This window comes from Haloarcula amylolytica (assembly GCF_049705545.1).
Taxonomy (GTDB): Archaea; Halobacteriota; Halobacteria; order Halobacteriales; family Haloarculaceae; genus Haloarcula; species Haloarcula amylolytica_B.
Genome location: NZ_JBNAMU010000001.1, coordinates 220,360 through 440,726, shown reverse-complemented (window position 1 = coordinate 440,726; position 220,367 = coordinate 220,360). Strand labels below are relative to the sequence as shown.

The following is a 220,367-nucleotide window of genomic DNA, read 5'->3' as shown; positions in this document are numbered from 1 at the left end:
TATCGCCGCCCAGAGTATGAGCGAGTCCGACATCACGCTGTACCGGCTGCAGGCGTGTCCGTTCTGTGAGCGCGTCGTCCGGAAGCTTGACGAATACGACCTCGACTATCAATCGCGGTTCGTCGAGCCGATGCACTCAGACCGCGACGTAGTCAAGCGAATCTCCGGGAAACGGACCGTCCCGGCCATCGTCGACGAGAACACCGGCGTCACGATGTCCGAGAGTGCAAACATCGTCGCGTATCTGGAGCGGACGTACGGCGAGGGCGAGGGGACAACTGGGGGTGTGGCCTGATGGATCTCGACTTCGACGTCGTCGACCTCGACCCGGTCGACCACCCCGAGGAAGGCGACACCGCGCCGGATTTCACGCGCCCGCTCGTCAACGAGGAGTTCTGGGAGGACGAATCGCTCTCGTCGCTGTGTGCCGACAGCGACCGGGTCGTCCTCGTGTTCCACGCGATGGACGGCGCGTTCCCGGCGACGTACATCTGGAACGAGATCCGCGACCGCGCGTGGCACGAGCAGGCCACCGTCGTCGGCGTCTCCATCTCGACGCCATACGAGCACAAGCAGTTGCTCGAAGAGCGGGAGATCGAGGGGGACTACCGGCTGTTCTCGGACCCCGCCAACGGCGTCGCACAGCAGTACGGCATCGACATGGACCTCGACGGAATGGCCGGAATCGAGGAACCGCGGCCGTCCGTGTTCGTCCTCGATAGCGACCGGACCGTCGAGTACGCGTGGGTGGCCCAGGAGTGGCCCGACTTCCCCGACTACGACGACGTCGAAGCCCAGCTCTGACGATGGCGACAGTCGACGACGCTGCGGCAGCAGTCCGCAACGGAGAACTGGTCGTCTATCCCACGGAAACGGTGTACGGCCTCGGTGCGGACGCGCTCAATGCTAGTGCCGTCGAGCGCGTGTTCGAGGCGAAGGGCCGCGAGCGCGACAAGCCGGTGTCGCTGGCCGTCCCCGATGTCGAGTCCACCCGCGAGTACACGCGTCCGAGCGACCGCGAACTGGCGTTCATGCGAGAGTTCCTCCCCGGCCCGGTCACCGTCGTCGTCGAGCGCCGCGACGTGGTCCCGGACGTGCTGGTCGCCGGCCGGGACCGCGTCGGGGTCCGGGTCCCCGACCACGACCTCGCGCTCGAACTGCTCGCCGAGACCGGTCCGCTAACCGCCACCAGCGCCAACATCTCCGGGAATCCCAGTGCCCGGTCCGTCGCAGACCTCGACGCCATCCGGGAGCGCGCCGCCGTCGTGCTCGACGCCGGCGAAACCGACGGCGGGACCGGTTCGACGGTCGTGAACGTCGACAGCGGGACGATTCACCGCCGCGGCGCACACGCCGACGCCGTCGAGTCGTGGCTCGAAGACCGGGGCTGACACTCGCCGCTGTCCGGGCAGTTGTCCGCCTTAGCGTAGCAGCGACCGTAGCGACCGCGTTTGCACCCCGCAATCGTCACTGAACTCACAGGGCTTGCATTTGGCGTCGTTTCGGACCCGGCCCGGCGGCCCGTCGATACTGTCGGCGGTTCTGACCGCGCGACGGTAGACGCCGGCCCGCCGTGCGTTCACGTCGATACGTCGGATTACGCCGTACGCCGGATACTCCGCGTAGACGATGTCGATATCACGCTCGCGCTCCCAGGAGAGCGCCTTCGCGGCGGCGACCAACCGCACGGTCTGGGGTTCCCAGACACCGTCCTCGGGCGGCCGACCGGCGAAGACGAGCGACGGGACCGGACCGTCCCGCCCGGCGACGACCTTGTGTGCGATACCGCGGGCGTCCTTCCCTTCGAGATACGCATCGGTCGCCGCCGGGGCGACCAGCGCGTCCCAGTCAGCCAGGCGCTCTCGAAGCCCTCTGAGGCGGTCGCGATACTCGTCCGGACCCACTTCGATGGGGGCTGCCAGCAGGGCGGCGTCGTCGGTCAGCAGCCGCTCGTAATCACGGGCGAGCCGGCGAACCGACTCAATCTCGTCGGGGATCTCGCTCGCCCCGTCGCGGCGACGGTAGTAGAGCTTCCGGGGGCAGTAGGCGGCCGTTTCCAGTTCTCTGAACGTGTGGGTCGGCATGGCCCTGCGTGGTCGTGTTCTCCTACAAGAAGGTTCGGCGGGTAGAACGGTAGTGTTTAGTTTCGCAATCAGGACCGGAGAGAGCCAGAAAGCCCCGGCTGGCTGTTCGTGACTTCTATTCACTAACTAAACGCTACCCGTAGAACTGACAGCCAATATAAAAAACACCCAGAGTCACATCGACACGTCAGCGCCGGAATCAAGCGAGTCTATGTCCTCGGTGGCCTCGTCGAGGCCGTCTTCGCGGAGGGCGGCGGCGTGCTGTGTCGACAGCCCGGCGTCGGTGAGCACGTCCTCGAACTCGCTCTGGAATCGGTGGGAGACCCGGCGCGCGGCGTCCTGTGCGGCGACGACGCGACGGTAGTGGGCGGCCCAGAACTCGTCGATGTCGAACTCGTCGGCGAGGTCGGCGACGGACGGGTCGTCGTCGGCGACGCGACGGCGGAACTCGGCCAGGTCGAACGGTGCCTCTGTGTCCTCGTCGCGGAGGAGATGCAGGTCCAGTCGCGCCTCGACCACATCGGACTCGTCCGCGCCGGTCTCGGCTGCGATGGTCGCGTCGTCGCTCCCCTCGTAGAACAGTCGGACCACTGTCACCAGGGCCTCGTCGGCGAGTTCGGTTCGGAACTCGTACCGCTCGCGCATCCGCGCGATGACATCACCGAGTCGGTCCGCGACACCGGTCTCGTCAGTATCGGCCAGGGACCCTCTCGACGCTTCCTGAGACTCCGTCACAGCCCCCTCGTCGGAGACGTCCATGAAGATGTCACGGAGTTCTTCGGTCTTCTCGTCCATCGAACATCAAACTACGTCTCGAGGGTCATATATCTGTCGGATGGACAACGTAACGAGAAGAAACTTTCAACAGTTATCTAATTCTCGCAGGACGGCGGAGGGGCGTGGCAAGATTTAAGCGGACACGAAACACGTGTTACCGTATGTCATCTATACTCCAGACGACTACGCGCCCGACGTTCTGGCGCATCGGCGACGTGGGGAAAGCGCTGTTCTACTATCTCGCAGCGCTCGCCGTCATCGTCTTTCTGTACGGCGTGTACGACCGCGTCACCCGCTACGCCCGGGGCAGCGAGGACCCCTTCGAGCGGCTGGACGACCTGCCACAGCGGACGGTCGCGGCGGCGCAGTTGGCCCTGTCGAACCGGAAGCAGTTGGACCGCGACACCGTCGCTGGCGTGATGCACGCGTTCATCGTCTGGGGCTTTCTGACGCTGCTCATCGGGACGACGATTCTGGGTATCGACATGGACCTCTATCGGCCGCTGACCGGTGAATCCTTCTTTGTCGGCCGGTTCTACCTCTCCTATTCGTTCGTGATGGACGCGATGGGGCTGCTGTTCGTCGTCGGCGTCGGTGTCGCGCTGTGGCGGCGCTACGGCCGCAAGCTTGACCGCCTCCACGACCGCCACACCTCCCGCGAGGACGACCTGTTTCTGGGCGCGCTGTTCGTGCTGGGCGTCGGCGGCTACATCACCGAAGGCATCCGGATTCTCGGCACCTCGACGGTTCGGGACGTCTCCTTCGAGACGGTGAGCTTCGTCGGCTGGTCGGTCAAAGAAGTGCTCGTCATGGCTGGGATGACGCCAGAGATGGCAGCGGGCGCGTACCCGTTCGTCTGGTGGAGCCACTCGCTGGTCGCGCTGTGGTTCGTCGCCTGGATTCCGTACGCGAAGCCGTTCCACATGCTCTCGTCGTTTGCCAACCTCGTCGCTCGCGACGAGAAAGCCGGCGTGCGACTTCCGGGCGTGCCGAGCGACGCCAGCCCCGAGGACATCGGCCCCAGCGACATCGACGACTTCTCCTGGAAGCAGTTGCTCGACCACGACGCCTGCACCAAGTGCGGCCGCTGTTCCTCGGTCTGTCCGGCGAAGGCGTCCGGGCGGCCGCTTGATCCGCGGAACGTCATCCTCGACCTGAAACGCTACCGCGAGGAGCGCGACGCCGGCGGCGAGGACGTGCCGATCATCGCCGACGGCGGGACTTCAGTCATCGATGCTCACACGATGGAGTCCTGCATGTCCTGTATGGCCTGCATGGACGCCTGCCCGGTCGACATCGAACACGTCACGCAGTTCACCGAGATGAACCGCCGGCTCACCGAGGCCGGTGAGATGGACGAACACGTCCAGGACGCGATGATGAACGTGTTCCAGCACGGCAACACCTTCGGCGACCCCGAACGCGCCCGTCCGGACTGGACCGACGACCTCGACTTCGAGGTCCCGGACGCCCGCGACGAACCGGTCGAATACCTCTGGTACGTCGGTGACTACCCCAGCTACGACGAGCGCAATCAGAAGATAGCACGCGCGCTGGCTCACGTCTTCGAGGCCGCCGACGTGGACTACGGCATCCTCTACGAGGCCGAGCAGACCGATGGCAACGACGTGCGCCGCGTCGGCGAGGAGGGACTCTACGAGATGCTCGTCGAGGACAACGCCGCGGCGATGCTGGACTGTGAGTTCGATTCGATCGTCACGACGGACCCCCACGCCTACAACACGTTCATGAACGAGTACCCCGCGTTCGAGGCCTGTGAGTGGGACGATGACGACGTGTTCCACTACACGCAGGTCGTCGCCGACCTCGCCAGCTCGGATTCGCTGGGCCTCTCCGGGTCGGAGCTTGACTACACTGTGACCTACCACGACCCCTGTCACCTCGGGCGGTACAACGGCGAGTTCGAAGCCCCGCGGGGCCTCATCCGGGCCACCGGCGCAGACCTCCACGAGATGCCACGGAACCGCGACGACTCCTTCTGCTGTGGCGGTGGCGGCGGCGGCCTCTGGATGGACCTCGAAGAGGAGACGAAACCCAGCGAGGAACGCCTGCGCGAGGCCCTCGAAGACACCGAGGCGGGCGCGGCCGTCGAGAAGTTCGTCGTCGCCTGCCCGATGTGCATGACGATGTACGAGGACGGGCGCAAAACCGGCGGCTACGAGGACGATCTGGAAATCGTCGGGGTCACCGAGTTGCTGGCCGAGGCGGTCGGGGCGAGACCCTGACCGACAGGCACAGGGGTCCGGCTTACAGACGCTCACAGACCTGCTTCCCGCTGACGACTTCGGGGATTATCACTTCGTCCGCGCCCACGCGGCGGGCCACTGTCTCGTCCTGCTGGTCGCCGGCCCGAACGATGAGCCGGACGGTAGGTGCAAGCTGGCTGGCCAGTACCGCAATCTGGATGTTCGCGTTCGTATCGTCAATCGCGCCGATGACTGTGTCGGCGCGTTTGATACCCGCGTCCGTCAGCGCATCCTCGCGGCTCGCATCGGCCTCCAGCGCGAGATGGCCGTCGTCAAGCGCCCGTTCGTACTGTTCTGTCTGCTGTTCGATGACCACTACCTGGGTGTCCGTGTCGCCGATCTGCTCCGCGACGGTCTGTCCGAACGTCCCGTAGCCACAGACGACGACGTGGTCGTCCAGTTCTTCGAGTCGTTGGGCGATTTGCATGCGTGTGAGTTCCGCCTGAATCTGGCCGCCGAAGGCGGCCGATAGCACTGTTTCACCGGTCCACAGTCCGGCGACGACGAGGCCGGTCAACACCACGATAGCGTAGCCCTTGACCAGCGTCGCGGGGCCGTCGTGGGTCTGAAAATGGAGTTCGATGCTGGTGGGGTCGAGCAGCCAGAACAGGGCGTTGATGACACCGACGCCGCCCAGCGCGACGAATCCGATCACACCGGCGGCGACGAGTCCAACGAACGCGAGAACCGGTCTGGAAAGCCGACGGAGCAGCGACCGGTCCCTGCCTGTGCTGCGAACGCTGCGTTCCATTGCTGTAGCTGTCTACTGATATCTGCCGTTACGACGCGACACCGCGGTTGGCTCTGGTTTCGACGTCAGGCCGACGCAGTTTACCGCCGCTGGCGTCAGTCTGTCAGTGTCCCAGCGGGTGTCGTGGTTGTTTCGTCGGCCGGTGCGGTGCTGTCACGGTCTGTGTTCGGTGTCCGGCTCCGCTCAGGGTAGACGCGTTTGACGCAGTCGACACAATTGCTGACAAGTACCATACGTCTGCTTTACCGAACCCAGTATATGTATGTTACCGGAATATGGCTAGACTAGATTTAATGTCATTATACACCATTGGCATATTCGGGTCATCGAGAGGAGGTAGCGTCGGAGCGTGTCTCCACGGCCGCGCCAGCCAAACCCTTAACGCTGGCAGACTCTCACAGCGGAATGATGGAGGTCGCACTGCTCACCGTCGGTGACGAACTGCTCGCTGGCGACACGGAGAACACGAACGCGTCGTGGCTGGGCCGCCAACTCACGGCGGCCGGCGCGAGCGTTACTCGCGTCCTGACCGTGCCCGACGACGAGGCGGTCATCGCCGACGCTGTGGCGCGATATCACGATGCCTTCGACGCGGTTATCGTCACCGGCGGCATCGGCGGGACGCCAGACGACATAACAAAGGCCGCCGTGGCACGGGCGTTCGGCCGAGAACTCGTCGTTCCCGACGACGTTCGGGCACATCTCGAAGCGAAGGCCGAGCAGTTCGCCGACGACAACCCCGAACTGGTGGACCGCTACGACATGGATCTGGACCTCGACGCGTGGGCGTCCATCCCCGAGGGCGGGCAGGCGCTGCTGACCGACGAGAGCTTCGCCGCCGGCTGTGTCATCGACCGCGTGTACGTCCTGCCGGGTATCCCCGAGGAACTGAAGGCGATGTACGAAACCATCGCCGACGAGTTCGACGGCGACCGGACGACGAAAACGATTCACACGCCCGCGCCAGAGGGCGCGCTCGTCACCCACATCACGGCGGCCCGCGAACAGTTCGAGGTAGCCGTCGGGAGCTATCCGCGCAAGGATGACACGCCGGGGCGGGTGAAGATCACCGGCGACGACCCGGCAACCGTTGCCGACGCGGCTGCCTGGCTCCGCGAGCGAATCGAGACGGAGTAAGTAAGCGGTGGGTTGATGCCGGCCACGGACTGAAAAGGCAGTATGAACCTGACACAGCGCCCGCGCCGCCTGCGAACCGACGGCGTGCGACCGCTGGTACGCGAGACAGACCTCTCCGCCTCGGACCTCATCGCGCCGGTGTTCGTGGACGCGACGACCGAGGAGCGCGTCCCCATCGAGACGATGCCGGGCCACGAACGGGTCCCCGTCGACGAAGCGGTCGACCGCGTCGAGGAGATTCTCGAAACCGGTGTCGAAGCGGTGATGCTGTTCGGCGTCCCCGAATCGAAAGACGAGCGCGGGAGCCGCGCCTGGGCCGAGGACGGCGTCGTCCAAGAGGCGACGCGACGGATTACCAGCGCGACAGACGCCTACGTCATCACGGACGTCTGTCTCTGTGAGTACACCGACCACGGCCACTGCGGCGTCCTCGAAGACGACGCCGCCGCGGACCCGCGGCTGACGGTTCGCAACGACGAGACGCTTGACCTGCTTGGGAAAACCGCTACGAGCCACGCCGCGGCCGGGGCCGACATGGTCGCGCCGTCGGGTATGATCGACGGCATGGTGGGCGCGATTCGGGAGGCGCTGGACGCCCAGGGGAATACCGACGTGCCCATCATGAGCTACGCCGCGAAGTACGAGTCGGCCTTCTACGGCCCGTTCCGTGACGCCGCGGACGGCGCGCCGGCCTTCGGCGACCGGCGACACTACCAGATGGACCCCGCGAACGCACGCGAGGCCCGCCGCGAGGTCGACCTCGACGTCGAGGAGGGCGCGGACGTGCTGATGGTCAAGCCTGCATTGCCGTATCTGGACATCGTCAAGGAAATCCGGGAGTCTTACGACCATCCCGTCGCCGCCTACAACGTCTCCGGCGAGTACGCGATGTTGCACGCCGCCGCCGAGAAGGGCTGGCTCGACCTCGAAGCGGTCGCCTACGAGTCGTTGCTGTCCATCAAACGCGCCGGCGCGGACCTCATTCTGACCTACTTCGCCGAAGACCTCGCAGACGAACTCTAATTCGGATATTTTCGAATTAGTACGCCGAACAGCCAGCAATCCCCTTTCAGTCCCGCCCGAAGCCGACTGACCACGGGACTGAAAGGGGCCGAGCGCTGCGGGGGTTCACTGTGTTCGCCCTCGCATCGCGTGAGCGGGCACCGAAGTGATCCGCGAGGGGCTTTCTGGCTGTTCGAATCGCCCCAGCAGGGACTCACGGTAAGCGACAGGTCCCTAACCTATTCATGTGCCAGGAGCGGAATGGCTGTATGCAGCGACAGTCCCTCCTCGTGGCGGTTGTCGCCGCGATTGCGCTGCTGTCGTTCAGCGTCGGAGCCGCGAGTCTCGACGCTGCCACCGGGTCCGACCGGGCGGAGATGAGCCGGGACGACAGCGAGATCGACAACCCCGACGGACAGGGTCTCAGCGACCCGCCAGGTAGCATCGACCCGCCCGAAAGCGAGAACGGTGCCCGCGCGCTGCTGCCGAGCGTCCCCGCCCCGGCAGTCGGTGCGCTCGCTGTCGGCCTCGCGGTCGGGCTTGTCGTCCTCTGGCGGCTGGCCGGCCAGAGCCGGACAATCGACGAGGCGGGTGGCGAGACGCCGGCCGTCGCAACGACGGATTCCGTAAGAAACCCCTCGCACAGCGCGGCTGAAATCGACGTTCCGCTCACCAACGACGTGTACCGCGCGTGGGCCGCCCTCGAAGACGCGGTGACGGCAGGCGACGACGCGTCGACGCCGGGTGAGGTCGAAGCGGACGCAGCGGCGGCCGGTGCCGACCCCGACGCCGTCGCCTCGCTCAGGTCGGTGTTCGAGCGGGTTCGCTACGGCCGGGAGCGGCCGGACGCCGTCCTGGAGTCCCAGGCCCGCGAGGCGCTGGAACGGGCCGCCGACAACGCAGACGATATCGCGGCGAGTCCCGACGACGTGGCTTCTGAGGACAAAGACGCCGACGAGTCCGCGGGGGAGGCCGACGCGTGACGCTCCGTCGGGTCCCGCTGGCGCTCGGCCTCGTCGCGACAGCAATCGGCGTCGGACTCGCCGCCCTCGGCGCGCCGCTGTTGCCCTCGGGCGCTGTCTCGGACCTCCCAGTCCTCGCCGTGGCCGTCTTCGCTGGCGGCGTCGCGCTCCTCGCACTCCTCGTTCGTTCCCTCGACAGCGAACGCGGCGTGGCGCTGCCCGACACTGACAGCCAGTACGTCACGGTCCCCGGCGACGATATCGACGAGGCGCTGCAGTCCGGGGCCGGACAGGAAGCCATCCGGCGGCGCGTCGAGGGGATCGCTGTCACCGTCCTCCGGCGTGACGGGCTCTCTCCCGACGAAGCAACGGACGCGCTCCGGTCCGGCGCGTGGACGGACAGGGAGCCGGCTCGGAAACTGTTCGACGGGACGCCGATATCGCTCCGGGCGCGGCTGTCCGGGTGGCTCTCGGGCGTTCACCCGTTCCAGCGGCGTGTCGCCCACGCGACGGCTGAACTCCGGCGGCGCGACGAGGAGCGATGAGCGAGACCCACCGCACTGGGCGCTGGTTCGGGCTGGCCGGGGCCGCGCTGATCGCCGTCGGCGTCGGGCTGGTGGGCCAGGTCCCATCGCTCGTGTTGCTCGGCGGGCTCGGGGTCACGCTGAGCGCGTACGACCGCGTCGCTGTCCCGCCGGCGGCGAACGTGTCGATACAGCGGTCAATCACGCCGACTGATCCGGCACTCGGCGAGCGGGTGACCGTCGCGCTGACCGTCCGCAACGACGGATCACGGACGATTCCGGACCTCCGGCTCGCCGACGGCGTGCCCGACTCCGTTCGGGTGGTCGAGGGGTCGGCGTCGCTGGGGACGGCGCTGCGACCCGGCGCGTCGACGACGATTACCTACGAGATCACCGGCGGGACCGACCGTTGCGTGTTCGACCCGGCGACAGTCGTCGTCAGGGACGTGGTCGGCGTCGTCGCCCGACGGACTCGCGTCACGGCCGAACCCGACACCGTCACCTGGGAGCAGCCGGCCAGTTCGGCGCTGTTGCCACTGGTCCCGGCAGTGGCCCGCCGGCCCGGGACGGTCCCCGTCGACGAGGGCGGCGAGGGGGTCTCCTTCTACGCGGTCAGAGAGCACCGCTCGAACGACCCCCTTTCGCGCGTCGACTGGAACCAGTACGCCCGGACCGGCGACCTGCGGACCGTCGAGTTCCGCCGCGAGCAGTCCGCGACGGTCGTGGTGGTCGTCGACGCCAGGTCGGCCGCCGCCCTCGCGCCGCGACCGGACGCCGAGACGGCGATCGAGCGGTCGACGATGGCCGCCGTCGCCCTCGTCGAGGGGCTCCCGGAGGACGGCCACGAGGTCGGCGTCGCGGCGTACTCGCCACACGGAGCGTGGCTCGCACCAGGTACGAGCACCGCCCACCAGCAACGGGCCCGGGACCTGCTCAGGACCGACCGCGCCTTCGCCGCGACATCGGTCACCCGAACGCCGGACACGACCAGGCTCATCGCACAACTGCCGACGGCGGCGAACGTCGTCTTCCTCGGCCCGCTGTGTGACGACGACAGCGAGGCGCTGGTCCGTCGACTCGCCGCCAGCGGTCACCCGGTGACGGTCCTGAGCCCCGACCCGACCGCGACGGACACGGCGGGCCACCGGCTGGCGCGGCTCGAACGCCGCGAACGGCTCCGACGGTTGCGAGCCGCCGGCATCGCCGTCCACGACTGGCCCGCAACTGAGCCGCTGGAACAGGTCACTGAACGGGCCTGGCGAGGTGGCCAATGATACCGCGAACCGGAGCCGTCTGTGGCGGTGCGGCGCTGACGGCGGGCGTCGTGACGCTGTTCGTCGCCGGCATCAGCGCAGTCTCGACCGCCGCCGCCCTCGTCGGCGTGGTCCTGCTTGCCGGTGGGCAACTGATCCAGTCCGGACGGCTGGTCGACGGTGCCAGCGCATCGCTGTTCCTGGCGCTGCTGGTGGCCGCTCTCCAGGGGGCAACGACGACGACGGTGCTGGTCGCCGGCGGCGCGACGGTGCTGGCCTGGACGTTCGCACACGCGGCTATCGACCTCTATGCGGACCTCGGAACGGCTCCCGGGACGCCCGTCGAACTCACGCACGTCGCGGGGACGACAGGGCTGGTCGGGGGAGCCGTCGTGGTGACGACCCTGCTCTTTCAGCTCGACGTGCCGCCGCTGTCGCCGCTGGCGCTGGCAAGCGTCGTGCTGGGCGCAATCGCGCTGACCGCGGCGCTCAGGCGATAGCGTCCCTGAGGTTCCCCACTCGCTCACGGCTGGCTATCGCTACTGGAACAACAGCACAGCCAATGTGAGCGTCACAGGGGGCGGGACAGTACGGATATCACTTCGGCGTCGGTCCAGTCTCGGATTCTGGGGTATCAGCCAGCATAAGTACGTCGTCAGCATCGGAGAGCGGAAGCCTGAGTGAGACGGTCGTCCATCCGTCGGCCCGTTCGTACTCGATGCCGCCGCCGGCCGCTTCGGCGACCCACCGAGCGAGCCAGATACCCAGGCCGCTCCCGTGCTGGAGATTAGTGATGTCCTCGTCCTCGAACACGACGGCCCGTTCGACCGCAGGGATACCGGGGCCGTCGTCGAGAACGCGGACGAACGCGTCTCCACCGGCCCGCTCGGCTGTGATTCGGACGGCTGTGCCCTCGGGTGTGTGTCTGACCGCGTTCTCGACGAGGTTGTCGAGCGCGTCGTAGACAGCCGCCCCACCGGTGACGGGGAGTGTTCTTGGAAGCGCCGTTTCGACGGGTACGTCGGGGCGGTAACTGTCGGCGACGGACCGAGCCAGCGCCGCCGCGTCGACCGACTGGTCGGATTCCCCGTCGAGCGCGGTTTCGACGCTACGGGCCTTTTCGCTGACGGCGGCGAGACGGTCAGCCGCGTCGAGGGCGCGAGACGCGGCCAGCGAGACGGACGAGTCGGCTGCGTGGGCACGGACGTATTCGGACATCCCGAACACGACAGAGAGTTCGTTACGGAGATTGTGCCGCAGGACGCGGTGAAGCACGCGGAGTCGCCGCTTTTGCCGCCTGCTGTCTGTCACATCCGTGTACATCGCGAACCCGCAGCGACGGCCGTCGGCCGTGTCGTACGGGACTCCGCGGTATATGAACTCGCGGCAGCCATCGGCCGTCTTCCGCGAGACGACGGCGTAGTTGATTTCGCCGGCGGCCGTCCGCTGGTCGTAGTTGACTGCCTCCTCGACGCGGTCGCCGGGGACGATGTAGTCGTTGAGCGGTTCGCCGACGATCTCGTCCCGGTCGTACCCGAAGGTTTCGACGAACGCGGGGTTGACCGTTCGCACAATCGGGACGAAATTGACGATTTCGAACCCGACGACCGCGTCCTGGATGAGGTCGAACAAGTACTGAAAGGGGTCGGCCGTCTCGGCCGTTCGACAGAGCGAGCCGACGACGGACCCGTCGGCCGCCGTCGTGAGCTCAACCGGAACTGGACCAGGAAGATCGCTTTGCGGGAGCGTAACCTGGCAGGTTCTGGTCAGCCGGCCCGGCGCGCTGCTGACGGCCTGTCTCGCTGTGGCCAGTGTCTCGCGGTCCTCGGCTGCGACGACCGCTTCAACAGGTGTCCCGACAAGTTCGTCAGGCGTCCGGCCGAGCAGTGCGGCGAACTCGTCCGTCGCGAACGTGAACCGACCAGTGTCGTCGATGCCGAACATCAGTCGTCTCGGACTCGGAGGAAGGGTGGGCTCGACAGCTGTGATACCGGCTGTTTCTCACCCACAGTGCCACGCGGCGAGGCCGTGAGCGTCAGGTACTCGCGGCCGTCAGTCCGTGCCAGCGTGAGTTCCTGGTCGGCAGCGCCCGAGTAGAACGCCCCGAGCGTGGCCGGGACCGCGTCGTCGTTGATGACGTTGACTACTGTGTCGTGAGGGTCGAAGACGCCGTCGTCGTTCTCGTACCGGGCTTCTCTGGCCGCCTGTTCGCCCATCATCCGTATCTCGCCCTGAATGTTTCCGACAATGACCAGCGGGGCGTCCCGTCTGGTGGCCGTCGTCTCGTTGGCGGCAGCCAGCGAGGTCCGTTCGAGGTCGAACACGTTGTACCGGGCGTCCCAGTTCCCGAAGGTATCGAGGATGAACAGGGCGTCGTCGTCGAGGGCATCCTCGAGCGAACGGTCGGTCGCCGCGAACGCGGCGGCCAGCGTCGACCGGTCCAGGGACGGTGGCGGCGTCAGCGAGACCGCCCGGCCGGCGGCGACGGCCGTCGCGCACAACTGAGCGATGGCACCGGCGACCTGCGTCCCGTCGGCGTACCGAAGGACGGCCTGGCCGCCCATGACGAGCCCGCCGCCACAGAGGTCGTCGAGGCCGTCGATACCGGTCGGGACTGTCGGTGCGTCCGCCAGACGGTCCTGCCGGTCAGCCTCTGCAGCGGCGAGTACGTCGTCAATCTCGTCCAGCATCGCGGTCTGCTCGGAGCGGGCGGCGCGTATCTCCGAGAGGTCGTCTTCGATGGCGGCGGCGCGGTCCGAGACCGTCTCACACCGCTGGGCGACGGCTTCGCTCGTCGTCGCCTGCTCGTCGGTCGCCGCCGAGACGGACGCGATACCGTCGGCCGTCTCAGCGACGGTGTCGGCCACGTCGTCGAGCCGCGCCATCGCCGTGGTGACCTGCTCGGCCCCGGCATCGATTCCGTCGATGGCTTCGTCGAGTTGGTCAACGGTGTCGTCTGTGGCGTCCCGAACCGCAGCCAGCGTCGTTTCGATTTCCTCGGCCTGCTGCTGGGACTCCTCGGCAAGCCCCTTGATTTCGTCTGCAACGATGGCGAACCCGTCTGTATCGGTGGTGTCCCCCGCCCGCGCCGCCTCGATAGAGGCGTTCAGGGCGAGCATGTTGGTCTGGTCGGCGATACGGTCGATGCCGGCCAGTGCATCGGCGATACGGTCGACCCGGTCCTGCAGGGCGGCCACCTCCGTGGCGACTGCCTGGCCCAGTTCGCGGACCTCGTCCATCGACTCGATGGCGTCGGATGCGGCCTCCCGCCCGTCGTTTGCCGCGTCCGTTGCCCGCTGGCTCTGCTCGCTGACCTCGGTCGCGGTCGCAGCGATCTCTTCGATTGTGGCCGAAAGCGACGAGACTTCGTCAGCGATCCACTGTGCGTCGGTCGCCTGTGCCGTTGCGCGGTCGTCAATCGCCGCGAGCTGCTCGCCGACGGTCGCCGACGCCGCCTGGACGACGTCCAGTGCGCCCTGTGCGTTCGCGACTGCCCGTTCCTCTGTCACGGCCGTCGACTGGTCCGGAACGGAGGGGTAGTGGTCCGAAGCCATAATCAGATAGATCCACTCCGACATATAATCAATTTGTACAGTTTGTCGGTACTTTGTACCACGTCTCTCCACTGTTTTCCGGACATTTATACTATATCCGGATCTGTGGTCGCGAGATATAACCCTGTTGTCGCTGGCAACACCCGCCAGACGACAGCGCGCGCAAGCAAAAACGGCCTATTTGGTCCCCTCCGGCCGGAACTGGGGTCAACAAACGTCCAAAATTCCAGTGTGCATATACGGACTTTCTTGACGGAGAACAACCTTATATCCATAATATCATACCATAATCTGGACGGTCGTCTACCACATCCCCTCCAATTTCCGTATTCATAAAGGTAAACCTTATGTAGTGGTGTTACCAGAGGGTTTCTCGTGAAAGAGTTGAAGAAGTTGAGCCAAAGTGGGGCAAAGTTGGACATCCAGAGGGCTGCTGATACGAAAACGAAACAGGTGAGATAGAAATGAGCTACACTGCACTACAAGTCGATCCGAGCGTACTCGCAGAGGGGGTTAACCTGCTGTGGGTACTGGTGGTATCGTTCCTGATCTTCTTCATGCACGCGGGCTTCGCCATGCTTGAGGCGGGGCAGGTGCGCTCGAAGAACGTCGCGAACCAGCTAACGAAGAACCTCCTGACCTGGTCGGTCGGCGTGACGGTGTTCTTCCTGATCGGGTCAGGGATTAGTGCCCTGGTCGGCGGGAGCGGGTTCTCGCCCGCGTTCGGTGCCGGGGCCGCAAACGACTACGTCGGCTGGCTGTTCGGTGCCGTCTTCGCGATGACGGCGGCGACCATCGTCTCCGGCGCGGTCGCCGGCCGGGCCAAGCTCCGCGCGTACATCACGTACACGTTCCTGCTGGCAGCGGTCATCTACCCCGTTGTCACCGGGATCACGTGGGCCGGCGCGTACATCAGCTTCGGTGGCGAAGCGTTCCACGACTTCGCCGGCGGGATGATCGTCCACGGTATGGGCGGCATCGCGGGCCTCACGGCGGCGTACGTCCTCGGCCCGCGGATGGGTCGGTACAACGAGGACGGCTCCGCGAACGTCATTCCGGGCCACTCCCTGACCTTCGCCGTTCTGGGGACGCTCATCCTTGCGTTCGGCTGGTACGGGTTCAACGTCGGGACGGCGGCGACCGTCTTCGTCGTCGAGGACGGCTCGCTCGCCCTCGGCGCGTTCGCGACGGTCGGCCGTGTCGCGATGACGACGACCATCGCGATGGCCTGTGGTGCGATGGGTGCCGGGCTGGTCGCGTGGCTGAAGACCGGAAAGGTCGACACCCTGTACGTGGCGAACGGGCTGCTCGCCGGGCTGGTCGGCATCACGGCGATCCCCGACACCACGACGTGGTGGGGCGCAATCATCGTCGGCGCGCTTGCCGGCGGTCAGCTGCCGGTCGTGTTCAGCTTCATGGAGAACCGGATGAAGATCGACGACGTCTGCGCCGTCTTCCCGGTCCACGGTAGCGCCGGCGTGCTCGGCACGCTGCTGTTCCCGTTCGTCGCCACGTCCGGCACGGTCGGGTCAGTCGTCAACGCCTTCATCGCACAGCTGATCGGCGTCGTCGCCATCGCGGGCTGGACGATCCTCGCAACCGGGGTCGTGTGGTACGCGCTGAAGATGGTCGGCCAGGCGCGGGTCATGCCCGAACACGAGCAGGAGGGGCTGGACGTCAGCGAGCACGGCGTCGAGACCTACCCCGAGTTCGGCGGCGGCGAAAGCGTTGTCGCCGACGGTGGCAAAATGAGTACGGACATGCGCACTGACGGAGGTTCCAAAGATGACTGACGAAACCGACGACTCCGAAATCAAGATGGTAGTCGCAATGGTTCGACCGGACAAACTCGGCGACGTGAAGAAGGCGCTCGCGGAGGTCGGTGCCCCGTCGCTGACAGTGACGAACGTCTCCGGCCGCGGCTCACAGCCCGCGAAGAAGGGGCAGTGGCGCGGCGAGGAGTACGTCGTCGACCTGCACCAGAAGGTCAAAGTCGAGACGGTGGTCGCGGACATCCCCGCAGAGGATGTCGTCGACGCCATCGCCGACGGTGCCCACACCGGCGAGAAAGGTGACGGCAAGATATTCGTCCTCCCCGTGGACAACGCCTATCAGGTCCGAACCGGTAAAGAAGGCCCAGAGGCAGTCTGAGCGGACGAAATGGTCGATGATACCGACAGACAGGTAGTGAACGCACTGCTCCAGGACGGCCGGGCGAGCGCCCGTGATGTCGCCGCCGCGACCGGTATCGCGGCGACCACGGTGTCGCGCCGGATGGACGACCTGGAGGCGACCGGTGTGATCGACGAATACACCGTCGACATCGATTACGGGGCGCTGGGCTACGACGTGACCGCCGTGTTCCAGCTCTCCGTCGAGGGCGACGGGCTCGGACGGGTGGTGGACCAGTTACGGGATCGACGCGAAATGATCGCGGTCTACGAAGTGACCGGCGACCACGACATCGTGGCCGTCGGGAAGTTCACCGACACGCAGTCGATGAACGAGCGGATAAAGACACTGCTGACCGACGAGGACATCCGATCTGCCTCGACGTCAGTCGTGCTGAATACGGTGTGTGAGCACGAGCAGTTCCCGGTCGATGGAACTGACGCCTGAAGACGCCTGCAGTTCTGTTTTGCTGACGGTCCGAGGCGGTGAGACACACATGCGGCCCCCAGCGGTGGCGTTAAGCCGCTTGCGCCGTTCCGGTAGGTATGGGCTTGAAAGTGGACGTGCGGAAGCTGGACCTTTTCAATCAGATGGCAAAGGAGGGGTCGGGGACAGTCGCGGAAAACCTCGGTCAGTTGACCGGGCTCGACGCGACAGTTCGGACCTCACAGATCAATTTTCTCGACATCGAGGACGTCAAAACGCACATCGGCGACGACAAGGGCGTCGGCATCTACGTCGAACTGAACGAACCGCCCTACGGCTACGTCCTGTTCCTGCTGGACCCGGCCGACAGCAAGCAGATGGCCGGCGCGATGATGGGCGGGATGGCCGACCCGAGCGAGGGCGAGGGGTTCTCCGATATGGAACGGTCAGCGATGCAGGAAATCGGCAACATCATGACCTCCGCTTTCATCGACGGGTGGGCCAACGTGCTGGAGACGACCATCGACATGGGGACGCCGAACTTCGTGTTCGGGCCGGCCGACGGCATCGTCGACAAGATGGGCGGCTGGCCGGACTCCGACCTGGTGTTCGTCGTCGACTCGCGTATCACCCTCGACGACGGCGACCTCGGGATGACTGTGTACACGTTTCCCGAGCTGGAGGACCTCGTGGCGCTCATTCAGGACATCGACCTCGACACCGACGTGGCGGTCGACACCGAAGCCAGCGACATTCTCGACTGATATCGGCACACTGCCCCTGCCTACATCTGTTCACCACGCGGACGAAGTGTGTTGAATCGCCGACGGGAGAGTCACAGGTCCATCTCGAGCCGATACCAGCACCAGATATGCTAATTGTTCCCTCATTTCTATTGAAATAAGTATTATATATATTTATCATCAAAACAGATGTTATGCGATTGGAAAGAGGGGGCGAGACAGTTGACAGACGGTCCCTGTTACAGGTCGCCGGTGGGGTCGGCACCGCAGGGCTCGCCGGGCTGGCGGGGTGCCAGGACGGGGGTTCGACAACGGAAAACACACCGGAGCATCCACCGCTCGGGAACTATCCGGTCGAAGGCGAAACGGTCACGCTCGGCTTCAACGTTCCGCAGTCGGGGACCTACGCCGCCGAAGGGCGCGACGAACTGCGGGGGTATAAACTCGCGGTCACGCATCTCAACGAGGGCGGCGGCTGGGTCGGACAAAGCTCCTTTGACGTGCTCAGCGGCGACGGCGTGCTCGGGAAGACCGTCGAGTACGTCACTGCAGACACGGAGACGAAACCGGATGTCGCGACGGTCAACGCCGAGGAGATGATCGATCAGGACGACGTCATCATGTTCTCCGGCGGCTCGTCCAGTTCCGTCGCCATCGCCCAACAGGAGGTCGCACAGGCGGAAAAGGTCCCGTACATGTGCTGTCTGACCCACTCGAACGACACGACGGGCACGGACTGTGTCCGCTACAGCTTCCGGGAGATGTTCAACGCGTACATGACCGCACAGGCGCTGCTCCCGGTACTCAAGGAGCGGTTCGGTCAGGATGTCCAGTACGTCCAGATCTACGCGGACTACAACTGGGGCGAGACCATGGAGTCGTCCATCCGTGATTTCTTCACGTCGAGCGGCTGGATCGAACTCACGAGCATCGCGACGCGTCTCGGGACGACGGACTACGAGGAGCCGCTCAAGCAGGCCCGGGACGCCGGTGCAGAGGTCGTCTTCCTCGACCACTACGGACTTGACGCCGCGAACTCGCTGACAAAGGCCCAGGAAATTCTCCCGGACGAGGTGGGGATTGTGGTGCCGCTGTACAACCGCATCGTGGCACAGAACGCCTCGAAGGCGCTCGACGGCGTCGTCGGGACGGTCGCGTGGGACACCAGCGTCTCGTCAGACCTCTCGAACGAGTTCAAGAACGCCTTCACCGCCGAGTACGGGAACACACAGCGCCCCTCCGGCGTGGCCCATCTGGCTTACGCACAGACGCTCCAGTACGCCGCGGCCGTCGAGCGGGCCGGCACCTTCTACCCGCCGGCGGTTATCCGGGAACTGGAAGACCACGAATACTCGGTCGGGCTGGGTAGCCAGACGATGCGGAGCTGTGACCATCAGGCCCAGCGTGGCGTGCCGGTGGTCGAAGGGCTCTCCGAGTCCGAGCAGTCCCTTGGCCGGTTCTACGACCTGCTCAGCGTCACGAAGGCGGTCGGATACGACTGTGACGGCGGCCCGGCCGCAGAGTGCGAGCTCGGAGACTACGGCGAGTAAAACTGTTGGCTGTAACTACTGTAAGATATTCGCGGTGGCGAAACTCGTTACAGGCGTACAGCCGACAGTATAGGGCCGCGATTCGACGACTGCTGAGTTCCGGAAAAATACGGCAAACGGAGAACCGAATGGGGACATGGACACGAGCAGTCCCCGTCTGTCAGAGGCAGACGGACACGCCCCGAGGCAGGGCACGTCACGTCGCTGGGGCCGGCTGTGCGGAGCCGGGGCCGCGTTACTCCAGTAGTTCCGGTGCCGCGTCGTATGCCACCCCCTTGACCGCGGATTCCGACGGGTCGGACGCCCCGTCCTGGTCGGTTGAACTGTCCGTCATGGTCAGTCGTCCGCCGAGATCGGCTGGCCCTCGGCGTCGGTCGGGGCCGGACTGTCGCCGTCGTCGAAGGGATACCACGACTGCTTGCCGTCGGCCAGGCACGGATCAGTGTACCCTTCGACTTCCTCCGGTTCGGCCAGTTCGACGATTGTCTCGTGGCCGGTGGCGTCGACCCACTCCCGGAACGTCTGGCCCTCGGAGCGGAGGGCGGCGTAGGCTTCGACGATGTTTGCGATCATCCCCGGTGCCTCGTCGGCGGGTACGCGCTGGCGGACCCACTCGATGAACGACGGCTCCTCGCCGATGCCGCCGCCGACGCCCACGTCGACGGCTTCGACCATCTGGCCGTCCTTGCGGGCGCGCATCCCCTGTAAGCCGATGTCGGCCGTCATCGCCTGGCCGCAGTCGGCCGTACAGCCCGAGAAGTGCATCTTGATTCGGTCCACGTCGTCGGGTACGTCGACGTTGTCACCGAGCCAGCGGAGCAGGCGGGCCATCCGCGCCTTCGTCTCCGTGAGCGCGAGCGAGCAGAACTCCGTGCCGGTACAGGCCATCGCGCCCTGAACGAACGGGTTCGGCTCGGGCGAGTGCTTCTCCAGCAGCGGCTCGTTGAGGAGGTTCGAGAGGTTCCCGTCGGGTACGTCCATGATGAGCGGGTTCTGCCGGCGGGTCAGTCGCACCTCGCCGGAGCCGTAGGCGTCGGCGAGATCCGCGAGTTCGATGGCGTCCTCGGCGGAGAGTCGGCCGACCGGCACCGAGAGGCCGACGTAGTTCTTGTCGTCTTTCTGGTCGTAGACGCCGACGTGGTCGTGGGCACCGTACTCCGTGTGCTTGCCGGCGTTGTACGTGTACTCCCCGCGGAAGTCGGTCCCGGCGGTTTCGAACTCGAAATCGAGCCGTTCGTCGAGTTCCTCCCGGATGGCGTCGGTACCGTGTTCGTCGACGAAAAACCGAGCGCGGTTCTTCGAGCGGTTCGTCCGGTTGCCCACCTCGTGGTAGAACTCGACGAAGGCACGGACCGTCTCGACGGCGTGTTCGGGCCGGATGAACAGGTCGAGCGGACGGGCTTCGCGCGGTTCGCGGCCGCCGAGGCCGCCGCCGACGCGGACGTTGAACCCCTCGACTTCCTCGCCATCAATGATTTTGTGCGCCGGCTCCAGCCCGATGTCGTTGATGCTGTCCTGGGCACACCCCTGCTTGCACCCCGTCACCGAGATATTGAACTTCCGGGGCATGTTGGCCAGGTCGTTATCGTCGCGGATGGTCTCCTGAATCTCGTCCAGAATCGGGCGGGACTCGACGTACTCCTCGGCCTTGCCGGCGACCGGGCAGCCGGAGATGTTCCGCATCGTATCCCCGCCCGCCGAGCGCGAGGAGACGCCGACGGCTTCGAGTTTCTCCCAGATCTCCGGGATGTCTTCGAGCTTGAGCCAGTGCAACTGGATGGACTGTCGCGTCGTGAGGTCGATCCAGCCGTTCCCGAACTCGGGGTTCTCGGCCGGTCCCTTCGCGTAGTCCCGAGCGACCTCGCCGATGGCCCGAAGCTGGTCGGGCTCCAGGACGCCGCCGCAGTTGGTCAGCCGCATCATGAAATACGACTCCTGGCCGCCGCGGTGGTGGAACACCCCCCAGAACTTGAACCGCGAGAACCACTTCTCGCGTTCGTCCTCGGGAATCGACTCCCAGCCTTTCTCGGCGAACTCCTCTAACTTCTCCCGTACCTCGTCGCCGTACAGCTCCGCCTTGTACTCCTCCTTTTTATGTGCCATCTTCGCGCGCCCCCGTTCTTAATGGATGTAGTTTTTTATCTCTCATATTTATCTGAATGTCCGCTAATTCACGTCTAAGTACTGAGGTTGATTCCTTATAACGCTATTCGTTAAAGAAATAAAGAGTAAGAGATCGTTAGGAAACGGCCGTCCAGAATTATACCGTCTGAGAGGTGTTTAAAGAGGTTATACACTGCCCCGGCGGCAGAGGTGAAACCGCAGGACGGCAATCGGTTGTCCGGTCGAGTTCTGGACTGTGCGTCGGGGACGCTCCGCGGGCGTGATTCGCCCGACCGGGGCGCGACCCCGTAGAACTGAGGTGTCGGTCGCGCGCGAGCCGAACCGACGGGGGACGCGACACACCGGCCTGTTCAGTGCGTCACGCGTGCTGAAAAGAGAAGAACGGCTCGTTCGAGAGCGATGAGCGTCAGTCGTCGCCGGAGGCGACGGTGGTGCCTTCCTGCGTGCTTCCGACGAACCCAGCCGTGTTAGCGACTTTCGCGATTTCCGGCTGGAACACCCATGCAGACAGCAACACAATCGGAATCATGGTAACGGCGGCCACGGAGTACCCCAGGTGGAGGTTCGCCAGCCACGGCGCGGAGTAAAACAGCGGGTAGACGATGCCGCCGACGGTGCCAACGCCGCCGACGACGCCCGCGACCGAACCCGAGTCGTTCGGGAACATCGCGGGCACCTGCGCGAAGATAGCGCCCTCGGCCCAGGCACAGCCCGTGCCCACGAGGAATCCGATGACGACGGCGTTCATCAGGACCCCGGAGAGTCCGGCCAGCGTCATGGCGAACATCATCACCACGATGAAACAGAGCCCGAGGAACGTCCACTGCTCGCGGTACTGGCCCTCGAAGAACGGCAGGATGTCCTTCTCCTTGCGGGCCAACAGGTCGCTACCGTAGCCGCCAAAGGGCCGGAGCAGGCCGGCGGCAATTGAGAACGTCGCCGCGAAGGTGCTCGCGATGACGAGGTTGTCCTGGTTGAACGCCTCCCGGTAGTAGGTGGCGAGCCACCCGTTCATCGACAGTTCGAGGCCGAAGGACATGATGTACGCGGCGGCGAGGACGACAGTGCCGTAGCGCGTGGCCGTGTGTAGCCAGCCCTTGAAGTTGGTGTCCTCCTTGGTCGCCTGGCGTTTCGCCTCGCTTTTCGCGGCCTCGCCCAGCGTGTAGTAGGCGATTGCGAGGAGGATGGAGACGATGCCGGTGTAGAAGAAGGCGGCCCGCCAGTTAGTCGAGAACAGCGGGCCGTTCCAGCCACTCCCGAACACCCGGGGGAGGACGAGCGCCCCACCGGCGGCACCGGCGTTCCCGACGCCGGCGTAGATGCCCTCCGCCAGGCCGAGGTTCTCCTCTTCGAACCACTCGGCGACGTGCTGGATGCCGATGACGAACGTGATGCCGGCCGTCGCCACGATGAGCCGCAACACGAAGAACACGGAGTAGTCCTGTGCGAAGGCGCTCCCTATCGAGAACACGCCGACGTAGGCCAACACGATGGCGAAGATGGCCGGCGCGCCGAACTTGTCGGAGAGCCAGCCGGTGAGCATCCGTCCGAACGGTGCCATCCAGATGGCCGAGCTGGCGAGGATGCCGATCTCCGCGGTCGAGAGCCCGAACTCCTCTGCCATCGGGCCGGTAAACGGCGCGAACGAGAACCAGATGAGAAACGAGAAATTGAACCCGATAGTTGCCAGCAACAGCGTCCGGTACTTCGTCATCTTGATCAGTCCCATGCCGACACCTCGGTTACGGACGCGGTATTGTTCACGGTCGATAACGAGCCTTTGTTCACCAATCCGCCTTTATTTTGGATGTGTGCCCACATCAGTACATGAAGTCCGAAAGTCCCACCATTTAATAACAGTAACCGTTTACAGAACGGCTATTCTACCCAGCCTGAGTGGATAGACCGCAAATATATCATCAGATATCCCCTGTTTAAGGACATTGAACGCCCAGCGGACGGGGGAATAATTGGACATATTTAGATTACTTCGGACGGCGATGGAGAAGCGCGTGTCGACGAGCCGTCGGGGCCGCGCCCGATATCGGCTCAGTCGGCCGTGGCGGGCGGCAGTTCGGCCTCTGCGGCGACGAGGCGGGCGGCACACTGCTTGAAATTCGGTTCGTCGGACTGGGGGTCCCGGTCCGAAAGCGTCAGCCGGTTCGTCGCCGGGTGGTGAATGGGGAGCCACACCATCCCCTCGGGGACGCCCTCGTCGCGGTCGATGGCGACCGTCGCGGAGCCACGGCGGGTCTCGACGGTCAGCTGCTCGTCGGTGACGAGCCCGCTGTGTTCCGCAACCGTCTCGGGGTGGATGCGGGCCACCAGCGTCCCGGCCTCCCCGCCGCGGGACCGGACGCCGGTGTTGTACCCGTCGGCCTCGCGAGCCGTCGTGAGCGTCAGCGGGTAGTCGTCGTCGGTCGGCTCCGGGAGCGACCCCTGGCGACCGGTCGAGAACTGCGCACGGCCGGAGGCGGTGGGGAACGACCACGACTCGTCGTCGTAGTAGCGGTAGTCGCCGGCGCTCTCCTCATCGGGTGCGGGCCATCTGACGGCGTGGCTGTCGTCGAGGCGCTCGTAGGTGATGCCCGAGCAGTCGGCGACTGTCCCCTCGGTGAGGGCGGTGAACTCGTCGAAGACGTCCGAGGGGTCCGGTGACGTGCTCTCGAACAGGCCGGGGAACAGCCGCGAGCCGATGGTGGCGATGATGTCCAGGTCCGACCGGACGCCGCTTGGCACGTCGGTCGCCGACCGGACCCGGGAGATGGTCCGCTCCATGTTCGTCGTCGTCCCGTCGCTCTCGCCCCACGTCGCGGCGGGCAGGACCACGTCGGCGATCTCCGTCGTTTCGGTGTGGAAGGCGTCCTGCACGACGACGAAGGCGTCTTCGAGCGTCTCGCTCACAGAGTCGGCCTCGGGCATCCCGGCGACGGGATTGGTGGCGACGGCCCAGACGGCGTCCGGTTCGTCTTCGAGCATTCCGACCGGACCCGGGCCGGTGTCGTCGGGGAGGCGGTCGACCGGCACGTCCCAGTGATCGGCGACGAGACGGCGGTGGTCCGGGTCCTCGAAGGCCCGCTGGCCGGGCCAGGACCCCTTCGAGGAGCAGATACGGGTCCCCATGGAGTTGGCCTGGCCGGTCAGCGAGAACGGGCCGCCGCCGGGCCGGAGGTTCCCCGTCGCCAGCGTCAGGTCGATGAGCGCCCGGGCGGTCTCGGTCCCCTGGACGTGCTGATTGATGCCCATGCCCCAGTAGATGAGGGCTTGCTGGTCCATCGCGTCGGCCAGCAGGTCCACCTCGGCCATTTCAACGCCGGCCTCGGCGGCCGCGTCAGCGGCGTCGGGCAGCGTCGCGAGCAGGTCCTCAAATCCCTCCGTGGCCTCGTCGACGAACTCACAGTCGACCCGGCCCGTCTCGACGATGCGGGCGAGCACGGCCCGGGCCAGCGCGAGGTCTTTCCCCGGGTCAGGTGCGACGTGGTGCTCGGAGTTCTCTGCGGTCTCGGAGCGGACGGGGTCGACGACGATGATTTCGACGCCGTCCTCGTCGGCGGACTGCTGAATCCAGCGGAACATCACGGGGTGGGCGACCGCCGGGTTCGCTCCCCAGACGACGTGGCGGTCAGCGTCGCTGATGTCGGCGTACGTACACGGCGGCGCGTCGCTGCCGAAGGCCTGGTAGTAGGCGGTGACGGCGCTGGCCATACACAGCGTCGTGTTGGCGTCGTAGTTGCGCGTCCCGAAGCCGCCGCGGGCGACTTTCCCCAAGGCGTAAGCGGCCTCGTTGGTCTGCTGGCCGCTTCCGAGGACGGCGACCGAATCGGGGTCCCGCTGGTGGACGGCCTGAAGCCCCTCGACCGCGCGGGCCAGCGCCACGTCCCACTGGGTCTGACGGAGCTCGCCACCGCTGCGGACCATCGGCCGGGTGAGCCACTCCCCGTCGGGGGCCTTGCTCTCCCTGAGGCCACGGGCACAGGCGAGTCCCTGGCTGACCGGATGGGCGGCGTCACCGCGGGCAGCATCGATACCGTACCCCTCGTCAGCGCCCTGATGCATGTGGCCACAGCCCACTGCACACCGCATGCATGTCGTCGGTACCCAGTCGCTCACAGCCACCCACGCGCCGTTCCGACGCCCAATTGTCCAATTTGGCATGATATTCCAGTACGTTCGGATGCCATTATCGTGAGTATATAGATGAACACCCACCGTATAACAGTGACTCTTTACGAAATACTTATTTTCTCGTCAGAGTGTTACATCCGTCTACTAGGTTATAGCGCGGCCGGGTAACAACAGTTTCTTTCTGACAGCGGCCAAACGCCGACGTATGAACCACGAGCAGTCACGAGCGCTGTACGACCGCGCCCTGTCGGTGCTGTCGGGCGGCGTCAACTCCTCCGTGCGAGCGACACGGCCCTATCCGTTCTTCGTCGAGAAGGGGGACGGCGGGCACGTCATCGACGCCGACGGGAACCGGTACATCGACTTCGTCATGGGCTATGGCCCGCTCCTGCTGGGCCACAGCCTGCCCGAACAGGTGCAGTCGGCCATCCAGCAACACGCCGCCGAAGGGCCGATGTACGGCGCGCCCACCGAAGTCGAGGTCGAACTGGCCGAGTTCGTCACCCGGCACGTCCCAAGCGTCGAGATGCTCCGGTTCGTCAACAGCGGGACCGAAGCGACGGTCTCGGCGGTCCGACTGGCTCGTGGCTACACCGGACGGGACAAGATCGTCGTGATGCAGAGCGGCTACCACGGCGCACAGGAGTCCACGCTGGTCGAGGGCGAGGGGGACCACACCGCTCCCTCGAGCCCCGGCATCCCCGAGAGCTTCGCCGAGCACACGCTGACCGTGCCGTTCAACGACGAGGCGGCCGCCCACGAGGTGTTCGAGGAACACGGCGACGATATCGCGGCTGTCCTCACCGAACCGATCCTCGGGAACTACGGCATCGTCCACCCGGTCGAGGGCTACCACGACACGCTCCGGGAACTGTGTGACGACCACGGCTCCCTGCTCATTTTCGACGAGGTCATCACCGGCTTCCGCGTCGGCGGCCTCCAGTGTGCCCAGGGCGCGTTCGGCATCGACCCCGACATCACGACGTTCGGGAAGATCGTCGGCGGCGGCTTCCCGGTCGGGGCAATCGGCGGCAAAAGCGAGATCATCGAGCAGTTCACCCCTGCCGGCGACGTGTTCCAGTCCGGGACGTTCTCGGGCCACCCCGTGACGATGGCTGCCGGCCTGGAGACGTTGCGGTATGCAGCTGAACACGACGTATACGACCACGTCAACGAGCTCGGCGACCGACTCCGAGCGGGACTGCAGGACATCCTCGAAGACCAGGCCCCCGAGTACACCGTCGTCGGCCGGGACTCGATGTTCAAGGTCATCTTCACCCGCGACGGGCCTGATTCCTTCGACGGACATTGCGAGGCTGGCTGCCAGCAACGGGAGTCCTGTCCGCGCTTCGATTACTGTCCGAAGACCGGCCACGACGTGACACAGGCCGAGACCGAGCGGTGGGAGCGGCTGTTCTGGCCCGCGATGAAAGACCGGGGCGTGTTCCTCACGGCGAACCAGTTCGAGTCACAGTTCATCTGTGATGCCCACACAGGTGAAGACATAGAGAATGCGCTCGAAGCATACAAAGAGGCGATATGAGGTGAGCGACGACGACATCGCACTCTCCGAGAAGCGGATGTACGGGGCGAAACGCCCGGAGACCCACGCGTACGTCGCGTCGGGACTGGGCATCACCCGCGTCGAGACGGCCGGCGGCCAGATCGGGCGGTTCAGCCTGAGCGAGCGGTGCAACGCCCGTGACGTGGCCGGCGCGAGCGGCGAAGTCGCGGTCGCCACCGACGAGGACGTGCTCGTGTTGACCGACGACGGCTTCGTCCCGACCGGGTTCGGGCCAGCCACCGCCGTCGGCTACGACGGCGACGGCCTGCTTGCAGCCGGCGACGGCCGCGTCGCTCGGTACACCGGGGAGTGGCGAGATATAGGCGAGGTCGCGGACGTCCGCGCCATCGACGGCGACCGCCTCGCCGCGGCCGAGGGCGTGTACGCCCTGCCGTCGCTCGACCGACTCGGTCTCGTGGACGTGACCGACGTGGCTGGCGACTACGCCGCGACCGAGAGCGGACTGTACCGCTACGAAAGCGAGAGCACCGACAGCGACGGCGAGTGGACCGAGGTCCGGTCGGGCCGACACATGGCTGTTGCAAGCGACGGCGAGCAGGTCCACGCCGCCGCGGCGGACGGGCTGTACGAACTGACAGCCGGCGCGTGGGAGCCCTGTGCGTTGCCGGCGACCGAGCGCGTCGTCGACGTGACCTACGGCGACGACACCTACGCTATCACCGAGAACGGGACCTTCCTCGTTGCGACCGCGGCCGAGGCGACCGCCGACGGACAGGGGGGCTGGCGGCAGCGTTCGCTGGGCGTCCCCGACGTCGTCGGCGTTGCCGTCGCCTGAGTTGGCCGGCCCTGTCGAAACGCGGAGACCCAGTTCCGTCCGGACTTCTCAAACGCAGCAATGGCACAATAGCGCCGCTCACTGCGGTATCTTCGGTTCGTCGGCTTCTTTCGAGATAATCCCGTAGCCCCGAAGGGTTCCGGACTCGTCAAAACTGGCAGAGAGCGTCATCACCGTAAAGCGGCGTGTCCCGTCTTTTCGAGTCTGCCAGCCCTCGTGGGAAGCTGAGCCGGCTGCTTTCGCGGTTTCGAGGAGTTGCTCCGACTGATCGTCCGTTAGCTCCGGCTCTGGGAAAAACGTCGAGATGTGCTCGCCGAGAACCTCCGCCACTCCGTAGCCCGTGAACCGTCGTGCGCCGTCGCTCCAGCGAGTGATGTAGCCCTCGTGGTCGAGGGTGAGGAAGGCGTAGTCCTCCATAGCGTCGATGAGAACGTCGAATTCGGTTGTTTGATCGGACAACTGCATCCGTTCAGCCGTGATGTCCCGCGCCGTACAGACGAGTACCCCGTCGTCAGCGTAGGCGAGTCGATGGTCCGTAACGAGCCGATCACCGTCTTTCGTCAATCGAACTGTCTCGCCCGACCAGTCTTCGTTCTCCTTGACAGCCGGGAGGATGTCGTTCTCCAGCCGATCCGCTTCACTGTCGTGATAGAGAGTTTTCCAGTGTTTGCCGTTCAGCTCATCCTGGTCGTATCCAAACAGGTCCGCAAAGGCGGGGTTCACGTACGAAAACGTTCCGTCCGGGTTGATGAGGCTAATGCCCTCGCTGGCAGTCTTCATTGCCCTGTAGCTGCGGTCGATTGTCCGGACAGCACGGTATCGCTCGACGAGGTTCGCGATTCGATTGGCCAGAATCGCGTACTGGGCGGTTCCGTACTCCTTCTGGATATACTCAGTCACGCCCGCAGTGATAGCCTCGCTCGCGATCTCTTCACTCCCTTTGCCGGTATACAGGATGAACGGCAGGCCAGGATACTCTTCGCGGACGGCCGCCAGGAATTCCAGCCCGTCCATCACTGGCATTTCGTAATCGGAGACGATACAATCGATGTCCTCCGCCCGAAGAGTCGCAAGGCCATCGGTTCCGTTCGTCGCCGTTCGAACTTCGAACCGCTCGTCTTCCTGTTCGAGAAACTGGGCGGCCAAATCCGAAAAATCAGGCTCATCGTCTAAATGTAACACTTCAATCATACTTTGGAGGGGCCGTTCAACTCGAACGTTGGAGTCGAGCGGGGATAAATATCTCAGCTAGGTATAAGGAATATTATGGAATATTCTCATTGTGTCGTAATAGAGGCATGGGTACACAGGGCCTGTGAGCGTCGTATCTGCGGGTGTCAAATAAATATATGATTACTAGAGGGCGGAATCAGCCACGATGTCGGGGAATCGAAAAGAGGTTTAGCCCGGACAGCCACCCACCGCACATGATTATCCCCGGGGCAGACACGCAGGCGTTCGCGGCGACCCTCGCCGAGGCGACGGGCGAGCGGCTGGGACGGGTCGAGTACGAACGGTTCCCCGACGGTGAGCACGTCGTCCGGGTGCCCGAGGCCGTCTCCGGTGAGCGAGCGGTCGTCGTCGCGTCGACCGTCGACAGTGACGCGCACCTGCAGTTGCTCCAGTTGCAGGACGCGGCCCGCGAAAGCGGCGCGAGCGAGGTCGTCACCGTCATCCCGTACATGGGCTACGCCCGCCAGGACGAGGCGTTCAAGCCCGGCGAACCGGTCTCCTCGCGGGCGATGGCCCGCGCCATCTCAACGGGGACTGACCGCGTGCTGACGGTGAACCCCCACGAACCGGCCGTCTGTGATTTCTTCGACGTGCCAGCCACCAACGTCGACGCGGCGAGTGTTCTCGCCGACCCGCTGCCTGCGGACCTGCAGGACCCGCTCTTTCTCTCGCCCGACGAAGGCGCAATCGCCCTCGCGACGACGGTCCGGGACGCATACGGCGAGGGTGAGACGGACTTCTTCGAGAAGGACCGCGACTACGACACCGGCGACATCGAGATCAGCCCCAGCGACGCGCCGGTTGAGGGCCGGGACGTCGTGCTGGTCGACGATATCATCGCTACCGGCTCGACGATGAGCGAATCCGTCAGCGTCCTCGACGACCGCAACGCCCGGCGGGTGTTCGTCACTTGCGTCCACCCGATGCTCGCCAGCAACGCCCTGACGAAGCTCAACAGCGCCGGCGTCGAAGCCGTCTACGGCACGGACACGCTCGAGCGCGCCGTCAGCGAGGTCAGCGCCGCGCCGGTCGTCGCCGAAGAGCTGTAGACACCGGTGCTGAAACACGAGGCGCAAAAACCCCGCTCGTTGTAACGCGACTGCGTGCCGCTTAATCCGACGCCTCAGCCGCGGCGACCGGTGCAATCGCGATCTCCATCTCTACACCCTCTACTTCCCAGGTCTTGCGATGGCCGTCCTCGACGCCGTCTAACTCGTCGGCGCGGACCTCCTCTTTGATGAGCGCCTCGTGCTCGCGGACCAGCGAATCCACGCGCTCGTCGTCGATTGCCAGGTCCACGACGATGCGCTCCTCGATATCGAGTTCGAGGTCCTTTCGCATCTCTTGCACGCGGCGGATGACCTCGCGGGCGTACCCCTCGCTCTCGATGTCCTCGGTGAGTGCGGTGTCGACGTAGACGACGCCGCCGCCATCGAGCGCAGCGAACTCCGTCCCGGTGACGCCCTCGGGCGTCTCGCGGCGGAACTCGACCATCTCCTCGGTGAGGTCGACGTCCTCGTCCAGCGCGTCGTTCACTGTGCCTTCGAGGGTATCAAGCGACTGCTCGGCGACGCGGGCCTCGTTGAGCGCGTTCATGACGCGGTCGGCGTCGTCGCCGAAGGCCGGGCCGAGTTCGCTCATGTCGGCCTCGGCGGAGTACTGGAGTTCGCCCCACTCATCGTCAGCGCCGACGACCTCGACAGCGCGGGCGTTGAGTCGGTCGGCGATGATGGCCTCCTGGGCACGGACCGCGTCGGCCACGTCGTCGCTGTCCACGTCGACGACGACGCGGGTGACTGGCCACCGGAGCTTGCGCTCGGCCTGCTGGCGGGCGTTCGAGCCCGCTTCCTCAACCTCGCGGACGACCTCGATCTCGCGTTCGAGTGCAGGGTCGTGCAGGTCGGCGTCGACTTCGGGCCAGTCGCACATGTGGACCGTCGGGTGCCCCGAATCACCGGTGAGCGCACCGTACACCTGCTCGGCGACGAAGGGCGTAAACGGGGCGAACAGCGCGGCCACCGATTCCAGCACGCGATAGAGGGTGGCGTAGGCGGCCTGCTTCGAGGCGCTGTCCTCTTCTTCCCACATCCGCTCGCGGACGACCTGGATGTAGAACCGGGAGACGTCCTCGACGACGAAGTCGAGCAGTTCCTCGACCGCTTTGTCGTTCTCGAAGTCGTCCATCGAGTCGGTCATCGCCTCGGTCACGGTCTGGAGCCTGGAGAGGACCCACTCGTCGACGAGTTCGAGGTCATCCCGGACATCCTCGACTGTGGTTTCCTCCGGGTTGAAATCATCCGCACGCATGTACGGCAGCGGGAAGCGCGCGACGTTCCAGAGGATGTTGAGCCGCCGTTGCATCTCGGCGGTCTCCTCCCAGGAGAAGTTCATGTCCTCGCCCTGGGCGGTCACCGACAGCAGGAACAGCCGCATCGGGTCGCGGCCGTGCTTCTCGATGACCTCGTGGGGATCGATGAGGACGCCCTTGGACTTGGACATGCCGCGGCCGTCGGGCATGTTCGCATAGCCGTGCATCAGCACCTGCTTGTACGGAATCTCGCCGGTGGCGGCGGTGCTCATGCCCAATTGCGACCAGAACCAGCCGCGGGTCTGGTCGTGGGCCTCCATGATGAGGTCGGCAGGCCACAGCTCCTCGAAGTCCTCCGTCTGTTCGGGGTAGTCGACGGTCCCCCACGTCGCCACGGAGGAGTCGAGCCACACGTCGAACACGTCGCCGACGCGGGTGTAGGTCGTGCCGTCCTCGGTGATGGTGAGGTCGTCGACAGTCCCCTTGTGCAGGTCAACGGCTTTGGGGTCGACGTCCTGGTCGACCCGCTCGGCGAGTTCCTCGCGGTCGCCGACGACGATGGCGTCGTCCATATCGCCGCTCCAGTCCTCAGGAAGCCAGATGGGGATCGGGATGCCCCAGTAGCGCTGCCGCGAGACGTTCCAGTCCGGCGCGTCCTCGACGAAGTCCCGGAAGCGGTTGTCCCGTGCCCACTGCGGATACCACTCGCTGTCCTCGATGTTTGCCAGCAGTTCGTCCTTGATATCGGTGATCGTGATGAACCACTGGTCGGTGACGATACGGACGATGTCGGTGTCACAGCGCCAGCACTGCCCCTCGCGGACGGTGTGGCCCTCCTCGCTGGAGAGCAGGACGCCGTTGTCGTCGAGGTCCGCGATGACGTCGTCGTTGGCGTCACGGACGAACGTGCCGGCGTACTTGCCCGCGGCGTCGGTGTAGACGCCGTCGCTGCCGACCGGGCAGAAGATTTCGAGATCGAGTTCCTGCCCGCGCTCGAAGTCCTCTTCACCGTGGCCGGGCGCGGAGTGGACGAGGCCCGTGCGGTCGGCCTCGACGTAGTCGGCGGTGTACACCTGCCCGGAGCCCTCGCCCTGGGCGTGGTCCGGCACTTCCTCGGCCAGCGGGTGGTCGTACGCCCAGCCGACCATCTCCACGCCGGTCAGTTCCTCGACGACCTCGTAGTCGTCGTAGCGGCCCGCTTTCAACACGTCCTCGACGCAGGCCTCGGCGACGTAGAGGCGCTCCGTCTCGCCGTCTGTCTCCGCATCGACGCCCACGTAGTCGAGGTCGCCGTCGACAGCGACGAAGGTGTTGGCGACGATGGTCCAGGGCGTCGTCGTCCAGATGACCAGGCTGCCCTCTTGCTCCGCCAAGGGGAACTTCACATAGATCGAGGGCTTGCCCACGTCGTGGTACTCGACCTCGTTGTTGGCGATGCCGGTCTCACACCGCGGGCACTGATTGATGGAGCGCTGGCCCTGCTCGACCAGCCCGCGTTCGTGGGCCTGCTGGAAGCCCCACCAGGCGGCCTCCATGTACTCGGGGTTCACTGTTTTATACGGGTCGTCCCAGTCCATCCAGACGCCGAAGTCCTGAAAGTCGCTCTGGAGGCCTTCGAGTTGTTCTTCGGCGAAGTCCTTGCACTCCTCGATGAAGTTCTCCTCGCCGAAGCGCTCGATGTCCTTCTTGTTCTCGAAGTCGAGTCGCTCCTCGACCTTCGTCTCGATGGGGAGGCCGTGCATGTCATAGCCCGGCCGGTCGGTGACGTCGTACCCCTGCATCCGCAGGTAGCGGATGTAACAGTCCTTCAGGGTCTTGTTCCAGGTCGTCCCCATGTGGGCCGCGCCGGAGGTGTAGGGCGGCCCGTCGACGAAGAAGTAGTCCTCGCCGTCGGCCCGGTGGGCCTTCGTCTGCTCGTAGGCGTCGACGTCGTCCCAGTACTCGAAGACGCCGTCCTCGACGGCGTCGGGGTCGTACTGGTCGTCGACAGCGGCGAAACGTTCCATACCCGTTCCATCCGCCGCCGGCAATAAAGGACAATCGATTGTGTGCGTGCCGTTCAGACGGTACGGCCGGCAACGCCGTGGCGGTGGTCAGCGCTCACGCTGGAGGAGCAGGCCGGCAGTCTGCCCGCTGTTTTCCGTTATCGGTGCGACGACTTCCCAGCCGTCCGCGCCGAGGTCATTCAGTTCGTCGGTGGGAACGCTGCTGCTACCGAACATCCCAGTGTCGACGTCGAGCGTCTTGTACTCGTAGGAGGGCATACACGCGCTGTAGCGGCGACCAGCGGCAAACCTCTTGTGGTGGCGACCGCCACGGCTTTGCCGCCGACGGCCGTGCCATCGCATGTGCCAGCGTTCCCGACCGACGAGCAGCAAAACGCCCTCACAGAGGACTGCCGACGCTGTCCCGAACTCGCCGAGAGCCGGACCTGCATCTCGTGGGGTAACGGCCCGCCCGACGCCGCCCTCGTGGTCGTCGGGGAAGCCCCGGCCGAGGGCGACCCCGAGGCCGAGCGGTGGCGGGGCGGCAATCTGACGGGGATGGCCTACACCTCGCGGCGCTCCGGCCGAAAAATCCGGCAAGTGTTCGCCGACGCCGGGTTCGGCCACGACGACTGCTACTACACCAACGCCGTGAAGTGCCACCCGCCGGGGAACCGCGACCCGACCGACGCGGAGTTGGCGAACTGTCGCCCTTACCTCGTCGAGGAGGTCGAGACAATCGAACCGGCGGCAGTGCTACCTACCGGCAAACACGCGACGAAGACCGTGCTGGCGCTGGACGACGACGGCCTCGACGGCTTCCTCGACAGCGTTCTCGACCCGCTGCAGAGCGAGGCGCTGAGCGTGCCCGTGGTTCCGCTGCTCCACCCGTCGTATCAGGAGGTCTGGCTCTCGCGGCTGGGATACAGTTACGCCGAGTACACGGCGGCCATCGCCGAGACGGTGGCCGGCGTCGGCGACACCTAGAACCTTCTTGTGACCGCCGGACGCAGGGACGACTATGAGCGAAGACTGCATCTTCTGTGGCATCGTCGCCGGCGACATCCCCGGTCGAACCGTCTACGAAGACGACACCGTGCTGGCGTTTCTGGACGCCAATCCGCTGTCGCCGGGCCACACGCTGGTCATCCCGAAGGCCCACCACGAGCGCCTGAACGACACGCCCGCCGACGTGGCCGGCGAGGTCCTGTCGACCCTGCACGAACTCGTCCCCGCCGTCGAAGCAGCGGTCGACGCCCCCGCCAGCACGGTCGCGTTCAACAACGGCGAGGTCGCCGGCCAGGAAGTCCCGCACGTCCACGGCCACATCATCCCGCGGTTCGAGGACGACGGCGGCCGGCCGATCCACGTGCTGGTCAACGACCGCCCCGACCTCTCTGATGACGAACTGGACGCCATCGAGGACGATATCGTGGCCGAACAGGCGTAAAATTCCGTATCTTTTTATCGAAAGATAGTCCAACAGCGACGCATGGGGGTTCCGACGCTCGCGTTCGTAGGGTGTACCGGTGGGGCTGGAACGACCAGGCTGACAGTCGAGACGGCGGCGACGCTGGCCCGGGGTGGGCGGTCCGTCGCCGTCATCGACGCGGCCTTCGGCACACAGGGGCTGGCAACGTACGTCGAAGGGCGACTCGACGCCGACGTGACTGCGGTGGCTGTCGGCGACGTGCCGGTCGACAGCGCGCTGTTCGAGTGGGATATCGACGCCGACGGGCGGGTTGCGCTCTGTCCGGCCCACGCGCCGTTCGAGCGCCTCGCGCGGGCGAAGTCAGCCGGGAGCGCACAGACGCTCGAACGGGCTATCGAAGAGGTGGCCGGTCGCTACGACCACGTCCTGCTCGACGTGCCGCCGATTGCGTCGAATCAGGCCGTCGCCGCTGCCACGACCGCACAGCGGCGGGCGCTCGTGGTGCCGGCCAGCCGGCGCGGCAGCGACCTGCTTCCGAGACAGCAGGGGCGACTGCGGGACATCGGGGCACCGGCCTCGGCCGTCGTTGCAACGCGTGTCGACGGCGATGACGGCGATAACAGCGAATCTGTCGAAGACGCCGCACACACGGTTCCGCATATCGGACCGGGCGCACCCAGACCACTTGCGACGGACCCCGATTCCGATGTCGCACCGACCGTCGCCGCGATGGCCGAGGAGCTGCTCAATGTCGACCTCGGTCTGACCTTCGAGGACGACGGGCTGTTCTCCCGCTAGGGAAGCGGGAGGACGATGACTGGGCGGTTGACCCGAGCCAGGATTTCCCGGACCGTCGAGCCGACGCCATCGCTGTCGTCGGTCCCACGGTGCGGGCCGATGAGGAGTTCGTCCGGGTCGTGCTCGTCGATAGCCGCCAGGATCTCCGTCACGGGCTCGCCCTCCCTGGTCTCCGTTGTGGGCATGAACGGCGCGAGCCGCGAGCGGGCGACGTTGACGGCGTCACCCGCGTCCCGTGACGGAGCATCGGGGTCGCGGACGGCGACCACGACGATGTCGTCGTCACCTGCCGGGTCGAGTCGGTTCTCGAGGTAGTCAGCGGCGGCCGCGGTGACGTGCACAGAGCTAGTCGCGAGTAGAAACGTCGTCATGGGCTACTGTGTGGCGTCGCTCGGCTTCGTGCTTTCGCTCGTCCCCGACCGTGACGCGGCGGTCGTCACTATCCGTATAGCGGCTGGGCACGGCCGGCGTATAGGCATAGCAAATACGCCCTTATTACCGGACGTCTTCTGGAAACTATGAGCAAAGTAGCGCCCACTGGTGCCGCAGAGTTCGTCTGTCCGTTCTGTGAGCGGACGTTCGACCAGCCACGGTCTGTATGTCTCAACTGCGACAGTACAGTCGTCGTTCCGCTGGAAGACCAATCAGTGTACGACAGCATCCTCCAGATGTGTGAGAAGTAGCGGGTTCGAAACAGACCGTCGGTCCGGTGGTCACTAGTCGCTCACGCACCGCCCGCACCGACGGGCTTACATACAGCCCAACCTGTACCCGAGAGCGTGCGCGTCGAGAACAGTTTCATCGGTACCGACGGCGTCGGGGAGAAGACCGAGCGGTCCATCTGGGAGCAGGGAATCACCCACTGGGACGAGTTCGAACCGTCCGTCGTCGGCGGAAAGCGCGGCGACCGAATCCAGCAGTTCATCGACGAGGGGCGGGACCGGGTCGCCGAGACCGACGTGACCTACTTCGACCACGCGTTCCCGAACAGCGAGCGCTGGCGGCTGTACGAGACCTTCCGCGAGCGGGCCTGTTTCTTCGATATCGAAACGACCGGACTCGACCAGGACCGCAATCAGGTGACGACGGTGAGCCTCCACCAGGACGGCGACACGCGGACGCTCATCGCCGGCGACGACCTGACCGCCGAGAACCTCCGGGCCGCCTTCGACGGCGCGGACCTGCTTGTGACGTTCAACGGCAAGCGCTTCGACGTGCCCTTCCTCGAAGCGAACTTCGACGTCGACCTCGACCGGCCGCATCTGGACCTGATGTACACCTGCAAGAAAATCGGGCTCTCCGGCGGGCTCAAACAGGTCGAGCAGGACATCGGCATCGAACGGGACCGACCGGACATCTCGGGGCGGGACGCGGTGCGGCTCTGGCGGGAGCACGAGCAGGGCCGCGACGGTGCACTCGAAACGCTGGTGTCGTACAACCGCGAGGACACGGTGAACCTCAAGACGCTGGCCGAGACCGCCACCGAGCGGCTTGACGAGCAGGTTTTCGTCGCCTGAGACCGAGGGCGAGAACCGTCACCACACCCCCATCGTTTCAGGTGGAACAGAGACAGTGGCTGATGTCCGTAGACTGTTAGTGTGAGTATTACCAGGCTATCGACTCCAGAATGGCGTATGTCCGTGGCCGAGGACGATAGAAGCGACGTGCCAGGCGACGAGTTCGAGGAACAGCGCCGTATCCTGGCCAGTGCCGACGCCGTAGAGTGAGGGGAGATACAACAGCGGCAGTAGTACGGCTCCCCAGAACGCGAACGGCCGGACACCGAAGAGTGTCACAGTCCAGACCCCGCGAACCGCAAACACGAGCGTGTCAAGGTATCGACCGGCGTCCGTCGATCGCAGTCTATCGGTATCGCCCTGATGGGGTAACGGGGGGCTATCGCTGCTCGATGACTCCACCGTCACTCACCCTGTCTGGCCTCGGTATCATTGGTCGAAACAACAGTATACCGCACCTAATCGGTGGTTGCTACACATATAGGCGACTGCGCCGGCGTGTCTATGTGTATTCACTCCCACGATTTCTGTCATGTCTGTTCCGACAGGAATCACACTGGATTCACGGCGTCCCCACAATCCGGGCACGTAGCGAGCATCCGCGGCCAGTCGCCGGCCGTGTCGTACGCGATGACGAGATTCGCCGCTGGAATCGTCACGTCACAGGACGGACACCTCCCCAGCGGTGGGTCGGTCGTTTCTATATCACTGTCCCACATATGCTGAGCTACGCGTCCCATGCATATTGTTACCATGCTCCTACGCGATGTGCGGGGCCTTACGTGTCGTCGCCGTCCCGCGGCGGCCGCTTCGATAACCGGTCGAACCGACGCTGCGCTTCGCTTGCCCGGTCGGCGGTTTCGTCGGGTTCGTGCGTCACATCCGCGAGCCCCGAATCCTCGATAGTTACTTCCAGGACCGCGTCGGCCGCCTGCGCCTCCGCCGGCAGTTCGGCCACCTCGGTTTCGAGGGCAGACAGCCCGTCCTCAGTGTCCACTTCCAGCGTGGCGATCCCGTCTTCGATCCGGTCGATAACGGCGGTGTAGGTTCCATCGGGTAGCATTAGTAACTCCGTTCCAGTACGGTCTCGTTGTCGGCGTCGGTCACAGTCACAGTGTCGCCGCCGTTGTTCCATATCGGTCGCCCCGATCCCCAGTAAAGATCGGTGTCAGTGTCGGTACCGCTGCCGGTGTGGAGGGTCACGGTTGTACCCGGGTCGAGAGTGAATCCGTCGGGGACGGTGTAGGTGTGGTCGGCTTCATCGGCGACCGTCCAGCCGCCGATCTCCAGCGGTTCCGCGCCCGCGTTCCGGAACACGACGAACTCGTCGTTGAGGTTGTCGCGGTCGTCGCCCGCCGCGTCGGCACGAACCCGGTCGATGACCAGGTCGCCGCTCGTGTTCTCGGTGGGCGTTCCGCCATCGGTCACGACCGGTGTGTCGGTTGCGACCGGCGTGTCAGTCCGTGGGGACGAGCGGGGCAGGTAGGTCGCTCGCTGTGTAACCGGTTCGGTTGCACCCGGCACAATCGGGTCACCGGCGCGCAGTGACAGCGGGTCGGTTGGCGCTGCCCGCTGCGTGCTGACGGTCACGGCGGTCCCGTTGCTGGTCAGTACTGTGTCGCCGTGGGTGGCGGTCCAGTACGTCGGAGTCGAGCGCGCTGCGAGGCGCTGGAGGGTCTCGTTGTCCGGGTGGCCGTACTGCGAGTCGTAGGCGCTCGATACGACGACCGTCCGGGGGTCGGCGGCGTCAAGCAGCGGTCCGCTCGTGCTTGACGCGCTGCCGTGGTGACCGGCTTTTAATACGGTGGACCCGAGCGCCGCGCCGTAGGTGTCGACGAGATACGCCTCCTGATCGTCCTCCGCGTCGCCGGTAAAGAGAAAGCTCGTCTCACCGTGCTCGATTCGGAGGACGATGCTGTTCTCGTTTCGCGCCGCGTTTTCGAGATACGGTTCCGGCGGGCCGAGAACGGTCGTCTTGACGCCGGCAAACGGAATCCGGTCGCCCTCGCGCGTCTCGTACAGCGTCACGTCGTGGGCTTCGACGGCGTCGAGGTACCGTCCGTAGGTCTGCGTGCTCGCGGCGATGCCGGGGTCGTACACCGCACCGACGCCGTTTTTCTCGGTCTCGTAGCGCCTGATGACGGCCGCGTTGCCGCCGATGTGGTCGGCGTCGTTGTGCGAGACGACGAAGTGGTCTATGCGGTCGATGCCCTGTCGGTCGAGGTACTGGAGGACGTACTCGCCGTCGTCGGTGAAGTCCCCGGAGTCGATGAGCATCGTCTCGTTGTCTGGGCTGACCAGCAGGGTCGCCACCGACTGACCGACGTTGATGAAGTGGACCTCTAACGTCCCGTTCGCTGCGCCCGGGGAACCGGCGTCCGGCGTTGCAGTCGGCGGCGTCGCCGTCTCCGTGGCGGTCGACAGGTCCGCACCGCCGTCCACGCCGTTTGCCACGAACCCGCCACAGCCGGCAAGCACCAGTAGTACCGCGACGACTAGAGACTCACCCCCGCGACTCCGTACCATTCTGTCTATCTACGTGGTAGAGTTATTTGGTAGCACTTACCAACTACGTGCCACTGGACAGGGCCTGTCGTAGCTATCCCAGAACGACGGCACGCCGTTCAGTAGTTCACGGCATCGGACGTCTGCGGCGAGTCTGTCGGCCGCAGCAGGTGGACGCGCCCGGCAAGGAACCCTAGCAAAAGGCCGGTGAAGTGTGCGATGAGCGCGACGCCGGGGTTTGCGGTCGCGAGCGTGATCGCGGCGGCGACGACGCCGGCCAGCGCCAACTGGACGCGCGGCGCGAGTTCGAACCCCCCGATGACGGTGTCGGTCAGGCGATTGGCGGCGAGCAGATAGCCGAAGAGGGCAAACACCGCGCCGCTGGCCCCGAGCACGGAGACGTGGCTGACCATCCCGGGAACAAGCGGCCCGATGAGGCTGGTAATCGAGACCTGTGAGACGCCGGCGAGTGCGCCGGTCGAGACGAAGAAGGCGTGAAACCGGAGCGGCGACGTCCGGCGTTCGAGGACGACACCAGCGAGAGCCAGCCCGACGGCGTTTGCGAGGAGATGCGAGAGACCAGCGTGGGCGTACACGCTGGTGACGAGCGTCCAGGGACGGCTGAACAGTGGGGGCGAGAGGGCGAACAGGCTCCGCGGGGCGGTCACCACGCCGACGGCCTGCTGGGCGAGGAACACGCCGACGATGACGACCAGCGTGACCACAGTCGGGCTTTCACGCAGCGACTTCATTGGGCCGATATTGTCGCCCGCGATACAAGAAACGCTCGGACACCCACCGCTGTTTCAGAACGCATACGTGGCATCGTCGCGTTCGTTCGTGTATGTCCGATCTGAGCGAGACGCTCGCCGCGGCGTTCGCCGACGAGACCGACGACGAAATCGCACAGACAGCCGCCGAGAACATCGCCGACTTCGCCGAGGAGTACGACGAGGAGCTGACGAGCGACCGCGTCACCGACCTGCTCGCGGACGCGCCCTACGACGGGTTCGGCCGCCGGTTCAACTGGGTCGTCGGCGAACTCGCCGCCGAGAACGAAGACTGCACCGACTCCCGGGCGTTCCGAATCGACGGGTTCGGCGAACTCGCCGCTGACCCCGACATCGGGACCTGAGCGGGCGCATGCCTAGCGGTACCTATACGCTGGTTCTCGAACGGGACGCCAGCGGGCCGATCTCGGTCGGCGCGCTGGGCGAAACCGAGTTCCCGGCGGGCTGGTACGCCTACACCGGGAGCGCGCTGGGTAGCGGCGGCTTCGGCCGCATCGACCGCCACCGCGCGGTCGCGGCCGGCGACAACGACACCCGGCACTGGCACATCGACTACCTGCTCGGCGACGCGGCGACGACTGTCGACCGGGTCGTCACGACTGAAGCCGACGTCGAGTGCGCCGTCGCAAGGCGGGTCGACGGGCCGACGGCGGACGGATTCGACCGCGTCGACGCCTTCGGCTGCTCGGACTGTGACTGCCGCTCGCACCTGATACACCACGAACAGCAGGAACGCCTGATCGACGCAGTTACCGACGCCCACGAAGCCGCGCGGGATGAGGCGGCGGCCGCGACCGAGTAGTCAGGAGATGTGGATCGCGGGCTTGTTCGGTCGCGCCTTGGCCGCGAGGTCGTCGTCGGGTGCGGCCCGCCGGACGACAACGTCACAGCCGAACTCGTCTTCGAACAGCCACGCGGCCTGCTGGAGCGTGTTGAGTTCGCGTTCGCCGTCGATGATCGGTTCCAGTCCCGCGCCGCGGTCGGCCAGGCGGTCGGCGAACTCGGCGGCCGCGTCACCGTGCTGTTTGATGTCTTCGTCGGCCATGATTTCGCCGACGATGGCGTCGTCAGGCTCTGAATCGCGGGCGATCTCGTAGGCCCGGTACTTCCAGTCGGCGGCGACGACGAGTTCGATCTCGTTCGGTTCGTCGATGTCGACAACCTCCGTGATCTCGCGCACGTCGTCGAGCGTCCGCCGGACGACCTGGCGCTCGATGCGATAGTCCTCCACGTCCCGGAGCGGTTCCGGCCACCGGCTCTCGGCGACGAGCCCCTCCTCATCGAGCAGTTGCCACATCTCCTCGGCGAGGAACGGTGCGATAGGTGCGACTAAGCCGGCGAGCACCCGCAGGCCGCGGCCGTAGGCGAACTGGTAGGGCCGGTCGTAGCCCGCGTAGCGCCCCAGCAGCCGGGCGAACCGCTGTAGCTCGCCGATGACGCGGTGGAACCGGAAGCGGTCGTACTCTTCGGTGACGGCCGCGATAGTCCGGTCGATTTCCCGCTCCAGGTACGCATCGTGGTCGGTGCTTTCGGTCCGTGTCTCGGTTCTGTCAGTGTACTCCGTGACGAGTCGGTACAGCGTCTGCTGGAAGTCGTAGGCCGTCGAGACGTCCTTGACGGTCCACTCGAAGTCCTGGGAGGGGTGGGCCGCCGAGAGGACGAACAACCGCGTCGTCTCGGCCCCGTACTCGTGGGGCGCGATGTCGTTGCCCTTCGACTTGGACATCTTCTCGCCGCTGTGGAGCACCGTCCCCTGGTTGATGAGCCGCTCGACCGGTTCCTCCCGGTCCAGCAGGCCGATGTCCGACAGGGCACGAGTGAAGAAGCGGATGTACAGCAGGTGGAGCACCGCGTGTTCCTCGCCGCCGACGTACACGTCGATCGGGAGCCACTCGTCGGCGGTTTCCTGGTCGAAGGGGGCATCTTCGAAATGCGGCGACAAGTATCGCAGGAAGTACCACGAGGAGTCGACGAACGTGTCCATCGTGTCCGTCTCTCGCACCGCGTCGGCCCCGCAGTCGGGACACGTCGTCTGCTTCCACTCCTCGGCCGCATCGAGGGGATTGCCGGTCGTCTGGACGTAGTCGGGCAGTTCCACCGGCAGGTCGTCTTCCGGAACCGGGACGTGGCCGCAGTCGTCGCAGTGAACGATGGGAATCGGCGTCCCCCAGTAGCGCTGCCGGGAGATGAGCCAGTCCCGCAGGCGGTAGGTCACCGCTTCCTCGGCGGCCTCGTGCTCGCGCAGGCGCTCGCGGGCGGCGGAGCTGGCGAGCCCGTCGTACTCGCCGCTGTCCGTGAGCATCCCGTCGCCGGTGTAGGGCGCGTGCGGCAGGTCCGTCCCGCTGCCGTCGACCGGTTCGACGGCCTGTTCGACGGGCAGATCGTGCTCGTCGGCGAAGGCGTGGTCCTGCTCGTTGTGGGCCGGCACGCCCATGACCGCGCCCGTGCCCACGTCGTCTAACACGTACGCCGCGACGTACACCGGCAGTTCCTCGCCGGTGTAGGGGTGGGTTGCAGTGATGCCCGTCTCCACGCCGCTCATGCCGGCGTCGTCCGTGCTCGCCACTGATTCCACGTAGTCGGCGACGGCGTCGTCCTCGTCGGCCAGCGCTCGTGCGAGGTCGTGGCCCGGCGAGAGCGCCAGATACGTCGCGCCGTACACCGTGTCGAGTCGTGTCGTGAACGCCTCGACGGTGTCGTGGTCGTCGTGTCCGACGGAGAACTCGACGCGCGCGCCCTCCTGGCGGCCGATCCAGTTGCGCTGGCTGTCCCGCACGCCGTCGGGCCACCCTTCGAGGTCGTCCAGCCCGCGATACAGCTCCTCGGCGTAGTCGGTGATGGCGAAGAACCACTGGTCGAGGTCGCGCTGCTCGACGCCGGTCCCACAGCGCCAGCAGACGCCGCCGCCGTGGGTGTGGCTGTGATTGGCGTCGGTGATCGTCTCGCCCCCGTCGGTTTCCGGGGGCGTCTCGACCTGCGCGTCGGCCAGCACCGTCTCGCAGTCCGGACACCAGTTCACCGTCGCCGCGCCGTAGTCGACCAGTCCCTCGTCGTAGAACTGGGTAAACAGCCACTGATTCCACTGGTAGTATTCGGGGTCGCAGGTGGTGATCTCCCGGGACCAGTCGTAGCCAAAGCCCATCTCCCGGAGGTCGTCTTTCATCTGGTCGATACACGTCCGGGTCCAGGACTCGGGGTCCGTGTCTCGTTCGTAGGCCGCGTTCTCCGCCGGGAGGCCGAAGGCGTCCCATCCCATCGGGTGGAGCACGTCATCCCCGGCCATCCGTCGGTACCGGGCGTACGCGTCGGTGATGGCGTAGTTCCGGATGTGTCCCATGTGCAACGAACCGGAGGTGTACGGGAACATCCCCAGCACGTACGTCGGGTCCTCGGCGTCAGTCGGGCATTCGAAGACCCCGTCTCGCTCCCAGACCTGCTGCCAGTACTCCTGGACCCGCGCGTGGTCATATCGGCGCGACATTTGCTACGTTTTTCTGTGCTTGCCGCCCTCATCAGTGTTCGGCTAGGAAAGGTGGCGAATCGTAGTGAGACAGTGGTTGTGTACACCCAGAAAGGCCCCACGCATAGTTTGCTTGACAATCCAGCCAGGGTGGGACTGAAAGGGGCTGCCGTCTCGGCGAACCCCGACGACGAAAGCACCTACCGGGGCGTCGTTCGAGAGAGCGAAGCTCTCTCGTGATCACGAAAATCTCCGATTTTCGGACGACAGCGAGTCGCGGGAGCCGAGACGGCAGGGGCTTTCTGGCTGTTCGCATTCTATCAACTGCTGCGGGCAGAAACAAGTCCAGAGAAGGTTGTTCTCATCTCACTCCTCGCCGGACTCGTAGTGCTCGCCGGCGGCTTCGGGCAGGCGGGTCTTGCCCACCAGGGCGAGGACGACGATGACGGCGACGAACGGAATCGTCTGGACCAGCGAGTCGGGGACGGCGATGACATCGGCCGTCTGGAGGCGCAACTGGACGGCGTCGAGGCCGGCAAACAGCGTGGTCGACAGCAGCGCGCCGACGGGGTTGTAGTTGCCAAAGAGGTACGCGACGATGGCGATGAACCCCTTGCCGTTGACCATCGTCGGGCCGTTGCCGGTGAACTGTCCGATGTTGATCGCCAGCGCACCCCCGCCCATTCCCGAGAGAACGCCGGAGAGGAGTACGGCGGCGTAGCGGACGCGGGACACGTCGACGCCGGCGGTGTCCAGCGCCTTCGGGTTCTCGCCGGCGGCCCGGACCCAGCGGCCGAAGGTGGTGCGGTTCAGCACGTACCACGAGGCCGCCACGGCGGCGAACATGATGTACACCGCGGGCGAGGCGTCGAACAGCGCGCCGAAGAACGGGATGTCGGCCAGCGTCGGGACCGTTATCGTATCGAAGGTGCCGACGCTCCGGGTGTTGGGGCCGCCGTAGAACACCTGCGAGGCGAACGGCGCGAGGCCGAGCGCGATAAGCCAGACGGCCAGGCCGGCGATGATCTGGTCGGCGCGGAACTCGATACAGACGGCGGCGAACACCCCCGCGAGCAGCGTCGACGCGACGATGCCGACGAGGAAGCCGAGCCACAGCGAGCCGGTCACGTCGGCCCCGAAGATGGCCGCGAAGGCCGAGATGATGAGCAGGCCTTCGAGCCCGATATTGATGATACCGCTCTTCTCGGCGAAGATGCCACCGAGCGCTGCCAGCACGATCGGGACCGAGAGTCGCAGCGTCGAGGATAGCGTCGACTTCGAGGCCAGGACCCAGAATATCTGGCCGGGTGTCGACGCCGGCGCGAGGAGTCCGAACCCGGCAAGCACGACCAGTGTGAGGAACGCCGCGGCGGCGATAAACAGCCGGCCCGAAGCCGAGTGGAGGCGGTCCATGGCGCTGTCGTTAGTCATCGGCCCCACCTCCCGCGGTCGCGGTGGCCTGGCTGTCGGGCTCGCGCGTCGAGAGCCGGCGGCCGATGATACGGAAGAACTCCGGCATCGCGACGAACAGGATGATGAGCCCACGCAGGACACCGACGAGCTGTGGCGGCACGTTGGTCGCGAAGGCCACCACGTTCGAACCGGACTTGAGGACGCCGAAGAGGAGCGCGGCGAAGACGGCCCCGATGGGGTTGTTGCCGGCGAGGATGGAGACGGTGATGCCGTCGAAGCCGTAGCTCGGAATGCCGGTCTGGAACTTGCCGAGGGTCATCATCACGAACACGGCCCCGCCGATGCCGCCGAGCGCACCGGACAGCGTCAGCGAGGTCAGAATGGTCCGGGCGGAGTCGACGCCGCCGTACTCCGCAGCCGCGGGCTGAATGCCGGCAGTCCGCAGGTCGTAGCCGAAGGCCGTGTGTTCGAGCAGGTAGTAGACGCCGCCGACGAACACGAGCGCAATCAGGAGCGCGAGCAGCGAGAAATCCGTCCGCGGGTCGAACAGGATCGAGGGGAACTGCCCCTCGACGGGCAGCGTCCGGGTCTGTGTCGCCTGGCTCGTCGGGTCGGCGAAGTGGTTCCGGACGAGATACAGCGTCACCCGAACGGCGACGAAGTTGAGCATGATCGTCGTAATGACCTCGTTCGCGTCGGCGTAGGCCTTCAGTGCGCCGGGAATCGCGCCGTAGAAGCCGCCCCCGACCGCGCCGGCGAGCAGCCCGAGCGGGATCAACAGGACGAGCGCGAGCGCCCCGGAGACCAGCGAGCCGGCCCACAGCACCGTCAGTGCGGCCGCCAGCGCGCCGACGATGAGCTGGCCCTGCGTCCCGATGTTGAAGATGCCCGCCCGGAACGCTAAGGCCACCGAGAGGCCAGTGAACACCAGTATCGTCGTCTCCCGGAGCGTCGCCGCGAACTGCGCGTTCAGCGGCGACCACCCCCCGACGAAGGGGTCGCCCAGCGCACCGAGGAACAGCCGGTTGAACACGTAGAACGGGTCGTAACACAGCGTCGTGGAGCCGAACGTGAGCACCGGGGACCGACAGGTCGCCATCAGTCCCGCGACAGTAACGATGACCGTCCCGACGACGATAGAGAGCACCAGCGCCGAGAGGGCGATGAGAACCCGCTCGCCGACAGAGGTCTGGCCCAGCCTGATGAGTCGCTGTCGGTACTGTGACCACCGGTCGTCCGAGTCCGGCGTCGGCGGGTCGTCGCCGTTTTGCGACGGGCCATCGTCGCTCATTGGCGGCCCTCCCCGTCCGCCGCGATGGTCGGGACGGCGTCGGGTTGCTGGCCGGCCATCAGCAGTCCGAGCTGTTCCTCAGTCACGCGCTCGGGGTCGACGATATCGATGATCTCGCCCTCGTAGATGACGGCGAGGCGGTCCGAGAGCGACTGGACCTCATCGAGGTTCGAGGAGATGAGCAACACGGCCCGGCCCGCTTCGCGGAGTGCGTTGAGCCGGTCGTGGATGAACTCCATCGATCCCACGTCGACGCCGCGGGTGGGGTGGGAGGCGACGACGAGGCGGGGGTCCCGGGCGAACTCCCGGCCGACGACGAACTTCTGCTGGTTCCCCCCGGAGAGGGACTTCGCGTGGGCGTCGGCGTCCGGCGGCCGAACGTCGTACTCCTCGATTATGTCCTCCGCGTGGTCGCGCGTGTGGTCCCAGTTGATGCGTCCGTTCGATGTGTAGTCGGCCGCGTGCTGGCTCCCCAGCAGACCGTTCTCGACGAGGTCGAAGTCCATCACGAGCCCCCGCTCCTGGCGGTCTTCCGGGATGTAGGCCATCCCGGCCTCGATGCGCTCCCGGCGGCTGTCGGTGGTTCGGTCGACGCCGTCGTACGTGATCGTTCCCTCGTCGGGCAACTGGAGCCCGGTGATCGCCTCGACCAGTTCCGACTGCCCGTTCCCGTCGACGCCGGCGATCCCGAGCACCTCACCGGCCCGGACGTTGAGCGAAATCCCGTCGACCGCGCGGACGCCCCGGTCGTCCTCTACGACGAGGTCCTCGACGTCGAGGATCGATTGGCCCGGCGTTGCGGGGTCGCGGTCTAAGTCCAGCAGCACCTCGCGGCCGACCATCATCTCGGCCAGTTCCTCGCGGGTGATGTCGTCGGCCGGCACCGTCCCGACGTTTTTCCCTTCGCGCAGGACGGTGATCTCGTCGGCGGCTTCCATCGCCTCGCCGAGCTTGTGGGTGATGAAAATGATCGTCTTCCCCTGGTCCGTCAGCTCTTCGAGGACGCGAAAGAGGTCCTCGACTTCCTGTGGTGTGAGAACTGCCGTCGGTTCGTCAAGAATCAGGACGTCCGCGCCGCGGTACAGTGCCTTGAGGATCTCGACTCGCTGCTGGACGCCGACGCCGACGTCTTCGATGCGGGCATCGGGGTCCACGTCGAAGCCGTACCGTTCGGACAGTTCACTGACCTCTTGGCGGGACTGCTCGCGGTCAACGGTGAGTCCGAGCCACTTGCGGGGCTCGTTGCCGAGCGTGATGTTCTCGGTGACGGTCATCGGATCGACCAGCATGAAGTGCTGGTGGATCATGCCGACGCCTTCGTCGATGGCGTCGCGCGGCGAGTCGAACTGCTGTGTCTCGCCGTGGACGTTGACCGTCCCCTCGGTGGGCTGGTAGAGCCCGTAGAGGACGTTCATCAGGGTGGTCTTGCCCGCACCGTTCTCGCCGAGCAGTGCGTGGACCGTCCCCTTCTCGACCGCCAGATCGACATCGTCGTTCGCGACGACCCCCGGGAACCGCTTCGTGATACCGTCGAGGTGGACGGCCTGTTCCATACTCAGAGCGGTTATCCGCCCGTAGTTTTAACTTCACGGTTCCACAGGTCTGGCAAAAATATGCGGTACCTGCGTGTGGTTAGTGGGCCGGTTCAGACGTTGCCGGGGTCAGTCGGCACGCTGATGTCGCCGTCGATGATGCTCTGGCGGACCTCGGACACCTCGTCTTTGACGCCCTGCGGGATCTCCGAGCCGAGCTGCTGGCCGTACACCGCTTCGACACCGTTCTGTTCGAGGCCGAGCGTGTTCACCGCGCCACCCTCGAAGTTGTCGTTGACGACCGATTCGACCGACGTGTACACCGCGTTGTCGACGCGCTTGACCATGCTCGCGAGGATGACGTCGCTGAAGTTGTCTTTCGTGACCGACTGGTCGCGGTCGACGCCGATAGCGAACCGGCCCGCCTCCTGAGCCGCCCGGAACACGCCGGTCCCGGTGTTGCCGGCCGCGTGGTAGACGATGTCCGCGCCGGAGTTGTACATCGAGAGGGCCGCCTCCTGGCCGCCGGAGGGGTCGTTGAAGTCCCCGACGTAGGCCGTCTGGATGTCGATGTCCTCGTTCGCGTGCTTGACGCCGGCCTTGTAGCCGGCTTCGAAGCGGCCGATGAGGTCGCCCTCGACGCCGCCGACGAAGCCGACGTTCGTGGAGTCTCCCTGCGTGGAGCCGGCTCCGGCCGAAAAGTCCTGGCTGGACAGCCGAGCGGCCATCAGACCAACGAGGAACGAGCCCTGGTGCTCGCCGAACACGTACGAGCCGACGTTGTCCGCCTCGACGACGGAGTCGACGATCATGAAGTTCTGGTCCGGGTACTGCTCGGCGTTCTCCGTGAGGGCGTCCGCCTGCAGGAAGCCGATACAACAGACCAGGTCGTAGTCCGGGTTCGAGGACTGTGCGTACTGCTGCTGGAGGCTGCCGAAGTCCTGTACCGCTTCCGGCTGTGATTCGTCGTATTCGATGCTCAGCTCGTCCGCTGCCCTGATAATACCGGTCTGGGCCTGGTCGTTGAACGACCCGTCGCCGAGCCCGCCAGTCGCGTACACCATTCCGATTCGAGCGGCCGGCCCGCTATCGCCGTCGCCGCCATCGCTCCCATCGCTGTCGGTGTCGCCACCGTCGCCACCGTCGCCACCGCTGCCGTCACCGCCATCGCCACCGAGGCACCCGGCTAGCCCGATTGCAGTTGCGGTTCCCACACTACTGATGAACGTGCGTCTCCGTTGTGACATGTCCCACCAGCGGTGTGGATAGGCGTTAAAGACTTCGGTGTCACACATTAGCCACATCGGTGACAAACCATGGCAAGGCGGAGTCAGTCGGATTCTGCCGCCGACGCCGCGGGCATTTTATGTACTGGGTGTGAACGGCTGCCAATGACAGTCTGGTCGCGTTCACACAGCAGCAACTGGCAGGCTCCAAAGGGGCCCAACACGCGGTGACCACCGTCGTCTTCTGGGCGCTGGTCGCCCTCGCGACGATCACCGGCCTAGTGACGGCCTGGACACTCGGTGCGAACAGCAACTCGCCGCCCTTCGCACCGGCTATCGGCGCGAACGCCATCTCGACGATGCGCGCCGCCTTCCTGATCGGCATTCTCGCCGCGCTGGGCGCACTGACCCAGGGCGGGAGCATCTCGGAGACGGTCGGCGCTGGCCTCATCGACGGTGTCGCCATCACATCGCTCGCAGCCGTCGCCGGGCTACTGACCGCGACGGGATTCATGGCGTTCGGGATCTACTCGGGCTACCCCGTTCCGGCGGCGTTCGCGACGACGGGCGCGATGGTCGGCGTCGGCCTCTCGCTCGGCGGCGAGCCGGTCTTCGACACCTACCGCCGCATCGCCACCTTCTGGCTGCTCGTCCCGCCTGTCTCGGGGAGTCTGGCCTATCTCACCGCGACAGTGTTGCGCCGGGACGACATCCCCGAGACGGTCGGGGTTCCATTACTCGCCGGCGTCGTCGGTGGTATCGTCGCTAACGTCCAGTTGAGCATCATTCCGTCACCGGCCGGCACCGACCAGGGCTCGCTGGCCGGCTTTGCCGCGATGGTCGCCGGTACGGATGTCGCCGCCGCCGCCGCGACGCTGCTGGTCGCCGCCGGGAGCTTCTACTACATCCGGCTCCAGACCCAGGCCTCCGTCGACAAGGGTATCAAGACCTTCCTGGTCGTTCTCGGCAGCGTCGTCGCCTTCTCTAGCGGCGGGAGTCAGGTCGGCCTCGCGACCGGACCGCTGGAGAACCTCTACCGCGTCGAACTCGGCCTGCCAGGGCTGTTGTTGCTCGCGCTCGGTGCAGTAGGTATCCTCGGCGGTGCGTGGATGGGCGCTCCCCGCCTGCTACAGGCGACCTCCCGCGAGTACGCCCAACTGGGCGTCCGGCGCTCAATCGCCGCACTGGTCCCCGGGTTCATCATCGCCCAGGCCGCCATCGCGCTGGGCATCCCCATCTCGTTCAACAACATCATCATCTCCGGGGTCATCGGCGGCGGCCTGGCCGGTGGCTCCGCTGGCGTCTCTCGCCGGAAGATCGGCGTGACTGTCGGGTTCTGGCTCATCACACTCGTCACCAGCGTCGTGCTCGGCTACGGCGTGTATCAGGTTCTGGAAGCGGCCCTCGGCAGCCAAGCGTGAAAAGCTCCCGCGTGCTGTCCGGGTCGACGACTACCGGACGACCGTCACCGTCACCGGCGCTTCGCTGACGACCGCCGTCGCGACGGTCCCCAGCAACCGCCGGGCGATCTCGTTTCGCGTCCCGCCGTGGCCGCCCATCACCACCTGGTCCACGTCGGCCTCCTCGACGTAGCTCAGAATCGTCTCAGCGGGGTCACCGGTCTCGACAGTTGTCTCGACATGCCGGCCGACCTCGTTGGCCTGCTGTGACGCCCGGTCGACGAGATTCGCGGCCCGCTCGTCGGCGGCCTCTTGGCGGTCCGCGTCCGGTTCGAGCAAGCCGCCTTCGCTCATCCCTGTATCGATTGGAGCGACGACGTTCAACACCGTAATCCGGCAGTCGAACGTCTCCAGCGCGTAGGTCAGCGCCTCGTCGGCCAGCGGTGAGCCATCCAGCGGGACGAGGACGTGCGTCGGTGCCATATATTCTCTCTGGAAGGGAGCTATAAGTAGCCAGTGGCGAGACCCTGTCCCGAAGCGGCGACTAACTCACTGTGCTGGTCTGTCGGCGTTCGGACGAGTGGACGGACCGCTGTCGCTCACCTTCTTGCGTCAGAAAAATAGTCCATCCTGGATTCGAACCAGAGGAAGACTCGCTTCGCTCGTCTTCCAGGGCGCGAATCCACTAATCACGACGCTGTCGCTCACGGTTCGTTCGCGACAAGAGTAGTCCATCCTGGATTCGAACCGAAGCCAGACGTGCTCGCTGCGCTGCGCGCAACTGGCGGGGTTCGAACCAGTAATTACGATTTCGCGGCTCGCGAGTTTGCTCGCCGCAGAAATAGTCCATCCTGGATTCGAACCAGGGTCGAAGCCCCCAGAAGGCTTCAGGATTGGCCACTACCCCAATGGACTGTGCGCACTCTACAGTATCGGGTGCCCCTTTGTAAGCGTTGCGCGATTCATCGCCGCATGGCGTATGCCACCAGCTCTCAAATACGCTACCGGTCGAACGTCTCGGCGCAGCAGAACATCGACAGCGCTTTTTCCGGGTGCCGTTCACACTCGCGTATGTACGTCGGACGATTCGTCGTCGTAAGTCCCGAGGTCGGCGCGTACCGCGTCTCCTCGCGCTCGTTCCCCAACCGCCAGGCAGTACAGCGCGACGGTACGGTAACCGTCGAGCCGACGCCGGACGCTCCGGAGACAGACAACCCCTACATCTCCTACAACGGCGTGCGCGTCACCGAACGTGGCGCGGTCGTCGGCAACGGCTCCCACGTCGACCCCATCGCGGAAAAGCTCGAACTGGGCTATCCGGCGCGGGACGCCATCGCGGAGCCGCTCCTATCGCTGGACTTCGAGAAAGACGACTACGACACGCCGCGGGTCGCCGGCATCGTCGGCGTCGACGCGGCGGACCCGACGACGGACGCCGACGGCCCGGGCGCGGTCATCGGGACCGTCCGCCGGGACGCCCTGCTCGTCAAGGAAGTCACCGAGCCGACGCTGGTGGCGACCTACGAGGAGGACAGTCCGACGGCGTTCGATCTGGCCGCGACCGACGCCAGCGAGGTGGCCCGCGAGGTGTACGACCACGAGTACGAACACGCCGTCTGTTCGGCCGGCGTCGCGGGGTCGGCGGGCGCGTTCGACGTGGCAGTGTACAACGGGGAGTGAGCGGATAGCCGCGAACGCACAGCGGACACAAATACTGAGCCAGGACCGACACTCAAGACCCCACAGGGGGTAGACACTAGCAATGAAACTGGGTATACTCTCTGATATCCACGGCAATCGGGTGGCGCTAGCGGCAGTGCTTGCGGACATGCCGGCGGTAGATGGGCTGGTCTGTGCGGGCGACGTGGTCGGCTACAACCCCTGGCACGCCGACTGTGTGGATGCGATGCGCGGGCACACCGACGCGCTCCCGGACGGTGTTCCCTGGCCGACCGAAGCGGTCCCGACGGTGATGGGCAATCACGACCGAGCGGTCGCCGTCGAGACGCCGTTCGCGTTCAACGGGATGGCCCAGGCCGGCGTCGAACACGCCACGGAACAGTTATCCGACGAACAGATGGCGTGGTTGGCGGCGCTGCCGGACGAGCGACGGGTCTGTGACGACCGGGTGAAGGTCGTCCACGGCCACCCGGACGACCCGGACCACTACACGTTCCCCGAGGAGTTCGGCCCGGACCTGCTGGGCGACGAGGACGTGCTCGTGATGGGCCACACACACCAGCAACACCACGAGGTGTACGACGACGGGATCGTGATGAACCCCGGCAGCGTGGGCCAACCCCGCGACAGGGACCACCGGGCCGCCTACGCCGTGCTCGACCTCGCTGACCTGGCTGTCGAAGAGCACCGCGTGGAATACGACACGAGCGCGGTCATCGACGCGGTCGAGGACGCCGACCTTCCGCGGGAAATCGGCTTCCGGTTGACGCAGGGTCGGTAGTCAGACAGGGCAGGGGTCGTCCGTCGCCGGCAGCCTGCAGATACTGCAGCGGGAGGAGGGGATTTATGTCCGTGACCGCTACTGTGTGGTGTGGAGTCCCCATTCGAGGTCCTCGGAATCACGCCGGACGCCGACGACGGGGAGATCGTCGACGCCTACCGCGAGCGGGTGAAGGAGGCACACCCCGACCAGGGCGGATCGGCGGCCGAGTTCCAGGCGGTGAAAACGGCCTACGAGCGACTGCAGAACGGCTACGAGCCCGGGGACCCGCTTCCGGACGAGACGCCGGAGCCCGAACCCGAGAGCCCGCCGGAGCCGGACGACCCGATGGTGGAGTTTCTCAACTTCGAGGTGCTGGAGGACCACGGCTGGGCGCTCGAAGACGAGGACCTGTTCGGGAAGGCCGCCGAGGCGGATCTGCGCTCGGCCGACTTCGGCCGGTTCTACGTCGACCCGAACGACACGCTGCTGGAAGCGGCTGAGAAGAACGGCTTCGCGTGGCCCTTTGCTTGCCGCGGCGGCGCGTGTACGAACTGCGCGGTGGCGGTCGTCGAGGGCGAGATGCCGTCGCCGGCGAGCCACATCCTCCCGCCCGAACTCACCGAGAAAGGGATTCGACTGTCGTGTATCGCTGCACCGGTTTCTGACGACGCAAAGATCGTCTACAACCTGAAACACCTCCCCGAGGTCAGCGAACTCCTGCTGCCCGCGAGCCGGTTCGAGCAGGCCTCCTCAACCGATTAAAAGCTCGTACTGTCGGCTGTAAGTCCGTAGAATTTCGCCGCCTGGAATATCTTGCAATAGTTACAGCCGACAGTATCAGAACACGTCCTGTACGAGCGAGAGGGCCTGTTCGCGGTCCTCCCACGGGACGAACACGGAAACTGACGTTGCGGACGTAATGACGTCGTAGAGGTGGATGTGGGCGTCAGCTAGCGGTTCGACGACCTGGTGGGCCAGCGCCGACTGGCTGGGGTCGCCGCCGGTGACGCGGATGACAGCGATCTCGTCTTCGACGGTGACCGACGAGAGCGTCTCGTCGTCGACGATGCGGGCGTGCAGCAGCGCCTCGGCCTCCTCGGCGTCGTTTTCGTCGACGTAGAACGTCAGCGAATCCATCCCCGAGGAGTTGGCCTCGATGTTGATCTCCTCGTCCGCGATAGCACTGGCCAGGTCCGCGAGGATGCCCGGGCTGTTCCGGATGGCGCGGCCGGCGACGGTCACGCAGGCGATGGGCTGTTCCTGCAGGTCAATGAGGTTCTGGAACTCGCCCTCGATGGACGTCCCACCGGAGAGCAGGTCGCCGTGCTGGTAGTGGACGACGCGGACCCCCAGGTCTTCGGTCTTGTACGACAGCGCCGACGGCGCGACCACCTCGGCCCCGCGGAACGACAGCGAACGGAGCTCGTCGACGGAGATTTTGCCGACGTTCCGAGCGCCTTCGACGACGCGCGGATCCCCGGTCATGACACCCTCGACGTCGGTGACGATGACGACTTCGTCGGCGTCCATGTAATCGCCCATCATGACGGCACTCGTGTCGGAGCCGCCACGGCCGAGCGTCGTCACGTTGCCCTGGTGGTCCTCGGCGAGGAAGCCGGTGATGACCGGGACAACGTCCTTGAGTTGGCCGGCCAGCGCGTGGGCGCGCTTCTGTGTCTCCTCGACGTCGACCTCGCCGTACTCATCGGTGATAATCGGCCAGTCTTCGCTGCCGGGTTCGAGGAAGACAGCCTCGATACCGCGGGCAGCGAGTGCCCCCTTGAGCATCCGGACAGAGGTCCGCTCCCCCATCGAGACGATCTCCGCGCGGTCGGCGGAGTCGGCGTCGTAGTTGATCTCGTCGAGCAGTTCGTCGGTCGTGTTGCCCATCGCCGAGGCGACGACCGCGACCTCGTGGCCCTGCTGGACGGCCGCGGCAATCGAGTCCGCGGCCCGGTTGATGCGGTCGCCGCTGCCGAGGCTCGTCCCACCGAACTTGGCGACTACGCGCATGCTACCACCGCGTCCATGTGTACGTGAGTCATTGCCCTCGCGTTATCCGTCGCTCGGGATAACTGTGTTCATCTGTTTCCGCACCGCACTGCCGGCAGGGCCCGGCAGATTCCGTCGTGTGAAGACCTGCTGCCGCGGAGGCGAGCGTCACTCGGAGCGTCCAACTGCCGGCGACACACCGTTTATTTGCATGGGGTTCCCACACACATACATGGATATCCGCGACGCTGTCGAGGACGACGCCGAGCGACTGGCCGCCCTCGCCGACGGGCCGCCGGACGTAATGCGGAACCTCGTCCACGACCGCACCGTCCGCGTGGCCGAGGCCGACGACGAGATTGTGGGCTTCGTGAGCTTTGACGCCGAGCGTGGGACCGTCCACGTGACGCAACTGGCCGGGTCGAGCGACGCCTGCGAGGAACTGCTTTCCGACCCCATCGAGTTCGCTCGCCGGGAACATATGTCAGTCGAGTTGCTTCTCCCGGAAGACGAATCAGAAGTCCGGGCCGCTGTCGAGGCGGTCGGATTCACCTCCACTGGAAACGGTCCCCGGTTCGACGGGCAGGAGACGACGCGATACCGGTTAGAGCCGGAGCGAGCGGAGCACTGACTGGCGTCACTGGACCGAGAGCCGCCACCCGAGCGTCGCACACAGTCCGAACCCGAAGGCGTTGAGCGAGCCGTGGAGCGCGACCATCGTCGAAATTGTCAGACCCAGCGAGCGGCCGGTGAACGTCGACACCCCGTAGCCGAGCGCGAGCGCCATCGAAATCGGGAGCGCCACGGCCGCGATGCCGAGCAAGAGCCCCTGCAGTTGGGGACAGGTGGGGATGACACGGCTCAAGACGACAACGCCGAAGGCCGCGACGGCGACGGTGAAGACACTCACTGCGACGACCTCCACCAGCGGCGAGAAGGCGATACCGACCGCGATGAGCGCCGGCCCGACGAGGATGACACCGACGGCGGTACGGAATCCTCGCGAGTGGTCACCGAGGTGTCGGCCGGTCAGTCCTGCTGCGACCGGGAGGACGAACCCAGCGTAGTGGAAATGGACCGCGGTCAATCGAATGATGACGCGATCGAACCAGAACGTCAGGTCGAGGTGAGCCAGCAGAAGCGCGATTGCACCAACTGAGACGTAGGCGAAGCCGGCGTCGATAGCCGTCTCCGGGAGCGTCAGGCCGTCCCGAAGAGTCCGTGCGAGCGCGGCAAGTCCGAGGAGGCCGGTGACGACCAGCCACGGCGTTGCGAGCGCGGCGGCCAACGGTGTTGGTGACGGGACGACCAGTGATACCGCGAACAGGAGTGCGCCGACCGGCTGGAGCCAGATGGCTGTGGTCGTGAACCGATTCTCAGGCATCTGAAACGCCCCGATCACCGCCGTTCGGAGCGCGAGCGGGACCAGCACGAGCGGCGCGAGTGCAAGCGCCCGCTCGATAGCGTCCAGTTCACCGGTAGCCGTCAGCGCCAGCCAGACCGCCGTCCCAAGCACCGCGCTCAGGTCCGCCACGGCGACGTCCCCGATGGCCGGCTGGGCGACGCTATCAACTTCCGGTTTTCGGGACCTAACGACGCGGTCGCTCATCGCGGCGGGAGCCGGTCGAGCCCGCGGACGATGCGTAGCTCGTCGGGCGTCCCGTCGCCAGCAGTCTGGTCCTGCGTGAACGTCCCGCGGTAGCCGAGCATGTGGCCCACAAGGTCGTTCTCGACGGTCGCGGTGACGTGGTACCGGTCGTCGTCCTCGTCGTAGCGATCACGGACCTCAACATCGGCGGCAAGCGGTCCCGGCAGGGGAACGTAGCGGTTGCCCAGGCGGGCCCACTGCCGGCCGCCGGCGACCACGAGCGCCCCGTCCTCGACCCGCGGATGGAGTTCGCTGGCGATCCGGCCGTGTGTCCCCAGAAAGTCAAGCAGCCGCTCGGCCTCGGCGTCCCAGACGGTCAGCGAGTCAAACAGGCGAGTGGTGTCGCCGAAGTCGAAGGCGCGGCGGGTCGTCATGGCCTCGTGGCCGCCCTCAGTCGTGTAGGCCACCGTCGTCACCGAGAACGGCACGTCCTCGCCGGCTTCGGGAAACAGCATGTTCTGCGTCGTCATCGCGTACAACGCCGGAAGAACCAGCGTCCCACGGGTGATGTCCATCTCGCCGCGGCCGACACAGACCGTCCCGTCATTGGGGGTGAGACTGTAGCGGTCGCGGACCTTCGGATGGAGGTCGGCCGCGGCCTCGCCCAGCGCCCGCTCGTAGACGCCCGTCACAGCACCACCCGCACCGGTAGCATCCGCAACGTAATCGGCGGCTCGACGGCAGCGCCCAGTCGTACCGCACCCCGGGTCTGTGCGTCCATTGGTTCGCTGTTCCCGGGGCAGATGGATATTTCTACTGGGTAGAAGACGGGAAAATACCGAGTGGAGAGCCGGCACAGTCAGTTTCGGCCAGAGAGTCGAGCAGCGCCTCGCTGCTGGCGGCCCGTTCGCCGACGTTACTTCTTCGAACGGAGTTTCCGGTAGAGATACGCGACACCGAGACCGCTGGCAACCAGCGCCGGGACCAGCGGCGCGTCGGCGGCCTTCGATACCTGTCGCCGAACCGTCTGCGTGACTGACGACGGCTCTTCGATGAGGTCCAGCACGGCCTCAGTGCTGTTTGCGACTGGTTCCGGTTCGTTCCCGGCCTCGGCGGCCGCCTCGGGGTCTTTGAGCAGGTGGCCCGTGGTCAGGCAAACGACCGACTCATCGCTATCAACCTCGCCCTTGCGCCGGAGTTTCCGGAGGCCGGCGACGGAGGCGGCCGACGCCGGTTCGACGCCGACGCCTTCCCCGGCGATGTCGCGCTGGGCTTCGGTGATTTCCTCGTCGGAGACAGCCACTGCGGTCCCGCCGGTCTCCCGGATGCCCGGCAGTGCCTTCGGCGCGTTGACCGGATTGCCGATGCGGATGGCGGTCGCACGGGTCTCGACGTCCTCCCAGCGGCGGGTGTCCTCGTACCCTTCCTCGATGGCCTCGACCATCGGGGCGGCTCCCTCGGCCTGAACGCCGGTGAGCTTGGGCACCTGGTCCTCGGTTATTGCGCCGGCCTTGACGAGTTCGCGGAAGCACTTGTACAGCGCCGCGGTGTTGCCGGCGTTGCCGACCGGCAGGACGATGCGGTCCGGGTACTCGCCGTGGTCGGCGTAGAACTCCTCCATGATCTCCAGCCCGATGGTCTTCTGACCCTCCAGGCGGAAGGGGTTCAGCGAGTTCAGCAGGTAGGCCTCGCCGCGGGACGCGAGGTCCTGCACGATGTCGAGACACTGGTCGAAGTTACCGTCGACTTCGAGGATGCGCGCGCGGTGGAGGCTCGCCTGCGCGATCTTGCCAGCCGCGACCTTCCCTGCGGGCAGGAGCACGAGCGTCTCCATGCCGCCGCGAGCGCCGTAGGCCGCCAGTGCGGCGGAGGTATTCCCCGTCGAGGCACAGGCCAGTCGGTCGACGCCGACCTCCTGAGCGACCCGGACACCGACGGTCATGCCGCGGTCCTTGAACGAGCCGGTGGGGTTCATCCCCTCGTGTTTCACGCGGAGCGCGTCCACGCCGATGTCGTCTTTCAGGCGCGGCATCTCGTGCAGCGGCGTGTCACCCTCGGGGAGCGTGACACCCTCTTCGAAGGGCAGGGCAGCGTTGTACCGCCAGACCCCCGAGCCATCGAACTCGTCGAAGGTCGGCAGGTCGGCGTAGCGGACCTCGAGCAGGCCGTCGCAGTCGTCGCAGGTGTAGCGAATCGCGTCGAAGGGAGCGAACGTCTCACCACACTCGATACAGGCCAGCCAGACGCCGTCGTCGGCAACCGGCGGCACGTCGTCGGTGAGTTGCAGGTCAGCCATTGTCGGGACCATGCTCCCAGTGGGCAAAAGTCGGACGGTTGTCGGCCGTACCGCCGGCGCTCACGGCGCGGAGGATATCACTCGCTGGGGCTGGCGTCGAACTCGTCGATACGGTGATGGACCGCGGCAGTCCACTCGTCGAGGGTCTCGTGCATCAACTCGCGGGCCTCAGACAGGGGTGTCGCGGTGTACTGGTATACGTGGCCGCCGCCGTCGAGCAACCGTCGTTTCCGCGTCGCGAGCCCCTTCTCGCGGAGCGTCGACAGCGACCGGTTGACGTTCGAGCGGTCCCGGCCGAGTTCGTCAGCGAGTTCCTCGACAGTGCTTGCTGGTGTCTCAAGCAATGTCTGATACGTCCGTACCTCGTGTTCTTGAACACCGAAAACACAGGCCATCACGTCCGAGAGCGCCGGTTCGTCGTCGACCATCAGGTCGTGAAACTGATCCGGAGACGGGTTGACAGACATACCCCTCTGTATTATTCCGACCCGGATAAACTGGGTCGTTACCTCAACCTCACCGCGGCGAAACCATTGCTGTCCCGCGTCCATCTGGCTCCGAACCGTCGCCGGCGGCTCAGAAAGCCTATCGTGGAAACGGTTTCCAAATATATCAAGTAACCCATATTTCTAAGGAGGGGCCGCCAGCTATCAGGACTCCAGCAGCAACTAGTACTGTGAGCCATATTGACAAACGCCTCGAAAAGGGCGCTGTTTCGGGTGGAGAATTACCAACTGCGGAATTAGAGTTGGTACAAAGCACGTTCCTCCTCATCTAAATGTCGTAGCGAGTTACAAATCAAAAGCATTAACACTCGCCGACATATGTCACTTAAAAAGAAGTAATCGGATCTCTCTTCGTGGCGTCCGAGCTACGGTGAGGATGCTAATACTTCCCGATCCTAGAAACCAATGAATTACAGGAGTTTCGCCCATCTCAGTGCCGACACGCAGGAGTGGATCGCTGATCTGCCAGACGACCTGGATCTGATCGTCGGAATACCCAGAAGCGGGATGTTAGTGTCAAACTTACTCTCGCTGCATCTCAATCTCCCGATGACGGATATCGACGGTCTCCGGGATGGGAGACTCCTCCAGACGGGGGAGCGGTACGACGGTGAGTTCGATATCTCGGAGTTCTCGAAGATACTGGTCGTCGACGACACCGTCTACACCGGGAACGCAATGACCGACGCACGGTCGACAGTTGGCGGCTTTCGCCTGTCCGCCGACGTGTACTACGGAGCCGTGTACGTGGATAGCGGCTCCGAGCGGTTCGTCGATACGTACGCTCAGACCCTGGAGTTCCCGAGGGTGTTCGAGTGGAACATGATGCACCACGATTTCCTCGCGAAGTCCTGCGTCGACCTGGACGGCATCCTCTGTCGCGACCCGACGCCCGAGGAGAACGACGACGGGGCGAAATACCGGGAGTTCATCGCGACTGTCGACCCGATCTGTGTTCCCTCGGTGGAAATAGGGAAGATCGTCACCTGCCGGCTGGAGAAGTACCGTAGCGAGACCGCCGCCTGGCTCGACAAGCACGGGATCGAGTACAACGAACTGGTCATGATGCAGTACCCGGACAAGGCCACGCGGGTCGCCGCGGGCAACCACGGCGAGTACAAGGCCGAGGTGTACCAGTCCTCGGAGGCGAAGTTGTTCATCGAGAGCTCACACTCCCAGGCGCGGACGATAGCCATGCAGACGAGTAAGCCCGTCTACAGCAAAGAGCAAAACCGGATGCTCCAGCAGGGGTATCTGAACCGCGTCGCCAGAAACGGCCGGATGTCCATCGAGGCCGTCAAGTCCGACCCCCTCAGATACGTCGAACAGTTCCGGTCCGACCCCGTCGACTTCGTCAAGCGGGCCTCGTCAGTCTTTTTCTGACTCGCGGGGGTCGCCCACCACAGCGGGACGCGCTCAGCCCAAACGCTAACTCCGAGACACCCGTGGGTCCGACCATGACCTCGGCACCGCTGGCAGAGACGACCGCACTCGTCACCGGCGCGAGCGCTGGCATCGGCGCGGCGACCGCCCGAAAACTGGCAAACGACGGGGCGGACGTGGCGTTGGTTGCCCGCCGGGAGGACCGCCTCACTGAACTGGCCGACGAAATCGCCGCCAACCACGGCGTCGACACCCACGTCATACCGGCCGACGTCAGCGACCAGGCGCAGGTCACAGCTGCTGTCGAGTCGACCGTCGACACCCTCGGCTCACTCGACGGCGTCGTCGTCAACGCCGGCGTCGGCCGCGGCTCCGACGTGGAAACGCTGTCCGACGAGCAGTACCGGACGATGATGGGCGTCAACGTCGACGGCGCGTTCTACACCGCCCGCGAGTCACTGCCCCACCTCCGGGAGGCCGCCGGCTCGCTCGTGTTCGTCGGCAGCTTCGCCGGCCAGTACCCACGGCCGTTCAATCCCGTCTACGCCGCCACGAAGTGGTGGCTCCGCGGCTTCGCTCACAGCCTCGCCGGTCAGGTCGGCGACGACGACATCGGCGTCACCGTCGTCAATCCCTCCGAGGTCCGGTCGGAGTTCGGCTCCGAGGAAGGGACCCCGTTCAACGAGCGGTTCGAACCGGGCGAGGTGACCGAACCCGAGGAGGTGGCTGATGCCATCGCTTTCGCCATGCGACAGGAGCCTCCGACGACAATCAACAGCATCGACGTGTTCCGGCGGGACAAGTTCGGGCACTTCTAGACAACCACCTTTTTTACAGGGGCCTCGCGCTCGCCGCCGGCGAGCGATCAACCCCCGCACAAAAACGTGGGCGAAAAAGGCGGAATCGCCGCGTCGCGGCGATTCCGGGAACCGCGGCCGAAGGCCGCGGACACGCCGCACACCTATCGCTAGACAGCCCTACTCTTGCTCAGCCAGCCACACCAGCAGCCCCTTCTGGGCGTGCAGGCGGTTCTCCGCCTGGTCCCAGACGACTGCGTTGTCCGACTCGATGGCGTCGTCGGTGACCTCCTCGCCGCGGTGGGCGGGCAGGCAGTGCATGAACGGCCGGTCTCCGAGCAGGTCCGTGGTAATCTGGAACCCCTCGAAGTCTTCGAGCTTCTGGCCGCGCTTGTCTTCCTGGCCCATGCTGACCCACACGTCGGAGTACACCACGTCGGCGTCGGCGACGGCGGCCTCGGGGTCGTGGGTGGTCTCGGGCGCGTTGCCGAAGGCGGCGGCGCGGTCGGCCACGTCCTCGGAGATGCCGTAGCCCTCGGGAGTGGCGACCGTGAGGTCCAGTCCGACCATCGCCGCGCCGATGACGAAGGACTGGCAGACGTTGTTGCCGTCGCCGACCCACGCCACGGACACGTCCTCGAAGTCGCCGAACTGCTCGCGGACCGTCAGCAGGTCGGCGAGCGTCTGGCAGGGGTGGGCGTCGTCGGTCAGCCCGTTGATGACCGGGACCTCGGCGTACTCGGCCAGTTCCTCGGCGTCCGCGTGGTCGAACACGCGGGCCATGATGAAATCGACGTAGCGCCCGAGCGCGCGGGCGGTGTCCTTGACCGGTTCACCGTGGCCCAGGTGGATGTCATCGGGACCGAGGAACACGGCGTGGCCGCCCAGTTGCGTCATCCCCGTCTCGAAGGAGACTCGGGTCCGGGTCGACGGCTTCTCGAATATCATACCGAGCGTCTGCTGGTCCAGCAGGTCGCTCGGACTCCCCTCGCCGTGATCGGCCTTGATGGCCGCGGCGCGGTCGAGGACGGTCGCCAGTTCGTCGGTCGTGAGGTCGTCGACGTCGAGTATATCCATGTCAGTCCTCCAGCAGGCGTTCGGTCGCGGTCTCGAGCACCGCGACCGAGCGGTCGTATTCATCGAGCGGGAGGTGCTCGTTCGGTGCGTGGTCGAGGTCGGAGTCGCCGGGCCCGTAGGTCACCATCGGACAGTCCCACGCCTTCGCGTAGACGTTCATGTCGCTGGTGCCGGTCTTGCGAAGCAGCGTGGGGTCGCCCTCGTGCTTGCGGATGGCGGCTCGGAACGCTCGTGCGGCCGGGGTCCGGGGGCTCTGCATCACCGGTTCGACCTTGTCGTCCCAGTTGACCGTGCCGTTCTCCAGGTACCCGTCGGCGAGTTCGCGGATCTCGTCGGTGCTGTACTCCGGCGGGACCCGCAGTTGGACGTCCATCGTCGCTTCGACGCTCAGCCCGTCGCTCGACGTGCCGCCCTCGAACTCGACGGGCTTGCAGGTGACACGCTCGAAGACCGGGTGCCACTCGTCCGTGGCGAACTCGTCGTCGACCGCCGACCACCAGTCGATAGCGTCCTGAATCGCGTTGTTCTCCGGGCGCGAGGAGTGGCCGGACTCGCTGGTCGCGACGTAGGTTCCGGCCAGTAGCCCGCGGTAGCCCAGCGTGATGCCCTCCCAGCCGGAGGGTTCACCGTTGATGACGGCGCCGGGTGCGGTCTCGCGGTCCTCGACCAGATAGCGGGCCCCCTTCGAGTCGATCTCTTCGCCGACGACGCCGACGAAGGAGGCCCCGGTGCGGACGGCCGCGGCGGCCATCGCACACAGCGGCCCCTTCGCGTCGACGCTGCCGCGACCCCACAGCACGTCGCCCTCGTCGGTCTCCTCGACGCGGACCGGGATATCGCCCGGGACAGTGTCGATGTGGGAGGTGAGCAAGACGCCGTCGTCCGCGGGCGCGCGGACGTTGCCGACCTCGTCGAGCCACGCCTCGCGGCCGTGGGCCTCGAAGAACTCGACCAGCCGTTCGGCCGCCGCTTCTTCGTCGCGGGAGACCGACGGCGTGCGGACGATTGCTTCGAGCAGGTCGCGGGCCTCGGTGTCGGCCTCGCGGCTCGCGGCTTCGCTCATCCCACCACCTCCGCCATCGCGTCGACGACGGCGTCGGCGTGGGCCTCGTCGATGGTCAGCGGCGGGAGCAGACGCACGACCGTGCGCCCGGCCGGCAGCGCGAGCACCTGGTGGTTCAGGGCGAGTTCCTTCAGTGCCGCGTTCGCGCCGCGGCCGACCTCGACGCCGATCATCAGGCCCTCGCCGCGGATGTCCCGGACATCGTCGCCGATGGCCGCTTCCAGTTCGGTCAGGAGGTAGTCGCCCATCACGGCGGCGTTCCCTGGCACCGAGTCCTCGATGATAGTCGACACCGTCGCGCCGGCGGCCGCCGAGATGACCGGCCCGCCGGAGAACGTCGAGGCGTGGGAGCCGTAGTCCTCGGCGATCCAGTCCCGGCACAGTGTCGCCCCAACGGGGAGACCGTTGCCGAGCCCTTTCGCCGCGGTTATCATATCGGGTGCGACGGCGGCCCGCTGGGAGTTCCACAGCGCACCGGTCCGGCCCATCCCGGTCTGGACTTCGTCGAAGATGAGCGCCGCGCTGGCGTCCTCGGTGATCTCCCGAGCGGCTTCGAGGTAGCCGTCCGAGGCCGGGTTGATACCGCCCTCGCCCTGGACCGGTTCGACTATGAACGCGGCGGTGTCCTCGTCGACGGCCTCGTCGAGCGCCTCCCTGTCGTCGTAGGGGACGAACTCCACGTCGCCGATGAGCGGCTCGTAGGGCTTCTTGTACTTGTTCTTCCACGTGGTCGCCAGCGCGCCCATCGTCCGGCCGTGGAAGCCCTGCATCGTCGCGACGATCTTGGAGTTCCCCGTGGCCGACCGGGCGAACTTCAGCGCGGCCTCGTTGGCCTCGGTCCCGGAGTTACAGAGCCAGGTCTTGTCGATGGGGTCCGGTGCGGTGTCGGCGAGCAGGTCGTACAGCGCTGTCCGTTCGGCGTTCGGGTACGACGCCTGGACGTACGTGATCTTCTCCAGCTGATCGGTGACGGCGCTCTGGACCGCCGGGTGGCCGTGTCCCAGCGGGACACAGGCGTAGGACGCGCCCATGTCTAAGTACTCTGTGCCGCCGTCGTCGTAGACGTAGGCACCGTCGCCACGTTCGATCTCGATGGGTTTCTCGTTGAAGACGAATCCGCTCATTGTTCCTCCGTCGCTGTCTGGTCTGTGTCCTGTTCGAGTGCGCTCGCATGCACGTGGGTCCCGCCGCCGTCGAGCGCCGAGAGTATCGGCTCGTCGGCGTTGGCGTCGGCCACCACGACCTCGGGTGCGCCGCCGTCGAGCGCCTCCTCGGCGGCCATGGTTTTCCGGCCCATGAAGCCTTCCGCGGCGGCTTCGAGGGCGTCCCAGTCGGCGGCCGTCTCGACCGATTCGATGAGCGTCGACGGGTCGTCGGGGTCCGCGTAGACGCCCTCGACGTCGGTCAACAGCACCAACTGCGCGTCGAGTTCGGCGGCGATTGCCGCCGCCGAGCGGTCGGCATCCGTGTTGACGGGAATGATCTGTTCTCGCGGCTCGTCGCCGCTCGAATCTTCCGAGGCGCTTCGTGCCTCGCTACCCGCCATCGGCGGTGCCGCGACGGGCGTGTACCCGTCGTCGAGCAGCGTCTCCAGCAGGTCGCCGTTGACCTGCTTGATGGTCCCGGAGTGGTCGCCGCGGCGGATCTTCTTCTTGCCGTCCTCGACGACCCGCACCGCGGACTTCCGCGGTCCGTAGAGCAGTTTGCCGTCGACGCCGTTGAGCCCCACCGCGTCGACGCCCTCGCTCTGGAGGCCCGCGACGAGCTGGGTGTTCAGGTGACCGAAGGCCATCTCGAACACCTCCATGGTGGTCTCGTCGGTGAACCGGCCGACGACGCCCGACGGCGTCTCGACGTATTCGGGCTCGACGCCGAGTCGTTCGAGCGTCTCGTCGACTTTGGTGGAGCCGCCGTGAACCACGACGACCCGCTCACCATCGGCCACTAACGATGCCACGTCCGCAAGCGCCCCCGCGGGATCGACCGCGCGAGCGCCACCGACTTTGATAACGACTGTCATAGAAAATCACTCCAGGGGTTACGGTGCGCCGACGGGGTGGAGCCCCTGGAACTCCAGGCCCGCCGTCTCTTCGATGCCGAGGGCGACGTTGGCCGCGTGGACCGCCTGGCCCGCCGACCCTTTCATCATGTTGTCGATGGCCGAGAACACGACCAGTCGCTTGTTGCCGGGGTCGAGCTCGAAGCCGACTTCGGCGCGGTTCGTCCCCGCGACTGACTTTGGCTCTGGGTAGCGGTAGACGCCACCGCCGCCCGCGACGAGTTCGACGAACGGTTCGTCCTCGTACTCGCCGCGGTAGGCTCCCCAGAGGTCGCCTTTCGAGACGCGCTGTTCAGGAAAGACGTGACAGGTCGCGCTCGCGCCACGGATCATGTCCACCGCGTGGACGGTGAAGGACACGTCGATGCCGAGGAACTGCTGGATCTCGGCCTCGTGGCGGTGGCCCGTGGGCGCGTACGGGCGGACGACGCCCGAGCGCTCCGGATGCGAGGATGCCTCGCCGCCGCCGGCCCCGCCCTCGCTGGAGCCGACCTTCACGTCGACGACGACCTGCTCGTCGCCGGAGAGGATGTCGGCCTCGAACAGCGGGAGCAGGCCCAGGATGGTCGCCGTGGCGTTGCAGCCGCCGGAGGCGATGAGGTCGGCCCCTTCGAGGTTGTTGCGGTTGAGCTCCGGCAGCGCGTACTCGCTCTCTTCGAGGAGTTCAGGCCGCGAGTGCCCGTCGTACCACTCGTCGTACTGCGCTTCCGAATCGAGCCGGAAGTCCGCCGAGAGGTCGACGACCGTGCCGGCGGCCTCCTGGAACGCGTCGATCTGTTCCATCGAGACGCCGTGGGGCGTCGCGGCGAACAGCACGTCGACCGATTCCAGGTCCGCCGGTGAGGAGAAGCGCAGGTCCGAGTGGCGAAGGTTCGGATGGGAGTGGCCGATGGTCTTGTTCTCCTTCGAGCGGCTGGTCGCCTGCGCCAGCTCGAACTCGGGGTGGCCGTCGAGGATGCGAAGCAGTTCACCGCCGGTGAACCCGGAGCCGCCGACGACGCTTGCCGTATACGTCATGCTGTCACCTCGGCATCGGCTTCCGTCGCCGCCTTCTGCTCGAGCCAGTCGACGACCTTCGCGGGCACGTCGACGTCGGTGACCTCGTTCAGCGCCTTGAACTCGACGGTGTGGTTGACCTCGTGGACCGTGTAGTCCTCGAACTCACCACTTTCTTCGTCGATGCCGACTTCCATGAGGTCGATACCGAGCAGGCCGCCGCCGACCGCGTCGGAGGCCTTCTCGACCAGTTCCAGCGCGCGGTCGTCCAGTTCGAACTCGTCGGTTTCAGCGCCTTTGGCGGCGTTGGTGAGCCAGTGGTCCGAGGAGCGGACCATCGCCGCGATGGGCTCGCCGTCGACGGCCAGCACGCGCATGTCGCGGCCGGGCTTGTCGACGAACTCCTGAACGTAGAAGATCTTGTGCTCGTAGTGGCCGAGCGTCTCCTTGTGTTCGAGGATGGCCTCGGCGGCCGAGCGGGAGTCGATCTTCGCCATCAGGCGACCCCAGGAGCCAACGACCGGCTTGAGGACGCAGGGGTAGCCGAACTTCTCGATGGATTCCAGCGCCGCGTCCTTCGTGAACGCCACGTCGGTGTTCGGCGTCGGCACGCCCGCGGCCTCCAGCGCGAGGCTGTTGTTGACCTTGTCCGCGCAGGTGTCGGCGACCTCGGGGCCGTTGACTACGGGGACACCATAGGCTTTCGCGAACTTCGTCGCGTACACGCTGCGGCTGGTCGCCAGACAGCGGTCGACGACGATGTCCAGGTCCTCGAAGGCCTCGGGGGCCTCATGGATGTTGAACTGCTGTTTGCGAACGTCTATCTTCTCGATCTCGTGGTCGCGCTCGCGCAGTTCCGACAACAGGAGCTTCTCGTCCCGGCGGATGCGCGAGTAGAGGAGCCCGACTTTCATACTGAGTCCTCCGTGGGTTCGCGGCTCGCGGCGTCAAACGCCACGGGCGTCACGTACGGCGTCGAGCGCCGCGCCACCGCGAACACCTCACTCACCCCAGTCCTCTTCGAGCTCGGGTGCGCTGTCGAGCTCGACGGGGTCGGCGCCGACGACTTCCAGTTCGGCACCGCAGGTGGCACAGTCAACGATCTCTCCGACTTCGAGGTTGTCGTGCAGGGACACGTCCGCCCCGCACTCGATGCATTCTGCCATTGTAGTTCATCCTGTGACAGGGATGCACTTAAAGCCTTCGAACATATCAGAATAAATTTACTACACAGACTGCACTCTAATGGTATGAAAAGCCTAAATCCGCCACGTTACTGAATTGTATATCAGAATTATGGTATAATTGTCCCACGAGGGGACGGTGGTCGCTCAGACATATCGGCCCACCTCCGTCTGGCGGCGGTCAGCCGCCTGTGAAACCGCTTGCCGGCGGTCAGTCAGTGCCTCGCTGTCTGCCGCAAGCACGTCCTCGGCCACCGACACCTGCTCGGCGACGGCATCGGGGGCCGGGCCACCGCGAGAGTCCCGCATTGCGACACTTTCGGTCGGGTCAAGCGCGGCCGACAGCGCCTCCCGGTCGACGTACGCCGACAGGGGCTCGCCCAACACGTCCTCGGCGACGGCCGACAGCGCCTCGTAATCGGGCGCGTCTTCCTCGGGCCCCAGACCGGCGGCGGCCTCGGCGACGACCTCGTGGGCCGTCCGGAACGGCACGCCGGCCATCGCCAGCAGGTCGGCCACGCCGGTCGCCGTCGCGAACCCGTCCGTGGCCGCATCCGCCAAGGTTTCCGCGGGCCAGTCGGCGGTCGCGACCGCGCCAGCAGCCACGGCCACGCTCTCGGTGACGCTGTCGATGGCGTCCCAGGCGTGGCGACCCGCGCGCTGCAGGTCGCGGTTGTACGCCCGGGGCTGGCCCTTCAGATTGGTCAGCAGGCCGTTCAGCCCGGCGACGGCGTCACCCGTCCGACCGCGGACCAGCTCCAGCGTGTCGGGGTTCTTCTTCTGGGGCATGATCGAGGAGGTCGAGGCGTAGTCGTCGTCGAGGTCGACGTGGCCCTTGCTCGCCATCACGACCACGTCCTCGGACAGCCCCGACAGATTCGTCGCCAGCGTCGCGACAGCGCTGGTCGTCTCGACGAGGAAATCCCGCGTCGCCGAGGCGTCCATCGAGTTCTCGGCGACCCCCTCGAACCCGAGCAGGGCCGCCGTGCGCTTGCGGTCCACGTCGAAGGGCGTCCCGGCGAATGCGGCCGACCCGAGCGGGTTCTGGTTGACGCGCTCGTAGGCGTCCAGCAGGCGCGCGGTGTCGCGCTGGAGCGCCTGCTCGTAGGACAGCACCCAGTGAGCGACCGTGGTCGGCTGGGCAGGCTGGAGATGCGTGTAGCCGGGCATCACCGCCTCCTGTTCGGCGCGAGCCACGTCGATGAGTTGCTCGCGGGCACCGACGACGGTTTCGATGAGGTTCAGAACATCCTCACGCAGGCGGTAGCGGATGCAGGCCGCCACCTCGTCGTTGCGCGAGCGAGCCGTGTGCATCTTTCCGCCGTCCGGGCCGACGCGCTCGATGACGGCGCTCTCTATCGCCTCGTGTACGTCCTCGCCGTCGGGCAGCGCACCGTGGCCCGCGTCTTCCACGTCCGCGAGCGCGGCCAGTACCTCGCCGGCCGTCTCGCGGTCGATGATCTCCTGTTCGGCCAGCATCACGACATGGGCGCGGTCGACGGCCAGGTCGGCCGCGAAGATGCGCTCGTCGTCCGACAGCGAGGAGAGGAACGACCGGGCCGGCCCGCCCGCGAAGCGGTCACGGCGGACGACCGTCTCGTCGTGGTCGTCGGCGTTTGCCGTCTCGTGGTCCTCGCCGTCGCTCATGTCGTTACTCCCCCGTGTCCTCGCTTGCGGCGTCGCCGCTGCCGTCCGTTACGGCGGCCCCTTTCTTCGCGTCCTCGAGAATCTTGTTCGCGAGGCGGGACTGGAAGCCGTGGTACTTTGCGACGCCTGTCGCGTCCTGCTGCGTGATGCCGCCGGACACGTCCTCCTCGTCGAAGGAGGCCGCCGACTCGCTGTAAACGGCGTAGTCGGACTCGCGCGAGACTGGGCGGCAGTGGCCGCCTTCGAGTTTCACCGTGACGGTCCCGGTGACGCGCTCGTTGGTGTCGTCGATGAACGCTTCGAGCGCGCCCGTCAGCGGTGCGTCGACGAGACCCTGGTAGGCCTTCTGTGACCACTCCTGGTCGACCTGTGCCTTGAACTGGCGCTCCTCCTGCGTGAGGACGAGGCCCTCCAGCGCCTCGTGGGCCGTCAGCAGGACGGTGGCCGCGGGGTGCTCGTAGTTCTCGCGGACCTTCAGCCCGAGCATGCGGTCTTCCATCATGTCCGTGCGGCCGATGCCGTGGGCACCCGCTTGCTCGTTGAGTTGCTCGATGAGTTCGACCCCACCGAGTTCGTCGCCGTCGATGGCAACCGGGACGCCGTCCTCGAACTCGACCTCGACCAGTTCGGCGTCCTTGTCGGAGGGGTTGTCGGTCCACTTGTAGATGTCGTCCGACGGGATAGTGCTCGGGTCTTCGAGTTCGGAGCCCTCGATGGAGCGGCTCCAGAGGTTCGTGTCGATCGAGTAGCGGCCGCCGTCGCCGCCCTCGACGGGCAGGCCCTTCTCCGCGGCGTACTCGTTCTCCCATTCGCGGGTCAGTCCGAGTTCGCGCACCGGCGCGATGACATCGAGGTCGGAGTCGCGCCAGACGGCCTCGAAGCGGAGTTGGTCGTTGCCCTTGCCAGTACAGCCGTGGGCGACGGCCGAACAGCCCTCCTCCTCGGCGACCGAGAGAATGGCCTTGGCGATGACCGGGCGCGCGAGGGCGGTCCCGAGCGGGTAGCCCTGGTAGTCGGCGTTGGCCTTGACGGCCTCCATACAGAGGTCCGCGAACTCCTCGGTAGCGTCGACGACGTGTTGTTCGACGCCCAGCGCCTCGGCGGTCTCCTCGGCCTCCTCGAACTCGTAGTCGGGCTGGCCGACGTCGACGGTGACGCCGATGACCTCGTCGTAGCCGTACTCCTCTTTCAGCAGCGATACGCAGACTGTCGTGTCGAGCCCGCCCGAGAAGGCGAGCGCGACGGTTCCGTTTCCTTCTGGCATGGATGTGTTCTGGATTGGTTCCGTGGTGTGCCTGTCGGTTTCCGGTCAGGCGCAACAGACCGAGGATCCCGTCGAACCGACGACGACGGCGTCTAGCGACGAAACGAACCTGTCGAGTGAAGAGTAAGTAGTAGTGGGCCTAGAAACGGCCCGGTCGTCGCCGCCGGCGTGGGGAGAAACGGAGAGACCCCTCGCTGCCCGCAGCGAGCGTCGTGGAGAGAGGGGTCCGCGTCATGTACTTTCTGCTGTGTGATTCGAGTACTAATAGTTTCCGTGTTAGCAGTAGCGTGTGCACGGTTCACAGGCACATGGGCTCAGCAGCCATCGCGTCGCCGTAGCGGCACACAGACCGGCGTGTATCGAGCTTTAAACAGTGTATTCGCTGTCTCGTGCTATCGGCCGGCGTCGGCGGTATCGGACCCGCTGCTGCCGGTCGGTGGCTCGGTTTCCCCGCCGTCAGTGGCCGTCTCGTTGGTCGGGGTAGCCTCACTGTCGACGGACCGCTCGTTCATCGGGGTCCGCTCCCGCTCGGCTCCGGGACGGTCGTCCGTCTCGGATCGGTTCGCCGCGTCGCCACCGCGGTCGCCGGCAACGCCGGGTCGAGCCTGCTGTCCGACGTTCGGACCGGCGATACCCTGTGCGATAGCGGCGACTTCCGGCCCGCTTAATTCGCTCGCGCGCTGTGAGAGGGTCTTAATTGCCGCCGCGTTGATACCCCTCTTCTCCAGCGCTTCGGCGGGGAGCTGGCTGGCGGTCTCGTTCGTCTCGTTCGCCAGTCGCTGGACGTTCTTCGTCTCGGCGTGGAGCTGTGCGGCCTTCGCTCGGTACTCGCCCTCGCTCATCGAACCGTTCTGGCGGGCTTGCTCCAGCGCCTGCTTGCGCTGTTGGAGCTCCGAGAGCCGTTCTTCGGAGTCGTTCAGCTGGTCAGCGACGACAGCGGCCTTCGCATCGTCGGTGTTCGCCTGTGCGACGCGGATGCCGAACGTCCGGGACTGGACCTCACCGTCCAGTTCAGCTTCCTGCACGCTGACGACGCCCGCCAGCTGTGCGCCGGGGGGCGTCGCGTTCTCATCGGCCTGTTCAGTCACCGTTTCAGTCTCCTGTGCCATCGTTGCGGCGGGCACCGCGGCGAGCGTGCTCACCACGAGCAGCGTTGCCAGCAATACCGGAGTGGCTCGTCTCATTATATTCATTAGTTGACCACCGAACACCCTATAAATAGGAGTCAGTGGTGCCGGGTTAGCGCCGATTAAGCCGAATTAAAACCGCAATGCTGCGGTCGTATCAAGTCGTAGGTTGCGGTGAACGGTCGGTACCTTTATTACCGTGTTTCGCCGCCGCTGTCGGTTCCGCCGCCCCCGTCACCGTCTCCACCAGTCACGTCAGTGTCCGGCAGCGTCACCACGTTCTCACGGCCGATACGGAACGTCTCGACCTTGTCTTCGTCTCGCAAGCCGCCGATGACCTGGCTCGTCTTGGCGTCGGTCCAGTCGAGTTCGCCGGCCACCTGCTGCTGTTTGAGCCGCCCGCTGTTCGATTCGAGCAGTTGCAGGACCTGCTCCTCGTTGCTCAGGAGTTCAGCCGGCGGTGCGCCGGCGTCGGCGTCCGTCCCGGCGGTGGGCTCCGCTTCGGAGTCGTCCGACCCGACCATCGACGCCGGCGGTTCGGCCGGCTCACCGCCGCCGAGGACGCCGTACCGTCGAAGGGCATACGCTGCGGCGGCGATGCCGACCAGCGCGAGGACTCCGCCGACGAGGAGTGCGTTCGATTCGTCCTCCCCGCCAGTGGTGTCCTCTGGACTGACGACCACTCGTGGCTCGTTGTCCCCGAACTCCTCTTGACCGCGCCAGGTGACGGAGGCGTTGCCCCGTTCGTCGGCCTGTGGCGCGACGGAGTCAGCCTGGTAGTCCGCCGGCCAGCGCACGGTTAGCGAGGTCTCGCTATCGAGGAACAGCCCCGAGAGCGAGTCGCCGATCTCGATGCGGTCGTCGGAGACGGCGGCGAAGTTCGTCCACTGGAATCGGTAGGTGATGACGCCGTAGGTCTGGCCGAACGTCTCCTCACGTGCGCTCACGGTGACGTTCTCGACGGCCATCTCGCGGCCGGTCGCGTTCTCCGCGGCTCCGGCCGTGCGTTGCATCCGGTTCCCGAAGCGGTCCGTGTACGCCGACGGGTTGGCCTGAATGTCCGCCCGCAGGTCCTCGAAGGCCTGCGTGGCGTTGTCGTCGTCCAGCCGAATCCGGTAGGCGACCGTCCAGTCAGCGCCCCCATCCGGTCCCACGTCAGCGGTCATCACGACCACGTCAGCGTCGACAGACTGCTGTTCGAACCCGCCGAGACCGACCCCGGTCGCTGTCGGTACAAGCAGTGCTGTTGCGACGATTACGACTACCAGCGTTCCAGCGCTCCGGCCCATCCTACTGCGGCTATCCCCTCGGTAGGTATATCGTTTATTGCCGATTGTGTGACCTGATACTCAGCGGCCTTACATCCCATGCCGTTCGGTGGTCGGGGCTGAATCGCCAGCCCCATGGCCACAAGGGGTTTGCCCCGCGAGGGAGTCCTGTCGGGCATGGATAGAGCCAAACTTGACGTTGACACCCTGCTGAAGATTGTCCTCGTCCTCATCGTGGTCTGGCTGGTGCTCGAAGTACTCGATACAGCACTCGGGCTGTTGACTGGCCTGCTCGGCATACTACAGCCGTTCCTCGGCGTGATCCTAGTCGTCCTCATCGTCCTGTGGCTGCTCGACCGGCTGTAGGACCGCGCTCTTTTTGCCCGCAGCGGGCGAGCGCCCACTGTGTACAGCATCAACGTCCCGCTCCCGTCGGCAGTCACGTCGCTGGCGACCGACCTCGCGGCCGACCTGCCGCTCGCACAGCGTCGGGGACGGGGCGAGCACACGCTGGTCGCCAAGCGACTGGGTGACGGCGACCACGCGGCCTACGCGCGGCTGGAAGCGCAGGGTCGTGAGGCGCTTCGCGGCCAGCCGGCATTCGAGGCGAAGGTTTCGGGCGTCGAGCAGTTCGAGACGGCCGTGACCGGTCCGTCGCCAGTGGTGTATCTCGCCGTCGAGAGCCCCGGACTGGTCGCCCTGCACGAGCGACTCTGCGGGCGGTTCGACCCCGTCGACGAGATGGAGGGCGACGCGTACGTCCCGCACGTAACCGTCGCCCGCGGCGGAGACCGCGCCGCGGCCGCGCGGCTGGTCGAGCAGGATATCGAACCGATCCGGTGGACGGTCGACGAACTCTCGTTCTACGACGCCGACCGGAGCCAGCCGGTCAGTCGGGTGTCGCTACCGGCGTAGCGCTGGTCGGTCGTCTGGCCCGGCGCAATAGCGAACAGGCGGCACGCGTCGGTCCCGGCGCGGTGTGCCGCGCAACCGCGAACCGCGCAGGGTCGTGGCTACGTCACAGCGGCGGTGGGTCCGGCTTCGGATATAAACGGTTGGACCGAAAGCAACGCTTTTGGAGCGGCCTGTCATCCACTACAGATATGGATTACCGCGAAGTCGACAGTACGTCCGAGTTCGTCTGCCGACTGGAGCACGGTGCGGACTGGCGCGCCCAGATCGAGGCCTTCGCAGACGAACAGGGCATCGACGCCGGCTTCTTCTACGGGCTTGGGGCGGTCCAGGACGCGGAACTCATGTTCTACGACCAGGACCGAACCGAATACGACTCGCTAACCTTCGACGAACCGCTGGAAGTCGCCGCCTGCATGGGCAACATCTCGCATCTCGACGGGGAGCGGTTCGCCCACACCCACGCCGTTCTCTCGCGGCCCGACGGCGAAGCGGTCGCCGGCCACCTGAACGCCGGCACCGTCTGGGCGGGCGAGCTGTACGTCCGCGGGTTCGACACGGAGCTCCAGCGAGAACACGACGAGCCGACCGACCTGGACCTCTGGAACATCTAAGATGCGGGAGGCCGACGAACAGTACTTCGAAACGCTCGAAACCCAGCTTGAGTCCGCCTTCGACGTCGCCGAACGGGCCAAAGAGCGCGGCGGCGACCCGAAGCCGGAAGTCGAGATCCCGACCGCGCGCGACATGGCCGACCGGGTCGAGAACATCCTCGGCATCGACGGCGTCGCCGAGCGGGTCCGAGAGCTAGAGGGCGAGATGTCCCGCGAGGAGGCCGCGCTGGAACTGGTCGAGGACTTCGTCGAGGGGACCGTCGGCGACTACGACAGCCGCGAAGGGAAGGTCGAGGGGGCGGTCCGGACCGCCGTCGCCCTGCTGACCGAGGGTGTTGTCGCCGCCCCAATCGAGGGCATCGACCGGGTCGAATTGCTGGAAAACGACGACGGGACAGAGTTCATCAACGTCTACTACGCCGGCCCGATTCGCTCCGCCGGCGGGACCGCACAGGCCCTCTCGGTGCTGGTCGCGGACTACGCCCGCGCGCTACTGGGCATCGACCAGTACAAGGCCCGCGACGAAGAGATTGGCCGCTACGCCGAGGAGATCGACCTCTACGACAAGGACACCGGCCTGCAGTACTCGCCCAAGGAGAAGGAGACGAAGTTCATCGCCGAGCACATGCCCATCATGCTCGACGGCGAAGCGACCGGCGACGAGGAAGTCTCGGGCTATCGGGACCTCGAACGCGTCGACTCCAATTCACCTCGCGGCGGGATGTGTCTCGTGCTGGCCGAGGGGATTGCCCTGAAAGCACCGAAGATCCAGCGCTACACCCGGAACTTGGACGAGGTCGACTGGCCGTGGCTGCAGGACCTCATCGACGGGACCATCGGCAAGGACGAGGCCGCCGACGAAGAGGACGACGCAGGCAGCGACGACGCGAGCGAAGGAGCCGACGACGACGCCGGAGACGAGGGTGACGAGCAGGCTGGACCGCCGCGCGTCGAACCCGCCGACAAGTATCTCCGGGACCTCATCGCCGGTCGCCCGGTGTTCTCCCACCCGTCGAAGGCGGGCGGGTTTCGGCTTCGCTACGGGCGGTCGCGCAACCACGGCTTCGCCACGGCAGGCGTCCACCCGGCGACCATGCATCTGGTCGACGATTTCCTCGCGACCGGCACGCAGATCAAGACCGAGCGGCCGGGGAAAGCCGCCGGCGTCGTACCGGTCGACACCATCGAGGGACCGACGGTGCGCCTGGCCAACGGCGACGTGCGCCGTATCGACGACGCCGAGGAGGCACTGGAAGTCCGCAACGGCGTCGAGAAGATACTCGACCTCGGCGAGTACCTCGTCAACTACGGGGAGTTCGTCGAGAACAACCACCCGCTCGCGCCGGCCTCCTACACCGTCGAGTGGTGGGAACAGGACCTCGACGCCGCGGGCGCGGACGTGCAGGCGATGCGGGACTCGCCCCACATCGATCTTGCCGACCCGAGCGCCGAGGAAGCCATCGAGTGGGCGACCGACTACGACGCGCCGTTGCACCCGAAATACACCTACCTCTGGCACGACGTGAGCGTCGACCAGGTGTGCGCGCTCGCCGACGCCGTCGAGGACGCACGGGTCGCACAGACCGACGGCGCGTACGCCGACCCGGAGGTCGACGGCACAGCGGGCGAGACGTACAGCGACGACGGCGCACTCGTCCTGCCCCGTACCGACGCCGTTCAGGAGACGCTGGAACACCTGCTCGTCGAGCACACCCAGCACGAGGACACGATTACGGTCACCGACTGGGTGCCGCTGGTGCGGACGCTGGGGTTCTCCCGGTCGCTGGAGCGCGACTGGACGCGCGAGGACCTCTCCGAGCACGCCCGGACCTACGGCGACAGCGAGTCACTCGACGCAATCGGGGTTGCCGAGGACGCCGAGCGCGAGGACGGCCAGAACGCGATCAAAGCGGTCAACGAGATCGCGCCGTTCGAGGTTCGGGAGCGCGCCCCGACCCGCATCGGCAACCGAATGGGTCGCCCCGAAAAATCCGAGCGGCGGGACCTCTCGCCGGCCGTCCACACGCTCAGTCCCATCGGCGAGGCCGGCGGCGCACAGCGGGACGTTGCCAAGGCGACGAAACACGCCGACGGGATGAGCGACACGCCCGGCCACGTCGAGGTGGAAGTCGCCCGCCGGCGCTGTCCCGACTGCGGGACCGAGACCCATCAGGCTGACTGTCCCGAGTGCAGCGGGACCACCGAGCCGGTGTACGTCTGCCCCGACTGCGAGGCCGAGGTCGAACGCGACGAGTCCGGCCGCGCGGAGTGTACGCGGTGTGAGACGCTCGCCTCGCCGACCCAGTACAAGGTGCTCGACCTGCAGGAAGCGTATCGGGACGCCCTGCAGAACGTCGGGGAACGCGAGACAGCCTTCGAACAGCTGAAAGCCGTCAAGGGCCTCACCTCCGAGGAGAAGGTGCCGGAGCCGATGGAGAAGGGCATCCTCCGGGCGAAACACGACGTGTCTGCGTTCAAGGACGGGACGGTCCGCTACGACATGACGGACCTGCCGGTGACCGCAGTGCGGGCCTCGGAACTGGACGTCTCCGCCGAGCGACTCCGGGGGCTGGGCTACACGGAGGACATCCACGGCGACCCGTTGACCCACGACGACCAGCTGGTCGAGCTGAAGGTCCAGGACATCGTCCTCTCGGACGGCGCGGCCGAGCACATGCTCCAGACCGCTCGCTTCGTGGACGACCTCTTGGAACAGTACTATGGCCTGGAGCGGTTCTACGAGTTCGACGACCGCGAGGACCTCGTCGGCGAACTCGTGTTCGGGATGGCCCCCCACACCAGCGCGGCGACGGTCGGGCGCGTGGTCGGCTTCACCTCCGCCGCCGTCGGCTACGCGCATCCGTACTTCCACGCCGCTAAACGGCGGAACTGCGACGGCGACGAAGACTGCGTAATGCTCCTGATGGACGGCCTCCTGAACTTCTCGAAGTCGTATCTCCCGAACCAGCGCGGCGGGCAGATGGACGCGCCGCTGGTGATGTCTTCGCGGATCGACCCCAGCGAAATCGACGACGAGGCCCACAACATGGACATCATGGAGACCTACCCGCGGGAGTTCTACGAGGCCACCCGCGAGATGAAAGACCCGACCGAGGTCGAGGGCATCATGAAGATCGCCGAGGAGACGCTGGGGACCGACCGCGAGTACACCGAGTTCCGCCACACCCACGACACGGCGAACATCGCCGCCGGGCCGGACCTCTCGGCGTACAAGACCCTCGGATCGATGGAGGACAAGATGGACGCCCAGCTTGAGATTTCCCGCAAGCTCCGGGCCGTCGTCGAGAGCGACGTGGCCGAGCGCATCATCGAGTACCACTTCCTGCCGGACCTCATCGGGAACCTCCGGGCCTTCTCCAGACAGGAGGTCCGCTGTCTGGACTGCGGGGAGTCGTTCCGGCGCGCGCCGCTGACCGGCGACTGCCGGGAGTGTGGCGGCCGGGTCAACCTCACCGTCCACGAGGGGTCGGTCAACAAGTACATCGACACGGCCATCCGCGTCGCCGACGAGTTCGGTGCCCGCGACTACACGAAACAGCGGCTCAAGATTCTCGAACGGAAAATCGAGTCGGTGTTCGAGAACGACCACAACAAACAGTCAGGCATTGCTGACTTCATGTAGGACGGTCGCGCGGGCGGAAGGGTACGTGTTCGCGTCTGCATTTAAAATTGGTTCGTGTTCTCAGTTCCTTGCAATCCGAGCGAAGTATATTATGAATACTGATAGAAGGCGAGGCAAAGGATGGACCGAGACGTGCTGGTCATCGACGATTCAGTCGACCGCCAGGTGTACGAGAGAGGCCTCAGCCCGGGATACAGCTACACGCTGGCCGAGACAGCAGACGAAATCGCGTCCTCGTTTGCTCGGTCGGACATCGTTGTCTACGACCATGGACGGGCGGGGATAGCGTTTCAAGAACTGAAAGAGACGGTACAGAACACTGACGCATCGCATTACGTGATTGTCGTGACCGGGGCGGAGCCGACGCCGGAGCTCCTGCCGCTCCCGTGTGACGATTACCTTCGGAAGCCGGTCGACGGGGCGACGGTCGGGCAGGCAGTCGACCGGGCGATGGCGCTCCCGAACGGTGACCTCCGAGAGGCGATGTCGCTAACGCGAAAAGTACACGCGCTTGATTCGGCCCAGTCGGGTAGCGAACTCGAGCAGAGCCGGGCGGTCCACGACGCGCGTCGGCGGCTCCGCGAACTCGCGAGGCCGGAGGTCCTGTGTGAGATCGAGCGGATTGACGCCGATGTCCTCTCCGCTCACCTCGACCTGATACGGGGGGCCACTGACGAGCGGCAGGCGCCGCGGGCCGACGGCGGAAAGACCGGCGGCACCCGTCTGGAGAACGAAGATATCAGTCCATGGAAGTTCCGGGAGGCGGTCGAGAGCGCAGGCCATGCCGTGGTGTTCACGGACCGTGACGGCGTCATCGAGTACGTCAATCCGGCGTTCGAGGAGTTGACCGGGTACGCCGCGTCCGACGTCATCGGCCACACGCCGCGGGTCCTCAAGTCGGGTGAACACGACGACGCCTTCTACGAGAGCCTGTGGGACACCATCGGTGCCGGCGATGTCTGGCGGGGCGAACTGGTCAACGAGCGTCCCGACGGTGAGCGCTACGTCATCGAACAGACGATTGCGCCGCTTCCACGCGGCGGCAAGCCGCGCGGCTACGTCGCTATCAACACGGATATCACCGAAAAGCGGCGGCGTGAGGAGAAAATAGAGGCGCTACACGAGGCGACACGGGACCTGCTCAGCGCTGACAGCCCGTCGGCGGTTGCCGCCGAAGTCGGCGCGGCCATCGAATCGATTCTGGAGTTCCGTATCAACGTGATCCGGGTCCTTCGAGACGGGGAACTCCAGCCGGTTCACGTCAACGACAAGGCCGAGGAGTTGCTAGCGGAGCGGCCGACATACGACGTCGGCGAGGGGTTCCCCGGCAAGGTCTTCGAAGAACAACGGGCGAGAATCTACACGGATATCCGTGACCACGACGGCGGCACAGCGCTTGAACCGGTCGTCTCGTGGCTGTACGTCCCAATCAGCGATTACGGCATCATCAGCGTGGGACAGACGAACCCGGACGCGTTCGATGAGACCGACCTGAACCTCGTCCAGATCATTGCGAGCAACGCGGAAATCGCCTTGCAGCGGTTGCAAAAGGAGCGGGAGCTACAGCGGGAGAACGAACGGCTCGAACAGTTCGCAAGCACCGTCTCACACGACCTCCGGAACCCGCTACAGGTCGCCAAGGGGACGCTGAGCCAGCTCGATGAGTGTCCCCCCGGAATCGACCGGATGCGCCAGGCCCACGAGCGGATGGAAGAAGTCATCGAAGGCGTGTTGACCCTGACCCGGCAGGGGAATCGCGTCGAAGACCCAGCACCGGTCGACCTCAGTGCGGTCGCGCGTGCCTGCTGGACCCACGTTAGCTCCTGTGAGACCGAACTGGTCGTCGAGGCTGACAGTATCATCGTCTCAGGGGATGACACCCGTCTCAAACACCTCTTCGAGAACCTGTTCCGGAACGCCGTCACACACGGACAGGCGTCGACCGTCCGTGTCGGGGCACTCGACAACGGGTTCTACGTCGCCGATGATGGAGTCGGTATCCCCCCGGAGGACCGCGACGGAATCTTCGATAACGGCTACACGACAAGTGAGGACGGCACGGGGCTTGGCCTGACAATCGTCGAGGAGATCGCGCACGCACACAACTGGGCCGTGTCTGTCACAGAGAGCGAAACGGGTGGTGCCCGATTCGAGTTCGTCGCTGCCAACCAGTACAGGGATGAGTGAAACAGAGGGCACGCGCTTCGAGGCGCTGTTTGAACACACCGACGACGCTGTCGCCGAGGTGGAGTTCGTCGACGGGGAGCCGATACTCCGGGCAGTGAATCCGGCGTTCGTCGAGCTGTTCGGTGTTGACAGCGAACAGATACGCGGGGAGCCACTGACCGAGTATGTCTCGGCAATCGAACACCGGGATGCCGGGACGGAGCGCGAGGACAGACCGGCCGATACCCGACTGCAGCAGGGGTCAGTCACGGGGCAGACAGCCGCAGGTACCGGGCAGTTGTACTGTCGGGTCGTCCCGACGACGGCGGGGCGAGCGCTGGCGATGTACACCGATCTGACCGAAAGACAGCAGCGGGAGCAACACCACCAGGTGCTTCACCGTGTACTGCGTCACAATCTCAGAAACAAGCTCGTTCCCCTGCTTGACGGAACGGAGACGCTGTCGACGGAACTCTCGGGCGACCTCGGCCGGCAGGCGTCCCTGATGGCAAGGGCGGCGAGGGAACTGGCCGAACTGAGCGAGATGGCCGGCAAGATGGAGTACGTGATGGACTCGGCCGCGACGACGGAATCACGGACGGACATCATCGAGAGCGTGCGGTCTGTCCTCGAGGAGTACGACGACACCGCGATAGATTCCCTTTCCGTCGAGGCGTCCGAGGCGGTGGTCGCCGCCGACGACCGGCTGGAAATCGCGCTGGCACAGCTCATCGAGAACGGAGTCAAACACACGGACGGGGAGCTGTCGGTTACGGTTCGGCGCGAGCAGGCGGAAGCGGTAGTCGAGATCAGCGACGATGGCCCGGGGCTGCCGGAGAACGAGTGGGCGGTGCTGTTCGGCGACGAACCGATAACGCAACTCAGACACAGCACCGGTCTGGGGCTGTGGCTGACGAAGTGGATACTGGACTGTCACGGCGGGGAACTCTCCTATAACAGGCGCGACGGGCGAACGACGCTCACGCTTCGGGTGCCACTCGCCACGGAAGTCACTGTCGCCGGAGACGACCGGAGCCGGATCTCTCAGGGCGACTGACGGGCGCGTGACAGCCGTCCGACGGGTGTTTTTGCCTGTGGCGGTCCTGTCACGGGTATGGCCTCGTCCCGCGATTCAGCGCCGTTCATCGACTCCGGGGACCGGTCGGGGACCCCGTTACCATCGCCCCGACAGACGCCCAGCACGATCTATCAGATTCAGATCGCGCTACTGCGCTCGCAGGTGGCAACACTGGAAACCGCGCTCGAACAGGAGCGCGAGCACCGCCAGGCCGTCGTCGACCGGTACGAGCGCCTTATCGACGGCAAATAAACCGCAACTGGCTGTCGGAAAATGCCGCTACGTGTTACTCGTCGCCGAGTTCGACGTAGGTCGTCTCGATGATGCGGCTGTCGGCGTTGAGCCGCTCGATGATGTCCTGTGGCGGCTGCTCGTCGAGGTTGTAGACGGACAGGGCCTCGCCGCCGATGGTCTCGCGGCCGTTGAACATCCCGGCGATGTTGATGTCGGCCTCGCCGAGCACCGTGCCGATGAACCCGATGGTGCCCGGCTCGTCGCGGTTGCGGACGACCAGCATGTGGCCGTGGGGGACCGCCTCGATACGGTGGTCGTCGATGCGGACGATGCGGGGCTCCTCGCCGCCGAACTGGGTCCCACAGACGGAAACGGACTCCTCACCGTCGGAGACGGTGACGGTGATGAGGCTCTGGTAGTCCTCGGAAGTTCGGGTCTTGGACTCGGTCACGTCGATGCCCCGGTCTTGAGCGATCTGCGGGGCGTTGACGGCGTTGACCTGGAGATCCGAGGGCGCGAACACGCCCTTCAACGCGCTGGCGGTGACGTACTCCACGTCCTCCTCGGCGATGTCGCCCGCGTAGGTGACCTGGACTTCGGACATGTGGCCGCCGAACAACTGGACAGCGATGCGGCCGGCGGTGTCGGCGAGGTCGAGGTACGGCCCGACCTGTTTGAACGTCGCTTCGTCCAGCGACGGCGCGTTCAGCGCGTTGGCGACGGGCTGGCCGTTGGCCGCGGCGATGATCTGGTCGGCCGTGGAGGTGGCGACGTTCTCCTGTGCCGCCTCCGTCGACGCGCCCAGGTGGGGCGTGACGATGATGTCCTCGACGTCGAGCAGCGGGCTGTCATCGGGCAGGGGTTCCTCGCCGAATACGTCGAGCGCTGCGCCCTTCAGGACGCCGTCCTCGACGGCCTCGGCCAGGGCCGGTTCGTCGATGATGCCGCCGCGGGCGCAGTTGACGACGTAGCCGCCTTCGAGTTCAGCGAGCTCTTCCTCGCCGATCATATTCTCCGTCTCGGGGGTCAGCGGCGTATGGATCGTGATGAAATCGGACTTCGCGAGACAGTCGTCGAGGTCGTCGACCAGCTCCGCGCCGAACTGGTCGGCGCGCTCCTGGCTGATATAGGGGTCGAAGGTGACGATGTCCATGCCCAGGCTACCAAGCCGCTTGGCGACCTGCTGGCCGACGCGGCCGAATCCGACGACGCCCAGCGTCTTGTTGTTGACTTCCGTACCCAGGAACTCGCCTTTGGCCCATTCGCCGTTCTTCAGGCGGTCGTGGGCTTGCGGAATGGAGCGTGCGGTCGCAAACGCCATCGCGACAGAGTGTTCCGCGGCGGCGCGGACGTTGCCCTCGGGGGCGTTGGCGACGATGACGCCGTGGTCGGTCGCGGCGTCGATGTCGATGTTGTCCACGCCGATACCGGCCCGGCCGACGATGATGAGGTCCGGCGCAGCCGCAAACACCTCCTCGGTGACTTCGGTGCCCGAGCGGACGATGAGCGCGTTCGCGTCGGCCACCGCATCGAGGAGCGCGTCGCCCTCGACCTCGTAGGCTGTTTCGACATCGTGGCCCGCCTCACGGAGTCGGGTGAGACCGGCGTCAGCGATAGGATCCGTAACGAGTACCTTCATATCGAGTCGAACTTACTGGGGCGGCATAACGCTTGTTTTCTCCGCCCGAGCGAGTGCACACGATCACTCGATACGGAACAGCCGCGCCGCTGATAGGGTATCCCGCTGGATGGAACCGTTCGGCAAAAACGAACCGACAGACAGCGACCTATCGCCAGGCCGGCAGTGAGGCAGCGTCCGAGAGCGGCGTTGTGAGATAGGCGTCGTCTCGGGTCACGTCAGCGACGATGAACTGGTCCGTTGGACCCTCTTCGACGGACGCCATGATGTCTCCGTCCGCGGCCATCTCAACCGGAGCGACAGTATCCGACTCCATGCATGATAATATGTAACAACCCTATAAAAATTTAGCGAAACCCGTAGAGGGGAAGACTACAGGCCTCGGCCAACAGTCTGACAATAGTTCTATTCCTGTCAGGATAGCCATAAACAGGTCCGAAGGCTAGCATGGTTAAAGCCTTATATCTCAACCATCAGACTTCGAAGCGATGATTTCGCTCAGGTCCGAATATCGTGGATTAATATGGCAGCAGACGTATTTGTTTTCGAGACGGCACTGTCCCTCGGTTTCTGAGACAGCGCCAGCCCGGTCTCCGGTGACGGTCGAGAGCCGTCCAGCGTGCTACCCGGGTGCCGAAAACGAACGGATGTTAAGGACTTAGTAGATGCGGGAAGGAAGTTCTGGCAGTATGAACGTCGCAGACGCTATGACGCCACGCTCGGAGGTCGTCACGGTCACCATTCCCGGTACCCGTGATGACGCACTGGAGTACCTCCAGGAGCAGGCCTTCTCGTCGGTCCCGGTCATCAAGGAGACCGACGAGGGCGAGGAGTTCAGAGGTATTATTTCACGCGATGCGCTCATCGAGAGTCCGGACGAGGACCAACTTGCGCTGCTCGTCGAGGAAGTCCCGGCGATCAGCGGGGACACGTCTATCGAGGCTGCCGCACAGGTGATGGTCGAGGACGGCGAGCGCCGCCTGCCAATCGTCGACGGCCAGCTCAAAGGAATCATCACGGTGACCGACGTGATTCGGTCCATCGCCAACGGCGACGTCGACGGCGACCAGATCGTCGGCGACCTCGCCAACCGAGACATCAACTGCGTGTACGAAGGCACGCCGCTGACCGTCGCCGAACGGGAGCTCTCCCACGCGAACGTCCCCTACGGCGTCGTGCTCGGGGACGACGGCGACATGTCGGGGATGCTCACCGAGGTCGACATCATCGCGGTCGCCCGCGTCGTCGAGGGCGAGGACGACACCGGCGACTCCATCGCCAACCAGGACGACGACTGGGCCTGGGAGGGGATCAAGGCCGTCGGCGGTCGGTACATGCCCACCCGCAACGTCGAACTCCCGGCCGAACCCGTCCGCGAGTTCATGACCGGCGACGTCGTGACGGTGAACAAGCGCCGCACCGCCGAGGAGGCGGCACAGCTGATGATCGAACACGACATCGAACAGATCCCGCTGCTGTCGGGTGACGAACTCACCGGCATCGTGCGTGACATCGACCTGCTGCGAGGCCTATGAGCGAAGGCGAACGTCTCACCGAGCTGGCCAAGCGTCGCGGCTTCTACTTCCCCTCGTCGAGCGCCTACGGCGGCGCGGCGGGCTTCTGGACCTACGGGCCACAGGGCGCTGCCCTGAAATCGAACATCGAGGACGCCTGGCGGGACCGCTACGTCGTCAAGGAAGGCCATCAAGAGATCTCCGCCCCCGACGTGATGCCCGAGCCCGTCTTCGAGGCGTCGGGCCACCTCGACGGTTTCGACGACATGATCGTCGAATGTGGCGAGTGCGGTGCGACCCACCGCGCGGACCACCTCGTCGAGGACAACACGGACATCGAGGAGGCCGAATCGCTCCCCAACGAGGAGGTGATGGACCTCATCGCCGAGCACGGCATCGAATGTCCCTCCTGTCACACCTCCCTGGCCGACCAGCCGGTCGACAACTTCAACCTGATGTTCGAGACCAACATCGGTCCGGGGTCGTCGTCGCCGGGCTATCTCCGTCCGGAGACCGCACAGGGCATCTTCGTGGAATTCCCGCAGCTCTCCGAGTACGCCCGGAACCAGCTTCCCTTCGGCGTCGCCCAGATCGGGAAGGCCTACCGGAACGAGATCTCCCCGCGGAAATCCCTCGTCCGCGTCCGGGAGTTCACCCAGGCCGAACTCGAGCACTTCATCGACCCGGAGGAAGACGAGCCGCCGCTGGCCGAGGTAGCGGACGTGACGCTCCCGCTGTACTCCGCCGCGGCACAGCAATCCGAGGACGGCGGCCAGCGCGAACTCACGGTCCGCGAGGCCGTCGACGAGGGCGTCGTCGAGAGCGAGTGGGTCGCCTACTATCTGGGCGTCTCCAAGGAGTGGTACGAGCGCATCGGCGTCGACATGGACCGCTTCCGGTACCGCCAGCACCTGGCCGGCGAGCGCGCACACTACGCCTCCGACTGCTGGGACGCCGAGAGCGAGGTCGACGGCGACTGGATCGAGATCACAGGCTTCGCCTATCGGGGCGACTACGACCTCTCGAAACACGCCGAGCATTCCGGCGAGGATTACACGGTGTTCAAGCAGTACGACGAGCCGATCACCGTCGAGCGTGCGACCGTCGACCCCGACATGAGCTATCTCGGGCCGGAGTTCGGCGGTGACGCCGGCGCGGTCGCCGACGGGCTCGAAGCGCTGGCCGAGCGGAATCCGGACGCGTTCGACGGTGACGAGGTTACCGTGGAGGTCGACGGCGAGTCCCACACCGTCCCCGTCGAGGAGACGAACTTCAGCGTCAACGAAGTCACCGAGAACGGCGAACACATCCGCCCACATGTCATCGAACCCTCCTTCGGCGTGGGCCGCATCATCTACACCGTTCTCGCACACGCCTACGAGACCGACGAGGTCGACGGCGAAGAACGGACATACCTCGATCTCCCGCCGGAGCAGGCTCCGACCACGGTCGGCGTCTTCCCCCTGATGGACAAGGACGGGATGGCCGACCTCGCCACCGATATCGCCGACGACCTCCGGGCCGCCGGCCTCTCGGTCACCTACGACGACTCCGGGGCCATCGGGCGGCGCTACCGCCGGCAGGACGAGGTGGGGACGCCTTACTGCGTGACGGTGGATTACGAAAGTTTAGAGGACGACGAAGTCACGGTGCGCGAGCGCGACACGACCGAGCAGAAACGGCTGCCTATCGACGGGCTCGCCGACCGGCTCGAACAGCTCGCAAGCGGTGACCTCACCTTCGGCGACCTGTAGATGGCCGACGAGGTATCCCGGCGGCTCGTCCACGTCACCGGCGCGACAGTGCCGCTCGCGCATCTGCTTTGGCCGGACCTGATCACGTGGCGCGTCGTCCAGGGGTTCCTGGCCGTGGCGCTGGTCGTCGTCCTGATTCTCGAAGCGGTGCGGCTGACGACCGGGCTGGACTGGGTGGTGTACGACCGGCTCACACGCGAGTACGAACAGGACAACCCCGCCGGCTACGCGCTGTACATCGTCGGGATTGCCATCGTCGCCTTCGCCGTCGAGCTCCCGAGTATGACCGAAACGGTCGCCGTCCCAGCGATGTTGATGCTTGCCATCGGCGACCCCATCAGCGGCCTGCTGGGCTCGACTGATGCCAGCAATGTCAAACAGGCCTGGGTGCTGCTCGTGATGTTCGGCGTCTGCACGCTCCTTGCGGCCCCATTCGTTCCGCCTGCCGCCGCAGTGCTTGGCGGCATCGCGGCCACCTTCGCCGACGGCGTCAAGCCGCGCATCGCGGGCTACGTCGTCGACGACAACTTCTCGATTCCGGTGCTTGGCGCACTGGCGATGTGGGTCGGCGTCCAGTACCTACCCGGGCTCAGCCTCTAAGGCCGTCCGTTCACTTTCACCGCGGTATCTGAACCCTTAACCACCGCGGGGCCGAACGCGTGGGTAATGGCGACCACCGACGCCGGTGGCGAGCACGTCGAACGCCCGCTGGTGACGCCGGAGTTCCTGGAGAACCGCCGCTACCAGACTGAACTGGCGGAGACGGCGAGCGCCGGCCACACGCTCGTCTGTCTTCCGACCGGCCTGGGCAAGACGACTGTTTCGCTGCTGGTGACCGCCGAGCGACTCGACGCCGTCGGCGGGAAAGCGCTCATGCTGGCCCCGACGAAGCCGCTGGTCCAGCAACACGCCGAGTTCTACCGCGAAGCGCTGGAACTGGACGACGAAGATGTGGTCGTGTTCACCGGTGAGGTCCGACCCGACGACCGGGCCGCCCTCTGGGAGGACGCCCGCATCGTCATCGCGACGCCGCAGGTCGTCGAGAACGACCTCGTCGGCAACCGCATCTCCCTCGCCGACGTGACCCACTGTACCTTCGACGAGTGCCACCGGGCGACCGGCGACTACGCCTACAACTACATCGCCGACCGCTACCACGCCGACGCCGAGAACCCGCTGGTGACGGGGATGAGCGCCTCCCCCGGCGACGACGAGGAGGCGATACTCGAAGTGTGTGAGAACCTCGGGCTTAGCGAGGTCGCGGTGATGACCGAAGACGACGCCGACGTGGCGGAGTTCACCCACGACACCAGCGTCGATTGGAACCGCATCGAGTTGCCCGACGTCGTCGTGGAAATACGCGACGCCATCAACGCGGTCATCGAGGACCGCCTGGAGCAGTTGCGGGAACTCGGCGTCACGAAGAAATCCTCCGCGGACATCTCCGAGCGCGAGATTCAACAGATACAGGGGCAACTGCGGGACCTGATGAACAACGACCAGAGCGAGGGGTACCAGGGGATGAGCCTGCTCGCCGAAATCCGCAAGCTCCGGACCGCCGTCACGTACGTCGAGACCCAGAGCGTCGAGTCCCTGCGGCGGTACTTCGAGCGGCTGAAGGAGGCCGCCCGCTCCTCGGGCGCGTCGAAGGCCGACCAGCGCCTCGTCAGCGAGCCGAAAGTCCGCGAGGCGATGCGGAAGGCCAGCGACTACGACGACCTGCACCCGAAGTTCCGCCAGACCAGGATGTTGCTCGCGGAGACGCTGGGCATCGAGAACGGCGAGCGCGTCATCGTGTTCACCGAATCGCGGGACACCGCCGAGACGCTCGTGGACTTCCTCTCGGACCACTTCACGACCCAGAAGTTCGTCGGCCAGAGCGACACCGACGGCAGCGAGGGGATGACACAGAGCCAGCAACAGGAGACGCTCGACCGGTTCCGGGACGGCGAGTTCGAGGTGCTCGTCTCGACGTCCGTCGCCGAGGAGGGGCTGGACGTGCCGGAAGTCGATCTGGTGCTGTTCTACGAGCCGGTGCCGACCGCGATCCGGGCCATCCAGCGGAAGGGCCGAACCGGCCGACAGGCCGAGGGCCGCGTCGTCGTCCTGCTGGCCGAGGACACCCGGGACGAGGCGTACTTCTGGAAGGCCCGCAACGACCAGAAGCGGATGAAGCGCGAGCTGAACGAACTCAAAAGCGTCGCCGGCGAACTGGAGGCCCGCCTCGACCAGACGGGTCTCGACGAGTACGAAGGAGAGGGCGGCGACGGCGCATCCGATACCGAAGGGACCGCTTCGAGTGGAACCGACAGCGGAGAAACCGCCACACAGCGGTCGGGTTCCACTGGAAACAGGAGGGGTAGCGCAGCTAACAAGTCAATCGATGAGAACGACGGCGGCGACGGCCAGGCCGGACTGGACGCCTTCGCCGAAGACCGGTCGAAAGCGGCCGATAGCGACGAGAGAGCAGGAGAGGAGGGGAGTAACGGGACGGTCGCCACCGCCGGACGCGACGACGAGGACGATCCCGTCGAAATTGTCGCCGACCAGCGGGAACTCGATTCGACCATCGCCCGGGACCTCTCGACGCGGGACGGTATCGAGACCCGACTCGAAACGTTGGCCGTCGGGGACTACGTCCTCTCGGACCGCGTGGTCGTCGAGCGCAAGACCGTCGCTGACTTCATGGACACGCTGACGGGCGGCGACCGGTCGATGTTCGAGCAGGTCGGCGACGCCACCCGCCACTACGGTCGGCCCGTCGTCGTCATCGAGGGCGAGGACCTCTTCGGCGCACGCAACGTCCATCACAAGGCGATTCAGGGGGCGCTCGCGTCGCTGGCGGTCGATTTCGGCGCGAGCGTCCTCCGGACCAGCGACGAGGACGAAACCGCCGACCTGCTGGAAGTCATCGCCGGACGGGAGCAGGAGACGGCCGACCGCGAGGTGAGCGTCCACGGCGAGAAACAGTCCAAGACCCTGTCAGAGCAACAGGAGTACGTCGTCGCTTCAATCGCCGAGGTCGGGCCGGTGACCGCGCGCACGCTGCTTGAGCACTTCGGTAGCGTCGAGGCGGTGATGACCGCCGAAAAAGACGACCTGCTGGAAGTGTCCGGGATCGGCGACGTGACCGCCGACCGGATCCGGGAAGTCATCGCCAGCGACTACGACCCGTAGCGTTCCATTCAGAACCGCGCTGCATCCAACGCTTCCGCCGCTTCTCGGGCTGCCTGGAGATGTTCACGAGCCTCGCGTGGGTTCTCGGTCGCGGCCGCACGCTCGGCAAAGCGGTGGGCAGTCTCGGCCAGCAACGCCGACGCTGCATCCATATTTGCCGCGATGTCGTCGGTGTTACTGTCGGACGCCGCAGTCTGTCGAGCGGAAACAGGGGGGTTCTGTGTCTCTGTCCCAAACGGCTGGTCGTCCGCAGTCTGGGAGTCAGGTTCCGGGGAAGTGCCCGTTTCAGCGGTCTGTGGCGCTGGCTCAGAGTTGGCGGGCTGCTGGGCCGGCCGGTCACCCCTCGCTTCGGGTGGAGCGGCTGGGTCGTTCGTCGACGATGCTGCTTCGGACGCAGCGTCGGGTTGTGATTGTGAAGGTGTACCCGCCTGAGCGTGTGCACTGTCCTGCTGGGTGGGTTCGTCCGTCGTGTCCGCCGCACTCTGGGCTGCCGCTTCGTCAGCATCGCCGAACTGAACGCGGGCCTCGTTGCTGGGGTCGGCGACTTCGATCTGGTCGCCGTCGTCGGCCTGGCCCTCCTGTTCGTCAGCGTCCGTCGCCTCCGTGCCGTTGGCCTGCGTGTCGCGAGCGACCGGCTTCTGACAGGTCGGGCAGAACTCCTGGCCGTCGTAGCGGAAGATGGGGTCGCCACACTCGCTGCAGTGGGCGTTCGTCATCGTCGCACCCTTCAACAGGAGTTCGCTCATCTGCTCGGTCGCCGCCCGGTTGTCTTCCTCCTGTTCGAACTTCTCGCGGAGTTTCTCGCGTTCGGCTTCCTTATCGAAGTCGCTCATACGTGTCACAACGCCACGGGGCTGAAAACAGTTTACGGGTGCGAGACGTCGATACTGCCTGAACGATGACCGGCGGAATCGGGGTTTCGACACGTTTAACGTTCGCGCCCGAGCCTTTGCGAATGGTATGACAAAGGTAAGCGTAGTCGGCGCAGCCGGAACGGTCGGCGCGGCCGCAGGGTACAACATCGCGCTTCGTGACATCGCTGACGAAGTCGTCTTCGTGGACATCCCGGACAAGGAAGACGACACGGTCGGGCAAGCCGCTGACACGAATCACGGTATCGCCTACGATTCGAACACGCGTGTCCGTCAGGGCGGCTACGAGGACACCGCCGGCTCGGACGTCGTGGTCATCACGGCCGGGATTCCCCGCCAGCCCGGCCAGACCCGTATCGACCTCGCTGGTGACAACGCACCGATCATGGAGGACATCCAGTCCTCGCTGGACGAGCACAACGACGACTACGTCTCGCTGACCACGTCGAACCCAGTCGACCTGCTCAACCGCCACCTCTACGAGGCCGGCGACCGCTCGCGCGAGCAGGTCATCGGCTTCGGCGGCCGCCTGGACTCCGCGCGGTTCCGCTACGTGCTGAGCGAGGAGTTCGACGCGCCAGTTCAGAACGTCGAAGGGACGATTCTCGGGGAACACGGCGACGCACAGGTCCCCGTGTTCTCGAAGGTCCGCGTCGACGGGACCGACCCCGAGTTCAGCGACGACGAGAAGGAGGCGCTGCTGGGCGACCTGCAGGAATCGGCGATGGACGTCATCGAGCGCAAGGGCGCGACCGAGTGGGGGCCGGCACGCGGCGTCGCGCACATGGTCGAAGCCATCCTCCGCGACACCGGCGAGGTGCTGCCGGCCTCGGTCAAGCTCGAAGGCGAGTTCGGACACGACGACACCGCTTTCGGTGTCCCGGTCCGTCTCGGGAGCAACGGCGTCGAGGAAATCGTCGAGTGGGATCTCGACGACTACGAGCAGGACCTGATGGCCGACGCCGCCGAGAAGCTCTCCGACCAGTACGACAAGATCTCGTAACCCGGTATCGATCGCGACCGTCGGATTTCGGGACGGAATCTGTCCCGAGCTGTTTTTTTCCTTAGCGGTGTGATAGACGTGGCTGTAACTGTGAGTGGCGCTCCCTGACGAACCGTACCGTTACGCGGGTTCGTCCTGGTCGTCAAGCAAGTCGCTGTCGCGCCCGTCGTCGTCGATATCAGCACCGAGGAGTGACGCCCACTCTTCGAGGTGTGAGTTCGATTTCGAGAGTTCTCGGTGGCTCATGGCGTTATCGGAAGAATCCACGGCATATTATATAATGGTTGTGCCCGCGTTGATACTCAATGCTGTGTGTAGCCGTTCTACAGCGTAATTCGGGACTACCGAATGAACGAAAGCGGGGATACGGCGGAGTCTGTCATTCGGAACGGATGGTTTCTGGGACCTGTATCGAGTAGTGCCCGTCTTCCTGCAGCGCGATGATGTACTCCTCGCGGTCGTACAGTTCCATCAGATTCAGTTCGTACTGGCCGGGCTCCAGTACCTTGATCGACTCGAACTGGTCATTGAGCTCTGCGCGCAGTTCCTCCAGGTCGGGACGGTCCTCCTGCTCTGGTTCCGCCGGTGGATCGGGGTCCGCACCGACAGGACGGAACTGGTGTTCAGATTCAGACGCCGACGGGACATCGGATGGGAGTTCGTCTGGCTCGACGACATCACCGCGGGCACTGGCCTGGGCCGAATCCTCGGTCGCCGACGTACGGTCGGGTTCGGTTGACGGCGAGTCGGGAGTGCGGGATGGGTCATTCGGTTGTGAGTCAGCTGACCGGTTGCTGTCGAGGCGCGACTGTTCGGCGGGACGGTCCCCGTCCGCGGCGGAGCCACTGACGAAGTCACGCACCGATGCGGCGGTCTTGCCGACGGTCCGGGCGACAGTGCTGTCGGGTCCCGGTGGTTCCGGTGGCTCCGCATCCGGCGTCTCGGAGATATCGGTTCCCTCGGGCTGATACTGGAACTTGTTCCCGCCGCAGTTGGGACAGCCCGAGAGCATCTCCTTCGACCCGTCGTCGAAGCCACGGCCACAGTCCGTACACTGGTGAGGCATTATTTCCGGGAGACGAGAGCGCTGATGAGCGTTTCGTCCTTGTGGAGCGTCTCTATCTGGTTCGCCGGCCCGATGACCGTCAGTTTCTGTGTGGACTGTTTGCCCATCAGCCGGTCGAGGATGCTGGCGTCGGCAGCCTCGGACTTGGGGTAGGTCTCGATTTCGATTCCGTTGAACTCGTCCGGGCTGATTTCGGTCATCGTGACTTCGATCAGGCGGGACTCCTCGTCGGGGGAGAGTCCCTCTTCGAGGATGACGATGTTACCGTCACGAACCCCGTCGAGTATCATCCGGATCTTCTCCATCGAGGCCAGCCCAGCCATGCGTTCGCCGCTGATGAGGTCGATCTGGACGCCGTCGTCTGGGTCTTTGACTTCTGCCATTATATCACCCGAAGTACTCCGCGATTTTGTCGTAGACTTCGTCCATGTTGTCGCCCTCAAGCGCCGACAGCGGAATCGTCTCGTGCTGGGGGTAGGCGTTTCGGATCCGCTGGACGGAGGACTCCTCCAAGTCGATCTTGTTTGCAAGAATCAACACCGGAAGGTCCTGGCTCTCGATGATCCCGATGAGCATGGTGTTGACCTGCGTGAACGGGTCGGTTGCTGAGTCCAGCACGTAGATGACGCCGTCGACGTCCTCACGGAGCCAGTGCATCGCTTCGGCGACGCCCTCAGTCGCTTCGCGGGAGCGACGGACGGCGTCGTCTTTCTCCATGTCGTGTTCGAGGAATTCGGTGTAATCGACCTTCGTCGTCACGCCCGGCGTGTCGACGATGTCGATTGTCACTTTCTTCCCGTCGCGTTCGATCTCGACGTTCTCCTTTCGGCGCGCACGACGAGTCTCGTGGGGAACGTGACTCTCCGGACCGACGGCGTCGCCGGTCCAGTCGCGTGCGATACGGTTCGCCAGCGTCGTCTTGCCGGCGTTCGGCGGGCCGTAGATCCCGATGCGTTTCGGATCCTCTTCGGAGAACAGCGTCGATGCCGCGCGTGAGATGCTATCTTTGAGGTTTGTTAACAATCCCATCCTATCCTCCCGCCGCCCGGAGTCGTCCGGTATGGCGGCTCTGCCCGTAAAAGATAGGCGAATTCACTTAAGCCTACGTCAGACATTAGTGATATCGCTGACACGATAAGACATAGCACATATCGGCGTATGGGCGTTGCCACGGGTACGGCTGGAGGGGCGGTGTTCGGATGGAGCCCGGCCGTCCGAGACTGAGCGCGTCGATGAGATATCCTAGCCCCCCACCCCTTCGTTTCAAGTGGAACGGCACATACCCCTGGGGAGGGGTGGGAGAATTGCAGGTCGAATCGGGAGCGGACCAGTTGTTCAGATCGGTGCGACTCGTGATTACACTAGCTAGAGCGGCCTAGACACTAGAAAACGAGTTCTAAACCCTACTAGCTATTTGTTTTACCCAGTACGGGTTTGGTTTATGAGTTATTGTATTAAATCTTTCCCTCTCACTAGGGGATATCATCGACTCCCTCACCCCCTCCCCCGGGTCTGTTTCGCGTTCCACCGGAAACGAAGGGGTGGGGGGGTTGCCCATTACGGTGGGTTCGTCCCGTCGGTCCTGTCTCTTCTTGATTCTCATGTCTATCTTCAAACTGTGTCACAGCTATCGGATGTGCACCGTAGCTCACCCTCCACCCTTCATCCCCTGTATCATGCCTGCACTGTCCCCGTAGCACTGAACTCATAGCGCTCTTTATCAGAACAGTTCACATTCGCCAGAACCAATCAATACAGCGACATGTATCTTTCATGGGTGGTGTACCGAAATATTTAATATCTGCTCACGGTACGGTTCATGTGGTTCAACTGGACGCACCGGAGAGCGCTGATGCTCACTAACGGCGGCACTGACGCACTCCTCGCTCCCTCTGTTCCGGTGTCTCCAACTCTCTCCACACGAAACGAAGGGGATCCTCTCGACTATGACTGACGAAAGCGACAACTCGCCCCCGGAATCCGATCCGTCGACGGCAGAGACGTCGAACGACGCCGACGGGCAGCTTGACGTCGAAACGGACACCGGGACATCGACTGGGCCGTCCGATCTCGATGACGTCATTCTCGACAATCTCGATGCCGGATCCGACGACCCCTCCGACGAAGCGTCCCGCGGCCTGTTCGACGACCTTCTCGAAGGGGAACCTATTTTCGAAAACAAGGAGGTCCTTCGCCCCTCGTATACCCCGCACAAACTTCCCCATCGCGAGGAGCAGATCAACAATATGGCGACGATTCTCGTCACTGCCTTGCGTGGTGACACCCCGTCGAACATCCTGATTTACGGGAAGACGGGAACCGGGAAAACCGCGTCCGCGAAGTTCGTCAGCGAGGAACTCGAAACGACCTCACAGAAGTACGAGGTCCCCTGCGAAGTGGAGTACATCAACTGCGAGGTGACCGATACTCAGTACCGCGTGCTGGCACAACTCGCGAACAAATTCATCGACAAGAACGTCAAGCTCATCGACGACCGCATCGCCGAACTCGAAGACATTCGGTCGCGCGCACGCGAGAACACCGCCGCTGCACTCGAAGAGACGGCCTTCGACTCTCTCGACGACATCGAAGCCGAAATCGAATCGCTGGAAGCAGACAAGGCGGAGTTCGAGGAAGTCCCGATGACGGGGTGGCCGACAGACCGGGTCTACAGTTCCTTTTTCGACGCCGTCGACTACCACGAGCGCGTGGTCGTCATCATGCTCGACGAGATCGACAAGCTCGTCGAAAAAAGCGGTGACGATACCCTGTACAACCTCTCCCGGATGAACTCCGAACTGGAGAACTCCCGGGTCTCGATTATGGGCATCTCGAACGACCTGAAGTTCACCGACTTTCTCGACCCCCGTGTCAAGTCCAGCCTCGGCGAGGAAGAGATCGTCTTCCCGCCCTACGACGCGAACCAGCTCCGGGATATCCTTCAGGCGCGCTCGGACGTAGCGTTCAAAAGCGACGCACTCACCGAGGACGTCATCCCGCTGTGTGCGGCTTTCGCCGCACAGGAACACGGTGACGCCCGTCGCGCGCTCGACCTCCTCCGAACCGCCGGCGAACTCGCCGAACGTGACCAGACGGACAACGTCCTTGAAGACCACGTCCGACAGGCCCAGGAGAAGATCGAACTCGACCGCGTCGTCGAGGTCGTCCGGACGCTCCCCACGCAGTCGAAGATCGTCCTCTTCGCCATCATCCTCTTGGAAAAGAACGGCGTCCACAACATCAATACCGGCGAGGTGTTCAACATCTACAAGAACCTCTGTGAGGAGATCGACGCCGACATTCTGACACAGCGCCGCGTCACCGACCTCATATCGGAACTGGACATGCTCGGCATCGTCAACGCCGTCGTCGTCTCGAAGGGCCGGTACGGCCGGACCAAAGAGATCTCCCTGTCAGTTCCGACCGAAGAGACGGAGGCGGTGCTCTTGTCGGATTCGCGGCTCGGCGATATCGACGACGTCCAGCCGTTCGTCCAGGCCCGGTTCGACAACTGACCTGTGAATTGTATCGGCGCTCGACAGTATCTCCTGTTCCAGGTGAAACGGTCCCTTTTCGAGTGATACGAGCTATCCGGCCGCGGTCGCGTTCACGGCTGTCGCTTCTGTCTCGCTCGTCACCGCCGGTCCCGTCTTGTCCGTCACCGGGTCCGTTGCTCCGGCCTGGTTCCACTGGAGTCGAACCTGCCCCAGCAACGGAACCCGTATCTCCGCGGTGCCGACGACCCAGCCGGGTTTGACCGGTTCGCTGATTGGGCTGGAGCCGACCTGATCGTACCGGCCGTTGTTGTCGCCCTTGGTGATGAAGCCGGCGTGGTCGGCCGGACAGGAGGTAAGTTCCTCACAGTTGTCCGCACTCCCGATGTAGTTCTCGTTCGCGCGGTCGTACCAGTTCTCGCCTTCTTCGACCCACAGCATCGCCCGATGGATGATCGGCGTCTGTCGGCCGTTGCCGTCGGGTTCGTACACGATAACGTCGCCCGGGCGCTGGAACTTCCGATAGCTGTCGTCGTTCGCTGCGGTGACAACACCGTCGTGATCTCCCGGGCCGGAGAACCGCTCCTCTTCCATCACGAACACGAGGTCGCCTTCCTTGATATGGGGGTCCATGCTCGGGCTTTCGATAGCGACGAGTGGGGGCCACACACCACTGACAGCGAACAGCAACACCCCGACAAGCAGGACTGAGCCGGCGCTACTGACGATATCGGTCACGTACATCATACCACCCGGTCCCTCGGTTTCGTCCTCGTCCGACGACCGACGGTCTGGCCCGGCCATTCGTACCACGAATACTCGGAGGCAACCAATCAACTTTCTGTTGTCGGACCGAACGCTATTTTCCGATTTGGTCAGGCTGCCGCTGGTGCTGAAGCTTCTGTGGCCGGCATCGACGCTGACGTGCGCCATAGCTGGGACGGCTGGACCCGAACGTATCCGAGACGCGGGATTCGGAAGGTACCGGTTCCGACGACCCACTCCGGGCGGACAACGGTGCTTGCTCCGGTGACCTGATCGTATCTACTGTTGGTTACTTCGTTGTCACCCTTCGTGATAAACCCGGCATGCGGTGCCGGGCAGTTCCGGAGGTCGTCGCAACTGTCCGCGCTCCCGACGTACTCCCGGTTCGCGCGGTCGTACCAGTTCTCGCCGGCATCGACCCACAGCATTGACCGGTGGATGATCGGCGTTCGCTGCTCGTTACCGTTGGGTTCGAAGACGATCACGTCCCCGTGCTGCTGAAAGGTCCGATACCCGGTTTCTGCCCCGACCGCTGCCGTTACAACGCCGTGACGGGCCTCCTGTCCCGAGAAGCGCTCCGCGTCCATGACGAACACCATATCGCCGGTGTCGATGTGTGGCTCCATGCTCCCGCTTTCGATGGCGACCAGTGGCGGCCACACCCCACTGACAGCGAACAGGAACGCGCCGACGAGCACGACCGCCCCGACGCTCGTGCCGATGTCACGGACGTACAGGCCGAAACGAAACCCAGAGCTGGCCTCCACAGGTCCGTCTGTGCCGTCTGGAGGCGTGCCGTTGGTTGATTCGTCCCGGCTCATCCTACCTCGGATTGCCGACAGTGGCGTATCAATCTTGTGACGGCTGTCGGTCCGCTATCCTTTTGCCCGCAGACACTGAGTGTGGAACGTGCCTTTGGAGACGCCGGCACGCATCGTCAGCGAACTCGCGAGCCGCGGCTACAACGCGGAGCGCGAGGCGGTGACTCGGATCGCCGACACCTCAGATCCATCGGCGACGCTGGAACGCGCACTCGAAACCCTCCCCGATGAAGCGCTGAAGCTGACAACCGACCACGTCGAATCTGTGGTTGAAGCGACAGAAACCACCGAGAGCCCGCCGAATACAGAGCCGAACTCTGGAGACGAGACCGCCGGCTCTCCGACCGGATCACACCCCCCAGTTTCAACTGGAACGAACGCAGCCACCTCGACCGAACCGGGTGCGTCCGTTCCACCTGAAACGGGGGGGTCACGGGACGTGGACACATCCCTCCGAGCTATCGAAGTCGCGAACGACATGACCGGCCAGTCCACCGGGACTGGGGAGTACTCGGACTTCGTCGCGGTGTTCCGGGACCGCTACGAGAAACTGGCGAGCAAGCTGCGCGGCAGAGTGAACCACCGGCCGACCGACGCTATCGAGAACATGGGCGGCGGCAGCGACGCCGCGCTGATCGGGATGGTCTCTGACATCCGTTCGACCGCCAGCGGGCACTGGCTGGTCGAACTGGAGGACACGAACGGAACCTTCCCCTGTCTCGTGATGAAAGACCGTCCCATCGCCGACCTTGTCCAGCAGTTGCTCATGGACGAGGTCATCGCCGTCGAGGGGACACTGGCCGACGACGCCGGCATCTTGTTCGTGGACTCGCTGTACTTCCCGGACGTGCCCCGGACCCACAGCCCCTCGACCGCCGACCGCCACGTCCAGGCGGCGCTCATCTCCGACGTTCACGTGGGTAGTCAGGAGTTCATGGAGGACGCCTGGCACCGCTTCACCGACTGGCTCCACACCTCCGAAGCCGAGACCGTCGAATACCTGCTCATCGCCGGCGACATGGTCGAGGGCGTCGGCATCTACCCCGAGCAGGACGAGGAGCTGGACATCATCGACATCTACGACCAGTACCGCGCGTTCTCGGAGTACCTCAAGGAAGTTCCGGGCGACATGGAGATCCGGATGATTCCGGGCAACCACGACGCCGTTCGACTGGCCGAGCCCCAGCCCGGCTTCGACGAGGAACTCCGGGACATCATGACCGCCCACGACGCCCAGGTCCACTCGAACCCCGCCCTGGTCACTGTCGAGGGCGTCACGGTGCTGATGTACCACGGCGTCTCGCTGGACGAGGTCATCGCCGAGCTCCCCGACGAGGAGGCCAGCTACGAGGAGCCCCACAAGGCGATGTACCAGCTCCTGAAGAAGCGCCACGTCGCGCCCCAGTACGGCGGCCACACCAGGCTTGCCCCCGAGGACCGCGACTATCTGGTCATGGAGGAGGTCCCGGACGTGTTCCACACCGGCCACGTCCACAAGCTCGGCTGGGGCGAGTATCACAACGTCGTTGCGCTGAACTCCGGGTGCTGGCAGGCCCAGACCGAGTTCCAGAAGAGCGTCAACATCGACCCGGACGCCGGCTACGCCCCGATTCTGGACCTGGATACGCTTGAGATGACGGTCCGGAAGTTCTCCTAACCCACCTTTTTGCTGCGAGGGGTGTCCTCGGCCGCGGAGCGGCCTGCGGGCACCCCCCCTTGCAAAAACGTGGGCGAAAAAGGCCGGTCGCTCACTGCGTTCGCGACCGGGGAAACCGCGCGCCGCCGGCGCGCGGTATGCTTGTCAGTTGCGTCTGGAGATCACTGATGCAGGCCTGCCCTTCCCCGGGTCGCTTCGGGTGCGACGGTCGTCGCACCACTCGCTCCCGGCCGTCCGGGTGTTCGCGCGTTGTCTCGACAGCATTCCATCGACCTGTCCCCTGACTACCCATGGACGAATGTATTCGGTATTAGTGCGAAGAATCACCGCTATCTCGTAGCAGTGGCGGGGCTCACCGGTGTGGTCGTTATTAAGACCCATCAGGTGAAAGCGGAGTGTATGAGCGACGACCAAGACCACGGATTCGAAACCGACGCCTTGCACGTCGGCCAGGAAGAGCCAGACGCTGAAACCCGTTCCCGCGCGCCGCCACTGTACCAGACCACCTCCTACGTCTTCGAGGACGCGGAAGACGCGGCCCAGCAGTTCGCATTAGAGAAGCCGGGCCACATCTACTCGCGGCTGATGAACCCCACCGTCGGCATGCTACAAGAACGGCTGGCGGCGCTGGAGGGCGGCGTCGGCGCGGTCGCCACGGCCTCCGGGATGGCGTCGCTGAACCTGGCGACGTTCCTGCTCGCGGACGTCGGCGACAACGTCGTCACGGCGTCGTCACTGTACGGCGGGACCTACACCTACTACACCCACACCGCGCCGCGCAACGGCGTCGAAACCCGCTTCGTCGACACGCTCGACTACGACGCCTACGCCGACGCCATCGACGAAAACACGGCCTACGTCCACTGTGAGACCATCGGCAACCCGGCGCTCGTCACGCCCGACTTCGAGCGCCTGGCCGAGATCGCCCACGACCACGGCGTCCCCTTCTTCGTCGACAACACCTTCGCGACGCCGTATCTCTGTAACCCAATCGAGCACGGGGCCGACCTCGTCTGGAACTCCACGACGAAGTGGATTCACGGTCACGGCACCACTGTCGGCGGAATTCTCGTCGACGGTGGCTCCTTCCCGTGGGAAGAACACGCCGATAAATACCCCGAAATCGCCGGCGACAACCCCGCGTACCACGGCGTCAACTTCCGGGAGCGATTCGATGACGCGGCCTTCACCTACGCCGCCATCGCTCGTGGCCTCCGTGACCTGGGCTGCCAGCAGTCCCCCTTCGACGCGTGGCAGACGATGCAGGGCCTGGAGACGCTGCCCGCGCGGATGGACCGCCACTGCGACAACGCCATGGGCGTCGCCGAGTTCCTCGCCGACCACCCCGAGGTCTCGTGGGTCACCTACCCCGGCCTCGAAGACCACGAAACGCACGACACCGCCAGTGAGTACCTCGACGGCGGCTACGGCGGCATGATAACGTTCGGCCTCGAAGCGGGGTACGACGCCGCCCGAACGACCGTCGAATCGACGGAAATCGCGTCCCTACTCGCGAACGTCGGCGACGCGAAGACGCTCATCATCCACCCCGCCTCGACCACCCACCAGCAGCTCACTGACGAGGAGAAAGCCGCCGCCGGCGTCACTGACGACATGGTCCGACTCTCTGTCGGCACCGAATCCGTCGAGGATATCAAAGCCGACCTCGACCAGGCTATCGGCCGGGCAACCAACTAACCAAAGATACAGTATTCTGCGGAACATATCTGGACAAACGTACCAAAGCACTGCAATAATTAACCTATTCACTAGGTTTATTACGGGAGAGGGTCATGTATTCAATGAACCGTCGCCGGTAGCGAGCACGCGTCGGTTCACGCTCAACCATACTCTGTCATTGGTCCGACAACGAACGCTCGCATCCGTGGGGAGCGTGCCTCTCCCTGTTTTCGTTTTCTCTCCTGTCAACTGGTCTGTACCGTTACGGGACAGCGAGTGGCGAAAACGATGACTGCGCTACAGAATATCTTCGGCTTCCAGCAGCTCGTACAGTTCGTCCATCGTCTCGACTGACGTGTCACACGACGGCGCGACGGCCGGTTTCGGGTCGAAGCCGATCGCCAGGTTCGCGACTTCGAGCATCGGCAGGTCGTTGGCCCCGTCGCCGACGGCGACGGTCGTGTCCCGGTCCTCGCCGGTGACAGCGGTCACGACCTCCATCGCGTCGTCTTTCGTTCCGGAGATGAGCGGGCCGCGGACCTCGCCGGTGAGTTCCCCGTCTTTAACGAGCAGCCGGTTGGCCACGATGGCGTCGACCTCGACCCCCTCCGTTTCGAGTGCAGCCTCGACGCCGCGCTCGAACCCGCCGGTGAGGATAGCGACGTAGACGCCGGCGTCCCGCAAGGCTTTGATGACCTGAGCCGCGCCGGGGCGCAGGGCAACCTCGTCGAACGCTGCCTGGGCCTGCTCGTCCGAGAGGCCTTCGAGGAGCGCACACCGCTGGCGGAGGCTCTCGGCGTACTCGATTTCGTTGTTCATCGCGCGCTCGGTGATGTCGGCCATGTCCTCGGCCGTCCCGTTCTGGCTCCCGAGCAGGACCGTCATCTCCGAATCGGAGAGCGTCCCGTCGAAGTCGAAGGCGACTAGCATTGCCCGCGAGTTTCGTGTGGAGGGTTTCAAAACATCCGGTTTCGGGTCGGTCCTGGTTGCAGGCAGGTCACACCTCCCTCAGGGTTTTGGCGGCGGCCCGTCGTAGGCATCGGCATCCACTTTTTGTGCGTCGAGTTGCCTCGCTCGCAGGGCTCACTTCGGCAACCGCTTGCACAAAAACATGGGGAAAAAGCGGGTTCTCGCTACGCTCGAACCCGTACTCAGGGTTTTGGCGGCGGCCCGTCGTAGGCGTCCATGTCCTGATAGAAGTTGAGCAGCGAGAACTTGAGCTTCTCGGGGCCGATATCGACCATCTCGCGGCGCTCTTCTGGCGGAAAGGTGCCGCGGACGGCGTAGTCGTGCATCTCCATCTCGGCGGCCTCGGTGTAGCGCTTATCCAGCAGGATGCGCGCGCCGAAGTCCTCGGGCGAGCGGACCACGCGCCCGAGGGCCTGCCTGGTCTTGCGGACCGTGGGAATCTCGACGGCGTAGCGCCAGCCCGCGTCGTCCCCGTCATCGTCGAAGGCCACGTCGTAGGCGTCCTGGACGGCGTCCATGCGGTCGTCGAGATGGGGGTAGGGGACGCCGACGACCACAACCGTCCGGGCGTCGTCGCCGTCGTAGCTCACACCCTCTCCCAGCGTCCCCCACAGCGAAGTGTAGAGGACGCCGTTGTCGCCGTCGGTAAAGGCCTCTCGGAGGTCACGCGCCTGCGTGCCCGGTTCGTCCAGGTACCGGGTCGCGCTCACGGCGGTCATGTCGTGGTAGCGCTCGGCCTCGCTGTAGGAGGGACAGAACACGAGCGTGTTCCCGGGGGTAAAGCGAACGATGTCTTCGAGCGTGCGCGCGATGCGTTGCTGGGTCTGGGGATCGTCGCGTTCGCTGGAAAACAGCGCCGGGCCGTCGACGGCGTAGGTTCGGCGGCGCTCCTCGGGGAACTGCGCGCCGTAGGCCATCGTCACCGGGTCCTCGACGCCGACCACGTTTTCGGTCACGTCGAAGGGCCGCAACGTGGCGCTCATCAGCACCGCCGCGTGCAGGTCCTCGAACAGGTCGCGGGTGACCTCCTCGGGGATGCAGGTGTACAGTTCCGCGCGGCCGTACACCTCGTCGGTCGATTCGTCGCGGCGGACACTGACCACGGGGTACTGGCCGGTCTCGTCGGATTCGTCGAGCCAGTCGGCGATGAAGCCAGCAGCCTGCAAGGTCCGGCACTCCTTTCTGGTGTCCAGTTCCCCCTTTTTGAACGCCTCCTGATACCGTGCGTCCAAATCACGACCGAGTTCTAGCGCGCGGTCCAGTTCCTCGTGGAAGCCGGGGCCGGTGTACCCCTGAAGAAAAGCGAGCGTGAGGTCGTCTTTCCGGTCGTCGTTGGCGATGGTGATGTCGTCCCAGTGCTCGTCGACGACCTCGCGCTCGCCGAACCCGAAGGAGTCTTCGTAGGCCTCAACGAGGGCGTCCCGGAACGTCTCGATGACGTTGGCCGCGGCGTCGGTCCGGGCGTCTTCCTCGCCGTCGAGTTCCTCTATGGCCTGGTCGAGCGTGTTCTCGGTGAGCGTCCGCCGGGCGTGGTCACGGGCGGCCGACTCGACGTTGTGAGCCTCGTCGAAGACGGCGATGATGTCCTCGGGGTCGCGGCCGATCCAGTGGAAGAACTGCTCGCGGATGGTGGGGTCCAGCAGGTGGTGGTAGTTACAGACGACGAGGTCGACGCCGTCCATCCCCTCTTTCAGCAGTTCGTAGCCGCACAGTCCCTGCTGGTGGGCGTACTCGTACACGTCGTCGGGCGTCCGAACGTCGTCGAACAGCCACGCGTAGAACTCGCTGGTGTCGACGGTGAGGTTCCGGTAGTAGTGGTCGCAGGTCGACCGCTCGGTTTCGATCTCTTCGCGCTCGTCCTGCAGGTCCCGGAGCTCCTCGACGACGGCGTTGCGGGCTTCCATCGCTTCGCTGCTGCCCGCCTGGCCGTCCGAGAGCAGTTCCCCCTCGCGCTGTTCCAGCTCGGCGATGTCGCTCTCGACTTCGACCAGGTCACGGGTCGTGTCCCGCAGCGCCTGGCACTCCTCGTAGTCCACGTCGATGTGACACATCGACCCTTTTCCCCGGAAAACGACCGCTCGCAGTCGCTCCTGGTCGGTAATCGCTCTGGCGTCCTCGACGAACTGGCGCATCTGCTGATGGACGTTCGTCGTGATGACGACGGTCTTGCCCGTCTCGCGGGCGTGTTCCAGCGCGGGGACCAGCGATGCGAGCGTCTTGCCGGTCCCACACGCCCCTTCGAACAGCACGTCACGGCCCTCCTCGAGCGCGTCGTAGATCGTTCCCATCGCCTCCTGCTGATGGTCGTACGGCTCCTCGAAGGGGAAAAACCGCATGTAGCCGTCGTCCGTTGTTGCCACGTGCCCCGATTGGCCGTTCACCGGCAAAAGGGTTCGCCCCCACAGCTACTTGCCGCGAGCGCCCCTGCTGAAACACATGTGGCGCGTCACGCTCACCGTCGCTATTGCGCTTCTCGCGGGCTGTTCCGGCCTCTTTCCGGCCGGCCCGACGGCGAGCGACCCCGACCCGGTGACGCCGGCTCCAGTTCCCACTAGCTCGCCGGCCTCGACGGTGGCAGTCCCGACTAACAACGGGACGGTCGACGTGGATCGACTGCTGGACCGGCACGAGCGGGCCCTGGCGACCCGGAGCTTCCACCGTCACGTCGAACAGGCGGGGCCACAGAACACGCTCGACGTCTGGATAGACCGTGAGCGGGAGGTCCAGCGCGTCCGCCGGCGGTTCGGCCCGATATCCGACGATGTGGTCCTCGCCAACGGGACGGTGTACACCAACGTCCGGGACGACCCCGACACGCCGTACGCCACCACGCCCGCGACGCCGAACACGTCGCTGGTCGCCTCGCCGGCCGGAGTCGACCTGCTTCGACACCTCCTGTCGAATACCGAGTACCGGAAGCTGGATTCCGTCCGGCGGAACGGGCGGCCGGTCGCCGTTCTGACTGTGTCGGGCACGGGCGGGACACAGACTGGCGAGAACGGATCCAAAATCGGACGGTCCCGGCTGTACGTCGACCGACAAGGGGTAATCAGATACGTCGAACATACCGAGCGACGACCGGACCGGCCGGACATCGACATGTCGATGACGGTCGCGACCGACACCGAGCGCGTCCCGATTCCCTGGTGGCTCGAAGAGAGCGACCCCTACAGCTCCGGCTCGATGTAGACCTTTCTGATGTCGCCGTTGGTGTCCTGCATCGCCGATTCGAGGGTCGTTATCTCGTCATCCATCGACTCAGTATCGAGTGCCGGGTCGAACTGCAGGTCCGCGAAGACGATAATCTCGTTCGGGCCGAAATAGACCGTTCGGAAGCCGACAATCTCCGTTACGTGCTCGTTCTGCATGATGATCTCACGGAGACGCTGTTCCTCGTCCGTCGGGAGGCTTTCCCCCAGCAGGAGACGCTTGTTCTCCCAGGCCAGCGCCAGGGCGAAGCCCATCAGCATAATCCCGATGAGCAGCGCTGAGATCCGGTCGAAAAACGGGTTGCCGGTCTGCTGTTCGAGGAACAGGCCGACCAGCGCGATGACGATACCCGCGAGCGCGATGGTGTCCTCAGTGAGCGCGGTTAGCGTCGTCACGTCACTGGTCTTGCGGAACGCCTCGCGGTAGCCCGACCAGTCGTTCCGGTCGATCTGGCGTTTCATTTCGGCGCGGGCCTTTATCAGCGCGTACGTCTCGAACACGAACGCGCCGACGAGGACGGTGTAGTTGACCCACAGCGGGTCCAGCCACGCCGGCGGCTGGAAGGAAAAAAACAGGAACTCGACTGCCTCCCCGGCGTGTCCACCGCCGCCATGCCCCCCCGCGGTCAACTGATTGTAGCCGTGTTTCGCGCTCTCCCAGCCGGCGATACCGAACAGGAACACGGAGACGAGAAAGCTGTAGAAGAACTGCGCCTTGCCGTAGCCAAAGGGGTGGCGTCTGTTGCGCTCCCGCTCACTGAACCGAATCCCGATGAGCAGGAACACCTGATTTCCGGTGTCAGAGATGCTGTGGTACGTCTCCGACAGCATCGCGGCACTCCCAGTCAAGAGGAAGCCGAAGAACTTCAGGATCGCAATCGCGCCGTTGGCTATCAGTGCGGCGATAACGACTGATTTGCTTCCTGCCATTATTTTTCCGTCACATCCATTACGCAAAATGCTTCTGGATTTATACCTGGCTCCACTACCAGCGGTATGCTCGCTGCAATCTCAGACACCCATGGGACCGACGACCATCGACTGACAGGCCGGACACTCGATGCCGTCCGCGAGGCCGACCACGTTCTCCATGCGGGCGATTTCATGACCGAACAGGTCCTCGATGCCATCGACGCCGAGTGTGAGAGGCTGACCGGGGTCGTCGGGAACAACGACAGACCGGCGGTCCGCGCCCGGCTCCCCGACGTTGCGACTGTCTCCTGGGAGGGACTGACAATCGTCGTTGTGCACGGCCACGAGCACACCGAAACCGCCCTCGGGATGCTGGCTCGGCAGGAAAACGCCGACATCGTCGTCGTCGGTCACTCACACAAACCCGTACTGACTGACTTCGGCGGCTGGACGCTGGTCAACCCCGGCAGTTACGCGGACCCGCGGCGCTATCAGCCGGCCCACGCGGAACTGGATGTCATGGCTGGCGACGTTCGCGTCCGTCTCCGCTCCCCGGACGGCACGCCGATCTCGACTACTATCGTCGAACGGTAAGTGTACCGCAGAGACGGTTCTGTTCGATTCTATGTATCTTGGAACAAATGCAATCCCAGGCAGCTACTGGCGCATGTACCACAGCGCCGCCATGCCTGCAATGACGAACGCGCCGCCGGCGAAGAACGCCAGCCCTGGCGGTATCGCGGCGGCAGCGGCCTCGGCACCGCCCTGTGCGGCGGTGTCGAGCGCGCCCGCAGTGGCCTCAAGGCCCCCGTCGGTCACGGTTGCGTTCTCGGCGTAAAAACTCGGATCCCGGGTCCCGGTGTCCGCACTCCCGGACGACACTGTCGGGCCACCGAACAGTGACCCCAGCCCGCTCCCGAACACCTGCTGGACCAGCAGGCTGGCGAAGCCGATGATCGCGAGACCGCCGATAATGTTCGCCAGTGCCGCCCGCAGCCCCGATGTCTCCTGTTCGTCACCGGCACAGATAACGAGTGGCTGGTTGGCCGGCGCGAACACGTCCATCTCGCGTCCCTTCTCGGAGTACGCCGTATCGACGACCTCGACCGCACCGGCGTTCTCGAGTTTCTTCAGATGATACTGCGCGTTTTGTAGCGAGGTATCCACCCGGTCGGCCAGCTCGGACGGCGGCGCTGGCTCCTTGTTCAGCTCTGACAGTAAGTTACGCGCTGTCTCTGCCGAGAGTGCCGACAGCACGTCGTCCGCATCATCACTGTCGACACCAATGACTCGGGGTTCGGCGTCCGGGGTCGCCGGGTCCCGAGAAGGCAGCAACGACATGCTTGCCCGTATGTTCTATGGGATTATGAGTCTTTGCCAAAGTTCAGTGCTCGTTGTAGCTATCGGTCAAACCCGTATTTTACCCTTCAAAATCGCCAGGTAGACGCCCGAAGGCACGGCTCCCGAAAGGACTTTCTTGTCGGCTGGACAATTGTCAATATGGCTGACCCGCTCACTTACGCGCTCCTCGCTGCCGTGCTCCTGTTTTTCTTTTTCATGTATCTGATGCTCCGGCGGACGTTCCAGGGGTTCAAAGAGGGCTTCCAGCAGAGCAAGAAGAAGTAGCCGGGAGGGCAACGGTTAGGGGCCGCCGGCGGTGCCTATCTGTATGGACCCACGTATTCGCGAACACGCGGAGGTCATCGTCGACCACTCTATCGACCTGAGCGAAGGCGATAACCTCGTTATCGACGCCCATCCGCAGGCCGAGAACCTCGTCGTCGCGCTGCACGAGTTCGCCGCCGACCGTGGCGCGAACCCGCTCGTCGTGCAGGACCGCCTCGGCGAGCGGTTCCGCCGCGCCTTTCTCCGCAATCGGGACGAGTTCGAGACGCCGAGCCATATCGAGGCGCTGTACGAGGAGATGGACGCGTACATCGCGATCAAGGGTAGCGACAACGTCACCGAGACCAGCGACGTCGACCCCGAGACGACGGCCGCCTACCAGCAGTCCCAGCAGCCGCTTCTGAACGAACGGCTCTCGAAGACCTGGTGTCTCACGCAGTACCCCGCGCCCGCCAACGCCCAGCTCGCCCAGACCTCCACGGAGGGGTACGAGAACTTCGTCTGGGACGCCGTCCTCAAGGACTGGGACGCCGTCCGCGAGCACCAGGCGCAGATGGTCGAGGTGCTCGACCCCGCCGACGAAGTCCGCATCGTCTCCGGGGAGACGACGGACGTGACGATGTCTATCGCCGGTAACGAGACGCTTAACGACTACGGCGAGAAGAACCTCCCCGGCGGCGAGGTGTTCACCGCACCGGTCCCCGACAGCGTCGAGGGTGAGGTGCTGTTCGACAAGCCGCTGTACCACCAGGGCCGGGAGGTGACCGACGTCAGCCTCCGGTTCGAAGACGGCGAGGTCGTCGAGCACAGCGCCGGCAAGAACGAGGACCTCCTGAGCGAAGTCCTGTCGACTGACGGGGGCGCAAGCCGACTCGGCGAACTCGGCATCGGGATGAACCGCGACATCGACCAGTTCTCCTACAACATGCTGTTCGATGAAAAGATGGGCGACACCGTTCATATGGCGGTAGGAAGAGCCTACGAGGAGACTGTCGGCGAGGACAACGAACAGAACGAGTCGGCAGTCCACGTGGACATGATCGTCGACATGAGCGAGGACTCCTTTATCGAGGTCGACGGTGACATCGTCCAGCGAAACGGGACATTCGTCTTCGAAGACGGGTTCGAGGGCTGAGTACCGACCGCGAACGGAGTGAGTGGTCGGCCTTCTTCTGAGTCTCTTGAGGCGAGGACTCAGTCGTCGTCTGCCGCTTCAGCTTTTCCGCGGTCGTCGGCTGTCGTGTCGAACATCTCGGTGTCGCCGTGGACCGAGTCGCCTTCCTTGACGGCGAACGTTTCGAGTACCGCCCCGAGGTCGTCGGCACGCTCTGAGAGCTGTGTAACGGCGGTCTCGACGCTATCGACGGCCGCGACTTGCTCGGTCGCCGCGTCGGCGACGGCGGTCGCCTCGGTCGCCGTCGCGTCGCCGATGTCGCCGACCTCCTCGACCATCGAGACGACTTCCTGCGTGGACGCCGCCTGTTCGTCGGTCGCCCTGTCAATCTCCCGCATCCCCGTGGTCGCGTCCTCGATGTCGTCGACGATGCCGTCGAACGCCGCCAGCGCCTCGCCGACGGTCTCGGTCCCGGTGGCGACCTTCGACTGAGTGGCGTGCATCTCGTCGACGGTGCGTTCGACCTGTTCGCGCATCTCCCCGATAGCAGTCTCGATGTCGTCGGTCGCGGCGACCGTTTCGTCTGCGAGAGCCTTCACCTCGTCGGCGACAACGGCGAACCCGTCGCCCTCACCGCTGGTCTCGGCACGGGCGGCTTCGATGTTCGCGTTCAGCGCGAGCATCGTCGTCTGGTCCGCGATGTCCGTGATGAGGTCGGTTACGGCTTCGACCTCACCCATCAGCGCGCCGAGTTCCTCGACCTGAACGACGGTCTCTCCGGTCGAGGTCTCGATTTCGTCGAGGGCCGTCGCTGCACGCTGGGCCGCCGCGCGCCCGTCCTGCGACCGGTCGAGCGCCTCGTCGGCGCGGTCCCTGACAGTGTCGGCGGCGGTCGATACCTCTTCGACGGTGGCAGAGAGGTCTTCCAGTTCCGCCAGAACGGTATCGAGCTTCGCCGACTGGGCCTCCGCGCCGTCGGCCATCTCCGTCGCCGAGTCCTTGACACCGGTGCTGCGGTCGTGGACCGCGGCGACGTTCTCGGAGACGGTCCCGCTGGCGGCCTGGACCGACTCACTGAATGCCCGGACCTCGCGCATGGTGTCCTCCCACTCGTCGAGCATCGCGTTGTACGTCGTCGCGATGTGGGTCATCGACTCGTTGTCCGCGTCTGTCGCCATCCGCGCCGTCAGATCGCCGTCGGCGCAGGCGTCCATGACGTCACCGTAGGCCGCGGCGCGGGCCTGCAGTTGCTCACTGAGTTCCAGCGCGTCCTCGCGAGCCGATTCGGCTTCCCGCTTGGCCGATTCCGCCTCGCTCCTCGCTGACTCGGCGCTTTCCCTGGCCCGTTCGGCGTCGGCAATCTGCTCCCGCAGGGACCGACGCATCTCGTCGAACGCGTCGAACAGCCGGCCGATCTCGTCGTCGCGGGCCGTGTCGAGCGTCACGTCGAGGTCGCCCGATTTCATCTCATCGGCCGTCTCGGCGAGGTCCGAGAGGGTCGTCGCCGACCGCTTCCCCATGCCGATGGTCACGCCCCCGAGGACGACCAGCGCGGACGCGAGCGTCAGGAGGAGGCTGGTCCCGATTTGGTTCCGCATGGCGTAGGCGCTCGACGCCGGCACCTGGGTCACGACAGTCCAGCGGACGCTATCGAGGTTCGTGTAGCCGTACACCGTTCCCGAGGACTGCTCGAACCCGTCCCCGTCGCCGCTCGCAAACGCTGTGGCCGTCGCCGAGGGGACGCTCTGGCCGACGACTGCTGATCCGTCCGGCCCGAGAATCGTCGTCTCACCGTCGGTCATCGATCCGCGGAATTCCTCGGTCCGAGCGGAGAGGTTCGCTTCGACGACGACGACGTGTTCGGTGTTTCGTGGGGGCGAACTGACGAACGCGAGAACGTTGTCGTTGGTCACCGGTGACTTGTAGGGCTCTTCCGGCACAACGACGGCCCCCGGCGTGTCGGTTTCGCTGTCGACTCCCGCCATTTCCGAGCCCCACGGTACACCCAGCTCGGCGAGTGTCTGCCCGCGGATCCCGTTCGCGGTGCTTGCCTCCACCGTCCCGTCCGACGCTTGGACGTAATGCACGGCGACGAACTCGGAGGTAAGGTCACTCGACTGCAGCAGGAGATAGTCCTTGATGACGCCCGGCTGTCCGTTCTGGAACTCCTTGACCGACGAGAGCGTTCGGGTCTGCCGGCGGAAACCGTCGACCCAGTTGTCGAGACCGTCCGCCTGTAACTCGGCGGTCGAGACGACCTGTGACTCGACGCGGCGGTCGAGCGTTCGCGTGGTGTCGACGTAGAACGCCGCTCCGATGCCGCCGGCGACCAGTACTGCCACTAGTACGGCCGCGAGAAACTTCCTGACGAATCGTTTCCGGATAGCATCCGGGACGAACCGTGAAACCTGGAACCGGGACGGACGAAAGCATTGGCTCACCATTCGTCCGCCGGTTTCTAATTATCATACAAAAAGCTGCCACATATATAGAATTACTGACTGAGGTATATACGAACATACTGACCTGGTAACGGCATTTTCAGACGATCTGTTGGACGATATAGTTACTCCATTTTCGATACCTGTCCGTGAATATATCATCTGCTACGCGTCGGGTATCACCGCTGATACTGACCTGGGAGACACCCGACAGTGTGGGTATACCTATGATGACGCGTCCCGCCACCGAACCGGAAACTTATGCCGGCAGGTATGGTAGCTCCTGTATGAGTGAACAGCGGTCCCTCCTCGTCCGGGCGGTGTGGTTCCTGCTTGCCGGCTGGTGGGTGACCGGCATCTGGCTCTCGGTCGCGTGGTTCCTGAACGTCACGATCATCGGCATTCCCCTGGGCATCAAGATGATAAACAGGGTACCGCTCGTGCTGACGCTCAAGCGACGCGACCGGCTCGTCACGGAGAGCGACGGCGGCTCGCAGTACTCACTGCTCGTCCGCGCCGTCTGGTTCATCTTCGTCGGCTGGTGGGCCAGCGGCGTCTGGACCGGCGTCGCGTACGCGCTATCGGTGACAATTGTCGGCCTGCCGCTGGCCATCTGGATGTACAACAAACTGCCGTTCGTCGTCTCGCTGTACCAGTACTGACGGTCAGTCCAGGTACGGCTTTTCGATGTCGGTTTCGACGGGAATGAGGGCGTTTATCCGGCTTGTAATCCCGTCAAACAAGGTGATAAGCGGGGAGAGGACCCGCTCGACGATCCGGACCGGTGATGCGACAGTCAGTGCCCATTTCTGTGCGTTGCCGAGGCCGAACGCCTTCGGCACGATCTCGCCGAAAATCAGGATGAGGAAGCTGGTGACGACCGTGGTTGCAACGACCGCCGGCCCCGGGGAGAGATAGCTCGCGACGAGGACGGTGATGATGCTCGAAATCGCGATGTTGACGATGTTGTTGCCGACTAGCAGCGTCACCAACAGGCGGTGTGGGTTGTCGTACAGTTCCTCCAGCACCTTGGCCTGTCGGTCGCCCGTCGCCGCCTGTTGTGCTATCCAGTCCTTCTGTAGCGAGAACACCGCGATTTCCGAGCTCGAAAAGAACGCGCTCAACCCGAGGAGCAAGACCACGGCGAGCCCGCCACCGACTGCCACGATAGGGTCACTCACAGCCTGTCTTCAGCGAGACGGGACAAGAAGGCGTCGACGCGGCCTGACGGCCCGCAATCCGACGGATGCGGCGAAGGATACTCGACGTTCCAGCCCATTGTGACCGTATGTCACTCGGCCAGGTGGAACTGGCGTTGCGCGTCATCGCTGGCCTGTTCGTCATTGTCGCGCCGACGCTGCTGTTTCTGGGGCTGTGGCGCGGCCTCGAAGCGATGCGTGACGACGAACTCATCCAGCAGGCCCACCAGCGCGCCGAGATGGGGGACCAGTCGCCGGCCGGAGCCGACTGGCCGGTCGACGCGCTCACCGACGACGAGGCGTCACCGCTGTCGGAGACCAATATGTCGGTCGTGACCTGTGGCACCTGCGGTACGCCGAACATGCAAGACGCCTCCTACTGTCAGGAGTGTCTCACAGAGCTGGAGTAGTCAGTCTAATCTGTCGCTGTCGCCGACCTGAACCGCTATCGTCGGCTCGCCCCGCTCGGCGCTGCAATCGATACCCCGCTCAACGGCGAAGGTCACCTGTTCCGTCCGGTTCGTATCCAGCCGAAACTCTCCCGTAATCGCGTATGACCTGGTGGTCGACCCGGCAATCGTGTCGTCGTCCCAGTCCCTGTCGACGCTCACCCACATGTCCTCCCGAGGGTTGTCCGCGGGTCCAACCAGACAGCCAGAGAGGGACGGGAGGTCGAGTGCCCGCAGGAACGGCGACGGGTTCGAGGCGGTGACTGCTCCGATCTGCTTGCTGACGGGCGGGAACCCGCCCGATCCCTGCTCCGTTTCCGGTACCGACACGGTGACCGATTCGTTCGTCTGCACGTCGTAGGTCACCCCGCCGCTGAGCGCGTCGGCCCCCACGAGCAGGACGCTCACGACGAGGAGGCCCCCGAGCGCGTACCCGGCGGTGCGACGCGACGGCGTCGGAACCCCTGCCCGAAGCGCGTAGCCGAGGCCGACGAACAGCCCCGCGGACGCGGCGAGCAACAGGAATATCCCCGTTTCGCCCGGCGAATACCGAACGACGACGTAGCCGACGAACACGACGTAGGTCACGCCACTGAGAGCGAAGGCTACGACATCCAGTACGTCCCGTTCGAGGGTCACGCCGGCCACGAAGAACGCGATAAAGCCCAGCAACAGCAGCGCCGCTTTCACTGTTATCGAGAGATCGAACACGACGTCCCGGACAAAATACAGGAGCGCCGCCGCGGCGAACAGAACACCGAGTGCGTACAGGAGTTTGCCACTGTCAATAGCCAGGCGCATGGAGGGTCACTGGCATTTCTCTTAGCTGATAAATAAAGCCACGGCCGGACAGCACAGGCCCGTGAACCGCGGAAATCGGGGATCCAACCGTATTTAGGCTCTAATCGTCAGCCGTCGCCCGTCCGGCGTCAGCACCGTTGGACAGCGGCGTCCGCTCGACGACCGTCCCGTCGTAGGTCGGGTACTGCTCGACGATCTCGCCCTTCTCGACATCGCCTTCTTCGACCATCTCTTCGAGCAGCCACCAGGCGAGTTCGACGTGGTCGGATTTGACTGTGTAGTACTCCTCGGGGACGCCGAGGGCTTCGAGTCGGGCCTCGGAGGTCCAGGCCTTCCCGTAGACGAGCGTCCCGTCGTCGGTCACGTCGTCGAACGGGCGGCGGATGTTGCGGGCCATCCGCTTGAGCCGCGAGCGGTGCTGGGCGGCGTCTTTGAACACGCTCGTACAGAAGTACACCTTCTCGTGGTCGCCCATCTTCTCCAGGATGTCGTGGGACCCCTCGACGGCGCTCATGTGGTCGTCTTTCAGTTCGAAGCCCTCCTCCTGCATCCGGCGGTAGTTCCCGTCGGACATCTCGAACTCGTTGATGTTACAGAAGTCGGCCGCGCCCTCGTCGAGGAACTCGAGGAACTCCTCCTCGGCGCGGATGCCGGGAATCTCGAAGGCCGGGGTCAGCCCCTCCTCGCGGGCGATGTAGAGGATGTCCTCCCACTCGGTCCCGTGGAGGTCGCCCCACTGTTCCAGAGGCGGGTGGAAGCGAATCTCGTCGAGGCCGGCCTCCGAGAGGCGGCGCATGTTCTCGCGGCCGCCGGGGATACCGGTGTAGAGGTGCGTGTGGTGGTCCTCGCCGAACTCGTCTTTCAGCAGTTCCAGGTAGTGACAGGTCCGGTCGAGCACTTCCTGGGGTTCGCCACCCGTGATCGACGTACCGAGCGCGCTCATGCGCTTGGCCTCCTCGATGACGTCCGCGTCGTCCTCGATAGGACGCTCGTTGGCGTACATCTGGGTGACGTTCTTGCGGTTCTCCCCGAGGGGACAGTAGAAGCAGTCTCGCTGGTCGCAGTAGCCGTAGACGAACAGCACCATCTTGCCGCCTTTGGCGCACTGTTCGCAGCCCTCGGAAATCATTGTCTCTAGCCACCACTCCCAGCGGGAAAAAGCGTGCGCATCGGGCCTGGCGTGGGACGGGACGGCATGGACGGGGTCCGCACGGTGCGCACGTTCCCCAGCGTCCTTATCCGGCTTCCCGACGCAGAGGCTGGTATGACAGATTCCGGGACCGGAATTACCGGGTCCCGCCGCCGTCGCGGCCTCGCTGTGGTCTTCTTCGTCGTCTTCCTGGACCTGCTGGGCTTCGGCATCATCATCCCCATCCTCCCGTACTACACGCGCACGTTCCCGGGCGGGACGGAGTTCGTTATCGGACTGCTTGCGGCTTCGTACTCCGCGATGCAGTTCGTCTTCGCGCCGCTGCTCGGTTCGCTGTCGGACCGCGTCGGCCGCCGCCCGGTGCTGGTGGTGTCACTGTGTGGCTCCGTCGTTGCCTGGACCGTGTTCGGCCTGGCCGACGCGCTGTGGCTGCTGTTCCTGTCCCGGATGCTGGCCGGCGCGATGGGTGGCAACCTCTCGACGGCGCAGGCCTACGTCGCCGACGTGACGCCGCCGGAACGCCGGGCTGCGGCCCTGGGGTTCATCGGGGCCGCGTTCGGCCTCGGGTTCATCTTCGGCCCCGGCATCGGCGCGGTGTTGAGCTTCGACGCCACGGTGGCCGCGGTCGACGGTCTCTTGCCGGCGGCTGTGCCCATCTCCCGGTTCTCGCTCCCGAGCTTCGCCGCCGCGGCCGCGAGTCTGGCCGGTGTGCTCGTCGCTCTGCTGTTCCTCCCCGAGTCCAGGACCGTCGCCGAATCCGCGGCCGCGACCGCGACAGAGCGTACCTCGTCGATTACCCAGCTCCGCGCGGCGGTGGCGACCCCGGGTCTCCGGCCGCTGCTGCTGGCCTTTTTCCTCGTCTCCTTCGCCTTCTCCGGCGTGCAGGTGATGTTCGTTCCCTACGTCGCTGATATCTACGGCTACACGGCCGCCCAGAGCGCGCTCCTGTTGACATATATCGGCGTCGTCGCAGTCATCACGCAGGGGGTCCTCGTCGGCCGCCTTTCGGCCCGCTACAGCCCGGTCCGGCTCTCGCTGTTCGGGACCGCGCTGCTCGTCGTCGGTGTCGGCGCGATCCCGGCTTCGCGGGCCATCGGGTCGGTTCTCCCCGACTTGACCGCACTTGCCCCGTTCCTCACTGCCGACCTGCTCGGCCTCTTGCTCGTGTTGACGCTGTTACCGCTTGGCAACGGCATCCTCTCGGTGACGCTGACGGCGCTCGTGTCCCAGCGGGCCAGCGCCGCGGTTCAGGGGAGCGCCTTCGGCATCACGCAGGGCGCCGGCAGTCTCGCCCGGACCGTCGGCCCGCCGGTCATGGGTGGGCTGTACTTCGCCGTCGGCTACTGGTCGCCGTTTGTCGCCGGGAGCGTGCTGTTGCTCCCGGTCCTGTGGCTCGTCTCCCGACTGGGCGTGACACAGGAAGCTTACGAGCCCCGGCCGGCGGACCCGGGCCACGCCAGATAGGGACCGCTTTGAATGGGCTGGGGTTCGTTTCGTGTGTATGGATGACGAGGAGTCCGACCCCGTGGGCGGGCCACTGCCGGCAGCGGAGTCGTTCGACGACAGGGTGTTGGGGGTCAGCGAGTCGCTCATCCGGTACGTCGAAGTCGTCGCAGCACTGGTGCTGGTCCTCCTCTTTGCCATCGGCGTCTTCGACCTGACCCTCCAGATATTCCAGAGCGCGCTCCGCGGCGACATCACCGACCCGCTGGTCGTCGTCGGCTTCATCGACACGGCCCTGCTCCTCTTCATTATCGTCGAGGTATACCAGACCGTCGTTGCGTACACGCAGGAAAGCGAGACGCGCCGCATCGTCCGTCTGGTGATCTACACGGGTGTCATCGCGATGGTCCGGAAGGCTATCATCTTCCGCACCGGTGAGTACAGCTCCGAACAGGCCGCGCTCACCGCCGCAGCGGCGTACACGCTCATCATTCTGGGGCTCGCCGCGCTGTTGCTCGTCGAGCGGCGGACCCGCGGGACGCTGCATGAATCAGGGTGAGGCGGTCCCGAAAGAAGTTAAACACAGACGGCGTAGCGCCGGTAGATGCTGCTGGTGCTGTGTATCGACCTCGACGACGACCTCGGCCGTAAGACCGGCATCGAGACGCCAGTCATCGGGCGCGATGCCGTCGTAGATGCAGCGGTGGCGCTGGCCTCGAACGACCCGGAGGACTCCGACGTGAACGTCCTCTTCGAGGGCGTCCACATCTACGACGACATCACCGACGAACCGGTCGAAGTCGCGGCCGTCACCGGTGTCGACGGGAGCGACGTGGCCGCCAACCGGGCGGTCGGCGAGGAGGTCGATACCGTCCTCGCGTCGCTGGCGGCCAGCGAGGACGTGCGGGCGCTCCTCGTCACCGACGGCGCACAGGACGAATCCGTCGTCCCCGTCATCCGCTCGCGGGTCCGAATCGACGGGGTCCGCCGCGTCGTCGTCCGCCAGGCACAGAACCTCGAATCGATGTACTACACCATCAAGCAGGTGCTCGACGACCCGGAGACCCGGGGCACGATTCTGGTCCCGCTGGGTATCCTCCTGCTGATTTACCCGCTGACAATCGCTGTCGAAGCGCTGGGGTATCCCGGCTCCGCGCTGGGCGTCATCTCCGGCTTGCTTGGGCTCTATATCCTCGCGCGCGGCCTCGGCGCTGAGAAGATCCTGGACGAGGCAGTCGAGCGGACGATGTCGGGGCTCTACGCCGGACGTGTGACGATCATCACTTACGTCGTCGCGGCCGCACTGCTCGCTATCGGCGGCGTCAACGGCGTCCAGGAGCTCGAACGCCAGACGGATCCTGACGCCCTCGAAGTAATCGCGTCGCTGGTCGCGGGTGCGATTCAGTGGTTCGCCGCCGCCGGCATCACCTCCAGTCTCGGCCGCGTAACCGACGAATACCTCGACGGGAGCTTCCGCTGGCGGTATCTCAACGCTCCCTTCTACGTCCTGTCGATTGCCGCCGTGTTACACGCCGTCAGCGCCTTCTTCCTCGGGGTTCGGGACCTGGAGTACCTCGCGGTGATGCTCACCGGCGGGACGCTGCTGGGCCTAGTTAGTACGCTGGCCTTCGCCGTCGCGGAGGCCCGCTTTGACCACCCCGAACAGCACAATCAAGGCCCCGGCGGTCCCTCATCCGAGTGATGTACGTCTCCCGTGCCGTCGAGAGCCTGCGTGCGGACCCAATCGAAGGCGAGCCCGTCGAGTTGCTTCTCGAAACGGCCGAGGATGCTGACCCCGAGCGCGTCGCCGCCGCCGCGGCGGCCGCCGGCGCGACCGTCGAGCGCCACCTCCAGTTCGACGACCTGCTGGTCTCGACGACACAGGACGAAATCGACGCTCTCTGTGAGCTGGACGGACTGACGGCGGTTCAGACCGGTAATGTAAACGCCATTGCGACGGCCGATGACGTCGAAGAAGACCTCGACCACGGTGACTGACCGGCGACTGTGTTTCGCATTTCTTTTGTCACCACCGGAAATATACGACAGCGAGGGCACGTAGCTCAGTCCGGATAGAGCGTCGGACTTCTATCTCCGCTGGCTGTGCCATCGGGGGAAGACATCCGACGGTCGTGGGTTCGAATCCCACCGTGCCCGTGAAGTCGTTGAACGATAGTGGTGTGTTGAAACATTGGTCGTAGGCACGAAGCACGCCGGACGAACAGGCGCGGTCTAAACTCGGGGACAGCCCTCTAGTGTCCACTTTTTCGAGGGCATGTTAGTCTCAGAGTCACCCGTCGCTAACAATAGTCTGGTGAGTACATAGCGCCGTAGTATAACAGTGAAAAGACCCGTACTGACACTACCTAGTTAGTTTGCGTGATTGTCAGAGGCACGGTAACCCAACTTGGGGGGCAGTAGTGTCATGGTCCCTTCACACACATGGTCTGACGGTCAGAGATAATAATACGGCGGCATATTCACAGTCAGCCTTTGTTTTGAGAAACTGGGTGAAGGCAAGCTGTTGTGGCCACCGAACGGCTCGTACTCCCGACGGATGTCCCAGCGGTCGGACCCGCACGGCGCTGTCCTACGCCTCGACGATGTCGTCTTCCATGGCAGCGACCTCAGTGAGGATCGCTTCGACATCGTCGTCGGGAACGCCGTTCTCCCGGAGCGCGGCTTCGAGGTGGGTCGCGACGTTGGCGAACGCTTCCTCGGTGATTCCCATGCCCTCGTGGGCGGTTTGCATGTCATCGCCGTCGTAGTCGACCGGTCCGCCGGCGACGGCGCTGATGAACTGAGCCTGGTGGCTCCGGAGTTGGTCCATATCGGTCTCTTCGAAGTACGGCTCGAGTACCGGGTCGTCGAGCACCCGGTCGTAGAAGTCCGAGACCACCGCGTCGACCGCGTCGCGACCGCCGATCCGCTCAAAGATGGACTGTGATGCCATTGTCGGATGCCAAGTGAGCGGTCGGCATGACAGTTGTGGAAAAACATATTCGGCCCAGAACACCTTGAGGGAGCCCGGACTTGACCTCGTGGCTGTGACGGCACCCTTCGGCGCGGACGAAGGGATTCGGGGAGCGTTACAGCCGCTCGCGCTGTCGCTGGCGACGGACCATCAGCACCGACAGCATGCCGAGCGTCCCGAGCACGGTCCACTCTCCGTGGCGGTCGGTGACGGGCCGTGCGGTATCGGTGCCGTGCCTGCCCCTGTCGGCGGCGTTGGTCGCTGTGGCCGCGGGGCCATCCACTGATAGTGCGGCGTTTGTCCGCCGGCCGGTCGTGTCTGCCGCGCCGCTTCGCCGCAGGTCGCGATCAGTGAGCACGTCGGTCTGGACCGACGGCGCGGTGCCAGTGACAGCCTGGCGAACAAACGCGTCGAGGTCGTCCCCGGCGACAGCCGACACCGTCTCGGCGAACAGCGCGAGCGTGACGCGGTCGTCCTGCCAGGTCAGCCTGTCGAGGACGGTTTCGAACGTTCGGCTGCCGTCGGTCGACCGCTGGATACGGGCATCGATGGCCGCGACGACACGTGTTCCCTTATGATACTGTGCGCCCGGCCCGTCCCAGCTATCGGGCTGTGTCAGGTCCGCGGTTTCGTGGCGCTCGGTCGTAATCCTGTCACGGAACCGGTCTTCGTCGATACCGCCCGCGCCGTACGTGAGGGCCGCGGTGTGGTAGTCCGCGCTGCCCTCACTGAGCCAGTCCATCGCCGGTGCCGTCTCGAACGTCTGTCGGGTGTGGCGGTACTCGTGGACCCAGACGTTGACCGGGGAGTGGACGGGTTCGCCGGCGTTGACGATGACGTCCGACTCACCGTTCGAAGGGGTGTACCCGCCCGATGCGAGTTCGTTCGGCGCGACAAACACGCGGATGTGGTCGTGGTCCGTTCCGGCGGTCGAGGCACGCTTCGCATGGCTGATTGAGTCAATCGCGGCGGTACGGTTGGGTCGCAAGTCCGCATCCGCCGGGACAACGAGCGTGATTCGGTCGCCATCGACCGTTCTGGTTTCTGTCTCGTGGGGGCCGATGTAGGCGGCCGTACTCCCGGCGACACCGTCCTGGCCGGGCGCGAGTGCCAGCGACTCGTTCCAGATGGGCCGTGGCCCCACGTGCCAGCGCCAGCGGGCACGCAGTGACACTTCCTGTCTGGCAAGCAGCGTCCAGTTGTCCGTGGCGGCGGTCCGCTGGCCGAACGTCGTCGAGAGTCCGACCGGCACAGTGTAGGTCAGCCGTGCCGTCCCGGTATCATCGCTGATACGCCAGCGGTCGCCGTCGGGCCGGAGCCCGTCGGCCCGACGCACTGTCGTCGCCGCCGGCGTCCGTACCGACAGTCCGGTGACGTGCTGTGGTCGCTCAATCGTCGCGGTTACGCGTACTCGACCGGTCCGGTTCGGTTCTCTCTCGACCGTGTACCGGACATCAATCGATCTGTCGACGTCACTGGTACCGATCTGTGTCGGTGGACCCGACTCGACACCGAGGGCAGCCGGGGACGTACAAATCAAAAGGAAGCAAACTAGCCCTGCCAACATCTGCGTTCTCATAGCTCTGGGTACTGCCGAATGCTACGCGACAACCAGCGAGTGGCGGTAAAGTGCGTGCCGGTGAAAATCTCAAACATAATAACGGGCTGCGCGGGGCTAGGGTGGGGTCGCAAGCGTTTTGCCAGCGGCCACGTTATCCCCTGATATGGCCGACTGTCCGCTCGCAGACGACTGTCCCAAATTCACCGAACGAATCCAGGGGATGGGCTGTACCCACTACGGTGACCGTGGCGGCGCCGAGTGGTGCAATCACTACAACCAGCCCATCTCGGAACTCAAGAGCCAGCCGGTCAAGATGGGCGAGGAAGTCACTGTCGACGTCGAGGACATCCACGAGAGCGGTGCCGGTGTCGGTCGGACCGAGGACGGCTTCATCATCATGGTCGACGGCGTGCTCCCGCCGGCCCGCTCGCTGGTCAAGGTGACGAACGTCCACTCGAACCACGCCCGGGCCGAGGAAATCGAGCGACTGGAGATGGACGAGGACCTTTCGGAAGCCGAAACCGAAGAGAGCGACACCGATACCGACGAGACGGACGACGACGCTGACGATGACGGCCGGCGTCTCGGGAGTCGGGACAACTTCTGGGGCAGCTAGGACAGTCCGCGGCCGACAGTCATTGGGACAGTTTGCGAGCGGGACTTCTTTGGGACAGTCGGTACTTCTTCCGGACATGGACCTCGAACTCGACGGTAACGCAGCGCTGTGTACCGCCGCGACGAGCGGACTCGGACTCGCGAGTGCCGAAGCGCTCGCCGCGAACGGAGCCGACGTGGCCGTCTGCGGCCGGACGCCTGAACACGTTGCTGCGGCGCGGGACGATCTCGAATCAATCGGCGACGGCGACGTACTGGCCGTCGAGGCCGATATCACCGACCCCGACCAGATCGAGGCGCTCGTCGAAGAGACCGTCGACAGCTTCGGCGGCCTCGACCACGTCGTCACCAGCGCCGGCGGTCCGGCCCCCGGGCCGTTCATGGAGACGACCGAGCGCGAGTGGTACAGCGCTTACGACCTGCTGGTGATGAGTGCCGTCTGGACCACACGGACCGCATACCCGTACCTCAGGGACTCCGAGGCCGGCACTATCGTCAACATCACCTCCCGCTCCGTCCGGGAGGTCATCGACGACCTGGTCCTCTCGAACGCCGTCCGTCGCGCCGTCATCGGCCTGATGAAGACCCAGGCCCGCGAGTTCGCGCCGGAGGTTCGCGTGAACGCGGTGCTCCCCGGCGCGCACGAGACACCCCGCATCGAGGAACTCGTCGAGGCGGCCGTCGAGCGCGGCGAGTACGACTCCTACGACGAGGGTATCGAATCCTGGTCCGACGCGCCGCTACAGCGCGTCGGCCAACCCGAGGAACTCGGAGACGTGGTGGCGTTCCTCTCCTCGGCCCGGTCCTCCTACGTTACCGGGACGGCTCTGCCCGTCGACGGCGGCGCGATGCGGAGCTGACAGTCCTGGTCCCCTGCCCGATCAGAACCGTCCGTCGTCCCGCAGTTCTGCGACCACTTCACGAACGCGCTGGGCCTCGCTCTTTGGGACGACGAGCGTCCGGTCGTCGAAGGACGCCACCACCAAGTCTTCGACGCCGACGGCGCTGACGTGCCCGTCGCTCGCCAGCACGTTCCCGTCGGCGTCGATTGTAATCGCCTCGCCCAGCACCGCGTTTCCGTCCTGGCTATCGAGGATCCGCTCGAAGGCGTCCCACGACCCCAGGTCGTCCCAGTCGAGCGCCGCCGGGACGACGAAGACGTTCTCGGCCTCTTCGAGCACGGCGTAGTCGATGCTCACCGGGTCGACGGCATCGAACGCCGCATCGGGGTCCTCTCCCAGCCGTTCGACCATAGGCGCAAGCGGCGAGGACGCGGCTCCAGACAGGAGGGCTGTCGGCGTCCAGGCGAACAGCCCGGCGTTCCAGTAGAACCCCTCCCGGACGTACTCCGTCGCGGTCTCCCGGTCGGGTTTCTCGTGGAATGTTTCGACCGGCGCGAAGCCGTTCTCGGACGGTCCGGGCTTGATGTAGCCGTAGCCGGTCGCTGGCCGGTCCGGTTCGATGCCGACGGTCACGAGCCCGTCCGTTTCCACTGCGACTCGTGCGGCCGTACGTGCGACTGTCTCGAACGGCCCCGAAATCCGGTGGTCACTCGGCAGACACAGCAGGACGCAGTCGCCGACCTGTTCGCGGATGCGGTGTGCCGCATACGCCAGCGCCGGACCGGTGTCTTTGGGCTCCGGTTCGGTCAACACCGCCGCACTCGGGGCCCGTTCCCGTACCCCGTCGGCGAATGACTCCCGAGTCAGCACGTAGGTCTCGTCCGCGAACCCCACCCGATTGACAGTCTCGGCGAGCAGTGACTGGTCTCGACCAAACGAGAGAAACTGCTTTGGCCGGTCGCTCCGGCTCGCCGGATACAGCCGTGTGCCGGTTCCCCCGGCCAGGACGAGCGCGACGATTGGACGCTCCATACTCGGAGTTAACCCGGCCAGTGCTAAAGTGTTGTACTGGCGAACCTGTTGAAAAACGGTCGGAGCCGCTGCCGGCAGCTGCTTACCACGTCTCTATCGTGCCGTCTCTGATGTCCTCGACACAGCCCTGACAGTCCGGGTTCTCCGCCTCGTAGCAGACCGGCCGCCGCTGTTCGTCCATCGACACCGCCCGGTACTCGGCGTGGCGGCGACAGACGATGCGGGCCCGTCCCTCCTCGTCTCTGGGCAGGCCGGCCTTCGCCGACCGCTTGCCGTTCGCGTAGGCCCTCTTCGCGTCGGAGAGTTGCTGCTCGGCCGACCGCAAGGTATCTCGGATGAACCGTGCGAGTCGGTCGTCGTCGGCCATACCGACCGTTGTATCCGCCGACAAATCAATCTTCTCGCGCGGTCTTCGCCCGGAACGACGACACGGCGCACACCTTCACTTTCACTCCGCTGGGCGAGTGTTTATAACCAAAGGCGACCAACCATCGAACGTCTCCCAACGAAAACCAGGCGGAGACAGTGAAAGCCAATGACTGAGTCAGATTTGCGTACCCACGCGACAGAGATACACGAGCAGTTTTCCGACCAGCTAGAGATCGATGTCGATGACGTCGTCGAGCGTCTCGATACGCTGGTCAACGATTACCAGGTCCCCATCAGCGAGGCCCGCCGGAGCGTCGTCAACACGTACCTCGACGAGGCCGGCATGGACCGCGACCAACTGGGCGGCGGCGACGGTGGCGGCAACGAGCAGGTGAACGTCGCCGACGTCGACGCCCCCGAGGAGTGGGTCGACGTTCGCGCGACGGTCGTCGAACTCTGGGACCCGCGCGCTGACGCCGTGGCCCAGGTCGGTCTGCTGGGCGACGAGACGGGCACAATCAAGTTCACGAAGTGGTCGAAGTCAGACCTCCCGTCGCTCGAAGAAGGCAAGTCCTACGCCCTGCGTAACGTCGTCACCGACGAGTATCAGGGCCGCTTCTCCGTGAAGCTCAACCGGACGACGACCATCGAGGAACTGGACGAAGAAATCGAGGTCGGCGACGACAGCGTCGAGGCCGAAGGCGCGCTGGTCGACATCCAGTCCGGCTCCGGTCTCATCAAGCGCTGTCCGGAGGACGACTGCACACGCGTTCTCCAGAACGGCCGCTGTAGCGAACACGGCGAGGTCGAAGGCGAGTTCGACCTCCGCATCAAGGGCGTCCTCGATGATGGCGAGGAGGTCACCGAGGTCATCTTCGACGAGGAAGCGACCGAGGAACTGACCGGCATCGCCCTCGAAGAGGCGAAAGAGATGGCGATGGACGCGCTCGACACCACCGTTGTCGCCGACGAGATGCGACAGAAGATCCTCGGCCGGTACTACCGCGTCCGGGGCCCGACCTTCGGCCGCTACTTGCTCGCCGACGAGCAGGAGCGACTGACCGGGGCCGTGGATGCAGACGAGATTCTCATCAAAGCGAGGTCGATCTAAATGGCGAGTACACCCACCCGCGAGGTCGCACGGCGCGTCTTCGCACGCGAGTTCAACGACGCGAGCTACACGTTCAAGGAATCCGACGACGACCGCGCGCCGGTGTACGTCCTCCTGCCGACCGGCCAGCGCGCCAACCGCGTGTTCCTGGTCGGGACCCTCACCGAAACCGAAGACGTCGGTGAGGACAGCGAGTACTGGCAGGGCCGGGTCGTCGACCCTAACGGCGACACGTTCTTCATGTACGCCGGGCAGTACCAGCCCGACGCAGCGTCGATGCTGCGCGAACTGGAGCCGCCGGCCTACGTCGCCGTCGTCGGCAAACCACGCACCTACGAGACCGACGAGGGCGAAGTCAACGTCTCGATTCGCCCAGAATCCATCTCCGAGGTTGACGAGGCGACACGGGACCGCTGGGTCGTGGAGACGGCCGAGCGGACGCTCGATCGGGTCAAGCGGTACAAGGAGGCCGATATGGAGGACCCGGCCACCGACGAGTACATCGCGATGGCCGACGAGGAGTACGAGCAACTGTCAATCGAGAACTATCGGCAGTCGGTCGTCGGCGCACTCGAAAGCCTGCAGGACGAACAGGCGGAAGCCAGCGCCGACTAACCTCGACGCTGTCGGCGGTTTTTTGCGACTGGCGTTACGGCTCCAGTAGCTCGATGGGGTTTCCTTCGGGGTCGACGACGAACATGATGGTCGTCCCGCTCTCGGTCGTCTGGGGGCCGCTGAGCGTCTCGACATCGTCGGGGAGTCGGTCGGCGACGGCCTCGAGGTCGTCGACTTCCAGCCCGGGATGGGTCGCTCCCGGTCGATTGAGGTCCGGGTCCGGCAGTGCCTCGCCCTCGGGCTCGTAGCTCGCCAGTTCCAGACGCGCGCCGCCGGCGTCGAGGTGTACCAGTTCGGCGCTGGCCCCTTCGATGTCGACGGCGGTGCCGAACGCCTCGTCACCGACGGAAAAGCGCGTCAGCACGTCGAGTCCGAGCACGTCGCGGTAGAACTCGACGGCGCGGTCCAGATCGCTAACGATGATACCGAAGTGGTGAGCGGTTGCGTCGATGTCTGTCGCCATCTCTGTCCGGTACCGGGGTCGGCCGGCTGTTAAATCACAGCGGTTCGACTGTTGCCAGACACGGCCCCGGGGAACCGGTCCGGTAGCGTCTGACAAACGATTAAATACGTTGCTAGTAAAACAGTACATAACTATGGGCAACAAAAACAAGACCATCTCCTTTCGCGTCAGCGAGGACAAATTCGAAACCCTCCGCGAAATCGCCGAGGAGCGCGACATCTCGCTGTCCGCAGTCTTCCGGGACTACGTCGACACGCTCGTCTCCCACGACGGCCAGGTGAAAGTCGCCCCGGAACACGAGTTCGAGGACGACGCGACCGAGACCAGCACCGAGAGCTTCCCGCCGAAAGTCGAAGTCCCGAAGAGCTTCGTCCGCGAGCACGAGCGGCTCGAACTCGAAGCCGAGCACCTCCGCGAACAACTGGAAGAGCACAAGCGCTACGTCACGAAGCTCCGCCAGCAACTTGACGAGATGGACCAGGACGAGGTCATCCATCTCGAAGACTTAGACCAAGGCGAAGAGGAAGACGCCTCCTACCGCATCGGCAGCTTCGACGACCTAGAGTAACCGCTGGCGTTTCTGCTGTACGTCCTCGGCGACGTCGTCGCGCCCATCGACATCGGCCAGGGTTTCCACGGCTTCTAACGTTCTGACGGAGTTATCGAGGAAAGATAGCACGTCGCCCGGATACGCATACAGCATGTAGTCGTCGCTCATCACGTCGACGATTGCGTCCGGCCCCATTCCCTGTTCGCGCAGTTCCAGCAGGTACGAGATGAACTTCCGCTCGGCACAACCACAGTGGGGGTTGGCCTCACAGTCACAGTCGAGGAAGTCCTCAGCGAAATCCAGGACTCGCTCTCTGGAGGCTTCGTCGAGCTTTGCCAACCCCTCGCCCTGAAACAGGATGTCCAGCGTCGCACCCTTGAACGCCCCCTTCGGGAAACTCGTCTCTAACTGAGAGGCGAGCTGCTGGTGGTTCTTGACGTAGATTTTGTCCGTGATGGCCACGCGTGCCCCTCTGTACGCGTCGGCTGTGTAAAAGCGTCTCGAAGCAGCCGGTGAGCTATCGTAACAATTGAAACGGTTTACACACTGATCGCATTGCAGTCGTGCGAGCAGGTGTGCACTGATTTTCAATGGCTACTATAGTCGAAATCCACTCCAAACCGACATGCCACCGCTGTCACGCGCTCTCACGACTCACTGGTTCCCCGATTCGTAACGTATTTCTGTTCCAGCGGAATATCTATGGTTGCCTCAACAAGCGTGTCCGGGTTGGGGTAGTGGTATCCTTCAGCCTTGTGGTGGCTGAGACGTGGGTTCAATTCCCGCACCCGGACTGTATCAATTTTCTTATATGCTTTGAACCGAGGACATCGGTACGTTTAGTTTTACTTTCACCCTACTCGGCTCATATTTACTATCTACTACGTTCTTGTCTGCCCTGTGAAAGAGTTCGACTGTCCGACATGTGGTCGGGTATTCGATAGTCGACGTGGTCTTGGGGTGCATCATAGCCGCGTCCACGACGAACGGCTACCGAATAGAGAGTGCAACCATTGTGGAGATTCCTTCTACTCTGAGTCCGCCCGAGCCTACTGTTCGAAGCACTGCCACGATGCCGCTGTATCGTACGAAGGAAAAGCCAATCCGAACTTTTCGGATGCGACAGAGCAGACGAATTGCGAGGTCTGTGGCGCGAAGTTCGAGTATTACCCGTCGGAGAAAGATGGGGTGTACTGCTCTGACTGTGTCGAGAACGCGGCGTGGCGCGACCCGCCACAAATTTCTGGAGCTGCACACCACTCGTGGTCCGGTGGCAAACTATCGGTCTCCTGTGACGTTTGCGACGCCCGCATTGAGCGATATCCGAGTCAGATTCAGAGTGAAGTCGTCCTCTGCAGCCGTGACTGCCACGCGGAGTGGCTTTCGGCGGCGTTCACCGGTGACGGGCATCCGAACTGGCGCGGCGGTGGCGTCGGCGACTACGGGCCGGGATGGCGGGCGGTGCGCGAGCAAGCCCTGGCGCGGGACGACCACGCTTGCGTGCTGTGTGGCACTGATGCCGACGAGCTGGGACGGAACCCGGACGTACATCACATCGTACCGGTCCGGCTGTTCGCCGCGATGCCAGCGCTCGCCGTCCGTGACGCGCACACGCTGGACAACGTCGTCTCGCTGTGTCCGGGGTGTCATCGTCGAGCCGAGTTCGGTCACGTTTCGCGGGCGGAGTTACGCTGGCGGGCCGGTATCCGTCGGACGGACGCCCTCGTAGCCGGTGGCGTAACGGTGTAACCGGACCGGAATCTACACAATCGGTCCCGCCGCCAGTACGCGTATGTCACCGACTGTCGACGAACTGCGAAACGAGATCCGCGAGGCTGTCGGGCGGTACGAACGCCCGGTCTCGACCGCCTTCACCAAGGAGGCCCTGGCGGCCATCTGTGAGGCTGTCGGGTGCGACATTGACACGGACCGACTGCCGTCGAAGCCGCAGATGCGGGCGGGGATTCTCTGGACAATCGGCGAGCGCGAGGACGACGACCCGGCGGACGCGGAGCAGCCCTTCCGGAAGGGGGAACTCGAGGCGATTGCCGCGGCGCTGGAGGACACCTAGGGCGTTTCGACCGGGGTTACCGACGCCACATGCTCCACGCAGCCGTCCGAATGCGGAGCTATTTGCTTCCCGACAGCGAACCAACGAGTATGGCACGCAACCGCTCCCCGATGTTCGAGAACAGGCAGGCGGCTGGGCAGCGGCTGGGTGAGGCGTTGTGCGAGCGGGATATCGAAGTCGACGTCGTCCTCGCGATCCCGCGCGGTGGACTGCCGGTGGGGCGGCCAGTCGCTGACGCGCTGGACGCGCCACTTGATATCGTGGCCGCAAAGAAGATCGGCGCACCGAACAACCCCGAGTACGCCATCGGTGCTGTTGCCGCCGACGGGTCGGTCTGGCTCAACACCGATCTCATCGAGCGACGGGAGATTCCCCGCGACTATGTTGCAAGCACGCGAGCGGAGATGGCCGAAGCCGCCCGGCAGAAGGCCCAGCGCTACCGTGAATCGGGATCACCGCCGTCACTTGGGGGCAAGCGGGTGTGCCTCGTCGACGACGGCGTGGCGACGGGCGCGACGGCGCGGGCCTGCATCGAGCAGATCCGACAGGCCGACCCCGAGCGACTCGTGCTCGCGGTTCCGGTTGGCTCACCGTCGGCGATTTCGGACCTCGAAGCACTGGTCGACGAGGTAGTCTGTCTGGGAGTCCCGTCGGGGTTCCGCGCCGTCGGCCAGTATTACGAGCAGTTCGAACAGGTCTCCGACGAGGCGGCGATGTCGTACCTCACCGATGAGTGACCGCTACCGCTCTATTCTCGACTCCTGCTGGACGGTCTCGGTTTCCGATTCGCCGATGGCGGTGTAGTCGCTGCTGGATTTGATAATCGAGAGCGCCGTCATGATGTCAGACCGGGTGAGCAATCCCTTGAAGGAGTCGTCCTCGTCAGTGACGAGCAGGCGACCGACGGAGTTCTGCTGGAGCGAGGTCAGGGCGTCCATCACGTCGGTATCCGGGCTGATTGTGATGATCTCCGTCGTCATCACGTCGCCGACGGTGTACGCCTCGCGCTCGACCTCCTGAACGGCGCGAGCGTCTTCGAGCGTCACGAGGCCGACGACCTCGCCGCCGCGCTCGACGGGATAGCCGGTGTGGCGCTCCTTGAACATCGTCTGGATGAGCTTCCGGACGGACATGTCTTCGGGGACCGTCGTCACGTGGTCCGCCGGTGTCATCACGTCCGCGACAGTGACGCCCTCGAACGCGGCCCGCATCGAAGTCTGGCGGGACTCGCCCGCTGCGCCGATGTAGATGAAAAAGGCCAGGCCGGCCAGGAAGATGTTCCCGAGGACGAAGATGCCGAACAGGCCGAGGAAGACGGCGAAAACCTTCCCGACCTCGGCGGCGATGGTGGTGGCTCTGGCGTACGACCGCCGGCGGGCGAGCAGCGCGCGCAGGACGCGGCCGCCGTCCATCGGGAAGCCCGGGAGCATGTTGAACGCCGCCAGTGCGATGTTCATCAGCGCGAGGTAGCCGAGGATGAACCGGGCTGATTCGATGATGGTCCCCGCGCCGCTCGGGAGAATCTGGAACGCGAGGTAACAGACAGCGCCGATGGCGATGCTGACGATGGGGCCGGCGATGGCGATGACCAGTTCCTGTTTCCAGTCTTCGGGCATCTCGCTGAGTTGGGCGATGCCGCCGAACAGCCAGAGCGTGATGGAGTCGATGGGGAAGCCATAGCGGATGGCGATGAGGGAGTGGCCGAGTTCGTGGAGGACGACGCCGGTGAACAGACCGACGGCCGCACCGATGCCGAGCACCCAGACGAGCGCGCCGTTGGTGAGGACGGCCGCGTCCAGCCCGGCGCTCAACGTCCCGTTCAACAGCTCGGTCGTCTGTTCGATCTGTGTCCCGATGATCCAGGCGAACAGCGGTAGCACGAGGAGAAACGTCAGGTCCAACTGGATGGGGATTCCGAACGCGCTTCCGATGCGGAACCGGCGCATACCCGTCGCTTATCGGGGGACGGTCTTAAGCCCCCTTGGCGGAACTGCCGTGGTCACCGACGCCGGTACGCCTTTGCGGCGCGCCCGCGATGGACCGCACATGAGCGACCCACTGATTCGCCGCGCTGACGACATCGAGTACGAGGCCGTCGACGCAGCCGACGGGCTGGAAAAGGGCGTCCTCATCGGCGAGGAGGGGGGCGGCGGCAACCTCGCAATCCGTCGCTTCACGCTTGCCCCCGGCGGCAGCGTGCCGAAACATACTAACGACATCGAACACGAGCAGTACGTCCTTTCGGGGCGGTATACCGTCGGTATCGAAGGCGAGGAACACGACGTCGAAGCCGGCGACAGCCTCCACATCCCCGCCGGCGCTGTCCACTGGTACCGCAACGACGGCGACGAATCGGGCGCGTTCCTCTGTGCGGTTCCCGCCGGCGACGACGAAATCAAACTGCAAGAGTGACTGCTAGCATGTGCATCTACCACGGGCGTAGCAACAACTGAGCACCAGAGCGCCCAACACAGAGCCGACTACCCAATCCAGGCCGGGTGGGACCGAAAGGGGCGAGCCGCTGGGCGTTCGAGACGACGTAAGCACCGCAGGGAGTGCAACGACCGAGGAGCGCAGCGAGTCGCAGTAGTCCAGCGGCTCGGGGCTTTCTGGCTGTTCGAAACCGTAGCCGCGTGATTCGTCCCGCTCACACCTAGTCCGAACCGCTCAAGTAGCGCAGTCGCCTCTAGACGACTGTGTCACAGCAGGCCGCACAGGTAGAGACGCTGTTCCTCCACGAACACGGCGAGGAGTTCCGCGTCGCCGCCCACCGGGACGGCGAGCGGCTCTTCCACGGCATCCTCGAACTGAAAGAGACCGACGCCGGCCCCCGTCCGCGTCGGCTCCGAGTGAAGGACGGGACCAGCGAAGAGCTTCGCTCGCCCGACCAGTTCGTCGACCTCGCCCGCCGTGCGGCCCGCATTCGTATTTCCGAGCAGACTGCTCCGCGTGCACGCGAGCGCATCCGAGAGATGCTCGACGCGTACCAGGTCGAGGCCAAGGTCGTCCGGACCTGTCGGCTCTGTGCCTCCGACGGGCGTTACTCGCCGATTACCAGCGAGACGGCTATCGAGACCGACGACGAGACCATCTGTCCGGAGTGCGCTCGCCAGCAACTCGACCGCGAACTCGCCTTCAAAGGGAGCATCAGCGGCGACGCCCGCGACCGGCTCGAAGAGCTCCTGCTCGAGGTACAGGACCTCGACCGCGTGACGAACCTCCTGTCCGGACAACTGGACCCGGACCTGACGAAGTTCGACGAGATCTCGGCCACCGTCGACGAGGTCGACCCCGTTCGCGTCGACTCGCTGGACCTCCACCCGGGCATGCAAGAACACCTCGAATCCCGGTTCGACACCCTGCTCCCGGTCCAGAGTCTCGCCGTCGAACACGGAGCCACGGAGGGTCGCGACCAGCTGGTCGTGAGCGCGACGGCGACGGGGAAGACGCTCATCGGCGAGATGGCCGGCATCGACCGCGTCCTGAACAACAAGGGAACGATGCTGTTTCTCGTCCCGCTGGTCGCGCTCGCGAACCAGAAGTACGAGCAGTTCCAGGACCGCTACGGCGACATGGTCGACGTGTCGCTTCGTGTGGGCGCGAGCCGCATCGCCGACGAGGGCGGACGCTTCGACCCCGAAGCCGATGTCATCGTCGGGACCTACGAGGGAATCGACCACGCGCTCCGGACCGGCAAGGACCTCGGGACGGTCGGGACCGTCGTCATCGACGAGGTGCATACACTCGGCGAGGATGAGCGAGGCCACCGGCTCGACGGCCTGATTTCCAGACTCAAATACTACTGTGAATCAGGTGGCGCACCTGACAGCGGCGACACCCAGTGGATCTATCTGTCGGCGACGGTCGGCAACCCCGGACAGCTGGCCGACCAGCTCCGGGCGACGCTCATCGAGTTCGAGGAGCGGCCGGTCCCCATCGAGCGCCACGTCACGTTCGCCGACGGCCGCGAGAAGATCGAGACGGAGAAGAAGCTGGTCAAGCGGGCCTTCGACAACAAATCCAGCAAGGGGTACCGCGGCCAGACGATCATCTTCACGAACTCCCGACGCCGGTGTCACCAGATTTCACGCAAACTGGAGTACAGTTCCGCACCGTACCACGCCGGGCTGGACAACCGGAAGCGCCAGCGGGTCGAGCGGCAGTTCGCCGACCAGGAGTTGGCGGCGGTCGTGACAACGGCGGCACTGGCGGCGGGGGTCGACTTCCCGGCCTCGCAGGTAATCTTCGACTCGCTGGCGATGGGTATCGAGTGGCTCACCGTCCAGGAGTTCAGCCAGATGCTCGGCCGGGCCGGCCGCCCGGACTACCACGACAAGGGCACCGTCTACATGCTGGTCGAGCCGGACTGTACGTACCACAACAGCATGGAGATGACCGAGGACGAGGTGGCGTTCAAGCTCCTGAAAGGCGAGATGGAGCCGGTCATCACCCGCTACGACGAGGGCGCGGCCGTCGAGGAGACGCTGGCGAACGTCACCGTCGCCGGCAAGGAGGCCAAGCGGCTCAACGACCGGATGGTCGGCGAGGTGCCGACCAAGCACGCGCTGGGGAAGCTCCTGGAGTACGAGTTCATCGACGGCCTCTCGCCGACACCGCTCGGTCGGGCCGTGACCCGGCACTTCCTCGCGCCCGACGAGGCGTTCCAGTTGCTCGACGGCATCCGCAAGGGACAGCATCCCTACGAAATCGTCGCCGACATGGAACTGCGCGACGAGCACTGAGCGGCCCGCGCCCGCCCGGACCTGTCGGTCGAGTATCCTTTCGGCGTACATTCTTGTAGCGGCACGTTCTTCCGGTGTCCATGGGCCTGTTCGATACCATCCGTCGCGCCGTCGGCGGCGATTCGTCGACCGACGGGGACGAGACGACGGCCGGAGGCGACCGGGCGTCCGACGACGGGCCGGAACTGTTGGACACGGCGACGCTCGACCCGCCGACCTTTCGCGAGTACGCCGAGCGCGTCGTCGACGGCGCGGACCCGCTGACGTTCGACCCCGACGCGCTCGCACGTCTCGATACGGCCATCGAAGAGAGCTACGGCGGCGAGACCGTCGGCGACGCCGCGGGCGTGACGACCTACACTGAGAACACGGTCCGGTTCGGGAGCTATCTCGGCGAACTCCTCGTGCGGGCGTACGACGGCGAGTGGGTCCAGTCCGACGGCCGATGGGGCGTGACCGTCGCCGGCCCGGACGACGAGGTGGCAGTCGCGGTGTTCGACGTGGCCGCCCGCTCGTTTGGCGCCGAGCCGGTGTTCGCGGCCGTCGTGACCCGTCTGGAATCCGAACTGGCACTCGATACCCCACAGGGAACTGACGACGACGGTGTGGAAGCGGATACGGACGACACTGACGCCGACAGCGCCGTCTCCGAGCCGACGCGGATCGTTCGCCGCGTCGACGACGGCCAGGCGGACGAGCGCGACGCGCCTCCCGAACCGACGGCGACAGACGAGCGAGGTGAGGCAACTGCCGCCGATACCGCTGATTCCGATTCGCCCCAAGCCATCGAGACGGAGCCGACCCGCGTCGTCCGGCGAGTCGAATCAGAACCGAACGCCGATGGCACGTCCGACGATACAGACCCAACCCCTGTCGTCAGTCGGGTCGCTGACGGGCCAGAGAACGAGGCTCCACCGGACCACGACGAAGCCGACGGTTCTGTTGCTGACACTGTTGACGGGGTTGCAGCTCCCGACCCGACCGATTCAACGCCAGATGATGCCGGCAGCGAGCCGCCGGCCGCTGAAACCGCTGGTGAGGAATCGACCACCGATTCGAGTGGCGGGGAGTCGGTCGTCGAGACGACGGCCGATGATACCGCTGATACGGTCACGGCCGACGACGCGGCCACTTACATCGACGAAGCGGAGCCGACGCTCGACAGTGCTACGGCGGACCCCTCGGACGAAGCGCCAGCGGCCGAGACACTTTCGGGGGAATCGGCTGTCGACTCCCGCGACGAGGACCGACCTGCCGACGCGTCCGCGAGGGCGGCAATTGATACATCTACTGACGAAGCAGCGACCGACACAGCCGACGACGGAGCAGCCGGGGAACCGATGGACGATGAACCGACCCTCGATAGCCCGCCGGATGCGTCGTCAGTCGCCGCTTCAGATGCGGAAGCGGCACCCGGAACCACGGTTGACGAGTCACCTGCAGACACCGACGATGCCGCGGAGGTCGATGACGCGCCGGCAGGCGTTGCAGAATCCGACGCCGGGGAGCTGTCTGCTGACAGTTCCGACGCATCGTCTCCTGCCGAGGATGTCGAGGCGTCTGGTGCCACTGGGAATGCACCGTCACAGGGTGCGGCCGCTGGCTCGACGGATCGATCCTGGGAATCCGGAACGGTCCGCGCGGACCACGCCGACACCGCCGTCGAGTTCGCCGACTTCTGGGGCGAACACGACCTCGATTTCTCGCCGGCCTCGCTTTCGCGGCTTGACGACCTGGTTGATGCGGAGTGGGACGACGATCGCTTCGACGAGACGACGTTCGGGAGCGACGCGTCGTTCGACGACCGCGCGTTCACCAGCGTCGTGCGGGAACTCGGCGGCTACTTCGGCGAGGTGCTCGTCAGGCAACTCGACGGCCAGTGGACCGACGAGACGGACCACGAAGCGGCCGTCGTCGTCGGCGGACCGGCCGGGCAGTTCGCCGTCCCCGTCTTCGAAGTCGCGATGACGTCGCTCAGAAAACAGGCGGTGTTCGGCCGGAGCTACGACGCCCTGCTCGAAGATCTCGGACGTGACGGGCCGACGCGGTAGCGACGTGACACCGGCCAGGCGGTTTCTCGCTGTTGCTAGTCAGAGATGGGTATGACCGACGCGCTCCCACATTCGGGACACTCGTCGTGGTCCGTGTAGAGGAGCGTTTCACACTCGATACACCGGTGGGTTGCTTCGTCGTCGGTCGCGTTCCCGACCTCCTGTTTCAGTTCCTCGACTTTCCGACCGAGATCGTTGAAAAGGCTCATTGCTATTCGTTCGGCCCGGACAGGGATAAACGTCGGCCGCCGGGTCGGGCATCTGGGACGCCCCCGCTCGCAAACGACACATCCTTTTGTCACTGGGGGCGCAGGTGCCAGACGTGTCGCTGCCACCTGTCACGCCGGGGATGTTGTTCGTGTTCGCGGTCATCGTCGCCGCGCTGGTGCTGTTTGCGACGGAGGCGCTGCCCGTCGACGTGACCGCCATCGGCGTCATGGTCGCACTGATGCTGGCCGAACCGGTGACGGTGCTCGCGGCCGATACCGGGCTGCTTGCCGAGCCAGTGTACGTGTTACACCAGGCCGGCGACGGGATTTCGCCGCTAGACCGCGGGCTCTCTGGCTTCGCCTCGACGGCGACAATCACGGTGCTGGCGATGTTCATCCTCTCCGACGGCGTCCAGCGAACCGGCATCGTCCAGATTCTCGGCGCGAAAATCGCCTCACTGACCGGGGACAGCGAAACGCGACAGCTCGGTGCGACCGTCGGTCTGGTCGCGCCTATCTCCGGGTTCATCAACAACACCGCTGCCGTCGCCATTCTCCTGCCGATGGTCACCGACATCGCGCACAAGGGCAAGCTCTCGCCGTCGAAACTCCTGTTGCCGCTGTCCTACGCCTCGATGTTCGGCGGCATGCTGACGCTCATCGGCACCTCGACGAACATCCTCGCCTCGCAGCTCTCGGCCGAACTGATCGGCCGCCCGTTCAGCATGTTCGAGTTCACGCAACTCGGCATCATCGTGACCATCGTCGGGACGATATACCTGCTTACCGTCGGGCGCTATCTGGTCCCGTCGCGTATCCCGGCCGAAGAAGACCTCACCGAGGAGTTCGAGATGGGTGAGTACCTCACCGAGGTGGTCGTCCGCGAGGACTCGCCGCTCATCGGTCAGACTGTCGAGGAGGCGCTCAGGGTCTCGGAGTTCGACGTGGACATCGTCCAGTTGGTCCGGGAAAAACGCACGTTTCTCGAACCGTTCGGCCAGAAGGCGATTCGGGCCGGTGACGTCTTCGCCATTCGGACGGGCCGGGACACGCTCGTCGACCTCCTTGACGTCGAAGGGTTGGACGTGATTCCCGAAGTCCAGGTCGACGATGCGGAACTGGAGACCGCAAACGAGCGCACGAACCTCGTCGAGGTCGTCGTCGCCCCCGGCTCCTCGCTCATCGGTGAGACGCTCGTCTCCACGAGCTTCCGCCAGCGCTACGACGCGAGCGTGCTGGCGCTCCGGCACGGCCAGGCCCTGTACCGCCAGCGCATGGACCACGTGAAACTGCGCATCGGCGATACGCTTCTGGTGCAGGCCACCCCCGACAGCATCGACCGCCTCAACCGCAACAACGACTTCATCGTCGCTCAGGAGGTTCAGCGGCCGGACTTCCGGCGATCGAAGATTCCCGTCGCGGTCGGCATCGTCGCCGCCGTCGTCGGCGTCGCCGCGCTGACCCCGATTCACATCGTCGTCTCGGCACTTGGCGGCGCGCTCGCGATGGTCCTTACTCGCTGTCTCCGCCCACAGGAACTGTACGACGCCGTCCAGTGGGACGTTATCTTCCTGCTTGCGGGCGTCATCCCACTCGGCATCGCGCTCCAGGAGACCGGCGGCGCTGACCTGCTCGCGGAACTGTTCGTCGTGGGTGCCGGCAGCGTCCTCACCGCCGGGGGCGGCCTCGCGGTGGTTCTCGGGCTGATGTACCTCGTCACGGCGCTGCTGACGAACGTCATCTCGAACAACGCCTCCGTCGTCCTGATGATCCCCGTCGCCATCGAGACCGCCCGGCAACTGAACGCCAACGCCTTCGCGTTCGTCCTCGCGGTCACCTTCGCCGCCTCGACGGCGTTCATGACGCCGGTCGGCTACCAGACGAACCTCCTCGTATACGGTCCCGGCGGGTACCGATTCACTGACTATCTGAAGGTCGGTGCGCCGCTACAGGCCGTATTCGCCGTCGTGACGACGCTCGGTATCGCGTACTTCTGGGGCCTCGCTCCCGCGTGACACGGCCGCCTCGCAACGAAACCCTTTACTCACTGTCGCGTCGATAGGTCGGTACGGGATCGTGGGGTAGCTTGGTAACCTTCGGGCCTTGGGTGCCCGCGCCCCTAGTTCAAATCTGGGCGATCCCATTCGTTTTCCACCACAGTTACTCTGACCTACCCCTTCGTTTCGGGGTCGGTTCCACTCCCGTCTTCGGAGTCGACAGCATGTCGTTTCAGTTCCACCCCGGTTTGCGAACCTTCTTAGGCCAGTGGGCATAACCACTGTCCACTCAGATGGCGACCGCCGAGAACACCGAACTCATCGACCGCTTCGAGGAGTTCTACCGCAACTACTATCGCAACGAGATCGGTGAGCTCGCCCAGAAATATCCGAACGACCAGAAATCGCTGTACATCGACTGGGACGACCTCTATCGTTTCGACCCGGACCTGGCCGACGACTACCGCACCAAGCCCGAGCAGATTCAGGAGTACGCAGAGGAAGCCCTTCGGCTGTACGACCTCCCGGTGGACGTGTCGCTCGGACAGGCCCACGTCCGCGTCCGGAACCTCCCCGAGTCGGAGGACATCCGCGACCTGCGCCACGAACACCACGGCAACCTCGTCGCCGTCCGGGGCATCATCCGGAAAGCGACCGACGTGCGCCCGAAGGTCATCGAGGCGGCCTTCGAGTGCCAGCGCTGTGGGACGCTCACGCGCATCCCCCAGACCGCCGGCGACTTCCAGGAACCCCACGACTGCCAGGGCTGTGAACGCCAGGGGCCGTTCCGGCTCAACACCGACCAGTCCCAGTTCATCGACGCCCAGAAGCTCCGCGTGCAGGAATCCCCCGAGGGACTGCGCGGCGGGGAGACGCCCCAGTCCATCGATATCAACATCGAGGACGACATCACGGGCCACGTCACCGCCGGCGACCACGTCCGCGTGACCGGCATCCTCAAACTCGACCAGCGGGGCAACGACAACGAGAAGTCCCCGATGTTCGACATCTACATGGAGGGCGTCAGCGTCGAGATCGAGGACGAGCAGTTCGAGGACATGGAGATCACCGACGCCGACAAGAAGGAAATCGTCGAACTCTCCAACGAAGCCGACATCTACGACAAGATGGTCGGCGCTATTGCGCCCTCTATCTACGGCTACGAGAAGGAGAAGCTCGCGATGATGCTCCAGCTCTTCTCGGGGGTGACCAAGGAGCTTCCTGACGGATCGCGAATACGTGGTGACCTCCATATGTTGCTGATAGGGGACCCAGGTACCGGGAAATCGCAGATGTTATCATATATTGAGAATATCGCACCACGCTCTGTCTACACCTCCGGGAAGGGGTCTTCGAGCGCGGGGCTTACAGCGGCCGCCGTTCGCGACGACTTCGGCGACGGCCAGCAGTGGACGCTGGAGGCGGGTGCGCTCGTGCTCGCCGACCAAGGTATCGCTGCCATCGACGAACTGGACAAGATGAGCCCGGAGGACCGCTCCGCGATGCACGAAGCCCTGGAGCAGCAACGTATCAGCGTCTCCAAGGCGGGAATCAACGCGACGCTCAAATCCCGCTGTTCGCTGCTGGGCGCGGCCAACCCGAAGTACGGGCGCTTCGATCAGTACGAGCCTATCGGGGAGCAGATCGACCTCGAACCGGCGCTCATCTCCCGCTTTGATCTCATCTTCACCGTGACGGACAAGCCCGACGAGGAGAAAGACCGCAACCTCGCCGAGCACATCATCCAGACCAACTACGCTGGCGAACTCCACACCCACCGGACGGAGAACCCCACCTCGAACTTCAGCGAGGAGGAGGTCGGCACCGTTACCGAGGAGGTCGCGCCGACTATCGAGCCGGATCTCCTCCGGAAGTACGTCGCCTACGCGAAGCGGAACTGCTTCCCGACGATGACCGAGGAGGCAAAGACCCGCATCGAGGACTTCTACGTCGACCTGCGGCTCAAGGGCCAGGACGAGGACGCGCCGGTGCCGGTCACCGCTCGAAAGCTGGAGGCGCTGGTGCGACTGGCCGAGGCTTCCGCTCGAATCCGGCTGTCGGACACCGTCGACGAGGCCGACGCCGACCGCGCGGTCGACATCGCCCACTACTGCCTGAAGGAGATCGGTGTCGACCCCGAGACCGGCGAGTTCGACGCCGACGTGGTCGAGACCGGCCAGTCCAAGACCCAGCGCGACCGCATCCAGAACATCAAGGGAATCATCTCGGACATCGAGGACGAGTACGACGAGGGCGCACCCGCCGACGTGGTCATCGAGCGCGCCGAGGAGGTCGGTATCGACGAATCCAAGGCCGAACACGAGATCGACAAGCTGAAACAGAAAGGCGAGGTGTACGAGCCCCGGACGGACCACCTCCGGACGACCTGAGATGGACCGGATCTCCGCACTCCGAAACATCGAGGAAGCACTGGCCGAGTTCGAGGCCGGGTCGCGGTCGCTCAGTGATCTCGAACGGGATGTTCGCGGGACCCTCCGGACCTACGCGACTGAGTTCGAGGGGGAACTGCAGGCCTATCGAGCCAGCGGCGGGGCCGCCGTGGACGGGCTCGTCGTCCTCGCGGCGTCCGAGACAGCGGCCCGCGAGCGGGTTCGGGACCTCGTCTCGGACGCCGGCGAATTCACCGTTACTGCCGTCGAATAGGATTTTTCAGTTTGCGGTCGCCGTCCGTTCGATCCGTACCCAGTGCTGGATCTCGTTCGACTGACGGCGCTATTTTACGCAATCCCACCTAAATATATTCACCCCGAATACGATTCAATTCAGTAAAATTTTATAGTAATAATACCAATTTCCGGCCAGTGCTACTCGTCGTCACCTACTCCCGGGCGGCACGCAGAGATCTGCGGAACGTCTGTCGTGCCCACGAAGACTGTGTCGTTCGACAGTTCGGGAGAGCGGCGCTGTTCTCCGGAACCGAGTTCGGGGCCTTCCAGGCGCTCCGACTTCACGAGAAACACGGGCTCGATGTCCAGATCGAGCACGTCGAGCCGTTCGAGCCGTCAGACGTCCCGATCCACGTCCGCGAAGCGGCCGAACGCTACGAGGCGCGCGAGGAACCGGCGACGCCCTACAAGCGGTTCGCGTCGGGTCGCGATATTCCGGACCCGGAGCACCTCCGAGGCGTTGACCTGTGAAACTCCGCGTCGCTGGGACTACCTACACGGGTGCTGTCGTAGATCTTCGGACACGAGATGTCGACGGTAGGACCATCGCTGCGAGTATCCGCGGGCAGCAGTGTCTCCCAGCCGTTTCCTGTCCGGACCCGCCGTCTGTGTACGCCTACGCCGGACACGTCCACCCGTCGATGGGGCTACGGACGCGGACTGCACTCGCGGCCGCCGCCCGGTCACAGGGTCATGAGACGCCGCAGGACGAGGCTATCGCCGACTGCCGGGAGCAACTGACCGAGCTTGAGTGCTCGCCGCCGGACCTCCCGGACCCTGTCGAGTCGGTGCCGGACGCGACTATCGATGGCCTGCAGGAAACGATCGCCGCCTATCGCGGCCGTCTCACCGCTCGCGAGGCGGTCGGTGCGGACGACGGGACGGTACAGGCTGATCTTCGGGACGCGGCGATGGAACTGAGCGAACGGGAGACCCGACGGGCTGCCGCCATAGAGACCCGCGAACTCCGCCGGGAGCGGGCACGCGCCTACCGGGACGCGCTGGAGGAACGGCGACGGCTATCCGACGAACTGGCCAACCGCCGGCGGAGCGCTCGGGCAACGCTCGTCGACCGGTGCGCCGATGCGTTCGCTCGGGCCGTCGAAACCGTCCCGGGAACCGCTCCCGACGACCCGTTCGACGCCGATCCTGTGACGGCCGCCCTAGCCGTGCTCCGGGTCGCCCGGACGCCCGCACCGGTCGTCGTCGAAACGGATCGGTTCAGAACGCTAGCGGCTGCGTCTGACTGTCTCGACGCCCCCATCGTCCGCTGCTGAGTTTTAAATCGGAGAGCCGGACCACTGTCGCTATGGTTACTTTCGACTGCCGCGCCGAGCGACTGGACGGCGTGACACTCGTCACGGCGACCGTCGACGACATCGCCGAGCCGACTCGTATCACCGTCCGGAACCGTCTCGACGGCCCTCTCTGGCCGCCGAGGCGGCAGGGCGTTCCCGAGGCCGGCTGGACTGAGGACGGCTTCGAGGAAATTGTCGACCCGCGAACGCACGCGCTCGGTTACGCGACGCCGGCCCCACCGTCTGCTCAGCCGGCGGAGCTGGTGAGTGCCGAGCCCGCCCCTGATACCACTCCAGCGGACGAGCGACTTGACTCCGTAAACGCCGTTCTCCGAGAACTCGGTGACCCGTCGCCGCCTGCTGACGCTGTGCCTGCAGGCGAGTCAGCGCAGGCGGGTGACATCGAGGGCCGCCAGTCGGGCGCACCCGCGGTCGAACTCACGAACGGACAGGTAGACAAGAACCAGCAGATAGACCCGCAGCGAGCGACCGCTCAGCCGCCAGCCGAGCCGGAGACTGCGCCCGGCCAGCGGTCGGACCAGCAGCTCCCCGATGCTGTCTCCCAGTGGCTCGAAACCGTCGCTCGACGCGTCGACCGTGCTGAGCGGCTGGCCGGGGCGGAGTCGCTGGAAGCAGCGACTGACGCGGTTCGGGCGGCGGGCGGTCTGTCTGGCGTCCGGACAGTCGCGGCGCGCGGCGATACCGACGAGCAGATGCTCCGGGCGCTGTCCCGCCGGGCCGAACGGCTCGCCGACCGACGGGCGGCCGCCACGGTGCCGACCGAGGCGCTGTCTCGTCTCGCATGATTCTGGCAGTCACAGGCGGCAAGGGCGGCGTCGGCAAGTCGACTATCGCGTACAATCTCGCGGCGGAACTCGACGCGCTCGAACGGGCTGACAGCAGGGACTCGCGCTCGAACGCGGGCAGCGTCGTCGTCGACGGCGACCTCGGGATGGCGGACCTCCCGTCCAGTCGCGGTCCCGACCTGCACGACGTTCTCGCCGACCGCGCCGACCCGCACGAAGCTGTTCGCGAGGACGGCCCCGTAACCCTCGTTCCCTGCGGGCGGACGCTGGCCGGCGCTCGGAGCGCCGACTTGCAGGGACTCACGGACGTATTCGCCGCGCTGGAGCGGACCTACCGCTGGGTCATCGTGGACTCGCCGGCCGGTCTGCGCGCCGACGTGGGTCTCCCCCTCGCAGCCGCTGACGCCGCGATGCTCGTCACGACGCCGGAGGGCGCGGCCCTCGCTGACGCGCTCCGGGTCCAGGCCCTGGCCCGTGAACTCGACGCCGGACTCTGCCGGGTCGTCCTCAACCGTGCCGGTTCGAACCCCGCGACCGAGGCCGTCGCGGACCGGTTCGGTGCGCCGGCCGTCGCTATCCCGGAGAACGAGCCGCTGGCGACGGCACAGGCCAATGGACAGCCGCTTCGAGAAACAGCGCCGGACACGCCAGCGCGACGGTCGCTCGAATCGCTCGCCGACGCCGTCTATTCCTGTAGCTCGGTGTAGGTCCCGCGGAGCGTGACCGGCGTCACATCTGCTGTCTCTGCTGCCGCAGCCTGGGTGAGCGCTACGCCCTGTTCCTGCGCCGCGGTGTAGAGACACGCCGCGGCGACGCCGGCCGGATTACGCCCGCTGACCAGCCCGCGGTCCTGTGCCTCGTCGACGAGCCGCTCCGCACGCTGACGGACCGCTGTCGGCAGGTCCAGCGTTGTCGCGAACCGAGGGACGTACTCCCGAGGGTCAATCGGTCCGGTCGGCAGCCCGAGCTCCCTGTTCAGGGCGTCGTAGGCCGCGCGAAGCTCCGACTGGGTCGCCTTGGCGACGGTACAGAGCTCGTCGACGGTTCGGGCGATCCCTTCAGTCCGGCAGGTGGCATAGATAGCTGCGGCCGCGAATCCTTCCAGCGTTCGCCCCTGCAGCAGGTCCTCGTTCTGTGCGGATTCGAACAGCACGCAGGCCCGGTCCCGGATCGCGTCCGAGAGCGACATCGAACTGATGATACGCCGGATCTCGGTGAAGGCGTACACCTTGTTCCGCTCGCGTTTCGAGCTGATCTGTGCGCGGTTATGCTCGCGGCGGAGGCGGGCGAACTGACGGCGCTTGCGTCCTTTCAGCCGTGTCGACCGGCCGATCTTCGTCGAGAGACCACGGTCGTGACGCGACCGTGTCAATGGTGCGCCTGTGCGTGCCCGGTCAGTGTCGTCATCGTCGAACGACCGCCACTCCGGTCCCGGATCGATGGCGTCCTCGCCGACGACCAGCCCACAGTGACTACACACCGACTCGACGCCCTGCTGTTTGACCGACCCGTTACACTCCGGACATTGCGTCACCGTCGTGCTCATGTTTCCACCTACGGCTGGATGGAGGGTTAAAAAGCCGATGCAGAGGCGGGTTTTCGGCAGGGTTTCGGTGAAACTGCCTGCCGGTAACCGGTAGGTAGTTGTCGGGATCGACACCCGGGTCTATCGGGACACCGACAGTATTAAATTCCGATACAAAGAAGGATATTTTAATGGCGCTGTCGGATATCGCCGCCGGTGTCGAGGTCACGACCCACCAGCGTGACCGCGGCGTCGCTGCCGTCGACGAGACGGACGCCCCGCTCCCGGAGCGACTCGCTCCGGTTGACGACGACCTCCCGTGCTCGGCGGCGACAGCGGCGACCGTCATCGAGGCCTACGCAGCCGGCAGGAGCGTCGGCGATGCGGGCCGTGCCGCCGGCGTCGCACCCGTGACCGCCGCCAAGACGCTCCACCTGCTCGGCGAGCAGGTGTCGCCGGTCGGCCCGAAGGGCCGCGAACTGGTCGCAGACTGGCTTGCCGGCGACCTCTCCCGCAGCGACGCCATCGAACTCGCCGGCGTCACCGAGCGGGCGTTCGCCCTGGCCGTGTACGTCGAGACTCACGAGCCGCTGCCCGCCGCCCGCGACGCGGTTGAGGGGGCGCTTACAACGGAGGAGCGGGACCCGCTGGGGGAGACGATGAGCGACATCGGCGAGCTGCTGTGAGCGTGGGTGAACACTCTCTCGGCGAAGTCGGGAGTGAGCGACATCGGCGAGCTGCTGTGAGCGTCTGTGGCACTCCTGTTCTCGCTACCCGCGTACTGTCTGGGGCATGCTTAACACCCATGGCTGCAAACCCGGAGATATGTCGGCTTCGGAACTGGCAGACCAGGTGGCCGAGGCGCTTGCGACGGACAGCGAGTCGTTCAACGAACGGGCCCGCGAGGAAGCCGAAGCGCTCAAATCCGCGGTTCGGAGCGGGACCTTCGACAACACGGAGGCGATTGTCGGAATGGAACTGGAGCTGTATGCCGTTGATGAGCAGACCGACGCGCTCCAGCGGGTCCCCCGCCAGTTGCTCGAACTCATCGGGTTCGAGAAGGAACTCGGGCTGCACAACGCGGAGATGCAGACGAGCCCGCAGCCGCTGAACACTCACGGGCTGGCGGCCCAGCGCAATGAACTGAAGGCGTCGCTACGGCCGGCCCAGCAGCGGGTCCGCAACGAGGGCATCCGCCTCGTCTCCGATGGCATGTGGACCGTCCCCCCTGCGGGCGAGACGGCCCGGGAGTACCTCTGTGACTGTGTCGAGCACAGCGGCGTCCGCATCGGGACGAACATGTCCGACTCCGTTCGCTACCACACGATGGCCAACACGGACTACCCCTCGGCGTTCGAAATCGACGCGCCACACGCCTCGCTGCAGGCTGAGACGGTGATGCCGGAGTCGCTCATCACCTCGATCCAGCCCCACTACCAGATTCCCCACGCGCCGGACCTGCCGGAGTATTTCACCTACGCGCTCCGTATCGCCGCGCCGCTCCTGGCGCTTGGCGTCAACTCGCCGTTTTTCCCGCCGGATCTGTACGACGACGCGCCCGACGCGGAAATCGTCGCCGGGGCGAACATGGAGAACCGCATCGGCGTCTTCGAATCGGTGCTCAACCCGACCGACGGCGATCCGACGCCACCGAAAGTCTGCTTCCCGCCGGACTTCGACTCCGTCGAAGCGGCTATCGACGACATCGTCGAGGACGACACTATCGTTCCGGTCGACCTGCCGTCGGGGACCCGTTTCGACGACGACTTCGTTCATTTCCGGCACAAGCACGGCTCGTACTGGCGGTGGGTCAGGCCGGTGTTCGAGGGGGCGACGCGGTCGGCGGCCAACGCCCGCATCGAGTTCCGCCCGCTGGCCGCCCAGCCGACCGTCGACGACGCAATCGGGTTCGCGGCCGTTTTCGCTGGCCTGATGGAGAGCCTGCCACAACTTGAACACCCCATCCGGTCGCTGGACTGGGAGACGGCGAAGCGGAACTTCTACACCGCCGCTCGGAACGGGCTCCGGGCAAAAATCGAGTGGATAACCGCCGACGGGGCGACGACGACCAGCACTGAGGAGATATACGGCGAACTGTTCGAACACGCACGAGAAGGCCTCGAACAGCGCGGTCTCTCGGCGGAGGAAGCCCACGGTTACATCCGACCGCTACGCGAGCGCGTCGACCGCCGGCTCACGCCCGCGCGCTGGAAACACGACTACGTCCGCCGCCGCGTCGAGGAGAACGTTCCGCTGGCCGAAGCCATCTGGGGGATGCAGGCCACCTACATCCGCCACCAGGAGGAGACGCTGCTGGACGGCAGTTTCGTCGACTGGTTCGAGTGAAGTCAGTCGCCGGTCGCCAGTTCCGGCTGTTCCAGTTCTTCAGGCCGAGCCGCCACGCCTGCGTACGCGACGACGTCTGAGCCCAGTTCCTCGACGCGCTCTGCGATGTCCTCGTCGGCGATGCTACCTTCCTCGAAGGCAGCCCACGACTCGGGGATTGCGACGTCTTGCGGGAGCGGCCAGCCTTTCAACTCCAGCACGGAGGCTCGAAGGTGCTGTAGCGCCGGCGTGGGGAACCCGCCGCCGGCCACTGCGAGGATGCCGACGGTCGTCCCCTCGACATCGTCGATGCTGCAGTAGTCAAGCGCCGTCTTCAGCGGTGAGGCGATGGTGCCGTGATACATGGGGGTTCCGAGGACCATCGCGTCGGCTTCGCGGACACGAGCGGCGAGTTCCGGGCCGTCACCGGATTCAGCCTCACCCGCGTCGGGGTCAAACAACGGGAGATCCCACTCCCGGAGGTCGATGTGCTCAGTCGTTGCGCCAGCCACCGCCCCCGCATCGAGGGCGCGCTGGACGGCGATTCTCGTGCCGCTGTCGTCGCGGAGACTTCCACTGATACCGATAACGTGTGGCGTGTCGTGCATCGTGTACCTGTTCGTAGCCGCCGTTGATTAGTAAGCATTCTGAGAAATCGGTTTCAGTACGTGATCTGATATGTTCTCGCGTGGCCAGACGTTTTGTATCGACCTGTCGAACGAGTGGTTATGTCCGGCGAAACCGACGGTGACGCGGACACACAGCGGACGCCCGCCGACGCGTTCGCGCTGTTCAGTCACGACCTCCGCGTCGAGATTCTGGACGCTCTCTGGGCCGCAGACAGGCATGCACTGCCGTATGCAAAACTCAAGCGACGGGTCGGCGAGCGCGACAGCGGGAAGTTCAACTATCACCTCTCGCAGCTGGTCGGGCAGTTCGTCGGGAAAGACGGCGACGCGTACGAACTGCTGTATCCGGGCCATCGCGTCATCGACGCGATCCACAGCGGCGTGCTCCACCAGTCCGGCGGCGTGGATCCGGTCGCACTCGACGCTGACTGTCGACACTGCGGGACCGAGCTGACGTTCACGCTGGACGAGTACATCGGCCACGTCGGCTGTCTGGCCTGTGACGACACCGTCATCGCGTTCCCGTTCGACCCCGGCGGCGTCAGCGGCCGCACCGACGAAGCGGTCGCGGTGGCGTTCGACCGGCGAACCCGGCTATTCTGGCGGTTCGCCGTCGCCGGCGTCTGTCCGGTCTGTGCGGGCGTCATCAGCGCGGGGCTGACGACGGAGACCGGGCCGGAACTGGACTCCCATTACGCGACCGACCACCCGGTGATGCTCGACATCGACTGCCAGCAGTGTAGCTTCTACAACTACCCGCCGGCCGCGGTCGTTGCGCTCTACCACCCCGCAGTAGCCGGTTGGCTGTACGACCACGGCGTCGACCCTCGAGCGACCCGCGCCTGGGAGCTCGATTTCGTCGTCGACCCGACACTGACGACGGTGCGAAGCCGGGACCCGTGGGAGATCGCAGTGACGGTGACAACAGCTTCCGAGCGCCTCCGGGCGACCATCGACGGGACCCTGTCGGTCACGGCGCTGGAGCGACTGCCGGCCGATGCCGAGGGATCCCTCTGATTGTGAAATCGATTTCACCCCGGACAGGGCGGCGGCCGTTACCGGAGTTACCGCTGGACGCCGGCCAGCGGATGCGTACAATTGGACTCTACGAGCCTGTTACTCTTCGCTCTCGTCGCTGCCTTCGGCGTCCGCGTCGCCCGTGTCTTCTTCGGCTTCCGCTTCACCCGTGTCCTTCTCGTCTTCCGCTTCCTCCATGCTTTCTTCGGCAGCCTCGTCTTCGTCGTCGTGCTCGGCGAACTCGACTTCGGCTTCCAGTTCGATTTCGACGCCCTTGCCTTCCAGTTCCGCCTCGAACTCCGCCATGTCTTCGACTTCCGCTTCCAGTTCCGCTGTGTCTACCGCTACCTCGACCTCCACTTCGACGGAAACGTCGTCTCGGTCCATACTGACGTTCCGCAGGGCTGACATAACTCCGTTTTGCAACCGGCATGCCGCGGACGACTTCGACATCGCTATGTGTGTCAGTCGAAGACACTACGCTATGAGCGACCCCGTGGACGTGACCGTTGACACCGACGACGAGTCGGAATCGGTCCGCATCCACGACGACGACGGCGAGGTCGAAGCCGGCGACACGACCGTCCGGTTCAGCTTTTCCGGGGCGAGTAACGACCAGGCGGCTGACGGTGACGACGAAACGCCGACCGGCGGTAACGACGAACACCCGCCCGACGGCAACGACGATGGTGACGACCCGCGCCGCATCGTCGAACTCGACTCGGTGCCCTCCGACAGCACGCTCGTGTTCGAAGCGCGCGACGGCCGGCGCGGCGTCAACTGCATCCTGCACCGCTCGGGCGACGCCGTCGCCGCCTGGCGCAACTCCTGTCCCCACCAGCCCGAAGTCCCGCTGGATCCCGGCCGGGGCGCGATTGTTCGAGGAGACCGACTGGTGTGTCACAAGCACGGCGCGCAGTTCGAACGCGACGACGGCGTCTGTACGCACGGCCCCTGCGCCGGCGACGCCCTCGACAGCATCGAGGTCACGATTCGGGACGGCGACGTGTACCTCACCGACGAGCGTTTCGAGCGGGCCGAACGGCGCTGACGCGCGCTGGCAGAACGTTTTTCGCGGGTGTCTCCCGGCAACCAGCGCCGTCAGTCGTCCGCGACGGCCGGTTCGCTGCCGGTTCGGGGGTCGGCCTCGCGCCACGTTCCCCGGAGGAACCAGGCCGCTGCGAGGCCGGCCGCGAGGACGTTCGAGACGGCGAAGGCCAGCCAGATGCCCTGTTCGGCCAGCGAGTACGCGAAGAGGTCGACGATCCGCGGTCCGAGCCACGCCGGGACCTCGACCGGGCGGGAGGCGACCCAGGCGACCGGCAGGCGGATGATTCCCAGCATGGTAACCGCCAGCGCCGCTGCGGTGAGCGTCTTGCCAGCGCCCCGGAACCCGCCGGAGTAGGCCCGGACGATGCCGATGAACCCGAAGGTCGGGGCGACCCACTGGAGGAACTCGGCCCCGATGCGGACGACCTCGGGGTCGTCGCTGAACACGCTGACGACGGTCGGCGCGGCGAAGATGGTGACCGCACCCAGCACGGTGAGGATGGCGAAGGAGACCTTCGCGGCGAAGTGGTTGGCCGTCGCCGCGCGGTCCGGCCGCTCGGCTCCGAGGTTCTGGCCGGTCATCGTCTCGACACCCCGATCCATCGCGATGGCCGGCATGAACACCAGCGAGAACACGCGGATGCCGACACCGAATGCGGCGACCACGGTGACGGAGAACGTCCCGACGATGAACAGCATGGCGTTGACCGACAGCGCCCGCCCGGTCCCCTCGACGGAGGCCGGAACACCCAATCTGAGCAGTTTCCGGAGGTATTCCAGGTCGGGCGCCATGTCGCCGAGGTGAATCCGCACGCCGCGCCTGCCCGACAGCAGGATGCCGATACCGACGACTAACGCCACGCCGCGGGAGAAGATGGTCGCGACGGCCGCGCCGACGACGCCCATCTCAGGGAACACCCACCAGCCGAAGATGAGGAACGGGTCGATGACGATGTTCAGCACGACGGTCCCGAACATCACCAGCATCGGCGTGATTGTGTCACCGGCCCCGCGCATCAGCGAGATGAACACGAAGAAGCCGAACATCGCCGTCAGCCCGAGCGAGACGACCTGCAGGTAGCCCGTCGCGCCCGGCAGTACCTCGCTGGACGCACCCAGCAGTGACAGGAAGTCCTCGACGAAGAAGTAGCCGGTCGCGCCGAGCAGCACGGAGGCCAGCAGCGCGAACGTCACGGTCTGGGAGGCGGCGTACTCGGCCTCGCGGTGCTCCTCGGCCCCGGTGTGCTGGGCGACCAGTACGCTCCCGGCCACCGACAGCCCCATCCCGAGCGAGATGAGCAGGAAGATCATCGGGAAGGCAAAGGAAATCGCCGCAAGCGCCGTCGTGGAGTACTGCCCCAGCCAGAACGTATCGGCCAGGTTGTACGCCACCTGTAGCAGGTTCGTGATGACGATGGGGAAAGAGAGAAAGAGCAGCGGCTTGCCGATGTCGCCGCTGGTCAGGTCCAGCTCCTCCTGGCCTTTGAACAGACCACCGAGTCGCGCACCCAGACGGCCCAGTTTCCGCCGGACGCTCACGCTGTGACCTCCTGCTGTCCGTCCAGAAGATGCGTTTCGACATACTCGGTGAGCATCCGCCGGGTACACTCGACTGGGCGGCCAGTCGTGACGCGCTCGGTCGCAGCCCCGGTCAGCACGGTGACGATGAACCGGGCGGTTTCCTCGGCGTCGAGGTCGGATTTGAACGTCCCGTCGGCGATGCCGTCTTCGAGGATCGCTTCGAGTTCGTCGACGAGGTAGTCGTCGAACTTCGTGAGTCGCTCGCGAAAGCCCGGTTCGTAGGGCGCGTGGGCGCGGATCTCGAGAATCGCCGTCCCGAACTCCTCGCTCCCGTCGTCTGGCTTGTCAAGTACCGAATCGACGAGCGCCAGCAGGCGCTCGTGTGGGGTCTCGCCGTCCGGGTCTTCGGTCCGGTCGACGAACCCGTCGTAGAGGTATTCGAGGAACGCACAGAGGAGGTCGTGCTTGCTGTCGTAGTGGTAGTGGAGGGAGGCTTTGCTCTTGTCCGACTCGTCGGCGATGTCCTGCATCGTCAGATCCGCATAGCCGTGCGTACACAGCGCACGGTAGGTCGCATCCATGATATCGTCGGCCGTGTCGCCGTCGTTCATTACGTGTAACTAACTGACTGGTCAGTCAAGTATTCGTCGGTACCGCCCGAAAGTGGGCCGGGACCTGTCGCTCCGAGAGCGTTCGGAACGGCTGCAGAAGGGCGGTCGCTACTCCTTCAGGTCGAGGTCGAACTGCTCGTGTTCGCTCGCGGCGTTGAGCACGACGGAGGTGTTCGACTCCCTGATGTCGGGATCGGTGAGAAGTTCTTTGATCTGGGCGTTCATGCCGTCGGTGTCGGTGAACTTCCCGACCGCGATGATGTCGTAGTCGCCGGTGACCTCGTACACCGAGATCATCTGCTTGTGCTCTTTGAGGTCCTCGGTGACTGCCGGGAGCGACGACCCCTCCACCTTGAGCTGGATGATGGCCGTCACGTCGTAGCCGAGCTTGTCGTAGTCGACTTTGGGCGTGTACCCGTTGATGATCCCCTCATCCTCAAGATCGGAGAGGTGGTTTGAGACGGTCGTTACCGACACGTCGAGGTCTTCTCCCAGGCTTCGGAGGCTGGCGCGGCCATCCCCGAGAAGGGCATTCACTAGCTCACGGTCGAGATTTTCGTACGTCATTACATTGGGGGACGTCCCCCAGGGATTAGAATTTTACGAATGTCCAAATGTAAGCGAAAGCGTCGAAACCTTTGCGCAAATCAGCAGGGTTTTAGTAGTAGCACCGTTCCTATCTGGTGTCCAAAGATGACAAGCGAACTTTCAGAGGAGGCACAGGAGGTACTCGACGAAATCGAAGAGAAGAACGTCGACTTCCTCCGGCTCCAGTTTACCGACATCCTCGGCACAATCAAGAACGTCTCGATCACAGCCGACCAGGCGGAGAAAGCGTTCACAGAGGGGATCTACTTCGACGGTTCCTCGATCAACGGCTTCGTCCGGATTCAGGAGTCCGACATGCGTCTGGACCCGGACCCCTCGACGTTCTCCGTGCTTCCGTGGAGAGAGAACGTCGAAGGCGGTTCCAGCGCCCGCCTCATCTGTGACGTCATCGACACCTCGACCGGCGAGCCGTTCGCCGGCGACCCACGCGGCGTTCTGAAGCGTGCGATCAAGCGCGCAAACGATATGGGCTATACGGTCAACGCCGCACCCGAGCCCGAGTTCTTCCTGTTCGAGGAAGACGAAGAGGGACGTGCGACGACCAAGACCAACGACGCCGGCGGCTACTTCGACCTCGCGCCGAAGGACCTCGCCTCCGACGTGCGCCGTGACATCATCTACGGCCTCGAAGACATGGGCTTCGACATCGAAGCCTCCCACCACGAGGTCGCCCAGGGCCAGCACGAGATCAACTTCACCTACGACGACGCGCTCTCGACGGCTGACAACGTCGCCACCTTCCGCTCCGTCGTCCGCGCCATCGCGGCCGAACACGACCTGCACGCGACGTTCATGCCGAAGCCGATCCCGAAGATCAACGGCTCCGGGATGCACACGCACCTCTCGCTGTTCACCGAGGACGGCGAGAACGCGTTCCACGACGAGGACGACGAGTTCAACCTCTCGGAGACGGCAAAGAGCTTCACCGCCGGTATCCTCGAACACGCGCCGGCCATCGCGGCCGTGGCGAACCCGACCGTGAACTCCTACAAGCGCCTGGTCCCTGGCTACGAGGCCCCCGTCTACGTCGCCTGGTCCGACCGCAACCGCTCGGCGCTCATCCGCAAGCCGGCCGCCCGTACGCCGGCCGCAAGCCGGATCGAGGCCCGCTTCCCCGACCCGTCGTGTAACCCGTACCTCGCCTTCGCCGCGCTCATCCACGCCGGTCTCGACGGTGTCGAGCGCGACCTCGAATGCGACGACCCGGTCCGCGAGAACATCTACGAGTTCGACGAGGCCAAACGCGAGGAGTACGGCATCACGACGCTGCCGGAGAACCTCGGCGAAGCCGTCGACGAACTCGAACAGGACGAGGTCATCATCGACGCCCTCGGCGAGCACGTCTTCGAGAACTTCGTCGAGGCCAAGCGCCAGGAACACAAGGAGTACCTGGTCGACGTCTCCGACTGGGAACTCGACCGCTACCTCGAGAAGTTCTAACGGCTGCCACTCACACTTTTTTCGCGAGGCGCTCGCCGGCCAGCGGCAGCGTTAGCAAGGCCCCGGTCCCGAGTCCCGCAAGTAGCGTGACGACGACCGGCGTCGGGTCCAGCCCGAACGTTACCCCGAGAAAGAAGCTGACCGATGCGACACCCAGCAGCGCCGTGATAACGACACCCTGTCGGGTCGGCTCCGGAATCCCCTCGCCCAGCAGCGACCAGATGACCGCGCCCGCGACAGCGACACCCAGCGCGCCGGCCGAATCGCGCGAGACGCCAGTGACGAGCAGTCCAACCACGGCGACGACGGCGGCGAGTCCGAACACCCGCTCGGGCGTTTTGAGCACGCCGAGACCGATGCCGAGTGCTGTACCGGCGATGGCAAAGCCCGCGAGGATGTCGGCGAGATAGTGGACGCCGAGTACCAGCCGAGAGAGCCCGATGAGGGCAACGATTGTCGCGGCGACGGCGGTCCGCTGTCGACGCGTGCCGACCCGGAGCGCCCACGCGATGCCGCCCCAGACGAGCAGGGAGAGGGTAGCGTGGCCGCTGGGGAAGCCGAACCCTTCGCCAGTCGCCATCGACTCGTAGACGCCCCGCAGCGCCGCCGGAAGCAGTTCGGCGTGGGTGGCCGTGCCCGCCCCGGGCGGCCGCGGCAGCGCGAACACGCCCTTCAGTGAGACGACGAGTGCGACGGCGACGGCGAGCAGCGCGACTACCATCGCCGTCCGGTCGCGAGTGAGGCCGCGACCGAGTTTCGGCGTCCACGGACCGAGCCAGTACAGCAGGCCACAGGCCAGGAAGGTAAACCAGAAATCACCTAGCTGGGTGATCAGCGCGAACAGTACAACGACTGCGCCGGGCAGCGCCGACAGCACCTCGGTGACGCCGACAGCCCGTATCACTGTCGCCAGTCGCGCACGCGGTCGATGAGCCGTCCGGGAAGGCCGGTGGCAGTAAGTGTCACACCGACCGCAATCATCACGGCGTAGAGGCCGAGCGTCGACAGCCAGATGACCAGCATCGCCAGGACGGCGTAGAGGCCCTTCAGGTAGTAGAACGCGCCGAGGGTCATTATCGTGCCGTACAGCAAGACGATGTAGGGGCCCCACTGCCGGGCGTGACCGCGGCGCATCCGGCGGCGGACGTACTGTTTGAGGTCCGATTTCACCTCGTCACGGTGCAGCGTCCGGCCCTCGATCTCCTCGCGGAACGATTCGAACTCCTCGCGGAGTTCCCTGAGTTCCTCGTCTGTCAACGCGTCGGCGTCTCGTCCGGGTCCGGCTGGCGGGGGCGTGTCAGTCTCGTCAGCGTCCTCACTCATCGCTTTGCCGGACCGTCGGCGCGATACCTGTTGTAGTTGCCGGTCCGCGAGCGCCGCGTTGACCGCTGCGCCCACGAGTAGCACCTGTCCGGCGAAGTAGAACCACGTCACGAGCAGCAGGACCCCGCCGATGACGCCGTACACCTGGTAGGTGTCAGCCTGTGCCGCGTAGACGTTGAATCCCGTCCCCAGCAGCGTCCACCCGACCCCGGCGAACACCGCGCCGGGGACGGCCGCCCGTATCGTCATCTCCTGATCGGGGAACAGGTAGTACAGCGGGAGGAAGGCGACTGCCAGCACGGGAACGAGCGCGAGCCCGCCGAGCGCGACCTGAACGCCGAGCACCGTTCCGAACGCGCCGATGACGCCGAGCCCGACCAGTGCAACGCTGATGCCGCCCAGCGCGGCCAGCCCGTCGACGAGTTCTCCGACAATCGAATCGGGGCCATCGGTTCCGTAGACGCGGCTGAAGGCCGTATCCAGCCCGCGGAACACCTTGAGCGCGCTCCACAGTGTGACGCCGACACCGAGCACGGTCGCACCCCCGCGGCCGGCCCCGCTGGTCAGCGCGTCTTCGAGCAGTGTCGACGCCGCCGGCGAGAGCACGTCCCCCGCCGCCGTCACGATTCGCTCGGCAAAGGCCTCCCCGCCCGCCAGCGTCCCGACGACCAGCGTCAGCAACAACAGCGGCAGGAGCGAGACGAACATGTAGTAGGCGATGCCGGCCGCGAGAAAGGAGACCTCCTCCTCTTGGACAGTGCGGACGACATCCCGTGCGACGGAGACAGCGCGTGTGTGATCCACGCGAGCATGTCAGGGTGGAGCCCCAAATATATTGTCGACTGGCTGACGACAGACGACCCATCAGGTCACCGACACGCGTCAATCGTCGAGCGCCGCGTCGGGCCGGTAGGACCGGCTCACGACCCGCCACGTCCCCGACCGGAAGCGATAGTAGGTCACTGCCGCGGGAACGGCCGTCTCGACCACGAGCGAGGCGTACAGCGCGAGCTCGCCGAGCGGCGTGACGTAGCCGATATATGCCAGCGGGAGGGCGAACAGGTACATCCCCGCCAGTTGAGAGTAAAACGGCCAGCGCGTGTCGCCGCTGGCCCGGAGCGGTCCGGTCGAGCCGCCGTCGACGCCCCGGAATGCGACGCTGGCACACGCGACGGCGACGAACGTCGTCACCAGCGGGAGCACTGTTGGGTCCGAGACGAACAGGCGGGCGATGCCCCGCGAGAACGGGAGCAGCGTCGCCGCGACGACGATGTACACGCCGATACTCAGCCGGAGAACCGTCTGCGCCCAGACGGTCGCCTCGGCCTCGTCATCGTCGCCCAGTGCCTGCCCGACGAGGCTGCTCGACGCGAGGCTCAGCCCCCAGTTCGGCGTGTCAAGCAGTGCCCGGACGCGGAGCGCCACGACGTAGGCCGATACGACGCCGGGCCCGAACAGACCGACGATGAACAGCCGGGGGAACTGCGCCCCGGTCCGCGCGAGATTAGCTCCCACCAGCGGCGTCCCGGTTTCCGCGAGGTCCCGCCCCAGCCCTCGGTCGAGGAACGGCCGCGACACCGGAATCTGGACCGGGAACGCGCCGATTATCGGCAGGACACCGCGAGCCAGCCCGACGGCGAACCCGGCCGTGACCAGCACGTTCGCGACGACCGTGCCCAGCGCCGCACCGACGACGCCGAGGCCGAATCCGAAAATGAAGACAGCGTTCAACGCGATGTTGACGACCGCGCCGCCGGCCCGCAACAGCATCGGCGTCCAGGCGTCGTCGGCCCCCACGAGCGTCCGGCTCCCGATGAGGTTCAGTGCGGCGAAGGGGACACCGAGGGCGACGACCCGCAGGTACTCGACCCCGTACCCGACGGCCTCGGACCCCGTCCCGACGAGGTCGACGAGCAGACCGGGGATGACCCAGTACGCCGCCATCAGCGGAAGTGTCAGCCCCAGAACGACGGCGGCGCTGGTCGTGACGGTGACCGCCAGTTCCTCGTCGGCGTCGGCCCCGTAGCGCTGGGACACCATCCCGATTGTCCCCCCGGCGACCCCGCCACCCAGTGCGAATACAAGCTCCCAGAACGGCGCGGCGAAGCCGACGCCGGCGATGGCTGTCGGCCCGAGCGCCAGCCCGACCATCGCCACGTCGACCGTCGACTTCGACATCCGGGCCAGTCCGGTGACGATCCGGGGCCAGGACAGGTCCGTCGCTCGGCGGACCCGCTCGCGCTCGACGAGGCCGAACCGCGCGAGCAGGCTACCGACGAGCAGCAGGACGCCGCGGACCGGATTGTACGTGGCGGGCACGTGTTCGCCACCGCTTTGCGGTCGAACCCGAAAGGTGTTAAGAAAGGGGAGATGCCCTCACAGGGTTTATACAGCACCGCCGCAACGACCGGATATGGATACGGAAGCGGCCATTCGGCACGGGACGATGCAGGTGACGGTCCTGTTGCTCGTCGCGGCCGCGCTGGCTATCGGCTTCGGCGTCGCCGGCGTCGGCGCGTCCCTGCCGATTGTCGTGGGCCTGCTGGTACTGACGGCTGTTCTGTACGCCGCCCGTCCGGACGAGGGGCGATTCGGTTCCGTCGCCGGTGTCGACGTGGACGGCATCGTCCAGTCGCTGTGGCTCGCGCCGCTCATCACGGCCCTGCCGCTGCTCGTCCGCCTGTCGGCCACGCCCGGCGAGATGCAGGCCATCGGCGGTCTGCTCGGTCTCGCGGGGATGGCGAACTACTTCCTGCGCCCGGTGTATCTGCTGGGCTACGACCTCGTCTCCGCGGTTCGAGAGAGTGCCGGGCGAGTAAACAGCCGGTGAGATGATGGCCGACTGCCGGATTTCGCCCCGGGATTTACACGGTCCGGCTGTGTGGTAGGACTGGTGACACTATGCTGTGGCCACAGCACCTATTCTGCCGGAGGCGGTCGACGTGATCGCTGCCCGCCTCCGGATTCGACTCCCCGACGATATCTGGATCGCTGACGTCTCACGGGCGAACCCGCAGGCCTCCTTCAGGCTGCTCTCCGGCACCCGCGCAGCGACGACGGCAATCGAGCTCGGCGAGGTGACGACTGACGACCCCGCGACCGCCGGCGACGCTATCGCGACGCATCCGTCGGTCACCGCATACGAGGAACTGGAACGCACTGCCGACCGGGTGCTCGCGAAGTACGAGACGACGGACACGGAACTGTACGAGTTTGTCGCCGAGTCCGGACTTCCAATCGAGTACCCGGTCACCGCCGAGAACGGCTGGTACGAGTTCGACCTCACCGGGTCACGCGCGGAGTTCGACCGCTTCCGGGCGGCGATTGAGGACGCTGGCAGGCAGTACGAACTGCTGTCGCTCGTTCACAGTACAGAGCCGTCCGGAATCCTGACCGAGCGCCAGCGGGACGTGCTCATGGCTGCGCTCCGGGCGGGCTACTTCGAGTTGCCGCGCGACTGCACTCTCGCCGACGTGGCGGCGACGCTCGATATCGATAAGTCGACCGCGAGCCGTGTACTCAGGCGCGGACAGACGCGAATCGTCAAGTGGTTTCTCACCACGGCGGGCACGCAGTCATCGCAGTCGCCGGAGCGCCGGTGACCGTGAGCGACGACTACTGATCGCTCACTCCAGTCGGCGCTTCACCGCGTTTCTCGTCGGCCCGGTGCTCTGTCCGATCTGCGTGTCGCGCCGACACGGCCGCCGTTTCGAGAAGCTGTTCGAGCCGCCGCTCGAACTCGACTTCTGAGAGCTCGCCCCGTGCGTACCGCTGGCGAAGCGTGGCCAGCGCGGCTTCGGCCTCGCTGTCTCGGTCGGCGGTCGACTGGCGGTCGTCACTCCAGTCGTATTCGACCAGGCCCACTGCCGCCGGGAGCACCACGCCGAAGCCGACGACGAACGCCAGCCAGAACGACTCCACGCCCAGTGCGAGCAGTCCGAACGCGGTGATCAGCGTGGTCGCTGTCACGACTGCTGAGACGACCGCGCTCATCGGGTCGGGACGCGCCGAGTGGGACAGGGTCCGGCTCATCGTCCACCTCGAACGGCGAGGAGTGCGGTGTACGCTGCCCCGATGGTCACAGCGGCGATGAGCGCGAGCAGGACGCCGAAGGCCCCGTAGCCGAGCACCGGATCGCTGTACGGTGCGATGATGTCCGACGGTGGTTCGATGGCCCAGGGCCCGAGGTGGACGGACGCGATCACCACGCTGTTTGCCGTCAGAAACCCGAGCCAGTACCGCAGTCCGGCACGCCCGGTCACCGTGAGGACGAGGCCGACCGCCAGGAGTGGGTAAACGGCGAGACTGAGCGTGAACGCGTTTACTTCGGGGGTCAGCGGCCAACCCACGTGGTTCCCCCGGACGATGTGGTCGACGTGATGCGCGGCCCCGAACAGCGCCGGCACGAACAACACGAGAATCATCTCTCTCGGGACGGAAGCCGTACTTGCGACGCTCCTGTTCGAACGGTGTTCGTTCCGTTCCATGTGTAAACAGAACGATCACAGCGAGGTGACGCTTACCGCAACATGTTGCATCCGCCAGGTATCGGGACGCCGCTGTTCGCGAGCGGTTGCCGAGCACCCGGCCTGCTCAGTCCGCCGTCGACTCGCGGATCTCCACCACGTCGGCGTCCGTCTTGAACGTCGTTCCGCCGTAGTGCGTTCGGGAGGCCTCGTAACCAGCGTCGCGGAGCTTCCCGATGAACTCGTCCATGGCTTCCGCGCCGCGTCCCCAGCGCTTGCAGAGGCGGTGCTGGTCGTAGTGGGTCGGCGTGTCGATTTCCTCCCTGAGCGTCGCCAGCAGTTCTGTCGCTTCCTCGGCGGTACCCATCTCTTCGGTCACGTGCTCAGCGACGGCGTCGGCGAACGCGGGGTCGCAGGTCCGGCCCAACCAGATGGGACCGGCCGTCTGGAGGTGCTTCTCACAGACTGGACACTCCTCGGGCGGATCGGCGATGAGGCCGTAGTCGTGGTCGCGCCAGAGGCAGTGCTGGCAGTGGTGGACGTAGCCCAGTTCGTCGATGCAGTCGTTGGCGACTTTCGCGCCGTGGTCGAACTCCAGGTAGGTCCGGGCGTAGTGCTTGGTCGCGTGGCTGAGGATCGGCCGGGCGGCGATGTCGTAGCGGGCGGCCGTTCGGACCATCGCCGACAGGAGGACGCGCATCCCCATCTCGGCGTGGAACTCGGTGTTGCGCGGGACCGCGCCGTAGGACCTGACGCCGCTCTCGAAGTGCGCCCCACACAGCGGCGCGGTGTCGGTGGCCGTCACACAGAGGAGGTGTTTGGTTCCCTGAACGGCCGCATCGGCGAACGGAATCGGCGTGCCGAAGGGGTCCACGTCGACCACGTCGAACGCCTCGGAGTGCATGAGGACGTTCGCGTCCGATCGCCGGACAGAGGCCGCGAGATTGTTCCGTTCGAGGTTCTGCTCACACAGTTCCGTCGCGTCGTCGTCGATGTCACACAGCGTCGTCTCCCAGTCGTTGGCCGCCGCGCGGACGCCCCGGATACCGCTTGCGGCGGTGGCGTCCAGGTACGTCGACACGCGGGGGGTTCGCTCTCGGTAGGCCCGCAGCGCCGCCACAGTGATGTCGCGGTTCAGCTCCTGGACGGGGTTGAAGAACACGTCCGCGCCCTTCCCCGCCTCCGGCTGTTCCGGCACCGTGACCGTCACTCGGCCCTCACTGACGCGCATACTCCCCGGTCCGTGTCTGCGCCGTTAAGTCGTTCGAACCTGCTTGTTGTATCTGTGGCTGACTTGTCTCACACGAACGGCCAGAAAGCCCCCTCGCGGACGACTCGTCTGACTCCGTGCGCTCCTCGTCACTCCCGTCGGTCGTTCCTGCGGTGCTACAGTCGCCAGACTCGCCCTCCGTTCACGGGTCACTTCGTTCCCCGTTCACGCGATTCGAGGGCTCACTGTGTTCGCCCTCGCAGCGCTCGGCCCCTTTCAGTCCCACCCGTATCGGCTGTGTAATCACACGGAGCATGCCGGCTGTGTAATCGGATTCAGTCCGGTCAGCGGACCGTCTCCGTGGCTACCATTCACGCCGCTTCGGCGGCCGTCCGTTCCTTTGGCAGTCGAACAGTCACCGTCGTCCCGTCGCTCGTATCGAACGCGAGGTCGCCCCCCAGCGTCGTGGTCGTCCAGCGGACGAGCCAGAGGCCGATGCCGCTGCCGTGGTTCAGGTCCGTCTCGCGGCCCCGCTCCAGCACACCGAGTTCATGTTCGGGGACTCCGGGGCCGTTGTCGCTGACGGTCAGCACGACATCGTCGCCCTCGCCCGTCGCGCCGACCGTGACGACGGCGTCCGGGACGTGCTGGAGGGCGTTTTCGACGAGATTGGTAAGCAGGATTTCCAGCAGGGCGGGCTGGGTCGTCAGTTGGAGCGTCTCGGGTATCTCGACTGTGACCGTGCCGCCGTACTCGTCGCGGGCAGACTCTACGATTTCGGTGGCGAGGTCGGCCAGCACAACGGATTCGAGGGCTGCGTCGCCAGTACCCGCTTCGGCGAGCGTCCGTGCCTTCTGGCCGGAGTCGACTAAACGACTGACCGACTGCTCGATGGTCGCCGCGTGGTCGGACTGCTCGCCGTCGAGTTCTCCCGCCAGCAACTCCGCCCGGGCCTGGATGACGACGCTCTCGTTGCGGACGTTGTGTCTGAGAAAGCGGTTGAGCACTTCGAGGCGGCGCTCGCGGCGAATCTCGTCTGTGATGTCCTGAAAGACGACCGTGTATCCCAGTTGTGTACCCGCCTCGTCACGGAGCGCCGTCTGCCGAACCTTGAATTCGCGGTGCCGGCCACCGGCTTCGATGGATATCCGCGAACTCCCGCCGTCTGTCGCGATGTCGTCACCCGTTAGAAAACTGTTCAGTGGCTCTGTCAGGCCTTCGCGCTTATCCACGCCCAGCATCCGCTCGGCGGCGGGGTTGAGGTTCACAACCCGTCCCTGTTCGTCCACGATAGCGACCGGCGTGGCGATGTCGTGGATGGCCGCTCGCTCGCCGGCCCGGCGGGTCGCCGGGTGGAACTCGAACATGTCGCTGCGAACGAACGCGTAGAGGTCCAGCGCGACGTGGGGCAGGAACAGGAGCGTCGTCAAGTTCACCGTCGGAGCCGGCCCGATGCCGCCGGCCCACAGCAACACCGCGGCCCCGGGCGGTATCGGACTCAGGCCCACCGCGAGCGCCTCGCGCCGGTACAGCGGGCCGTAGCTGACGACCGTATCGAACACCAGCAGGGTCCCGAAACTGACGAACAGCATCGCGACGATGATCGTGAGCAGCCCCACCGGCAAGACGGCGTAGTCGGCTCCCGCGCTACCGGCGGTCGGCACGACCCGGAACCCTTGCCAGACCACGGTGTGGAGCGGGTTCGTGACGACGAGTGCCGTTCCGGCGAGCGGCAGCACCGCTACGGCCCGGTACCAGCCGCTTTCGAGGACGTTCGTCCGACCGGTGTATCCCAGCGCAAAGGAGAGGAAACAGAAGCCGATCCAGATGATACCCAGCCAGGACACCATCTCCAGGGCAAGGCGCAGTGTCGGGTCGAACACCAGCAGCGCCGCGCCGTAGCTGAAACACCAGCCCGTCTGTGTGACGATGGTCGCGACGAACCACCGCGCGCCGGGCTTGTCCCAGTGCATCCGGAGCTGTGCCAGCAGATACAGCGACCCGATCCCCGAGGCAAACGAGCCCAGCGCCAGCCACGGGAGGTCGAGATTCATGTCGGAACAAATCTGTACTCCGTGTTTATCTTTCTGGGCACAGTACAAGCATTGATAACTCCCCCGTCGCCTGCCAGATAGCCGGGACGTGGCTATTGAAGCCGACGCCGTTTTGTCACCCCTTTCCGTAGCATGGATGTGACCGGAGTCGAGGAGTGGGTGGCCGACCTCGAAGCTGCCGGGGAGCTGACCCCCGACGCAGTGTCGGCTATCGTCGACGTCCACGGCGACCGCGGCCACCAGGCCATCGAGGCTGTCGGCGAGAGCCGGGTCAAGCAGTACCGGGATTTCACCGTCGTCGTGGGCCACGACGACGAGTACATCGTCGAGGACGGCGGCTGTACCTGCGCCGACAGCGAGTACAACCTCGACGCCGACGACCCCGACCAGCTCTGCTGGCACGCCATCGCCGTTCACGTCGCCGAGGCCATCGACGCCGTCGACGAGCACGACATGTGGTACTCGGAGGTCCGGGAGTTCCTGTAGACCACCTTTTTCAGCGTCGGGTTCGAGTCGCGCTCCCCGAGCGCGCTCGAACCACTCCTTGAAAAACGTGGGCGAAAAAGGCCGGACTCGCCGCTCTGCGGCGAGTCCGGGGAAACCGCGCGCCGTCGGCGCGCGGTATGCTATGCGGCACGGCTTCCGCACCGCTCTGCTCCGTTCCTGCTACTGCACCGCCCCGCTACCGCTCCACCGGCCGCCCAGCGCCGTACGCGATCCGACCATCCAGCGAGAACCGAAGGACGGACCGGGTACCGAGGTCGAGGGAGCGGAGCGTGTCGGCCCGCTCGTGGTTGCCCAGGTCCACGTCGACGCGGTTGCTCAGCGGTGCGACCCCCAGTTTCCCCTGGAACTCGATTGGCGTCCGTTCGAGTTGTCCCTCCCGAACTGCGTAGCTCTCGACCGTTTCCCGGCGCTTCCAGGCTCGGGGCCAGTCTATGCCGACCGTTGCCACGCGGCTACCGTCCTCGACGACCGTCGTCTCGCGGCGGGTCGCGTCGTCGCGGTGGGTGATGTCGGCGACCGTTTTCGGGTAGCCCCAGATCTCGTCACCGAGGGCGCGAGCGGGTTCGGTTGTGACAGGGAGTGACCAGACGTAGCCGCCGACGTCGCGAGTCAGCAGTGGAAGCAACGTCGGCCGCCGCCCGTCTGGCGTCGCCGCGACTATCACCGCGAACTCGTCGTAGGGGGCCATCGCGTCGTCGCCGATGTGGTGGTACTCGACACAGAGGAGCACAACTGCGGCCCGGCGGCCCGCCGTCCGGACCGGCGTCAGTCCATCGGGCAGCAGCGACTTGGCAACGTCGTACCGCGCCGAAAGCGCCGCACCGGCGACCGTCGCCTCGGTGACCAGCGGCAGCGTCACCTCGTGGCCGGTCGAGAGCCGGACCCGGTCGCCGTCGGTCAGTTGCGTCATAGCCACCGCCCCAGAAACGCGCTCGCTCGGCCGAACCCGCGGTGAATCGGGTCCTGCAGTCGCGCCGGAAGCCAGTGGGTCCACCGGACGAACGTGGCGAAGGCCCCGACGGGGTAGCGAGCCTTCGGCGCGGTGTCGGTCGCCGCGGCCAGCACCGTCGCGGCGACTGTCTCCGCGGTTGTCGCCAGCGGTCCGCCGGTGAGTACCCAGCCGTCCTCCAGCGCCTCGTACGTCTCGTCGTAGGCTGGCGTCCGGCCCTCGTCACGCAGACTCCCCAGCGCGCCATCGGCGAAGCCGGTGTCTACCCACGCCGGTTCGACGAGCGAGACGTGGACATCGTCCGCGCCGGCGACCTCTATCCGCAGTGCGTCGGACAGCGACTCGACGGCGGCCTTGCCGGCCGAATACGCGCCGAGCCCGGGCGAGGCGGTATGGCTCAGCACGCTAGAGACAGTAATGATGCGCCCGCCGTGCTCGCGCATCTCGGGTAGCACTGCCTGTACGAGCCGGTGTGGGCCGTGGACCAGCACGTCGAACTGCTTGCGAACGTCGCCGCTGTCAGCGTCCTCGACCGGGCCGGCGACGCCGTAACCGGCGTTGTTCACCAGACAATCGAGCCGTCCCGCCTCTTCGACGATGTGGTCGACGACGCCCTCGACCTGCGCCTCGTCGGTCACGTCGAGTTCGAGACAGCGACAACGCTCGTGGATATCTTCGGGAAACGCCGTCCGAACGTCCGTCGCGTAGACGGTCCAGCCGTCGTCGGCGAACGCCCGCGCCGTCGCCGCTCCGATACCCGACGCTGCCCCGGTGAGCAGGACGACAGACTCTCCTGTAGACATACGAACGAATCCCGAGTCCAGAACTCAGTGGTCGAGGCAGTAGTCGACGTAGTTCCGGAGGATGCGCAGCCCCGTCTCGCCCGACTTCTCCGGGTGGAACTGCGTGCCGAAGACGTTGCCGGCGTCGTTGGCGACGATCGAGGCGAAGTCCGACCCGTAGTCAGTCGTCGCTACCGTCGCGTTCTCGTCGTCGGGGACGGCGTAGTAGGAGTGGACGAAGTAGGCGTGTTCGCCGTCGACGCCCTCGACGAGCGGGTGGTCCCGCGTCACGTCGAGTTCGTTCCAGCCCATGTGTGGCACGGTCTGGTCGCGGCTGAACCGGACGTTCTTCCCGGGGATGAGGTCCAGCCCTTCGGCGTCGCCCTGGCCTTCGTGGTCGGCCTCTTCGCTCGTCGTCAGGAGCATCTGCATCCCGAGGCAGATCCCGAACAGGGGCTTGCCGGCCTCGGCCTGTTCGACCAGCGCCTCGCGGAACGGCCCGGCGTTGTCCATCCCTTCGGAGAAGGCCCCGACGCCGGGCAGGACGATGCCGTCGGCCGCGTCGAACTCCGCCGGGTCCTCCGACAGCGAGACGTCCGCGCCGGCGCGTTCGAGCCCGCGCGTGACGCTCCGGAGGTTCCCCAGTCCGTAATCGACGACGACCACGTCCGCGGTCGTCTGTCTGACACTCATACGTTCCCGTAGGCGAACAGGGGGTAAGTGACTTCCTGTTCGAACAAGCCTTCGGCACAACCACTGTCCGGCGGGCGGTACCGATTACAGTCATACACTGGCTCCGACGAGAATATCAACTGTGAAAATAAACCAGCCCAGTTTTATTCACCTACCGCATACGGCCGCTGATGGTTGATATTACAGAGGTCTTGTATGTCGACGGTAACGTTCTCATCGCTGAATTTCCCGAAGAGATGGAGATGACGGATGAGACGTTCGCGGAAGTCAACGAGCGGTTCGAAGAACTCGCCTCACAGCCGGCGGTTGATACGCACATCTCGAACCTCCAGATGGAGGCTTCGCTGAACGACGACGTGTTCACGCGAGCACAGGAAGCCGCGGAGGCGGGCAAGGAGTTCGGTATCACGGACTGGGTCATCGTCTCCGAGGGGATCAAGAAGATGGCGCTCAAGAGCCAAGTCGGCGAGATTCCGGACGTTGATATCTCGCTAGTCGACACGAAGGCAGAGGCGATGGATATCGCAGCCAAATAGCGGTTCCGGGCCGTACTACCCGACTGTTTTTAAAACTCGCCGAGCCGCGACTGTCCGCTCTGCGCGTCGGTGAACTCCGCGGCGGTCGTCAGCGCCGACTCGAATGTCTCCCGCTGGCTGGGGTCGTACAGCGTCGCCGCCGGGTGGACGGAGACGAGCACGCGGCGTGGCTGGCCGGCGATAGCCACGTCGAACACGTCGCCCGCTTCGCCGGTGACGGCGACGTCACGCTCCAGCAGGTGCTCGGCCGGGACTTTGCCGAGGGTGATGACGACTTCGGGGTCGACGCGGTCGATCTCCGTCTCCAGATAGTCGCGGCAGTTCGCGAGTTCGCCTTTCCGCGGGTCGCGGTTGTCCGGCGGGCGACAGCGCACGCAGTTGGTGATGCGCACGTCGCCGCGGTCGAGGCCGGCTTCGCGCAACGCCTCGTCGAGCACGTCGCCGCTCCGCCCGACGAACGGCTCGCCCTGTTCGTCCTCGTTCGCGCCGGGGGCCTCCCCGACGAACAGCAGGTCCGCGTCCGCGGGGCCGACGCCGTTGACGATCCGCGAGCGCGAGCGACAGAGCTCGTCACAGCGCTCACAGCCGACGACGTCGAGACCGTCCATCTGCTCCATGTCCCGTCGTTCGCACCGGGGGCTCTCAAACGCAGCGGTCCGCCGCTGGGCCTCTGGCCTGGAATCCGGTTCCGCTGGGTACAGCGACAACAGCCGCCTGGAGTCCGATTTCGCTTATCAGCCAGTAGCGTGCGCTACTCGTGTGGCCCGTCGCGCCTGTGTTCTTTTCCCTACTTCCCTGTCGTCGGCCTGCCGACGCGGGTCGAAACCGTGTTCGACGGAGTCAGACTTCGCCAGTGATTACCGCTTTACACCCGTCGCTTCGATCTGTACCGCCGCATCGTTCGGTAGGCTTGCGACACCGACGACGGTCCGTGACGGTCGCTGCCCGTCGAAGAACGCCGCGTACGCCTGCTTGACACCTTCCAGCTGGTCCATCTCCGTGAGGTACACCGTCGTCCGCATCAGGTCACGCGATTCGAGACCGGATTCGGCGGCCATGGCACGAATCTGATCGAGCACGGCCAGCGTCTGTTCCCGGACATCGCCGCTGCGAACCGTTTCCGCGTCGGGGACCTGCCCGTCGAAGAACATGAGTTGGCTGTCCTGCTGGCGCGTGCCGTAGACGCTGTGCTCTGTCGGCTGATCGCCTTCGTACCGGGTCACGCTACTGTTGATATTCGTTTGTTCGTTCGTTTCTGCGGGCTCTACAGTGTTCCTCGCCTGCGTTCTGCTTTCTGCCATTGTGTTTCTACGTATGCAGCCTCGGACGATCAGTCTGGCTTTAGCTATCGCTAAAAATAGGACAAAATAGGACATTGCTACCACTCAGACAGTTACGAAATCCTGTCCTCAATTTAGCTATAGATAATAACCCAGCTGCGGTAGCTGAAGTAGTGACTCCGATCCGCCCGTTGTCTCGGCAGCCAGTGTCACACTGTCTCCGGGCGGGCGCTCCCGCTACGTGATTCACTCCATCTCGACCAGTCCCCGCGCTGCCAATCGGGCAACCCGGAGCGGTTCCGGACGGCCGCCCTCCGGCGTGAACGCGCGGACGACATCCGCGGCGGTGCTGTCGTCGAGGCCAACGCTCCGGACGTACACCGTCTCGTCGTTCACCGACACCGGTCGGCGCTCCGGCTGGGCACGGTAGGTCGCCAGCCGGTCCTGCACGGCGTCGGGGTCGTCGAACGCCTCACGGATAGCGCCCTCAAGCCCCGACGAGGATTCGAAGGTGACCGAGATGACCGGTAGATCGGCGTGGTCGTAAATCTGTTGGAGGTCAAGTATGTTGAACCACGCTGGTGCGATACCCGCCACCAGCAAGTAGCGGACGTCCTCGCGGTCCAGTCGGTCGACCATCTCACACACCGTCTCAGTCGCGTCGCTCCCACCGACTGTGGCAGTACTAAAAACAAAGCCGTCAGCCACCCTACTGGCGCGGACGACGGCGCCAGCGAACCGGCTGGTTTCCGCCCGGTACGACTCCGCGACGCCGAGGGCCCGTGCCCCGGATTTCACGTGTTTTGATTGTCTTTGATGTCTTCCAGTCTATCGAGTAGTTCGTCGTTCGACGCGGTGAACTCGTATTCGATGTCGCCCTCGTGGGCGTTTTCTTCAGCATCGAGGCCGTCCTCGTCCTCGAAGTCTGTGTCGTACTCCTGATTGTCTTGTTCCGATTCGTCGTAGCTCCCGAACCCCATGGTACGTGTACAACTATGACGTTCTTAGTAAAAAATCACTCGGCGACACTATCGTGTTTGATAATCAATATTTCCCCGACACCTGTGAGTCGAGGTACCCCGTCCCGGTAGGGGTGACGGCGGACAGTACACTCAAGCGGGCCGCGCCACAGTGGTCGTGTATGGACGTTCACAACGTCACCGCCGAGGCCGAGACGTTCACCTGCAACGCCTATCTCGCGACCGGCGAGCAGACGGCGCTGGTCGACGCCGGCGCGATGCGCGGCGTCGTCGACGTCATCCGCGAACACGCCGACGCGCTCGATGCCGTCGTATTGACCCACCAGCACGGCGACCACGTCCAGCAGCTCGACGCCGTCCTCGACGCCTTCGACGCGCCGCTGTACGCCTACGGCGCTCATCCGCGCCGGGACCACGCACTCGACGACGGCGATACTCTCACAGTCGGCGACGAGGAGTGCGAGGTCGTGTACACGCCGGGCCACGCCGACGACCACGTCTCGCTCGTCTCCGAGACGACCCTGTTCTCCGGTGACGTGGTCGTCCACGATGACGGGGCGTTCGACGACGGCTCCTTCGGCCGCACCGACCGCCCCGGCCAGTCCCGTGAGCGCCTCATCGAGAGCATCGAGGACATCCTCGACCGCATGCCAGCAGGCGTCGAACACATGTATTCGGGTCACGGCGGGGTCTTCCACGGCGACGTTCGCGAGGTCGTCGAGCGCGCCCTCGAGCGAGCGGAACGCCGTGAGCCAAAATATCCCGACGAGTGAGTGTGCTACGCGGCGCAACGCTCTACTGATAGGGCCGATATTCGACTGCATGAACCAGCGATCACTGACGGGGGCGGCGCTCGCGCTCTCCGGCGTCGTGCTGGCCGCTATTCAGGTGCTCCACGCGGTCCAGCAGACACGGATTCCGGTGGCGGTCGCGGTCGATGCGCTCCCGTTCGCTGCAATGGGGCTGGCGATAGCGTACGCGGGCGTCTGGCTCGCTCGCGACACGACGTTCGGGGGAGCCACGTCCCGAGTGGCCGCGTGGGCCGCCGGCGGGACCGTGGCGTTTGCCGCCATCGCGGCGCTCCTGCTGTTCACCCAGCGCGTGACCTCCGGTTCGCTCGCCCGCGCGTCGTATCTGACAGTGGACCTCGTCACCGTCGGCGCGCTGGCGGGCGTTCTGGTCGGCCTGTACGACGCCCGGAGCCGCAGTCGGCTCCACGAACTGGCGGCCGAGCGCGACCGCATCGAGGCCTTCGCTGACAAGGCGGCCGACGTGAACAACTACGGGCGAGCCATCGCCAGCGCCCCCAGCGTCGACGGCGTCGCCGCCTTCGTCGTCGAGGCCTTCGGCACGATAACCGGCATGGAGGAGACGGCCGTCGTCCGGCTCAACGACGGCGACGCGGTGGCGCTGGCCAATACCATTCGGACCGTGCCGGTCGATGTCGTCGGCTCGTTCGCACAGACAGTCCGGACACAGCAACAGGGTGAAGTTACTGTTCACGACCGGCCCTTCCCCGTTGATCTCTCCGAATCCGTCACCGACTGCGTCTCGGCAGTCGTTCTAGGCGACGAGGGCACGACGACAGTTGTCATCTCAGTCACGACGGACGGGACGACTGTCGGCGAAGAAGATCAAAAGCTGCTGGAACTCATCGTCTCGCACGCGTCAGTCCGCATGGCGGCGCTCGACCGCCGGCCGGCGGACAAAGGATACACCGACCAGTAGCGAACTGGCGACGAACTGCCACCGGGTGCCGGCGGCAACGGGTCCCGAAAATCAGGCGCTGCGGGTCTCTTTCGCCTTCGGACGCAGGTTGCCGTAGCCGCACTTCCGGCACTGCTGTGCGCGCTGTGGGTTCCGAGCGTTACACCGCATGCAGATCTGCTTGTTGAGGAGTCGGTCGGACGCTGTCTCGAAGCTAGCCATGCGCGGTCATTCCCGGTGCGCGCGTTTAAGCTTTGAGTTTCGGTCTGGCCTCGGTGGCGTGCGTCTGCCCGCTCTCAGCCCGGGGGTTCTGCCTCATCGGTACTTGTTGTCGCCGGCTTTAGATACCGAAGCTGCGAAGCCGGAGTATGTACGACCAGGTCGCGGACCTGCCGGTCACCGTCGAGAGCTGCGCGTTCGAGCGGCTGGAGCGGGCGACCTCGAGCGGGTTCGACCGGGCCACGACTGTCATCCACCTCTCTGGTGGGAGCGAAACCGGGAGCGGCGAGGACGTGACGTACACGACTGAGGCCCACGACGCGCTGCAGGACAGTAATGTGTTGGAGGGTGCGGACTCCCCGCTGGCTGGCGAGTACACCGTCGATTCGTTTTCGACGGCGCTGGATGAGGCCGACCTGTGGCCCGAGCCGCCCGACGAGGAGCGCTTTCGCCACTACCGTCGCTGGGGGTTCGAGAGCGCGGCGCTGGATCTGGCGCTGAAGCAAGCCGACACGGACCTCGGGACGGCACTCGGCCGGCAGTACGACCCGGTGAACTTCGTCGTCTCGACACGGCTCTCTGACCCGGACGACGACGCGCCGCCGACGGCGGACCGGCTGGCGATGCTGTGCGAGCGCTACGGCGACCTGGCGTTCAAGCTCGATCCCACGCCGTCCTGGGGCGAGGCTCTCGTCGACGACCTGGCCGACTACGACGTCCGCGTGCTGGATCTGAAAGGGCTGTACGAGGGGACGGACGTCGACGTCGAGGCCGACCCCGAGTTCTACCGCCGCGTCGTCGACGGCCTCCCGGACGCGCTGGTCGAGGACCCCGACCTGACCGAGGCGACCCGGCCGATTTTCGACGGCCAAGAAGCCCGCGTCACCTGGGACGTGCCTATCACCGGCGTCGAGAGCATCGAGGCGCTGCCGTTCGAACCGGCGTGGCTCAACATGAAACCGTCCCGTTGCGGGACCGTCGAGTCGGTGCTTGCGACCATCGACTACTGCAAGCAACACGGCATCGGCCTGTACGGCGGCGGCCAGTTCGAGCTCGGCGTCGGTCGCGACCACATCCAGGCGCTGGCGTCGCTGTGCTACCCTGACGGCCCGAACGACGTTGCGCCCGGCGGCTACAACGACCCCGAACCGGACATGGACCTCCCGACGAGTCCGCTGACCCCGCCAGCGGCGCTGAGCGGCATCGGAACGGGCTTTTCGTAAGCACCCTTAGAAGTGAAGGAAAACCTACAATACTGTTCGAATACTAACTAATAGTATGCGGTGCCAAGCCTGCGGAGAACGCATCGACGACGTGTTAGAGGCACACGCACGGCGGGCCTGCCCGCACTGTGATGCGCCGCTCCACGAGAAGCCAGCAGAGCCCCGGTGACTACTCCTCGGCGAGGTAGTCGTCCTGTACGTCGATGACGTCGCTCGAATCCTCGCAGTTCGCGTACCGCTCCAGCGGTTCCTCATTCAGTTCCAGAAAGGTGTGGCCCCAGGAGAACGTCGAGAGGATTCGCTCGGCGTGGTCACGTTCCCCGAGAATAGCCAGTGCGCCGGCGAACGCTTCGACGGTATTGAGCTGGAATGCAGTCCCGTAGTTGACCGGATTGCCGGCTACGAGGAACGGGAGCGAGCGGTGAATCCCCTCGAGGTCGAACGCCTCCCGTTCGGCGGTCTCCCAGGAGCAATCGAGCGCGACCAGTCGGCTGTGGCGAGCGCCGTCGCCGGCGGTCGGCCGGTCCGCTGGAGACAGCGCCTGCTCGGCGAAGGGGTTGAGCACGATACCGGGCGGCGTCGACCGCGTCGCGCGGTGGAGTTCGGCCTCGTCCATCCGGGCCAGTTTCCGCGCGCTGCATTTGTCGGGGTCGTCGTCACCCTCGTACCGGACGTGCAGTTCCACAGGAGAGCTATCACCCTGACGGATAAAAGCACCTCGCTCCGTGATAGCGTGCAAACACTGTTATAGCCGGGCTTGGTTGTATAAGATGTGCTTTCAGAGGGGACGGCGGCACCACTGTTCGAACTGCCGGCGCTCGTCGACGGCGACCGCCAGCGGATCGGGCTGTCCGACTATCTCGGCGAAGATGTAGTCATTCTGGCCTTCTATCCGGCGGATTTCAACCCGGCCTGTGACGACACAGCCTGTGATCTGGACGAACTCGATCTGTTTACGATGCAGAAGGACGTGACTATCCTGGGAATCAGCCCGGATTCGGTGTACAGCCACCGGGCTTTCGCCGACCGTTACGACCTGAAAATCCCGCTGCTGTCCGACACCGACCACGACGTCGCCCGCGAGTACGGGCTCGATTTCGTGGACGACATCGGCCAGCAACTCATCGAGCGCGCCGTCGTCGTCATCGACCACGATGGCGACGTGCAGTACGCCTGGAGTACCGACGACCTCCAGCAGCTCCCACGCGTCGAGGAGATCAAAGACGCTATCGCGGACACCGGCGGCGACGACACCGCGTTCGCCCGCTACCGCGTCGGCCACGCCCACTACACGGAGGGGCGGCGGGCGTTCACCGCGGCGATGAACGGCTTCCGCGAGTCGGAGTGGATGGTCGCACAGGGTGACTTCCAGCAGGCCCGTGAGGAGTTCGAAGCCGCCGAGGACCACTTCGACACCGCTGTCCGGTTCGTCGACGACGAGTCCCTGAAACCGATTTACGAGGACGCGAAGACCAAGGCGAACTCGCTGTGGCAGGCCAGCGACTGGCTCACCCAGGCCGCCCGCGCATACTCAAGCGGGGACGGGGCGGAGGGCCAGCAACTCCGGGACGACGCCGAGCGACCGCTGGAAACAGCTCGCAGCTACGAGGAACCCCCTGACCCCGACGGTCCGTGGCCGCCGGGTCTGGAGACGCTGGAAAAGGACGCCGACGACGACCAGCCGGCCTTCCTCCCACAGGACGAGATGGCTGTCGATACCTCGCTCGACGTTGACATCGACGAAGCGGTCGGACGGACAGACAGCGAACTGTCGGAGACGGCGTCGTCGGCCGCTGGATCGGCGCTGGATTCGACACCGTCGTCCGAGGCTGCCGACGGGGCCGACGAGATGCAAGGCGCAACCGACGGGACGACGGCAGAATCAGCCGACGAGACAACGGCAGCGGGGACAGCCGAACAGCCGGCAGACCCGACGGCATCGGCCGACGGAGCGACGACTCGTTCGGACCAGTCGACAGCGGCAGAATCCGATGGATCGGCGGCCGATGATGCGCCGCCGGACTCGGTGTCGCCGCCCGACGGAGAGGGGGAGATTTCGGAGGTCAACGACACCGATATCGAGGAGATACAGGCCGAACTGGCCGCCAGCGAGGCAGAGAACGAGTCGACGGAGTCACTGGACGAGGCTCCGACTGCGATGGTCGAAGCGCCTCCCGACACCGTCAGCGGCGCGGACGACGACTCCTCCGCACAGGGCGCACCGGACGGCGATCAGTCGACTGCCGACCAGCCGTCGGACGCTGAACCCTCGTCTGGCTCGGGAACCAACGACTCGGTCGAACTGGACCTGGCTGATCCGGTAGCTACCGGCGATGGCGAGGAAGGCGACGCCGAGAGCAACAGAGACACATCCGACGATCCCGAAACCGATACGTGACGCGACCCGCTCTCGTTCAGCGCGCACGGGCCTACTACGACGCCATCGACGGCGACGACTACGACCAGTTGGCCTCACTGCTCGCCCCGTCGTTCGTCCATGACCGCCCCGACCGGACCATCGAGGGCCGGGGCCGGTTCGTGCAGTTCATGCGCGAGGAACGGCCCCAGACAGACACTACGCACCCGGTAGACGCTCTCTACTGTCGCCAGGAAGACAGTGCGGTGGAGCCGGTTGACGGTGACAATATGGAGACGGCGGAGGTCGCCGCCCGCGGCCGCCTGCTCGATGCCGACGGCGAACGGATCGTCGGCTTCGTGGATGTGTTCACCTTCGCCGGGGACGACATCGAACGCATCGAGACGTACACGCACTGAGTCCCGACTCCCTGCGGACTCGCGGTTTCACTGTCCCGGCAGCGACAGCCGAACGCCGTACGCCGACCCGTCCGTTTCGGTCCCGACGAGCGCGTCCACGGTCCACGGCGTCTCGCTGACCGCGGGGCGGAACCCCGACGGTGTGACCAGCAGCAGGTCAGTCCACGGGCCGGTCAGGCTGTCGTACTCGACTCGGAAGGTCCGGTAGGCGACACCGGGCTGGACGGCATGGGCGGCCTCGGTTGCGGGATCTACTCGGTCGAGCGTATCCATGTCGGCGACGAGACAGCCCCCGGGCCGCGTCACCGTCGCCAGTTTGGTGAGGGTTGTTCGGAGGTCGCTCAGCGAGGTCCCGAGGCCGAGTTGCTTGCCCAGGGCGACGACGGTATCGAACCCGTCACCGGGTGGCCGCCGGAGGTCGCCGACCACAGGGTGCGTGACCCCGCGCTCGCGGGCGACCGCGACGGCTCCCGGGCTCCGGTCGACTGCCAGCACGCTGTGGCCGCGCTCCTGCAGGGCGAGTGTGTGTCGGCCGACGCCACAGCCGGCGTCGAGGACCCGGCCCGTCACTTCTGAGAGCAGGCGCTGCTCGATGGGATGCCACGCAGATGGGGCGTCGAAGTAGCCCGCCAGATGTGCCTCGGTCAGCGTGTCATCGTCACGGCGGTAGGCGGGCTGCTCCGCGAGGGCGTCGCGATGGCAGTCCAGTACCATTTGCCCGAAAGCGTCGTCCGGCATACCTCGACGGTGCTGGCGGACGAATGTAATAGTGTATTGAAATATGATGCCATGTAACGCACCACATACGGGAAAGCGGGACGCCGGCCGAACACGGCGGTCTGCGGCGGCCTACTCCTTTTCGCCGGCTCCGACGGCGCTCTCGCCGATTTTCTCGGAGCCCTCGATGACTTCCTGGCCGCCCATGTACGGGCGGAGGGGTTCGGGCACGGTGATGGTCCCGTCGTCGTTCTGGTAGTACTCCATGATGGCGACGAGGACGCGCGGGACAGCGAGTCCGGAGCCGTTCAGCGTGTGGAGGTAGTCGGCGGATTCGTGCCGTTCCGGGCGGTAGCGCAGACCGGCGCGGCGGGCCTGGAAGTCCTCGAAGTTCGACACCGAGGAGACTTCGAGCCAGCGGCCGCCGCGGTCGGGGCCGTCCGCCATGTCGTCGCCGGGAGCCCACACCTCGATATCGTACTTCTTGGCCTGTGTAAAGCCCATGTCGCCAGTACACATGTCGAGCACGCGGTAGGGCAGTTCGAGGCGGTCCAGCACCTCGGCGGCCTCGTCCAGCAGGCTCTCCAGTCGGTCGTAGCTGTTCTCCGGTCGAACGAAGTTGACGAGTTCGACCTTGTGGAACTGGTGGACGCGGACGTACCCCCGCGTCTCGGTCCCGTGTTCGCCGGCCTCGCGGCGGAAGTTCGGCGAGAACGCCTGATGTTTGACCGGCAGGTCGTCGTCCAGCAGAATCTCGTCGCGGTACATGTTGGTGACCGGCACTTCCGCCGTCGGGAGCAGCCACAGGTCGTCGCTGTCGTAGTCGTCGTCCTGTCTGGCCCCGACGCGGTAGGCGTCCTCGGCGAACTTCGGAAGCTGGCCGGTCCCTTCCATCGAATCGGAGTTGACCGGAATCGGCGGGAGCACGTCGACGTACTCCTGTTCGCGGTGGACGTCCAGCATGAACTGGATGAGCGCGTGCTCTAAGCGCGCCCCCTCGCCCTTGACGAACTGGTAGCCGCCGCCAGAAACCTTCGCGCCGCGCTCGAAGTCGAGCAGGTCCAGGTCCTCGCCGAGGTCGTAATGAGGAACTACTTCCTCGGGCAGGTCCCGGAGGTCGTCGAACCCCTCGCGGTAGCGCTCGACGTTGTCCGATTCGTCCTCGCCGGTCGGGACCGACTCGTGGGGGATGTTCGGCAGTTCCAGCAGGGCCTCTTCTAGCTGGGTCTCCAGTTCGTCGGCCCGCGCTTCGACGTCCTGTAGTTCGTCTTTGAGTTCCTGCGAGCGGTCGATGGCTTCCTGTGCCTCCTCGTCTTTACCTTCCTGTTTGAGCTCTCCGATCTTGCTCGACACTTCGTTGCGCTCTTGCCGGAGGCCGTCGCCTTCGGCCTTCAGTTCCCGCCACTCCTCGTCTATTTCGAGGATTTCGTCGAGGTCCACGCCCGTGACGCCCTTCCGCTCGATAGCGTCACGGACCGTCTCGGGGTTCTCCCGGACGAACTGTCTCGATAACATGGACGACGGTTCTCGACGGCAGAAATTAGGCGTGTCGGTCCTGCGGTGGGTCTATCCTCGACCGTCGACCCCCGCTACGCCTCGCCGCCGACCTTGACGGCCAGCACCGGCACCGGTGAGGCCCGAACGACCGACTCGGTGACGCTGCCGATGAGTTCCCGGGACGGCCCGGTCCGCCCCTCCGTCGCCATCACCACGACGTCGATGTCGTGGCGCTCGACGTAGTCTACGACTTCCTCGTGGGGGACGCCCTGTTCGACCGCTGTGGTCACGGTATCGATGTCAGCGTTTTCGGCCTGTGCGCGGACGTCGTCGACGGCCTGCTGGCCGGCGTCGGCGAGGCGGTCGAAGATGCTGCTGTCCTCGAAATCGGGAATCTGGTCGACCACCTGCTCGGTTTCGAGAACGTGCAGCGCGTGCAGACTCGCGTCGTGGCGCTCCGCAAGGTCGATGGCGTGCTCGGCCGCGGTCGCGGACCCCTCGGAGCCGTCGGTCGGAACGAGTACAGCGTCGTACATACAGTGGTGTTTCCCAGTCCGGGTAAATGGTTTTGCCCTTTCTGATTCCAGACTGTCACGACGGCCGCAGCACAACGGTTTTGCCCCCGCCGGTCACGAGAGAGTGTATGGGAATCGGTGACGTTTACGAGGTGACGGTCGGGGACTGCACAGATGTCCACTACGTCGACGTCGGGATGTACGACGTAGCCGAGTACGGGCCCGTCTACATAATCGATGCCGAGCGACCGGCGCTGGTCGACACCGGTACCGGCGCGCGACACGAGACTATCCTCTCGGCGATGGAGTCGGTCGGGATCGCGCCCGAGGACCTCGAAGTCATCGCGACGACCCACGTCCATCTGGACCACGCCGGCGGGGCCGGCTACCTCGCCGAGGACTGTCCGAACGCGACGGTGTACATCCACGAGGCCGGGAAGCGCCATCTCGTCGACCCCGAACGAATCTGGGAGGGGACGAAACACGCCGTCGGCGACCAGATACAGTACTACGGCAAACCGATCCCGGTCGCCGACGACCGTATCGAGACGCTGACCGACGGCGACGTAATCGACCTGGGCGACCACTCCCTCGAAACCCTGTACGCACCGGGCCACGCCCCGCATCAGGTCGTCTTCTACGACCCCGTCATCGACGGCGTGTTCACTGCCGACGCCGCCGGTATCTACAATCCGTCGACCGACGAGATGCACGTCACGACCCCGCCGGTGAACTTCACGCTCGACCAGGCGCTCGACGACGTGGCCATGATACAGGACCTCGACCCGGATATCCTCATGTTCGGCCACTTCGGTGCCGCCGAAACCGGCGACAAACTGGAGACCTACGCCGAAATACTACCTGAATGGGTCGCCGAGGTCGAGCGAAAACGCGAGGAACTCGGCGACGACGAGGCGGTCATCGACTACTTCGTCGAGCGGGCCGACACCGACACCTGGGGCGAGCGCAAGGGCCGCGCCGAGATGCGGCTGAACGTCCGCGGCGTCCTCGTGGCGCTCGATAACCGCGAGAAATGAGCGTACGGCCCCTATATTTTATATAGGTTACACTATCGTGTTTGGAAACACAATACCGCCGGACGTAGCTGCTGTTTGCAGCGAAACCCATACACCACATCATTAAACCGTTCGGGTGACTGTACCGGACGAGGCACTACTGTATGGGATTCCTTGATTCGTTTGGCGCACTTGTGAGTAGTATCATCGCGGCGATTGTGATGCTGGTGTTCGCGATTCTCAGTTTCTTCGTGACGGTGTTCATCGTCCAGATGGGGGCCGGCCTGGCTGGGTTTTCACCGACGGGGGACTTCGTGGTGCTTTCGGCCGCTATCCTGGCGACGGGGGCTATCGTCGCCGGCGCATCGCCGATGACTAGCCTCAGCGGCGTCTCGGAGTAACGGCCCGGCGCGGCGGTCGATCCGTTTTTGTGACACTCACCCGACAGCGGCCCGTATCTCCGTTCCCATCACGAATACCCGCCTTTCTCAAGGCCGGGCCACGGTGTCGTGGTATGCGCCGAACTGGCTACCTCTCGTTGCTCTGTGCGCTCGTCCTGTACGCGGGGTCGCGCTTCGTCCGTCGGTTCGGCTTCGACGAGCGGGTTTTCGGGGTGGAACTCGAACCGCTCACGCTAATGGGCCTGACGCTGGCGGCGTTGCTGCTCGCGTTCTACGGGAGCTACACCGTCTGCCAGGCGTATCTCCTCGCCCACACGCAGAACAAACGCCGCCGGCATGACGTGCGGAACGCCCTCCGGCTGACCTTCGGTATCCTCGGAATGGTGGCAGTGTTCGGCGTCGTAACCCGGGAGTGGGTGAGCGTACTGTTCTCGCTCGGCGTGCTCGGGTTCGCGGTCACGTTCGCGCTCCAGCAACCGCTGTTCTCGCTCATCGGCTGGCTGTACATCATGACCAAGCGGCCCTATCAGGTGGGCGACCGCATCGCTATCGAGGAGATGCGCGGCGATGTCGTCGCGGTCGATTTCTTCGTGACGGAGGTGTGGGAAATCGACGGCGACCTCGTCTCCTCGAACCAGCCGTCGGGCCGCATCGTCACTGTGCCCAACAGCACGGTGCTGTCCGCGCGCGTCGTCAACTTCTACGGCGAGGGCGTCCAGTACGTCTGGAACGAACTTTCGATACAGGTCGCCTACGAGACAGACCTGCAGTTCGCGTCGGACGAGATGATCGACGTGGCGACCGACCACCTCGGGGACGAGATGGCCCGCCAGGTCCGCGAGTACCGCGACCGCCTCGCGGAGACGCCGGTCGAACTCGACGTGAACGAACGGCCGACGGTCAACATCACGCAGGGGGAGTCGTGGGTGGAACTCCGTCTCCGGTACCTCGTGCATCCGCGCCGCGGCACCCGTGTGCGGAACGCGCTGTACGCTGACATCCTCGAACGGTTCAACGAGCATCCCGACCGTGTGAAGTTCCCGGTGAGCCGGAACCGGTGAGGTCGGGCGTGGTACCGGGATCAACGGGTACCTGACTCCGAACCCGCGTGTCCACCAAGTGAGTGCGTTTATACGAGGCCGATACGTTAGGCTGGACAGATGGAGGCCAACTGTGGCTGGTAGTTCGGGGTTACTGATTCCGCTCGTCGCCGGCATCATCGGACTTGGCGTCCTTGCACAGGTCCTCGCCGCACGCCTGCGTGTCCCCAGTATCATCTTCTATTTACTGGTGGGTGTCATCATCGGCCAGCCCGGACTGGGCATCATCGGCGACGGCACCTTCGGCGGGGCGCTGTCGGCAATCGTGGGCTTAGCGGTCGCAATCATCGTCTTCGAGGGGGCCTACCACCTCCGGTTCGACCGTCTGCGTGAAGCCCCGGCTGCGACGTTCAGACTCGTTACCGTCGGTGCGGCCATCGCACTGGTGGGCACCGCTATCGCCGTCAAGTTCGCGTTCAACTCCGCGGCCGTCTCTTGGAACCTCGCGTTCCTGATCGGTGCGCTGCTGGTCGCAACCGGGCCAACGGTCATCACGCCGATCCTCAACGTCGTCCCGGTTCGGGACCGCGTCGCGGCCGCGCTGGAGACGGAGGGGATCGTCAACGACGTGACCGCGGCGATCATCGCCGTCGTCATCTTCGAGACGGTCAACCCCGCGGCGTCGAGCGAGGGGCTGTTGCGGGCGTTCGCGCTCCGCCTGGGAACGGGGCTGCTCGTCGGGCTTCTCGTTGCCGGGGTCGTGTACTACCTCCTCCAGTACGTCGACCTCTCGCCCGGTGACGCGCCGCGGAACTCCCGACTGCTCGTGCTCGCCGGGGCGCTCATCGCCTACGCGGGTGCGAACACGATAGCAACCGAGGCCGGCGTCGCCGCCGCCGCGACGGCGGGGATGGCGCTTGGTAACGTCGACCACCCGTACGAGGAGGACATCGAGGAGTTCAAGGGCGACATCACGCTGCTGGTGCTGTCGTTCGTGTTCATCGCGCTGGCGGCCCAGTTGGAGCTCGCGTCGCTCATCGACGTCGGACTGTCTGGCATTATCGTCGTTCTCGCCGTCGCGCTGGTCATCCGGCCGTTGCTGGTGTTCGTCTCGGCCGTCGGTGACCGGTTTACGACCAACGAGAAACTGTTCGTCAGCTTCGTCGGCCCGCGCGGTATTATTCCGGCATCTGTCGCCACGCTGTTTGCCGTTGAACTGAACGCCGCGGCCGAGGAGGTCACCGGGGCACAGGCCGAACTACTGGGGACGCAGGCGGATATCTTGCTGGGCACCGTCTTCCTAGTCATCTTTGCGACCGCCCTGTTTGAGGGCGGACTGGCGCGATACATCGCGGAAAAACTGGATGTGATACCAATGCGAGTCATCATCGTCGGCGGCGGACAGGTGGGCCGAGCGCTCGCCGCACGCCTCGAAGACCGGGGCGAGAACGTCGTCATCATCGAGCAGGAGGAAGAGAGCGTCGAACGAGCCCGCAACGAGGGGTACGCCGTCGAGATCGGCGATGGCACCGACACCGACATGTTGCGGTCGGCCGGTGCGGACAACGCCAAGACCGTCGTCGCGGCGACCGGTGACGACGACGCGAACCTGCTGGTGTCACAGCTAGCGAGTTCAAAGTTCGGCGTCGACCGGGTCATCGCCCGCGCGAACAACCCGGACAACGTCGAGGCCTTCGAGGACCTCGGCGTTCGGACCATCTCCTCGGCGATGGCGACGGCCTGGGCCATCGACAACCAGATCGAACGCCCGGCCATCGCCCACTGGATGACCGATATCGGTCGCAGTGGTGACGTTCAGGAGGTCGAGGTCAAGAACCCGGACCTCATCGGGAAGCCGATCAGCGAGATCGGTCCGATGCTGCCCGAGGCCTGTCTCGTCGCGCTCGTCAGCGGCGAAGGCCACGAGAACGCGGAAGTGCCGACGGCCGACTACGTCCTCGCAGCGGGCGACATGGTGACGCTGCTGGGCCGTCGGGAGTCCGTGCGCGACGGGATGAAAATGGTCAGTGGCGACTAGTCGTCGCCGGTAAGCTGTTTGACGTCCGACTCGTCGACGCCTTTCGTCCACGGCGACTCGCCACGGTCGCCGTCAGTTTTATACGTTCCACGAGCACTCGCGATGTGATGGCCATCGGTGTCGTACACTTCGGCATCGACGACTGAAACGCTCCCGCCGTTCCGAACCACCTCTGCCTCGGTCCGTAAATCGGTGGTTGCCGGGGCGAGATAATCGATCCGCATGTCGACCGTCGGCGAGACGGTGCCCGACTGTGAGACGACGGCCGCCCCGCCGACGGTGTCGACGAGCGAATACGTGACGCCGCCGTGTGCGATCATCGATTCGGGGTTCGAGGAGTGGCTATCCTCTAACTGGAGTTCGCCCGCCGCGTAGCCGTCCTCGACGGCGGTTATCTCCATCCCTAACTGCTTGACAAACGGGATGTCGTTGAACATCGATTGGAGGCTCATGGCTATCCCCACGGAACCGAGTCGGATAAGCCCCCGACAACGGACGGAAACGGGCTCGGTGTGGTCGCCCTTCGCTCTGGCCCTCGCAGTGGCTCGATGGCGGGCCTACATGTCCGCTCGACAGAACACAAGCTGGTCGGCGGCGTCCTCGATCGCGTCCGGGACCGCGTCCAGCGACCGGACGAGTTCACGGACGACGAGGGCGTCGGCCGTCGACTGCCCCTCGAACGCCCGCACGACGATTTCGTCCCGGTACTGGTCACACTGTGACTCTAGTTCCGTGATTCGGTCGACGGCGTCGGCAATCGCTGGTGGGGAATCGTCAGTCACGAGCGCCCGGACGTATGCTTCGATAGCCTCCGTCAGGAGCGCGTTGGCCTCACACGCCAGCGCGGCGATGTCCTCTAACCGCTCCACTGTCGGCTCGGTCAGCGTCGGCGACATCGCATCGAGGTCGCGAACGAACGTCTCCGCGGCGTCCGGGACCGCATCAACCATCGTGAACAGTTCCGTGAGCTCTGCCCCGCGGAGGTACAGCGCGGTGAACTCCGGGCGTGCTCGGCCGACGGCTCCGCAGAGCCGCCGCCGGTAGTCGTCACAGACCGACTCCTGCCGCCCGAGTTCGGCGGTCGCGTCCGCGAAGGCCTGTGTGTCGCCGTACACCGCGAGCGCCTGTGGCAGCACCACGAGGCAGTCCTCGACCGCGGTGAGATACGTCCCCGTCCTGTCTGCTACGTCGACAGTGTGCTCCGCTGTTCTAGTTCCCATCAGTGTACTCAAGCGAAAACCCGCTGGAAAACGCTGCTATGTGAGCTATATACCGGTTTGGTAGAGTTAGTTGACCGTTTTCGCTGACACGTCCCCGGCCAGTCGGGTGCCGCGCCCGACTGGCAGCGTCTCACCCCCCGATGACCTAATATGGTTTTAGGCAGATATGTGGGTACTACTATATGTCTGCTGTCGCTACCGGTTGGCATGCAATCACAGCGGGCGACGTACGTGAAGAAAGCCTGCGCCTACATCACCAGGAACGGGTCGGAACTCCTGGTGTTCGACGGGCCGGGCCACGACGGGCTACAGATACCGAAGGGGACCGTTGAGCCGGACGAACGACCGCGGGTGGCCGTACAGCGGGAGGCCGTCGAGGAGAGCGGGCTCGCCTCCTTCGAGCGCCTGCAACACATCGCCACCGACGTCTGGACGCGCCGCGAATCGCCCCCGAAGCGGTACGTGCGGTCGTTCTACCACCTCCCCGTCCACGAGTCCCGGGACCACTGGGTGCACACTGTCACTGGAACGGGCGAGGAGCGCGGCGCGGAGTTCGAGTTCTCGTGGGTCGATCTCCCGACCGACGCCACCTTCGCACTTGACCTCGACGACTACATCCACTCACTGACGAATCCCGCTGAGGCGGCGACAGCCGGCGACGTGGCTGCCGATTAGCGACTGTCTTCTCTCGAATATCGTCCGCGCGAGCGACACAACGCTCGCAAACAACGCACTCGCAGACAGGGACTACGGTGACATACTGAACTCGCGCCGGCAGCGGCTGGTCAGGGCAGCCGGAACTCGATAGCCGCACCTTGGCCGAAGCCGACACACTCCGTCGCCAGGCCCAGCTCCGCGTCGCGGCGGTTCATTTCGTGGACGAGCGTCACTGGGAGGCGTGCGCCGGAGGCTCCGAGCGGATGGCCGATGGCGATTGCGCCGCCGTTGACGTTGTAGATGTCGTCGTCGAAGCCGAGTTCGCGCTGGCAGTACAGACACTGGGAGGCGAAGGCCTCGTTGAGTTCCACGAGGTCGTAGTCGTCCGTCTCACGGTCAGTGCGCTCGGTGAGTTTCCGGACGGCAGGGACCGGGCCGATACCCATCACGGTCGGGTCGACGCCGGCGACTTCGTGGGAACCGATTTCCGCCAGGATGTCGAGTCCGCGGTCCTCCGCGAACTCGCGTGACGTGACCATCAGCCCCGCCGCGCCGTCGGAGACCTGCGAGGCGTTGCCGGGTGTGACCGTCCCGTCCGATTTGAACACTGTCGGTAGCTCGGACAGCTTCTCGAGCGTGGTGTCCGGGCGGATACCCTCGTCTTCCGCAAGCTGCCCGGCCTCGGTATCGATGGGGACGATTTCGTCGTCGAAGCGACCCGACTCTGTCGCGTCGGCGGCGCGCTGGTGGCTCCGCAGCGCGTACTCGTCCTGTTCCTGCCGGGTGACCTCCATCTCGTCGGCGACCTTCTCGGCGGTCATCCCCATCTGGAGTTCGCCGATGTTGTAGTGCTCGGCCAGCCGCGGGTGGACGTTGTGGGTGTTTTCGTCCATCTGCACGCGGGACATCGACTCGACGCCGCCGGCGATGAGCACGTCGCGCTGGCCGGCCGCGATGGCGTCGGCGGCCCGCATCAGCGCTTCGGCAGAGGATGCACACCAGCGGTTGATGGTCGATGCCGGAACACTTTCGCCGAGATCCGACAACAGCGCGATGACACGAGCCATGTTGTTGCCCTGTTCCCCGCGCTGCTGGGCACACCCCCACAGCAGGTCGTCGACGTCCTCGGACTCGACGCCGGTCGACGCGAGCAACTGGTTGATCAGCGGCACCGAGAGGTCTTCGCTTCGGACGCCGGCGAGCGCGCCGTCCTCCTTTCCCTGGGGGGTTCTGACTGCATCCACGATGACAGGTGTGGGCATGGACAACGGAACGTCTCGGCCTGTGTTAAAAGCTCACAAACTCTGGGCAGCGGGGGAACTGTTGTCGGCCGACCGGCCCGACCGCTTCCCGCCGCAGTCGAGTAGCGGGGTCACTCCGGCTCGAACCCCGGCGGCAGGCCGGCGTGTCTGAGCCCTTCCTTCTCGTCGATGCGGAACCGGTAGACTGCGATGTCGCCGTCCTCGATAGCGTCCTCGAACAGCTCCGGCCGCCACGCCGTATCGAGCACGTCCGCGAGTTCGTCCCACTCGGACTCGGGGACGGCCTCGATACCGCCCTGTAGCAGGACACTCTCCCAGTGGAACATCGATTCGACTTTGTACACGAGCACGGCCGCGTCTTCCGCCGCCTCGGTCAACTGTTGTTTGCGACTTGCCGACCCACCGATGAAGGTGAAATACAGCAAGCGGTCACCATCGTACCCGAACGACAGGGGAATCATGTACGGTCCGTCCTCGGTCGGCAACCCCAGCACGCCGACCCGCTGGTTCGACAGAAACGCCGCAATGTTGCTGTCGTCCATGCGCGTGAGTCCGGCCGATTCGAGCGCGTCTATTGTCATATATGTATAACTTCGGCCGAAACCTGTTTAATTAATTCGGCTATTCTTCGCTACGGAGAATTGCCCGCCGGGGGCCTCTCGGACGCCGCTACTCTTCTTGTGCTGCACCGGGCGCGTGGCGCTTGATCCGCTCGATGGCGGTGACGGCTTTGTTGCGCTCGGCGTACCCCTCGCCGGAGTCAGCGATGATCTCGCCGTTGCGGTGGCGGAGTCGCCAGCGCCACTCCTCGCCCCTGTCCTCGTACACCTCGAAGGCCGCGCTCCCGATAGCCAGCAAGTCAGCGTCGGCGGCGTATGACTGGACCCGCTCGACGGCGTCCATGGCCTTCGACCGGTTCGCGTAGCCTTCGCCGCTGTCGGCGACGAGTTCACCGTTGGCCGCTCGCAGCCGCCAGCGCCACTCCTCGCCAGCGTCCTCGTACACCTCGAAGCCGTCGTCGACTTCGGAGTCGGGCGCGAGTTCGCCGACGCGGCGGGCCGCCCGCCGGGCGTTGGACCGGGAACTGTACCCCTCGCCGCTGTCGGCGAGAATGTTGCCGTTGCGGTGGAGCAAGCGCCAGCGGAACTCCCCGGCGGCGTCGGTGTACACCTCGTACGCCACGGGATCGATCTTGAGATAGGCCGCACCGGGGACGTACGCGCGGACGCTCTCCAGCGCCCGTCGAACGTTCGACTTCGAGGCGTACCCCTCGCCGCTGTCGGCGAGAATGTTGCCGTTGTCGTGGCGCAAGCGCCAGCGGAACTCCCCGGCGTTGTCCTCGAACAGTTCGAACGTCGCGTCGCTTTCGGGGGCCGGCACGACCGGCACGTCCTCGACGGTGTCGTCCTCTGTCGCGTCCTCGAAGAAGACGACGGCCCCGCCGGCGGCGTTGGACTGGACGCTACGGAGCCCCTGCATCGCCTTCTGCCGCGAGGCGTACCCCTGTGCGCTGTCGGCGATGATGTTCGAATTCCGATGGCGGAGCCGCCAGCGGTACTTGCCCGCCGAGTCCTCGTACAGTTCGAACGTCGCCTTGCTGTCCATCGCAGCCGCGATGGTGGCGTGGGCCGCGGCGAGTTCCGCTTCCGTTGCCTCGGTGACGGTCGCCAGTTCCTCGCGGGCGGCCTCGCTGGTCGCCAACTGCTCGGCCAGCGTGTCGCGCTCGCGGCTCGCTCGGTCAGCGGCCTGGGACTGCTGTGTCGCTTCCTGGGACGCCTGGTCGGCGTCCTGTGTGGCTTGCTCGGCCACTTCGGTTGCTTCCTGCGCCGTCCGCACGGCCTCGTCGTACGCTTCCTTCCGCCCGGTCAGCAGCGGGGAGACGACCGCCCCGACTGCCATCAGTCCGAGGCCGACGATGTACAGCGTCACCGCCGGGTTCCCCTCGGGGCCGGTCCAGTTCGACGGGTAGAACGTGGTGAACCACACCATCGCGACCAGTCCGACCACAGCACCGAGGTAAGTGAGTATCAGGCCGCGGCGTGTCAGCGGCAGTCTGATCGTCGGCCCGGCGAACAGCGATATGAGGCCGATTGCCCCCAGGAGATAGCCGAACTGTCGCGGTGTACTCCGCGATGCTGTCAGATAAAACAGGAGGAGGCCGACGATACCGAGTACGATGCCGATGACGAACAGCCAGTACCCGTACACCTCGTCATCGGTCGTCGGCTCGCCGATGCGATTCCGGTACACCGAGATTAATGCGTTATCAGTTGCCACGCCGAAAGTACACAGAGGGGGTATATTACCCTGGTGTCGGTCACCGGGGCTTCGAGTGACTTATACCGGTCGCGTGGTAACATCAGTGGGAATGAGTAATCCGGAACTGGATGTCGTTGAGTTTCTGCTGACGGCCACTATCTACAGCGAGCGGCGGGACCTGGAGCCGGACGACCTGCCAGCCTCGTACCGGTCCGTCTTCTGGAGCGACGGCGAGATCGAACGGCCGCTGTCGGTCACCAACACGACCGCGAGCGAGGCCACCGGCGTCGAGCGGCCCTGGGCGGCCATCTCCGGGCTGATGTTCACCGACCGCGACGATTTCTCGGGGAGCATCTCCATGACGGACCGCGACCTCGCCGAAGAGTGGTTCCTCGAACGGGTCGACGCCGCGGACCTCGAAGACAACCCGGTCCTGGCGAAAGCCTTCGAGGACCAGGTCGAGGGCGCTGACTACGAGCGGGCCCGCGAGCAGAACCGACCGTCCCGGGCCGACCGCGCGTTCATTGACGCCAAACTGGAGGAGGCGTTCGATACCGACGACGAGGACGACGAGGAGATGCTCGACCTGGTCGACGTGCGCGCCCCCGAGGAGGTGGAGATGACCCTGGCCGACCTGGTGTTGACGACCGACCAGGAAGACGAGATCCAGAAAATTGTCAAGGCCATCGAGCACCGCGACTACCTCGCCCGCATCGGCCTGCGAGAGATCGGGAAACTCCTCTTTGTCGGCCCGCCAGGGACCGGCAAGACCAGCGTCGCCCGCGCGCTGGCCCACGACCTCGACCTCCCGTTCGTCGAAGTGAAGCTGTCGATGATCACCAGCCAGTACCTCGGCGAGACGGCCAAGAACGTCGAGAAGGTGTTCGAGGTCGCAAAGCGGCTCTCGCCGTGTATCCTCTTCATGGACGAGTTCGACTTCGTCGCCAAGACCCGGTCCTCCGATGAACACGCCGCGATCAAGCGCGCCGTCAACACCCTGCTCAAGAGCATCGATGAGATTTCGCTCATCCAGGACGAAGTGTTGCTCATCGGCGCGACGAACCACCCGGACCAGCTCGACGCCGCCGCCTGGCGGCGCTTCGACGAGATCGTCAACTTCCCCAAGCCGGACCACGGGATGCGTGCGGACATCCTTCGTATCGTCACCCAGCAGATGGAGATCGACGACTTCGACCCCGAGACGCTGGCGGAGCTAACCGAGGGGCTGACCGGCAGCGACCTCCGGCTCGTGCTCCGTGAGGCCGTCCTCAACGCCCTGACCGAAGAGCGGACCACGCTCACCCAGCAGGACCTCGAAGACGCCATCATCGACTTCGAGGAGCGGGACAACCTCAAGAACATGGACATGATGGACGGCGACGCCGACGCCCTGGTGGCCGGGAGCGGCGGCTTCTCCGGCGACGGCGGCAGCGACCACGATCACGACCACTAAACGTCGTCTCCCGCCCCCGGACGCCAGCTCTGGCCGTCGTTATGAGCGATTTACTTATCAGTACAGGAACCATTTCCTGTAGCCATGGCTGACGATGACGTGTTCACCGAGACAGACGACCCCGCGGAATCGTGGGTCGACGTTCGCATGACTGACCCCGATGAAGGCGAGTGGGATGTAGACGTAGTTATCGCCGAAAAGCAGGTCGAGTACGTCGACCTGCGCATCCGACCGGCATTGCTCGAAGGGTTCCTCGACTGCCTGTTCGACGATCTCTCCGACGAGCGCGCACAGTCCCTGCTGGCGGCGACGCTGGAGCGACAGGGGGTCGACCCGGCGGACCTGGCTGACACCCAGTAACGAAAGCGAGGGGCTTAGGCGGGTCGCCCTCCGAAGGGACGGTAATGGAGGTCACGCTGCTTGGGACCGGCGACACAACGGGGACGCCCACGGTCCAGTGCGACTGCGAGACGTGTGAACGGGCGCGCGACCCCGACGAGGAACTCCGGACTCGCGCTCGCGAGCGCGGCATCGACCCCACGGACGGCATCGAGCGGTCGCGCTTCTCCGTCGCCGTGGCGAACGACGAAACCGGCGAGTCGCTGCTGATCGATCTGAGCCCCGATTTCCGCCACCAGTTCCTCCGCGAGTCGGTCCCGCTGCCGGACGCGGCTATCGTCACCCACGTCCACTTCGACCACCTCGACGGTCTCGGGAACGCCTATCGCCTGTTCGACGAGCTGCCGGTCCACGCCGCCGACGAGACAGACCCGGTCACGGGCGAGAGTGTCGCAGAGGGCGTCCGGAGCCGCTATGACTACCTCGATACGGTGTCTGTCCACGCACAGACGCCGTTCGAGCCGTTCATCGTCGCCGGCTTCGAGGTGACGCTCGTCCCGGTCACGCACCCGCCGCTGCTGTGCTACGGCCTGCGAATCGAGGAACCACAGACCGGCGCGGTGCTGTCGATTTCCGGCGACACCTGCTACGACGTGCCCGACCGCTCGAAATCAGTGCTGACTGGGGCCGACCTCGCGCTCGTCGAGGGCATCGTCCATCCGGAGGCCTGCGAGTACCACCCGAAAGGCGGGACGCACCACGACGAGAACGGCGTGCCGCGGACCTTCGGCACGAAACACATGACCTTGCCCGGCGCGCGGGACTTCGCCGCCGATATCGAGGCCGACGACTACCGCATCGTCCACACCGCGCACTACGTCCCCGCGGACAGGGCCTTCGCCGACGACATCGGTCTCGACGGCGAGCGGTTCACGCTCTGATGCTGCGTTCGGCTCCGTGAAACTGGACGTACCTTATAGGTCATGGCGGACGACCTCTCTGCATGGACAGGCGTGGTATCGCGGAGATCGGCGGGCTGTCGCTGACCGGTGGCGTCCTCGCAATCGCCGCCCAGCGGGTCATCGTGGGCGGCATCGACTGGGTGCTGGTGGTGGGACTGGTAGCCTGTGTCGGACTCGCGGCCGCGGCGAACTACCAGGCCAGAACGAAACACGCGGCCCAGGTCGCGACCGAGGCACCGGCGGTGACGGAAGACAACTACGAACAGCACGGCCGTCCGACCGCCGGCGACGGCGGCGTCCCGCCCGATGATGCGGCTTCAAACGACGACCGGTAGCACAGCTACCCGAACCGATCTAGTCCCGACTGGCGACGCCCCCGCCCGTCGGGGTCTGCCCGCCACGGCGTCCGCTCGGCCCGGAGCGACTCGCCGTCGACGGCCGGCGGGTCGGCCGCATCATAGCCCTCGCAGTCCGGGCCGCATTCGTCGCTCTCGCGAACAGCGCGCCCTTTCCACTGACAGTACGGAATGCCGTTGCCGTCGGGCGAACAGCGGGCACACGCCGGATAGTCGAAACTCCGCCACCCCTTGCCGTAGGCCCGCTCGGCCAGTTTTCGACGGGCACGGCCCTTTTCAGCGGAATCGACGACCCGTACGTCCGTTCGGATCGCCCCCTCGTCCAGCAGTTCGACGCCCGCGTCGTCGGTCGGTAGTGGCGTCGCCTCCCGGCGGACGTCTATCGTCCCGCTGTCGGCGTCGAACCGCCAGACGCCGACTTCTTCGGGAATCCGGTTAAGATGGGCGCCAGTGACGTAGGAAGCCGTCGCCAGCACGACGCGGTCAGCGAGCGCCAGCGACACGTCGGTCCGGAGCTGTGATTCGAGGTCACCGGGTCGGCCCAGGTCCGGTTTGTTCTCGATGGCGACGATTCCGTCGAACCAGTCGGGGTACCGCGTCGTCTGACGGACGTACGTCCGACCGCCGCGGCGCTCGCGCTCGAAGAACCCGCGCTCGGCCGCCAGTTCGACGGCCCGCTCGGCGCGGTCCGGGTGGCAGTCGAAGGCGTCCTTCCAGTACCGCGCCCGACCCGGGCCGACGTCGCTTTCGATGGCCGCCGTCGGGAGTCGCTCGGGAGTGATGGCCGCCCGCTCGTCGAACTCGGGGCCCGGCTCAACGACGACGGTGTCGAGGACGCGCCGGCCGTGGATGGCCCCGCCGAGCTGGCGGCTCACCAGGCGGCCCTCGCGTTCGAGGTGGGCACACAGCGCCAGTTCGAAGTCGAACTCCCGCACGACCGGAGGCAGGGCCGGGACGGCCAAAAGCCCCGCGTCCATCACTCGTCGCTTGCGCTCGGTTACGTGGGTGACACACCGCAATAGGGGGTGACATCGAACAATCCGGTGACTTTGCCGCCGTCAGCGGGGACCAGACCGGCGATTGAACCGGGTTCGGCGGGGGTGCTCCGGGCGCAAACAGTAGGTTTATCAGTTGCACGCGGCGAAACTCCACCAAGATTACTCTCGAAATGACATCGAACAAACAACCGGAGGTGAACATCGGACTCGTCGGGCACGTCGACCACGGAAAGACGACGCTCGTACAGGCGCTGTCCGGCGAATGGACCGACCAGCACTCCGAGGAGATGAAGCGCGGTATCTCTATCCGACTCGGCTACGCCGACGCGACGTTCCGTCGCTGCCCGGAGGCCGAGGAGCCGGAGGCCTTTACCGTCGACGAACACTGCGACGACCACGACGTCGACACCGACCACCTCCGGACGGTGTCGTTCGTGGACGCCCCGGGCCACGAGACGCTCATGGCGACGATGCTGTCCGGCGCGGCCATCATGGACGGCGCGGTCCTGGTCATCTCGGCGACCGAGCCCGTCCCGCAGGCCCAGACCGAAGAACACCTGAGCGCGCTCGACATCATCGGCATCGACAACATCGTCATCGCCCAGAACAAGGTCGACCTCGTCGACGAGGACCGGGCGATGCAGAACTACGAGCAGATTCAGGAGTTCGTCGAAGGCACCGTCGCCGAAGGGGCACCGATTGTCCCCATCAGCGCGGGCCAGGAGGCCAACATCGACCTGCTCATTGAGGCTATCCAGTCCGAGATTCCGACGCCGGAGCGGGACCCCGACGTGGACGCCCGCATGATGGTCGCGCGGTCGTTCGACATCAACCGACCCGGCACGACCTGGGACGACCTGATGGGCGGCGTGCTCGGCGGCTCGCTCGTCAGCGGCCAACTCGAAGTCGACGACGAAATCGAACTCCGCCCCGGCCGCGAAGTCGAGGAAGGTGGCCAGACGGAGTGGCAGCCGGTGACGACGACGGTCCGTTCGCTCCAGTCCGGCGGCGACTTCGTGGACACGGTCACGCCGGGCGGCCTGCTCGGCGTCGGGACCGGTCTCGATCCCGCCATCACGAAGGGCGACGCCCTCGCCGGCCAGGTCGCCGGCCCGCCCGGCAGCCTCCCGCCGGTCCACGAGACGTTCACGATGGACGTGGACCTGCTGGAACGCATCGTCGGCGACGACGGCGGCGAAGTCGACGAGATTTCGACCGGCGAACCGCTGATGCTGACTATCGGTACCGCCACCACGGTCGGTTCGGTCACGAGCGCGCGCGACGAGGAATGTGAAGTCGCGCTCAAGCGCCCGGTCTGTGCGGCCTCGGGCTCGAAGATCGCCATCAACCGCCGTGTCGGCGCTCGGTGGCGGCTCATCGGCGTCGGCACGCTGCGGTGATGATCGTGCTGGACACGAACGCGCTGATGATGCCGGTCGAATGCAACGTGCGACTGTTCGAGGAACTCGACAGAGTTCTGCCGGACGCCACGGAGTACGTCGCGCCCGCCGCCGTCCGCGACGAACTTGTGAAACTGGCCGACGGGGCCGGCGCGGAGGCGACCGCCGCTTCCGTCGGGCAGGACCTGCTCGACCGGTGTACGGTTCGGGAGACGTCGGCGGACTACGCGGACGACGCCGTCCTCGAACTGGCACAGGCAGACGATGCGACGCACGCGGTCACGAACGACACCCCCCTCAAACGACGCCTGCTGGACGCGGGCGTTCCAGTAATTAGTTTAAGGGGCCGGAACAAACTGGGTATCACTCAACCATAACACATGTATAAACGGGTACGCCTACGCGATACGGTCGAAGTCCCGCCACGCTTTCTGGCGGAGGTCAGTCCGGGGCTGGTCAAACGGCTCCTGCAAGAGAAGCTCGAAGGTCGAATGGACGAGGACGTCGGCAGCGTCGTCTCCGTCATCGAGGTCCACGACATCGGCACCGGCGCGGTGCTGCCGAACAAGCCCGGCGTCTACTACGAGGCCGAGTTTGACGCGCTCACGTTCGACCCGCAGATGCAGGAAGTGGTCGACGGCGAGGTCGTCGAGGTCGTCAACTTCGGGGCCTTCATCGGCATCGGGCCGGTCGACGGCCTGCTCCACGTCTCCCAGATCTCCGACGAGTATCTGGCCTACGACGAGGAGAACCAGCAACTCGCCTCCCGCGAGTCCAACCGGACGCTCACCGTCGGCGACGCCGTCCGGGCGCGTATCGTCACCAAGAGCATCGACGAGCGCAACCCGCGGGACTCCAAGATCGGCCTGACAGCGAAACAGGTCGGCCTGGGCAAGCACGGCTGGCTCCAGGAGGAGCGCGAGCGCCGCGAAGGCACGGCGGAAGCCGGTGATAGCTGATGGCGGACCGACTCGTCTGTCGCGACTGTCACCGCGTCCAGAGCGCGGAGATCGAAAGCCAGTGTGAGGCCTGTGGCGGCACCGCACTGACCGAGGACTGGGCCGGCTACGTCGTCATCGCGCACCCGGAGCGCTCCGACATCGCCGAGGAGATGGAAGTGACCGAGCCGGGCAAGTACGCGCTGAAAGTCCGCTAACGTGTCTGACGTCGTTCTCGAACTCCCGAGTGGCCTGCGACACGAACTGAAGGAGCCGCTCGGACGGATTTATACCGATACAGCGGCGCTACTGGCCGACGCTGGGGACCCGATCATCGCCGTCGGCGACATGGTCACCTACCACCTCATCGAGGCTGGCCGGACGCCCGATCTCGCGCTGGTCGACGAACGGACCAAGCGCTCGGTCGTCGATGCGGACGTGACGGCGGCAATCGACGGTTTTGACCGGTCGCGCTCGGTCGACAACCCGGCTGCGACGCTCACCGCCGACCTGCTTACTGCACTTAGGAGCGGCATCGACAGCGAGGAGACCGTACTTCTGGACGTTGAGGGGGAAGAGGACCTCGCCGCGCTCCCTGCAGTGCTCGCCGCGCCTGCTGGCGCCAGCGTGGTGTACGGCCAGCCGGACGAGGGGATGGTGCTGGCCGACTGCGACGGGGCAGCGCGGGACCGAGTCCGGTCGCTGCTGGAGCGGATGGACGGCGACGCCGAGCGAGCGATTGCACTCGTGTCGGGCTAGCCGGCGAAAAACGCGGCGGGTTCTATTCCGGCCGTGGCACGCTGAGGTTCTGCATTTCCGTCTCACAGCGGCCACAGGTAACTGTCGAGCGCTCGCTACAGAGGCGCTTCCCGCAGTCCGGACATTCGAACAGTTGTTCGTCGTCGTCGCATGGGGCGGGGTCTGACCACGTTGGCATACTTGATACTAATTGGCATTTGTCATGACATAAACCTTGCTCATACCAGGATAAATTACAACGGCTGTCCAGAGAAGTTGGACGTATGTTCACTCAAGAACGTGGACGTGCCTGATTAGCGAACGATGGACTCGCCGCCGGAAGTAGTCAGTGACGGTCCACCCCGCGTCGGTCGCGCTTTCGCGCCAGTCGCGGTCGGCGACGAGGACGCAGCGCCCTGCGACGCGGTCGGCTTCGCCGAGCGCACCGGCGACGAGCGGGGCCAACTCCCCTTCAATACGGGACTGGCGACCGTAGGGGGCGTCGAAGACGGCGGCGTCGACGGCGTCGTCGGCCACCGGCAGTGCGGACGCATCGGAGCGGAACAGCCCCCAGTCGCCCGGTTCGGGATATGAGTCCCTGTTTGGGTGCCCGTCACCGTCGAGTGCGTAGGACAGATTCTCGCGCGTCCCCGAGACCATCTTCGTCTGTGCGTCGCCGCCGACCACGTCGGCCCCGACCAGGCCAGCCTCCAGCAGGAGGCCGCCGGTGCCACACATCGGGTCCAGTATCGTGGCTTCCGGACCTGCTCCGGCGATGTTGACCAGCGCGCGGGCCTCCAGCGGGTCCATGCTGCCGGGCTGGAAGAACGGGCGGTCCGTCGGCTGGCGCTGACCGAAGTCCCGCACACTCTCGGCGGCGAGCCACCCCAGCGCACAGCAGGCCTCGCCGGCCCCGCCCTCCTCGTCGCCGCCGGGGTCCGAGAGATAGGCATAGAGGACGTGGTCTGGATCGTCGAGGTCGACGGCGAAGCCGCGGTCGGTGAGTATGCCGCCAAGCGTCCGTTCGGCTTGCTGTGTGTCGATGCCAGTGCTCGCTCGCACGTCGACCGCGCGCACGGCGACGCTCCCCTCGCGGTCGATAGTCGCGGCCGACAGCAGCGCGGCGGCGCTTTCGATGTCCGGCTCCGTGGTTCCGAGCAGGTCACAGGCCCGATGGGTGAACGCGAGGTGACGAACGCGGTCGCTGATGCCCCGTGCCGTCGCCAGTCCGGGCGCGAGAGTGTCGACGGCGCTCGCGGCGCTTGCTGCCTCCCGTCGCGCGAACGCGTCGTCCTGCCCGCCGAGTTCGAGGACGTACACGCCCGAGCGGTGTGGGCGAGCGGCTATGAGCGTACCGGTCGCGCCCGGGAACAAAACGCACAAGCGAACGGCCGCCGAACCTCGGGTATGCTCCAGTCCGGGTTCTCCAGCCTGACCGGCGGCGGTATCCTCGCGGTCCTCGTGACCGTTCTCGTCACCTGGCTCTTTTACGCTGTCACGCTCCACCTGGCCGCGACGTTTTTCATCGGTGACGTCCCGAGCCAGCTCGCGGCGAAAGCCGCTCTCGCGCCGGCGGCCGTCTCACTGGTCCTCCAGCGCTGGGGGGTCGAGTCCGGTATTGTCTCGGCAGACCTGGGCGTGCTGGTCGTCCTCGTGCTCACAATGCTGGCCGATGGTATCGCGATCAGCTTCACGTATCGGCTCTCGAACCGTTCGACGGCCCCGCTCGTGGCGCTGCATCTGGCCTTCGCCGCCGTTCTGGGGTTCGCGCTGAACAACATCTTCGGGTTAGTGTAAGCGTATCCCGGAGCAGCTACTCAGCGGGCTATCCGATGCTTCACCCAGATAATAAATAACACGCAGAAAATGAAAGACAAAATTAATTAGATATACTGAATTATGGTGTTAGCATGATTAACCGTGAGGTTCGATCCGCCGAATCGGTAAGCGAGGCGGTTGTCCATGCAGTGAGTACGCTAGAGGACTGCCACCCGCGGGCGCTCCCGTCACTGTACGGCGTTGTCAACCCCGAAGCACTGAATGACTTATTCAGGCGGGACACCGAGCACGAGGCCCGCCGGAGCGATCTGGTCTCGTTCCGGTTCAGCGAGTCCCTCGTCACGGTCGGTGCGGACGAGCGTATCAGGGTCGAGCGGTCACAGACGCCCGTGGACACGGACTAACCGACGGCGGAACTTTCCCGACAACTTTCCCCTTCAGCGTCTCTGATTTTATACTCCCCTGGCAACTTGGCATCAAGACTTATTCTTTTCGTTACAATTCAAGCACGCCAGGGCTGCAGTGCGGAAGCGGCGGCAGCCGAACGTTGCCGCGAGCATACGGCGGCCGCAGGCCGCCGTTTCACGACGAGTTCGGCCTCGGCTGCGACTCGGCGGTCGTTTTTAGCGTAAATTTTTGCGAACCCCGCCCCGCAGCGCGCTGAAAGCGCGCGTGGAGAGGGGGTGACGGAAAAAGGTACTATTCGACTAGGCGTTCTATTTCTGTCACGAGGATATCGCTCGCGCCCACGTCCTTGAGCGAACTGATGGTTTCGAAGACGGCGCGCTCCTCCACGACGGCGTGGACCGCCAATTGGTCGGAGCCGGCGATGTCCATCACGGTGGGGCCGCCCATGCCCGGAAGCACGTCTTTCACGTCGTCGAGGGCGTCCTCGGGGGCGTTCATCATCAGATAGCGTTTGTCCTCGGCGGCGAGGACGGAGCCAAGCGCGGTGTCGACCTGCTGGACTTTCTCGTCCTCGGCGGTGTCCTCGCGGGCGAACAGCCGGACGGAGCTTTCGAGCACGTCGTCGACGACGGCCAGGCGATTCATCCGGAGCGTGGTCCCGGTCGAGGTGATGTCGACGATGCCGTCGGCGATGTCGACGTGGGGTGTGAGTTCCGTCGCGCCGGACACCTCGGTCACGTCGACAGCCACGTCGACCCGGTCGAAGTAGCGCCGAGTGATGGTCGGGAACTCCGTGGCGATGCGACCGCCATCGAAGTCGTAGACGGTCTCGATATCGCTGTCCTCCGGCGCAGCGAGGACGAGTCGACAGCGGCCGAACTCCAGGTCGCGCAGTTCGACGAGGTCGTCGGCGTCGGACTCCCGGACCTGGTCGAGGCCGGTGATACCCACGTCGGCAGCGCCGTCCGCCACGTACTCGGGGATGTCGGCGGCACGGGCGTACAGGACGGTCACGTCCGGGTCGACGGTGTCGGCGTGTAGCTGCCGGTCGGCCCCGTCGATCAGGTGGAGGCCGGCCCGTTCGAGCAGTTCCTCGCTTGGTTCGTGCAGGCGGCCCTTGTTGGGGACGGCGATTCGCATACGCCTACTGGCAGGCCGCGGGGCAACTGTCTTTCCCCTCGCGCCGAGGGCCTGTGTGCGGTCCCGTCACACCCTGTTCCGACGCGGCAGGGTAACGAAGACGCCCGCGGCCAGCAGCGTCAGCCCGGCCAGCCCGTAGAACGCGAGGGCGAACAGGCCGCGGTCGGCGAGCAGGCCCACGGCCGTCGAGCCGAGCGAACTGACCGCGAAGAAGGCGGTCCGGAGCAGCCCCCAGCCGGTGCCCTCGGCGGCGTCCGGCAGCGTGTCGACGATGTAGGCGTTGGCCAGCGGGCCGGCGCTCATCCGAATCCCGATAGCGCCGGAGACGACGGCCAGCGGAAGCAGGCCCTCGACGGACGGAACGAGCGCGAGCGGGACGGTGCTGACCAGCGCGACGCCGGTCAGGACGATCGGCGTTCCGTACCGGTCGGCCAGCCGCCCGGTGACTGTCTGGGAGAGCGCGCCGCCGACGAACAGTACCGAGAGGAGTGCGCCGGCAGTACCCTGTGAGAGGCCCCGGACCGAGACCAGATACGTCGTGAGAAACGCCGTCACGGCCTGGAAGACGAACAGCATGAGCGTCTCGCCGGAGACCGATAGCACGAGCGGGCGGTTGCGAAAGCTGGTGACGACCGTCCGGAGGTCCCGCCGGAGGCTCCGCTCGGACTCGACGGTCGGGCGGTCCGAGACTGACAGCCAGAGCGCGCCGGCGACGAGCAGGAACAGCGGGGCGACGCTGGCGAGCGCCAGCCGCCAGCCGTAGCGGGTCGTGACGAACGCGGCAACCGCGGGCAGGGCGGCCGCCCCGAGGGAGCCGGCGGCCATCACGACGCCGAAGGCGGTCCCCTCGCGGGCGTCGAACGTCCGCGAGAGGGCTGTCCCGCGGGTCGGGCCGTACAGCCCCGTCCCGAGCCCGAACGCGCCCGTTGCGACGAGGAACAGCGAGAACACCGGCGCGAGGAAGTAGCCAAACAGTCCGACCCCCGACAGCAGCGCGGCGGCCACCAGCAGCGTCCGCTCGCCGACCCGGTCGATGAGGACGCCGGCGGGGAACTGCATCGCCGCGTACGTGAGCCAGAGCACCGTGACTGCGAGCCCGGCCTGGGCGTTCGAGACGACGAACTCCTCGCGTATCGTCGGCAGAATGGCCGGGACGACGAAGCGCATCCCGAGGACGAGGAACCAGCCGGCGGCGACGGCGAGCAACATCCGAGCCGGGCTTCCGTGTCGCATGGCGCTGATCCGCTGTCGGATGCGCTCTGCCGTCGCCATGTTCTTGACCTTCCGGACGCGCCGGAACGGAAAGACCCCTGCGGAACAGGCACTGATTCGGCGGTGACACTGTTTATCGGCGTGGCAACACGCCACACAGCGGCGCTGTGGACCCGGCGAACTAAGACCCGCGGTTGCGAAGCCATCGCCATGAGCGAACTCCTCGTCACCGGCGGGCAGGTCCTCCGGCCGGACCTGTCCGTCGAGCGTGCGGACGTACTGGTTTCACAGGACAGCGGCGACATCGTTGCCGTTGACGAACCGGGCGCACTGGACGGCGACGACGAACTCGACGCCAGCGACGGGCTGGTCATTCCCGGGCTGGTCAACGCCCACACCCACGTCGCCATGACGCTGCTGCGCGGCCTCGCGGACGACAAGCCCCTCGACGCCTGGCTGCAGGAGGACGTCTGGCCCGTCGAGGCGGAACTGACCGCCGAGGACATCCGGGCTGGAGCGGAACTGGGACTCGTCGAGATGATTCGGTCGGGGACAACGGCGTTGTCGGATATGTACTTCGAGGTCGAGGAGATCGCCGAGGCCGTCGACCAGGCCGGTATGCGGGCGGTGCTCGGGTTCACCGCGGTCACGGTCGGCAAGGACGACGAGGGCGCACGGGCGGACCTGCAGGAGAGCCTCGACGTGGCCCGGAAACTCGACGGCGCGGCCGACGGTCGCGTTCGGACGACGTTCCAGCCGCACTCGCTGACGACCGTCGGCGAGGGATACCTGCGGGAGTTCGTCCCGAAGGCTCTCGACGACGACCTTTCGATCCACCTGCACGCCAACGAGACACGCGACGAGGTGACGCCCATCGTGGACGAGCACGGACAGCGTCCGCTCGCCTACGCAGACGACGTCGACCTGCTGGAGGGCGACACCTATGTCGCCCACGGCGTCCACGTTGACGACAGCGAGATCGACCTGCTCGCCGAGACCGACACTGGCGTCGCCCACTGCCCGGCCTCGAACATGAAACTCGCCAGCGGGATGGCCCCAGTTCAGGACCTGCTGGACGCAGGCGTCACCGTCGGCATCGGGACCGACGGCGCGGCCTCGAACAACGACCTCGACATGTTCGACGAGATGCGCGACGCGGCGATGCTCGGCAAGCTGGCGGCCGACGACGCCAGCGCGGTCGACGCCGGGACCGTCGTGGAGATGGCGACCGCAAACGGCGCGGCGCTGCTCGGCTTCGACAGCGGCCGCATCGAGGCCGGCGCGAACGCGGACCTGGCCGTCATCGACCTCGACGCCCCCCACCTGACGCCGGCCCACGACCTCGTTTCGCACCTAGCGTACGCCGTCCGCGGGAGCGACGTGCGCCACACGGTCTGTGACGGCGAGGTGCTGATGCGCGACCGCACGGTCGAGGTGTTCGACGAGCAGGCCGTCCGCGAACGAGCGAGCGAGCACGCGGCCGCGCTGGTCGAACGGGCCGGCGACTGACAGATCCGGAATAAACGCTGAAAACCCGTCTTAAACGATATAACTACATCTCGGGCGGTGTTGTCGATTCTGCGAACGACGTGAACGAGTTGAACGGGAGGGGGTGTTTATCGCTCTCTCAGCGAACGTATCGGGTACGATGCGCACCAGACTCTTCGCACTGTACGCCGCTGTCGGACTGACCCTGCTGGCCGTCGGTCCGGGCCTGGCGGCCGCTGCGGACTCGGCCGGCAACACCGACGCGGGGAACACTCTCGCAGTCGGTGTCTCACAGGCCGACGACGGCAGCGCGACGGTAACAGTCACACAGAACGAGACGGGCGTCGAGAACGCCTCTGTCGCCGTGGAGACGGCTGACAACGCTTCCTACGCCGGAACCGGAACCTACGCGACCGACAGCGACGGGACGGTCGGACTGCCCGCGCCCGAGCAGAATGTGACGGTCGACGTGACGGCGACGGCCGACAATCACACCGCGTCGACGACGGCGGAGCTGACCGTCGCGTCGATGAACGCCACCAACATGACCGAGTTCGACACCTTCGGACTCGAAGTGTCGGCCTACGTCAGCGACCTGTTGAGCGACGAGAACCGGACCGGCGGCATCGGTCCGGCCGTCGCCAGCTTCGTGACAGCGAACAACCCCGGCAACGCGCCGGACCACGCCGGCCCGCCGGCACACGTCACCGGTGAGAACGAGTCCGACGACAACGAGACCCACCCCAGCGAGCGACAGGGGCCGCCGGCCGACATCTTCGGTGACGACGAGAACGAGACCGAAGACGAAAACGAGACAGACGACCGACGCGGCCCACCCGAAGATCGCGGCCCGGACCGCGATGACGACGATGACGAGAACGAGACGGACGACGACCGCCGCGGCCCCCCGGAAGACGCTGGCCCGGATCGCGATGACGACGCCGAGAACGAGACCGAAGACGAAAACGAGACCGAGGAGCCGGAAGACGAAACCGAAGAACCGGACGATGGGGACGACGGTGACGATGACTCCGATAGCGACGACGATGACGACGGCGACCGCGGCCGACCGGACGACGCCGGCCCGCCGGACGAGCGCGGTAACTGAGCGGCTTCGGTAGCGTTTTAGGAACTCTCTTCCTCTGTCGTGACATGACGACGCCTATTTCCGAGCGACTTGCCGACCTCGACGAGGCTCGCGATTCCGGCCGCCGTAAGATGGACTGGGCCGTCCAGCACATGCCCATCTGCGGCGCGCTCCGCGAGCAGTTCGAGGCCGACCAACCCTTCGCCGGCGAACGCATTGGCATGGCGATGCACGTCGAAGCCAAGACCGCAGTTCTTGCCGAACTGCTGGCTATCGGCGGTGCGGAGGTCGCCATCACCGGCTGTAACCCCCTCTCGACGCACGACGACGTGAGCGCCGCCCTCGACGATGTCGACGGCGTCACCTCCTACGCCGAGCGCGGCGTCGACGACGAAGAGTACTACGAGGCCATCGAGGCCGTCATCGGCCACAAGCCGACCATCACCGTCGACGACGGGATGGACCTCGTCGCGGCCATCCACGAGGACTACCCGGAACTCATCGACACCATCGTCGGCGGCGCGGAGGAGACGACGACCGGCGTCCACCGACTGCGCGCGATGGACGAGGACGGCGAACTCGACTACCCCGTGTTCGCGGTCAACGACACGCCGATGAAGCGCCTGTTCGACAACGTCCACGGCACCGGCGAGTCCTCGCTTGCCTCGATTGCCATGACGACGAACCTCTCGTGGGCCGGCAAGACCGTCGTGGTCGCCGGCTACGGCTACTGCGGCAAGGGCGTCGCGAAGAAGGCCGCCGGACAGAACGCCGACGTGATCGTCACCGAGGTCGAGCCCCGCCGCGCGCTCGAAGCGCACATGGAGGGCTACGACGTGAAGCCGATGGCCGAGGCCGCCGCCGAGGGCGACGTGTTCATCACGACCACCGGCAACCGCGACGTCATCGTCGAGGAACACTTCGAAGCGATGCAGGACGGCGTCCTGCTGGCTAACGCCGGCCACTTCGACGTGGAGGTCGACCTCGACGCGCTGTCGGACCTCGCCGCCGACACCTACGAATCTCGGGACGGCGTCCGGACCTACGAGATGGCCGACGGTCGACGCCTGAACGTGCTGGCCGAGGGCCGGCTGGTCAACCTTGCGACCCCTATCGCGCTGGGCCACCCTGTCGAGGTGATGGACCAGAGCTTCGGTATCCAGGCAGTCTGCGTCCGCGAACTGGTCGAGAACGCCGAGGACTACGAGGCCGGCGTCCACGCCGTTCCGGACCGACTGGACAAGGAGGTCGCGGAGATCAAACTGGAGGCCGAGGGCGTCGACTTCGACTCGCTGACGGACGCCCAGGCCGAGTATATGGATTCCTGGCAGCACGGGACGTAGGGAGATCCCGAGCGGAGCGAGGGGTCTCCAAACTACGAGCGGGGAGGAACGACCCGCGAGCAGTAGCGAGATTCTGAGCGGAGCGAAGAATCCCGTCTCGGAACGGGGAGCGAAGCGACCCGTGGAGGACATAGAGTGGTTCGAGCGAAGCGGAGACCGCCTTTCAGTCGAACGGCGAAGCCGTGGGACGTAGGGAGGCCTCCAATATCCGAGCGGGGCGACCCGCGAGCAGTAGCGAATGCTCCGTGCCGGTCAAAATCTCAAACTAGTCTGCACGCCCTGCAATTCCTGCAAAAATCACCGCGCAGACCTATCAGCGGGCGAAAAGCGACACGGAACTCACTCCCGAACGTCGACGGTGACCGTTGATTGAATCCAGGCCGACGGGTTCTCGGGGTCGCCGATGTGGGCGACTGTGTCTACGCCGACATCGTACTCTTCGAAGGTTGCTCTGATACCATCCCGTGATTCGGTGTCGTGCTCGTGTGTCATCGGTGTGCTCCGTGTCTCGTTTGGCAGTTACCTCGTCGGGGATGACTGCACCGGCCCAGTCCGCTGACCGAACCGAGTGCAGTCGCCGACCCGCGTCCTTACCACACTTTGTCAGTCGGGGCTGGCAGGTATCCGCTTGTCTACTAGCTGTATTCACTCGCCGCCGGTCCGGGTCTATGTGTATAGCCCCACAACATGGTTGCCCCCGTCTCTCGGACCGACTGTCGGGAATCCGACACCGACCGTCGCGGTGACGGCAATTTTATTCGCTCCCATCCGAAAGGTGGTGGCAATGGAACCGCTCCACGCACGCTACCCCTTTCTGGCGCGGTCGCGGGAGGCCGTCGAAGCCGCGGCGGTGGATCTAGGTGAGATTGTCGCCACGGACGAGGCGGTCACGGCGCGCGCGCTGGAGCGGGTCGAATCGGCAATCACGGACGGCACTGTCGGGGAGCCACACCGGCGGACCCGCGTCGAACTCCTGTCGTACCCGGTCGCCCGCGTACTGGTGTCGCTCGTCGACGTGCACATCTGCACCCGGAAGTACGCACAGGCGGAGGCCGAGGCGGCCTACGAGCGGTTCACCGAGGAGTTCGCGACGACGACGGAACTGAAATCGACCCAGCGCGAGACGCTGGACCGCGAGGAACTGCTCGCGGAGTTCGACCTCGCAAGTGCCGTCAGCGACACTGGTGACGGCTACCGCGTCGAGGTCGGCGCGTATCTCGACCTGGCGGCCGACCAGCGGGGCGATTCCTGGCGGCTGGTCAACCGGCCGCTGGCCGACGGGCAGGTGACCGTCACCGCCGAGGAACTGAACGTCCTGCTGAAACAGGCGATCCGCCATCGGGTCACCGACGGCTTGCCGTTCGACGTGCCCGACGCTATCGCGGACGAACTGACCGAGGAGGTCGCGCGCCTGGAGGAAGTCCTCTCGGAACTGGAACTCACCCGCGAGATCGACACCGTCGTCCCCGAACTGTTCCCACCCTGCATGAAGTCGCTCCTCGATCAGGTGCAGAAGGGCGAGCACCTCGAACACCACTCCCGGTTTGCCATCGCGACCTTCCTCATCGGCATCGGGATGACGACGGACGAAATCGTCGATCTCTTTCAGGTCAATCCCGGCTTCGGCGAGGAAGCCACCCGCTACCAGGTCGACCACATCCGCGGGGAGACCAGCCCGACGGAGTACTCGACGCCGGCGTGTTCGACCATGCAGTCCTACGGCGACTGTGTCAACATGGACGACCTCTGTGAGACGATTTCCCACCCGATGGGCTACTACGAGCAGAAGTTAGACGACACCGACGAGGAGGAACTGGTCGACTGGCGCGAGGACGAGGGCGACGAAGAGGCCGACGCCTAGAACTGCTGGCGTTCGAGCCAGAGGCCGGCGCCGGTCATAAACACGACGAACAGCCCGATTGCGCCGATGAGCGCGTAGCCGCCCATTGCCTCTGAGCTTGATCCGTCCAGATGCATCTGTGAGACGGTAACGGTCGTGCCGATGAACAGCACGACGGCGACCGCCGAGATGACGATTTGCAGGAGCGTCTCCCGCTCGATATCCATGTCCTGCGGTTTCACAGGGCCGGCAAAAAGGGTATCGAAGCGCCGGAGCCGCCTGGCCGAGCCATTTAGGTCCGTGTAGCACCTACGTTTCAACTGGACGCATTGGAAAATACAGCCGCGTCCGCACCTATGACGCTCATCGAGCCAGCAGCTGACCGGCAGCATACCGCACTTGCACCGGACCTCCGTTCCCTCCCGGACCGGGCCGCCCGCGCCTGGACCGAGCGCATGGCCGTGCGCCCGCGAGCGGGCAGCACGTACGCCGTGACGACGGAGAGCGACAGCACGTACCTCGTCGACATCGCACAGCACTCCTGCTCCTGTCCCGACAACCGCATCCGCGGCGAGCACTGCAAACACCTCCGGCGCGTCGCCATCGAGATCACCGCGCGGCGGGTCGCGCCGCCCGGCAAGGAGCGGGCGACCTGTGACGCCTGTGGCACCGTCACCTTCGTCGCCCCGGACGCACAGACGCCGCATCTCTGTGGGCGCTGTCGGCTAGAAACCGGCGACATCGTGCGGGACCGCGAGACGGGCGACAGACTCGTCGTGACGGCCGTCACCGACACGCCAGCCGACGACTGGACCATCGAGGCGACGGGCGAGAAAGTCGCCGACTACGACACCAACGATGGCTACCCATCCGACGACCTCGTTGTGCTGGTGACGTATCTCTCGGACGCTGTCCGCGCGACCGACCCGCGAGAGTACGCCTTTCCCCTGTCGCGGCTCCGCCGCGTCGAGGACGCCGAACTCGTCAGCGGTGGGGCCCAGTAATCAAACGCCTGCGAACCGCTATTCCAGCATCGCCGCGGCTTCCTCCTTGTCGAGGTCGCCGCGCTCGAAGGCCGACAGCACGTCCAGCACGCTCTGGTCGGGGCCGTCGTCGGCCACCTCGTCCAGCGTGACCTTCTCGGAGTGGCCCACGAACTCCTGGAAGTCCGTTCCGTCCGAGAGGGCTTTCTCCTTCTTGACGCGGTAGTTGCCGCCGTCTGTCGTGTGGAGGTCCGCCGGGTGGAAGAAGTACCAGTCCTCGCGGTCGAACCGGACGCCGATACGCGGCTTCGCGCCGAAGTTCCGGGCGAAAAACAGCAGTGCCTCGACCTCCTCGCCGGTGAGATAGATGGGGTCGCCGGCGCTGGATTTCGCCTCGATAGCGTAGAACGTCTCGCCGTCGCCCGAGAGCACGTCCGGCAGTTCCCGCTCGGTCGCGCTGCCGCTCGCCGGCGCGCGCATCACCGCAAAGCCCGCCTCGTCGAGTGCGTTGACCAGTTCGCGCTCGCGGCGGTCGCCCTTGGCGTTCGAGTTTGCCATTATCAGGACGTGGTGCGACGGGGGTAAAACCGTTCAGATACAGCCAGACCGTTCATTCCGTTCAAACGGACGTACATCGATTTGACCTATCGCGGGGCATATACGCGCCAGTACCATCCCACGTCATGGAATGAGTACGTACGTAACAGCGGAGACAGCATCGACAGCGACGACAGCACAGATGGGGCGCGGCCGATGAGACGACGACGGTTCATCGCCACGAGCGCTGGCGTCGGGGTCGGCCTCCTCGCCGGGTGTTCCGGGTCGAACGATTCCGGCGGGTCCGACGGGTCCATTGGCGACGGGACTAGTACTGACGACACCAGCGACGGCGACACCACGATGGACGACGGCGGCGCGGTCGGTGCGTTCCGGCTTCTCATCAGCGACCAGCCCGCGGCCATCGGCGATTTCGACTCGCTCGACGTGTCGTTCTCGCGAACCCGCATCTTCCACGCGGGCGAGAGTGAGGATACCGAAAGCGAGGACGAAACCGAGACCGAAACCACGGAAACGGCCACCGCCGAAGCGACCGAGACGGCCGAGGCGACTGAGACAGAGACAGAAGAAATGGCCGATGGGGATGAAGACGACGAAGATGAGGCGGAAGACGATGAAGAGATGGCCAACGAGGACGGCGACGACAACAGCGGCTTCGTCGTCCGTGAACTCGACGGCGCGACCGTCGACCTCACTGAGGTCGTCGGCGACAAGGCCATCAGCGTCCTCGACGGCGAACTCGAGGAGGGCCGCTACAGCAAGATCGAACTGTACGCCGAATCGGTCGACGGCGTCGTCGACGGCGAGTCCGTCGACGTAAAGATACCGAGCGAGAAGCTCCAGATCACCAAGTCGTTCGAGGTCGTCGCCGGCGAATCGGTCGACTTCGTCTTCGATATCAACGTCGTCAAGAAGGGCAACGGCGGCTACAACCTCCTGCCTGTCATCTCGAAAAGCGGCGTCGCTGGCACGGACGTCGATGTCGAGGAAGTTGGTGAGGACGAGACGGAAGACGCGGCCGACGATGACGAGGAGACCGAAGTCGAGACGACGGAAATCGAGGAAACGGATCGCGACTCGATGACCGAGTCGGACCAGCGCGGCAACGAAACGACGGCTGCCGAGTAGCGCCCAGTTACCCTTCGTCTTCGATTCGCGACTCCAGTTCCTGAATGACCTCGTCGGTCGTGCCGCCGTCGCCGCGAACCGCCTGCGTGTAGCGCTTGTATTCTTTGGGAGACACCTGGACAGTCTTGGTCTCGCCTTTGTGCGAAATTTCCAGTTTGACGGTGCCGTGCGGGTCGTTTCGGCGGCGGAAGCTCGCCATCGCCGTGAAAACGAACCAGAACGCCACACAGGACCCGATGAAGTACGCCATCGTCGTTTCGAACGCCAGCGTCTGTTCGCCGACCGTCCAGTTGTAGGGATACGCCACCTGGAACAGCCCGATGCCGACCAGACAGAGGAACGCGCCGACGGCGACGCCGCTCTGTTCCCGGCGGCTCGAGGGGAGCACGGCGACGACACTCAGGAACATCGCGGGGATGCCAAGACCGCCCAGCGTCCCACCGAGTTTCTCGGCGGCGTGGGGTTCAGTTGCGCCGACGACTGCCGACAGCGGGGTCGTCACCAGGAGTATCGCCACGATAACTGCCAGCGCGCCGACGAACCCCAGGGCCGCACCGGCAACGACGCGGCGGAGGTCGCGCCCCTCCCAGCGCCGGTTGTCGTACGCGTCCCCGAGGTTCTCCATACCGGCCCGTTGGCACCCGACCCACAAAACGGTACGTCAGACGCGCGTGCGACGCTGTACGGCGGCCAGCGCGTCGTCGCCGGCAGTTGTCAGCGTGCCGAGGTGGTCGCTGTCGACGCGTTCGAGCGAGGCGTCCGGAAGCCGCCGAGCGAGGGCTTTCCCCGTCGATGGTGCGACGTTAGCGTCCTCTTGCCCCTGGAACACCGTCACCGGAACGGCCACGTCTTCGAGGGCGAACGGCCACGACTGCGAGAGGAGTCGCTGCTCGCGGATGATTCCGCTCGGACCGCGTGCCATCGCGGTGAGCATGTCTGCACGGACGATCCGGGCCACCTCGTCGGCGGCCAGGGCGTCCGTCTCCGGCGCTTCTTCGGCGACGAATCCGACAGCGTACGACGGGTCCCGGCGGACGGCGAACCACCGCTGCAGCCGGAAGAGACGGCCGAGCGCCCACGGGGCGTGCCGGGATAGCGTGCCCACGAACTGCTGGACGCGTCCGGTCGAACCAATGTCGGGAGGGCCGCTGGAGCCGACGAGCGCGACGCGTTCTATTTCGGGCAGTCGATGACAGGCCAGCGCGAACGGACCGCCGCCGGAGAAGCCGATGGCACCGGCTGCGTCAATGTCGAGATGGGACAGGAGATGTGCGGCGTCGTCCGGCCAGTCCTTGATACTGACTGGGGCGTCCTCTGAGTTCCCGATACCCGGCCGGTCCGGGGCGATGAGGGACACGCCGCGCTCACGGGCCGGTGCGGCGAGCAGCCGTGCGATGACGTGTGAGCCCGGCGTGCCGTGGCAGAAGAGAACCGGATACCCGTCGTCGTCGCCGTAGGTGGCATAAGCCATCCGCCGACCGTCAGGAAGCGAGAGCGATTCCGTCTCGGAATCGTCAGGCAGCCAGTCGGTGGCCGGAATCGGCGGCGCGGACGCCATCCGTCGTTATTCGCTCTGGATGCGCGGCGCGAGCATGTACGTGACTCGACCCTGCCCCTCGGCGAAGCTGAAGTGCATCTTGACGGGGAACTCCTCGCCGAGTTCCATCTCGACCTCGGCGTCCTTCGGGATGGCCTTGTTCATGTTCTTCAGGTAATCCAGCGAGAACAGCGAGTGGGCGTCCCCGGGTGTGAGGTCGATGAGGTCGTCGCGGGTGAGTTCGAGGTGGACATCGTCCGTGTCGCCCTCGGCGTCCACGTAGAACAGCTCATCGGTCGCGTCGACACCCAGCGCGATGTGGTCGCTGACCATGTCCGCGGCGGTGACCGATCGGTCGATGTCTTTCCCCTCGATGACGATATTCGCCGAGAGGTCCAGGTCCGGGAGGTCGGGTTCCTGGCGGATGGAGTCGGGGTCGATCAGTGCGAGGGTGTATTCGAGACCGTCGATAGAGATGTGGAGTTTCCGCGTCTCCTCGTCCAGATCGAGGTGGACGAGCTGGCCGGCGTCGGCCATGCCGGCGATGTCTTCGAGGCGGGAGAGATTGACGCCGATGAGTCCACCGTCAGTCTCGTAGGACTCGAACGCCGCCGCGTCGAGCCGCAGGTCGACCATTCCAACGTTTGCCGGGTCGACTGCCCGGATTTCCAGCCCGTCTTCTTCGAGGTGGATCTTGCACTCGTCCACCAGCACGCTCACAGAGTCGAGAGTCGCCTGGAGCGTATCTGCGCTCACGATGGCGTTGAACATCTTGAACCGGACTATGCCCCCATCCATTAAAAAGTCCCTCATTGAAACCGCGTGCGCGCGAGCGACCGCGGGCAGCGCGGCGACGGTTGCGAGCGAGTCCGTATATCGAGTAATCGAGCACCAGCGCGAGAAGGCAGTTCGGGAGCACTCCTACGCCGAAGCGGTCAGGCCTCCGGGTTGAACACCTCGGGGTTCGCCGCCCCTTCGCGGTTGATGACGGCCATCATGCCCTTTCGGGCGACCCGGGAGAGCGCGTGGTCGACCAGCTTGATCGGGCCGGGCACCTCGGCGTGGAGGGTCGCGATGGCACAAGACCCGGGCTTGACCGGCGTGGTCTGGACGTACTTGTTCGGCGGCCCGGCGATAGACCCTTGTTGCCAGACCTCGTCCCAGACGGACCCGATGGGGTGGAAACTGGAATCGAGGTTCGGGCCGCCGGTCACGAAGTACACGCGGGCGGTGTCGCCGACCGACATGCTCGGCGAACCGTGTCGATCCGGCGTGATGGCGTACTTCTCGCCGTTCATCAGGACGTACGTCGGCTCTTCGGCCGCCATCGCCTCCATGTCGAAGTCGTGGTGCCCCTTCTCGCCGGTGTCGCCGGTGGTGTACAGCTCGTGCTGGCCGAAGTAGAACTCGTGGTCTACTTCGGGGAGCCCCTCTTTCGGCTCGACGAGTATCATCCCGAACATCCCCGAGGAGATGTGCATATCGAGGTTCGGGACGGCGCAGTGGTAGATGAACGCGCCGGGGTAGGTGGCCTTGAACCGGAACGTCTTGGTCTGGCCCGGCGTGACCATCGACGCCTCAGCACCGCCACCAGGGCCGCGGACGGCGTGGAGGTCGATGTTGTGGGGCATCGAGTTCCCTTCCTCGTTCGTGATGGTGAGTTCGACGGTGTCGCCCCGGCGAACCCGGATCATCGGGCCGGGAATCTGGTCGCCGAACGTCATGTAGGTGTAGGTGACGCCCGGCTCGACCTCTGCGACCTGCTCTTTGGTAGTCATCTCGACCGACACGGTCTTTGGCTCCGACCGGTCGATGGGGGCCGGGATTGCGGTCGGGTCCGCGGCAATACGGTCAACGTCGGTCTGTTGTGCGGCGTTCATAGCTGGCTCCTGTGGGGTCGTCTCCGTCTCCGCCTCGGTCGACTGCTTTTGTGCGCCCGGCGCGCTGGCACAGCCCGCAAGCGCGGCCGTGCCGACGCCCAAGGCTTCTAACACCCGCCTCCGCGTCGTCGTCGGAATGTTTGACATTGGGAGGTCACTTCCTACAGATTGGATTCAGTGCGTGACAGGTATATACTAGAACGCACAATCTCAGCCGCTGAGACGTGTTCTTGCTCGGTAAGAACGGTACTGAACGTGTTCGGCTTGACGGTAAAGCACGTAGCCATGACCTCGACGCTTACCCTGATTGTCCGTTCCGACACCGACCGGCGTCCGTCATGCAGTGACTCGACCGGAAGCCCCGAGTCGGCATCCATTTCAGCGCTGACCGTCTTCGTAGTACTATGACTACGATTTCGCCAGGTCTCGGCACTGAAGACACACGCGGTGTGAGGTAAAAATGTCGGGAAAAGACGACTACTACAACAGAGCGAAACAGGAGGGCTATCGAGCTCGCTCGGCCTACAAGCTCCAGCAGCTAGACGAGACGGCCGGCCTCCTCGGTGAGGGGCGGACCGTCGTCGACCTCGGGGCCGCCCCCGGCGGCTGGATGCAGGTCGCGGCAGAGCGGATCGGCGAGCGCGGGACGCTGGTCGGTGTCGACCGCCAGACCATCGACGAGTTAGCGGACCCCGAACCGACCGTCGAGTACGTCCGCGGCGACATGACCGAGGACAGCACGAAAGACGAAATCCGCGAGATTGTCGGAGAGAGCGACGGCAGCGGCGGCCCGGTCGACGTGGTCATCTCCGACATGGCCCCGAACATGACCGGCCAGTACGACCTCGACCACGCCCGGTCGGTCCACCTGGTCCGGCAGGCCTTCGAGGTTGCGACGGACCTGCTCGACGCCGGCGGGGACTTCTGTGCGAAGGTGTTCGACGGGCAGGACCTCGATGACCTCATCGCCGACATCGAACCGGAGTTCGAGTACGTCCGCGAGGTCCGCCCCGACGCCTCCCGTGACTCCTCCTCGGAGCTGTATCTGGTGGCGAAACATCGTCTGACTGCACCGGTCCGCGAGGGCGACATCGTGGAGGTCACCATCGACGACATCGGCGAGGAGGGCGACGGTATCGCCAAGGTCGAGAACTTCACCGTGTTCGTCAGCGGCGTCGAGGACGGCGAAACAGTCGAGGTTCGCGTCGACGACGTGAAGCCCCGGTACGCGTTCGCCGAACCGGTCGAGTAAGCCGCTGGCAGCCGTTTTTCAGTCGGCCCGTGCTGGGGTCGGGGCGATGCCGTTCCGCCGAGCGAAGCCGACGACAGCGTAGACGAACGGCGTGTCGAGGACGGCGATAGCGAGTTTTAGCAGGTACTGGCCGACGATGAGCGCCAGTGCCTCTCCCGGCGGGACGCCCTGAAACAGGACGAAGCCGACGCCGACGAAGATGACCGTATCGATAAGCTGACTGGAGGCTGTCGAACCGATGTTGCGGAGCCAGAGCTTCTCGCCGTCGGTTCGGTCCCGAAGCCAGTGGAAGACGAACACGTCCCAGTTCTGGCTCACGACGTAGGCCGACAGGCTGGCGACGACGATAGCCGTGCTGGCCCCGAGGACGTTCCGGAAGGCGGCGAGGTCGACCGGCTGGGCCGCCTGGGGCAGGCCGGGCGCGAGAATCGTGCTCCAGACCAGCGCCAGCAGGACGAAGTTCATGGCGAAGCCCACGTTGACGACGACCGTCGCGGCCCGGCGGCCGTACAGTTCGGCGTAGCAGTCGGAGGCGAAGAACGTCAGCGCGTACGCCAGCGCGGCCCCGGGCAGAACGAGCGTCGACCCGGCAAGGGGGAACGAGAACGGCAGCGAGAACGCGAGCAGCTTCGAGGCGGTCACCTGTGAGGTGACCAGCGCTGTCACGAACAGCGCAACGAGGCCGACACGCACAGTGTCAGAACGCTCACTGCTCATCGTCGAGCCGGCCCTGGCGTTCGTCGATGTCGTCGAGCATGTCGAGCGTTTTTCGCACCGAGGCGCGGATGGCCTCGCTCCGGTTGACGAACTTCCCGTCTTCGCCGACGTGCTTGTCGAGGTCGTTCAGGAGTTCGGCCGGGACTTCGACGCTTATTTTGGGCATATCTGAAGAATATATCAGGGGTAAGCATATGTACTGTGGTTCGACGGCTGTCTGTACTCACACAGGCGGTATACGCCGGTATGACTGTCTGAATCGTTTTGTTTTGTAGCTGTTGTTGTGGAACATACACGCAGATTGAAGCGCTGAGCAGCGTTCGAGTGTATCCTGCTGGCGGTCGGACTCGTAGGCCGTATTCGTGGTGATCGCGCCGTTACCGGCCGCTACGAGTCCCCTCGTGTGTTCCGTGACCGCGACGACAGCGTAATCATCGTCGAGTAAGATTCCAAGCGTCCGTGGCTGCGGTCAGTCAGCCGGTTCGCTGCGGCGGTTCGTCGTCCGCCGGCCGCCGAGCGTGTACACCCAGAGGATGCCGAGGCCGAGCATGTACGCCAGCGCAGTCGGGATGCCGACGATGAACATCGTGAAGATGCCGCTGGGCGAGAGAATCGCCGAGAGAGCGACGATGGCGATGACGACCTCCCGCCAGCGCTCGTACATCAGCCGGAACGGGATGATGCCGCCCTTGTGGAACAGGAACATCGTCACCGGGATCTCCGCCAGCAGGCCGATTCCGATGGTGAGGAAGAACACGAGCCAGCCGAACTTGCTCACGCGGTAGGCGATGACCATGTTCGAGTTCAGCTGGTCGTAGGCGATCCAGGAGATGGTCATCGGGGCCACGTAGAGGAAGCCGAGCAGACTCCCGCCGATGAGCGCGGCGAACAGCGTCCCGCCCCAGAGGCCCAGGATGTTGCGGTTGCCGATGACGAGGCCGCGCTCACGCATCGCCGGCCACGCGAAGTACAGCACCACGGGGATGACCGACACGGCCCCCAGGATGGTCGAGAACTTGACGATGAACACCAGGTGCTCGACGGGGTGGAGCGTGACGATGCTCACGTCGGCGGCCATCTCTGGCGGGAGCCGGCTGACGAACGTCCGCTGTATCGACCCGATGCCGCCCTGGTAGAGGAACAGGAACGCGGCGGCGAGCACCGCTCCGAAGATCCCCAGAATCACGAACGCCCGGGAGGCCAGCGCGCTGAGGATGAACTGGATGTCGTAGTAGTAGCCGCCGATCTCGTCCTCGGTGGTCTCGTCCTCGGTGAAGGCGTCGACCATGCCGGCGGTCGTCGAGGTGAACACGCCCGCGTCTTCCTCGTCCGCTTCGGCGGTCCCGTCCGCGTCGTCGCCGCCCTCCGGGTCCTCCTCGTGGACCATGTCCCAGCGGTTGAGCACCGCCTGTGCCTTCTCCTCGTCGTCGTTCGCCAGGGCGGTGTCGGCGTGGGCCAGCGCCTCATGTTCGGCCATCTCCTCGAACACTTCCGGCGGAGCGACCTCAACCGCAGAGGCGTTGAGTTCCCCGATGTCGATAGCCGCCGGGTCGCCGACCTGGCCGGGACCGGCCTTCTCAGAGAGGGCAGTCAGGACGTGGTAGTAGAGGACGACGACAGCGCCGATGACACCGAACACGGCGGCGAGAAGCAGCGCCGTGCTCTCGACGGGGAGTCCGAACAGCGCCGGGGGCTGGATGTCGGCGGTGAGTCGGTCGGAGGGGAACACCTCGGCGAACCGCTGGATGTACTGGAACGCCGGCGTCGCCAGGAAGTAGTACACCACGCCGCCGCCCAGCACTGCACCGCCGAGAATCGTGTTCCAGTGCCCGCGGGCGACGCTCCGCGTGCTTACCAGATCACCGGAGCGACGGACCAGCATCGCAAGCTTCGCCAGCGCGAGGCTGATGCCGTAGAGGCCACACAGCGGCGCGGCCCACATAATCTGGGTGAAGGGGTCCGGCGGCGAGAACAGCGCGCCGAAGGCGAAAATCCCCATCACCGCGTAGCGCCACTTGTCCCGGAACGTCTCGTAGGGGACGATTTCGGTGTAGGAAAGCACCGTCATCACGAGCGGCAACTGGGCGGCGAGTCCGAAGGAGACGGCCAGCAGGAAGACGAACTGGAACCACTTGACGATGGAGTACTGGGGCGTGAAGCCGGCCTTGAACGCGTCCCCGGCGAGGAAGTTGAACATCAGCGGGAAGAACAGTTCGTAGGCGTAAGCCACGCCGCCGAAAAACAGACCTAAGCTAATCGTGACGAACAGCGCGCCCTTCCAGGTCGGGATGTGCTCGGCCGGCCACCAGCCGCGCTGGCGGAGTCCGTCGCGGCCGAAGTAGATCAACAGCGGCAACGACATGAGAATCCCGATGACGGCCCCGATTTTCACCTGGAGGAGGATGACGTCGAAGGGCGTGACCGCGACGATGCTCGTGGCCTCCTGCGTGGTGAGGTCCATCTGCGAATACAGGAGATCGGCGCGTAGCGTGTCCCAGACGCCGTACTGCAGTCCCATGATCGTGCCGATCATCCCGATGACGAAGACGATGAACACCTTCTGGAGGTGCACCTGCGCCGAGCGGAGCATCGCGCCGAGCGTGGCGCGCCCGCTCTGAACCGTCTGGACGGTGTCCTCGTCGATAGCACTCGCCATCTTCTCTGTGCCTAGCCCAGTGGGCGTTATCAATTTATTCATCCCGGTGACGGTCACTGCTCGAAAAGAAAGTTTACAACACCCACCGTCTAAGCCCGGAACAGATGGAGGACGGTGACGCAGACGACGAGCGGCGCGGGTCCGAAGAGCCGCCACTGCCGTCCGACGACGAGTCCGACGATTCGTCGATCCCCACCGACCCCGTGGCCGAGGCCGACGCCAATCGGGAGACGGACGAAGTAACGGGCCCCGGTCCAGCGCCGGCCGGCGGTGACGAGGACACTGTTGGCTCTCACGCCGCCCCAATCGAATCCGAATCCAACGCCGGGCTGTTCGACCGGGACGCGTCGGACGTTGCCGCCGCTGTGCCGGCGGACGTTCCGACCGACTGGGGCAAGTCGACGCCGTCACCGGCTGGTGCCGGCGGTTCCGCGCCGACGACCGGCGGCGGGAACGCACCGAGCTACGACCCGGACGCCGACATCGTCGACGAGGGCGCACCCGACGACGAGGAGATGCCGCTGGCCGACCACGTCGAGGAGATGGCGATGCGGCTGTTCGTCGTCGTCGGCGTGATGGCTGTCGTCGCCGTCATCGCTCTACCGTACTCCGACGAACTCATCAATTTCCTGTGGTACTCCTTCCTCGACGGGCCAGCCGAGGCCTGCGGACAGGTCGCGACGAATGCCGACGGCAGCGTCGTCGAGGGCGCTGACTGTCCGAACGTGTACAACCCGCTCGCGCTCATTCTGGCGCGGCTGAAAGTATCCTCGTTAGTCGGCTTCATCGCCGCCTTGCCGGTGTTCGTCTACCAGACCTACCTGTTCATGCGGCCGGGGCTGTACCCCCGCGAACGACGTTACTACCTCGCGGCAGTCCCGACCAGTCTGGTCCTCGCAGCCGTCGGCGTCGGCTTCGCGTACTTCGCCGTGCTGCGGGCGATGTTCGACTACTTCATCACCTACTCCGACCGCGCGGCCGACCTGGCCTTCGGCCTGAGCGAGACGTTCAACCTCATCATCCTGATGCTCGGGCTGTTCGCGCTCATCTTCCAGATTCCGCTGTTCGTGATGCTCGCGGTGATGATGGGCGTGACGACGCGCCAGTGGCTCCAGGACCGGCGGCTGTACTTCTGGGGTGGTTTCGCCGCCGTGGCGTTCCTGTTCAGCCCGGACCCGACCGGGATGGCCCCGCTCATGGTCGCCGTGACGATGATCGGGCTGTTCGAGGGGACCTTGCTGCTCCTCCGCTGGACCGGCAGCACGTCCCCGGTCCCGACAGCGGACGACCTCGCTACGCGCCGTCCGGTCGCGTGGCTGACTGCCGGTATCGCCGGCTACCTGCTCAGCCCCGCGCCGGTCCCGACGGGCTACTACGAGCGGCTTCCGGCCACCGTCACCGAGACGCTGGCTGCGGTCGGCCTCGGGAACGCCACGCCGATGCTCGTCGGCGGCGGGATGATCGTCCTGTTCGAGGCGCTAGCCTACGTGAACAAGAACTACTACGGCTCTGTCAAACTCTGGCGCGGGTTCCGGGCTGCCCGTCTGCCGGTGTGGGCCGTCGCCATAGTCGTCGGCTACCTCGGCAGCCCCGACCCGACGCTGTTCCGCCTCGTGAACCAGTTCAGCCTCCCGCGAAACGCCGCAATCGCTGTCGCCGCCGGCCTCGTACTCCTCTACGAGGGGACCATCGCCGTCGCGCGCTGGCGAAACCGGGAGGGATAACATGGGGACGCTGCTCGTGGCCCGGCACGGCGAGACGACCTGGAACCGCGACGGGCGCATCCAGGGGTGGGCCCCGAGTCGGCTGACCGACCAGGGACAGGAGCAGGCCACGGCGCTCGGGGCGTGGCTCGACGACCGCTACAGCGTCGACCGCGTCTTCGCCTCGGACCTCCGGCGCACCCGTGAGACGGCTGCCGCGGTCGGTGACGGCTACGGCGGCCTGCCCGACCCCGAGTTCGATACCGACTGGCGCGAGCGCGGCTTCGGCACCGTGCAGGGTCTGTACGCCGACGAACTGCTCGATGAGTTCCCCGACCACGACCGGGACGCGAGCGTCATCTCGCTCGATGCGGCCCCGGAGGGCGGCGAGGGCATTCCGACCTTCCGCGGGCGGGTCGAGTCGGCGTGGGACCGAGCGATGGCGACCACCGACGCCGGCGAGACGACGCTGGTGGTCACCCACGGCGGCGTGATCAAGGTCCTGCTGGCGAAGCTCACGGACAGAGACCCGGACGCGGCGCTGGCCGAACACTCACAGGCGAACTGCGCGGTCAACGAAGTCCGACTCGACGGGGACGGCCCGGAACTGGTCGGCGAAGAGATGACTGCGTGGCGGACGTTGCTGGACTGAGTGGTCTTCTCTCAGTCGACGGACGGGTAATCGGCGTCGAAGACGTTGCTGACCACGTCCTCAGTCTCTTCTTCGGCTGATTCTTCCGTCTCGGGACTCACACTGCCAGTTTCGTATCCGTGAAGATCGAGCGTCACGTGGTCGAAGCCGCAGTCTTCGATGTGGTCGCGGGCGGTGCGGACGAAGTCGGGGTCGAGCGCGGTTTCGAGCTCTTCCTCGCCGACCTCGATGCGGGCGAGGCCGTCGTGGTCGCGCACGCGGAACTGCTCGAAGCCCCACGTCCGCAGGAGACGTTCAGCCTTCTCGACGCGGGAGAGGCGTTCCTCCGTGACTTCGAGGCCGGTCGGAATCCGCGAGGAGAGACACGCCATCGAGGGCTTGTCGGCGACCGAGAGGTCGTACTCGCGGGCGATCTCGCGGACCTCGGACTTCTCGATGTCGTGTTCCAGCAGCGGGGAGTAGGCGTCCAGTTCCTCGACGGCGCGCAGGCCGGGGCGGTGGCCCTCGCCCACGTCGGAGGCGTTCGTCCCGTCACACACCACGTCGATGCCGAGTTCGCGGGCGCGGTCGTACATCGCGCCCAGCCGCATCGACCGGCAGTGGTAACACCGCATGTCGTCGTTCTGAATGAACTCCTCGCTGTCGAGTTCGGAGAACTCCACGATCTCGTGACGGATGCCGATCTCCTCGGCGACGCGGGTAGCGTCGGTAAGCTCGGCAGCGGGGAGCGTCTCGGACTTGGCGGTACAGGCGATGGCGTCGTCGCCGAGGGCGTCGTGAGCCAGCGCGGCGACGACACTCGAATCGACACCACCGGAGAAGGCGATCAGCACGCCGTCTCGCGATTCGAGGTCTTCGCGGGCGGCCGCTAGCTTCTCCGAAACAGCAGACATGGGATTTCCTTCTCGGTGGAGCGCAAAAACGCCTTCGCGTTCGGTGTTCGGCTGACGGGCCGAAACGGTGTCGACCGCTCACTCCGTCGCCGGCGGCGCTGGCGACGGGTTTTTTCTCGCTGGCGTCGAATGAGCGGGCAGATGGAGCTCGAATCGGTTCCGGGCGTCGGGGCGAAGACAGCCGCGGCGCTCCGGGAGCTAGACGACCCGGAGGCGGCGCTCCGGGACGGCGACGTGGCGTCGCTCGCACGCGCACCGGGTATCAGCGAGGGTCGGGCCGCCCGCATCGCTCGCGGCGCGATCAGGGCCGAACACGACGACCCCGGTGGGTTCACCGCGACGAAACGCGCCCGGGAAATCCACGAGGACGCGCTGGCACTGCTGACCGACCGGACGGTGACCGACTACGCCGCGAAGCGGCTGGCGACGATCTATCCCAGCGGCGTCCGCAGTCGCATCGAGGAGGTCCGGGCGTTCGCCGAGTCGGCGATGGCCCGCGAGCCCGATCCAGCCGTTCTCGACGCCCTCTCGGCCGTCGAACCGCTTTCTGAACCCGGCGACGTGCGGGTCCGTGACCGCTGTCTGGCGACCCGCGACGCCGAACGGTACGCCGACGCGCAGGCAGCGATTCCGGAGGTCAGCGTCGAAGTCGTCGACGACGCCCGCCAGCTGGCCGAGCTCGCCCGCTCGTACTCGACGGTCGTCGCGCTTGACGAGGCCTTCGCCGGCGTCGACGTTGAGGGCGACGTGCGGGTGGAACCGAACGCGCTCGAAGAGCCCGAATCCGTCGTGCCCGAACGCGTGCTCACCTTCTTCGCTCGCAACCGCGACCGGATACGGGCCGCCGCCGAGGTCCACCGCGTCGCCGACCTCGACGCGCCGTGTGACCTGGAGACGCTCCTGTCGGCGCTCGACCAGCTCGACGAGGACGGGAGCGTCAGCGGCGACGAGGAGCTCGACCGCCTCGCCACCGCCGTCGACGACCTCGATGCGGCGGTGTCGACCGCCGAGAGCGTCGCCAACGACCACCTCCGCGAGGCCATCGAGGAGCAGGACGTGACCATCGAGGGGACGGACCTGCTGTCGCTGGTCGAGCGCGGCGCGGGCGTCGATTCGCTGCTCCAGCGGGAACTGGCCGACGAGTACGCCGACGCCGTCGAGAAGGCCCGCGACCACCTCGTCGACGCGCTGGCGCTCCGGGACATGGAGGCGACGGCACGACGGGCGTTTCCAGACGAGCCCGCCTATCCCGTCGAACACAGCGAGGATGTCGTTGCCCGTCTCCGCGAGGAACTGACCGCCGCGCGAGACCAGCGCGCCACCCGCCGGAAGCGGGAGCTGGCCGACGACCTCGCCGAGATTCGCGAGGAGGCCGCCGCCCTGGTCGATGCCGCGCTGGAACTCGACGTGGAGCTGGCGATCGCCCGCTTCGCCGCGGACTTCGACTGCACGATACCGGAGCTGACCGAGTCCGAGGGCGTCGCCATCGAGGGCGGGCGCTCGCCGCTGCTTGACGTTCCCTTCGACGAGGTCGAGCCCGTCGACTACGCCGTCGAGGGCGTGACGGTCCTCTCGGGGGTCAACAGCGGCGGCAAGACATCGACGCTGGACCTCGTGGCGCTGGTGACGACGCTAGCGCACATGGGCCTGCCCGTTCCCGCGGAGGCGGCCCAAGTCGGGCGGATTTCCGAACTCCACTACCACGCCAAGACCCAGGGGACGCTGGACGCCGGCGCATTCGAGGCCACGCTCCGGGAGTTCGGGGATCTGGTCGCCGACGTGGACCATCGGTCGCCGGCGGCAGCGGACGGGAACGGAACGGAGGCGGACGGCGACGGGCCAGCGGCCGGGACCGACGACCGCCCGGTGATGGTGCTTGTCGACGAACTCGAATCGATCACCGAGCCCGGTGCCAGCGCGAAGATCATGGCCGGCATCCTCGAAGCGCTGGGCGAACGGCAGGCCACGGCGATTTTCGTCTCCCACCTCGCACGCGACATCCGCGAGGCCGCCGAGACCGACATCAGCATCGACGGCATCGAAGCCAAGGGGCTGGAAAACGGCGAACTGCGGGTCGAGCGCTCACC

At 65.4% G+C, this 220,367-nt stretch carries 225 protein-coding genes and 4 tRNA genes (1 of these 229 running past the window's edge); 118 read left to right on the top strand and 111 right to left on the bottom strand.

Annotation, left to right across the window (positions count from 1 at the left end; genetic code table 11):
- Positions 1-16 precede the first annotated feature (16 nt).
- Genes ACOZ4H_RS02305 through ACOZ4H_RS02295 form a run of 3 tightly spaced genes read left to right on the top strand, consistent with a single transcriptional unit; the run spans position 17 to position 1,391 of the window.
- Entirely contained in the window at positions 17-295 is a 279-nt protein-coding gene (locus ACOZ4H_RS02305; protein ID WP_424327792.1) for a glutathione S-transferase N-terminal domain-containing protein, read from the top strand.
- Positions 295-804, top strand: a complete 510-nt coding sequence (locus ACOZ4H_RS02300; RefSeq protein ID WP_424327791.1) for a redoxin domain-containing protein — start codon at positions 295-297, stop codon at positions 802-804. The genes ACOZ4H_RS02305 and ACOZ4H_RS02300 overlap by 1 nt, the downstream gene beginning before the upstream one ends.
- Positions 805-806: 2 nt before the next feature.
- Positions 807-1,391, top strand: coding sequence for an L-threonylcarbamoyladenylate synthase (locus tag ACOZ4H_RS02295; RefSeq protein ID WP_424327790.1), 585 nt, complete (start codon positions 807-809; stop codon positions 1,389-1,391).
- A 30-nt stretch (positions 1,392-1,421) separates the two neighbouring features.
- Here the strand turns inward: ACOZ4H_RS02295 and ACOZ4H_RS02290 are convergent, their stop codons facing one another.
- Positions 1,422-2,084 (bottom strand): CRISPR-associated protein Cas4, encoded by a 663-nt coding sequence (locus tag ACOZ4H_RS02290; protein WP_424327789.1) that lies wholly within the window; start codon positions 2,082-2,084, stop codon positions 1,422-1,424.
- 174 nt (positions 2,085-2,258) lie between these two features.
- Positions 2,259-2,879 carry a conditioned medium-induced protein 4 gene (locus tag ACOZ4H_RS02285; RefSeq protein WP_424327788.1) on the bottom strand — a complete coding sequence of 207 codons (621 nt, stop codon included), beginning with the start codon at positions 2,877-2,879 and terminating at the stop codon, positions 2,259-2,261.
- 143 nt (positions 2,880-3,022) lie between these two features.
- Here ACOZ4H_RS02285 and ACOZ4H_RS02280 point away from each other — a divergent pair, with 143 nt between their 5' ends.
- Positions 3,023-5,107, top strand: coding sequence for a (Fe-S)-binding protein (locus tag ACOZ4H_RS02280; RefSeq protein WP_424327787.1), 2,085 nt, complete (start codon positions 3,023-3,025; stop codon positions 5,105-5,107).
- Between the two features lie 22 nt (positions 5,108-5,129).
- On the opposite strand, the gene ACOZ4H_RS02275 is transcribed toward ACOZ4H_RS02280, so the two are convergent.
- A complete protein-coding gene (locus tag ACOZ4H_RS02275) occupies positions 5,130-5,879 on the bottom strand; it encodes a potassium channel family protein (RefSeq protein ID WP_424327786.1) in 750 nt (249 codons plus the stop codon).
- Positions 5,880-6,287: 408 nt separating this feature from the next.
- On the opposite strand from ACOZ4H_RS02275, the gene ACOZ4H_RS02270 reads away from it, so the two are divergent.
- The 6 genes from ACOZ4H_RS02270 (at position 6,288) to ACOZ4H_RS02245 (ending at position 11,257) form a co-directional block, all read left to right on the top strand.
- Positions 6,288-7,016, top strand: a complete 729-nt coding sequence (locus ACOZ4H_RS02270) for a competence/damage-inducible protein A (RefSeq protein WP_424327785.1) — start codon at positions 6,288-6,290, stop codon at positions 7,014-7,016.
- Positions 7,017-7,058: 42 nt separating this feature from the next.
- Positions 7,059-8,039, top strand: coding sequence for a porphobilinogen synthase (hemB, locus tag ACOZ4H_RS02265; RefSeq protein ID WP_424327784.1), 981 nt, complete (start codon positions 7,059-7,061; stop codon positions 8,037-8,039).
- A gap of 248 nt (positions 8,040-8,287) precedes the next feature.
- Entirely contained in the window at positions 8,288-9,001 is a 714-nt protein-coding gene (locus ACOZ4H_RS02260; RefSeq protein ID WP_424327783.1) for a DUF4129 domain-containing protein, read from the top strand.
- Positions 8,998-9,525: a DUF7269 family protein gene (locus tag ACOZ4H_RS02255; protein WP_424327782.1), complete on the top strand. Its 528-nt coding sequence runs from the start codon at positions 8,998-9,000 to the stop codon at positions 9,523-9,525. The genes ACOZ4H_RS02260 and ACOZ4H_RS02255 overlap by 4 nt, the downstream gene beginning before the upstream one ends.
- Positions 9,522-10,778, top strand: coding sequence for a DUF58 domain-containing protein (locus tag ACOZ4H_RS02250; protein WP_424327781.1), 1,257 nt, complete (start codon positions 9,522-9,524; stop codon positions 10,776-10,778). Before ACOZ4H_RS02255 ends, ACOZ4H_RS02250 begins: the two co-directional genes overlap by 4 nt.
- Entirely contained in the window at positions 10,775-11,257 is a 483-nt protein-coding gene (locus ACOZ4H_RS02245) for a DUF7519 family protein (protein ID WP_424327780.1), read from the top strand. The genes ACOZ4H_RS02250 and ACOZ4H_RS02245 overlap by 4 nt, the downstream gene beginning before the upstream one ends.
- Positions 11,258-11,354: 97 nt before the next feature.
- On the opposite strand, the gene ACOZ4H_RS02240 is transcribed toward ACOZ4H_RS02245, so the two are convergent.
- Positions 11,355-12,701, bottom strand: coding sequence for an ATP-binding protein (locus tag ACOZ4H_RS02240; RefSeq protein ID WP_424327779.1), 1,347 nt, complete (start codon positions 12,699-12,701; stop codon positions 11,355-11,357).
- On the bottom strand, positions 12,701-14,311 hold the full coding sequence (locus ACOZ4H_RS02235) for a methyl-accepting chemotaxis protein (protein WP_424327778.1): 1,611 nt from the start codon (positions 14,309-14,311) through the stop codon (positions 12,701-12,703). The genes ACOZ4H_RS02240 and ACOZ4H_RS02235 overlap by 1 nt, the downstream gene beginning before the upstream one ends.
- 464 nt (positions 14,312-14,775) lie before the next feature.
- On the opposite strand from ACOZ4H_RS02235, the gene ACOZ4H_RS02230 reads away from it, so the two are divergent.
- From ACOZ4H_RS02230 to ACOZ4H_RS02210, 5 genes are all read left to right on the top strand, one after another.
- Positions 14,776-16,104, top strand: coding sequence for an ammonium transporter (locus tag ACOZ4H_RS02230; protein ID WP_424327777.1), 1,329 nt, complete (start codon positions 14,776-14,778; stop codon positions 16,102-16,104).
- A complete protein-coding gene (locus tag ACOZ4H_RS02225; RefSeq protein WP_004517663.1) occupies positions 16,097-16,462 on the top strand; it encodes a P-II family nitrogen regulator in 366 nt (121 codons plus the stop codon). The genes ACOZ4H_RS02230 and ACOZ4H_RS02225 overlap by 8 nt, the downstream gene beginning before the upstream one ends.
- A 9-nt stretch (positions 16,463-16,471) precedes the next feature.
- Positions 16,472-16,930, top strand: a complete 459-nt coding sequence (gene lrp / locus ACOZ4H_RS02220) for an HTH-type transcriptional regulator Lrp (RefSeq protein WP_014041645.1) — start codon at positions 16,472-16,474, stop codon at positions 16,928-16,930.
- A 98-nt stretch (positions 16,931-17,028) separates the two neighbouring features.
- Entirely contained in the window at positions 17,029-17,673 is a 645-nt protein-coding gene (locus ACOZ4H_RS02215) for a chemotaxis protein CheC (protein ID WP_424327776.1), read from the top strand.
- Between the two features lie 173 nt (positions 17,674-17,846).
- A complete protein-coding gene (locus ACOZ4H_RS02210) occupies positions 17,847-19,202 on the top strand; it encodes a substrate-binding protein (protein WP_424327775.1) in 1,356 nt (451 codons plus the stop codon).
- Between the two features lie 336 nt (positions 19,203-19,538).
- Here ACOZ4H_RS02210 and ACOZ4H_RS02205 read toward each other — a convergent pair whose 3' ends face one another.
- The 3 genes from ACOZ4H_RS02205 to nasA form a co-directional block, all read right to left on the bottom strand.
- A complete protein-coding gene (locus ACOZ4H_RS02205; protein ID WP_424327774.1) occupies positions 19,539-21,305 on the bottom strand; it encodes a nitrite/sulfite reductase in 1,767 nt (588 codons plus the stop codon).
- 427 nt (positions 21,306-21,732) lie between these two features.
- Positions 21,733-23,055, bottom strand: coding sequence for an MFS transporter (locus ACOZ4H_RS02200; RefSeq protein WP_424327773.1), 1,323 nt, complete (start codon positions 23,053-23,055; stop codon positions 21,733-21,735).
- A gap of 320 nt (positions 23,056-23,375) precedes the next feature.
- On the bottom strand, positions 23,376-25,481 hold the full coding sequence (nasA, locus tag ACOZ4H_RS02195; protein ID WP_424327772.1) for an assimilatory nitrate reductase NasA: 2,106 nt from the start codon (positions 25,479-25,481) through the stop codon (positions 23,376-23,378).
- Positions 25,482-25,656: 175 nt separating this feature from the next.
- Here nasA and hemL point away from each other — a divergent pair, with 175 nt between their 5' ends.
- Together hemL and ACOZ4H_RS02185 are read left to right on the top strand one after the other, a co-directional pair.
- Complete coding sequence (gene hemL, locus ACOZ4H_RS02190; RefSeq protein WP_424327771.1) at positions 25,657-26,994, top strand: glutamate-1-semialdehyde 2,1-aminomutase; 1,338 nt, start codon at positions 25,657-25,659, stop codon at positions 26,992-26,994.
- Between the two features lies 1 nt (position 26,995).
- Positions 26,996-27,811 carry an HVO_0234 family beta-propeller protein gene (locus ACOZ4H_RS02185; RefSeq protein WP_424327770.1) on the top strand — a complete coding sequence of 272 codons (816 nt, stop codon included), beginning with the start codon at positions 26,996-26,998 and terminating at the stop codon, positions 27,809-27,811.
- Positions 27,812-27,889: 78 nt separating this feature from the next.
- Here ACOZ4H_RS02185 and ACOZ4H_RS02180 read toward each other — a convergent pair whose 3' ends face one another.
- Positions 27,890-29,002 carry a PAS domain-containing protein gene (locus ACOZ4H_RS02180; protein WP_424327769.1) on the bottom strand — a complete coding sequence of 371 codons (1,113 nt, stop codon included), beginning with the start codon at positions 29,000-29,002 and terminating at the stop codon, positions 27,890-27,892.
- 236 nt (positions 29,003-29,238) lie between these two features.
- On the opposite strand from ACOZ4H_RS02180, the gene ACOZ4H_RS02175 reads away from it, so the two are divergent.
- On the top strand, positions 29,239-30,093 hold the full coding sequence (locus ACOZ4H_RS02175) for a ribose-phosphate diphosphokinase (protein WP_424327768.1): 855 nt from the start codon (positions 29,239-29,241) through the stop codon (positions 30,091-30,093).
- Between the two features lie 61 nt (positions 30,094-30,154).
- Here the strand turns inward: ACOZ4H_RS02175 and ileS are convergent, their stop codons facing one another.
- Both ileS and ACOZ4H_RS02165 read right to left on the bottom strand, forming a co-directional pair.
- Entirely contained in the window at positions 30,155-33,358 is a 3,204-nt protein-coding gene (gene ileS / locus ACOZ4H_RS02170; protein ID WP_424327767.1) for an isoleucine--tRNA ligase, read from the bottom strand.
- A gap of 87 nt (positions 33,359-33,445) precedes the next feature.
- Entirely contained in the window at positions 33,446-33,616 is a 171-nt protein-coding gene (locus ACOZ4H_RS02165) for a DUF4177 domain-containing protein (RefSeq protein ID WP_008307242.1), read from the bottom strand.
- 84 nt (positions 33,617-33,700) lie between these two features.
- Here ACOZ4H_RS02165 and ACOZ4H_RS02160 point away from each other — a divergent pair, with 84 nt between their 5' ends.
- From ACOZ4H_RS02160 to ACOZ4H_RS02150, 3 genes are read left to right on the top strand one after another with little or no spacing between them, the layout of a single operon-like run.
- Positions 33,701-34,324 carry a uracil-DNA glycosylase gene (locus ACOZ4H_RS02160; RefSeq protein WP_424327766.1) on the top strand — a complete coding sequence of 208 codons (624 nt, stop codon included), beginning with the start codon at positions 33,701-33,703 and terminating at the stop codon, positions 34,322-34,324.
- 34 nt (positions 34,325-34,358) lie between these two features.
- On the top strand, positions 34,359-34,787 hold the full coding sequence (locus ACOZ4H_RS02155) for an HIT family protein (RefSeq protein WP_424327765.1): 429 nt from the start codon (positions 34,359-34,361) through the stop codon (positions 34,785-34,787).
- 42 nt (positions 34,788-34,829) lie between these two features.
- Positions 34,830-35,567, top strand: a complete 738-nt coding sequence (locus tag ACOZ4H_RS02150; protein ID WP_424327764.1) for a ParA family protein — start codon at positions 34,830-34,832, stop codon at positions 35,565-35,567.
- Here the strand turns inward: ACOZ4H_RS02150 and ACOZ4H_RS02145 are convergent.
- Positions 35,564-35,938 carry a universal stress protein gene (locus ACOZ4H_RS02145; protein ID WP_424327763.1) on the bottom strand — a complete coding sequence of 125 codons (375 nt, stop codon included), beginning with the start codon at positions 35,936-35,938 and terminating at the stop codon, positions 35,564-35,566. The two genes, ACOZ4H_RS02150 and ACOZ4H_RS02145, sit on opposite strands and share 4 nt — an antisense overlap.
- 147 nt (positions 35,939-36,085) lie before the next feature.
- Here ACOZ4H_RS02145 and ACOZ4H_RS02140 point away from each other — a divergent pair, with 147 nt between their 5' ends.
- Positions 36,086-36,250 carry a hypothetical protein gene (locus ACOZ4H_RS02140; RefSeq protein WP_424327762.1) on the top strand — a complete coding sequence of 55 codons (165 nt, stop codon included), beginning with the start codon at positions 36,086-36,088 and terminating at the stop codon, positions 36,248-36,250.
- Positions 36,251-36,346: 96 nt separating this feature from the next.
- The gene (locus ACOZ4H_RS02135) at positions 36,347-37,084 is read left to right on the top strand and encodes a ribonuclease H-like domain-containing protein (RefSeq protein ID WP_424327761.1); all 738 of its coding nucleotides are present in this window, start codon (positions 36,347-36,349) and stop codon (positions 37,082-37,084) included.
- A 96-nt stretch (positions 37,085-37,180) separates the two neighbouring features.
- Here the strand turns inward: ACOZ4H_RS02135 and ACOZ4H_RS02130 are convergent, their stop codons facing one another.
- From ACOZ4H_RS02130 to ACOZ4H_RS02110, 5 genes are all read right to left on the bottom strand, one after another.
- Complete coding sequence (locus tag ACOZ4H_RS02130) at positions 37,181-37,363, bottom strand: hypothetical protein (protein ID WP_424327760.1); 183 nt, start codon at positions 37,361-37,363, stop codon at positions 37,181-37,183.
- 272 nt (positions 37,364-37,635) lie between these two features.
- On the bottom strand, positions 37,636-37,803 hold the full coding sequence (locus tag ACOZ4H_RS02125; RefSeq protein ID WP_424327759.1) for a hypothetical protein: 168 nt from the start codon (positions 37,801-37,803) through the stop codon (positions 37,636-37,638).
- 59 nt (positions 37,804-37,862) lie between these two features.
- Complete coding sequence (locus tag ACOZ4H_RS02120) at positions 37,863-38,147, bottom strand: DUF3006 domain-containing protein (RefSeq protein ID WP_424327758.1); 285 nt, start codon at positions 38,145-38,147, stop codon at positions 37,863-37,865.
- On the bottom strand, positions 38,147-39,610 hold the full coding sequence (locus ACOZ4H_RS02115) for a lamin tail domain-containing protein (protein WP_424327757.1): 1,464 nt from the start codon (positions 39,608-39,610) through the stop codon (positions 38,147-38,149). Before ACOZ4H_RS02115 ends, ACOZ4H_RS02120 begins: the two co-directional genes overlap by 1 nt.
- 98 nt (positions 39,611-39,708) lie before the next feature.
- Positions 39,709-40,341 carry a rhomboid family intramembrane serine protease gene (locus ACOZ4H_RS02110; protein WP_424327756.1) on the bottom strand — a complete coding sequence of 211 codons (633 nt, stop codon included), beginning with the start codon at positions 40,339-40,341 and terminating at the stop codon, positions 39,709-39,711.
- A gap of 92 nt (positions 40,342-40,433) precedes the next feature.
- Here ACOZ4H_RS02110 and ACOZ4H_RS02105 point away from each other — a divergent pair, with 92 nt between their 5' ends.
- Together ACOZ4H_RS02105 and ACOZ4H_RS02100 are read left to right on the top strand one after the other, a co-directional pair.
- Entirely contained in the window at positions 40,434-40,724 is a 291-nt protein-coding gene (locus tag ACOZ4H_RS02105; RefSeq protein WP_424327755.1) for a hypothetical protein, read from the top strand.
- Positions 40,725-40,732: 8 nt separating this feature from the next.
- Positions 40,733-41,182, top strand: a complete 450-nt coding sequence (locus ACOZ4H_RS02100; RefSeq protein ID WP_424327754.1) for a GIY-YIG nuclease family protein — start codon at positions 40,733-40,735, stop codon at positions 41,180-41,182.
- Here the strand turns inward: ACOZ4H_RS02100 and leuS are convergent, their stop codons facing one another.
- The 5 genes from leuS to ACOZ4H_RS02075 form a co-directional block, all read right to left on the bottom strand.
- Positions 41,183-43,861, bottom strand: coding sequence for a leucine--tRNA ligase (gene leuS, locus ACOZ4H_RS02095; protein ID WP_424327753.1), 2,679 nt, complete (start codon positions 43,859-43,861; stop codon positions 41,183-41,185).
- Between the two features lie 345 nt (positions 43,862-44,206).
- On the bottom strand, positions 44,207-45,253 hold the full coding sequence (locus tag ACOZ4H_RS02090; protein WP_424330326.1) for an ABC transporter permease: 1,047 nt from the start codon (positions 45,251-45,253) through the stop codon (positions 44,207-44,209).
- A 10-nt stretch (positions 45,254-45,263) separates the two neighbouring features.
- On the bottom strand, positions 45,264-46,544 hold the full coding sequence (locus ACOZ4H_RS02085) for an ABC transporter permease (RefSeq protein ID WP_424327752.1): 1,281 nt from the start codon (positions 46,542-46,544) through the stop codon (positions 45,264-45,266).
- Positions 46,541-48,097, bottom strand: coding sequence for an ABC transporter ATP-binding protein (locus ACOZ4H_RS02080; protein ID WP_424327751.1), 1,557 nt, complete (start codon positions 48,095-48,097; stop codon positions 46,541-46,543). The genes ACOZ4H_RS02085 and ACOZ4H_RS02080 overlap by 4 nt, the downstream gene beginning before the upstream one ends.
- Positions 48,098-48,189: 92 nt before the next feature.
- Positions 48,190-49,371 carry a BMP family lipoprotein gene (locus tag ACOZ4H_RS02075; RefSeq protein ID WP_424327750.1) on the bottom strand — a complete coding sequence of 394 codons (1,182 nt, stop codon included), beginning with the start codon at positions 49,369-49,371 and terminating at the stop codon, positions 48,190-48,192.
- 158 nt (positions 49,372-49,529) lie between these two features.
- On the opposite strand from ACOZ4H_RS02075, the gene ACOZ4H_RS02070 reads away from it, so the two are divergent.
- A complete protein-coding gene (locus ACOZ4H_RS02070) occupies positions 49,530-50,723 on the top strand; it encodes an anion permease (protein ID WP_424327749.1) in 1,194 nt (397 codons plus the stop codon).
- 30 nt (positions 50,724-50,753) lie between these two features.
- Here the strand turns inward: ACOZ4H_RS02070 and ACOZ4H_RS02065 are convergent, their stop codons facing one another.
- The gene (locus ACOZ4H_RS02065; RefSeq protein ID WP_424327748.1) at positions 50,754-51,185 is read right to left on the bottom strand and encodes a universal stress protein; all 432 of its coding nucleotides are present in this window, start codon (positions 51,183-51,185) and stop codon (positions 50,754-50,756) included.
- Positions 51,186-51,544: 359 nt separating this feature from the next.
- Positions 51,545-51,617 (bottom strand) — tRNA-Gln (locus ACOZ4H_RS02060).
- A 156-nt stretch (positions 51,618-51,773) separates the two neighbouring features.
- On the opposite strand from ACOZ4H_RS02060, the gene ACOZ4H_RS02055 reads away from it, so the two are divergent.
- From ACOZ4H_RS02055 to fer, 3 genes are all read left to right on the top strand, one after another.
- Complete coding sequence (locus ACOZ4H_RS02055; RefSeq protein WP_424327747.1) at positions 51,774-52,382, top strand: IMP cyclohydrolase; 609 nt, start codon at positions 51,774-51,776, stop codon at positions 52,380-52,382.
- An 82-nt stretch (positions 52,383-52,464) separates the two neighbouring features.
- Complete coding sequence (locus tag ACOZ4H_RS02050; RefSeq protein ID WP_424327746.1) at positions 52,465-53,163, top strand: metallophosphoesterase family protein; 699 nt, start codon at positions 52,465-52,467, stop codon at positions 53,161-53,163.
- 90 nt (positions 53,164-53,253) lie between these two features.
- Positions 53,254-53,907, top strand: a complete 654-nt coding sequence (gene fer / locus ACOZ4H_RS02045) for a ferredoxin Fer (RefSeq protein ID WP_424327745.1) — start codon at positions 53,254-53,256, stop codon at positions 53,905-53,907.
- A gap of 75 nt (positions 53,908-53,982) precedes the next feature.
- Here fer and ACOZ4H_RS02040 read toward each other — a convergent pair whose 3' ends face one another.
- The gene (locus tag ACOZ4H_RS02040; protein WP_424327744.1) at positions 53,983-55,158 is read right to left on the bottom strand and encodes an aspartate kinase; all 1,176 of its coding nucleotides are present in this window, start codon (positions 55,156-55,158) and stop codon (positions 53,983-53,985) included.
- A 211-nt stretch (positions 55,159-55,369) separates the two neighbouring features.
- Here ACOZ4H_RS02040 and ACOZ4H_RS02035 point away from each other — a divergent pair, with 211 nt between their 5' ends.
- The gene (locus ACOZ4H_RS02035; RefSeq protein WP_424327743.1) at positions 55,370-55,768 is read left to right on the top strand and encodes a hypothetical protein; all 399 of its coding nucleotides are present in this window, start codon (positions 55,370-55,372) and stop codon (positions 55,766-55,768) included.
- A 6-nt stretch (positions 55,769-55,774) separates the two neighbouring features.
- Here ACOZ4H_RS02035 and ACOZ4H_RS02030 read toward each other — a convergent pair whose 3' ends face one another.
- The 4 genes from ACOZ4H_RS02030 to ACOZ4H_RS02015 form a co-directional block, all read right to left on the bottom strand.
- On the bottom strand, positions 55,775-56,746 hold the full coding sequence (locus ACOZ4H_RS02030) for a YndJ family protein (RefSeq protein ID WP_424327742.1): 972 nt from the start codon (positions 56,744-56,746) through the stop codon (positions 55,775-55,777).
- On the bottom strand, positions 56,743-57,417 hold the full coding sequence (locus tag ACOZ4H_RS02025; RefSeq protein ID WP_424327741.1) for a DUF4166 domain-containing protein: 675 nt from the start codon (positions 57,415-57,417) through the stop codon (positions 56,743-56,745). The genes ACOZ4H_RS02030 and ACOZ4H_RS02025 overlap by 4 nt, the downstream gene beginning before the upstream one ends.
- A gap of 224 nt (positions 57,418-57,641) precedes the next feature.
- Positions 57,642-59,033, bottom strand: a complete 1,392-nt coding sequence (gene thrC, locus ACOZ4H_RS02020; RefSeq protein ID WP_424327740.1) for a threonine synthase — start codon at positions 59,031-59,033, stop codon at positions 57,642-57,644.
- A gap of 65 nt (positions 59,034-59,098) precedes the next feature.
- Complete coding sequence (locus ACOZ4H_RS02015; RefSeq protein ID WP_424327739.1) at positions 59,099-59,488, bottom strand: helix-turn-helix domain-containing protein; 390 nt, start codon at positions 59,486-59,488, stop codon at positions 59,099-59,101.
- 444 nt (positions 59,489-59,932) lie between these two features.
- Here ACOZ4H_RS02015 and ACOZ4H_RS02010 point away from each other — a divergent pair, with 444 nt between their 5' ends.
- Both ACOZ4H_RS02010 and ACOZ4H_RS02005 read left to right on the top strand, forming a co-directional pair.
- Complete coding sequence (locus tag ACOZ4H_RS02010; RefSeq protein ID WP_424327738.1) at positions 59,933-60,910, top strand: orotate phosphoribosyltransferase; 978 nt, start codon at positions 59,933-59,935, stop codon at positions 60,908-60,910.
- A 74-nt stretch (positions 60,911-60,984) separates the two neighbouring features.
- Complete coding sequence (locus ACOZ4H_RS02005) at positions 60,985-61,728, top strand: SDR family oxidoreductase (protein WP_424327737.1); 744 nt, start codon at positions 60,985-60,987, stop codon at positions 61,726-61,728.
- Between the two features lie 159 nt (positions 61,729-61,887).
- On the opposite strand, the gene argF is transcribed toward ACOZ4H_RS02005, so the two are convergent.
- From argF to ACOZ4H_RS01950, 11 genes are all read right to left on the bottom strand, one after another.
- Positions 61,888-62,784, bottom strand: coding sequence for an ornithine carbamoyltransferase (argF, locus tag ACOZ4H_RS02000; RefSeq protein WP_424327736.1), 897 nt, complete (start codon positions 62,782-62,784; stop codon positions 61,888-61,890).
- 1 nt (position 62,785) lies between these two features.
- Positions 62,786-63,847, bottom strand: a complete 1,062-nt coding sequence (locus ACOZ4H_RS01995) for a [LysW]-lysine hydrolase (RefSeq protein ID WP_424327735.1) — start codon at positions 63,845-63,847, stop codon at positions 62,786-62,788.
- On the bottom strand, positions 63,844-64,971 hold the full coding sequence (locus ACOZ4H_RS01990) for an aspartate aminotransferase family protein (protein WP_424327734.1): 1,128 nt from the start codon (positions 64,969-64,971) through the stop codon (positions 63,844-63,846). The genes ACOZ4H_RS01995 and ACOZ4H_RS01990 overlap by 4 nt, the downstream gene beginning before the upstream one ends.
- A complete protein-coding gene (locus ACOZ4H_RS01985) occupies positions 64,968-65,867 on the bottom strand; it encodes an acetylglutamate/acetylaminoadipate kinase (protein ID WP_424327733.1) in 900 nt (299 codons plus the stop codon). The genes ACOZ4H_RS01990 and ACOZ4H_RS01985 overlap by 4 nt, the downstream gene beginning before the upstream one ends.
- A gap of 18 nt (positions 65,868-65,885) precedes the next feature.
- The gene (gene argC / locus ACOZ4H_RS01980) at positions 65,886-66,923 is read right to left on the bottom strand and encodes an N-acetyl-gamma-glutamyl-phosphate reductase (protein ID WP_424327732.1); all 1,038 of its coding nucleotides are present in this window, start codon (positions 66,921-66,923) and stop codon (positions 65,886-65,888) included.
- Entirely contained in the window at positions 66,920-67,816 is an 897-nt protein-coding gene (lysX, locus tag ACOZ4H_RS01975) for a lysine biosynthesis protein LysX (RefSeq protein ID WP_424327731.1), read from the bottom strand. Before lysX ends, argC begins: the two co-directional genes overlap by 4 nt.
- Before the next feature lie 87 nt (positions 67,817-67,903).
- On the bottom strand, positions 67,904-68,068 hold the full coding sequence (gene lysW, locus ACOZ4H_RS01970) for a lysine biosynthesis protein LysW (protein WP_004959888.1): 165 nt from the start codon (positions 68,066-68,068) through the stop codon (positions 67,904-67,906).
- A gap of 165 nt (positions 68,069-68,233) precedes the next feature.
- Complete coding sequence (gene argH / locus ACOZ4H_RS01965; protein WP_424327730.1) at positions 68,234-69,733, bottom strand: argininosuccinate lyase; 1,500 nt, start codon at positions 69,731-69,733, stop codon at positions 68,234-68,236.
- Between the two features lie 4 nt (positions 69,734-69,737).
- The gene (locus tag ACOZ4H_RS01960; protein ID WP_424327729.1) at positions 69,738-70,997 is read right to left on the bottom strand and encodes an argininosuccinate synthase; all 1,260 of its coding nucleotides are present in this window, start codon (positions 70,995-70,997) and stop codon (positions 69,738-69,740) included.
- Positions 70,998-71,389: 392 nt separating this feature from the next.
- Positions 71,390-72,181, bottom strand: coding sequence for a hypothetical protein (locus ACOZ4H_RS01955; protein ID WP_424327728.1), 792 nt, complete (start codon positions 72,179-72,181; stop codon positions 71,390-71,392).
- A gap of 137 nt (positions 72,182-72,318) precedes the next feature.
- Positions 72,319-73,413 (bottom strand): helix-turn-helix transcriptional regulator, encoded by a 1,095-nt coding sequence (locus ACOZ4H_RS01950; protein ID WP_424327727.1) that lies wholly within the window; start codon positions 73,411-73,413, stop codon positions 72,319-72,321.
- Between the two features lie 156 nt (positions 73,414-73,569).
- Here ACOZ4H_RS01950 and ACOZ4H_RS01945 point away from each other — a divergent pair, with 156 nt between their 5' ends.
- From ACOZ4H_RS01945 to ACOZ4H_RS01915, 7 genes are all read left to right on the top strand, one after another.
- Positions 73,570-73,758 (top strand): DUF7554 family protein, encoded by a 189-nt coding sequence (locus ACOZ4H_RS01945; protein WP_424327726.1) that lies wholly within the window; start codon positions 73,570-73,572, stop codon positions 73,756-73,758.
- A gap of 39 nt (positions 73,759-73,797) precedes the next feature.
- Positions 73,798-74,307 (top strand): 2'-5' RNA ligase family protein, encoded by a 510-nt coding sequence (locus ACOZ4H_RS01940; protein ID WP_424327725.1) that lies wholly within the window; start codon positions 73,798-73,800, stop codon positions 74,305-74,307.
- 188 nt (positions 74,308-74,495) lie between these two features.
- Positions 74,496-74,918 carry a PPC domain-containing DNA-binding protein gene (locus tag ACOZ4H_RS01935; protein WP_424327724.1) on the top strand — a complete coding sequence of 141 codons (423 nt, stop codon included), beginning with the start codon at positions 74,496-74,498 and terminating at the stop codon, positions 74,916-74,918.
- Position 74,919: 1 nt separating this feature from the next.
- Entirely contained in the window at positions 74,920-78,561 is a 3,642-nt protein-coding gene (locus ACOZ4H_RS01930) for a DNA polymerase II large subunit (RefSeq protein WP_424327723.1), read from the top strand.
- A 120-nt stretch (positions 78,562-78,681) separates the two neighbouring features.
- A complete protein-coding gene (locus tag ACOZ4H_RS01925; RefSeq protein WP_424327722.1) occupies positions 78,682-80,748 on the top strand; it encodes a PAS domain S-box protein in 2,067 nt (688 codons plus the stop codon).
- Positions 80,741-81,784 (top strand): ATP-binding protein, encoded by a 1,044-nt coding sequence (locus ACOZ4H_RS01920; RefSeq protein ID WP_424327721.1) that lies wholly within the window; start codon positions 80,741-80,743, stop codon positions 81,782-81,784. The genes ACOZ4H_RS01925 and ACOZ4H_RS01920 overlap by 8 nt, the downstream gene beginning before the upstream one ends.
- Positions 81,785-81,841: 57 nt before the next feature.
- Positions 81,842-82,057 (top strand): hypothetical protein, encoded by a 216-nt coding sequence (locus ACOZ4H_RS01915; RefSeq protein WP_424327720.1) that lies wholly within the window; start codon positions 81,842-81,844, stop codon positions 82,055-82,057.
- 34 nt (positions 82,058-82,091) lie between these two features.
- Here ACOZ4H_RS01915 and serA read toward each other — a convergent pair whose 3' ends face one another.
- The gene (gene serA, locus ACOZ4H_RS01910; RefSeq protein WP_424327719.1) at positions 82,092-83,678 is read right to left on the bottom strand and encodes a phosphoglycerate dehydrogenase; all 1,587 of its coding nucleotides are present in this window, start codon (positions 83,676-83,678) and stop codon (positions 82,092-82,094) included.
- Positions 83,679-83,826: 148 nt separating this feature from the next.
- The gene (locus ACOZ4H_RS01905) at positions 83,827-83,994 is read right to left on the bottom strand and encodes a DUF7556 family protein (RefSeq protein ID WP_424327718.1); all 168 of its coding nucleotides are present in this window, start codon (positions 83,992-83,994) and stop codon (positions 83,827-83,829) included.
- A gap of 373 nt (positions 83,995-84,367) precedes the next feature.
- Between ACOZ4H_RS01905 and ACOZ4H_RS01900 the strand changes: the two genes are divergently transcribed.
- The 4 genes from ACOZ4H_RS01900 to ACOZ4H_RS01885 all read left to right on the top strand — a co-directional run bounded on the left by ACOZ4H_RS01900 (position 84,368) and on the right by ACOZ4H_RS01885 (position 90,123).
- Positions 84,368-85,213 carry a CBS domain-containing protein gene (locus ACOZ4H_RS01900; RefSeq protein WP_424327717.1) on the top strand — a complete coding sequence of 282 codons (846 nt, stop codon included), beginning with the start codon at positions 84,368-84,370 and terminating at the stop codon, positions 85,211-85,213.
- Complete coding sequence (gene glyS / locus ACOZ4H_RS01895) at positions 85,210-86,946, top strand: glycine--tRNA ligase (RefSeq protein WP_424327716.1); 1,737 nt, start codon at positions 85,210-85,212, stop codon at positions 86,944-86,946. The genes ACOZ4H_RS01900 and glyS overlap by 4 nt, the downstream gene beginning before the upstream one ends.
- Positions 86,947-87,546 carry a dolichol kinase gene (locus tag ACOZ4H_RS01890; protein ID WP_424327715.1) on the top strand — a complete coding sequence of 200 codons (600 nt, stop codon included), beginning with the start codon at positions 86,947-86,949 and terminating at the stop codon, positions 87,544-87,546.
- A 66-nt stretch (positions 87,547-87,612) separates the two neighbouring features.
- Complete coding sequence (locus ACOZ4H_RS01885; RefSeq protein WP_424327714.1) at positions 87,613-90,123, top strand: DEAD/DEAH box helicase; 2,511 nt, start codon at positions 87,613-87,615, stop codon at positions 90,121-90,123.
- An 8-nt stretch (positions 90,124-90,131) separates the two neighbouring features.
- Here ACOZ4H_RS01885 and ACOZ4H_RS01880 read toward each other — a convergent pair whose 3' ends face one another.
- Positions 90,132-90,956 carry an Sjogren's syndrome/scleroderma autoantigen 1 family protein gene (locus ACOZ4H_RS01880; protein ID WP_424327713.1) on the bottom strand — a complete coding sequence of 275 codons (825 nt, stop codon included), beginning with the start codon at positions 90,954-90,956 and terminating at the stop codon, positions 90,132-90,134.
- 127 nt (positions 90,957-91,083) lie between these two features.
- On the opposite strand from ACOZ4H_RS01880, the gene mdh reads away from it, so the two are divergent.
- Complete coding sequence (mdh, locus tag ACOZ4H_RS01875) at positions 91,084-91,998, top strand: malate dehydrogenase (RefSeq protein ID WP_424327712.1); 915 nt, start codon at positions 91,084-91,086, stop codon at positions 91,996-91,998.
- 120 nt (positions 91,999-92,118) lie between these two features.
- On the opposite strand, the gene ACOZ4H_RS01870 is transcribed toward mdh, so the two are convergent.
- The 4 genes from ACOZ4H_RS01870 to ACOZ4H_RS01855 all read right to left on the bottom strand — a co-directional run bounded on the left by ACOZ4H_RS01870 (position 92,119) and on the right by ACOZ4H_RS01855 (position 94,093).
- Complete coding sequence (locus tag ACOZ4H_RS01870; protein WP_424327711.1) at positions 92,119-92,244, bottom strand: hypothetical protein; 126 nt, start codon at positions 92,242-92,244, stop codon at positions 92,119-92,121.
- 133 nt (positions 92,245-92,377) lie between these two features.
- Complete coding sequence (locus tag ACOZ4H_RS01865; RefSeq protein ID WP_424327710.1) at positions 92,378-93,064, bottom strand: OapC/ArvC family zinc-ribbon domain-containing protein; 687 nt, start codon at positions 93,062-93,064, stop codon at positions 92,378-92,380.
- Positions 93,064-93,447 carry a DUF2073 domain-containing protein gene (locus ACOZ4H_RS01860; protein ID WP_004517591.1) on the bottom strand — a complete coding sequence of 128 codons (384 nt, stop codon included), beginning with the start codon at positions 93,445-93,447 and terminating at the stop codon, positions 93,064-93,066. Before ACOZ4H_RS01860 ends, ACOZ4H_RS01865 begins: the two co-directional genes overlap by 1 nt.
- Positions 93,448-93,451: 4 nt before the next feature.
- Entirely contained in the window at positions 93,452-94,093 is a 642-nt protein-coding gene (locus ACOZ4H_RS01855; RefSeq protein WP_004590329.1) for an Era-like GTP-binding protein, read from the bottom strand.
- Between the two features lie 917 nt (positions 94,094-95,010).
- Here ACOZ4H_RS01855 and ACOZ4H_RS01850 point away from each other — a divergent pair.
- Positions 95,011-96,579 carry a Cdc6/Cdc18 family protein gene (locus tag ACOZ4H_RS01850; RefSeq protein ID WP_424327709.1) on the top strand — a complete coding sequence of 523 codons (1,569 nt, stop codon included), beginning with the start codon at positions 95,011-95,013 and terminating at the stop codon, positions 96,577-96,579.
- Positions 96,580-96,651: 72 nt separating this feature from the next.
- Here the strand turns inward: ACOZ4H_RS01850 and ACOZ4H_RS01845 are convergent, their stop codons facing one another.
- Both ACOZ4H_RS01845 and ACOZ4H_RS01840 read right to left on the bottom strand, forming a co-directional pair.
- Positions 96,652-97,305, bottom strand: a complete 654-nt coding sequence (locus ACOZ4H_RS01845) for a S26 family signal peptidase (RefSeq protein WP_424330325.1) — start codon at positions 97,303-97,305, stop codon at positions 96,652-96,654.
- 128 nt (positions 97,306-97,433) lie between these two features.
- Positions 97,434-98,144: a S26 family signal peptidase gene (locus ACOZ4H_RS01840; protein WP_424327708.1), complete on the bottom strand. Its 711-nt coding sequence runs from the start codon at positions 98,142-98,144 to the stop codon at positions 97,434-97,436.
- Between the two features lie 88 nt (positions 98,145-98,232).
- On the opposite strand from ACOZ4H_RS01840, the gene ACOZ4H_RS01835 reads away from it, so the two are divergent.
- A complete protein-coding gene (locus ACOZ4H_RS01835; protein WP_424327707.1) occupies positions 98,233-99,801 on the top strand; it encodes a DNA-directed DNA polymerase II small subunit in 1,569 nt (522 codons plus the stop codon).
- Positions 99,802-100,200: 399 nt separating this feature from the next.
- Positions 100,201-101,499 carry an O-acetylhomoserine aminocarboxypropyltransferase/cysteine synthase family protein gene (locus ACOZ4H_RS01830; RefSeq protein WP_424327706.1) on the top strand — a complete coding sequence of 433 codons (1,299 nt, stop codon included), beginning with the start codon at positions 100,201-100,203 and terminating at the stop codon, positions 101,497-101,499.
- Positions 101,500-101,778: 279 nt separating this feature from the next.
- Here ACOZ4H_RS01830 and serB read toward each other — a convergent pair whose 3' ends face one another.
- Positions 101,779-102,441 carry a phosphoserine phosphatase SerB gene (serB, locus tag ACOZ4H_RS01825; protein ID WP_424327705.1) on the bottom strand — a complete coding sequence of 221 codons (663 nt, stop codon included), beginning with the start codon at positions 102,439-102,441 and terminating at the stop codon, positions 101,779-101,781.
- Positions 102,442-102,632: 191 nt separating this feature from the next.
- Positions 102,633-104,810 (bottom strand): ATP-dependent DNA helicase, encoded by a 2,178-nt coding sequence (locus tag ACOZ4H_RS01820; protein ID WP_424327704.1) that lies wholly within the window; start codon positions 104,808-104,810, stop codon positions 102,633-102,635.
- A gap of 76 nt (positions 104,811-104,886) precedes the next feature.
- On the opposite strand from ACOZ4H_RS01820, the gene ACOZ4H_RS01815 reads away from it, so the two are divergent.
- A complete protein-coding gene (locus tag ACOZ4H_RS01815; RefSeq protein WP_424327703.1) occupies positions 104,887-105,639 on the top strand; it encodes a hypothetical protein in 753 nt (250 codons plus the stop codon).
- Here the strand turns inward: ACOZ4H_RS01815 and ACOZ4H_RS01810 are convergent.
- Positions 105,618-106,589 carry a cation diffusion facilitator family transporter gene (locus tag ACOZ4H_RS01810; protein ID WP_424327702.1) on the bottom strand — a complete coding sequence of 324 codons (972 nt, stop codon included), beginning with the start codon at positions 106,587-106,589 and terminating at the stop codon, positions 105,618-105,620. The genes ACOZ4H_RS01815 and ACOZ4H_RS01810 overlap by 22 nt on opposite strands.
- 66 nt (positions 106,590-106,655) lie before the next feature.
- Here ACOZ4H_RS01810 and ACOZ4H_RS01805 point away from each other — a divergent pair, with 66 nt between their 5' ends.
- Positions 106,656-107,165 (top strand): metallophosphoesterase, encoded by a 510-nt coding sequence (locus ACOZ4H_RS01805; protein ID WP_424327701.1) that lies wholly within the window; start codon positions 106,656-106,658, stop codon positions 107,163-107,165.
- Between the two features lie 63 nt (positions 107,166-107,228).
- Here ACOZ4H_RS01805 and ACOZ4H_RS01800 read toward each other — a convergent pair whose 3' ends face one another.
- Positions 107,229-107,912, bottom strand: coding sequence for an ArsR/SmtB family transcription factor (locus tag ACOZ4H_RS01800; RefSeq protein WP_424327700.1), 684 nt, complete (start codon positions 107,910-107,912; stop codon positions 107,229-107,231).
- 159 nt (positions 107,913-108,071) lie between these two features.
- Between ACOZ4H_RS01800 and ACOZ4H_RS01795 the strand changes: the two genes are divergently transcribed.
- Both ACOZ4H_RS01795 and ACOZ4H_RS01790 read left to right on the top strand, forming a co-directional pair.
- Positions 108,072-108,197 (top strand): hypothetical protein, encoded by a 126-nt coding sequence (locus tag ACOZ4H_RS01795; protein ID WP_310894946.1) that lies wholly within the window; start codon positions 108,072-108,074, stop codon positions 108,195-108,197.
- Positions 108,198-108,240: 43 nt separating this feature from the next.
- Complete coding sequence (locus tag ACOZ4H_RS01790) at positions 108,241-109,332, top strand: aminopeptidase (protein WP_424327699.1); 1,092 nt, start codon at positions 108,241-108,243, stop codon at positions 109,330-109,332.
- Between the two features lie 59 nt (positions 109,333-109,391).
- Here the strand turns inward: ACOZ4H_RS01790 and ACOZ4H_RS01785 are convergent, their stop codons facing one another.
- Complete coding sequence (locus tag ACOZ4H_RS01785; protein ID WP_424327698.1) at positions 109,392-111,653, bottom strand: methyl-accepting chemotaxis protein; 2,262 nt, start codon at positions 111,651-111,653, stop codon at positions 109,392-109,394.
- 386 nt (positions 111,654-112,039) lie between these two features.
- Between ACOZ4H_RS01785 and ACOZ4H_RS01780 the strand changes: the two genes are divergently transcribed.
- Positions 112,040-112,414, top strand: a complete 375-nt coding sequence (locus tag ACOZ4H_RS01780) for a YccF domain-containing protein (RefSeq protein ID WP_424327697.1) — start codon at positions 112,040-112,042, stop codon at positions 112,412-112,414.
- A gap of 3 nt (positions 112,415-112,417) precedes the next feature.
- Here ACOZ4H_RS01780 and ACOZ4H_RS01775 read toward each other — a convergent pair whose 3' ends face one another.
- A complete protein-coding gene (locus ACOZ4H_RS01775) occupies positions 112,418-112,933 on the bottom strand; it encodes a CNNM domain-containing protein (protein WP_424327696.1) in 516 nt (171 codons plus the stop codon).
- Between the two features lie 107 nt (positions 112,934-113,040).
- On the opposite strand from ACOZ4H_RS01775, the gene ACOZ4H_RS01770 reads away from it, so the two are divergent.
- Positions 113,041-113,361, top strand: coding sequence for a DUF7577 domain-containing protein (locus ACOZ4H_RS01770; RefSeq protein WP_424327695.1), 321 nt, complete (start codon positions 113,041-113,043; stop codon positions 113,359-113,361).
- Here the strand turns inward: ACOZ4H_RS01770 and ACOZ4H_RS01765 are convergent, their stop codons facing one another.
- Both ACOZ4H_RS01765 and ACOZ4H_RS01760 read right to left on the bottom strand, forming a co-directional pair.
- On the bottom strand, positions 113,362-114,201 hold the full coding sequence (locus ACOZ4H_RS01765) for a DUF1109 domain-containing protein (protein ID WP_424327694.1): 840 nt from the start codon (positions 114,199-114,201) through the stop codon (positions 113,362-113,364).
- Positions 114,202-114,301: 100 nt separating this feature from the next.
- Positions 114,302-115,330 carry a radical SAM protein gene (locus tag ACOZ4H_RS01760; protein WP_424327693.1) on the bottom strand — a complete coding sequence of 343 codons (1,029 nt, stop codon included), beginning with the start codon at positions 115,328-115,330 and terminating at the stop codon, positions 114,302-114,304.
- 135 nt (positions 115,331-115,465) lie between these two features.
- Here ACOZ4H_RS01760 and ACOZ4H_RS01755 point away from each other — a divergent pair, with 135 nt between their 5' ends.
- The 5 genes from ACOZ4H_RS01755 to ACOZ4H_RS01735 all read left to right on the top strand — a co-directional run bounded on the left by ACOZ4H_RS01755 (position 115,466) and on the right by ACOZ4H_RS01735 (position 118,951).
- Positions 115,466-116,815 (top strand): MFS transporter, encoded by a 1,350-nt coding sequence (locus ACOZ4H_RS01755; RefSeq protein WP_424327692.1) that lies wholly within the window; start codon positions 115,466-115,468, stop codon positions 116,813-116,815.
- Positions 116,816-116,852: 37 nt separating this feature from the next.
- Positions 116,853-117,353: a phosphate-starvation-inducible PsiE family protein gene (locus ACOZ4H_RS01750; protein ID WP_424327691.1), complete on the top strand. Its 501-nt coding sequence runs from the start codon at positions 116,853-116,855 to the stop codon at positions 117,351-117,353.
- A gap of 45 nt (positions 117,354-117,398) precedes the next feature.
- The gene (locus ACOZ4H_RS01745; RefSeq protein ID WP_424327690.1) at positions 117,399-118,496 is read left to right on the top strand and encodes a DUF373 family protein; all 1,098 of its coding nucleotides are present in this window, start codon (positions 117,399-117,401) and stop codon (positions 118,494-118,496) included.
- A complete protein-coding gene (locus tag ACOZ4H_RS01740) occupies positions 118,496-118,792 on the top strand; it encodes a hypothetical protein (protein ID WP_424327689.1) in 297 nt (98 codons plus the stop codon). The genes ACOZ4H_RS01745 and ACOZ4H_RS01740 overlap by 1 nt, the downstream gene beginning before the upstream one ends.
- A gap of 54 nt (positions 118,793-118,846) precedes the next feature.
- Positions 118,847-118,951 (top strand) — tRNA-Arg (locus ACOZ4H_RS01735).
- A gap of 433 nt (positions 118,952-119,384) precedes the next feature.
- Here ACOZ4H_RS01735 and ACOZ4H_RS01730 read toward each other — a convergent pair.
- A complete protein-coding gene (locus tag ACOZ4H_RS01730) occupies positions 119,385-119,747 on the bottom strand; it encodes a group I truncated hemoglobin (protein ID WP_424327688.1) in 363 nt (120 codons plus the stop codon).
- Between the two features lie 136 nt (positions 119,748-119,883).
- Positions 119,884-121,347, bottom strand: a complete 1,464-nt coding sequence (locus tag ACOZ4H_RS01725) for a hypothetical protein (RefSeq protein WP_424327687.1) — start codon at positions 121,345-121,347, stop codon at positions 119,884-119,886.
- Between the two features lie 145 nt (positions 121,348-121,492).
- Between ACOZ4H_RS01725 and ACOZ4H_RS01720 the strand changes: the two genes are divergently transcribed.
- On the top strand, positions 121,493-121,945 hold the full coding sequence (locus ACOZ4H_RS01720; RefSeq protein WP_424327686.1) for a TRAM domain-containing protein: 453 nt from the start codon (positions 121,493-121,495) through the stop codon (positions 121,943-121,945).
- Positions 121,946-122,021: 76 nt separating this feature from the next.
- Positions 122,022-122,804, top strand: coding sequence for an SDR family oxidoreductase (locus ACOZ4H_RS01715; protein ID WP_424327685.1), 783 nt, complete (start codon positions 122,022-122,024; stop codon positions 122,802-122,804).
- Positions 122,805-122,825: 21 nt separating this feature from the next.
- Here the strand turns inward: ACOZ4H_RS01715 and ACOZ4H_RS01710 are convergent, their stop codons facing one another.
- Positions 122,826-123,818 (bottom strand): mannose-1-phosphate guanylyltransferase, encoded by a 993-nt coding sequence (locus ACOZ4H_RS01710; RefSeq protein WP_424327684.1) that lies wholly within the window; start codon positions 123,816-123,818, stop codon positions 122,826-122,828.
- Between the two features lie 82 nt (positions 123,819-123,900).
- Positions 123,901-124,185 carry a DUF7091 family protein gene (locus ACOZ4H_RS01705; protein WP_424327683.1) on the bottom strand — a complete coding sequence of 95 codons (285 nt, stop codon included), beginning with the start codon at positions 124,183-124,185 and terminating at the stop codon, positions 123,901-123,903.
- 168 nt (positions 124,186-124,353) lie between these two features.
- Between ACOZ4H_RS01705 and ACOZ4H_RS01700 the strand changes: the two genes are divergently transcribed.
- Complete coding sequence (locus ACOZ4H_RS01700) at positions 124,354-125,298, top strand: replication factor A (protein ID WP_424327682.1); 945 nt, start codon at positions 124,354-124,356, stop codon at positions 125,296-125,298.
- Positions 125,299-125,913: an RPA family protein gene (locus ACOZ4H_RS01695; protein WP_121535950.1), complete on the top strand. Its 615-nt coding sequence runs from the start codon at positions 125,299-125,301 to the stop codon at positions 125,911-125,913.
- Between the two features lie 34 nt (positions 125,914-125,947).
- Here ACOZ4H_RS01695 and ACOZ4H_RS01690 read toward each other — a convergent pair whose 3' ends face one another.
- Positions 125,948-126,376 carry a VOC family protein gene (locus ACOZ4H_RS01690; protein ID WP_424327681.1) on the bottom strand — a complete coding sequence of 143 codons (429 nt, stop codon included), beginning with the start codon at positions 126,374-126,376 and terminating at the stop codon, positions 125,948-125,950.
- A gap of 133 nt (positions 126,377-126,509) precedes the next feature.
- Between ACOZ4H_RS01690 and ACOZ4H_RS01685 the strand changes: the two genes are divergently transcribed.
- Positions 126,510-126,944, top strand: a complete 435-nt coding sequence (locus ACOZ4H_RS01685) for a CopG family transcriptional regulator (protein WP_004515935.1) — start codon at positions 126,510-126,512, stop codon at positions 126,942-126,944.
- On the opposite strand, the gene ACOZ4H_RS01680 is transcribed toward ACOZ4H_RS01685, so the two are convergent.
- A complete protein-coding gene (locus ACOZ4H_RS01680) occupies positions 126,936-127,388 on the bottom strand; it encodes a DUF5814 domain-containing protein (RefSeq protein WP_004590290.1) in 453 nt (150 codons plus the stop codon). The two genes, ACOZ4H_RS01685 and ACOZ4H_RS01680, sit on opposite strands and share 9 nt — an antisense overlap.
- A gap of 261 nt (positions 127,389-127,649) precedes the next feature.
- On the opposite strand from ACOZ4H_RS01680, the gene ACOZ4H_RS01675 reads away from it, so the two are divergent.
- The 4 genes from ACOZ4H_RS01675 to ACOZ4H_RS01660 all read left to right on the top strand — a co-directional run bounded on the left by ACOZ4H_RS01675 (position 127,650) and on the right by ACOZ4H_RS01660 (position 129,734).
- A tRNA-His gene (locus tag ACOZ4H_RS01675) sits at positions 127,650-127,720 on the top strand.
- A gap of 106 nt (positions 127,721-127,826) precedes the next feature.
- The gene (locus ACOZ4H_RS01670; protein WP_424327680.1) at positions 127,827-128,675 is read left to right on the top strand and encodes an HNH endonuclease; all 849 of its coding nucleotides are present in this window, start codon (positions 127,827-127,829) and stop codon (positions 128,673-128,675) included.
- 43 nt (positions 128,676-128,718) lie between these two features.
- Positions 128,719-128,997, top strand: coding sequence for a hypothetical protein (locus ACOZ4H_RS01665; RefSeq protein ID WP_424327679.1), 279 nt, complete (start codon positions 128,719-128,721; stop codon positions 128,995-128,997).
- Between the two features lie 89 nt (positions 128,998-129,086).
- The gene (locus tag ACOZ4H_RS01660) at positions 129,087-129,734 is read left to right on the top strand and encodes a phosphoribosyltransferase (RefSeq protein ID WP_424327678.1); all 648 of its coding nucleotides are present in this window, start codon (positions 129,087-129,089) and stop codon (positions 129,732-129,734) included.
- Positions 129,735-129,737: 3 nt separating this feature from the next.
- Here the strand turns inward: ACOZ4H_RS01660 and ACOZ4H_RS01655 are convergent, their stop codons facing one another.
- Entirely contained in the window at positions 129,738-130,943 is a 1,206-nt protein-coding gene (locus ACOZ4H_RS01655; RefSeq protein WP_424327677.1) for a CBS domain-containing protein, read from the bottom strand.
- A gap of 100 nt (positions 130,944-131,043) precedes the next feature.
- Between ACOZ4H_RS01655 and ACOZ4H_RS01650 the strand changes: the two genes are divergently transcribed.
- From ACOZ4H_RS01650 to ACOZ4H_RS01640, 3 genes are all read left to right on the top strand, one after another.
- The gene (locus ACOZ4H_RS01650; protein ID WP_424327676.1) at positions 131,044-131,409 is read left to right on the top strand and encodes a cupin domain-containing protein; all 366 of its coding nucleotides are present in this window, start codon (positions 131,044-131,046) and stop codon (positions 131,407-131,409) included.
- A 284-nt stretch (positions 131,410-131,693) separates the two neighbouring features.
- The gene (locus ACOZ4H_RS01645; protein WP_424327675.1) at positions 131,694-133,739 is read left to right on the top strand and encodes a DEAD/DEAH box helicase; all 2,046 of its coding nucleotides are present in this window, start codon (positions 131,694-131,696) and stop codon (positions 133,737-133,739) included.
- An 80-nt stretch (positions 133,740-133,819) separates the two neighbouring features.
- Positions 133,820-135,790 carry a hypothetical protein gene (locus ACOZ4H_RS01640; RefSeq protein WP_424327674.1) on the top strand — a complete coding sequence of 657 codons (1,971 nt, stop codon included), beginning with the start codon at positions 133,820-133,822 and terminating at the stop codon, positions 135,788-135,790.
- 35 nt (positions 135,791-135,825) lie between these two features.
- Here ACOZ4H_RS01640 and ACOZ4H_RS01635 read toward each other — a convergent pair whose 3' ends face one another.
- Positions 135,826-135,999 carry a hypothetical protein gene (locus tag ACOZ4H_RS01635; RefSeq protein WP_424327673.1) on the bottom strand — a complete coding sequence of 58 codons (174 nt, stop codon included), beginning with the start codon at positions 135,997-135,999 and terminating at the stop codon, positions 135,826-135,828.
- A 140-nt stretch (positions 136,000-136,139) separates the two neighbouring features.
- Between ACOZ4H_RS01635 and ACOZ4H_RS01630 the strand changes: the two genes are divergently transcribed.
- The 8 genes from ACOZ4H_RS01630 (at position 136,140) to ACOZ4H_RS01595 (ending at position 143,494) form a co-directional block, all read left to right on the top strand.
- Complete coding sequence (locus ACOZ4H_RS01630) at positions 136,140-138,014, top strand: SLC13 family permease (protein ID WP_424330324.1); 1,875 nt, start codon at positions 136,140-136,142, stop codon at positions 138,012-138,014.
- 55 nt (positions 138,015-138,069) lie between these two features.
- Positions 138,070-138,142: transfer RNA gene (locus ACOZ4H_RS01625), tRNA-Pro, on the top strand.
- A gap of 147 nt (positions 138,143-138,289) precedes the next feature.
- Positions 138,290-140,386 carry a minichromosome maintenance protein MCM gene (locus ACOZ4H_RS01620; RefSeq protein WP_424327672.1) on the top strand — a complete coding sequence of 699 codons (2,097 nt, stop codon included), beginning with the start codon at positions 138,290-138,292 and terminating at the stop codon, positions 140,384-140,386.
- A 1-nt stretch (position 140,387) separates the two neighbouring features.
- Positions 140,388-140,660, top strand: coding sequence for a hypothetical protein (locus ACOZ4H_RS01615; protein ID WP_424327671.1), 273 nt, complete (start codon positions 140,388-140,390; stop codon positions 140,658-140,660).
- 158 nt (positions 140,661-140,818) lie between these two features.
- Positions 140,819-141,154 (top strand): hypothetical protein, encoded by a 336-nt coding sequence (locus ACOZ4H_RS01610; protein ID WP_424327670.1) that lies wholly within the window; start codon positions 140,819-140,821, stop codon positions 141,152-141,154.
- Positions 141,151-141,960, top strand: a complete 810-nt coding sequence (locus tag ACOZ4H_RS01605; RefSeq protein WP_424327669.1) for a hypothetical protein — start codon at positions 141,151-141,153, stop codon at positions 141,958-141,960. Before ACOZ4H_RS01610 ends, ACOZ4H_RS01605 begins: the two co-directional genes overlap by 4 nt.
- 32 nt (positions 141,961-141,992) lie before the next feature.
- Positions 141,993-142,787: a hypothetical protein gene (locus tag ACOZ4H_RS01600; protein ID WP_424327668.1), complete on the top strand. Its 795-nt coding sequence runs from the start codon at positions 141,993-141,995 to the stop codon at positions 142,785-142,787.
- A complete protein-coding gene (locus tag ACOZ4H_RS01595; RefSeq protein WP_424327667.1) occupies positions 142,784-143,494 on the top strand; it encodes a MinD/ParA family ATP-binding protein in 711 nt (236 codons plus the stop codon). Before ACOZ4H_RS01600 ends, ACOZ4H_RS01595 begins: the two co-directional genes overlap by 4 nt.
- On the opposite strand, the gene ACOZ4H_RS01590 is transcribed toward ACOZ4H_RS01595, so the two are convergent.
- A complete protein-coding gene (locus ACOZ4H_RS01590) occupies positions 143,473-144,333 on the bottom strand; it encodes a transcription initiation factor IIB (protein WP_424327666.1) in 861 nt (286 codons plus the stop codon). The two genes, ACOZ4H_RS01595 and ACOZ4H_RS01590, sit on opposite strands and share 22 nt — an antisense overlap.
- A 170-nt stretch (positions 144,334-144,503) precedes the next feature.
- On the opposite strand from ACOZ4H_RS01590, the gene ACOZ4H_RS01585 reads away from it, so the two are divergent.
- On the top strand, positions 144,504-144,998 hold the full coding sequence (locus ACOZ4H_RS01585) for a hypothetical protein (RefSeq protein WP_424327665.1): 495 nt from the start codon (positions 144,504-144,506) through the stop codon (positions 144,996-144,998).
- 139 nt (positions 144,999-145,137) lie between these two features.
- Complete coding sequence (locus tag ACOZ4H_RS01580) at positions 145,138-146,658, top strand: hypothetical protein (protein WP_424327664.1); 1,521 nt, start codon at positions 145,138-145,140, stop codon at positions 146,656-146,658.
- Between the two features lie 2 nt (positions 146,659-146,660).
- On the opposite strand, the gene ACOZ4H_RS01575 is transcribed toward ACOZ4H_RS01580, so the two are convergent.
- The gene (locus ACOZ4H_RS01575) at positions 146,661-147,245 is read right to left on the bottom strand and encodes an NADPH-dependent FMN reductase (protein ID WP_424327663.1); all 585 of its coding nucleotides are present in this window, start codon (positions 147,243-147,245) and stop codon (positions 146,661-146,663) included.
- Between the two features lie 120 nt (positions 147,246-147,365).
- Here ACOZ4H_RS01575 and ACOZ4H_RS01570 point away from each other — a divergent pair, with 120 nt between their 5' ends.
- Positions 147,366-148,283 (top strand): DUF7351 domain-containing protein, encoded by a 918-nt coding sequence (locus ACOZ4H_RS01570; RefSeq protein ID WP_424327662.1) that lies wholly within the window; start codon positions 147,366-147,368, stop codon positions 148,281-148,283.
- A 99-nt stretch (positions 148,284-148,382) separates the two neighbouring features.
- Here ACOZ4H_RS01570 and ACOZ4H_RS01565 read toward each other — a convergent pair whose 3' ends face one another.
- Positions 148,383-148,670, bottom strand: a complete 288-nt coding sequence (locus tag ACOZ4H_RS01565; RefSeq protein WP_424327661.1) for a hypothetical protein — start codon at positions 148,668-148,670, stop codon at positions 148,383-148,385.
- 97 nt (positions 148,671-148,767) lie between these two features.
- Here ACOZ4H_RS01565 and ACOZ4H_RS01560 point away from each other — a divergent pair, with 97 nt between their 5' ends.
- On the top strand, positions 148,768-149,334 hold the full coding sequence (locus ACOZ4H_RS01560) for a Rieske (2Fe-2S) protein (RefSeq protein ID WP_424327660.1): 567 nt from the start codon (positions 148,768-148,770) through the stop codon (positions 149,332-149,334).
- Positions 149,335-149,384: 50 nt separating this feature from the next.
- Here ACOZ4H_RS01560 and ACOZ4H_RS01555 read toward each other — a convergent pair whose 3' ends face one another.
- The 3 genes from ACOZ4H_RS01555 to lrp (ACOZ4H_RS01545) all read right to left on the bottom strand — a co-directional run bounded on the left by ACOZ4H_RS01555 (position 149,385) and on the right by lrp (ACOZ4H_RS01545) (position 152,032).
- The gene (locus tag ACOZ4H_RS01555; protein WP_424327659.1) at positions 149,385-150,872 is read right to left on the bottom strand and encodes an MATE family efflux transporter; all 1,488 of its coding nucleotides are present in this window, start codon (positions 150,870-150,872) and stop codon (positions 149,385-149,387) included.
- Positions 150,869-151,465, bottom strand: coding sequence for a TetR/AcrR family transcriptional regulator (locus ACOZ4H_RS01550; protein WP_424327658.1), 597 nt, complete (start codon positions 151,463-151,465; stop codon positions 150,869-150,871). The genes ACOZ4H_RS01555 and ACOZ4H_RS01550 overlap by 4 nt, the downstream gene beginning before the upstream one ends.
- Before the next feature lie 108 nt (positions 151,466-151,573).
- The gene (gene lrp / locus ACOZ4H_RS01545) at positions 151,574-152,032 is read right to left on the bottom strand and encodes an HTH-type transcriptional regulator Lrp (protein ID WP_004960124.1); all 459 of its coding nucleotides are present in this window, start codon (positions 152,030-152,032) and stop codon (positions 151,574-151,576) included.
- 126 nt (positions 152,033-152,158) lie between these two features.
- Between lrp (ACOZ4H_RS01545) and glnA the strand changes: the two genes are divergently transcribed.
- Positions 152,159-153,514, top strand: a complete 1,356-nt coding sequence (glnA, locus tag ACOZ4H_RS01540; protein ID WP_424327657.1) for a type I glutamate--ammonia ligase — start codon at positions 152,159-152,161, stop codon at positions 153,512-153,514.
- 10 nt (positions 153,515-153,524) lie between these two features.
- Here the strand turns inward: glnA and ACOZ4H_RS01535 are convergent, their stop codons facing one another.
- From ACOZ4H_RS01535 to ACOZ4H_RS01525, 3 genes are all read right to left on the bottom strand, one after another.
- On the bottom strand, positions 153,525-154,418 hold the full coding sequence (locus tag ACOZ4H_RS01535) for a phosphatase PAP2 family protein (RefSeq protein WP_424327656.1): 894 nt from the start codon (positions 154,416-154,418) through the stop codon (positions 153,525-153,527).
- A complete protein-coding gene (locus tag ACOZ4H_RS01530) occupies positions 154,415-155,641 on the bottom strand; it encodes a YihY/virulence factor BrkB family protein (protein ID WP_424327655.1) in 1,227 nt (408 codons plus the stop codon). The genes ACOZ4H_RS01535 and ACOZ4H_RS01530 overlap by 4 nt, the downstream gene beginning before the upstream one ends.
- A gap of 78 nt (positions 155,642-155,719) precedes the next feature.
- Positions 155,720-157,156 (bottom strand): MATE family efflux transporter, encoded by a 1,437-nt coding sequence (locus tag ACOZ4H_RS01525; RefSeq protein ID WP_424327654.1) that lies wholly within the window; start codon positions 157,154-157,156, stop codon positions 155,720-155,722.
- 94 nt (positions 157,157-157,250) lie between these two features.
- On the opposite strand from ACOZ4H_RS01525, the gene ACOZ4H_RS01520 reads away from it, so the two are divergent.
- Positions 157,251-157,667 carry a hypothetical protein gene (locus ACOZ4H_RS01520; RefSeq protein WP_424327653.1) on the top strand — a complete coding sequence of 139 codons (417 nt, stop codon included), beginning with the start codon at positions 157,251-157,253 and terminating at the stop codon, positions 157,665-157,667.
- Positions 157,668-157,743: 76 nt separating this feature from the next.
- On the top strand, positions 157,744-158,439 hold the full coding sequence (locus ACOZ4H_RS01515; protein WP_424327652.1) for a helix-turn-helix domain-containing protein: 696 nt from the start codon (positions 157,744-157,746) through the stop codon (positions 158,437-158,439).
- Between the two features lie 13 nt (positions 158,440-158,452).
- Here the strand turns inward: ACOZ4H_RS01515 and ACOZ4H_RS01510 are convergent, their stop codons facing one another.
- From ACOZ4H_RS01510 to ACOZ4H_RS01495, 4 genes are all read right to left on the bottom strand, one after another.
- Positions 158,453-158,869: an SHOCT domain-containing protein gene (locus ACOZ4H_RS01510; RefSeq protein ID WP_424327651.1), complete on the bottom strand. Its 417-nt coding sequence runs from the start codon at positions 158,867-158,869 to the stop codon at positions 158,453-158,455.
- Positions 158,866-159,324, bottom strand: a complete 459-nt coding sequence (locus ACOZ4H_RS01505) for a hypothetical protein (protein ID WP_424327650.1) — start codon at positions 159,322-159,324, stop codon at positions 158,866-158,868. Before ACOZ4H_RS01505 ends, ACOZ4H_RS01510 begins: the two co-directional genes overlap by 4 nt.
- A gap of 106 nt (positions 159,325-159,430) precedes the next feature.
- The gene (locus ACOZ4H_RS01500) at positions 159,431-160,534 is read right to left on the bottom strand and encodes a tRNA (guanine(26)-N(2))-dimethyltransferase (RefSeq protein ID WP_424327649.1); all 1,104 of its coding nucleotides are present in this window, start codon (positions 160,532-160,534) and stop codon (positions 159,431-159,433) included.
- Between the two features lie 350 nt (positions 160,535-160,884).
- Positions 160,885-162,567, bottom strand: a complete 1,683-nt coding sequence (locus ACOZ4H_RS01495) for a histidine kinase N-terminal 7TM domain-containing protein (protein ID WP_424327648.1) — start codon at positions 162,565-162,567, stop codon at positions 160,885-160,887.
- 132 nt (positions 162,568-162,699) lie between these two features.
- On the opposite strand from ACOZ4H_RS01495, the gene ACOZ4H_RS01490 reads away from it, so the two are divergent.
- Positions 162,700-163,053 carry a hypothetical protein gene (locus tag ACOZ4H_RS01490; protein ID WP_121512004.1) on the top strand — a complete coding sequence of 118 codons (354 nt, stop codon included), beginning with the start codon at positions 162,700-162,702 and terminating at the stop codon, positions 163,051-163,053.
- Positions 163,054-163,249: 196 nt separating this feature from the next.
- Here ACOZ4H_RS01490 and ACOZ4H_RS01485 read toward each other — a convergent pair whose 3' ends face one another.
- Genes ACOZ4H_RS01485 through hisH form a run of 3 tightly spaced genes read right to left on the bottom strand, consistent with a single transcriptional unit; the run spans position 163,250 to position 165,498 of the window.
- The gene (locus ACOZ4H_RS01485) at positions 163,250-163,984 is read right to left on the bottom strand and encodes an acetoacetate decarboxylase family protein (protein ID WP_424327647.1); all 735 of its coding nucleotides are present in this window, start codon (positions 163,982-163,984) and stop codon (positions 163,250-163,252) included.
- Positions 163,981-164,826 carry an SDR family oxidoreductase gene (locus tag ACOZ4H_RS01480; protein ID WP_424327646.1) on the bottom strand — a complete coding sequence of 282 codons (846 nt, stop codon included), beginning with the start codon at positions 164,824-164,826 and terminating at the stop codon, positions 163,981-163,983. Before ACOZ4H_RS01480 ends, ACOZ4H_RS01485 begins: the two co-directional genes overlap by 4 nt.
- 24 nt (positions 164,827-164,850) lie before the next feature.
- Positions 164,851-165,498 (bottom strand): imidazole glycerol phosphate synthase subunit HisH, encoded by a 648-nt coding sequence (hisH, locus tag ACOZ4H_RS01475; protein ID WP_424327645.1) that lies wholly within the window; start codon positions 165,496-165,498, stop codon positions 164,851-164,853.
- Between the two features lie 170 nt (positions 165,499-165,668).
- Between hisH and ACOZ4H_RS01470 the strand changes: the two genes are divergently transcribed.
- On the top strand, positions 165,669-166,034 hold the full coding sequence (locus tag ACOZ4H_RS01470) for a hypothetical protein (protein ID WP_424327644.1): 366 nt from the start codon (positions 165,669-165,671) through the stop codon (positions 166,032-166,034).
- Between the two features lie 29 nt (positions 166,035-166,063).
- Here ACOZ4H_RS01470 and ACOZ4H_RS01465 read toward each other — a convergent pair whose 3' ends face one another.
- From ACOZ4H_RS01465 to ACOZ4H_RS01450, 4 genes are all read right to left on the bottom strand, one after another.
- A complete protein-coding gene (locus ACOZ4H_RS01465) occupies positions 166,064-166,651 on the bottom strand; it encodes a uracil-DNA glycosylase (protein ID WP_424327643.1) in 588 nt (195 codons plus the stop codon).
- A gap of 240 nt (positions 166,652-166,891) precedes the next feature.
- Positions 166,892-167,335: a RidA family protein gene (locus ACOZ4H_RS01460; RefSeq protein WP_295716624.1), complete on the bottom strand. Its 444-nt coding sequence runs from the start codon at positions 167,333-167,335 to the stop codon at positions 166,892-166,894.
- A 225-nt stretch (positions 167,336-167,560) separates the two neighbouring features.
- Positions 167,561-168,112 carry a DUF99 family protein gene (locus ACOZ4H_RS01455; RefSeq protein ID WP_424327642.1) on the bottom strand — a complete coding sequence of 184 codons (552 nt, stop codon included), beginning with the start codon at positions 168,110-168,112 and terminating at the stop codon, positions 167,561-167,563.
- Positions 168,109-168,294, bottom strand: coding sequence for a DUF5786 family protein (locus ACOZ4H_RS01450; protein WP_004515979.1), 186 nt, complete (start codon positions 168,292-168,294; stop codon positions 168,109-168,111). The genes ACOZ4H_RS01455 and ACOZ4H_RS01450 overlap by 4 nt, the downstream gene beginning before the upstream one ends.
- 161 nt (positions 168,295-168,455) lie before the next feature.
- On the opposite strand from ACOZ4H_RS01450, the gene ACOZ4H_RS01445 reads away from it, so the two are divergent.
- Together ACOZ4H_RS01445 and ACOZ4H_RS01440 are read left to right on the top strand one after the other, a co-directional pair.
- A complete protein-coding gene (locus tag ACOZ4H_RS01445) occupies positions 168,456-169,067 on the top strand; it encodes an MBL fold metallo-hydrolase (protein ID WP_424327641.1) in 612 nt (203 codons plus the stop codon).
- A 49-nt stretch (positions 169,068-169,116) separates the two neighbouring features.
- A complete protein-coding gene (locus ACOZ4H_RS01440) occupies positions 169,117-170,022 on the top strand; it encodes a hypothetical protein (RefSeq protein ID WP_424327640.1) in 906 nt (301 codons plus the stop codon).
- A gap of 51 nt (positions 170,023-170,073) precedes the next feature.
- Here the strand turns inward: ACOZ4H_RS01440 and ACOZ4H_RS01435 are convergent, their stop codons facing one another.
- Positions 170,074-170,223 (bottom strand): 50S ribosomal protein L40e, encoded by a 150-nt coding sequence (locus ACOZ4H_RS01435; RefSeq protein ID WP_004960523.1) that lies wholly within the window; start codon positions 170,221-170,223, stop codon positions 170,074-170,076.
- 146 nt (positions 170,224-170,369) lie between these two features.
- Between ACOZ4H_RS01435 and ACOZ4H_RS01430 the strand changes: the two genes are divergently transcribed.
- The gene (locus ACOZ4H_RS01430; RefSeq protein ID WP_424327639.1) at positions 170,370-171,443 is read left to right on the top strand and encodes a hypothetical protein; all 1,074 of its coding nucleotides are present in this window, start codon (positions 170,370-170,372) and stop codon (positions 171,441-171,443) included.
- A gap of 169 nt (positions 171,444-171,612) precedes the next feature.
- On the opposite strand, the gene ACOZ4H_RS01425 is transcribed toward ACOZ4H_RS01430, so the two are convergent.
- The gene (locus tag ACOZ4H_RS01425) at positions 171,613-172,128 is read right to left on the bottom strand and encodes a DUF367 family protein (protein ID WP_424327638.1); all 516 of its coding nucleotides are present in this window, start codon (positions 172,126-172,128) and stop codon (positions 171,613-171,615) included.
- Between the two features lie 87 nt (positions 172,129-172,215).
- Here ACOZ4H_RS01425 and ACOZ4H_RS01420 point away from each other — a divergent pair, with 87 nt between their 5' ends.
- The gene (locus ACOZ4H_RS01420; RefSeq protein ID WP_424327637.1) at positions 172,216-173,841 is read left to right on the top strand and encodes a redoxin domain-containing protein; all 1,626 of its coding nucleotides are present in this window, start codon (positions 172,216-172,218) and stop codon (positions 173,839-173,841) included.
- Positions 173,838-174,218 (top strand): nuclear transport factor 2 family protein, encoded by a 381-nt coding sequence (locus ACOZ4H_RS01415; RefSeq protein WP_424327636.1) that lies wholly within the window; start codon positions 173,838-173,840, stop codon positions 174,216-174,218. The genes ACOZ4H_RS01420 and ACOZ4H_RS01415 overlap by 4 nt, the downstream gene beginning before the upstream one ends.
- Before the next feature lie 27 nt (positions 174,219-174,245).
- Here ACOZ4H_RS01415 and ACOZ4H_RS01410 read toward each other — a convergent pair whose 3' ends face one another.
- The 3 genes from ACOZ4H_RS01410 to ACOZ4H_RS01400 all read right to left on the bottom strand — a co-directional run bounded on the left by ACOZ4H_RS01410 (position 174,246) and on the right by ACOZ4H_RS01400 (position 176,968).
- A complete protein-coding gene (locus ACOZ4H_RS01410) occupies positions 174,246-174,956 on the bottom strand; it encodes a class I SAM-dependent DNA methyltransferase (RefSeq protein WP_424327635.1) in 711 nt (236 codons plus the stop codon).
- Between the two features lie 111 nt (positions 174,957-175,067).
- Positions 175,068-176,450 carry a serine--tRNA ligase gene (gene serS, locus ACOZ4H_RS01405; protein WP_424327634.1) on the bottom strand — a complete coding sequence of 461 codons (1,383 nt, stop codon included), beginning with the start codon at positions 176,448-176,450 and terminating at the stop codon, positions 175,068-175,070.
- A gap of 74 nt (positions 176,451-176,524) precedes the next feature.
- Complete coding sequence (locus ACOZ4H_RS01400) at positions 176,525-176,968, bottom strand: universal stress protein (protein WP_424327633.1); 444 nt, start codon at positions 176,966-176,968, stop codon at positions 176,525-176,527.
- Positions 176,969-177,075: 107 nt separating this feature from the next.
- Here ACOZ4H_RS01400 and ACOZ4H_RS01395 point away from each other — a divergent pair, with 107 nt between their 5' ends.
- The 4 genes from ACOZ4H_RS01395 (at position 177,076) to ACOZ4H_RS01380 (ending at position 181,442) form a co-directional block, all read left to right on the top strand.
- Positions 177,076-177,984, top strand: coding sequence for an MBL fold metallo-hydrolase (locus tag ACOZ4H_RS01395; protein WP_424327632.1), 909 nt, complete (start codon positions 177,076-177,078; stop codon positions 177,982-177,984).
- A 143-nt stretch (positions 177,985-178,127) separates the two neighbouring features.
- Positions 178,128-178,364: a hypothetical protein gene (locus tag ACOZ4H_RS01390; protein ID WP_424327631.1), complete on the top strand. Its 237-nt coding sequence runs from the start codon at positions 178,128-178,130 to the stop codon at positions 178,362-178,364.
- Between the two features lie 113 nt (positions 178,365-178,477).
- Positions 178,478-179,425 (top strand): mechanosensitive ion channel family protein, encoded by a 948-nt coding sequence (locus tag ACOZ4H_RS01385; protein WP_424327630.1) that lies wholly within the window; start codon positions 178,478-178,480, stop codon positions 179,423-179,425.
- 112 nt (positions 179,426-179,537) lie between these two features.
- Entirely contained in the window at positions 179,538-181,442 is a 1,905-nt protein-coding gene (locus tag ACOZ4H_RS01380) for a cation:proton antiporter (protein ID WP_424327629.1), read from the top strand.
- On the opposite strand, the gene ACOZ4H_RS01375 is transcribed toward ACOZ4H_RS01380, so the two are convergent.
- Together ACOZ4H_RS01375 and ACOZ4H_RS01370 are read right to left on the bottom strand one after the other, a co-directional pair.
- Positions 181,439-181,894, bottom strand: coding sequence for a PaaI family thioesterase (locus ACOZ4H_RS01375; protein WP_424327628.1), 456 nt, complete (start codon positions 181,892-181,894; stop codon positions 181,439-181,441). The two genes, ACOZ4H_RS01380 and ACOZ4H_RS01375, sit on opposite strands and share 4 nt — an antisense overlap.
- Positions 181,895-181,999: 105 nt before the next feature.
- The gene (locus tag ACOZ4H_RS01370) at positions 182,000-182,662 is read right to left on the bottom strand and encodes a DUF47 family protein (protein WP_424327627.1); all 663 of its coding nucleotides are present in this window, start codon (positions 182,660-182,662) and stop codon (positions 182,000-182,002) included.
- A 207-nt stretch (positions 182,663-182,869) separates the two neighbouring features.
- Here ACOZ4H_RS01370 and ACOZ4H_RS01365 point away from each other — a divergent pair, with 207 nt between their 5' ends.
- The gene (locus tag ACOZ4H_RS01365) at positions 182,870-183,337 is read left to right on the top strand and encodes an NUDIX hydrolase (RefSeq protein ID WP_424327626.1); all 468 of its coding nucleotides are present in this window, start codon (positions 182,870-182,872) and stop codon (positions 183,335-183,337) included.
- 110 nt (positions 183,338-183,447) lie between these two features.
- Here the strand turns inward: ACOZ4H_RS01365 and ACOZ4H_RS01360 are convergent, their stop codons facing one another.
- The 3 genes from ACOZ4H_RS01360 to ACOZ4H_RS01350 form a co-directional block, all read right to left on the bottom strand.
- Complete coding sequence (locus tag ACOZ4H_RS01360) at positions 183,448-184,581, bottom strand: thiolase family protein (RefSeq protein WP_424327625.1); 1,134 nt, start codon at positions 184,579-184,581, stop codon at positions 183,448-183,450.
- A 110-nt stretch (positions 184,582-184,691) separates the two neighbouring features.
- A complete protein-coding gene (locus tag ACOZ4H_RS01355) occupies positions 184,692-185,162 on the bottom strand; it encodes a pyridoxamine 5'-phosphate oxidase family protein (RefSeq protein ID WP_424327624.1) in 471 nt (156 codons plus the stop codon).
- Positions 185,163-185,250: 88 nt separating this feature from the next.
- Positions 185,251-186,831 carry an HVO_2922 family protein gene (locus tag ACOZ4H_RS01350; RefSeq protein ID WP_424330323.1) on the bottom strand — a complete coding sequence of 527 codons (1,581 nt, stop codon included), beginning with the start codon at positions 186,829-186,831 and terminating at the stop codon, positions 185,251-185,253.
- Between the two features lie 118 nt (positions 186,832-186,949).
- Between ACOZ4H_RS01350 and ACOZ4H_RS01345 the strand changes: the two genes are divergently transcribed.
- From ACOZ4H_RS01345 to ACOZ4H_RS01330, 4 genes are all read left to right on the top strand, one after another.
- Positions 186,950-188,293 (top strand): ATP-binding protein, encoded by a 1,344-nt coding sequence (locus tag ACOZ4H_RS01345; RefSeq protein WP_424327623.1) that lies wholly within the window; start codon positions 186,950-186,952, stop codon positions 188,291-188,293.
- An 84-nt stretch (positions 188,294-188,377) separates the two neighbouring features.
- On the top strand, positions 188,378-188,653 hold the full coding sequence (locus ACOZ4H_RS01340; RefSeq protein ID WP_050037340.1) for a hypothetical protein: 276 nt from the start codon (positions 188,378-188,380) through the stop codon (positions 188,651-188,653).
- Positions 188,654-188,697: 44 nt separating this feature from the next.
- The gene (locus tag ACOZ4H_RS01335) at positions 188,698-189,573 is read left to right on the top strand and encodes an MBL fold metallo-hydrolase (RefSeq protein ID WP_424327622.1); all 876 of its coding nucleotides are present in this window, start codon (positions 188,698-188,700) and stop codon (positions 189,571-189,573) included.
- A 62-nt stretch (positions 189,574-189,635) separates the two neighbouring features.
- A complete protein-coding gene (locus ACOZ4H_RS01330; RefSeq protein ID WP_424327621.1) occupies positions 189,636-189,929 on the top strand; it encodes a hypothetical protein in 294 nt (97 codons plus the stop codon).
- Between the two features lie 5 nt (positions 189,930-189,934).
- Here ACOZ4H_RS01330 and ACOZ4H_RS01325 read toward each other — a convergent pair whose 3' ends face one another.
- On the bottom strand, positions 189,935-190,885 hold the full coding sequence (locus tag ACOZ4H_RS01325) for a DUF5787 family protein (protein WP_424330322.1): 951 nt from the start codon (positions 190,883-190,885) through the stop codon (positions 189,935-189,937).
- Between the two features lie 233 nt (positions 190,886-191,118).
- Here ACOZ4H_RS01325 and ACOZ4H_RS01320 point away from each other — a divergent pair, with 233 nt between their 5' ends.
- From ACOZ4H_RS01320 to ACOZ4H_RS01300, 5 genes are read left to right on the top strand one after another with little or no spacing between them, the layout of a single operon-like run.
- Positions 191,119-192,348, top strand: coding sequence for a translation initiation factor IF-2 subunit gamma (locus tag ACOZ4H_RS01320; protein ID WP_424327620.1), 1,230 nt, complete (start codon positions 191,119-191,121; stop codon positions 192,346-192,348).
- Entirely contained in the window at positions 192,348-192,725 is a 378-nt protein-coding gene (locus ACOZ4H_RS01315) for a DUF188 domain-containing protein (protein WP_424327619.1), read from the top strand. Before ACOZ4H_RS01320 ends, ACOZ4H_RS01315 begins: the two co-directional genes overlap by 1 nt.
- A 3-nt stretch (positions 192,726-192,728) precedes the next feature.
- Positions 192,729-193,307, top strand: coding sequence for a DNA-directed RNA polymerase (locus ACOZ4H_RS01310; RefSeq protein WP_004516007.1), 579 nt, complete (start codon positions 192,729-192,731; stop codon positions 193,305-193,307).
- Positions 193,307-193,504: a transcription elongation factor subunit Spt4 gene (gene spt4, locus ACOZ4H_RS01305; RefSeq protein ID WP_004960449.1), complete on the top strand. Its 198-nt coding sequence runs from the start codon at positions 193,307-193,309 to the stop codon at positions 193,502-193,504. The genes ACOZ4H_RS01310 and spt4 overlap by 1 nt, the downstream gene beginning before the upstream one ends.
- 1 nt (position 193,505) lies before the next feature.
- A complete protein-coding gene (locus ACOZ4H_RS01300; protein WP_424327618.1) occupies positions 193,506-194,045 on the top strand; it encodes a GTP-dependent dephospho-CoA kinase family protein in 540 nt (179 codons plus the stop codon).
- Positions 194,046-194,067: 22 nt separating this feature from the next.
- Here ACOZ4H_RS01300 and ACOZ4H_RS01295 read toward each other — a convergent pair whose 3' ends face one another.
- Complete coding sequence (locus ACOZ4H_RS01295) at positions 194,068-194,223, bottom strand: rubrerythrin-like domain-containing protein (protein WP_424327617.1); 156 nt, start codon at positions 194,221-194,223, stop codon at positions 194,068-194,070.
- A gap of 89 nt (positions 194,224-194,312) precedes the next feature.
- The gene (locus ACOZ4H_RS01290; RefSeq protein ID WP_424327616.1) at positions 194,313-195,344 is read right to left on the bottom strand and encodes a TIGR01177 family methyltransferase; all 1,032 of its coding nucleotides are present in this window, start codon (positions 195,342-195,344) and stop codon (positions 194,313-194,315) included.
- Between the two features lie 87 nt (positions 195,345-195,431).
- Between ACOZ4H_RS01290 and ACOZ4H_RS01285 the strand changes: the two genes are divergently transcribed.
- Both ACOZ4H_RS01285 and ACOZ4H_RS01280 read left to right on the top strand, forming a co-directional pair.
- Positions 195,432-195,821, top strand: a complete 390-nt coding sequence (locus ACOZ4H_RS01285; protein ID WP_424327615.1) for a DUF7473 family protein — start codon at positions 195,432-195,434, stop codon at positions 195,819-195,821.
- Positions 195,822-195,934: 113 nt separating this feature from the next.
- Entirely contained in the window at positions 195,935-196,207 is a 273-nt protein-coding gene (locus ACOZ4H_RS01280; RefSeq protein WP_424327614.1) for a HalOD1 output domain-containing protein, read from the top strand.
- Positions 196,208-196,502: 295 nt separating this feature from the next.
- Here the strand turns inward: ACOZ4H_RS01280 and hisG are convergent, their stop codons facing one another.
- Both hisG and ACOZ4H_RS01270 read right to left on the bottom strand, forming a co-directional pair.
- On the bottom strand, positions 196,503-197,351 hold the full coding sequence (gene hisG / locus ACOZ4H_RS01275; protein WP_424327613.1) for an ATP phosphoribosyltransferase: 849 nt from the start codon (positions 197,349-197,351) through the stop codon (positions 196,503-196,505).
- A 66-nt stretch (positions 197,352-197,417) separates the two neighbouring features.
- A complete protein-coding gene (locus tag ACOZ4H_RS01270) occupies positions 197,418-198,560 on the bottom strand; it encodes an MFS transporter (protein ID WP_424330321.1) in 1,143 nt (380 codons plus the stop codon).
- Positions 198,561-198,773: 213 nt separating this feature from the next.
- Here ACOZ4H_RS01270 and ACOZ4H_RS01265 point away from each other — a divergent pair, with 213 nt between their 5' ends.
- From ACOZ4H_RS01265 to ACOZ4H_RS01255, 3 genes are all read left to right on the top strand, one after another.
- Positions 198,774-200,072: an amidohydrolase gene (locus ACOZ4H_RS01265; RefSeq protein WP_424327612.1), complete on the top strand. Its 1,299-nt coding sequence runs from the start codon at positions 198,774-198,776 to the stop codon at positions 200,070-200,072.
- Between the two features lie 139 nt (positions 200,073-200,211).
- On the top strand, positions 200,212-201,159 hold the full coding sequence (locus tag ACOZ4H_RS01260; protein WP_424327611.1) for a hypothetical protein: 948 nt from the start codon (positions 200,212-200,214) through the stop codon (positions 201,157-201,159).
- Between the two features lie 44 nt (positions 201,160-201,203).
- Positions 201,204-202,481 carry an adenosylhomocysteinase gene (locus tag ACOZ4H_RS01255; protein ID WP_424327610.1) on the top strand — a complete coding sequence of 426 codons (1,278 nt, stop codon included), beginning with the start codon at positions 201,204-201,206 and terminating at the stop codon, positions 202,479-202,481.
- Positions 202,482-202,820: 339 nt separating this feature from the next.
- On the opposite strand, the gene ACOZ4H_RS01250 is transcribed toward ACOZ4H_RS01255, so the two are convergent.
- The gene (locus ACOZ4H_RS01250) at positions 202,821-202,973 is read right to left on the bottom strand and encodes a DUF7331 family protein (protein ID WP_424327609.1); all 153 of its coding nucleotides are present in this window, start codon (positions 202,971-202,973) and stop codon (positions 202,821-202,823) included.
- 292 nt (positions 202,974-203,265) lie between these two features.
- On the opposite strand from ACOZ4H_RS01250, the gene priL reads away from it, so the two are divergent.
- Positions 203,266-204,342 (top strand): DNA primase regulatory subunit PriL, encoded by a 1,077-nt coding sequence (gene priL / locus ACOZ4H_RS01245; protein WP_424327608.1) that lies wholly within the window; start codon positions 203,266-203,268, stop codon positions 204,340-204,342.
- Here the strand turns inward: priL and ACOZ4H_RS01240 are convergent.
- Positions 204,339-204,548 carry a DUF7472 family protein gene (locus tag ACOZ4H_RS01240; RefSeq protein ID WP_424327607.1) on the bottom strand — a complete coding sequence of 70 codons (210 nt, stop codon included), beginning with the start codon at positions 204,546-204,548 and terminating at the stop codon, positions 204,339-204,341. The genes priL and ACOZ4H_RS01240 overlap by 4 nt on opposite strands.
- A gap of 129 nt (positions 204,549-204,677) precedes the next feature.
- Here ACOZ4H_RS01240 and ACOZ4H_RS01235 point away from each other — a divergent pair, with 129 nt between their 5' ends.
- Positions 204,678-205,325, top strand: coding sequence for an SWIM zinc finger family protein (locus tag ACOZ4H_RS01235; protein ID WP_424327606.1), 648 nt, complete (start codon positions 204,678-204,680; stop codon positions 205,323-205,325).
- Between the two features lie 18 nt (positions 205,326-205,343).
- Here ACOZ4H_RS01235 and hjc read toward each other — a convergent pair whose 3' ends face one another.
- On the bottom strand, positions 205,344-205,862 hold the full coding sequence (gene hjc / locus ACOZ4H_RS01230; protein WP_424327605.1) for a Holliday junction resolvase Hjc: 519 nt from the start codon (positions 205,860-205,862) through the stop codon (positions 205,344-205,346).
- Between the two features lie 195 nt (positions 205,863-206,057).
- Here hjc and ACOZ4H_RS01225 point away from each other — a divergent pair, with 195 nt between their 5' ends.
- Complete coding sequence (locus ACOZ4H_RS01225) at positions 206,058-206,990, top strand: DUF4382 domain-containing protein (RefSeq protein WP_424327604.1); 933 nt, start codon at positions 206,058-206,060, stop codon at positions 206,988-206,990.
- Between the two features lie 7 nt (positions 206,991-206,997).
- Here ACOZ4H_RS01225 and ACOZ4H_RS01220 read toward each other — a convergent pair whose 3' ends face one another.
- From ACOZ4H_RS01220 to nirK, 4 genes are all read right to left on the bottom strand, one after another.
- Positions 206,998-207,615 (bottom strand): DUF7139 domain-containing protein, encoded by a 618-nt coding sequence (locus ACOZ4H_RS01220; RefSeq protein WP_424327603.1) that lies wholly within the window; start codon positions 207,613-207,615, stop codon positions 206,998-207,000.
- 36 nt (positions 207,616-207,651) lie between these two features.
- Positions 207,652-208,548: an alpha/beta fold hydrolase gene (locus ACOZ4H_RS01215; RefSeq protein ID WP_424327602.1), complete on the bottom strand. Its 897-nt coding sequence runs from the start codon at positions 208,546-208,548 to the stop codon at positions 207,652-207,654.
- A 6-nt stretch (positions 208,549-208,554) separates the two neighbouring features.
- The gene (locus tag ACOZ4H_RS01210; RefSeq protein WP_007187874.1) at positions 208,555-209,298 is read right to left on the bottom strand and encodes a DNA polymerase sliding clamp; all 744 of its coding nucleotides are present in this window, start codon (positions 209,296-209,298) and stop codon (positions 208,555-208,557) included.
- Positions 209,299-209,462: 164 nt separating this feature from the next.
- Positions 209,463-210,554 (bottom strand): copper-containing nitrite reductase, encoded by a 1,092-nt coding sequence (gene nirK / locus ACOZ4H_RS01205; RefSeq protein ID WP_424327601.1) that lies wholly within the window; start codon positions 210,552-210,554, stop codon positions 209,463-209,465.
- Between the two features lie 313 nt (positions 210,555-210,867).
- Here nirK and ACOZ4H_RS01200 point away from each other — a divergent pair, with 313 nt between their 5' ends.
- A complete protein-coding gene (locus tag ACOZ4H_RS01200; RefSeq protein ID WP_424327600.1) occupies positions 210,868-211,659 on the top strand; it encodes a 23S rRNA (uridine(2552)-2'-O)-methyltransferase in 792 nt (263 codons plus the stop codon).
- 18 nt (positions 211,660-211,677) lie between these two features.
- On the opposite strand, the gene ACOZ4H_RS01195 is transcribed toward ACOZ4H_RS01200, so the two are convergent.
- The 3 genes from ACOZ4H_RS01195 to ACOZ4H_RS01185 all read right to left on the bottom strand — a co-directional run bounded on the left by ACOZ4H_RS01195 (position 211,678) and on the right by ACOZ4H_RS01185 (position 215,032).
- Positions 211,678-212,376 carry a queuosine precursor transporter gene (locus ACOZ4H_RS01195; protein ID WP_424327599.1) on the bottom strand — a complete coding sequence of 233 codons (699 nt, stop codon included), beginning with the start codon at positions 212,374-212,376 and terminating at the stop codon, positions 211,678-211,680.
- Positions 212,366-212,542, bottom strand: a complete 177-nt coding sequence (locus ACOZ4H_RS01190) for a ribbon-helix-helix domain-containing protein (RefSeq protein WP_424327598.1) — start codon at positions 212,540-212,542, stop codon at positions 212,366-212,368. The genes ACOZ4H_RS01195 and ACOZ4H_RS01190 overlap by 11 nt, the downstream gene beginning before the upstream one ends.
- Before the next feature lie 303 nt (positions 212,543-212,845).
- Entirely contained in the window at positions 212,846-215,032 is a 2,187-nt protein-coding gene (locus ACOZ4H_RS01185; protein WP_424327597.1) for a twin-arginine translocase subunit TatC, read from the bottom strand.
- Positions 215,033-215,136: 104 nt separating this feature from the next.
- Here ACOZ4H_RS01185 and ACOZ4H_RS01180 point away from each other — a divergent pair, with 104 nt between their 5' ends.
- Together ACOZ4H_RS01180 and ACOZ4H_RS01175 are read left to right on the top strand one after the other, a co-directional pair.
- A complete protein-coding gene (locus ACOZ4H_RS01180) occupies positions 215,137-216,756 on the top strand; it encodes a twin-arginine translocase subunit TatC (protein WP_424327596.1) in 1,620 nt (539 codons plus the stop codon).
- Position 216,757: 1 nt separating this feature from the next.
- A complete protein-coding gene (locus tag ACOZ4H_RS01175) occupies positions 216,758-217,387 on the top strand; it encodes a histidine phosphatase family protein (RefSeq protein WP_424327595.1) in 630 nt (209 codons plus the stop codon).
- An 11-nt stretch (positions 217,388-217,398) separates the two neighbouring features.
- Here the strand turns inward: ACOZ4H_RS01175 and larE are convergent, their stop codons facing one another.
- Positions 217,399-218,280, bottom strand: a complete 882-nt coding sequence (gene larE, locus ACOZ4H_RS01170; RefSeq protein ID WP_424327594.1) for an ATP-dependent sacrificial sulfur transferase LarE — start codon at positions 218,278-218,280, stop codon at positions 217,399-217,401.
- Positions 218,281-218,421: 141 nt separating this feature from the next.
- Here larE and ACOZ4H_RS01165 point away from each other — a divergent pair, with 141 nt between their 5' ends.
- Positions 218,422-220,367 carry the 5' portion of a helix-hairpin-helix domain-containing protein gene (locus ACOZ4H_RS01165; RefSeq protein WP_424327593.1) on the top strand. Its footprint extends 115 nt past the window's final position, so 1,946 of the gene's 2,061 nt are visible here — the first part of the coding sequence; its start codon is at positions 218,422-218,424; its stop codon lies beyond the right edge, outside the window.

Excerpts from the sequence above, each read along its gene's own strand:
- ACOZ4H_RS02305 (WP_424327792.1), top strand. The coding sequence starts at position 17 with ATGAGCGAGTCCGACATCACGCTGTACCGGCTGCAGGCGTGTCCGTTC.
- ACOZ4H_RS02300 (WP_424327791.1), top strand. The coding sequence starts at position 295 with ATGGATCTCGACTTCGACGTCGTCGACCTCGACCCGGTCGACCACCCC.
- ACOZ4H_RS02295 (WP_424327790.1), top strand. The coding sequence starts at position 807 with ATGGCGACAGTCGACGACGCTGCGGCAGCAGTCCGCAACGGAGAACTG.
- ACOZ4H_RS02290 (WP_424327789.1), bottom strand. The coding sequence starts at position 2,084 with ATGCCGACCCACACGTTCAGAGAACTGGAAACGGCCGCCTACTGCCCC.
- ACOZ4H_RS02285 (WP_424327788.1), bottom strand. The coding sequence starts at position 2,879 with ATGGACGAGAAGACCGAAGAACTCCGTGACATCTTCATGGACGTCTCC.
- ACOZ4H_RS02280 (WP_424327787.1), top strand. The coding sequence starts at position 3,023 with ATGTCATCTATACTCCAGACGACTACGCGCCCGACGTTCTGGCGCATC.
- ACOZ4H_RS02275 (WP_424327786.1), bottom strand. The coding sequence starts at position 5,879 with ATGGAACGCAGCGTTCGCAGCACAGGCAGGGACCGGTCGCTGCTCCGT.
- ACOZ4H_RS02270 (WP_424327785.1), top strand. The coding sequence starts at position 6,288 with ATGGAGGTCGCACTGCTCACCGTCGGTGACGAACTGCTCGCTGGCGAC.
- hemB (WP_424327784.1), top strand. The coding sequence starts at position 7,059 with ATGAACCTGACACAGCGCCCGCGCCGCCTGCGAACCGACGGCGTGCGA.
- ACOZ4H_RS02260 (WP_424327783.1), top strand. The coding sequence starts at position 8,288 with ATGCAGCGACAGTCCCTCCTCGTGGCGGTTGTCGCCGCGATTGCGCTG.
- ACOZ4H_RS02250 (WP_424327781.1), top strand. The coding sequence starts at position 9,522 with ATGAGCGAGACCCACCGCACTGGGCGCTGGTTCGGGCTGGCCGGGGCC.
- ACOZ4H_RS02245 (WP_424327780.1), top strand. The coding sequence starts at position 10,775 with ATGATACCGCGAACCGGAGCCGTCTGTGGCGGTGCGGCGCTGACGGCG.
- ACOZ4H_RS02240 (WP_424327779.1), bottom strand. The coding sequence starts at position 12,701 with ATGTTCGGCATCGACGACACTGGTCGGTTCACGTTCGCGACGGACGAG.
- ACOZ4H_RS02235 (WP_424327778.1), bottom strand. The coding sequence starts at position 14,311 with ATGGCTTCGGACCACTACCCCTCCGTTCCGGACCAGTCGACGGCCGTG.
- ACOZ4H_RS02230 (WP_424327777.1), top strand. The coding sequence starts at position 14,776 with ATGAGCTACACTGCACTACAAGTCGATCCGAGCGTACTCGCAGAGGGG.
- ACOZ4H_RS02225 (WP_004517663.1), top strand. The coding sequence starts at position 16,097 with ATGACTGACGAAACCGACGACTCCGAAATCAAGATGGTAGTCGCAATG.
- lrp (WP_014041645.1), top strand. The coding sequence starts at position 16,472 with ATGGTCGATGATACCGACAGACAGGTAGTGAACGCACTGCTCCAGGAC.
- ACOZ4H_RS02215 (WP_424327776.1), top strand. The coding sequence starts at position 17,029 with ATGGGCTTGAAAGTGGACGTGCGGAAGCTGGACCTTTTCAATCAGATG.
- ACOZ4H_RS02210 (WP_424327775.1), top strand. The coding sequence starts at position 17,847 with ATGCGATTGGAAAGAGGGGGCGAGACAGTTGACAGACGGTCCCTGTTA.
- ACOZ4H_RS02205 (WP_424327774.1), bottom strand. The coding sequence starts at position 21,305 with ATGGCACATAAAAAGGAGGAGTACAAGGCGGAGCTGTACGGCGACGAG.
- ACOZ4H_RS02200 (WP_424327773.1), bottom strand. The coding sequence starts at position 23,055 with ATGGGACTGATCAAGATGACGAAGTACCGGACGCTGTTGCTGGCAACT.
- nasA (WP_424327772.1), bottom strand. The coding sequence starts at position 25,481 with ATGCCAAATTGGACAATTGGGCGTCGGAACGGCGCGTGGGTGGCTGTG.
- hemL (WP_424327771.1), top strand. The coding sequence starts at position 25,657 with ATGAACCACGAGCAGTCACGAGCGCTGTACGACCGCGCCCTGTCGGTG.
- ACOZ4H_RS02180 (WP_424327769.1), bottom strand. The coding sequence starts at position 29,002 with ATGATTGAAGTGTTACATTTAGACGATGAGCCTGATTTTTCGGATTTG.
- ACOZ4H_RS02175 (WP_424327768.1), top strand. The coding sequence starts at position 29,239 with ATGATTATCCCCGGGGCAGACACGCAGGCGTTCGCGGCGACCCTCGCC.
- ileS (WP_424327767.1), bottom strand. The coding sequence starts at position 33,358 with ATGGAACGTTTCGCCGCTGTCGACGACCAGTACGACCCCGACGCCGTC.
- ACOZ4H_RS02165 (WP_008307242.1), bottom strand. The coding sequence starts at position 33,616 with ATGCCCTCCTACGAGTACAAGACGCTCGACGTCGACACTGGGATGTTC.
- ACOZ4H_RS02155 (WP_424327765.1), top strand. The coding sequence starts at position 34,359 with ATGAGCGAAGACTGCATCTTCTGTGGCATCGTCGCCGGCGACATCCCC.
- ACOZ4H_RS02150 (WP_424327764.1), top strand. The coding sequence starts at position 34,830 with ATGGGGGTTCCGACGCTCGCGTTCGTAGGGTGTACCGGTGGGGCTGGA.
- ACOZ4H_RS02145 (WP_424327763.1), bottom strand. The coding sequence starts at position 35,938 with ATGACGACGTTTCTACTCGCGACTAGCTCTGTGCACGTCACCGCGGCC.
- ACOZ4H_RS02140 (WP_424327762.1), top strand. The coding sequence starts at position 36,086 with ATGAGCAAAGTAGCGCCCACTGGTGCCGCAGAGTTCGTCTGTCCGTTC.
- ACOZ4H_RS02125 (WP_424327759.1), bottom strand. The coding sequence starts at position 37,803 with ATGTGGGACAGTGATATAGAAACGACCGACCCACCGCTGGGGAGGTGT.
- ACOZ4H_RS02120 (WP_424327758.1), bottom strand. The coding sequence starts at position 38,147 with ATGCTACCCGATGGAACCTACACCGCCGTTATCGACCGGATCGAAGAC.
- ACOZ4H_RS02115 (WP_424327757.1), bottom strand. The coding sequence starts at position 39,610 with ATGGTACGGAGTCGCGGGGGTGAGTCTCTAGTCGTCGCGGTACTACTG.
- ACOZ4H_RS02110 (WP_424327756.1), bottom strand. The coding sequence starts at position 40,341 with ATGAAGTCGCTGCGTGAAAGCCCGACTGTGGTCACGCTGGTCGTCATC.
- ACOZ4H_RS02105 (WP_424327755.1), top strand. The coding sequence starts at position 40,434 with ATGTCCGATCTGAGCGAGACGCTCGCCGCGGCGTTCGCCGACGAGACC.
- ACOZ4H_RS02100 (WP_424327754.1), top strand. The coding sequence starts at position 40,733 with ATGCCTAGCGGTACCTATACGCTGGTTCTCGAACGGGACGCCAGCGGG.
- leuS (WP_424327753.1), bottom strand. The coding sequence starts at position 43,861 with ATGTCGCGCCGATATGACCACGCGCGGGTCCAGGAGTACTGGCAGCAG.
- ACOZ4H_RS02090 (WP_424330326.1), bottom strand. The coding sequence starts at position 45,253 with ATGGACCGCCTCCACTCGGCTTCGGGCCGGCTGTTTATCGCCGCCGCG.
- ACOZ4H_RS02085 (WP_424327752.1), bottom strand. The coding sequence starts at position 46,544 with ATGAGCGACGATGGCCCGTCGCAAAACGGCGACGACCCGCCGACGCCG.
- ACOZ4H_RS02080 (WP_424327751.1), bottom strand. The coding sequence starts at position 48,097 with ATGGAACAGGCCGTCCACCTCGACGGTATCACGAAGCGGTTCCCGGGG.
- ACOZ4H_RS02075 (WP_424327750.1), bottom strand. The coding sequence starts at position 49,371 with ATGTGTGACACCGAAGTCTTTAACGCCTATCCACACCGCTGGTGGGAC.
- ACOZ4H_RS02065 (WP_424327748.1), bottom strand. The coding sequence starts at position 51,185 with ATGGCACCGACGCACGTCCTCGTCCCGCTGGATGGCTCACCGCTGGCC.
- ACOZ4H_RS02055 (WP_424327747.1), top strand. The coding sequence starts at position 51,774 with ATGTACGTCGGACGATTCGTCGTCGTAAGTCCCGAGGTCGGCGCGTAC.
- ACOZ4H_RS02050 (WP_424327746.1), top strand. The coding sequence starts at position 52,465 with ATGAAACTGGGTATACTCTCTGATATCCACGGCAATCGGGTGGCGCTA.
- ACOZ4H_RS02040 (WP_424327744.1), bottom strand. The coding sequence starts at position 55,158 with ATGCGCGTAGTCGCCAAGTTCGGTGGGACGAGCCTCGGCAGCGGCGAC.
- ACOZ4H_RS02035 (WP_424327743.1), top strand. The coding sequence starts at position 55,370 with ATGGATATCCGCGACGCTGTCGAGGACGACGCCGAGCGACTGGCCGCC.
- ACOZ4H_RS02030 (WP_424327742.1), bottom strand. The coding sequence starts at position 56,746 with ATGAGCGACCGCGTCGTTAGGTCCCGAAAACCGGAAGTTGATAGCGTC.
- thrC (WP_424327740.1), bottom strand. The coding sequence starts at position 59,033 with ATGGTCCCGACAATGGCTGACCTGCAACTCACCGACGACGTGCCGCCG.
- ACOZ4H_RS02015 (WP_424327739.1), bottom strand. The coding sequence starts at position 59,488 with ATGTCTGTCAACCCGTCTCCGGATCAGTTTCACGACCTGATGGTCGAC.
- ACOZ4H_RS02010 (WP_424327738.1), top strand. The coding sequence starts at position 59,933 with ATGAATTACAGGAGTTTCGCCCATCTCAGTGCCGACACGCAGGAGTGG.
- ACOZ4H_RS02005 (WP_424327737.1), top strand. The coding sequence starts at position 60,985 with ATGACCTCGGCACCGCTGGCAGAGACGACCGCACTCGTCACCGGCGCG.
- argF (WP_424327736.1), bottom strand. The coding sequence starts at position 62,784 with ATGGATATACTCGACGTCGACGACCTCACGACCGACGAACTGGCGACC.
- ACOZ4H_RS01995 (WP_424327735.1), bottom strand. The coding sequence starts at position 63,847 with ATGAGCGAAGCCGCGAGCCGCGAGGCCGACACCGAGGCCCGCGACCTG.
- ACOZ4H_RS01990 (WP_424327734.1), bottom strand. The coding sequence starts at position 64,971 with ATGAGCGGATTCGTCTTCAACGAGAAACCCATCGAGATCGAACGTGGC.
- ACOZ4H_RS01985 (WP_424327733.1), bottom strand. The coding sequence starts at position 65,867 with ATGACAGTCGTTATCAAAGTCGGTGGCGCTCGCGCGGTCGATCCCGCG.
- argC (WP_424327732.1), bottom strand. The coding sequence starts at position 66,923 with ATGACGTATACGGCAAGCGTCGTCGGCGGCTCCGGGTTCACCGGCGGT.
- lysX (WP_424327731.1), bottom strand. The coding sequence starts at position 67,816 with ATGAAAGTCGGGCTCCTCTACTCGCGCATCCGCCGGGACGAGAAGCTC.
- lysW (WP_004959888.1), bottom strand. The coding sequence starts at position 68,068 with ATGGCAGAATGCATCGAGTGCGGGGCGGACGTGTCCCTGCACGACAAC.
- argH (WP_424327730.1), bottom strand. The coding sequence starts at position 69,733 with ATGAGCGACGGCGAGGACCACGAGACGGCAAACGCCGACGACCACGAC.
- ACOZ4H_RS01960 (WP_424327729.1), bottom strand. The coding sequence starts at position 70,997 with ATGCCAGAAGGAAACGGAACCGTCGCGCTCGCCTTCTCGGGCGGGCTC.
- ACOZ4H_RS01955 (WP_424327728.1), bottom strand. The coding sequence starts at position 72,181 with ATGAGACGAGCCACTCCGGTATTGCTGGCAACGCTGCTCGTGGTGAGC.
- ACOZ4H_RS01950 (WP_424327727.1), bottom strand. The coding sequence starts at position 73,413 with ATGGGCCGGAGCGCTGGAACGCTGGTAGTCGTAATCGTCGCAACAGCA.
- ACOZ4H_RS01945 (WP_424327726.1), top strand. The coding sequence starts at position 73,570 with ATGGATAGAGCCAAACTTGACGTTGACACCCTGCTGAAGATTGTCCTC.
- ACOZ4H_RS01935 (WP_424327724.1), top strand. The coding sequence starts at position 74,496 with ATGGATTACCGCGAAGTCGACAGTACGTCCGAGTTCGTCTGCCGACTG.
- ACOZ4H_RS01930 (WP_424327723.1), top strand. The coding sequence starts at position 74,920 with ATGCGGGAGGCCGACGAACAGTACTTCGAAACGCTCGAAACCCAGCTT.
- ACOZ4H_RS01925 (WP_424327722.1), top strand. The coding sequence starts at position 78,682 with ATGGACCGAGACGTGCTGGTCATCGACGATTCAGTCGACCGCCAGGTG.
- ACOZ4H_RS01920 (WP_424327721.1), top strand. The coding sequence starts at position 80,741 with ATGAGTGAAACAGAGGGCACGCGCTTCGAGGCGCTGTTTGAACACACC.
- ACOZ4H_RS01915 (WP_424327720.1), top strand. The coding sequence starts at position 81,842 with ATGGCCTCGTCCCGCGATTCAGCGCCGTTCATCGACTCCGGGGACCGG.
- serA (WP_424327719.1), bottom strand. The coding sequence starts at position 83,678 with ATGAAGGTACTCGTTACGGATCCTATCGCTGACGCCGGTCTCACCCGA.
- ACOZ4H_RS01905 (WP_424327718.1), bottom strand. The coding sequence starts at position 83,994 with ATGGAGTCGGATACTGTCGCTCCGGTTGAGATGGCCGCGGACGGAGAC.
- ACOZ4H_RS01900 (WP_424327717.1), top strand. The coding sequence starts at position 84,368 with ATGAACGTCGCAGACGCTATGACGCCACGCTCGGAGGTCGTCACGGTC.
- glyS (WP_424327716.1), top strand. The coding sequence starts at position 85,210 with ATGAGCGAAGGCGAACGTCTCACCGAGCTGGCCAAGCGTCGCGGCTTC.
- ACOZ4H_RS01890 (WP_424327715.1), top strand. The coding sequence starts at position 86,947 with ATGGCCGACGAGGTATCCCGGCGGCTCGTCCACGTCACCGGCGCGACA.
- ACOZ4H_RS01885 (WP_424327714.1), top strand. The coding sequence starts at position 87,613 with ATGGCGACCACCGACGCCGGTGGCGAGCACGTCGAACGCCCGCTGGTG.
- ACOZ4H_RS01880 (WP_424327713.1), bottom strand. The coding sequence starts at position 90,956 with ATGAGCGACTTCGATAAGGAAGCCGAACGCGAGAAACTCCGCGAGAAG.
- mdh (WP_424327712.1), top strand. The coding sequence starts at position 91,084 with ATGACAAAGGTAAGCGTAGTCGGCGCAGCCGGAACGGTCGGCGCGGCC.
- ACOZ4H_RS01870 (WP_424327711.1), bottom strand. The coding sequence starts at position 92,244 with ATGAGCCACCGAGAACTCTCGAAATCGAACTCACACCTCGAAGAGTGG.
- ACOZ4H_RS01865 (WP_424327710.1), bottom strand. The coding sequence starts at position 93,064 with ATGCCTCACCAGTGTACGGACTGTGGCCGTGGCTTCGACGACGGGTCG.
- ACOZ4H_RS01860 (WP_004517591.1), bottom strand. The coding sequence starts at position 93,447 with ATGGCAGAAGTCAAAGACCCAGACGACGGCGTCCAGATCGACCTCATC.
- ACOZ4H_RS01855 (WP_004590329.1), bottom strand. The coding sequence starts at position 94,093 with ATGGGATTGTTAACAAACCTCAAAGATAGCATCTCACGCGCGGCATCG.
- ACOZ4H_RS01850 (WP_424327709.1), top strand. The coding sequence starts at position 95,011 with ATGACTGACGAAAGCGACAACTCGCCCCCGGAATCCGATCCGTCGACG.
- ACOZ4H_RS01845 (WP_424330325.1), bottom strand. The coding sequence starts at position 97,305 with ATGATGTACGTGACCGATATCGTCAGTAGCGCCGGCTCAGTCCTGCTT.
- ACOZ4H_RS01840 (WP_424327708.1), bottom strand. The coding sequence starts at position 98,144 with ATGAGCCGGGACGAATCAACCAACGGCACGCCTCCAGACGGCACAGAC.
- ACOZ4H_RS01830 (WP_424327706.1), top strand. The coding sequence starts at position 100,201 with ATGAGCGACGACCAAGACCACGGATTCGAAACCGACGCCTTGCACGTC.
- ACOZ4H_RS01815 (WP_424327703.1), top strand. The coding sequence starts at position 104,887 with ATGTGGCGCGTCACGCTCACCGTCGCTATTGCGCTTCTCGCGGGCTGT.
- ACOZ4H_RS01810 (WP_424327702.1), bottom strand. The coding sequence starts at position 106,589 with ATGGCAGGAAGCAAATCAGTCGTTATCGCCGCACTGATAGCCAACGGC.
- ACOZ4H_RS01805 (WP_424327701.1), top strand. The coding sequence starts at position 106,656 with ATGCTCGCTGCAATCTCAGACACCCATGGGACCGACGACCATCGACTG.
- ACOZ4H_RS01800 (WP_424327700.1), bottom strand. The coding sequence starts at position 107,912 with ATGTCGTTGCTGCCTTCTCGGGACCCGGCGACCCCGGACGCCGAACCC.
- ACOZ4H_RS01795 (WP_310894946.1), top strand. The coding sequence starts at position 108,072 with ATGGCTGACCCGCTCACTTACGCGCTCCTCGCTGCCGTGCTCCTGTTT.
- ACOZ4H_RS01790 (WP_424327699.1), top strand. The coding sequence starts at position 108,241 with ATGGACCCACGTATTCGCGAACACGCGGAGGTCATCGTCGACCACTCT.
- ACOZ4H_RS01780 (WP_424327697.1), top strand. The coding sequence starts at position 112,040 with ATGAGTGAACAGCGGTCCCTCCTCGTCCGGGCGGTGTGGTTCCTGCTT.
- ACOZ4H_RS01770 (WP_424327695.1), top strand. The coding sequence starts at position 113,041 with ATGTCACTCGGCCAGGTGGAACTGGCGTTGCGCGTCATCGCTGGCCTG.
- ACOZ4H_RS01765 (WP_424327694.1), bottom strand. The coding sequence starts at position 114,201 with ATGCGCCTGGCTATTGACAGTGGCAAACTCCTGTACGCACTCGGTGTT.
- ACOZ4H_RS01760 (WP_424327693.1), bottom strand. The coding sequence starts at position 115,330 with ATGATTTCCGAGGGCTGCGAACAGTGCGCCAAAGGCGGCAAGATGGTG.
- ACOZ4H_RS01755 (WP_424327692.1), top strand. The coding sequence starts at position 115,466 with ATGACAGATTCCGGGACCGGAATTACCGGGTCCCGCCGCCGTCGCGGC.
- ACOZ4H_RS01750 (WP_424327691.1), top strand. The coding sequence starts at position 116,853 with ATGGATGACGAGGAGTCCGACCCCGTGGGCGGGCCACTGCCGGCAGCG.
- ACOZ4H_RS01745 (WP_424327690.1), top strand. The coding sequence starts at position 117,399 with ATGCTGCTGGTGCTGTGTATCGACCTCGACGACGACCTCGGCCGTAAG.
- ACOZ4H_RS01740 (WP_424327689.1), top strand. The coding sequence starts at position 118,496 with ATGTACGTCTCCCGTGCCGTCGAGAGCCTGCGTGCGGACCCAATCGAA.
- ACOZ4H_RS01730 (WP_424327688.1), bottom strand. The coding sequence starts at position 119,747 with ATGGCATCACAGTCCATCTTTGAGCGGATCGGCGGTCGCGACGCGGTC.
- ACOZ4H_RS01725 (WP_424327687.1), bottom strand. The coding sequence starts at position 121,347 with ATGAGAACGCAGATGTTGGCAGGGCTAGTTTGCTTCCTTTTGATTTGT.
- ACOZ4H_RS01720 (WP_424327686.1), top strand. The coding sequence starts at position 121,493 with ATGGCCGACTGTCCGCTCGCAGACGACTGTCCCAAATTCACCGAACGA.
- ACOZ4H_RS01715 (WP_424327685.1), top strand. The coding sequence starts at position 122,022 with ATGGACCTCGAACTCGACGGTAACGCAGCGCTGTGTACCGCCGCGACG.
- ACOZ4H_RS01710 (WP_424327684.1), bottom strand. The coding sequence starts at position 123,818 with ATGGAGCGTCCAATCGTCGCGCTCGTCCTGGCCGGGGGAACCGGCACA.
- ACOZ4H_RS01705 (WP_424327683.1), bottom strand. The coding sequence starts at position 124,185 with ATGGCCGACGACGACCGACTCGCACGGTTCATCCGAGATACCTTGCGG.
- ACOZ4H_RS01700 (WP_424327682.1), top strand. The coding sequence starts at position 124,354 with ATGACTGAGTCAGATTTGCGTACCCACGCGACAGAGATACACGAGCAG.
- ACOZ4H_RS01695 (WP_121535950.1), top strand. The coding sequence starts at position 125,299 with ATGGCGAGTACACCCACCCGCGAGGTCGCACGGCGCGTCTTCGCACGC.
- ACOZ4H_RS01690 (WP_424327681.1), bottom strand. The coding sequence starts at position 126,376 with ATGGCGACAGACATCGACGCAACCGCTCACCACTTCGGTATCATCGTT.
- ACOZ4H_RS01685 (WP_004515935.1), top strand. The coding sequence starts at position 126,510 with ATGGGCAACAAAAACAAGACCATCTCCTTTCGCGTCAGCGAGGACAAA.
- ACOZ4H_RS01665 (WP_424327679.1), top strand. The coding sequence starts at position 128,719 with ATGTCACCGACTGTCGACGAACTGCGAAACGAGATCCGCGAGGCTGTC.
- ACOZ4H_RS01660 (WP_424327678.1), top strand. The coding sequence starts at position 129,087 with ATGGCACGCAACCGCTCCCCGATGTTCGAGAACAGGCAGGCGGCTGGG.
- ACOZ4H_RS01655 (WP_424327677.1), bottom strand. The coding sequence starts at position 130,943 with ATGCGCCGGTTCCGCATCGGAAGCGCGTTCGGAATCCCCATCCAGTTG.
- ACOZ4H_RS01650 (WP_424327676.1), top strand. The coding sequence starts at position 131,044 with ATGAGCGACCCACTGATTCGCCGCGCTGACGACATCGAGTACGAGGCC.
- ACOZ4H_RS01640 (WP_424327674.1), top strand. The coding sequence starts at position 133,820 with ATGGGCCTGTTCGATACCATCCGTCGCGCCGTCGGCGGCGATTCGTCG.
- ACOZ4H_RS01635 (WP_424327673.1), bottom strand. The coding sequence starts at position 135,999 with ATGAGCCTTTTCAACGATCTCGGTCGGAAAGTCGAGGAACTGAAACAG.
- ACOZ4H_RS01630 (WP_424330324.1), top strand. The coding sequence starts at position 136,140 with ATGTTGTTCGTGTTCGCGGTCATCGTCGCCGCGCTGGTGCTGTTTGCG.
- ACOZ4H_RS01620 (WP_424327672.1), top strand. The coding sequence starts at position 138,290 with ATGGCGACCGCCGAGAACACCGAACTCATCGACCGCTTCGAGGAGTTC.
- ACOZ4H_RS01615 (WP_424327671.1), top strand. The coding sequence starts at position 140,388 with ATGGACCGGATCTCCGCACTCCGAAACATCGAGGAAGCACTGGCCGAG.
- ACOZ4H_RS01600 (WP_424327668.1), top strand. The coding sequence starts at position 141,993 with ATGGTTACTTTCGACTGCCGCGCCGAGCGACTGGACGGCGTGACACTC.
- ACOZ4H_RS01595 (WP_424327667.1), top strand. The coding sequence starts at position 142,784 with ATGATTCTGGCAGTCACAGGCGGCAAGGGCGGCGTCGGCAAGTCGACT.
- ACOZ4H_RS01590 (WP_424327666.1), bottom strand. The coding sequence starts at position 144,333 with ATGAGCACGACGGTGACGCAATGTCCGGAGTGTAACGGGTCGGTCAAA.
- ACOZ4H_RS01585 (WP_424327665.1), top strand. The coding sequence starts at position 144,504 with ATGGCGCTGTCGGATATCGCCGCCGGTGTCGAGGTCACGACCCACCAG.
- ACOZ4H_RS01580 (WP_424327664.1), top strand. The coding sequence starts at position 145,138 with ATGTCGGCTTCGGAACTGGCAGACCAGGTGGCCGAGGCGCTTGCGACG.
- ACOZ4H_RS01575 (WP_424327663.1), bottom strand. The coding sequence starts at position 147,245 with ATGCACGACACGCCACACGTTATCGGTATCAGTGGAAGTCTCCGCGAC.
- ACOZ4H_RS01570 (WP_424327662.1), top strand. The coding sequence starts at position 147,366 with ATGTCCGGCGAAACCGACGGTGACGCGGACACACAGCGGACGCCCGCC.
- ACOZ4H_RS01565 (WP_424327661.1), bottom strand. The coding sequence starts at position 148,670 with ATGGACCGAGACGACGTTTCCGTCGAAGTGGAGGTCGAGGTAGCGGTA.
- ACOZ4H_RS01560 (WP_424327660.1), top strand. The coding sequence starts at position 148,768 with ATGAGCGACCCCGTGGACGTGACCGTTGACACCGACGACGAGTCGGAA.
- ACOZ4H_RS01550 (WP_424327658.1), bottom strand. The coding sequence starts at position 151,465 with ATGAACGACGGCGACACGGCCGACGATATCATGGATGCGACCTACCGT.
- lrp (WP_004960124.1), bottom strand. The coding sequence starts at position 152,032 with ATGACGTACGAAAATCTCGACCGTGAGCTAGTGAATGCCCTTCTCGGG.
- glnA (WP_424327657.1), top strand. The coding sequence starts at position 152,159 with ATGACAAGCGAACTTTCAGAGGAGGCACAGGAGGTACTCGACGAAATC.
- ACOZ4H_RS01520 (WP_424327653.1), top strand. The coding sequence starts at position 157,251 with ATGGATACGGAAGCGGCCATTCGGCACGGGACGATGCAGGTGACGGTC.
- ACOZ4H_RS01510 (WP_424327651.1), bottom strand. The coding sequence starts at position 158,869 with ATGAGCCGGACCCTGTCCCACTCGGCGCGTCCCGACCCGATGAGCGCG.
- ACOZ4H_RS01505 (WP_424327650.1), bottom strand. The coding sequence starts at position 159,324 with ATGGAACGGAACGAACACCGTTCGAACAGGAGCGTCGCAAGTACGGCT.
- ACOZ4H_RS01500 (WP_424327649.1), bottom strand. The coding sequence starts at position 160,534 with ATGCGCGTCAGTGAGGGCCGAGTGACGGTCACGGTGCCGGAACAGCCG.
- ACOZ4H_RS01495 (WP_424327648.1), bottom strand. The coding sequence starts at position 162,567 with ATGAATCTCGACCTCCCGTGGCTGGCGCTGGGCTCGTTTGCCTCGGGG.
- ACOZ4H_RS01490 (WP_121512004.1), top strand. The coding sequence starts at position 162,700 with ATGGATGTGACCGGAGTCGAGGAGTGGGTGGCCGACCTCGAAGCTGCC.
- ACOZ4H_RS01485 (WP_424327647.1), bottom strand. The coding sequence starts at position 163,984 with ATGACGCAACTGACCGACGGCGACCGGGTCCGGCTCTCGACCGGCCAC.
- ACOZ4H_RS01480 (WP_424327646.1), bottom strand. The coding sequence starts at position 164,826 with ATGTCTACAGGAGAGTCTGTCGTCCTGCTCACCGGGGCAGCGTCGGGT.
- hisH (WP_424327645.1), bottom strand. The coding sequence starts at position 165,498 with ATGAGTGTCAGACAGACGACCGCGGACGTGGTCGTCGTCGATTACGGA.
- ACOZ4H_RS01470 (WP_424327644.1), top strand. The coding sequence starts at position 165,669 with ATGGTTGATATTACAGAGGTCTTGTATGTCGACGGTAACGTTCTCATC.
- ACOZ4H_RS01465 (WP_424327643.1), bottom strand. The coding sequence starts at position 166,651 with ATGGAGCAGATGGACGGTCTCGACGTCGTCGGCTGTGAGCGCTGTGAC.
- ACOZ4H_RS01460 (WP_295716624.1), bottom strand. The coding sequence starts at position 167,335 with ATGGCAGAAAGCAGAACGCAGGCGAGGAACACTGTAGAGCCCGCAGAA.
- ACOZ4H_RS01450 (WP_004515979.1), bottom strand. The coding sequence starts at position 168,294 with ATGGGGTTCGGGAGCTACGACGAATCGGAACAAGACAATCAGGAGTAC.
- ACOZ4H_RS01445 (WP_424327641.1), top strand. The coding sequence starts at position 168,456 with ATGGACGTTCACAACGTCACCGCCGAGGCCGAGACGTTCACCTGCAAC.
- ACOZ4H_RS01440 (WP_424327640.1), top strand. The coding sequence starts at position 169,117 with ATGAACCAGCGATCACTGACGGGGGCGGCGCTCGCGCTCTCCGGCGTC.
- ACOZ4H_RS01435 (WP_004960523.1), bottom strand. The coding sequence starts at position 170,223 with ATGGCTAGCTTCGAGACAGCGTCCGACCGACTCCTCAACAAGCAGATC.
- ACOZ4H_RS01430 (WP_424327639.1), top strand. The coding sequence starts at position 170,370 with ATGTACGACCAGGTCGCGGACCTGCCGGTCACCGTCGAGAGCTGCGCG.
- ACOZ4H_RS01410 (WP_424327635.1), bottom strand. The coding sequence starts at position 174,956 with ATGCCGGACGACGCTTTCGGGCAAATGGTACTGGACTGCCATCGCGAC.
- serS (WP_424327634.1), bottom strand. The coding sequence starts at position 176,450 with ATGTTATCGAGACAGTTCGTCCGGGAGAACCCCGAGACGGTCCGTGAC.
- ACOZ4H_RS01400 (WP_424327633.1), bottom strand. The coding sequence starts at position 176,968 with ATGTACGACGCTGTACTCGTTCCGACCGACGGCTCCGAGGGGTCCGCG.
- ACOZ4H_RS01395 (WP_424327632.1), top strand. The coding sequence starts at position 177,076 with ATGGGAATCGGTGACGTTTACGAGGTGACGGTCGGGGACTGCACAGAT.
- ACOZ4H_RS01390 (WP_424327631.1), top strand. The coding sequence starts at position 178,128 with ATGGGATTCCTTGATTCGTTTGGCGCACTTGTGAGTAGTATCATCGCG.
- ACOZ4H_RS01385 (WP_424327630.1), top strand. The coding sequence starts at position 178,478 with ATGCGCCGAACTGGCTACCTCTCGTTGCTCTGTGCGCTCGTCCTGTAC.
- ACOZ4H_RS01375 (WP_424327628.1), bottom strand. The coding sequence starts at position 181,894 with ATGAGCCTCCAATCGATGTTCAACGACATCCCGTTTGTCAAGCAGTTA.
- ACOZ4H_RS01370 (WP_424327627.1), bottom strand. The coding sequence starts at position 182,662 with ATGGGAACTAGAACAGCGGAGCACACTGTCGACGTAGCAGACAGGACG.
- ACOZ4H_RS01365 (WP_424327626.1), top strand. The coding sequence starts at position 182,870 with ATGCAATCACAGCGGGCGACGTACGTGAAGAAAGCCTGCGCCTACATC.
- ACOZ4H_RS01360 (WP_424327625.1), bottom strand. The coding sequence starts at position 184,581 with ATGCCCACACCTGTCATCGTGGATGCAGTCAGAACCCCCCAGGGAAAG.
- ACOZ4H_RS01355 (WP_424327624.1), bottom strand. The coding sequence starts at position 185,162 with ATGACAATAGACGCGCTCGAATCGGCCGGACTCACGCGCATGGACGAC.
- ACOZ4H_RS01345 (WP_424327623.1), top strand. The coding sequence starts at position 186,950 with ATGAGTAATCCGGAACTGGATGTCGTTGAGTTTCTGCTGACGGCCACT.
- ACOZ4H_RS01340 (WP_050037340.1), top strand. The coding sequence starts at position 188,378 with ATGGCTGACGATGACGTGTTCACCGAGACAGACGACCCCGCGGAATCG.
- ACOZ4H_RS01335 (WP_424327622.1), top strand. The coding sequence starts at position 188,698 with ATGGAGGTCACGCTGCTTGGGACCGGCGACACAACGGGGACGCCCACG.
- ACOZ4H_RS01330 (WP_424327621.1), top strand. The coding sequence starts at position 189,636 with ATGGACAGGCGTGGTATCGCGGAGATCGGCGGGCTGTCGCTGACCGGT.
- ACOZ4H_RS01320 (WP_424327620.1), top strand. The coding sequence starts at position 191,119 with ATGACATCGAACAAACAACCGGAGGTGAACATCGGACTCGTCGGGCAC.
- ACOZ4H_RS01315 (WP_424327619.1), top strand. The coding sequence starts at position 192,348 with ATGATCGTGCTGGACACGAACGCGCTGATGATGCCGGTCGAATGCAAC.
- ACOZ4H_RS01310 (WP_004516007.1), top strand. The coding sequence starts at position 192,729 with ATGTATAAACGGGTACGCCTACGCGATACGGTCGAAGTCCCGCCACGC.
- spt4 (WP_004960449.1), top strand. The coding sequence starts at position 193,307 with ATGGCGGACCGACTCGTCTGTCGCGACTGTCACCGCGTCCAGAGCGCG.
- ACOZ4H_RS01295 (WP_424327617.1), bottom strand. The coding sequence starts at position 194,223 with ATGCCAACGTGGTCAGACCCCGCCCCATGCGACGACGACGAACAACTG.
- ACOZ4H_RS01285 (WP_424327615.1), top strand. The coding sequence starts at position 195,432 with ATGCTCCAGTCCGGGTTCTCCAGCCTGACCGGCGGCGGTATCCTCGCG.
- ACOZ4H_RS01280 (WP_424327614.1), top strand. The coding sequence starts at position 195,935 with ATGATTAACCGTGAGGTTCGATCCGCCGAATCGGTAAGCGAGGCGGTT.
- hisG (WP_424327613.1), bottom strand. The coding sequence starts at position 197,351 with ATGCGAATCGCCGTCCCCAACAAGGGCCGCCTGCACGAACCAAGCGAG.
- ACOZ4H_RS01270 (WP_424330321.1), bottom strand. The coding sequence starts at position 198,560 with ATGTTGCTCGCCGTCGCCGCCGGCTGGTTCCTCGTCCTCGGGATGCGC.
- ACOZ4H_RS01265 (WP_424327612.1), top strand. The coding sequence starts at position 198,774 with ATGAGCGAACTCCTCGTCACCGGCGGGCAGGTCCTCCGGCCGGACCTG.
- ACOZ4H_RS01260 (WP_424327611.1), top strand. The coding sequence starts at position 200,212 with ATGCGCACCAGACTCTTCGCACTGTACGCCGCTGTCGGACTGACCCTG.
- ACOZ4H_RS01255 (WP_424327610.1), top strand. The coding sequence starts at position 201,204 with ATGACGACGCCTATTTCCGAGCGACTTGCCGACCTCGACGAGGCTCGC.
- ACOZ4H_RS01250 (WP_424327609.1), bottom strand. The coding sequence starts at position 202,973 with ATGACACACGAGCACGACACCGAATCACGGGATGGTATCAGAGCAACC.
- priL (WP_424327608.1), top strand. The coding sequence starts at position 203,266 with ATGGAACCGCTCCACGCACGCTACCCCTTTCTGGCGCGGTCGCGGGAG.
- ACOZ4H_RS01240 (WP_424327607.1), bottom strand. The coding sequence starts at position 204,548 with ATGGATATCGAGCGGGAGACGCTCCTGCAAATCGTCATCTCGGCGGTC.
- ACOZ4H_RS01235 (WP_424327606.1), top strand. The coding sequence starts at position 204,678 with ATGACGCTCATCGAGCCAGCAGCTGACCGGCAGCATACCGCACTTGCA.
- hjc (WP_424327605.1), bottom strand. The coding sequence starts at position 205,862 with ATGGCAAACTCGAACGCCAAGGGCGACCGCCGCGAGCGCGAACTGGTC.
- ACOZ4H_RS01225 (WP_424327604.1), top strand. The coding sequence starts at position 206,058 with ATGAGACGACGACGGTTCATCGCCACGAGCGCTGGCGTCGGGGTCGGC.
- ACOZ4H_RS01220 (WP_424327603.1), bottom strand. The coding sequence starts at position 207,615 with ATGGAGAACCTCGGGGACGCGTACGACAACCGGCGCTGGGAGGGGCGC.
- ACOZ4H_RS01215 (WP_424327602.1), bottom strand. The coding sequence starts at position 208,548 with ATGGCGTCCGCGCCGCCGATTCCGGCCACCGACTGGCTGCCTGACGAT.
- ACOZ4H_RS01210 (WP_007187874.1), bottom strand. The coding sequence starts at position 209,298 with ATGTTCAACGCCATCGTGAGCGCAGATACGCTCCAGGCGACTCTCGAC.
- nirK (WP_424327601.1), bottom strand. The coding sequence starts at position 210,554 with ATGTCAAACATTCCGACGACGACGCGGAGGCGGGTGTTAGAAGCCTTG.
- ACOZ4H_RS01200 (WP_424327600.1), top strand. The coding sequence starts at position 210,868 with ATGTCGGGAAAAGACGACTACTACAACAGAGCGAAACAGGAGGGCTAT.
- ACOZ4H_RS01195 (WP_424327599.1), bottom strand. The coding sequence starts at position 212,376 with ATGAGCAGTGAGCGTTCTGACACTGTGCGTGTCGGCCTCGTTGCGCTG.
- ACOZ4H_RS01190 (WP_424327598.1), bottom strand. The coding sequence starts at position 212,542 with ATGCCCAAAATAAGCGTCGAAGTCCCGGCCGAACTCCTGAACGACCTC.
- ACOZ4H_RS01185 (WP_424327597.1), bottom strand. The coding sequence starts at position 215,032 with ATGGCGAGTGCTATCGACGAGGACACCGTCCAGACGGTTCAGAGCGGG.
- ACOZ4H_RS01180 (WP_424327596.1), top strand. The coding sequence starts at position 215,137 with ATGGAGGACGGTGACGCAGACGACGAGCGGCGCGGGTCCGAAGAGCCG.
- ACOZ4H_RS01175 (WP_424327595.1), top strand. The coding sequence starts at position 216,758 with ATGGGGACGCTGCTCGTGGCCCGGCACGGCGAGACGACCTGGAACCGC.
- larE (WP_424327594.1), bottom strand. The coding sequence starts at position 218,280 with ATGTCTGCTGTTTCGGAGAAGCTAGCGGCCGCCCGCGAAGACCTCGAA.